At 68.4% G+C, this 228,887-nt stretch carries 206 protein-coding genes and 1 tRNA gene (2 of these 207 cut by a window edge); 102 read left to right on the top strand and 105 right to left on the bottom strand.

The window, feature by feature from the left end; translation table 11 throughout:
• The 15 genes from P6166_RS02110 to P6166_RS02180 form a co-directional block, all read right to left on the bottom strand.
• Positions 1–865: the 5' portion of a hypothetical protein gene (locus tag P6166_RS02110; RefSeq protein WP_277762882.1), read on the bottom strand. Its footprint begins 263 nt before the window's first position; 865 of the gene's 1,128 nt are visible here — the first part of the coding sequence; its start codon is at positions 863–865; its stop codon lies beyond the left edge, outside the window.
• A 3-nt stretch (positions 866–868) separates the two neighbouring features.
• Positions 869–1,192 carry a LysM domain-containing protein gene (locus P6166_RS02115; RefSeq protein ID WP_277762883.1) on the bottom strand — a complete coding sequence of 108 codons (324 nt, stop codon included), beginning with the start codon at positions 1,190–1,192 and terminating at the stop codon, positions 869–871.
• Positions 1,193–1,207: 15 nt separating this feature from the next.
• Positions 1,208–1,861: a hypothetical protein gene (locus tag P6166_RS02120; protein WP_277762884.1), complete on the bottom strand. Its 654-nt coding sequence runs from the start codon at positions 1,859–1,861 to the stop codon at positions 1,208–1,210.
• A 7-nt stretch (positions 1,862–1,868) separates the two neighbouring features.
• Positions 1,869–2,297, bottom strand: a complete 429-nt coding sequence (locus tag P6166_RS02125) for a hypothetical protein (protein ID WP_277762885.1) — start codon at positions 2,295–2,297, stop codon at positions 1,869–1,871.
• 26 nt (positions 2,298–2,323) lie between these two features.
• A complete protein-coding gene (locus tag P6166_RS02130) occupies positions 2,324–6,694 on the bottom strand; it encodes a DUF4157 domain-containing protein (protein ID WP_277762886.1) in 4,371 nt (1,456 codons plus the stop codon).
• Positions 6,691–6,939, bottom strand: a complete 249-nt coding sequence (locus P6166_RS02135; RefSeq protein WP_277762887.1) for a hypothetical protein — start codon at positions 6,937–6,939, stop codon at positions 6,691–6,693. The genes P6166_RS02130 and P6166_RS02135 overlap by 4 nt, the downstream gene beginning before the upstream one ends.
• The gene (locus P6166_RS02140) at positions 6,936–8,972 is read right to left on the bottom strand and encodes an ATP-binding protein (RefSeq protein ID WP_277762888.1); all 2,037 of its coding nucleotides are present in this window, start codon (positions 8,970–8,972) and stop codon (positions 6,936–6,938) included. The genes P6166_RS02135 and P6166_RS02140 overlap by 4 nt, the downstream gene beginning before the upstream one ends.
• A gap of 7 nt (positions 8,973–8,979) precedes the next feature.
• Positions 8,980–10,263, bottom strand: a complete 1,284-nt coding sequence (locus tag P6166_RS02145) for a DUF4255 domain-containing protein (protein WP_277762889.1) — start codon at positions 10,261–10,263, stop codon at positions 8,980–8,982.
• On the bottom strand, positions 10,260–11,036 hold the full coding sequence (locus tag P6166_RS02150) for a hypothetical protein (RefSeq protein WP_277762890.1): 777 nt from the start codon (positions 11,034–11,036) through the stop codon (positions 10,260–10,262). The genes P6166_RS02145 and P6166_RS02150 overlap by 4 nt, the downstream gene beginning before the upstream one ends.
• Positions 11,033–11,797: a hypothetical protein gene (locus P6166_RS02155; RefSeq protein WP_277762891.1), complete on the bottom strand. Its 765-nt coding sequence runs from the start codon at positions 11,795–11,797 to the stop codon at positions 11,033–11,035. Before P6166_RS02155 ends, P6166_RS02150 begins: the two co-directional genes overlap by 4 nt.
• Positions 11,798–11,803: 6 nt before the next feature.
• A complete protein-coding gene (locus tag P6166_RS02160; RefSeq protein WP_130318538.1) occupies positions 11,804–12,328 on the bottom strand; it encodes a phage tail protein in 525 nt (174 codons plus the stop codon).
• Positions 12,329–12,353: 25 nt separating this feature from the next.
• Complete coding sequence (locus P6166_RS02165; RefSeq protein WP_277762892.1) at positions 12,354–14,258, bottom strand: phage tail sheath C-terminal domain-containing protein; 1,905 nt, start codon at positions 14,256–14,258, stop codon at positions 12,354–12,356.
• Between the two features lie 18 nt (positions 14,259–14,276).
• A complete protein-coding gene (locus P6166_RS02170; RefSeq protein WP_277762893.1) occupies positions 14,277–14,558 on the bottom strand; it encodes a hypothetical protein in 282 nt (93 codons plus the stop codon).
• A gap of 198 nt (positions 14,559–14,756) precedes the next feature.
• Complete coding sequence (locus tag P6166_RS02175) at positions 14,757–15,773, bottom strand: sigma-54 dependent transcriptional regulator (protein ID WP_277762894.1); 1,017 nt, start codon at positions 15,771–15,773, stop codon at positions 14,757–14,759.
• A 192-nt stretch (positions 15,774–15,965) separates the two neighbouring features.
• A complete protein-coding gene (locus P6166_RS02180) occupies positions 15,966–16,238 on the bottom strand; it encodes a metal/formaldehyde-sensitive transcriptional repressor (protein WP_277762895.1) in 273 nt (90 codons plus the stop codon).
• A gap of 53 nt (positions 16,239–16,291) precedes the next feature.
• Between P6166_RS02180 and P6166_RS02185 the strand changes: the two genes are divergently transcribed.
• From P6166_RS02185 to P6166_RS02215, 7 genes are all read left to right on the top strand, one after another.
• Positions 16,292–17,371: a cation diffusion facilitator family transporter gene (locus P6166_RS02185; RefSeq protein WP_277762896.1), complete on the top strand. Its 1,080-nt coding sequence runs from the start codon at positions 16,292–16,294 to the stop codon at positions 17,369–17,371.
• A gap of 310 nt (positions 17,372–17,681) precedes the next feature.
• Positions 17,682–20,729, top strand: coding sequence for a TonB-dependent receptor (locus tag P6166_RS02190; protein ID WP_277762897.1), 3,048 nt, complete (start codon positions 17,682–17,684; stop codon positions 20,727–20,729).
• A gap of 124 nt (positions 20,730–20,853) precedes the next feature.
• Positions 20,854–22,410 carry a tryptophan halogenase family protein gene (locus P6166_RS02195; protein ID WP_277762898.1) on the top strand — a complete coding sequence of 519 codons (1,557 nt, stop codon included), beginning with the start codon at positions 20,854–20,856 and terminating at the stop codon, positions 22,408–22,410.
• Positions 22,411–22,426: 16 nt separating this feature from the next.
• The gene (locus P6166_RS02200; RefSeq protein ID WP_277762899.1) at positions 22,427–23,143 is read left to right on the top strand and encodes a SapC family protein; all 717 of its coding nucleotides are present in this window, start codon (positions 22,427–22,429) and stop codon (positions 23,141–23,143) included.
• A complete protein-coding gene (locus P6166_RS02205) occupies positions 23,124–24,140 on the top strand; it encodes a cupin-like domain-containing protein (RefSeq protein WP_277762900.1) in 1,017 nt (338 codons plus the stop codon). Before P6166_RS02200 ends, P6166_RS02205 begins: the two co-directional genes overlap by 20 nt.
• A gap of 14 nt (positions 24,141–24,154) precedes the next feature.
• Positions 24,155–25,666: a tryptophan halogenase family protein gene (locus tag P6166_RS02210; RefSeq protein ID WP_277762901.1), complete on the top strand. Its 1,512-nt coding sequence runs from the start codon at positions 24,155–24,157 to the stop codon at positions 25,664–25,666.
• Between the two features lie 43 nt (positions 25,667–25,709).
• Positions 25,710–26,978: a glycoside hydrolase family 2 TIM barrel-domain containing protein gene (locus P6166_RS02215; protein ID WP_277763135.1), complete on the top strand. Its 1,269-nt coding sequence runs from the start codon at positions 25,710–25,712 to the stop codon at positions 26,976–26,978.
• A gap of 18 nt (positions 26,979–26,996) precedes the next feature.
• Here P6166_RS02215 and P6166_RS02220 read toward each other — a convergent pair whose 3' ends face one another.
• Together P6166_RS02220 and P6166_RS02225 are read right to left on the bottom strand one after the other, a co-directional pair.
• A complete protein-coding gene (locus P6166_RS02220) occupies positions 26,997–27,638 on the bottom strand; it encodes a DUF6766 family protein (RefSeq protein ID WP_277762902.1) in 642 nt (213 codons plus the stop codon).
• Positions 27,639–27,703: 65 nt separating this feature from the next.
• A complete protein-coding gene (locus P6166_RS02225) occupies positions 27,704–29,476 on the bottom strand; it encodes a YbhB/YbcL family Raf kinase inhibitor-like protein (protein ID WP_277762903.1) in 1,773 nt (590 codons plus the stop codon).
• 295 nt (positions 29,477–29,771) lie between these two features.
• On the opposite strand from P6166_RS02225, the gene P6166_RS02230 reads away from it, so the two are divergent.
• The 4 genes from P6166_RS02230 to P6166_RS02245 all read left to right on the top strand — a co-directional run bounded on the left by P6166_RS02230 (position 29,772) and on the right by P6166_RS02245 (position 33,013).
• Positions 29,772–30,677, top strand: a complete 906-nt coding sequence (locus P6166_RS02230) for a manganese catalase family protein (RefSeq protein ID WP_277762904.1) — start codon at positions 29,772–29,774, stop codon at positions 30,675–30,677.
• Between the two features lie 234 nt (positions 30,678–30,911).
• The gene (locus P6166_RS02235) at positions 30,912–31,505 is read left to right on the top strand and encodes a DUF4142 domain-containing protein (protein WP_277762905.1); all 594 of its coding nucleotides are present in this window, start codon (positions 30,912–30,914) and stop codon (positions 31,503–31,505) included.
• 46 nt (positions 31,506–31,551) lie between these two features.
• The gene (locus P6166_RS02240) at positions 31,552–32,358 is read left to right on the top strand and encodes an OBAP family protein (protein ID WP_277763136.1); all 807 of its coding nucleotides are present in this window, start codon (positions 31,552–31,554) and stop codon (positions 32,356–32,358) included.
• Between the two features lie 181 nt (positions 32,359–32,539).
• On the top strand, positions 32,540–33,013 hold the full coding sequence (locus P6166_RS02245) for a hypothetical protein (protein WP_277762906.1): 474 nt from the start codon (positions 32,540–32,542) through the stop codon (positions 33,011–33,013).
• 5 nt (positions 33,014–33,018) lie between these two features.
• On the opposite strand, the gene P6166_RS02250 is transcribed toward P6166_RS02245, so the two are convergent.
• The 10 genes from P6166_RS02250 to P6166_RS02295 form a co-directional block, all read right to left on the bottom strand.
• The gene (locus P6166_RS02250; protein WP_277762907.1) at positions 33,019–35,682 is read right to left on the bottom strand and encodes an excinuclease ABC subunit UvrA; all 2,664 of its coding nucleotides are present in this window, start codon (positions 35,680–35,682) and stop codon (positions 33,019–33,021) included.
• 208 nt (positions 35,683–35,890) lie between these two features.
• Positions 35,891–36,433, bottom strand: a complete 543-nt coding sequence (locus tag P6166_RS02255; RefSeq protein ID WP_277762908.1) for a lipocalin family protein — start codon at positions 36,431–36,433, stop codon at positions 35,891–35,893.
• 8 nt (positions 36,434–36,441) lie between these two features.
• Positions 36,442–37,512 carry a cyclopropane-fatty-acyl-phospholipid synthase family protein gene (locus P6166_RS02260; protein WP_277762909.1) on the bottom strand — a complete coding sequence of 357 codons (1,071 nt, stop codon included), beginning with the start codon at positions 37,510–37,512 and terminating at the stop codon, positions 36,442–36,444.
• On the bottom strand, positions 37,509–38,294 hold the full coding sequence (locus tag P6166_RS02265; RefSeq protein WP_277762910.1) for a DUF1295 domain-containing protein: 786 nt from the start codon (positions 38,292–38,294) through the stop codon (positions 37,509–37,511). Before P6166_RS02265 ends, P6166_RS02260 begins: the two co-directional genes overlap by 4 nt.
• Entirely contained in the window at positions 38,291–38,839 is a 549-nt protein-coding gene (locus tag P6166_RS02270) for a DUF2878 domain-containing protein (RefSeq protein WP_277762911.1), read from the bottom strand. Before P6166_RS02270 ends, P6166_RS02265 begins: the two co-directional genes overlap by 4 nt.
• Position 38,840: 1 nt before the next feature.
• Positions 38,841–40,100, bottom strand: coding sequence for a cyclopropane-fatty-acyl-phospholipid synthase family protein (locus P6166_RS02275; RefSeq protein WP_277762912.1), 1,260 nt, complete (start codon positions 40,098–40,100; stop codon positions 38,841–38,843).
• Entirely contained in the window at positions 40,097–40,864 is a 768-nt protein-coding gene (locus P6166_RS02280; RefSeq protein WP_277762913.1) for a DUF1365 domain-containing protein, read from the bottom strand. The genes P6166_RS02275 and P6166_RS02280 overlap by 4 nt, the downstream gene beginning before the upstream one ends.
• Positions 40,861–42,138, bottom strand: coding sequence for an FAD-dependent oxidoreductase (locus P6166_RS02285; RefSeq protein ID WP_277762914.1), 1,278 nt, complete (start codon positions 42,136–42,138; stop codon positions 40,861–40,863). Before P6166_RS02285 ends, P6166_RS02280 begins: the two co-directional genes overlap by 4 nt.
• 1 nt (position 42,139) lies before the next feature.
• The gene (locus P6166_RS02290) at positions 42,140–43,090 is read right to left on the bottom strand and encodes an acyl-CoA desaturase (protein ID WP_277762915.1); all 951 of its coding nucleotides are present in this window, start codon (positions 43,088–43,090) and stop codon (positions 42,140–42,142) included.
• A gap of 82 nt (positions 43,091–43,172) precedes the next feature.
• On the bottom strand, positions 43,173–43,943 hold the full coding sequence (locus tag P6166_RS02295; RefSeq protein WP_277762916.1) for a hypothetical protein: 771 nt from the start codon (positions 43,941–43,943) through the stop codon (positions 43,173–43,175).
• Between the two features lie 134 nt (positions 43,944–44,077).
• Between P6166_RS02295 and P6166_RS02300 the strand changes: the two genes are divergently transcribed.
• Genes P6166_RS02300 through P6166_RS02310 form a run of 3 tightly spaced genes read left to right on the top strand, consistent with a single transcriptional unit; the run spans position 44,078 to position 46,087 of the window.
• Positions 44,078–44,701 (top strand): sigma-70 family RNA polymerase sigma factor, encoded by a 624-nt coding sequence (locus P6166_RS02300; protein WP_277762917.1) that lies wholly within the window; start codon positions 44,078–44,080, stop codon positions 44,699–44,701.
• A complete protein-coding gene (locus tag P6166_RS02305) occupies positions 44,698–45,378 on the top strand; it encodes a ChrR family anti-sigma-E factor (RefSeq protein ID WP_277762918.1) in 681 nt (226 codons plus the stop codon). Before P6166_RS02300 ends, P6166_RS02305 begins: the two co-directional genes overlap by 4 nt.
• A 13-nt stretch (positions 45,379–45,391) precedes the next feature.
• Positions 45,392–46,087 (top strand): oxidoreductase, encoded by a 696-nt coding sequence (locus tag P6166_RS02310; RefSeq protein ID WP_277762919.1) that lies wholly within the window; start codon positions 45,392–45,394, stop codon positions 46,085–46,087.
• A 141-nt stretch (positions 46,088–46,228) separates the two neighbouring features.
• Here P6166_RS02310 and P6166_RS02315 read toward each other — a convergent pair whose 3' ends face one another.
• Positions 46,229–48,145 carry a M61 family peptidase gene (locus tag P6166_RS02315; RefSeq protein WP_277762920.1) on the bottom strand — a complete coding sequence of 639 codons (1,917 nt, stop codon included), beginning with the start codon at positions 48,143–48,145 and terminating at the stop codon, positions 46,229–46,231.
• A 138-nt stretch (positions 48,146–48,283) separates the two neighbouring features.
• Between P6166_RS02315 and P6166_RS02320 the strand changes: the two genes are divergently transcribed.
• Positions 48,284–48,928 (top strand): PAS domain-containing protein, encoded by a 645-nt coding sequence (locus tag P6166_RS02320; RefSeq protein WP_277762921.1) that lies wholly within the window; start codon positions 48,284–48,286, stop codon positions 48,926–48,928.
• A 39-nt stretch (positions 48,929–48,967) separates the two neighbouring features.
• Here P6166_RS02320 and P6166_RS02325 read toward each other — a convergent pair whose 3' ends face one another.
• Positions 48,968–49,366, bottom strand: a complete 399-nt coding sequence (locus P6166_RS02325) for a RidA family protein (RefSeq protein WP_277762922.1) — start codon at positions 49,364–49,366, stop codon at positions 48,968–48,970.
• Between the two features lie 152 nt (positions 49,367–49,518).
• On the opposite strand from P6166_RS02325, the gene P6166_RS02330 reads away from it, so the two are divergent.
• Positions 49,519–50,442, top strand: a complete 924-nt coding sequence (locus P6166_RS02330; protein WP_277762923.1) for a LysR family transcriptional regulator — start codon at positions 49,519–49,521, stop codon at positions 50,440–50,442.
• A gap of 83 nt (positions 50,443–50,525) precedes the next feature.
• Here the strand turns inward: P6166_RS02330 and P6166_RS02335 are convergent, their stop codons facing one another.
• Entirely contained in the window at positions 50,526–51,476 is a 951-nt protein-coding gene (locus tag P6166_RS02335) for an SDR family oxidoreductase (protein WP_277762924.1), read from the bottom strand.
• A gap of 106 nt (positions 51,477–51,582) precedes the next feature.
• Here P6166_RS02335 and P6166_RS02340 point away from each other — a divergent pair, with 106 nt between their 5' ends.
• From P6166_RS02340 to P6166_RS02370, 7 genes are all read left to right on the top strand, one after another.
• Positions 51,583–52,197 carry a TetR family transcriptional regulator gene (locus P6166_RS02340; protein WP_277762925.1) on the top strand — a complete coding sequence of 205 codons (615 nt, stop codon included), beginning with the start codon at positions 51,583–51,585 and terminating at the stop codon, positions 52,195–52,197.
• A 622-nt stretch (positions 52,198–52,819) separates the two neighbouring features.
• Positions 52,820–58,138: an RHS repeat domain-containing protein gene (locus P6166_RS02345; protein WP_277762926.1), complete on the top strand. Its 5,319-nt coding sequence runs from the start codon at positions 52,820–52,822 to the stop codon at positions 58,136–58,138.
• The gene (locus P6166_RS02350) at positions 58,135–59,109 is read left to right on the top strand and encodes an RHS repeat-associated core domain-containing protein (RefSeq protein WP_277762927.1); all 975 of its coding nucleotides are present in this window, start codon (positions 58,135–58,137) and stop codon (positions 59,107–59,109) included. The genes P6166_RS02345 and P6166_RS02350 overlap by 4 nt, the downstream gene beginning before the upstream one ends.
• The gene (locus tag P6166_RS02355; protein ID WP_277762928.1) at positions 59,106–59,507 is read left to right on the top strand and encodes a hypothetical protein; all 402 of its coding nucleotides are present in this window, start codon (positions 59,106–59,108) and stop codon (positions 59,505–59,507) included. Before P6166_RS02350 ends, P6166_RS02355 begins: the two co-directional genes overlap by 4 nt.
• Before the next feature lie 142 nt (positions 59,508–59,649).
• The gene (locus P6166_RS02360; RefSeq protein WP_277762929.1) at positions 59,650–59,922 is read left to right on the top strand and encodes a hypothetical protein; all 273 of its coding nucleotides are present in this window, start codon (positions 59,650–59,652) and stop codon (positions 59,920–59,922) included.
• 58 nt (positions 59,923–59,980) lie between these two features.
• Positions 59,981–60,115 carry a hypothetical protein gene (locus tag P6166_RS02365; protein ID WP_277762930.1) on the top strand — a complete coding sequence of 45 codons (135 nt, stop codon included), beginning with the start codon at positions 59,981–59,983 and terminating at the stop codon, positions 60,113–60,115.
• Positions 60,099–61,451: an RES family NAD+ phosphorylase gene (locus tag P6166_RS02370; protein WP_277762931.1), complete on the top strand. Its 1,353-nt coding sequence runs from the start codon at positions 60,099–60,101 to the stop codon at positions 61,449–61,451. The genes P6166_RS02365 and P6166_RS02370 overlap by 17 nt, the downstream gene beginning before the upstream one ends.
• 500 nt (positions 61,452–61,951) lie before the next feature.
• Here the strand turns inward: P6166_RS02370 and P6166_RS02375 are convergent, their stop codons facing one another.
• Positions 61,952–62,482, bottom strand: a complete 531-nt coding sequence (locus tag P6166_RS02375; RefSeq protein WP_277762932.1) for a HEPN domain-containing protein — start codon at positions 62,480–62,482, stop codon at positions 61,952–61,954.
• 345 nt (positions 62,483–62,827) lie between these two features.
• Between P6166_RS02375 and P6166_RS02380 the strand changes: the two genes are divergently transcribed.
• The 3 genes from P6166_RS02380 (at position 62,828) to P6166_RS02390 (ending at position 64,586) form a co-directional block, all read left to right on the top strand.
• On the top strand, positions 62,828–63,571 hold the full coding sequence (locus tag P6166_RS02380; RefSeq protein WP_277762933.1) for a hypothetical protein: 744 nt from the start codon (positions 62,828–62,830) through the stop codon (positions 63,569–63,571).
• A 202-nt stretch (positions 63,572–63,773) separates the two neighbouring features.
• The gene (locus P6166_RS02385; protein WP_277762934.1) at positions 63,774–64,268 is read left to right on the top strand and encodes a hypothetical protein; all 495 of its coding nucleotides are present in this window, start codon (positions 63,774–63,776) and stop codon (positions 64,266–64,268) included.
• Between the two features lie 84 nt (positions 64,269–64,352).
• Positions 64,353–64,586, top strand: coding sequence for a hypothetical protein (locus P6166_RS02390; protein WP_277762935.1), 234 nt, complete (start codon positions 64,353–64,355; stop codon positions 64,584–64,586).
• A 52-nt stretch (positions 64,587–64,638) separates the two neighbouring features.
• On the opposite strand, the gene P6166_RS02395 is transcribed toward P6166_RS02390, so the two are convergent.
• Positions 64,639–65,328, bottom strand: coding sequence for a helix-turn-helix transcriptional regulator (locus P6166_RS02395; protein ID WP_277762936.1), 690 nt, complete (start codon positions 65,326–65,328; stop codon positions 64,639–64,641).
• A 120-nt stretch (positions 65,329–65,448) separates the two neighbouring features.
• The gene (locus P6166_RS02400) at positions 65,449–66,279 is read right to left on the bottom strand and encodes a hypothetical protein (RefSeq protein ID WP_345781845.1); all 831 of its coding nucleotides are present in this window, start codon (positions 66,277–66,279) and stop codon (positions 65,449–65,451) included.
• A 600-nt stretch (positions 66,280–66,879) separates the two neighbouring features.
• Between P6166_RS02400 and P6166_RS02405 the strand changes: the two genes are divergently transcribed.
• The 13 genes from P6166_RS02405 to P6166_RS02465 all read left to right on the top strand — a co-directional run bounded on the left by P6166_RS02405 (position 66,880) and on the right by P6166_RS02465 (position 73,599).
• On the top strand, positions 66,880–67,008 hold the full coding sequence (locus P6166_RS02405) for a hypothetical protein (protein ID WP_277762937.1): 129 nt from the start codon (positions 66,880–66,882) through the stop codon (positions 67,006–67,008).
• A complete protein-coding gene (locus tag P6166_RS02410; RefSeq protein ID WP_277762938.1) occupies positions 67,001–67,213 on the top strand; it encodes a hypothetical protein in 213 nt (70 codons plus the stop codon). Before P6166_RS02405 ends, P6166_RS02410 begins: the two co-directional genes overlap by 8 nt.
• A complete protein-coding gene (locus P6166_RS02415) occupies positions 67,210–67,395 on the top strand; it encodes a hypothetical protein (RefSeq protein WP_277762939.1) in 186 nt (61 codons plus the stop codon). Before P6166_RS02410 ends, P6166_RS02415 begins: the two co-directional genes overlap by 4 nt.
• Positions 67,392–67,517 (top strand): hypothetical protein, encoded by a 126-nt coding sequence (locus P6166_RS02420; protein ID WP_277762940.1) that lies wholly within the window; start codon positions 67,392–67,394, stop codon positions 67,515–67,517. The genes P6166_RS02415 and P6166_RS02420 overlap by 4 nt, the downstream gene beginning before the upstream one ends.
• Complete coding sequence (locus tag P6166_RS02425) at positions 67,507–68,181, top strand: hypothetical protein (protein WP_277762941.1); 675 nt, start codon at positions 67,507–67,509, stop codon at positions 68,179–68,181. The genes P6166_RS02420 and P6166_RS02425 overlap by 11 nt, the downstream gene beginning before the upstream one ends.
• Positions 68,182–68,328: 147 nt before the next feature.
• The gene (locus tag P6166_RS02430; RefSeq protein WP_277762942.1) at positions 68,329–68,625 is read left to right on the top strand and encodes a hypothetical protein; all 297 of its coding nucleotides are present in this window, start codon (positions 68,329–68,331) and stop codon (positions 68,623–68,625) included.
• A 125-nt stretch (positions 68,626–68,750) separates the two neighbouring features.
• Positions 68,751–68,951: a hypothetical protein gene (locus P6166_RS02435; RefSeq protein ID WP_277762943.1), complete on the top strand. Its 201-nt coding sequence runs from the start codon at positions 68,751–68,753 to the stop codon at positions 68,949–68,951.
• 5 nt (positions 68,952–68,956) lie between these two features.
• Positions 68,957–69,196, top strand: coding sequence for a hypothetical protein (locus P6166_RS02440; RefSeq protein ID WP_277762944.1), 240 nt, complete (start codon positions 68,957–68,959; stop codon positions 69,194–69,196).
• Between the two features lie 103 nt (positions 69,197–69,299).
• Positions 69,300–70,874, top strand: coding sequence for an A coat protein (locus P6166_RS02445; RefSeq protein ID WP_277762945.1), 1,575 nt, complete (start codon positions 69,300–69,302; stop codon positions 70,872–70,874).
• Entirely contained in the window at positions 70,874–71,191 is a 318-nt protein-coding gene (locus tag P6166_RS02450) for a DUF2523 family protein (RefSeq protein WP_277762946.1), read from the top strand. The genes P6166_RS02445 and P6166_RS02450 overlap by 1 nt, the downstream gene beginning before the upstream one ends.
• Positions 71,188–72,348, top strand: coding sequence for a zonular occludens toxin domain-containing protein (locus P6166_RS02455; protein WP_277762947.1), 1,161 nt, complete (start codon positions 71,188–71,190; stop codon positions 72,346–72,348). The genes P6166_RS02450 and P6166_RS02455 overlap by 4 nt, the downstream gene beginning before the upstream one ends.
• Positions 72,349–72,413: 65 nt before the next feature.
• Positions 72,414–72,800: a DUF4124 domain-containing protein gene (locus tag P6166_RS02460; RefSeq protein WP_277762948.1), complete on the top strand. Its 387-nt coding sequence runs from the start codon at positions 72,414–72,416 to the stop codon at positions 72,798–72,800.
• A 16-nt stretch (positions 72,801–72,816) separates the two neighbouring features.
• Positions 72,817–73,599: a hypothetical protein gene (locus P6166_RS02465; protein ID WP_277762949.1), complete on the top strand. Its 783-nt coding sequence runs from the start codon at positions 72,817–72,819 to the stop codon at positions 73,597–73,599.
• Here P6166_RS02465 and P6166_RS02470 read toward each other — a convergent pair.
• A complete protein-coding gene (locus tag P6166_RS02470) occupies positions 73,596–73,946 on the bottom strand; it encodes a DUF3653 domain-containing protein (RefSeq protein ID WP_277762950.1) in 351 nt (116 codons plus the stop codon). The genes P6166_RS02465 and P6166_RS02470 overlap by 4 nt on opposite strands.
• Positions 73,947–74,179: 233 nt before the next feature.
• Positions 74,180–74,809 carry a hypothetical protein gene (locus P6166_RS02475; RefSeq protein WP_277762951.1) on the bottom strand — a complete coding sequence of 210 codons (630 nt, stop codon included), beginning with the start codon at positions 74,807–74,809 and terminating at the stop codon, positions 74,180–74,182.
• Here P6166_RS02475 and P6166_RS02480 point away from each other — a divergent pair.
• Positions 74,798–75,502: an MAPEG family protein gene (locus P6166_RS02480; protein WP_277762952.1), complete on the top strand. Its 705-nt coding sequence runs from the start codon at positions 74,798–74,800 to the stop codon at positions 75,500–75,502. The genes P6166_RS02475 and P6166_RS02480 overlap by 12 nt on opposite strands.
• Before the next feature lie 608 nt (positions 75,503–76,110).
• Here the strand turns inward: P6166_RS02480 and P6166_RS02485 are convergent.
• On the bottom strand, positions 76,111–76,368 hold the full coding sequence (locus tag P6166_RS02485; protein WP_277762953.1) for a hypothetical protein: 258 nt from the start codon (positions 76,366–76,368) through the stop codon (positions 76,111–76,113).
• A 672-nt stretch (positions 76,369–77,040) separates the two neighbouring features.
• Between P6166_RS02485 and P6166_RS02490 the strand changes: the two genes are divergently transcribed.
• From P6166_RS02490 to wrbA, 10 genes are all read left to right on the top strand, one after another.
• Complete coding sequence (locus P6166_RS02490) at positions 77,041–77,883, top strand: alpha/beta hydrolase (protein WP_277762954.1); 843 nt, start codon at positions 77,041–77,043, stop codon at positions 77,881–77,883.
• A gap of 24 nt (positions 77,884–77,907) precedes the next feature.
• Positions 77,908–78,411 (top strand): hypothetical protein, encoded by a 504-nt coding sequence (locus tag P6166_RS02495; protein ID WP_277762955.1) that lies wholly within the window; start codon positions 77,908–77,910, stop codon positions 78,409–78,411.
• A 27-nt stretch (positions 78,412–78,438) separates the two neighbouring features.
• Positions 78,439–79,089, top strand: coding sequence for a hydrolase (locus P6166_RS02500; RefSeq protein WP_277762956.1), 651 nt, complete (start codon positions 78,439–78,441; stop codon positions 79,087–79,089).
• 47 nt (positions 79,090–79,136) lie between these two features.
• Positions 79,137–79,421, top strand: a complete 285-nt coding sequence (locus P6166_RS02505) for a DUF1427 family protein (protein WP_277762957.1) — start codon at positions 79,137–79,139, stop codon at positions 79,419–79,421.
• A complete protein-coding gene (locus P6166_RS02510) occupies positions 79,418–81,313 on the top strand; it encodes an amidohydrolase (protein WP_277762958.1) in 1,896 nt (631 codons plus the stop codon). Before P6166_RS02505 ends, P6166_RS02510 begins: the two co-directional genes overlap by 4 nt.
• Complete coding sequence (locus P6166_RS02515; RefSeq protein ID WP_277762959.1) at positions 81,310–81,738, top strand: DoxX family membrane protein; 429 nt, start codon at positions 81,310–81,312, stop codon at positions 81,736–81,738. Before P6166_RS02510 ends, P6166_RS02515 begins: the two co-directional genes overlap by 4 nt.
• The gene (locus P6166_RS02520; protein ID WP_277762960.1) at positions 81,735–83,348 is read left to right on the top strand and encodes an MFS transporter; all 1,614 of its coding nucleotides are present in this window, start codon (positions 81,735–81,737) and stop codon (positions 83,346–83,348) included. The genes P6166_RS02515 and P6166_RS02520 overlap by 4 nt, the downstream gene beginning before the upstream one ends.
• A 39-nt stretch (positions 83,349–83,387) precedes the next feature.
• Complete coding sequence (locus tag P6166_RS02525; RefSeq protein ID WP_277762961.1) at positions 83,388–84,308, top strand: glyoxalase; 921 nt, start codon at positions 83,388–83,390, stop codon at positions 84,306–84,308.
• A gap of 47 nt (positions 84,309–84,355) precedes the next feature.
• Positions 84,356–85,738 carry an alginate export family protein gene (locus tag P6166_RS02530; RefSeq protein WP_277762962.1) on the top strand — a complete coding sequence of 461 codons (1,383 nt, stop codon included), beginning with the start codon at positions 84,356–84,358 and terminating at the stop codon, positions 85,736–85,738.
• Between the two features lie 127 nt (positions 85,739–85,865).
• A complete protein-coding gene (wrbA, locus tag P6166_RS02535; protein WP_277762963.1) occupies positions 85,866–86,465 on the top strand; it encodes an NAD(P)H:quinone oxidoreductase in 600 nt (199 codons plus the stop codon).
• 21 nt (positions 86,466–86,486) lie between these two features.
• On the opposite strand, the gene P6166_RS02540 is transcribed toward wrbA, so the two are convergent.
• The 3 genes from P6166_RS02540 to P6166_RS02550 form a co-directional block, all read right to left on the bottom strand.
• Positions 86,487–87,143 (bottom strand): response regulator transcription factor, encoded by a 657-nt coding sequence (locus P6166_RS02540; protein WP_277762964.1) that lies wholly within the window; start codon positions 87,141–87,143, stop codon positions 86,487–86,489.
• Between the two features lie 16 nt (positions 87,144–87,159).
• Positions 87,160–90,174: a sensor histidine kinase gene (locus tag P6166_RS02545; RefSeq protein ID WP_277762965.1), complete on the bottom strand. Its 3,015-nt coding sequence runs from the start codon at positions 90,172–90,174 to the stop codon at positions 87,160–87,162.
• 246 nt (positions 90,175–90,420) lie between these two features.
• Positions 90,421–91,041 carry a TetR/AcrR family transcriptional regulator gene (locus P6166_RS02550; RefSeq protein WP_277762966.1) on the bottom strand — a complete coding sequence of 207 codons (621 nt, stop codon included), beginning with the start codon at positions 91,039–91,041 and terminating at the stop codon, positions 90,421–90,423.
• A 73-nt stretch (positions 91,042–91,114) separates the two neighbouring features.
• On the opposite strand from P6166_RS02550, the gene bdcA reads away from it, so the two are divergent.
• The 6 genes from bdcA to P6166_RS02580 all read left to right on the top strand — a co-directional run bounded on the left by bdcA (position 91,115) and on the right by P6166_RS02580 (position 97,798).
• Positions 91,115–91,828, top strand: coding sequence for an SDR family oxidoreductase (bdcA, locus tag P6166_RS02555; protein WP_277762967.1), 714 nt, complete (start codon positions 91,115–91,117; stop codon positions 91,826–91,828).
• A gap of 301 nt (positions 91,829–92,129) precedes the next feature.
• Complete coding sequence (locus P6166_RS02560; protein ID WP_277762968.1) at positions 92,130–93,122, top strand: LysR family transcriptional regulator; 993 nt, start codon at positions 92,130–92,132, stop codon at positions 93,120–93,122.
• Between the two features lie 109 nt (positions 93,123–93,231).
• Positions 93,232–93,903, top strand: a complete 672-nt coding sequence (locus tag P6166_RS02565; RefSeq protein ID WP_277762969.1) for a response regulator transcription factor — start codon at positions 93,232–93,234, stop codon at positions 93,901–93,903.
• A 207-nt stretch (positions 93,904–94,110) separates the two neighbouring features.
• Positions 94,111–94,566: an ester cyclase gene (locus P6166_RS02570; protein WP_277762970.1), complete on the top strand. Its 456-nt coding sequence runs from the start codon at positions 94,111–94,113 to the stop codon at positions 94,564–94,566.
• Positions 94,567–94,697: 131 nt separating this feature from the next.
• Entirely contained in the window at positions 94,698–96,296 is a 1,599-nt protein-coding gene (locus tag P6166_RS02575) for a CoA transferase (protein WP_277762971.1), read from the top strand.
• A complete protein-coding gene (locus P6166_RS02580; RefSeq protein ID WP_277762972.1) occupies positions 96,293–97,798 on the top strand; it encodes a carbohydrate porin in 1,506 nt (501 codons plus the stop codon). Before P6166_RS02575 ends, P6166_RS02580 begins: the two co-directional genes overlap by 4 nt.
• A 10-nt stretch (positions 97,799–97,808) precedes the next feature.
• On the opposite strand, the gene P6166_RS02585 is transcribed toward P6166_RS02580, so the two are convergent.
• Positions 97,809–98,741 (bottom strand): LysR family transcriptional regulator, encoded by a 933-nt coding sequence (locus P6166_RS02585; protein ID WP_277762973.1) that lies wholly within the window; start codon positions 98,739–98,741, stop codon positions 97,809–97,811.
• 96 nt (positions 98,742–98,837) lie between these two features.
• Here P6166_RS02585 and P6166_RS02590 point away from each other — a divergent pair, with 96 nt between their 5' ends.
• Both P6166_RS02590 and P6166_RS02595 read left to right on the top strand, forming a co-directional pair.
• On the top strand, positions 98,838–99,662 hold the full coding sequence (locus P6166_RS02590) for an SDR family oxidoreductase (RefSeq protein ID WP_277762974.1): 825 nt from the start codon (positions 98,838–98,840) through the stop codon (positions 99,660–99,662).
• Entirely contained in the window at positions 99,659–100,258 is a 600-nt protein-coding gene (locus tag P6166_RS02595) for a lipocalin-like domain-containing protein (RefSeq protein ID WP_277762975.1), read from the top strand. The genes P6166_RS02590 and P6166_RS02595 overlap by 4 nt, the downstream gene beginning before the upstream one ends.
• On the opposite strand, the gene P6166_RS02600 is transcribed toward P6166_RS02595, so the two are convergent.
• Positions 100,224–101,114 carry a LysR family transcriptional regulator gene (locus tag P6166_RS02600; protein ID WP_277762976.1) on the bottom strand — a complete coding sequence of 297 codons (891 nt, stop codon included), beginning with the start codon at positions 101,112–101,114 and terminating at the stop codon, positions 100,224–100,226. The genes P6166_RS02595 and P6166_RS02600 overlap by 35 nt on opposite strands.
• A 287-nt stretch (positions 101,115–101,401) precedes the next feature.
• Here P6166_RS02600 and P6166_RS02605 point away from each other — a divergent pair, with 287 nt between their 5' ends.
• From P6166_RS02605 to P6166_RS02625, 5 genes are all read left to right on the top strand, one after another.
• Positions 101,402–101,893, top strand: a complete 492-nt coding sequence (locus P6166_RS02605) for a nuclear transport factor 2 family protein (protein WP_277762977.1) — start codon at positions 101,402–101,404, stop codon at positions 101,891–101,893.
• Positions 101,894–102,270: 377 nt separating this feature from the next.
• Positions 102,271–103,689 carry an MFS transporter gene (locus P6166_RS02610; RefSeq protein ID WP_277762978.1) on the top strand — a complete coding sequence of 473 codons (1,419 nt, stop codon included), beginning with the start codon at positions 102,271–102,273 and terminating at the stop codon, positions 103,687–103,689.
• A complete protein-coding gene (locus P6166_RS02615) occupies positions 103,686–104,477 on the top strand; it encodes a MipA/OmpV family protein (RefSeq protein WP_277762979.1) in 792 nt (263 codons plus the stop codon). Before P6166_RS02610 ends, P6166_RS02615 begins: the two co-directional genes overlap by 4 nt.
• A gap of 44 nt (positions 104,478–104,521) precedes the next feature.
• Positions 104,522–105,571 (top strand): SDR family oxidoreductase, encoded by a 1,050-nt coding sequence (locus tag P6166_RS02620; RefSeq protein ID WP_277762980.1) that lies wholly within the window; start codon positions 104,522–104,524, stop codon positions 105,569–105,571.
• Between the two features lie 121 nt (positions 105,572–105,692).
• Positions 105,693–107,057 carry a hypothetical protein gene (locus P6166_RS02625; RefSeq protein ID WP_277762981.1) on the top strand — a complete coding sequence of 455 codons (1,365 nt, stop codon included), beginning with the start codon at positions 105,693–105,695 and terminating at the stop codon, positions 107,055–107,057.
• A gap of 27 nt (positions 107,058–107,084) precedes the next feature.
• Here the strand turns inward: P6166_RS02625 and P6166_RS02630 are convergent, their stop codons facing one another.
• From P6166_RS02630 to P6166_RS02640, 3 genes are all read right to left on the bottom strand, one after another.
• Positions 107,085–110,168 carry an efflux RND transporter permease subunit gene (locus tag P6166_RS02630; RefSeq protein ID WP_277762982.1) on the bottom strand — a complete coding sequence of 1,028 codons (3,084 nt, stop codon included), beginning with the start codon at positions 110,166–110,168 and terminating at the stop codon, positions 107,085–107,087.
• Entirely contained in the window at positions 110,165–111,259 is a 1,095-nt protein-coding gene (locus tag P6166_RS02635; protein ID WP_277762983.1) for an efflux RND transporter periplasmic adaptor subunit, read from the bottom strand. Before P6166_RS02635 ends, P6166_RS02630 begins: the two co-directional genes overlap by 4 nt.
• A gap of 87 nt (positions 111,260–111,346) precedes the next feature.
• Positions 111,347–111,961, bottom strand: a complete 615-nt coding sequence (locus P6166_RS02640) for a TetR/AcrR family transcriptional regulator C-terminal domain-containing protein (protein ID WP_277762984.1) — start codon at positions 111,959–111,961, stop codon at positions 111,347–111,349.
• A 242-nt stretch (positions 111,962–112,203) separates the two neighbouring features.
• Here P6166_RS02640 and P6166_RS02645 point away from each other — a divergent pair, with 242 nt between their 5' ends.
• Entirely contained in the window at positions 112,204–114,342 is a 2,139-nt protein-coding gene (locus P6166_RS02645) for a TonB-dependent siderophore receptor (RefSeq protein WP_277762985.1), read from the top strand.
• 79 nt (positions 114,343–114,421) lie between these two features.
• Here the strand turns inward: P6166_RS02645 and P6166_RS02650 are convergent, their stop codons facing one another.
• Positions 114,422–115,180: an SDR family oxidoreductase gene (locus tag P6166_RS02650; RefSeq protein ID WP_277762986.1), complete on the bottom strand. Its 759-nt coding sequence runs from the start codon at positions 115,178–115,180 to the stop codon at positions 114,422–114,424.
• 97 nt (positions 115,181–115,277) lie between these two features.
• Here P6166_RS02650 and P6166_RS02655 point away from each other — a divergent pair, with 97 nt between their 5' ends.
• Positions 115,278–116,183 (top strand): AraC family transcriptional regulator, encoded by a 906-nt coding sequence (locus P6166_RS02655; protein WP_277762987.1) that lies wholly within the window; start codon positions 115,278–115,280, stop codon positions 116,181–116,183.
• Positions 116,184–116,195: 12 nt separating this feature from the next.
• Here the strand turns inward: P6166_RS02655 and P6166_RS02660 are convergent, their stop codons facing one another.
• The 3 genes from P6166_RS02660 to P6166_RS02670 all read right to left on the bottom strand — a co-directional run bounded on the left by P6166_RS02660 (position 116,196) and on the right by P6166_RS02670 (position 118,613).
• Complete coding sequence (locus P6166_RS02660) at positions 116,196–116,897, bottom strand: TetR family transcriptional regulator (protein WP_345781846.1); 702 nt, start codon at positions 116,895–116,897, stop codon at positions 116,196–116,198.
• Positions 116,898–117,169: 272 nt separating this feature from the next.
• Positions 117,170–117,568: a hypothetical protein gene (locus P6166_RS02665; RefSeq protein WP_277762989.1), complete on the bottom strand. Its 399-nt coding sequence runs from the start codon at positions 117,566–117,568 to the stop codon at positions 117,170–117,172.
• A gap of 124 nt (positions 117,569–117,692) precedes the next feature.
• Complete coding sequence (locus tag P6166_RS02670) at positions 117,693–118,613, bottom strand: M14 family metallocarboxypeptidase (protein WP_277762990.1); 921 nt, start codon at positions 118,611–118,613, stop codon at positions 117,693–117,695.
• A gap of 123 nt (positions 118,614–118,736) precedes the next feature.
• Between P6166_RS02670 and P6166_RS02675 the strand changes: the two genes are divergently transcribed.
• Positions 118,737–119,747 (top strand): transporter, encoded by a 1,011-nt coding sequence (locus tag P6166_RS02675; protein WP_277762991.1) that lies wholly within the window; start codon positions 118,737–118,739, stop codon positions 119,745–119,747.
• 76 nt (positions 119,748–119,823) lie between these two features.
• On the opposite strand, the gene P6166_RS02680 is transcribed toward P6166_RS02675, so the two are convergent.
• Both P6166_RS02680 and poxB read right to left on the bottom strand, forming a co-directional pair.
• On the bottom strand, positions 119,824–122,400 hold the full coding sequence (locus P6166_RS02680) for a methyl-accepting chemotaxis protein (protein WP_277762992.1): 2,577 nt from the start codon (positions 122,398–122,400) through the stop codon (positions 119,824–119,826).
• Between the two features lie 185 nt (positions 122,401–122,585).
• Entirely contained in the window at positions 122,586–124,307 is a 1,722-nt protein-coding gene (poxB, locus tag P6166_RS02685) for a ubiquinone-dependent pyruvate dehydrogenase (RefSeq protein WP_277762993.1), read from the bottom strand.
• 195 nt (positions 124,308–124,502) lie between these two features.
• On the opposite strand from poxB, the gene P6166_RS02690 reads away from it, so the two are divergent.
• Positions 124,503–126,185: a glycoside hydrolase family 43 protein gene (locus P6166_RS02690; protein WP_277762994.1), complete on the top strand. Its 1,683-nt coding sequence runs from the start codon at positions 124,503–124,505 to the stop codon at positions 126,183–126,185.
• A 55-nt stretch (positions 126,186–126,240) separates the two neighbouring features.
• Here the strand turns inward: P6166_RS02690 and P6166_RS02695 are convergent, their stop codons facing one another.
• From P6166_RS02695 to P6166_RS02705, 3 genes are read right to left on the bottom strand one after another with little or no spacing between them, the layout of a single operon-like run.
• Complete coding sequence (locus tag P6166_RS02695) at positions 126,241–127,059, bottom strand: aldose epimerase (protein WP_277762995.1); 819 nt, start codon at positions 127,057–127,059, stop codon at positions 126,241–126,243.
• The gene (locus P6166_RS02700; RefSeq protein ID WP_277762996.1) at positions 127,052–128,071 is read right to left on the bottom strand and encodes a glycoside hydrolase family 43 protein; all 1,020 of its coding nucleotides are present in this window, start codon (positions 128,069–128,071) and stop codon (positions 127,052–127,054) included. The genes P6166_RS02695 and P6166_RS02700 overlap by 8 nt, the downstream gene beginning before the upstream one ends.
• A gap of 24 nt (positions 128,072–128,095) precedes the next feature.
• Positions 128,096–129,574: an MFS transporter gene (locus P6166_RS02705; RefSeq protein ID WP_277762997.1), complete on the bottom strand. Its 1,479-nt coding sequence runs from the start codon at positions 129,572–129,574 to the stop codon at positions 128,096–128,098.
• Positions 129,575–130,078: 504 nt separating this feature from the next.
• On the opposite strand from P6166_RS02705, the gene P6166_RS02710 reads away from it, so the two are divergent.
• Positions 130,079–131,230: an endo-1,4-beta-xylanase gene (locus tag P6166_RS02710; protein WP_277762998.1), complete on the top strand. Its 1,152-nt coding sequence runs from the start codon at positions 130,079–130,081 to the stop codon at positions 131,228–131,230.
• Between the two features lie 37 nt (positions 131,231–131,267).
• On the opposite strand, the gene P6166_RS02715 is transcribed toward P6166_RS02710, so the two are convergent.
• Together P6166_RS02715 and P6166_RS02720 are read right to left on the bottom strand one after the other, a co-directional pair.
• Positions 131,268–131,492: a hypothetical protein gene (locus P6166_RS02715; protein WP_277762999.1), complete on the bottom strand. Its 225-nt coding sequence runs from the start codon at positions 131,490–131,492 to the stop codon at positions 131,268–131,270.
• A 148-nt stretch (positions 131,493–131,640) separates the two neighbouring features.
• Positions 131,641–132,159, bottom strand: coding sequence for a DNA starvation/stationary phase protection protein (locus P6166_RS02720; protein ID WP_277763000.1), 519 nt, complete (start codon positions 132,157–132,159; stop codon positions 131,641–131,643).
• A gap of 237 nt (positions 132,160–132,396) precedes the next feature.
• Here P6166_RS02720 and P6166_RS02725 point away from each other — a divergent pair, with 237 nt between their 5' ends.
• The 7 genes from P6166_RS02725 to P6166_RS02755 all read left to right on the top strand — a co-directional run bounded on the left by P6166_RS02725 (position 132,397) and on the right by P6166_RS02755 (position 138,968).
• Positions 132,397–134,358, top strand: coding sequence for an ATP-binding protein (locus P6166_RS02725; RefSeq protein WP_277763001.1), 1,962 nt, complete (start codon positions 132,397–132,399; stop codon positions 134,356–134,358).
• The gene (locus P6166_RS02730; RefSeq protein WP_277763002.1) at positions 134,348–135,001 is read left to right on the top strand and encodes a response regulator transcription factor; all 654 of its coding nucleotides are present in this window, start codon (positions 134,348–134,350) and stop codon (positions 134,999–135,001) included. Before P6166_RS02725 ends, P6166_RS02730 begins: the two co-directional genes overlap by 11 nt.
• 89 nt (positions 135,002–135,090) lie before the next feature.
• Entirely contained in the window at positions 135,091–135,471 is a 381-nt protein-coding gene (locus tag P6166_RS02735) for a response regulator (protein WP_277763003.1), read from the top strand.
• A gap of 104 nt (positions 135,472–135,575) precedes the next feature.
• Positions 135,576–136,412 carry an alpha/beta hydrolase gene (locus P6166_RS02740; RefSeq protein ID WP_277763004.1) on the top strand — a complete coding sequence of 279 codons (837 nt, stop codon included), beginning with the start codon at positions 135,576–135,578 and terminating at the stop codon, positions 136,410–136,412.
• 159 nt (positions 136,413–136,571) lie between these two features.
• A complete protein-coding gene (locus P6166_RS02745) occupies positions 136,572–137,756 on the top strand; it encodes an MFS transporter (RefSeq protein ID WP_277763005.1) in 1,185 nt (394 codons plus the stop codon).
• A gap of 196 nt (positions 137,757–137,952) precedes the next feature.
• Positions 137,953–138,444 carry a redoxin domain-containing protein gene (locus P6166_RS02750; RefSeq protein WP_277763006.1) on the top strand — a complete coding sequence of 164 codons (492 nt, stop codon included), beginning with the start codon at positions 137,953–137,955 and terminating at the stop codon, positions 138,442–138,444.
• Positions 138,441–138,968, top strand: coding sequence for a thioredoxin domain-containing protein (locus P6166_RS02755; RefSeq protein WP_277763007.1), 528 nt, complete (start codon positions 138,441–138,443; stop codon positions 138,966–138,968). The genes P6166_RS02750 and P6166_RS02755 overlap by 4 nt, the downstream gene beginning before the upstream one ends.
• 7 nt (positions 138,969–138,975) lie before the next feature.
• On the opposite strand, the gene P6166_RS02760 is transcribed toward P6166_RS02755, so the two are convergent.
• The 5 genes from P6166_RS02760 to P6166_RS02780 all read right to left on the bottom strand — a co-directional run bounded on the left by P6166_RS02760 (position 138,976) and on the right by P6166_RS02780 (position 148,278).
• A complete protein-coding gene (locus P6166_RS02760) occupies positions 138,976–139,449 on the bottom strand; it encodes a nuclear transport factor 2 family protein (protein ID WP_277763008.1) in 474 nt (157 codons plus the stop codon).
• Between the two features lie 158 nt (positions 139,450–139,607).
• Positions 139,608–142,295, bottom strand: coding sequence for a glycoside hydrolase family 3 C-terminal domain-containing protein (locus tag P6166_RS02765; RefSeq protein ID WP_277763009.1), 2,688 nt, complete (start codon positions 142,293–142,295; stop codon positions 139,608–139,610).
• 1 nt (position 142,296) lies between these two features.
• Positions 142,297–143,952, bottom strand: coding sequence for a glycoside hydrolase family 43 protein (locus P6166_RS02770; protein ID WP_277763010.1), 1,656 nt, complete (start codon positions 143,950–143,952; stop codon positions 142,297–142,299).
• A gap of 194 nt (positions 143,953–144,146) precedes the next feature.
• Positions 144,147–146,090 (bottom strand): sialate O-acetylesterase, encoded by a 1,944-nt coding sequence (locus P6166_RS02775; RefSeq protein ID WP_277763011.1) that lies wholly within the window; start codon positions 146,088–146,090, stop codon positions 144,147–144,149.
• A gap of 13 nt (positions 146,091–146,103) precedes the next feature.
• Positions 146,104–148,278, bottom strand: a complete 2,175-nt coding sequence (locus tag P6166_RS02780; protein ID WP_277763012.1) for an alpha-glucuronidase family glycosyl hydrolase — start codon at positions 148,276–148,278, stop codon at positions 146,104–146,106.
• Between the two features lie 92 nt (positions 148,279–148,370).
• Between P6166_RS02780 and P6166_RS02785 the strand changes: the two genes are divergently transcribed.
• Positions 148,371–149,414, top strand: a complete 1,044-nt coding sequence (locus P6166_RS02785) for a LacI family DNA-binding transcriptional regulator (RefSeq protein ID WP_277763013.1) — start codon at positions 148,371–148,373, stop codon at positions 149,412–149,414.
• Positions 149,415–149,703: 289 nt separating this feature from the next.
• Here P6166_RS02785 and P6166_RS02790 read toward each other — a convergent pair whose 3' ends face one another.
• From P6166_RS02790 to P6166_RS02825, 8 genes are all read right to left on the bottom strand, one after another.
• Positions 149,704–151,101, bottom strand: coding sequence for a glycoside hydrolase family 47 protein (locus P6166_RS02790; protein ID WP_277763014.1), 1,398 nt, complete (start codon positions 151,099–151,101; stop codon positions 149,704–149,706).
• A gap of 60 nt (positions 151,102–151,161) precedes the next feature.
• Positions 151,162–152,364 carry an AGE family epimerase/isomerase gene (locus P6166_RS02795; RefSeq protein WP_277763015.1) on the bottom strand — a complete coding sequence of 401 codons (1,203 nt, stop codon included), beginning with the start codon at positions 152,362–152,364 and terminating at the stop codon, positions 151,162–151,164.
• Positions 152,351–153,346, bottom strand: coding sequence for a carbohydrate kinase (locus P6166_RS02800; protein WP_277763016.1), 996 nt, complete (start codon positions 153,344–153,346; stop codon positions 152,351–152,353). Before P6166_RS02800 ends, P6166_RS02795 begins: the two co-directional genes overlap by 14 nt.
• 3 nt (positions 153,347–153,349) lie before the next feature.
• Complete coding sequence (gene fucP / locus P6166_RS02805; protein WP_277763017.1) at positions 153,350–154,678, bottom strand: L-fucose:H+ symporter permease; 1,329 nt, start codon at positions 154,676–154,678, stop codon at positions 153,350–153,352.
• Between the two features lie 49 nt (positions 154,679–154,727).
• Positions 154,728–155,792: a LacI family DNA-binding transcriptional regulator gene (locus P6166_RS02810; protein WP_277763018.1), complete on the bottom strand. Its 1,065-nt coding sequence runs from the start codon at positions 155,790–155,792 to the stop codon at positions 154,728–154,730.
• 226 nt (positions 155,793–156,018) lie between these two features.
• Positions 156,019–156,357 carry a hypothetical protein gene (locus tag P6166_RS02815; RefSeq protein ID WP_277763019.1) on the bottom strand — a complete coding sequence of 113 codons (339 nt, stop codon included), beginning with the start codon at positions 156,355–156,357 and terminating at the stop codon, positions 156,019–156,021.
• Between the two features lie 80 nt (positions 156,358–156,437).
• Complete coding sequence (locus tag P6166_RS02820; protein ID WP_277763020.1) at positions 156,438–160,253, bottom strand: PAS domain S-box protein; 3,816 nt, start codon at positions 160,251–160,253, stop codon at positions 156,438–156,440.
• A 66-nt stretch (positions 160,254–160,319) separates the two neighbouring features.
• Complete coding sequence (locus P6166_RS02825) at positions 160,320–160,697, bottom strand: response regulator (protein WP_277763021.1); 378 nt, start codon at positions 160,695–160,697, stop codon at positions 160,320–160,322.
• Between the two features lie 129 nt (positions 160,698–160,826).
• Between P6166_RS02825 and P6166_RS02830 the strand changes: the two genes are divergently transcribed.
• Positions 160,827–160,913: transfer RNA gene (locus P6166_RS02830), tRNA-Leu, on the top strand.
• 94 nt (positions 160,914–161,007) lie between these two features.
• Here the strand turns inward: P6166_RS02830 and P6166_RS02835 are convergent.
• Together P6166_RS02835 and P6166_RS02840 are read right to left on the bottom strand one after the other, a co-directional pair.
• Positions 161,008–163,383 carry a Tex family protein gene (locus tag P6166_RS02835; protein ID WP_277763022.1) on the bottom strand — a complete coding sequence of 792 codons (2,376 nt, stop codon included), beginning with the start codon at positions 163,381–163,383 and terminating at the stop codon, positions 161,008–161,010.
• Positions 163,384–163,482: 99 nt separating this feature from the next.
• Positions 163,483–163,704: a hypothetical protein gene (locus P6166_RS02840; RefSeq protein ID WP_277763023.1), complete on the bottom strand. Its 222-nt coding sequence runs from the start codon at positions 163,702–163,704 to the stop codon at positions 163,483–163,485.
• A gap of 184 nt (positions 163,705–163,888) precedes the next feature.
• On the opposite strand from P6166_RS02840, the gene P6166_RS02845 reads away from it, so the two are divergent.
• Positions 163,889–165,100 (top strand): FAD-dependent oxidoreductase, encoded by a 1,212-nt coding sequence (locus tag P6166_RS02845; RefSeq protein WP_277763024.1) that lies wholly within the window; start codon positions 163,889–163,891, stop codon positions 165,098–165,100.
• On the opposite strand, the gene P6166_RS02850 is transcribed toward P6166_RS02845, so the two are convergent.
• The 6 genes from P6166_RS02850 to P6166_RS02875 are packed head-to-tail and all read right to left on the bottom strand — an operon-like array spanning position 165,058 to position 169,033.
• Positions 165,058–165,531, bottom strand: a complete 474-nt coding sequence (locus tag P6166_RS02850) for a hypothetical protein (RefSeq protein WP_277763137.1) — start codon at positions 165,529–165,531, stop codon at positions 165,058–165,060. The genes P6166_RS02845 and P6166_RS02850 overlap by 43 nt on opposite strands.
• Before the next feature lie 23 nt (positions 165,532–165,554).
• Positions 165,555–165,758: a PspC domain-containing protein gene (locus P6166_RS02855; RefSeq protein WP_277763025.1), complete on the bottom strand. Its 204-nt coding sequence runs from the start codon at positions 165,756–165,758 to the stop codon at positions 165,555–165,557.
• Between the two features lie 41 nt (positions 165,759–165,799).
• Complete coding sequence (locus P6166_RS02860) at positions 165,800–166,171, bottom strand: DUF5329 family protein (protein WP_277763026.1); 372 nt, start codon at positions 166,169–166,171, stop codon at positions 165,800–165,802.
• On the bottom strand, positions 166,161–167,234 hold the full coding sequence (locus tag P6166_RS02865) for a class III poly(R)-hydroxyalkanoic acid synthase subunit PhaC (RefSeq protein ID WP_277763027.1): 1,074 nt from the start codon (positions 167,232–167,234) through the stop codon (positions 166,161–166,163). The genes P6166_RS02860 and P6166_RS02865 overlap by 11 nt, the downstream gene beginning before the upstream one ends.
• Positions 167,231–168,379 carry a class III poly(R)-hydroxyalkanoic acid synthase subunit PhaE gene (phaE, locus tag P6166_RS02870; protein WP_277763028.1) on the bottom strand — a complete coding sequence of 383 codons (1,149 nt, stop codon included), beginning with the start codon at positions 168,377–168,379 and terminating at the stop codon, positions 167,231–167,233. Before phaE ends, P6166_RS02865 begins: the two co-directional genes overlap by 4 nt.
• A 39-nt stretch (positions 168,380–168,418) precedes the next feature.
• Positions 168,419–169,033: a CDP-alcohol phosphatidyltransferase family protein gene (locus P6166_RS02875; protein WP_277763029.1), complete on the bottom strand. Its 615-nt coding sequence runs from the start codon at positions 169,031–169,033 to the stop codon at positions 168,419–168,421.
• 88 nt (positions 169,034–169,121) lie between these two features.
• On the opposite strand from P6166_RS02875, the gene P6166_RS02880 reads away from it, so the two are divergent.
• Positions 169,122–169,880 carry a 3-hydroxybutyrate dehydrogenase gene (locus tag P6166_RS02880; protein ID WP_277763030.1) on the top strand — a complete coding sequence of 253 codons (759 nt, stop codon included), beginning with the start codon at positions 169,122–169,124 and terminating at the stop codon, positions 169,878–169,880.
• A gap of 163 nt (positions 169,881–170,043) precedes the next feature.
• Here P6166_RS02880 and P6166_RS02885 read toward each other — a convergent pair whose 3' ends face one another.
• The 3 genes from P6166_RS02885 to P6166_RS02895 form a co-directional block, all read right to left on the bottom strand.
• The gene (locus P6166_RS02885; protein ID WP_277763031.1) at positions 170,044–170,529 is read right to left on the bottom strand and encodes an 8-oxo-dGTP diphosphatase; all 486 of its coding nucleotides are present in this window, start codon (positions 170,527–170,529) and stop codon (positions 170,044–170,046) included.
• A gap of 68 nt (positions 170,530–170,597) precedes the next feature.
• Positions 170,598–171,089 (bottom strand): DUF1249 domain-containing protein, encoded by a 492-nt coding sequence (locus P6166_RS02890; protein WP_277763032.1) that lies wholly within the window; start codon positions 171,087–171,089, stop codon positions 170,598–170,600.
• 104 nt (positions 171,090–171,193) lie between these two features.
• Positions 171,194–172,015: a pyruvate, water dikinase regulatory protein gene (locus P6166_RS02895; protein WP_277763033.1), complete on the bottom strand. Its 822-nt coding sequence runs from the start codon at positions 172,013–172,015 to the stop codon at positions 171,194–171,196.
• A 143-nt stretch (positions 172,016–172,158) separates the two neighbouring features.
• Between P6166_RS02895 and ppsA the strand changes: the two genes are divergently transcribed.
• Together ppsA and P6166_RS02905 are read left to right on the top strand one after the other, a co-directional pair.
• Positions 172,159–174,552, top strand: coding sequence for a phosphoenolpyruvate synthase (gene ppsA / locus P6166_RS02900; RefSeq protein WP_277763034.1), 2,394 nt, complete (start codon positions 172,159–172,161; stop codon positions 174,550–174,552).
• Between the two features lie 90 nt (positions 174,553–174,642).
• On the top strand, positions 174,643–175,566 hold the full coding sequence (locus P6166_RS02905; RefSeq protein WP_277763035.1) for a mechanosensitive ion channel domain-containing protein: 924 nt from the start codon (positions 174,643–174,645) through the stop codon (positions 175,564–175,566).
• Between the two features lie 6 nt (positions 175,567–175,572).
• Here P6166_RS02905 and orn read toward each other — a convergent pair whose 3' ends face one another.
• The 3 genes from orn to mntR all read right to left on the bottom strand — a co-directional run bounded on the left by orn (position 175,573) and on the right by mntR (position 177,179).
• Positions 175,573–176,148, bottom strand: coding sequence for an oligoribonuclease (gene orn, locus P6166_RS02910; protein WP_277763036.1), 576 nt, complete (start codon positions 176,146–176,148; stop codon positions 175,573–175,575).
• Between the two features lie 72 nt (positions 176,149–176,220).
• Complete coding sequence (gene tadA / locus P6166_RS02915) at positions 176,221–176,670, bottom strand: tRNA adenosine(34) deaminase TadA (protein ID WP_277763138.1); 450 nt, start codon at positions 176,668–176,670, stop codon at positions 176,221–176,223.
• 47 nt (positions 176,671–176,717) lie between these two features.
• A complete protein-coding gene (gene mntR / locus P6166_RS02920) occupies positions 176,718–177,179 on the bottom strand; it encodes a manganese-binding transcriptional regulator MntR (protein ID WP_277763037.1) in 462 nt (153 codons plus the stop codon).
• A 189-nt stretch (positions 177,180–177,368) separates the two neighbouring features.
• Between mntR and P6166_RS02925 the strand changes: the two genes are divergently transcribed.
• Together P6166_RS02925 and P6166_RS02930 are read left to right on the top strand one after the other, a co-directional pair.
• The gene (locus P6166_RS02925) at positions 177,369–178,649 is read left to right on the top strand and encodes an Nramp family divalent metal transporter (RefSeq protein WP_277763139.1); all 1,281 of its coding nucleotides are present in this window, start codon (positions 177,369–177,371) and stop codon (positions 178,647–178,649) included.
• Between the two features lie 52 nt (positions 178,650–178,701).
• Positions 178,702–179,889 (top strand): low temperature requirement protein A, encoded by a 1,188-nt coding sequence (locus tag P6166_RS02930; RefSeq protein WP_277763038.1) that lies wholly within the window; start codon positions 178,702–178,704, stop codon positions 179,887–179,889.
• Between the two features lie 12 nt (positions 179,890–179,901).
• Here P6166_RS02930 and P6166_RS02935 read toward each other — a convergent pair whose 3' ends face one another.
• Positions 179,902–180,342 (bottom strand): helix-turn-helix domain-containing protein, encoded by a 441-nt coding sequence (locus P6166_RS02935; protein ID WP_277763039.1) that lies wholly within the window; start codon positions 180,340–180,342, stop codon positions 179,902–179,904.
• A gap of 123 nt (positions 180,343–180,465) precedes the next feature.
• Between P6166_RS02935 and P6166_RS02940 the strand changes: the two genes are divergently transcribed.
• Together P6166_RS02940 and P6166_RS02945 are read left to right on the top strand one after the other, a co-directional pair.
• Positions 180,466–181,452: an MDR family oxidoreductase gene (locus P6166_RS02940; RefSeq protein WP_277763040.1), complete on the top strand. Its 987-nt coding sequence runs from the start codon at positions 180,466–180,468 to the stop codon at positions 181,450–181,452.
• Between the two features lie 35 nt (positions 181,453–181,487).
• A complete protein-coding gene (locus P6166_RS02945; protein ID WP_277763041.1) occupies positions 181,488–182,276 on the top strand; it encodes an SDR family oxidoreductase in 789 nt (262 codons plus the stop codon).
• A gap of 74 nt (positions 182,277–182,350) precedes the next feature.
• Here P6166_RS02945 and P6166_RS02950 read toward each other — a convergent pair whose 3' ends face one another.
• The 6 genes from P6166_RS02950 to folD all read right to left on the bottom strand — a co-directional run bounded on the left by P6166_RS02950 (position 182,351) and on the right by folD (position 190,472).
• Positions 182,351–183,115 (bottom strand): LytTR family DNA-binding domain-containing protein, encoded by a 765-nt coding sequence (locus P6166_RS02950; protein ID WP_277763042.1) that lies wholly within the window; start codon positions 183,113–183,115, stop codon positions 182,351–182,353.
• Entirely contained in the window at positions 183,112–184,323 is a 1,212-nt protein-coding gene (locus P6166_RS02955) for a histidine kinase (RefSeq protein ID WP_277763043.1), read from the bottom strand. The genes P6166_RS02950 and P6166_RS02955 overlap by 4 nt, the downstream gene beginning before the upstream one ends.
• Positions 184,324–184,333: 10 nt before the next feature.
• Complete coding sequence (locus P6166_RS02960) at positions 184,334–185,971, bottom strand: serine hydrolase (protein ID WP_277763044.1); 1,638 nt, start codon at positions 185,969–185,971, stop codon at positions 184,334–184,336.
• A gap of 286 nt (positions 185,972–186,257) precedes the next feature.
• The gene (gene guaA / locus P6166_RS02965; protein ID WP_277763045.1) at positions 186,258–187,823 is read right to left on the bottom strand and encodes a glutamine-hydrolyzing GMP synthase; all 1,566 of its coding nucleotides are present in this window, start codon (positions 187,821–187,823) and stop codon (positions 186,258–186,260) included.
• A 182-nt stretch (positions 187,824–188,005) separates the two neighbouring features.
• Positions 188,006–189,463: an IMP dehydrogenase gene (gene guaB, locus P6166_RS02970; RefSeq protein WP_277763046.1), complete on the bottom strand. Its 1,458-nt coding sequence runs from the start codon at positions 189,461–189,463 to the stop codon at positions 188,006–188,008.
• A gap of 124 nt (positions 189,464–189,587) precedes the next feature.
• Positions 189,588–190,472 carry a bifunctional methylenetetrahydrofolate dehydrogenase/methenyltetrahydrofolate cyclohydrolase FolD gene (gene folD, locus P6166_RS02975; RefSeq protein WP_277763047.1) on the bottom strand — a complete coding sequence of 295 codons (885 nt, stop codon included), beginning with the start codon at positions 190,470–190,472 and terminating at the stop codon, positions 189,588–189,590.
• 29 nt (positions 190,473–190,501) lie between these two features.
• On the opposite strand from folD, the gene P6166_RS02980 reads away from it, so the two are divergent.
• Positions 190,502–190,822: a DUF1244 domain-containing protein gene (locus P6166_RS02980; RefSeq protein ID WP_277763140.1), complete on the top strand. Its 321-nt coding sequence runs from the start codon at positions 190,502–190,504 to the stop codon at positions 190,820–190,822.
• Here the strand turns inward: P6166_RS02980 and P6166_RS02985 are convergent, their stop codons facing one another.
• The 9 genes from P6166_RS02985 to cmk all read right to left on the bottom strand — a co-directional run bounded on the left by P6166_RS02985 (position 190,823) and on the right by cmk (position 201,129).
• Positions 190,823–192,667, bottom strand: coding sequence for a monovalent cation:proton antiporter-2 (CPA2) family protein (locus tag P6166_RS02985; protein WP_277763048.1), 1,845 nt, complete (start codon positions 192,665–192,667; stop codon positions 190,823–190,825).
• 120 nt (positions 192,668–192,787) lie between these two features.
• Positions 192,788–193,675: a UTP--glucose-1-phosphate uridylyltransferase GalU gene (galU, locus tag P6166_RS02990; protein WP_277763049.1), complete on the bottom strand. Its 888-nt coding sequence runs from the start codon at positions 193,673–193,675 to the stop codon at positions 192,788–192,790.
• Positions 193,675–195,582, bottom strand: a complete 1,908-nt coding sequence (locus P6166_RS02995; protein WP_277763050.1) for a nucleoside-diphosphate sugar epimerase/dehydratase — start codon at positions 195,580–195,582, stop codon at positions 193,675–193,677. Before P6166_RS02995 ends, galU begins: the two co-directional genes overlap by 1 nt.
• 11 nt (positions 195,583–195,593) lie before the next feature.
• Complete coding sequence (locus tag P6166_RS03000) at positions 195,594–196,562, bottom strand: lipopolysaccharide biosynthesis protein (RefSeq protein WP_277763051.1); 969 nt, start codon at positions 196,560–196,562, stop codon at positions 195,594–195,596.
• A gap of 75 nt (positions 196,563–196,637) precedes the next feature.
• Positions 196,638–197,816, bottom strand: a complete 1,179-nt coding sequence (gene lapB, locus P6166_RS03005; RefSeq protein WP_277763052.1) for a lipopolysaccharide assembly protein LapB — start codon at positions 197,814–197,816, stop codon at positions 196,638–196,640.
• Positions 197,817–197,822: 6 nt separating this feature from the next.
• Complete coding sequence (locus tag P6166_RS03010) at positions 197,823–198,116, bottom strand: LapA family protein (RefSeq protein ID WP_277763053.1); 294 nt, start codon at positions 198,114–198,116, stop codon at positions 197,823–197,825.
• Between the two features lie 36 nt (positions 198,117–198,152).
• Entirely contained in the window at positions 198,153–198,464 is a 312-nt protein-coding gene (locus P6166_RS03015; protein WP_277763054.1) for an integration host factor subunit beta, read from the bottom strand.
• Positions 198,465–198,563: 99 nt separating this feature from the next.
• Complete coding sequence (gene rpsA / locus P6166_RS03020) at positions 198,564–200,243, bottom strand: 30S ribosomal protein S1 (protein WP_130318421.1); 1,680 nt, start codon at positions 200,241–200,243, stop codon at positions 198,564–198,566.
• 208 nt (positions 200,244–200,451) lie between these two features.
• Entirely contained in the window at positions 200,452–201,129 is a 678-nt protein-coding gene (gene cmk, locus P6166_RS03025) for a (d)CMP kinase (protein WP_277763055.1), read from the bottom strand.
• 179 nt (positions 201,130–201,308) lie between these two features.
• On the opposite strand from cmk, the gene ykgO reads away from it, so the two are divergent.
• The 10 genes from ykgO to P6166_RS03075 all read left to right on the top strand — a co-directional run bounded on the left by ykgO (position 201,309) and on the right by P6166_RS03075 (position 211,065).
• Complete coding sequence (gene ykgO, locus P6166_RS03030; protein WP_036206164.1) at positions 201,309–201,434, top strand: type B 50S ribosomal protein L36; 126 nt, start codon at positions 201,309–201,311, stop codon at positions 201,432–201,434.
• A gap of 145 nt (positions 201,435–201,579) precedes the next feature.
• Entirely contained in the window at positions 201,580–201,906 is a 327-nt protein-coding gene (locus P6166_RS03035; RefSeq protein ID WP_130318419.1) for a hypothetical protein, read from the top strand.
• Positions 201,907–201,970: 64 nt separating this feature from the next.
• Positions 201,971–203,008, top strand: coding sequence for an agmatine deiminase family protein (locus P6166_RS03040; RefSeq protein ID WP_277763056.1), 1,038 nt, complete (start codon positions 201,971–201,973; stop codon positions 203,006–203,008).
• A 73-nt stretch (positions 203,009–203,081) separates the two neighbouring features.
• Entirely contained in the window at positions 203,082–203,966 is an 885-nt protein-coding gene (locus tag P6166_RS03045) for a carbon-nitrogen hydrolase (protein WP_277763057.1), read from the top strand.
• A gap of 24 nt (positions 203,967–203,990) precedes the next feature.
• Positions 203,991–204,527: a GNAT family N-acetyltransferase gene (locus P6166_RS03050; protein WP_277763058.1), complete on the top strand. Its 537-nt coding sequence runs from the start codon at positions 203,991–203,993 to the stop codon at positions 204,525–204,527.
• On the top strand, positions 204,527–205,747 hold the full coding sequence (locus P6166_RS03055) for a TraB/GumN family protein (protein ID WP_277763059.1): 1,221 nt from the start codon (positions 204,527–204,529) through the stop codon (positions 205,745–205,747). Before P6166_RS03050 ends, P6166_RS03055 begins: the two co-directional genes overlap by 1 nt.
• Positions 205,748–205,929: 182 nt before the next feature.
• Entirely contained in the window at positions 205,930–208,083 is a 2,154-nt protein-coding gene (locus P6166_RS03060) for a type I secretion system permease/ATPase (protein WP_277763060.1), read from the top strand.
• 3 nt (positions 208,084–208,086) lie between these two features.
• Entirely contained in the window at positions 208,087–209,478 is a 1,392-nt protein-coding gene (locus P6166_RS03065) for an HlyD family type I secretion periplasmic adaptor subunit (RefSeq protein ID WP_277763061.1), read from the top strand.
• 114 nt (positions 209,479–209,592) lie between these two features.
• Positions 209,593–209,901 (top strand): hypothetical protein, encoded by a 309-nt coding sequence (locus P6166_RS03070; protein WP_277763062.1) that lies wholly within the window; start codon positions 209,593–209,595, stop codon positions 209,899–209,901.
• A gap of 33 nt (positions 209,902–209,934) precedes the next feature.
• Positions 209,935–211,065, top strand: a complete 1,131-nt coding sequence (locus P6166_RS03075) for a calcium-binding protein (protein ID WP_277763063.1) — start codon at positions 209,935–209,937, stop codon at positions 211,063–211,065.
• Between the two features lie 62 nt (positions 211,066–211,127).
• Here the strand turns inward: P6166_RS03075 and P6166_RS03080 are convergent, their stop codons facing one another.
• Genes P6166_RS03080 through P6166_RS03090 form a run of 3 tightly spaced genes read right to left on the bottom strand, consistent with a single transcriptional unit; the run spans position 211,128 to position 218,889 of the window.
• Positions 211,128–214,223: an efflux RND transporter permease subunit gene (locus P6166_RS03080; RefSeq protein ID WP_277763064.1), complete on the bottom strand. Its 3,096-nt coding sequence runs from the start codon at positions 214,221–214,223 to the stop codon at positions 211,128–211,130.
• Complete coding sequence (locus P6166_RS03085; protein ID WP_277763065.1) at positions 214,220–217,744, bottom strand: efflux RND transporter permease subunit; 3,525 nt, start codon at positions 217,742–217,744, stop codon at positions 214,220–214,222. The genes P6166_RS03080 and P6166_RS03085 overlap by 4 nt, the downstream gene beginning before the upstream one ends.
• Positions 217,741–218,889, bottom strand: a complete 1,149-nt coding sequence (locus P6166_RS03090; protein ID WP_277763066.1) for an efflux RND transporter periplasmic adaptor subunit — start codon at positions 218,887–218,889, stop codon at positions 217,741–217,743. The genes P6166_RS03085 and P6166_RS03090 overlap by 4 nt, the downstream gene beginning before the upstream one ends.
• A 211-nt stretch (positions 218,890–219,100) precedes the next feature.
• Here P6166_RS03090 and P6166_RS03095 point away from each other — a divergent pair, with 211 nt between their 5' ends.
• The gene (locus P6166_RS03095; RefSeq protein ID WP_277763067.1) at positions 219,101–219,505 is read left to right on the top strand and encodes a cytochrome c; all 405 of its coding nucleotides are present in this window, start codon (positions 219,101–219,103) and stop codon (positions 219,503–219,505) included.
• Between the two features lie 8 nt (positions 219,506–219,513).
• Positions 219,514–219,975 (top strand): cytochrome c, encoded by a 462-nt coding sequence (locus tag P6166_RS03100; protein WP_277763068.1) that lies wholly within the window; start codon positions 219,514–219,516, stop codon positions 219,973–219,975.
• A gap of 111 nt (positions 219,976–220,086) precedes the next feature.
• On the opposite strand, the gene P6166_RS03105 is transcribed toward P6166_RS03100, so the two are convergent.
• Positions 220,087–221,916 carry a transmembrane repetitive protein gene (locus tag P6166_RS03105; RefSeq protein ID WP_277763069.1) on the bottom strand — a complete coding sequence of 610 codons (1,830 nt, stop codon included), beginning with the start codon at positions 221,914–221,916 and terminating at the stop codon, positions 220,087–220,089.
• 18 nt (positions 221,917–221,934) lie between these two features.
• Positions 221,935–222,531 carry an NfuA family Fe-S biogenesis protein gene (locus tag P6166_RS03110; RefSeq protein WP_277763070.1) on the bottom strand — a complete coding sequence of 199 codons (597 nt, stop codon included), beginning with the start codon at positions 222,529–222,531 and terminating at the stop codon, positions 221,935–221,937.
• Between the two features lie 87 nt (positions 222,532–222,618).
• Between P6166_RS03110 and P6166_RS03115 the strand changes: the two genes are divergently transcribed.
• Both P6166_RS03115 and P6166_RS03120 read left to right on the top strand, forming a co-directional pair.
• Positions 222,619–222,969: a 4a-hydroxytetrahydrobiopterin dehydratase gene (locus tag P6166_RS03115; protein WP_277763071.1), complete on the top strand. Its 351-nt coding sequence runs from the start codon at positions 222,619–222,621 to the stop codon at positions 222,967–222,969.
• Positions 222,970–222,971: 2 nt separating this feature from the next.
• Positions 222,972–223,391: an energy transducer TonB gene (locus tag P6166_RS03120; RefSeq protein WP_277763072.1), complete on the top strand. Its 420-nt coding sequence runs from the start codon at positions 222,972–222,974 to the stop codon at positions 223,389–223,391.
• 54 nt (positions 223,392–223,445) lie between these two features.
• Here the strand turns inward: P6166_RS03120 and P6166_RS03125 are convergent, their stop codons facing one another.
• A complete protein-coding gene (locus P6166_RS03125; RefSeq protein WP_277763073.1) occupies positions 223,446–225,536 on the bottom strand; it encodes a pyrroloquinoline quinone-dependent dehydrogenase in 2,091 nt (696 codons plus the stop codon).
• A gap of 168 nt (positions 225,537–225,704) precedes the next feature.
• Between P6166_RS03125 and zupT the strand changes: the two genes are divergently transcribed.
• Positions 225,705–226,514 (top strand): zinc transporter ZupT, encoded by an 810-nt coding sequence (zupT, locus tag P6166_RS03130; RefSeq protein WP_277763074.1) that lies wholly within the window; start codon positions 225,705–225,707, stop codon positions 226,512–226,514.
• A 9-nt stretch (positions 226,515–226,523) separates the two neighbouring features.
• Here zupT and P6166_RS03135 read toward each other — a convergent pair whose 3' ends face one another.
• Positions 226,524–227,447 (bottom strand): RluA family pseudouridine synthase, encoded by a 924-nt coding sequence (locus P6166_RS03135; protein ID WP_277763141.1) that lies wholly within the window; start codon positions 227,445–227,447, stop codon positions 226,524–226,526.
• Between the two features lie 734 nt (positions 227,448–228,181).
• Between P6166_RS03135 and P6166_RS03140 the strand changes: the two genes are divergently transcribed.
• Positions 228,182–228,887: the 5' end (the start) of an Rne/Rng family ribonuclease gene (locus tag P6166_RS03140; RefSeq protein WP_277763142.1), read on the top strand. Its footprint extends 2,534 nt past the window's final position; 706 of the gene's 3,240 nt are visible here — the first part of the coding sequence; it begins with the start codon at positions 228,182–228,184; the stop codon falls past the right edge of the window.

The raw sequence follows: 228,887 nt of genomic DNA on the forward strand, positions 1-228,887 counted from the left end.
TCGTGTCCTCGCCGCCGCTGTCGCGGAACAGCGCCAGGCGCAGCGGCGCCAGCGGGCGCGCGCCCAGCGGCGGCTGGAAGATGCTCACCGCCGGGATCGGCAGCGGGATCGGGATGCGCCCGGTGATCGGGTCGTTGATCGTCACCAGCATGTTTTCCTTGGCCAGCCCATCGAGCGAGAAGCTCAGCGATTCGACGTTGGTGTGCGCGTCCATGTTCACGTTCAACGCCGGCTGCGGCACCGGCAGGCGGATGTCCGGGCCCAGGTAGGCGATGCTCTGGCCGGGCAGCGGGCCGGGCTCGACATAGAAGACGAAGCCGTTGTCGCTGGCGATGCGGCGCAGGTGGGTGAGGTCGGTGCCGTTCTGCGATTCGATGCGCTCGGTCATCACCGGTTGCCCCGGGATGAAGCCCGGGATCACCACGGGCGCCACGCCGAGCGCGGCGTACTTGGCGAGCACCGCGTAGGCCTGCACGGTGTCGGACATGTTGGGGTAGGGCAGCGCCAGCTCGACCAGGTCCATCGCCGCGCTGAGGTCATCGCCGGTGATGGTGAGGGTGGATTGCCCCGGCTCGCTGCTCGGCGCCAGGTCCTGGCGGGTCACCATGCCGTCCATCAGCACATGCGGCATGCCGCCCAGGGTGACGGCGACGATCACCCGCGTGGTCAGCGGATCGAAATAGCCGGCCGGCAACAGCGTGGTGAGCAGCGAGGAGGTCTTGCCCACCGAGAAGCTGAGCTGGAAGCCGGCGCGGTCGCGCCCGCTGGTCACTTCCACCGACTGCAACGCCTCCACCACGGCGCGCGGCGCCGGCACCGGCACGGCCGGCCCGATCATCAGCGTGAGGTGGACGCCCTGCAGCATGGCTCACTCCCGCGCCGGCGGCGGCACGCCGTCGGGCAGGGCGACGCGCACGCACTCGCCCACCTCGTCGGTGAGCTCGTCCGGATGCATGACGCCGTTGGCATCGCACAGGCGCCAGAACGCTTCGGGATCGCCCAGCTCGCGCGCGGCGACCAGGTCCGGGCGCTCGCCTTCGACCACGCGGTGCTCGCGCAGGATCGTGAAGCCCTCCACCGGCGGCAGCAGGCGCCGGGTGAGGTAGGGCACGGCGGTGCCGTCGGCCAGCGTGAGCGTGGCCACGGCGATGCCGTGGTAGCGGCTGGTCGGCGGGAAGTCGTAGTTCGCCATCGCGATGCGCTCCTGTCAGTGGATGCCGGAAATGCCGAGCGTGCGGAAGTCGCCCTGGCCCGCCTGCGCGGCCAGGCGTTCGCGCGCCTGCAGGTAGTTCATGAACAACCCGCCGCCGCGGCTGTCGAAGCCGAGGTCGTCGACGTTGAGCACGCGCAGGCTCAGCGAGACCTTGGCGCGGATCGGGTTGAGCTGGGTGTCGAAGGCTTCCTCGGTGATGCCCAGTTCGGTGACACGCACCGGCACGATGCGCTGCGGGCCGAACACGAACACCGCCAGCGGTGCCTGCGCCGGGGCGATTTCCAGCGAGCCGGTCGAAGCCACCGCGTCGGCGCTGCGCAAGGCCGCGCTGGTGGGTTGCACCAGCGCTTCGAGCGCGGCGATCTGCGGATGCAGGCCCAGCATGACCGCGGTGCCGCGGCCGCTTTCGAGCACGTCGGTGGCGTCGATCTCCGCGTCGAGCTTGTAGGTCTCCACCGCCGGGCCCTTCAGCCGCAGCGCCTCGCTGCGGTCGCCGCCGTCGTTGCCGACGCCGCGCACCTGCAGCGTGCGGGTCAAGGTGTCGGGGTTGTACTGCAGGGCGACGATGCGCAGCACGGTGCCGGCCAGCGGGTCGAGCAGGGCCAGGCCACCTTTCACCAGCTTGGGCGTGCGCGAGTAGCCGCTCATGGCACGCTCACGCGTAGCTCTGCACGACGCCGCGCAGCCAACCGGGCTGGCGGCGGTCGAGGGCGGCGGTGGCCAGGCTGAGCGGGCATTCCTCGGCGCCGTCCTCCATGCGTACCAGCGGCAGCCGGTAATAGGCGTTGTCCGGGTCGTCCAGGTCGATGGCCCACGAGGCCTCGCCCAAGGCCAGCACCATCACCAGGCCGATGTGCCGGGCGACGCCGTCGAGCACCGCGTGCTCGGAAGGCTTCAGCGCCTCGTCCGGACCGCGGTAGCGCGCGAGCAGGAACGCCTCGACCGCATCGAGCGAATCGATGTCGCGGCCGGGGTCGCCCGGCATCAGCGCATAGAGTTCATCGCGCGCTTCCACATCGCTGGCGAGCCAGACCTGGAAGTCCTCGCGGGTGGCGAACTCGAAGGCATGGAAGGGATCGGACATGACAGGTCTCCGTGAGGGGTTCGGGTTCAACGCCGGGGCAGGTTGCGGCTGACGAAGGTGGTGCCTCCGCTGCCGTCCTTGCTGCGTCTTTCAACGAGAATGCCATTGTCCAGAAGCAGCTTGAGCAGGGGCCCGCTGGGCTCGGTGTCGATGAGCACCCATTTGATCTTCCAGCCGCGCTTGACCAGTTTGGCGTCGCGCTCCACTTCCGAGACCATGTCGCGGCTGGCATATATTTCTTCGGTCTCGTAGGCCTTGATCTCGATGCCGACCTTCTTCTTGACGTCGGCGATGTCGAGCCGGCGCACTTCGGTGTCGCTGATGCGCACGGTCTGCTCGGTCTTGCCCCAGCCCAGCCGCTCGTGTTCGGCCGCGACGATCGCATTGGCCTTGCGCGCGCGCATGACGTTGGATTGGTAGACGCGCTCCCAGCTCTCATAAGGCAGGTCGCCGCCAATGAGTTCGTACATCTCGCGGCGGATCGCCTTGTGCCGGTCGGTGCCGGGATCGTTCTGCCGCAGCTTGGTTTCCAGCTCCGCGTACTGGCGCTGCTTGGCCTTGGACAGGCCCTTGGCGGCGACGAAGCCTTCGCCTTCGCCGGCGAAGGCGGTGCCCAGGTCCAGCGTGCGCAGGTGCTGGTCCAGCTGCGTCTGCAGTTTCGCCAGCTCGGCATTGGCTTCGCCCGCCGCCTTGGGGTCGAGCGTGGCGATGCGGTCCAGCTGCGCCTTGATGACCTTGGGCAGCTTCTGGACTTCGAGCATCGCCTGGTACGAGGCGGCATGCTCGGGCTTGATCGTGTCGAAGCCGATCAGCCGCCCGATGTCGGCGATCGCCAGGCGCACGCGGCCGGAGAAGCCCTGGTACTTGCGCATCGCCGCGACGGTGTCGGCGTGCTGGCCCACCGTTTCCGGGCGCGCCTCGGCGCTGCAGCGGATCTGGATGTCCTTGATCAGCCCCTGCTCGTCGAGCGTGTAATCCACGCGCACGTCGTCGCCTTCCAGCGCTGGATCGATCTTCAGCAGCTTCTGCATCTCCGGCGGCAGTTCGCGCGCCAGTTCCTCGACCGTGGCGGTGCGCTCCGCGGCCGGCTTGGTGCCGGGTCCGGCGGTATCGGCCTGCGGCGCGGCTTTCTCTTCGGCGTCCGTGCGCTTGGCCTGTTCGCGCTCGGCGAGTGGTCGCTCGGGCGTGGCCAGCGGATCGCCGCCGACGACCTCACCCGGATGCGCGGTGCCGTCGGCTTTGGGCAGCGGCTCGGTGGCCGCCGGTGGCTTGGCCGCGGCAGCCTTCTCCTGGGCAGCGCTTTCCTTCTGCGCCTGCTTGGCCTTCATCACGTTGCCGGCGATGAACATGCCGTTGTTCTGCACCGCCGAGCTGATCGCCTGCGCGCGGGCGCGGCGTGCGGCGGCATGGGTCATCGCGCCGCTGCGTTCCTGGGCGGCGATATCGACCATCTGGTCGATGAAGGTGATGTTGCCCCAGATCAGCCCGCCGTAGTTCAACACCTCGTTGGCCAGTTCCACGCCGCGCGCCAGTTTCTGCGCGCCGTTGATCGCCTTGGTCACGGCATCGAACTGCGCCTGGGTGAACTTGCCGTCCTGCAGGATGGCGAAGATCTTCTCGAACTTCTGCACGCGCAGGCCGGCGGCCAGTTGGCCGGCCATGCCGACGCCGCCGAGCACGCCGAGCACGTCGCCCACCGTCTGCGCATCGAGGTACAGCCGCCCGGCGCGCCAGCGCTCGATCAGGCGCGCGCCAGCCACCGCCGCGCCGATCGCCGCGCTCGCGGTGCCGGCGCTGGCCACGAACAGGCCGACCGCGGCCAGCGTCATCACCAGGTCGTCCAGCCGCTTCTCGGCCAGCGCCCAATTGGCCGGCGCGCTTTCGACCAGGATGGTCTTGTCGGCGTTGGCCTCCAGCGCGAGGTTGCCGGTGCGCACGCCGATGCGGCCGCGCCCGTAGGCCGCGCGCCCGCCGAACTTGGTCAGCGCCGAGCGCAGCGCCGCGCTGGGCGTGCCGCCCATGCCGATGTAGCTGTCCCCATCGCGGTTGGTGACATCGCTGACCAGCCAGCGGTACTGGTCGCCCGACATCGCCATGGGCCCGGCCGAGAGCAGCAGCGGGTATTGCTCGCCGGTCACCTCGGAGATCAGCGTGGCGTTGAGCCGCTGCATCGGCGCCAGCCCGGCCGCGCCTTCGGTGCGGTCCGCCTCGTGGCGGTTGTAGCGTGCGATCTGGTCGTCGATCAGGCCGATGTCGCGGGTGAGGTCGTAATCAGGCAACTGCGGCGCCTTGGCGTGCAGCTCGTCCAGTTCCTTCTGCTTGTCGGCGCGGCTGGCCTTCAACACGTCCAGCGCAGAGCCTTCGAAGCGCAGCTTCGCCTGCCTGAGCAGTTCGCGCAGGTAGGCCGCCTTGCCGGGCGCGCCTTCCTTGTCGGCCAGGTCGATCTGCGCCTGGAGTTCGGCCAGCTGCGCGCCGGGCTCGTCGAGCGCCTCGTCCACCGCGGTTTCCATCGGCGCCACTTCGGTGATGCGCGAGGCCACCGAGGGCGGGCGGATGATCGGCTGGCCGTGGGTGTCCTCGTGGACCGCCGGGGTGGTGATGGCGCGGACCAGGTAGATGCCTTTCTTCTTCAGCGGTACTTCCTGCTGCTGGCGCGGGCCGGCGAACAGGTCGGCGACCCAGCCGGCGATCGCGCCGAGCGTGGTGATCAGCAACGACGCGGGCGTCATCTCCAGCGCCAGGCGGTTGGCGGCCAGGTTGGAGAAGCGCTCGCCGGTGGTGTCGCCCTGCGGGTTGCGGGTGCCACGCGCGGCGCGGCGCGTGTCGTCGAGCCAGTCGCCGAAGGCGCGCTTGAACTCGTGGTTGGCGCCGCCCATGCCGGTGACGTCCTTGCCGCTGCCCACCGCGGAGGACTTCAGGCGCTCCAGCCGCGCCTCGTAGCTCATGCCGCTTTCGTCCACCTTCTCGCCGCGCGCCTCGGCCGTCTCCTTGGCCGCCTGTTCCTCGGCGTAGCGGGTGATGTCGAACGATTCCCAGCGGTAGTGGATGGTTTCGCCGACCTGGGAAATGGCCTGCGACATCACGCTGTAGTTGCCGTTGGCGCCCCAGTCGATGGTGGCCGAGTAGGTCGGATTGGCATTGACGGGGACCAGCTTCGGCCCGGTGACGCTCACCGGCCACGGCGGCGCGTTCGGCGGCTGGCCATCCGGCCGGCCTTCGACCGGGCTGGCGTACATGCCCTTGCCGCCGGCCCCGTTGGCGCTGCCGCCACTGCTGGGATAGGTGGGCACGAAGTAGATCACCAGCGGGTTCATCACGCTGGTGGCGCGCTGGCGGAACGCACCGGGGTCCTCGAGGATCGAGGTGAGGTCCATGATCGGCAGCGCCTTGGGCGCGGCGGCGGCGCCTTCCTTCTTGGCGTCCTCGTTGGCCTGCTTGCGCTCCTCGGCGGTGAGGTCGCGCGAGACGACGGCGCTGTTGGTCGGCTCGACGTCGATGTGCTCTTCGGCGCGGTCGATGGTGATCGCGCGCATCGCCGCGCCGACGTGGACGTAGATGCCCGGGGTGAACTTCAGCCCCGGCACCTTCTTGAAGTTGAGCTTGCCGCCGATCGCCTTGCCGGTGCCGTCGTAGACCTTGAGGAACTTCGGATGCAGGCCGACGTAGATGCGCTGACGCAGTTCCTGGTGGCGGAAGTTCAGTTGATGGGTGGCCATGAAGGCCGCCGCATCGTCCATGCCGGCGGCGTGGATCTGCAGGCGTGTCCAGTCCGGGCCGTTGTCGTCCTGCTTGTCGCCTTCCTTCTTCGGCGCGGCGGCGGCGCCGGCCTTGGGCTTGCGCCGAAGCACCGGCGCACTGCCGCGGTCCTGCGCGACATGAGCCAGCTCGTGGGCGATCAGCTGGCGGCCTTCGTCGCGGTGCGGCGCGTAGCGGCCTTCGCCGAAGGCCACGTGCGCGCCCAGGGTGTAGGCCTGCGCGTCGAGGTCGCGCGTGGCCTGCGCGGCCAGGCTGTCGTGGTGCACGCGCACGTGGCCGAGCGGGGTGCCCAGGCGCGCTTCCATGTCCTGGCGCAGTTCGGCATCGAGCGGATGGCCCGGCGTGTCCAGCGAGCGCGCCAGCGAAGGGGGCGGCGCGATGCGCAGCGGCGCACTCGCCGAGGGGCCGGCCGGCGGCAGGGCGGCGCCGTGGCCGCCGCCGGCAGCGTAGGCGTCGGCGAAGCGATCCGCTTCGTGTTCGCGGGGGTCGTCCATCGCGCCGAGCGCCAGCGTGTTCTGCGCCGCGCACGCCGCGCAGCGGCTTTCGCCCAGCGTGTGGTTGCCACAGGCGCAGCGCGAGGCGGCGGCAGCCTCCGGCGGGCGCACGAGCGTGCTGTCGAGCTGGCGTGCCGGCTCGCTCATGGCCGCAGGCACCCGTGCAGCGAAGTGGCCACGGCCTGCGCGCCGTCCTCGGCGCGGGTCTGGCGGGTCAAGGTGACGGGCGCCGCGCTGCGTGCTTCCTGCGCGAAGGCTTGCGGCGCCAGGGGGCGGCGCGCGAGCAGGTCGCCGAGCTGCCGCTCCAGTTCGGCATGGAAGCGCTGGCGCTGGCCGGCGCCGAGATCGACGCCATGCAGCACCACGCGTTCGATGCGCAGGCGCGTACTCATGGCGTCACCGGCCGGGCGGCATCGCGGAATTCGGCCTCGTTGACCGGCCGCCCGAGCTTGCGCAGTTCCGCGCGCACGGCGGCCAGCAGGCGCGGCATGTCCACCGCGTCGTCGTCCGCCGCCGCGGCGAAGGCCGCGTTCAGCGCGATGGAATGGATGTTGCCGCCACTGAGGTTGAAGCGCGCCAGCCGCTCGCTGTCCAGTGCGCGCTGCGGCACGCCCGCCGGCAGCGCGTGCTGCCAGATGCGCCGGCGCTCGGCCGGGCCGGGGAACGGGAAGTTGACCACGAAGCGCAGGCGGCGCATGAAGGCGTTGTCCAGCGCGGCCTTCATGTTGGTGGACAGGATCGCCAGGCCGGAGAATGCCTCCATGCGTTGCAGCAGGTAGTTCACCTCGATGTTGGCGTAGCGGTCGTGGCTGTCGCGCACTTCGCTGCGCTTGCCGAACAGCGCGTCGGCCTCGTCGAAGAACAGCAGCGCGCCGCCCTGTTCGGCTGCGTCGAACAGCCGGCGCAGGTTCTTCTCGGTCTCGCCGATGTACTTGCTCACCACCGAGGAGAGGTCGATGCGGTACAGGTGCAGGCCCAGCGCGTTGGCGATGACCTCGGCGGCCATGGTCTTGCCGGTGCCGCTCTCCCCGGCGAACAGCGCGCTGATGCCCATGCCGCGGTTCATGCGCTCGCCATAGCCCCATTCGCGATAGACGCGATGGCGGCCTTGCGCCTGCGCGGCGATCTGGCGCAGCAGCCCATGTGCTTCCTCGCCGACCACCAGGTCGTCCCAGGTGGCTTTGGCATCCAGCCGCTGGGCGAGCAGGTCCAGCCGCGCGGCCGACAGATCGCGGCATACCGACCATGCCGGCACGCCGCGCGCACGCGCCTGCGCGGCGGCCGATTCGATGCGGCCCAGGTCCAGCTGGTAATGGCTGGACAGGCGCGCGGCGTCGCGCGCGGCCTCCGCTTCCGGCAGCGCCTGCTGCCAGGCAATGAACTGTTCGGCGGGCGCGGGCAGAGACGCGTCGAGATGGCAGGTGGGCACGTCCAGGGCCAGCGGCGTATCGCGCACGCCGACGAACACCGGGCCCAGCGGCTGCGCCAGCCACGCGGCGAGTTGGGTGGCGCGCTCGCCCTCGGCGTCGTCGGCGTCGATGTACAGCGCCAGCGGCAGCAGCAGGCTTTCGCGGCGCCACAGCCGCGCCAGCGTGTCGCTTTCGCCGCGTGCGCTGGGCAAGGCGTCGGCGGCGATGCGGTGCAGCCGGCGGCCCAGCCGCGCGCATGCTTGGCTGGCGATGGCCCAGCGGCTGTACGGATCGGGGCCGACGAGCTGCACCACCGGTGGCGTGTCCGGCGGCGCCTCGTCCAGCGTGGCCAGCAAGTGTTCGACCTGCGCCTGCTGCGAGGCCGAGACCGGGCGCGGTTCGAGCGCACCGCCGAGCCAGGCCGCCACGCGCACGTCCGGCACGTTGAGCCCCTTCACCACGTTGACGATGCGCTCGTCGGCACGCAGCAAGGCGGCGGTAAGCGCGGTGGCGCCGGGTTGGTTGATTTCCAGCAGGCGCAAATGGCGCAGCGGCCGGTGCGGCGACAGCGCCTCCCAGGCGGGCTGTTCGAACAGGCGCAGCGCCAGGGCGAAGGTCGGGACCGGCGGGCCGGGCTGCGCGGCGGCGATCAACGCGGGCAGGCCCGGGTCCAGCTCCAGCGCGACGCACAGCCACAGGACGTCGGCCTCGAAGGTGTCCAGGCCCAGGCGGCGCGCCAGGGCCACCAGGGCAGGGGCGGGCTCGCCGTGCGCGGCGGCGTCGCGCGCGGCGCTGGCCTCGGCCAGGCGGGCGGCCGCGTCCGGTGCGGGCAGCGCGGGCAAGCCGGCGGCGCGGCCCGGCCAACGCAGGCCGCGCTTGTTCGGCGCGGATTCGGCTGGCGCGGGCGCGGGGGCGAGCGCCTGCAGGCGCAGCCGCAGCCATTCCAGCGACGCCGCCAGGTAGCGCTCGTTGGCGGCGATCCAGCCGGGGTGGTCGAGGGGGGCGAGCGCTCGCATGGTCGCCTCAGTCCAGCTGCACGGTCTGTTGCGGATCGAACTGCGGCACGCCATCCACCAGGCGCACCGGCAGGCTGTCCACGCCCTCCACGCGCAACGCGAGCGGATGCGTGCCGGCCACGGCCAGCGCGGCCGGCACCACCACGGTGACCGCGCTGGGCTGCGTGTCGTCGGCGGGGGTATCCACGTGGCCTGGCGCGATGTCCTGCGTGCCGAACAGCACGCGCACGCCGGCATGCTGCGAAGGCAGCAGGCGCGGGCGGCATTCGAAGCTCAGCGCGAGGTCGCTGCCGGCGGTGCCGGTGAGCGGCGCGACGCTGATGCGCGGCGCCAGCATCCAGGGCAGCGGCGCACTGAGCAGGTCCGGTCCCTCCGCGCGGGGCGTGCGCAGGCGCAGCGTGTACAGGCCCGGCGCCCACGCGGCGATCGCGCCGGCATCGGTGTCGGCCGGCAACTGCACGCGCCAGCGGCGCGGGCCATCGGCGAGCAGCGGCAGCGACTGCCGCGTGCCCGCCTGCGCCGGTTCGAACCACAGCTCGGTGCCTTCGCCGACGCCCTCGGCGTCCACCTGCAGCACGTCGCCCAGGCGGCCGCCACGCAGCGCGGGCAGGGTGAGGTTGGAAAGCGCGCGTAACAGGGGCGGCACCGCGGCCACCGCACGCGGGCCGCGGTCGTCCGGGCCACGCCGCAGCACCGGCAGCGCGGCCCGCACGGCGGCATCGGACTGGATCAGCACGACCGACACCTGGTAGGCCATCGAGGGCCGCAGGTGCGCCTGCGCGGCGGTCCACAGCTTGGAGAGTTCCTCCACGCCGAGGTATTGCGGGGTGATCTTCAGCCACTCGACCTGGTCGGCAAGGCTCTCGGCCGGGAACGCCCCGAACGGCGAGGCCGGCGGGCCGAGCACCTCGCGCAGCCGCGCGCGGTCGAGCATCGGAGTTTCGTGCAGCGCCTGCATGCCCAGGCCGAGCAGCGCGTCGCCATTCAATTCCTGGTTGGCGAACGCGCACAGCAGGTAGTGCAGGTCCAGCGCCAGCGGCGAGTTGGCGGTGCGCTGGCCGCTGCCATCGCGCGTGGGCAGGCCGCTGTTGCGCCAGCCGCCGTTGGCACTGACCTGGTACAGGAACAGGTTGATCTGGTTGGGCTCGTTGTCGCCGGTGGCGATGCGGTCCAGCGGCAGCGCGGTCACGCCGACGCTGCCGATGGCCGACAGGTCCAGGCCGTCGAGGTGGCGGTCGACCACATCCTTCAGCGCGGCGGTGACACCGGCGATGGCCAGCGCGTTGCTCATCGCGGCCCTCCGTGGCGTTCTCGCAGGTAGGCGTCGAGGCTGGGGAGCGGCGCGGCGGTGGTGCGCGTGCGCGGCGCGGGCGTGGGGCTGGCCGGCGCATGGGCGCGGATCTCCACGCTGCCGATGCTCACCTGGACGGGCGTTTCCGCCGGTGCGGGCAGCGCGGCGCGGCGTGCAGGGTGGGCGACCGGGGCGGTGGCGCGCTGCGCCTGCGGCAGGCGGGGCGGCAGCGGCAGGGCGGCGGCCGGCAGCGACGGGGCGAGAGGTGCCGGCGAGGGACGCGACGCGGGCGGTGCCATCGCGGCGGCCTCCCTGCGCGGCGCCTCGCGCCGGGCCGGCCCGATCGCCTCCGGCGATGCATCGTGCTGGCGACGCGGCGCGTCGGTAGCCGGCGAAGACGCGGGCGCGGTATCGCGTGCGATGACGCGCGCGACGGACGCGAGCGGCTCGCGCACCGGGGCGCGCAGCGTGGGGGGCGTGGGCAGCGGCGCGGCGGACGAGGCCACCGGCGGTTCCGCCGGGCCGCGCTCAGCGTCACCGTGCGAGCGCACCGTGGGCGCGGGCGCGGGCGATGGCGGCGCCGCGTGGTGGTGAATCTCGCGCGTATGCACCACCTGGGCCGGGCCCAATGGCGAGGCCACCGCGAGCGGCAACGCCTCGGGCATCGGCGCGGGCGCCGGCTCGCGCGCTTCGAACAGGCTGGGCCGGAGCCGGCGCAGCGGCGCGAGCGTGGCGTCGTGGCGGGTCAGCACGCGATGCAGGAAGCCGCTCATGGCGTCACCAGGTCGAGGTAGAAGCGCCGCCGCACGGGGCTCAGCGCGAGGATGTCGCGCTCGCGCCAGCCGTAGCCGCGCGCGAGCTGGTGCACTTCGGCCAGCAGGTCCTGCGCCCAGTCGTCGAACGCCTCCCACAGGTAGGCCCCGATGTCGAAAACCGCCGACCACTGCGTGGCACAGGCGGGGCAGCACACGTCCAGCCGCAGGTCGGCGAGGGGATCGTGCGCGGCCATGCGTTCTTCCAACCGCGCGACCAGCGCCGGCGGCAGCTCGGCCACGTCGGCGGGGCGGCCCGCGCGGCGCGCGTCGAGCACGCAGCGGTGCAACAGGGCAGCGACCAGCACGGCCGGGTCGGCGTCGTGTTCGTCCAGCGCCATCACGTCGGCGCTGCTGGGCAGCCGGAACGCGATGTCCCATTCCTGCTCCCGCCATTGCAGCGCTTCGCCGCGCGCCGGGGGCGTGGCGTCGCCGGAGAAGAACTGCGTGCAGTCGAACTGCGATTCGAGCGCCTCGCCGCAAGCCGGGCAGTGCGTGAGCGTCTGCAGGCGCGGGCCGAACAGCGCGGCGTGCAGGCGGAACAGCGCCGCATCGCGCTCGCCGATCGGCGCGGCCGGCCACGCCTGCGGCTCGGGCTGCGGCCACACCGCCTGCAGCAGGCCGACGGCACGGGCATCGGCGCCGGCGCCATGCAACTGCTCCCACGCACGCAGCAGCGTGCGTTGGAAGCGGGCATCGGTGGGGGCGGCGGGCGCGCTCATGCGGGCTTACGCCGGCTCGGTGAAGCTGGGTTCGGCCGGCTCCACGACATCCACGTCGCGCTCCCAGCCTTCGTTTTCCAGCTTGATGTGCTGGATCGCCACCGCGTTCGCGTTGGCGTCCAGGTCCGGCAGCGCCTGGTACTCGGACACCCAGCAGCGGAACACGCGGTAGGCGATGGCCAGCTGGCCGGCCTCGTTGTAGACCTCGATGATGAGGTCCTTGCGGAAGTCCTTCAGCGAGGTCTCCGAACCCAGCCCGGCGCCGAAGTTCCAGACCTTGTTCGCCCACTGCTCGAACTCCTTGTCGTGGGTGACGCCGCGCTCCAGGGTGATCGGTTCGCACTTGGTGCGGCCGGGCGACTTGCGCGCGATGCTCGGGTCGCCGCCTTCGCGGTGTTCGACCACTTCGGTGCTGCGCTTGAGCGCGCCGACCTTGCTGATGCCGGCGACGTACTTGTTGTCCCATTTGACGCGGAACTTGAAGTTCTTGTACGGATCGAAACGCTGCGCGTTGACGGTGAACTGGGCCATGGAAGTGCTCCGGTGGTGAGGGGGATCAGGTTTCGATCGCGCCGGCGATCTGCTGCAGCTTCAGCACCACGAACTCGGCCGGCTTGAGCGGGGCGAAACCGACCACGACGTTCACCACGCCCAGGTTGATGTCGTTCTGCGCGGTGGTGTCCTTGTCGCAACGCACGAAGTAGGCATCGCGCGGCGAACTGCCCTGGAAAGCGCCCTGGCGGAACAGGTTGTGCATGAAGGCGCCGACGTTGAGGCGGATCTGCGCCCACAGCGGTTCGTCGTTGGGCTCGAACACCACCCACTTCAGGCCGCGGAACAGGCTTTCCTCGATGAACAGCGCCGTGCGCCGCACCGGCACGTACTTGTATTCGTCGGCGAGCTGGTCGGCGCCGCGCAGCGTGCGCGCGCCCCACACCACGCGGCCGCTGGCCGGCATCGCGCGCAGGCAGTTGATGCCCAGTGGGTTGAGTTCGCCGTTCTCGGCATCGGTAAGCGGCACGGAGAGCTGCGGCACGCCGACCAGGCCGGCATCCAGGCCGGCGGGCGCCTTCCACACGCCGCGCTGGGTGTCGGTGCGCGCGAACACGCCGGCCACCGCGCCGCAGGCGGCGAAGGTTTCCAGCGCGTTGTTGCGCAGCAGGTTGGGCTGGCGCAGGCGCGGGAAGAACAGCGCGGCGTTGCGGCTGCGCGGGTCGGCGAATTCGTCCAGGCCGTCGATGGCCTCGACCTTGCTGTCCCAGCTGCTGGGCGCGTCGATGATGTGGAACGCGCGGCGCTGTTCGCAGTACACGGTGGCGGCGGAGAGCACCACCGGCTCGGCGTCGAAGGCCACGCCGTCGTCGCTGCGGTAGGGCGGGATGCACAGCAGGTTGAACAGGTCGGCCTGCTCCAGCGCATAGAGGCCGCGCTTCTGTGCCAGGCCCAGTTCGGGCAGGAAATCCGTGGCGGCCAGCGCGCCGCCATCGCTGGCGCTGCTGTCGGCGGCGGCGTAGGCGGCCTGCAGGGCGGTGCGTTTCTCGTCCAGCGCCTGTTTGCTGGCGGCGGTGTCGCCGCCGTCGCGCACGGTCTTGTCATGGGTGCGCTTGGCCTCGGCCACGTCTTCCTCGGCCTGGCTCACCGCGTCGACACCGTCGCTGACCGTGGCCGGCAACGGCGCCACCGCGCGCGCCAGCCGCGATTCGGCCGCCAGCACGCGGTCCACGCGGCGCGGGCTTTCCACCACGGTGACGTTGAGCCAGGTTTCGCTGGCCCCGCCGGGGCTGGCGTCGCGCACGGTGAGGTTGAACAGGTCGCCCACCGCCACGCCCAGCGCGGTGGCGACATCGGCATTGCCCGAGCGGGTCACCGCCGCGCGCAGCTTGCCGCCCCAGCGGCCCTCGCTGGCCGCCTGCAGCGTGAGGCCGCCGGCTTCCAGCGGCGCGCGCGAGGGTGCCGCCGCGCGGCGTGCCGCGGCCAGTGCGCTGTCCTTGCTGGCGCCGTCGAGCTGCGAGGCCGCGGTGATCGCGTCGGCCACCGCCTTGGCGGCGGATTGCTCCGGTTCCTCGGTATAGGTGGCCGCCTTCGCGCTGGCGTTGGCGACGACGGTGGCGAGGTCCGCACCGGTGCCGGCGGCGTCGGCCACCGCGCGGGCGGCGGCTTCGGCGTCGGCACGCGCGCCGTCGTCGCTGTAGCTCGGGTGGAACAGACGCACGACCACCGCCTGGCCGCCGCCGTTGAGGAAGAAGTCGCGCACCGCGTAGCCGAGCTGGCTGTCCAGCCACAGGCCACCGAAGGTGCGTTCGAAGTCGCCGAAGCTGTTGAGCGTCACCGCCTCGTTGACCGGACCGCGCAGGGCGCGCCCGACGAAGGCGGTGATCGAGGTGGCGACACCGGTGATGGTGCGCACGCCGCTGGAGACTTCTTCGACGTAGACACCGGGGTAGGTGAGGGCAGCGGGCATTTCGGTTCTCCTTGCGGGTCAGCGCGGGTCTGGGGAGGCGTCGCCGGGACGGGCAGTCCCCAGCGCGTAGAGGGCGGTGCCATCGGGAAGCGCGCGTACCTGCAGCTCACCGCGCGCGGCGAGGACTTCCAGCACCCCTTCGATGCGTTCGAGCGCGCGTTCGTAGCGCTGCTGCGGCAACCACCAACGGGTGATGCCCTGCAGCGTGTCGGCCGCCTGCGGATGCGTGCGCAGGTACGCCAGCACCGCCTCGACGACTTCGGGGTCCGGGGATTCCTCGTGTGCGGGATGGGGCGTCATGCAGGCGCTTCCGGTAGGTTCACGGAAGCAGATCGCAACAAGCGTGCCAGCCTGGCCGCCGCACGGCGCGCAGCGGCAAAAGCCCTGAAAACAAGCACTCCCGCGCGAAGGCGGGAGTGCGAGGGCAAGGCGGCTGCGAGTGGAGGTGGGTGCGGGCGCGCCCGCTTTTCGCCGGCGGCGGGTGCGGGCGGACCCGGCTCAGTCCGGGCGGCCGATGCCGTGGCGCTTGAGCATGCGGCCGAGGTGGCGGCGTTCGGTATCGGCCAGCGTGGCGGCCCGGCTGACGTTGTAGTTGGAGCGCGCCATCAGCTGGGTGAGGTAGCCCTGCTCGAAGCGATCGATGGCGCGTTGCTTGGCGTCCGCGAAGGACAGCACCCCTTCTTCGTGCGGCACGCTCGCCGGCGCGGGCGGGGCCAGCGCGCCGGCGGCAAACACGCTGCCGGCCGCGGCAACCAGGTCGTCCACGCCGATCATCCCGCCGCCCACGCGCACGCAGGCGCGCAGGATCACGTTCTCCAGTTCGCGCACGTTGCCCGGCCAGTCGTGGCGTGCGAGCGCCTGCAGCGCGGCGGGGGTCCATTCGCAGGCGGGCAGGGCGAAGCGTTCGCGCAGGTCCGCGAGCAGGTGCAGCGCGAGCAGTGGCAGGTCGTGCCCGCGCTCGCGCAGCGGCGGCAGCGTGAGCTGCAGCGCGCCGAGCCGGTAGTAGAGGTCGCTGCGGAAACGGCCCTGCTCGATGGCCCGCGGCAGCGACGCGTTGGTCGCGGCCAGCACGCGCACGTCGGCGGTGCGTACCGGGCGTTCGCCAACCACGCGGAACTCGCCGCTCTGCAGGAAGCGCAGCAGCGTGGTCTGCGCGTGCGCGGACAGCGAGTCCACTTCGTCGAGGAACAGCGTGCCGCCGCGCGCGAACTCCACCAGCCCCTGCTCGCTGCTGCGCGCATCGGTGAAGGCGCCGCGGCGGTGGCCGAACAGTTCGGCTTCCAGCAGGGTATCGGGCAGGGCGCCGCAATTGACCGGTACGAAAGGCTGGTCGCGCCGGGCGCTGGCGTAGTGCAGTTCGCGGGCGACCAGCTCCTTGCCGGTGCCCGTCTCGCCTTCGATCAGCACCGAGGCGTTGCAGCGCGCATAGCACTGCAACAACCCCTTGAGGTGACGCATGGGGGCCGAGTCGCCAACCATCGACGACATCGCCGGGTGTTCGCACTGGGGGGACATCGCTAGCTCCGTCTGTGGGTTGCTCCATGGGCGCCGCCCCGGGCACGGCATGGACCGGGCACGGGGGACGGCTCTTGGGGGAACGCACGAACGGCGAAAAATCCGGACAGGCTTTGGATGAACGGGAACAGGCACGGCCGGCGGGCTTGCCAAACTACCTGCGAAAAATGCTCCAATCCATTGATATTGAAGCTACTTTCCGAAACCCTTGAGAAGCGACACCAGCACTTCGGCTTCGCGCTGCCGCTGCGCTTCGTCTGGCTCGGCGACCACGTGTTCGCCCAGGTGGCCCACCAGCACCTCCATCATCAGCGCATGCATGGCGCCCTTGGCGGCGGCGATCTGCACGAGCACGTCGCTGCAATCGGCGTCCTCCTGCAGGGCTTTCTCCAGGCCGGCGACCTGGCCGGCGATGCGGCGCAGGCGGGCGAGCAGGGCCTTCTTGTTGTGGGAAACGTGCGACATGGGGTCGGACCCTATACCCTAGGGGGGTATCCATGCAATCGGACCCCGCCGTCATGTCGCTCGACGCCGCCGCCGCGCAACGCCGCCACTCCCACGCCTTCGACGCCGGCAACGCCGGTGCCGAACGCGCCGCCCGCCGCGCCATGTGGCTGACCCTGGCCATGATGGTGGTGGAGATCGCCGGCGGCTGGTGGTTCAACTCCATGGCGGTGCTCGCCGACGGCTGGCACATGAGCTCGCACGCGCTGGCGCTGGGTCTTTCGGCGTTCGCCTACGCATGCGCGCGGCGCTACGCGGGCGATGGGCGGTTTGCCTTCGGCACCTGGAAGATCGAGATCCTGGGCGGCTATACCAGCGCCATCCTGCTGCTGGGCGTGGCGGGGTTGATGGCGTTCCAGTCGATGGAACGGTTGCTGCGGCCGAGCGAGATTCATTACCGCGAGGCCATCGCCATCGCGGTGGTCGGGCTGGGGGTGAACCTGCTGTGCGCCTGGTGGCTGCGTGACCACGACCACGGGCACGACCACGGGCACGCTCATGGGCATTCCCACGGTCATGACCACCCACCTGCTGGCTTGGGCCATGACCATGGCCACCACCGCCACCACGACCATGCCCACGACCACGACCACGACCACGACCACGACCACGGCCATGTCCACGCTCACGCCCATCCCGGCGCGCACGCCCACGGCCACCACGCGCACGACCTCAACCAGCGCTCCGCCTACCTGCACGTGATCGCCGACGCCGCCACCTCGGTGCTGGCCATCGTCGCGCTGCTCGGCGGCATGTACCTGGGCGCGAACTGGCTGGACCCGGTGATGGGCCTGGCCGGCGCGGTGCTGGTCACGGTGTGGGCCTGGGGCCTGCTGCGCAGCAGCGGCCGGGTGCTGCTCGATGCCGAGATGGACGCGCCGGTGGTGGAGGAGGTGCGCGAGGTCATCGAGCAGGGCGACGTGCGGGCGCGCATCAGCGACCTGCACGTGTGGCGGGTCGGCAGGGGCAAGTTCGCCTGCGTGGTCTCGCTGGTGACCGACAGCGCCCTGGACGCGGACGACTTCCGCGCGATGCTGGCCGTCCATGAGGAGCTGGTCCACGTGACCGTCGAGGTCCACCGGCTGCCGGCCTAGCCCGCCGCCAGGCGGGCCTCGGACAATTTGGCCGAGCCGGGACATCGCCCCCGTAAGATTCCGTTACCGCTAACAGAATCAGGCACTTCCCGCGCGCCGCGCGTTGCGGCGCAACATCGTTTTCAGGGGAAAACGGCGATTCATGGCGAATTCATTGCAGATTTTTCGCAAAGTTTGACAACGCTGTCAGATTGCGATTCCAATCCGCCCCGAACTTATGAGTTCCAGCTATAGCCGCCCGTCGCGGCTATGGCGCGCACACCGACGCAGCACCACAGCACGTCATCGCGACTCCGGGGAGGGAAGTTCCATGAAGCAAGTGCAGTTCGTACCCAAGAAGCGTGTCCTGGCATCGGCATTGATGGTGGCCCTGGCGGGCCCGGCCTTTGCCCAGGACGCCAATCCGCAGACCACCGCCAACCAGGCCAGCACCGGCGCCACCGCCGCCTCGCAGGACCCGGCCACAACGCTGGATACGGTGCAGGTCACCGGTATCCGCGGCAGCCTCACCTCGTCGATGAACCTCAAGCGCGACGCGCAGGGTGTGGTCGACGGCATCGTCGCCGAGGACATCGGCAAGTTCCCTGATTCCAACCTGGCCGAGTCGCTGCAGCGCATCTCCGGCGTGTCCATCGACCGCAGCAACGGCGAAGGCTCGCGCGTGACCGTGCGCGGCATGGGCCCGGACTTCAACCTGGTGCTGCTCAACGGCCGGCAGATGCCGACCTCGACCGGCAGCCGCGCGTTCGAGTTCAGCGACCTGGCCTCCGAGTCGATCTCCGAGGTGGACGTCTACAAGACCAGCCGCGCGGACATCCCGACCGGCGGCATCGGCGCGACCATCAACATCCGCACCGCGCGGCCGCTCGACAACCCGGGCACGCACGCCAGCGCCGCCGCCAAGGGCGTGTGGGACACCTCCGACGACGACCTGCCGAGCCGCCTGAAGGGCAGCTCGGTGACGCCGGAGCTGTCGGGCATCTTCAGCACCACCTCGGCCGACGGCCAGTTCGGCCTGGGCATCAGCGGCAGCTACCAGGAGCGTGATTCCGGCTCGGCTTCGGCGTTCGTCGCCCCGGGCAACGGCTGGCGTCCGTTCATCGATACCCCGCGCGCCGACGGCCTCGGCGGCGGTTCGGCGCTGCCGCTGCCGGGCCAGCCGGGTTCGGAGAACATCACCAACCGTCCGGGCCCCAACGACGTGTATTCCATGCCGCAGAGCCTGGGCTACAGCGTCAACTCGGTCGAGCGCAAGCGCACCAACGGCCAGGCCGTGCTGCAGTGGCGCCCGATCGACGAGCTGACCGCGACGCTGGACTACACCTATTCGGAGAACAAGATCCACACCCGTCGCAACGACATGTCGGTGTGGTTCAACATGACCCCGAACCAGAGTTCGTGGACCTCCGGCTCGGGTTCCTCGCCGCTGTACTACGAAGAGCTGTACAACGGCAATTCGGACTTCGCCAACGGCGCGGGCGACTCGGCGGTCAAGCACGAGAACAAGTCGCTGGGCTTCAACGTCGAGTGGAAGGTCAGCGACCAGCTGACCCTGACCATGGACTACCACGACTCCTCGGCGACCTCCACGCCGGACAGTCCGTATGGTTCGAGCAACACGCTCAGCGCCGCCGGCTTCTTCCGCGCCGGCAACATCGCCGACTTCAGCGGCGAGTTCCCGATCCTGACGCTGATCCTGCCCAACGGCATGACCGCGATCGACCCGGCGCAGATGCTGGTGACCGGCTCGGTGTTCAGCAACAACTACAACCGTGCCGAGATCCAGCAGTGGCAGGGCAGCGGTGAATTCGTGTTCGAGAACTACTCGAAGTTGAACTTCGGCGTGGCCTCGACCAACTACCACAACCGCTCGGCCTTCACCAACGTGCAGCTGGACACCTGGGGCGGCGCCACCAGCGCGGCCGACTACCCGGACCAGGTGTGGCAGCTGGAGCACATGGGCGATTACTTCGACCAGTTCGGCGGCGCGAGCAGCCCGAACTTCACCGACGACTTCTTCGGCTTCGACTTCGCCACCGTCCGCCAGCTGGCGGCCGATGCGTGGGTGCGCGCGGGCAAGGGCAGCGCCGAGGACTACCTGGCCTCCTACGACTACACCGGCCAGCCGGTGCCGGGCAGCACGGCCAACCGCACCGTCGGCGACAGCCGCGTGCAGGAGAAGTCGCGCAGCGCGTACATCAGCTGGAGCAACACCTTCGACTGGGGCCTGCCGGTGAGCGTGGCGGCGGGCGTGCGCTACGAGGAAACCAAGGTGCAGTCGCAGTCGCTGCAGCCGGCGCCGGTGGGCATCAACTGGGCCGGTGCCAACGAGTTCAACATCATCTACAACGGCTCGGAATTCCGCCGCGATGATGGCGAATACAAGTACTGGCTGCCGAACCTGGACATCGGCGTGGACCTCACCGACTCGGTGAAGCTGCGCGCCAGCTACAGCGAGACGCTGGGCCGCCCGAACTGGGGCGACCTGAACGCGGCGACCTCGCTGGGCGGCGTGGCCCGCTTCGACGGTGGCAGCGGTTCGTCCGGCAACCCGGGCCTGAAGCCGCTGGAGTCCTCGAACATCGACCTGTCGGTGGAGTGGTACTACGCCGACGCCAGCTACATGTCGCTGGGCTACTTCCACAAGAAGATCGACAACTTCATCGCTGCCCAGACCAGCGTGCAGACCCCGTATGACAACGTGCATACGCCGGCCGGCGGCGCCTACTGGAACGCGGCGGTGGCCGCGGGTTGCGCCAGCACGGACCGTCCGTGCATCCGCGACTACATCTTCGACAACTTCGACGGCCAGCCAGGCGTCAACGCGGCCGCCGGCACCATCGTGGGCCAGCCGGGCGACCCGGTCATCCCGTTCAACCTGTCCCAGCCGGTCAACAACCGCTCCGACAAGCTGGACGGCTGGGAGTTCAACATCCAGCACATGTTCGGCGAATCGGGCTTCGGCCTGGCGGCGAACTACACCTGGGTGGATTCGGGCCTGACCTACAACAACGGTGCGCTGGGCACGCAGTTCGCCCTCACCGGCCTGAGCGACTCGGCCAACTTCGTGGCGTTCTACGAGAAGTACGGCTGGTCGATCCGCGCGGCGTACAACTGGCGTGACGAGTTCCTCAACGCGCTCGGCGACGGCAAGGGTTCCAACCCGCTGTACACCGAGGCCTACGGCCAGCTCGACATGAACATCAGCTACGACGTGACCGATTACCTGACGCTCTCGCTGGAAGGCATCAACATCACCAACGAGACCACCCGGGTGCACGGCCGCAATTCGAAGCAGCTGTATTCGGTGGATCAGCTGGGGCCGCGCTACATGTTCGGCCTGCGCTACAAGTTCTGATCCCGCCCGGCCTGTCGCGGCGGGCCCGCCCCTCCAGACCGCCGCTGCCAGGGCGCGGGCCGGAGGTCCGAAAGGACCTCCGGCCTTCGCTTGTCCGGCCTGACGAAGTTGCAAGAGGTCCGTCTTGACCCATTCCATCCGACACGTGGTCATCCTCGGCGGCGGTTCGGCCGGCTGGCTGACCGCCGGCGTGCTGGCCGCCGAGCATGGCGGCCCCGGCGCCGACGACCTGCGCATCACCGTGATCGAATCGCCCGACGTGCCGATCATCGGCGTGGGCGAGGGCACCTGGCCCACGATGCGCGACACCCTGCGCCGCATCGGCGTGAGCGAGGCCGATTTCATCCGCGAATGCGAAGGCGCCTTCAAGCAAGGCTCGCAGTTCGTGGACTGGACCGATGCCGGCCCGAACGACACCTACTACCACCCGTTCCACCTGCCCGGCGGCTACGACCAGGCCGACCTGATCGGCGGTTGGCGCCAGCATCATCCCAACGCCCAGTTCGACCACCTGGTCTGCGCGCAGCCGCACCTGTGCGATGCGAACAAGGGGCCCAAGCAGTTCGCCACGCCCGAGTACGCGGCGGTGGCCAACTACGCCTATCACCTGGATGCCGCCAAGCTCGGCGGCTTCCTGCGCAAGCACTGCGTCTCGCGGCTGAACGTGCGCCACGTGCCCGACCTGGTCACCGAGGTGCGCTCGCACGAGAACGGCGACATCGCCGCGCTGCGCACGCGCGAGCACGGCGACATCGCCGGCGACCTGTTCATCGACTGCACCGGCCTGCGCGCACTGCTCATCGGCCAGCACCTGGGCGAGCCGCTGCTGCCGCAGCAGCACCTGCTGTTCAACGACCGCGCCATTCCCACCCAGGTTCCTTACACCGAACCGCGCGCGCCGATCGCCTGCCAGACGATCTCCACCGCGCAGAAGTTCGGCTGGATCTGGGACATCGGCCTGCAGGGCCGGCGCGGCATCGGCCATGTCTACTCCAGCGCCTACGGCAGCGAGCAGGATGCGCACGACGCGCTGGTGCGCTACATCGTGCGTACCGGCGGGCGCGAGCAGGACATCACCTGGGTGCCGCGCGTGCGCATCGAGCCGGGCTACCGCCTGCGCCCGTGGCGCAACAACTGCGTGGCGGTGGGGCTGTCCAGCGGCTTCCTCGAACCGCTGGAAGCCAGCTCGCTGGTGCTGGTTGAGCTGGCCGCGGCGATGATCGCCGATCAGTTCCCGGCCACCCGCGACACCATGGACATCCTCGCCGGTCGCTTCAACGACACCTTCCGCTACCGTTGGGAGCGGGTGGTGGACTTCCTCAAGCTGCACTACGTGCTCAGCCGGCGCGAGGATTCGGATTACTGGCGCGACCACCGCCGCGAGGACACCTGGCCCGAGCGCCTGCGCGAACTGCTGTCGCTGTGGCGCTACCAGCCGCCCTCGCGCTACGACCTGTACCGTATCGAGGAGGTCTTCCCCTGGGCGAGCTACCAGTACATCCTCTACGGCATGGGCTTCGTGCCGCAGCGCACGGCGGGCACGGTGCAGGCGGCGGCGATCCAGCGTGCCGAGCGCTGTTTCCGCCAGACCGCCGAACAGACCGCGCGCATGCTCTCCGCGTTGCCCGGCCACCGCGAATTGATCGACCACATCCGCGCGCGCGGCCTGCCGCGCGTGTGATCAGCCAAGAAGACCGATGACCCGCCACGTCCCGCTCAACAACGTCGACCACCACGCGCTGCGCATCGATACCCGCCGCATTCCCGGCCTGGGCGACGACGTGATGTCCGTGCTGACCTTTCCCGGCGAGTTCCGCCAGTTGCAGGCGCATTACCCGATCGTCTTCCACAAGGATGCCGACGGCGCGTTCCATCCGCTGGCGCTGCTGGGCCTGCGCGAGCACGAGAACCTGTTCCTGGACGAGACCGGCTGGAGCGCCGGCTACGTGCCGCTGGCGATCGAGCGCAAGCCGTTCCTGATCGGCAGCGCCAGCGGCGAGCCCACGGTGCACGTGGACCTGGACAGCCCGCGCATCGCCGAGGCGGGGGCGCCCGGCGAGGCGGTGTTCAAGGAATTCGGCGGCAACACGCCTTATCTGGAGCGGATCAGCTCGGTGCTGCGCGCCCTGCACGAGGGGCTGCAGCAGAACCCGGGCTTCACCGCGCTGCTGCTGTCCCTGGACCTGCTGGAGCCGTTCGCGCTGGACGCGCGCCTGCGTGACGGCACGCCGCTGCGCGTGGAGGGGCTGTACACGATCCACGAGGAACGCCTGCGCGAGCTCGACGGCGCCACCCTGGAGCGGCTCAACCGCAGCGGCGCGCTGGAAGCCCTGCATATGGTGATCGCTTCGGGCGCGCATTTCCGCGAGCTGATCGAACGCACCGAGCGCCGCCGTGCTGCCGATCGCCACTAAGGTGCGCGAGGTCCGCGGGCTCGACCCGCGGGCGCTGCCCGACGACCTGCTCGCCTCGCCCGAACCGCTGCTGCTGCGCGGCCTGGTGAGAGAATGGCCGCTGGTGCGGGCCGGGCTGCAGTCGCCGCGCGCGGCCATCGACTACCTGCGCCGCTTCGCCCGAACCGAGGCCCAGGTGGCCGTGCTGGTGGCACCGCCGCAGGTGGCCGGGCGCTACTTCTACAACGATGCGCTCACCGGCTTCAATTTCCGCACCGAGCGCCCGCCGCTGGGCGCGATGCTCGATGCGATGGAGCGCCACCTCGACGACGCCCAGCCGCCCTCGCTGTACATGGGCTCGACCACGGTGGACACCTACCTGCCGGGCCTGCGCGAGGAGAACGACCTGGACCTGTCCACGCGCGACCCGTTGTTCAGCGTGTGGGTCGGCAACCGCACCCGTATTGCCGCGCACCAGGACGTGCCGGACAACATCGCCTGCGTGGCCGTCGGCCACCGGCGCTTCACCGTGTTCCCGCCCGACCAGCTGCGCAACCTGTACATCGGCCCGCTCGACCTCACGCCCGCCGGCCAGCCCGTGAGCCTGGTGGACTTCGCCGCGCCCGACCCCGCGCGCTTCCCGCGCTTTGCCGAGGCGCTGGCGCACGCGCAGGTGGCCGAACTCGAACCTGGCGACGCGATCTTCATCCCCAGCCTGTGGTGGCACCACGTCGAGGGCCTGGACAGCTTCAACGTGCTGCTCAACTACTGGTGGCGGCGCACGCCGGCGTACATGGATTCGCCGATGAACGCACTGATGCTGGCGCTGATGAGCGTGCGCGACCTGCCCGCGGAGCAGCGCGCCGCCTGGCAGGAGATCTTCCGCCACTACGTGTTCGAACCGGACGCCGACACCGCCGGCCACATTCCCGAGTCCGCCCGGCGCACGCTGGCCCCGATGACGCCCGAGGTTGCGCGCGAACTGCGCGCGCGCCTGCTGCAACGCCTCAACCGCTGAAGGATTTTCCGCGCATGACCCGTGACGCCCTCGACCTTCCCGACACGCCCGTACGCCGCGTCGTCATCGCCGGTGGCGGCACGGCCGGCTGGATGGCTGCCGCGGCGATCTCCAAGCTCCTTGGGCGGCAATTGCAGATCACGCTGGTGGAATCCGAGCAGATCGGCACCGTGGGCGTGGGCGAGGCGACGATTCCGCCGCTGGTGACGTTCCACCGGCTGATGGAGATCGACGAGCGCGAATTCATGGCCGCCACGCAGGGCGCGATCAAGCTCGGCATCCTGTTCGAGAACTGGCGCGATATCGGCCACCGCTATTTCCACTCCTTCGGCACCACCGGGCGCGACCACTGGACCGCCGGCTTCCAGCATTTCTGGCTGCGCGGGCGCGAACGTGGGCTGGCGAGCGACTATGCCGACTACAACGTGGAGTCGGTGGCCGCGCGCGAGAAGCGCTTCGCCCACCTGCCCAAGATGGGCATGAACTACGCGTACCACTTCGATGCCAGCCTGTACGGCAAGTTCATGCGCCAGATCGCCGAGCGGCACGGCACGCAGCGCGTGGAAGGCAAGATCGCCGAGGTGCTGTTGCACGAGGACACCGGCTGCATCCGCTCGCTCCGCCTGGAATCGGGCGATGTCATCGAAGGCGACCTGTTCATCGACTGCACCGGCTTCCGTGCCCTGTTGATCGACAAGGCATTGGGCGTGGGCTTCGAGGACTGGTCGCACTGGTTGTTCAACGACAGCGCCCAGGCGGTGCAGACCGCCGCGGTGGGGGATGCCGCGCCGTATACAAGCGCGATCGCCGAGGAGGCCGGCTGGCAATGGCGCATTCCGCTGCAGCGCCGCGTCGGCAACGGCATCGTCTATTCAAGCCGGCACCTGGACGACGGCCGCGCACGGGAGATCTTCGAAAGCAGCCTGCGCGGCGAGCAGACCTCGCGGATGCTGCAGATCCGCTTCCGCCCCGGCCGGCGCGAATACAGCTGGTACCGCAACTGCATCGCGCTGGGCCTGGCGGGCAGCTTCATCGAGCCGCTGGAATCGACCACCATCCACCTGATCCAGCGCGGCATCACCCGGCTGATGCAGTGCTTCCCGAAGGTGCTCACCGCAGTGGACATCGAGGAATACAACCGGCAGATGGCCGAGGAACTGGTGCACGTGCGCGATTTCGTGGTGCTGCACTATGCGCTCACCGACCGACGGGACACCGCCTATTGGCGCGCTTGCCAGGAGATGGCGTTGCCGCCCTCGCTGCAGCACCGCATCGACCTGTTCCGCGAGACCGGCATCGTCTTCCACCAGCCGAACGAGTTGTTCGCGGAGAATTCGTGGATTCAGGTGATGATGGGGCAGGGCAACATGCCGCGCCGGCACCACCCCACCGCCGACCTGATGGGCGACGAAGAACTGGCACGTTTCCTCAACGCCGCGCGCGAGCATGCGACGCGCACGGCCGCCGCGTTGCCGAGCCACCAGGCTTACCTGGACCGCTGGTGCCCCACCGCACCGACCCCCTGAAACGCCATAACCGGGAGGCCACGCCATGCGTGCCATGAAGTGGATGCTGTCGTGCCTGCTGATGCTGGCGCCGTTCGCCCAGGCCGCCGACGGGCCGAGCCAGGTCAGGATCGTCGAATCCGAAGGCACGTATCGGCTGTTCGTCGATGGGCAGCCGTTCTTCATCAAGGGCGGCGGCGGCAGCGGCCATCTCGACGAACTGGCCGCGCGCGGCGGCAATGCCGTGCGTACCTGGCGCGTGGACAGTGACCCGGCGCAGATGCGCGCCTTCCTGGACAACGCGCAGCGGCTCGGGCTGAAGGTGGCCGTGGGCATCGAGGTCGGCAACGAGCGCCACGGCTTCAACTACGACGATGACGCCGCGGTGGCCGCACAGCTGGCGCGTATCCGCGGCGAGGTGGAGGCGTGGAAGGACCACCCGGCGGTGCTGATGTGGGTGGCCGGCAACGAGCTCAACCTGCACTACACCAACCAGAAAGTGTGGAATGCGATCGGCGGCATCGCCGACATGATCCACGCCATCGACCCGAACCACCCGGTGATGACGACGCTGGCCGGCTTCGGGCCGCCTTTGATCGAGCAGATCAAGCAGCGCGCCGGCAGCCTGGACCTGATCGGCATCCAGCTCTACGGCAACCTCGGCGAGCTACCGGACAAGCTGCGCGAAAGCCATTGGACCGGCCCCTACGTGGTGACCGAGTGGGGCCCCACCGGGCATTGGGAATCGCCGTTGACGGCGTGGGGCGCGCCGATCGAGGACGACGCCTCGCGCAAGGCCGGCGTGCTGCTGGACCGCTACCAGCGCTACATCGCCGGCGAACACCGGCAGGGCCTGGGATCGTTCGTGTTCCTGTGGGGGCAGAAGCAGGAACGCACGCCGACGTGGTACGGGCTGTTCCTGGCGGAGGGCGAATCCACGCCGAGCGTGGACGCCATGCAGTATGCGTGGACGGGCCAGTGGCCGGACAACCGCGCCCCGGCCATCGCGCCGATCCGCGTGGACGGCAAGCTCGCCAGCCACAGCGTGGTGCTCAAGGCCGGCAGTAGGCATCGCGCCCATGTGCAGGCCTCCGATCGCGATGGCGACCCGCTCGCCTATCGATGGACATTGCGCGAGGAAAGCACGGCCACCAGCATCGGCGGCGATCCGGAGCACCTGCCCGCGGCCGTGGACGCGGCGGTGCAGCCGGGTGCGCCGGGACAGGTCACGCTGGTGGCGCCGGCGAAGGCGGGACGCTATCGCCTGTTCGTGGAGGTGCGCGACGGCCAGGGCCACGCGGCTTACGCGAATTTCCCGCTACAGGTGGAGTAGGGCAGGGCTGCGCGCCGGCTAATCGCCCGTCTGCGTGTGCGGCGCCTCGACCGGCTTGGACTGCGGCGAATCCTTCTGCCTGAGCCAGATCGTGAACAGCACGAGGCAGAGCACGGCGAGAAATTCGCTCTGCCAGTTCTGGAAGGATTCGAACCAGAACTCCGCACCCGTGAGGTGATGCCAGAGCGTGACCGGCGGCTCGCCACGGCCCAGGCGTTCCTCCACTTCGGCGCGCCAACTTCCGCACAGGTGAAGCACGAAGCTCACCAGGAACAGCAGGCCGAAGGCAATCGCCAGCGAGTGCTCGTAGAGCTTCAGCCACAGGCCGCCCTTGCGGACCGGCCACGGCGTCCGGCCCGGCTCGATGTGCGGCTGCGCTTCCTCGCGCGAATCCAGTGGCCGCGATTCGGCCGAGCCAGCTTGCCGCAGCTTCACGGTGAGCAGCACGTACATGCCCATCTGCAGGAATTCGCTTTCCCAGTTCTCGAACGTGGCCGATACGAAATGGCCCGAGTGCAGGTAGGCGAGCAAGGACAAGGCGGCTTGGCCCTGCTGCAGGCGTTCGTCGTTGAAGGCTTGCCAGCCGAAGACGACCTGCAAGCTGATGAAGCAGAGAAACAGCAGCGCCAGGACGATGGACAGGCCGTTGCGCTTCCACATGGATGACACTCCCGGAATGGCTCCAAGACCGGCCGCGTGCATGCCGCGGGCCGTGCGGGTTGCGGCTACTTCAAAGGCGCCTGCGTCTGCGCATACGTGCCGATGCGCTCGCCCTTGCCGATCACGTGGCCCTGGGCGGCCGCCAGCACCTCGTCGCGCGTCGCGCCGGGCTTGAGGTCGAGCACGGTGTCCAGTGCAAGCACCTGGAAGTGATAGTGGTGCGGCGCATCGCCCACCGGCGGACGCGGCCCCATATAGCCCGGCGAGCCGCGCGTGCTCGGGCCCTGCATGACGCCTTCGGGTTCTTTCAAGCGCAGCTGTTCCGGTACACCCTCGGGCAGGGCAGTGACCTCGCCGGGAATATTCCATGCCAGCCAGTGCACGAAGGGTTGGTAGGGGCGCGCGTCGGGATCTTCGACAACCAGCACGTAGGACCTGGCGTTGGGCACCGCGCTCCACGACAGTGGCGGCGATACGCCGTCGTGGTACTCGCTGTAGCGCTTGTCCAGCGCGCCGTTGTGCGCGAATGCCGGCGAATCCACTTGCATCGCGGCGGCGTCGCCCACGCGCGCCAGCGCCAGCGGCACGCCGTTACCTTGGTTGACCTGCTTGAGCAGCGGCGCGGCCGGGATGGCCGGCGCCGCCGCACGCTGCGCGCGTCCGGGGTAGGCGACGCGGTAGATCACGCCGTTGGCATCGTCACCCACGAGCAGCGCACCGCCCGGTGTCTGTGCCAGGCCCACCGGCCGCGCGATGTGCCGCTGGCCGCCGTCCACGAGGAAGCCCTCGACGAACGGCTCGAAGGCCACCGGCTTGCCGCCGTCGAAGCGCACGCGGACCACCTCGTAGCCCGAGGCCGGCTTGCGGTTCCATGAGCCGCGCATCGTCACGAATGCATCGCCGCGGTAGTCGGCGGGGAACGCCTTGCCGGTGTAGAACACCAGCTGCATCGGTGCGGCATGCGCGGTATAGCCCAGCGTCATCGGCTCGCTGATGGCGAGCCACTGCGTCTTGGTGAGCCCGCCGGGCGGCGTGCTCTGCGGGTTCTGGCCGTCCTTGCCCCAGATGTGCGGCCAGCCGTATTGCTTGCCTTTGACCAGGTGGTTCAGCTCCTCGGGCTGGATCTCGTCGCCGAGGTAGTCCATGCCATGGTCCATGCCCCACAGCTCGCCGGTGGCCGGGTCCCAGGCAAATCCAATGGTGTTGCGCAGCCCGCTGGCAAAGATCGTGCGTGACTTGCCATCCGGCTCGGCGCGCAACAGCGTGGCGTGCTCCGGGTTGGTTTCGTTGCAGGCGTTGCACGAGGAACCGACGCTGATATAGAGCTGGCCATCGGGGCCGAAAGCCAGGGTGCGATTGGGATGCTGGCCGCCGTCGGGCAGGTCGCCGATGATCAAGGTGGCCGTGCCCAGCGAGCCATCGGAACGAATGGGCGCGCGGAACACTTCCTTCGCCGTTGCCATGTAGAGCTGGCCGTCATGGATGGCCAGGCCGTGCACGCCGGGCCGGCTGGCCACCACGCGCGGCGCCGCGTCGAGCTTGCCATCCTCGTCGGCGTCCTTGAGCAGCAGGACTTCGCCTTCCTCGCGGCGCGACACGTAGATGTCGCCATTCGGCGCCACCACGATGATGCGCACGTTGCCGAGGTCGGTCGCCAGCGGTGCGATGGTGAAACCCTGCGGTACCCTCAACGCGGCGACGCGCGCGGCATCCGCAGGCGCCTTGTCCGGCTTGAACGTATGCACCTGCGCGTCGATGTCCGTGCCGTCGCCCTGCTGCGCGAACGCGCTGCCGGGTAATGCGAGCACCAAGGCCAATCCCCACCTGCGTGTATTCATGCGCGTGCCTCCGGAGGTCGCGCTCAGGCTGCATGCGATGGCGTGGATGAGCCGCGAATGCAATGCGAAGGCGCGGTGAGGCACGCATACGACGCGCGCCTGACTCCTTCAGGCAGCTGCGCCTCCGCACATGATGCGTGCAGCTCCTCGCGTGGCGCTCACCTCGGGCGCAGGTGCCACTAACACCCGAGCCTCTACGGTGAGGTCGTATCACCCGCCAGCGCCTCGATGCCGGCTCGGCACATCTGCCGCAGTCCATGGCCACTCCTTGCCGCTGCGAATACCGGAGCTACTCATGTTCATGCACAACAAGCGTTTGATGTACACCGTTCGCGTCGAACGACCCGATCCCGTCCTCGCCACCCTCATGCTGGAACAGTTCGGTGGCCCGCAGGGCGAACTGGCCGCGGCGATGCGCTACTTCACGCAGGGCCTGGGGGAAGAAGACGCGGGCCGCAAGGACCTGTTGCTCGATATCGCGACCGAAGAACTGAGCCACCTGGAAATCATCGGTTCGATTATCACCCTGCTCAACAAGGGCGTGAAGGGCGAGTTGGCCGAAGGCACGATCGAGGTGATGGAAATGCGCGGCCTGACCCAGAACAGCACCAGCCACACCGAGGCCATCCTGTATGGCGGTGGGCCGGCGCTGGTGAACTCCAGCGGCGTGCCGTGGACGGCCGCCTATGTGGACAGCATTGGCGATCCCACGGCCGATTTCCGTTCGAACATTGCCGCCGAGGCACGCGCCAAGCTGGTGTACGAGCGCCTGATCAACGTGACGCCCGATCCGGGCATCCGCGATGCGCTGCGGTTCCTGATGACGCGCGAGATCGCCCACCAGAAATCCTTCGAGAAAGCGCTGTATTCGATCGAGCCCAACTTCCCGCCCGGCAAGGCGCCCGGCGATCCCGAATTCACCGACCTGTACATGGACATGTCGCAGGGAGACGGCGACATGTCCGGCCCCTGGAACTCCGGCGAGCAGTGGACGGTGGTGTCGTCACGCGACGAACAGAGCGCGCTCGATGGCGGCGAAGGCACGGCCAGCGTGGGTGGCTTGAGCGAATCGCAGACCGCGGCGCTGGAAGCGCTGGCGCTGCGCACGGCTTCCGTGCTGGAAGGCGATCCGACCACCGGCGCGGACCTCGGCGCGGGCCTGGGCGCGGGTGCCACGAAGGGCAGCCGCACGCCGAATTGAGCGATCCGCACGACGACGCGCGCGCCACGAGCTTCAAGGCGTGCGTTTGACTTCGCGCTTTCGACGGCTGACGGAAGATCGACCCGCCCTGGGGGGCGGGTCGTCGCGTGCGTAGGCACCTCGCGGACTGTGCACGCCGCACCCAGCCTTTCGCGCGCCCCACACATCAGGTGGACACATCGCTTACGACCCCGGGTCCATGGTCGCCGCGTCATCCCACCCCAGGTTACCGCCATGAACCGCTTCCACGTGCTCGCCCCTTGTGTACTCGCCGCCGCCCTGGTGCCCTCGCTCGCGTTGGCGCAGTCCAGTGCTACCGCGCCCGGTCAGGCACGCGCCCCGTCCGCCGAACGCACGGCGCCCTTGAGCCAGGCCGACGCGCTGGGCGTGCTCAGCGCGATCAACCAGAGTGAAATCGCGGCCGGCCAGTTGGCGCAGCAGAAGGTCACTACCGGCCCAGTGCATGACTACGCCGCCCGAATGGTGCAGGAGCACGGCGAGAACGAGCAGAAGACGAAGACGTTGTCGCCCAACGAGCGCGCGGCCGCGGCGGTGATGCAGAAGCAAAAGGGCCAGGCGGAACTGGCAAAGCTGCAGCCCCTGGACAGTGCCGCGTTCCAGAAGGCTTACGTGGCCGCCATGGTCAAGGACCACGGCGAGGCGCTGAAGGCGCTGGACCAGAAACTCATCCCCGCCGCGCAGGATGCGAACGTCAAGGCGCATCTCACCGAAACGCGCGCCCATGTCGCCAACCATCTCGCCGCGGCGCAGAAACTGCAGGCCGCCGCTCCCTCCACGGCGAACGCCGGCGGCGACAAGGGGCATTGAGGTGCCCGCAGACGGCAGCCTTCTGGCAGGCCGCATCGCGTGGAGCATGATCGGCTGCGTGGCGGCATTGACCGCCTGCACCGGTGGCGGCAGGGTCGATCCGGCCGTCTCGCCGCCCGGCAGCGCGGAATCGGCCCGGACCCGCGCGCTCGAAGCGGGGGCCGCGCTGATGCAGGACAACGGTCCGCTCGCCAAGATGGATGTCTACCTCGTCGGCTTCCATCCGATGAAGGACGACCCCCACCACCAGATGGAGGCGCATCACTTCTGCCGGCAGGTCAACGAAGATTTCGCCCAGTGTGCGTTGTTTGACGGCAACACGGCCACCGCCAATCTCAATGGCATCGAGTACATCATCTCCGAGCGCATCTTCGAGCAGCTGCCGCCGGAAGAGCGCGCTTACTGGCATCCACACAACGCGGAAATCCTGAGTGGCCAGCTGGTCGCCCCAAATCTCCCGCGCGTGGCGGACAAGGCGTTGATGCGCTCCAAGCTCAACAGCTACGGCAAGACGTGGCACACCTGGTCCAGCCGCGACGGCACCGAGCCGGGCGATGCGCTGCCGATGGGTCCGGCGATGCTGGCGTGGTCGTTCAATCGCGACGGCGAGGCCCAGCCCGCGCTGGTCGCCGCGCGCGACCAACGAATGGAAATCTCCACGGCGCAGCTGCGCCAGGGCCGCGCCGATCTTGCCGGAGGGGCGCGGCCGCAGGAGGGCGTGGATGCCCTGCGCGATGCATTTCCGCACGCCACGCCGATCCCCGGAGTCGTCGATAAGCACGGCGCGCCAGATTCATCAGGCGTCACCTCTCCGGTGGGAACGCGTGGTGCGCCGGCGCCGTCCTCTTATTGAACGCCTCGCCGTGGCCTCCGGCACTTCCAACGGTATCGTCCTGACAACTGCGCTGCTGAAGCGTGAGTACAGCAGCCAGGTAGCACAGAGGGCTGGTGTACTCGAAGCGCCGCGGCAGCCGGACAGATCCTAGATTGATGCCGCTGGCACAGGAGGTGACACGAACATCCTCGCGTACGCGTTGTTCCTGCTCTGGGCGGCAGCCGGCCTGGCCGATTTCGCATTGCATCGGCGCACCGACCTGTCGCATACCTCGGGGCTGGCGGAGTCGCGCCTGCACCTCGTGCAGCTTGGCTTGATGGGGATCGCGGCACTGGTGTGGTGGGCGCTGGCGCCCACTTGGGGCGCATGGTGGATTGCCGCGGCGCTGGTCATCGCGCACGCCGGCTTCGGTTACCTGGATACGCGCTCGGCTTGGGGCAAGCGCGCGATCACCCCGGTCGAGCAGCATGTGCATAGCGTGCTCGATGCGATGCCGTGGATATTCCTGGGCGCCTATGCGTGGACGGTGGACGACGGTTTCGCGCTCGCCCTGCGTCCACGCGATCGCTCCCTGGCCGGGTGGATCGGCGTGCCCGCGCTGATCGTGGGCGCGTTCGCGGTGGCGGAATGGCGAGCCGCCGGGCGCGCGCGTGCCGAGCGTGGCGCGGCCTGACGAACTCAGCCCACGCCCGATCGGCCGCGTTCCAAGGCCTCTGCCAGGAAGGGGGCAGTGCGCGAGGCCTTCGTCCGCGCCACCTCGCGCGGCGTGCCGCTGGCCACCACCTGGCCGCCCGCATCGCCGGCCCCGGGGCCGATATCGATCACCCAGTCGGCCTGCGCCACCGTGCGCATGTCGTGCTCGATCATCACCACGCTGTTGCCGGCCTCGACCAGGCGCTGCAACTGCACCATCAAGCGATCGCCATCGGCCGCATGCAACCCGGTGGTGGGTTCGTCGAGCACGTAGAGCGTTCGCCCGCGCTGGCTGCGCTGCAGTTCGGTCGCCAGCTTGATGCGCTGCGCCTCGCCGCCGGACAGTTCCGTCGCCGGCTGGCCCAGCCGCAGGTAGCCCAGCCCGATCTCCTGCAAAAGGCGCAGGGGCCGCGCAACGGACGCCTCGTCGGCGAAGAAGGCGCCGGCTTCCTCCACGGTCATCTGCAACACCTCGGCGATGTTGCGGCCGTTCCAGCGCACCTTCAACGTGGCCTCGTTGTAGCGCGCGCCATGGCAGGTGGGGCAGGGCGCATACACGCTGGGCATGAACAGCAGTTCCACGCTGACGAAGCCTTCGCCCTCGCACGTGGCGCAGCGCCCCTTGGCGACATTGAAGGAGAAACGCCCGGCGTCGAAGCGCCTGCGCCGCGCATCGGGCGTGGCGGCGAACAGCTTGCGCACATGGTCGAACAGGCCGGTGTAGGTGGCCAGGTTGGAACGCGGCGTGCGCCCGATGGGCTTCTGGTCGACCTGCACCAGGCGCTGCACGGCGTCCACGTCGCCGGCCAAGTGGCCGCGGGTGGCTTCGATCACCGAAGGCCCCTCGCTGGGGTCGCCGTCGGTCGCCTCGTCCTCCGGTTCGTGGCCCAGGTGCAGCAGGATCAGTTCGGGCAACGCTTGCGCGGCCAGGCTCGATTTGCCCGAGCCGGAGATGCCCGTCACCGCGGTCAGCACGCCGAGCGGAATGCGCGCATCCACCCCGCGCAGGTTGTGGCGATGGATGCCGCGCAGTTCCAGCCAACCGGCCGGTGCGCGTTCGCGCGTCGCGGGCGCGGGAATCTCGTCGAATAGATAGCGCGCAGTGTGCGACCCGGCCACCTCGCGCAACCCCTCCGGCGCGCCGCTGTAGAGCACGCGGCCGCCGTGCTCGCCGGCATCGGGGCCGACATCCACCAGCCACTGTGCGCGCCGCATCAGGTCCAGGTCGTGCTCGACCACAAAGACCGAGTTGCCCGCGTCGCGCAGCGCGTCGAGCGCGTCGTACAGTGCCTGGCTGTCGGAAGGGTGCAGGCCGGCGGAAGGTTCGTCGAGCACGTACACCACGCCGAACAGCATCGAACTGAGCTGCGTGGCGAGGCGCAGGCGCTGCATTTCGCCTGCCGAGAGGGTCGGGGTAGCGCGGTCGAGGGTGAGATAGCCCAGGCCGAGCCCGCGAAGCTGGCGCAGGCGCGCCAGGATGCCGCTGGACAGGCGCTGCGCGGCCAGCCGCTTCTCCGCCGAGAGCGCGGTGGTGCGGCGCACGTCCGGCGCGGCGGCATGTTCCGCGCGGCCGGCGGCCTTGCGTGCGGCGCGGTCGCGGCGCGTGGCATCCGCGCCGGCGGCCGTGCCGGCGGCTTGCGCGCGGAAATCGCCTTCGGCGATGGGCGTGACCAGCGTCTCCAGCGCATCCAGCGGCTGCTGCATGAATTCGCCGATGTCCAGCCCGGCGAACTTCACCCGCAGCGCCTCGGGCTTGAGCCGTTTGCCGTGGCAGGCCGGGCAGGGCTGCCCCTGCATGAAGCGCGACACGCGCTTGCGCATCAACGCGCTTTGCGTGTTGGCGAAGGTGTGCAGCACATAGCGCCGCGCACCGGTGAAGGTCCCCATGTAGCTGGGCTCCAGCTTGCGCTGGAGCGCAGCACGGGTTTCGGCCGGGGTGAAGCCCGCGTACACCGGCACGGTCGGCGTTTCCTCGGTGAAGAGGATCCACTCGCGGTCACGTTTGGGAAGCTTGTGCCAGGGGCGGTCCACGTCGTAGCCCAGCGTCACCAGGATGTCGCGCAGGTTCTGCCCATGCCATGCCGGCGGCCAGGCGGCGATCGCGCGCTCGCGGATGCTCAGCGTCGGGTCGGGCACCATCGTCGCTTCGGTGGCGGCGTAGACATGCCCCAGGCCATGGCACTGCGGGCATGCGCCCTGCGGCGTATTGGGCGAGAAATCCTCCGCGTACAGCATCGGCTGGCCGGCGGGATAGGCGCCGGCACGCGAGTAGAGCATGCGCACCAGGCTGGAGAGATTCGCCGCGCTGCCCACCGACGAGCGCGCATTGCTGCTGCCGCGTTGCTGCTGCAGCGCGACCGCGGGCGGGAGGCCGTCGATCGCATCGACATCCGGCACGCCGACCTGGTCGATCAGCCGCCGCGCATACGGCGCCACCGACTCGAAATAGCGGCGCTGTGCCTCGGCATAGATCGTGCCGAAGGCCAGCGACGACTTGCCCGAGCCCGAGACGCCGGAGAACACCGCCAGGCAGTTGCGCGGGATGGCGACGTCGACATCCTTGAGATTGTGTTCGCGCGCGCCGCGCACCTGGACTGCGTGGGCCGCGCTGGCCGAGGACAGGTCACCGCCAGGTCTTCTTCTTGCCACGCGAGGCCTCCCGGTTCATCGGGTGGGAGGCCGACGAGGCGCCCATGCTAGCGCCCGCGTCACGCGCGAAGCTTCATGCGCCGTGGACATCCGTGCCCGCCGCGCAGCATGCAGGGCGGCGATGACGGCTATTGCCCGCGGGTCGCCGGCTTTGGCCGACGTTGCGCCTGGCGATCAGGGCGTGGGCAGCGCGACGCGCTGCCCGCAGTCACTTCGTCGCGCGGACGGATTGCGGTACCCGGCGCAGCTTGCTCACGTCGTAACCCATCTCGGCGATACGGCGCACCGCTTGCTGGTAGTCGCTGTCGGACACCTGCGGCGTGCGCGCCATGTACCAGACGTAATCGCGCTTGCTGCGTGCCACGATGACCTGGCTGTAGCTGTCGTCCAGCCAGGCGATGACGTACTCGGCCTGCACGGGCCACACGAACTGCATGCCCCACACCGCGCCCTGGCCTTCCTTCTCGACCCGGCCAATCGGATGCATGGCGCGCAGCGGGGCGTCGAAGCTGCCCTTGCGATAGGTGAAGGTCGTCTGGATGCGACCGTCCGGCCGCAGGCGGTAGCTCTCCACCGCGTCGAAGGCTTCGCGCTCCGGCCACGAGGGAATGTGCGCGATGACGTACCAGTCGCCCATGAAGCGTGGCACATCCACCGACGGCGGGCGCGGCAGTGGGCGGACATCGTGGGAGCTGCAGCCGGTGCCGAACAGGCTCACAGCCAGCAGGGGAAGCAGCGAGTAAATGCGCATGTCACACCTCAGCGGGGACGAAAGAGGTAATGGGCCACCAGCCACTGCTGGCCGCCGTCATAGCCGAACAGCTCGGCGCAGGCCATCCAGAACATCCGCCAGCGCTGCCACCAGATGCGCGCGGCCGCCGGGCCATAGGTGGCCTCCAGCACCGGCATCACCTTCTCGCGCGCGGCGTCCTGGTTGGCCAGCCAGTGATCGGCGGTGCGCTGGTAGTGGGTGCCGTCCAGCAGCCAGCGCTGTTGCAGCTGCAGGTCGCGCTGGAAATGCAGCAGCGTGTCGGCCGCGGGCATCAGGCCACCGGTGAAGAAGTGGCGGCCCATCCAGTTGTCGCCGCCCTCCGTCTCGAATGGGTACATCAGCGTGCGGTGCGCGAAGATGTGCACGAACAGCGCGCCCTCCGGCTTGAGCCAGCGCGAGATGCTCGCCAGCAGGCGCTCGTAGTTGCGCATGTGCTCGAACATCTCCACCGACACGCAGCGGTCGAAGGTCGCCGCCGGCAGCGCGAGCGTGTTGACATCGCGCGTGATCACCTCGACGTTGCGCAAGCCCCGGGCTTGGCACTGCCCCATGATGTATTCGCGCTGGCTGTTGGAGTTGGAGACGGCGGTGATCCTCGCCTGCGGGTAGCGCTCGGCCATCCACAACGTCAGCGAGCCCCAGCCGCATCCCAGCTCCAGGATGCGCTGGCCATCGGCCAGGCCGGCGCGTTCGCCGTAAAGCTTCAGCATCGCGTCCTCGGCCTGGTCCAGCGTTTCGCGGCCGGTGGGGTAATAGCAGCTGCTGTACTTCAGGCGCTTGCCCAGGCAGGCCTGGAAGAACGCGGCCGGCACTTCGTAATGCTGGCGGTTGGCCGCGTCGGTGTGCAGGGCCAGGGGGCTGCCGGCCAGCTCGGCGATGCGCTGGCTGAAACGCGCGGCCTGCGCCTCGATGCCGCCTTCGGCTTCCTCCTGCAGGCGCTGCGCGCACAGGCGGCGGATGCCCGCGCGCAGTGCCGCGTCGGGCACCAGGCCGCGCTCGGCCCAGGCGATCAGTCCCGTCTCGGTGGACTCGGCCGGGGTCAATGAGGTCGCGTTCATTCGGAATGCTCCTTGGAATTTCGGGGGAACCAGGGAAAGAACATCGGGGTGCTGCGCTGGTAGGCGCGGTAGTCCTCGCCGCGACTGCGCAGAGCCTGCTTCTCGGTGAACGGCACGCCGCTCAGGTAGCGCAGGAACAGGTACATCACCAACGGCCCGGCCCAGGCCAGCCACCACAGGGGCGAACCCACGGCCAGCAGCACATAGGCGAACCAGTGCAGCCACTCGAAGAAATAGTTGGGGTGGCGGGAATAGCGCCACAGGCCCTCGCGGCAGGTGCGCCCCTTGTGGGCCGGGTTGGCACGGAAGCGGGCCAGTTGGCGATCGGCCACGGTTTCGCCGCCCACGCTCAGCAGCCACACGCCGGCCGCCGCGGCCACCCACGGCCACATGTCGGCGCGCGGGTTGGCGGCGACCGCCACGAACGGCAGCGCGAACAACACGATCAATGCCGCCTGCGCCATGAAGAAGCCGAAGATCTTGCCTTGATGGCCACCCCAATGTGCGCGCAGGTATTGGTAGCGGCCATCCTCTTCCTCGCTGCGCACACGGCGCCACAGGTGCAGCGCCAGCCGCAGCCCCCACAGGCCGCCGAGCACGCCCAGCGCCACGCGCGGCAGCACCTCGCCATCGCCGAGCCAGGCAAGCAACACCGCGGCCGCGCCGACACCCTGCGCCCACAGCACGTCCACCACGCCGATGTTGTGGTGGCGGCGCTGCCAGGCGGCGCCCCAGGTCATCGCGACCACGGCGTACAACAGCACCCACGCCAGGTTGATCATGGGGGTGCTCCGGCTAGGGACGACGGCGGCGCGGGGCGCGATCCACGCCGCGCGACCCGGCACAACAGCGAAAGCGCGACGCCCCAGCCCGCGCCCAGCACCAGCAGGCCTTGCCACGCCGGCGCGGTGAAGTGCACCGCGCCAAAGCCGCGCGCGGCCGAGAGGTAGGCCAGCGGCGCAAGCAACAGGCCGAACAGCGGCGGCCACGCGAGGTGCCGCTGCAGGAAGGCCATCGAGGTGGTGAGCGTCATCGCGAACGCAGCCCACAGCGCCAGGATCCACGGCGGCGGTGCCCAGCCCAGCGGCGCGGCGGCGTAGCGCACGGTACCGCTGGCGGCGGCGCTGGCATCGACCAGCCACGCGCAGGCCAGCGCCAGCCACATCAACCGCAGGTCCAGCTTCGGTTGCGCGGATGTCATCAGTTGGCTGGCGACGTACAGCGTGGCGGCCACGAGGGCCGGCCACTGCCAGCCGCGCGCCGCGCCGGCCACGCTGCATAGCCAGACCAGCTGGTTGCCGAGCAGGTTGGGCCAGAAGCGCCGCATCTCAGCTGACCTGGCCGCAAGCCGGTGCGGGGCGATGGCCCGGGCGCGCCAGCAGCAGGTGCGAAACGCCGATGGAGCGCTCCAGGAAACCGCCCTCGCAGTACGCCAGGTAGAACTCCCACAAACGGCAGAAACGCGCGTCGAAGCCCTGGGCGTGCACCGCGGGCAGCTGGGCGAGGAAGCGCTGGCGCCATGCGCGCAGGGTCAGCGCGTAGGAGTGGCCGAAGTCCTGCTGGGCGACCAGCTGCAGGTCGCTGGCGCGCGTCTTGGCCGCGATGATCGCGTTGATCGACGGGATGAAGCTGCCCGGGAACACGTAGCGCTTGATGTAATCCACGCTGCGCCGCGCCTGCTCGTAGCGGTGGTCCTCGATGGTGATGGCCTGCAGCAAGGCCACGCCGTCCGGCTTGAGCAGGCGCTGCAACGTGGCCATGTAGGTGTCCAGGTATTCGGCACCGATGGCCTCGATCATCTCGATGGACACCAGCTTGTCGAACTGGCCTTGCAGGTCGCGGTAGTCCTGCATCAGCAGGGTGATGCGGTCCTGCAGGCCCGCGGCCCGCACGCGCTCCGACGCCAGTGCATGCTGTTCGGCGGAAATGGTGGTGGTGGTGACGTGGCAGCCGTAATGCTGCGCGGCGTGCAACGCGAAGCCGCCCCAGCCGGTACCGATCTCCACCACGCGGTCGCCGGGCTGGAGTTGCAGCTGCTGGCAGATGCGGTCCAGCTTGCGCCGCGAGGCTTCCTCCAGCGACTCGCCGGCGTGCGTGAACAGCGCCGAGGAGTACATCAGGTCCGGGGAGAGGAACAGGGCGAAGAAGTCGTTACCCAGGTCGTAGTGCGCGGCGATGTTGCGCCGGCTGCCTTCGCGGCTGTTGCGGCGCAGGCGATTCCAGCCGCGCAGCAACCAGCCGCCGACACGGGCCGGCCCATGCTCCATGCTGTCGAGCAGGTCGCGGTTGCGCACCAGCAACTGCACCAGCGCGACGAGGTCGTCGCAATGCCAGTCGCCGTGGATGTAGCTCTCGCCGGCGCCCACGCTGCCTTGCGCAGCCACTTTGCGATAGAAGGCCGGGTCTTCGATGGTGACCGTGACCTGCAGCCCGTCGCGGTCCTGGCCCAGCCAGGTTTCGCCGAAGGCATCGCGCACGCACAGGCGGCCCTCGCGCAGCGGTGCCAGCTGGGCCAGCAGGCGGCGGCGCAGGAAGGCATCCAGCGCGCCGGGGCGGGGCAGCGCGAGGGAAGGATTGATCTGGTTCATCGCGATTTCTCGGCCAGGGCAGGGTGGTCGTAAACGGGGTTGCGCTTCAGCCACAGCCGCAGCGCGTGCCAATGGATGGCCGCCACGACCTGGACGGTCATCAGCGGGTAGCAGGCCAGCACGCGCGCCAGGCCGCGCGCGTCGAGCGGGCGCCGATGCATGGCCTGGCTCGCGTCGAACTGGCGCACGCCGTCGCGCCAGACCTGCATGTGCACGCGCAGGTCCTCGCCAGGGGCGCTCAGGCGCCAGTCGTAGCGGCAGTCCATCGCCATGAAGGGCGAGACGTGGAAGCACTTGTCGAACTGCCAACGCAGCGAGGTGCCTTCACGGGTCGCCGTGGCGACCGGCAGCACGTAGGCGTGGCGTTCCTTCCACGGCGTATTGGTGATCTCGGCGACGATGCAATCCAGCGTGGTGCCGTCGGCCTGGTAGCAGTAGTAGAAGCTGACCGGGTTGAACACGTGGCCGGCGAAACGCAGGTGGGTGAGCAAGCGCACCGGGCCGACCGGGCGGCGGCCAAGCGTGGCGGCGGCGCGGTCGCGTACCGCGTCCGCCAGTGGCCGCGCAGGATCGCCGAGGTAATCGCTGCGGCGGAACTCGGCCAGGTTGCGGCGGTTCACCGACCACAGCCAGCGACCGGCGAAGACCGTGTCCAGCTCGTCCAGGTCCAGCAGCAGCTGCGCGATCGGATAGCGGAACGCATGCGCGTGCGGCTGGTGCCGCCGATGCGTCACTTCGCCGAAATAGAGCGCGCTGGCACTCACGCCATGGCCTCGTCGGAAGCGGCCGCGCGCCGGCGCGGCGTGCAGGCACGCAGCGCATCCACCACGCGGCGGGCGCTGCGGATGCCGTCCTCGTGGAAGCCCCAGCCCCAGTAAGCGCCCGCAAACCATGTGTGGCGGCGTCCCTGCAGCTCGCCCCAGCGCTGCTGCGCGCGCACGGCGGCGTGGTCGTGCACCGGATGCGCGTACTGCAGCGTGCGCAGCACTTTTCCAGGGTCGATCGCCGCGGTGCGGTTGAGGGTGACCACCAGCGGGGTGTCGCCGGGCAGGCCCTGTAACAGGTTCATGCAATAGCTCACCGTGCAGGGCGCCGTCGGGTCGCCAGGCACGTGCGCGTTCCACGCCGCCCACGCCTTGCGCCGGCGCGGCAGCAAGGAGGCGTCGGTATGCAGCACGGCCTCGTTGGATTGGTAGCGGATGGCGCCGAGGACTTCGCGCTCGGCGGGGTCGGCATCGGCCAGCAGCGCCAACGCCTGGTCGCTGTGGCAGGCCAGGACCACCTCGTCGAACATCTCCACGCCGGCCGCGCTCTGCACGCGCACGCCCCAAGGCAGGCGCTCCAAGGCGTGGACCGGGCAGCGCAGGCGCTCGCGCACACCCCAGCGGCGGCGCAGCGCATCCACGTAACGTGCCGAGCCGCCCGTCACCACGCGCCACGGCGCGCGCCCGGTCATCTGCAGCATCTGGTGGTTGGCCATGAACTGGACGAGGTAGCGCGCGGGGAAATCCAGCACGGTGGCGGTGGGCGAGGACCATAGCGCCGAGGCCATCGGCAGCAGGTGTTCCTCGATGAAGGCCTGGCCGTAGCGCTCGCTGCGCAGGTATTGGCCCAGCGTGGGGCCTTCCTGCTCGGCCAGCAGCGAAGGCGCCGAGCGGTAGAAGCGGCGCAAGTCGGCCAGCATGCCCCAGAAACGCGGCGATACCAGGTTGCGGCGCTGGCAGAACAGCCCATCCAGCGAGGTGGCGTTGTACTCCACGCCGCTGCGTTCGCTGTGCATCGAGAAGCTCATCGTCGTGGGCTGCGAGGCCACGCCCAGCTCGTCGAACAGCGCCGTCAGCAACGGATAGTGCAGCGGATTGAAGACGATGAAGCCGGTGTCCACCGCCATGCGCACGCCGTCGACCTCCACGTCGTGCGTGTGGGTGTGGCCGCCCAGGTAATCGTTGGCCTCGAACAGCGTGACGTCATGGTGGCCGTCCAGCCACCACGCAGTGGCCAGCCCGGCGATCCCCGAACCGATGACCGCGACGCGCATGTCAGTGCCTCGCCTTGTCCAGCACCCAGGCCGGAATGGGCTTGAGACCCTTCACCAGGCGCAGCGCGGCCAGTGCGCGCAACCCGTACCAGGTGAGATCGACCTCCCACCAGCGGAAGCCCTGGCGCACGGTGCCCGGGAAGAAATGATGGTTGTTGTGCCAGCCCTCGCCGAAGGTGAGCAGCGCCAGCCAGAAGTTGTTGCGGCTGTCGTCGCGCGTATCGAAGCGGCGGCGACCGAAGCGATGGGCCAGCGAATTGATGGTGACCGTGGCATGGAACAGCACCACCGTGGAGATGAAGAAGCCCCACACCAGCAGCTGCGGGCCGGTGGTGTGCAACCCGGGCGCCCAGCGCTCCAGCGCCGCCCCCAGGCCATAGAGCGCGGCCGCCAGCAGCACGGGCACGGCGGTATCGAAGCGGTCGAGCCAGCGCAGCTCCGGGAAGCGCGCCAGGTCCGGCACCCGCGACAGGTCGGTGGCGAAGGCGCCGCGGGTGAGGAACCAGCCCATGTGGCTTCGCCAGAAACCGCCCTCGCGCGGGGAATGCGGGTCCAGGGGTTGGTCGGCATGCCGGTGGTGGTGGCGATGATGGGCCGCCCACCACAACGGCCCGCGCTGCACGCTGGAAGCGCCGATCAGCGCGAACACGAACTGCACCGGCCGCGACGCCTCGAACGTACGATGCGAAAAATAGCGGTGGTAGAACGCGGTGATGGCGAACATGCGCAGCGCGTAGAGCGCGAGCGCCACGATCACCGCCGTCCACGACACCCCCACCCAGATCACCGCCGCGCAGGCGAGGTGCATCAGCGCGAACGGCACCGCGCGCAGCCAGTCGATGCGCCCGGGTTGTTCGATGGCGGCATCCGCGGCGCCTGCAGTGTCGAACCAGCGCTGCATCGTGCGAAGCAGGCGCCTGCGTCGGGAGGGGAGGGGCGCTACGAAGGCCATGACGGGTCTCGGCGGGTGTCGTGGCTTCCTTTACGCAGCAGGACGCGCGATGGATGCGCCCGTCGCGAGAAATTTTTCGATTTCACCTGGTCGTAACGGAACAGCGCTCGACCAGGGGCTGCGTCCAGGCCGCCTGCCACTCGGCGGCGGAGCGCTCAGCTGGCGCGGCGGCGAAGCGCACCACGACCTGCGGGTACGCGCCGCGCGGATCACGCAGGTTGCTGATGCCGCGGAATTCAAGCAGGCGGCGGTCGGCGTCGGCGTAGACCAGCGACAGGCGCGGCGCAAGGCTTCCGTACCAGGCATCGAGGCTGACTTCGATGGCGTGCGCCTCCTGGCCCTGCCAACGCACCGCACCGCCGTGCCGCAGCTGGATCTGGTAGAAACGCTGCCGTCCCGCCGCCAGGAAGGGGAGCGTGACGCGCTCGCCGCGCATCAGCGCCGCCCAGTGCAGGCGCACGGCCGCGTCGAAACCGGCGTCGATCACCGCTTCCGGCGGCAGCTCGAGCTGCCGCTGGCGCGGCGTGCTGGCGGCATCTTCCTTCCAATCGATCGTCGCCCGGTTCCCGGCGGCCTGGACCTCCGCCCGCTGCCCGCTGCGCCGGTCCTCCAGCAGATACCCGCGTGCCTGCGGCCGGGAAGTCGCCGGCAGGTGCTTGCGGGCGAACGGGCGGCCATCCGGGCATTGATAGAGCACCCAGCGCTCGGCGCCGTCCTTCGCCTCGCGCTGCCAGTGCACCTCGCGGTAAAGCGTTTCGCCCTGCGGCGTGGCGGCGACGCCCTCGCTGCGGACCCAGGGCGCGGCCGAGGCGGCAAGGGGCAGGAAGCACAGCAACAGCCAGGCGCTACGCATGACGGTCATCCGGAAGGGAAGGCCCACGGCATACGGCGGGGAAGGCCGGCTGGATGCGCGGTGCGGCGGCTGCATCCAAACGGCCGCCCTGCACGTAGACCGGATACACATTCACTTGCCCGCCGCGACCACAGATGTACCCTGACGCCGCCCGCCCTCCTTTCCAACTCGATACCGCACGCAGCGTGTCCAGCTTCCAGCAGCCGAGCAGCGAGCCAACGAACTGGGCCGGCGACATGGACGGCGTGGCGCGCCTGCGCGACCGCGAGTGCTTCATCCGCATCTACGACCACTTCATGCCGCGGCTGTGCATGTACCTGCGCGGGCTGGGGGCACCCGACGCCGTGTCCGAGGAATTGGCGCAGGAATGCCTGTTGCGGCTGTGGCTGCGGGCGGCCGATTTCGATCCCGCACAGGGTGCGTTGAGCACCTGGCTATACCGCATCGCGCGCAACCTGCACATCGACCGCGTGCGCCGCGAGCGCAGCTGGATGCAGGTGCAGGGGGCGGTGGAAGACGCCGCCACGCTGGATGTGGTGGAGCGCAGCAGCGCCGAGCAGTTTGCCGACCAGGCCCGCTTGCGCCAGCGGATCGGCGAGCTTCCCGCGGTGCAGGCGCGGCTGGTTCGGATGTCCTATTTCGAGGCCAAGAGCCATGGCGAGATCGCCCAGGCCTTGGGCATGCCGCTGGGCACGGTGAAATCGCACCTGCGGCGCGCATTCCTGCAGCTGCAGTCCAAGGTGGGGGGCGCGCCGTGAACCCGCACCACCACCTGCACGAATCCACCCTGATGAGCTACGCCGCCGGCGCGCTGCCGGCGCCGTTGAGTATCGTGGCCGGTGCCCACCTGGAGCAGTGCGCGCAGTGCCGGCAGCGCGTGCGCGAGGCCGAGGCCATCGGTTCGATGCTGATCGAACAGACCCAGCCCGCCCCGGTGGATGCCGATGCCCGGCGCGACGCCTTGCGCGAGGCCATGCTGAAACGGCTGGAGGCGGACGCCCCCATCCGCGTGGCGCCGGCCCCGCGGCCGATGCCGCAGGAGCGCCCGGGGGCCGACCCGGATCACCTGCCCGCCTCGCTGCACCCGTATTTCGGCACCTCCCTCAGTGCGTTGCGCTGGCGCTGGATGGCGCCCGGCGTGTACTGCATCCGCGCCGAGCAGATGCCCTCGCTGATCATGCTGAAGATCGCGCCGGGCAAGTGCCTGCCGATGCACAGCCATGGCCGCAGCGAACTGACGCAGATCCTGCGCGGCTCCTACACCGACGCGCTGGGCCTGTTCGCCCCAGGCGACGTGGCCGACCTGGACGAGGACGTGGAGCACCAGCCGGTGACCGCGCCCGGCCTGCCGTGCATTTGCGTCTCCGCGCTCGACGCACCGCTGGTGTTCAGCGGGTGGCTGGCGCGCAAGATCCAGCGCTTCGTGAAGCTGTAGGCGATCCGCACACATGGCTACCCCGGATGCCAAGGGCCTGCGTGTGTTGCTGACCGGCGCGGCGGGGCTGGTCGGGCAGGGCGTGGCGCTGGCTTGCCAGACCTCGCCACGGGTGACCCGCTTGGCGGCGCTGGTGCGCAGCGCGGGCAGCTTGCAAGGCGCGGGCGAGGAAATCGTGCTTCCGGATTTCCTGGATGCCGGCCAACACCGCGTGGCGCTGGAAGGCTTCGACGCCTGCTTCTATTGCGCCGGCGCACCGCCGTTGGGCACGCCGGAAGCCAAGTATCGGCAGGTCACGTTCGACACCACGATGGCGGTGGCGCGCGCCTGGGCCGAAGCGAATCCGCACGGCCGCTTTCTCTATATCTCCGGTGCAGGCGCCGACCCGGGCAGCCGGATGATGCCGCTGCGCATCAAGGGCGAAACCGAAGGTGCGTTGGCACTGCTGCCGATACGCACGGTGATGCTGCGGCCCGGCGGCGTGCGACCGGTGGCCTCCACCGGTACCCGGCACGCGGCGGTGAAGCCGCTCTACTGGGGCGGCTCGCCGCTGATGCGTTTGGCCGAGGCGGTGGCGCCCTCGCTGGTGACGAGCAACCTGTCGGTGGGGCAGGCGATGCTGGCCTTGGCCGCCATGGCGGAGCCGCCCGCGGTGGTCGATTGCGGGGAGATCAACCGGTTGGCGGAGCGGGTGGAAGGCGGGGGATGATGTCCTCGCGAGCCGGCATCCATGCGGTCCAGCGGCCTAGGTAGCCTCCGTCGCGCAAAGTGAGCCTGCTGCCGGCGGCTTGCGGGCTTTGGCGGTGTGGCCGCGCCGACCCAAGCTTGGGTGCGGCCCGCCCCTGTGGGTTTACGGTGATCGTGGCCGCAGGAGCGGGGACAGCCGGTCCGCACGCCCGCTGATCCGGCGCAGGTGCGGATAGCGCGCCCCGCCGTGGTAATCGATCGCCACGTCGGATTCATCGCGACCATCGCGCAGGTGCAGCGATATCGGGGCGGCGGCACGGGAGGCGATCGCACCCAGCAATACTTCGGGGGTGAACGCCTCGCCGTTGACGGCTTCCACGACAGCGCCCGGTCCGATGCCCGCGCGATAGGCAGGGCTGTCCCACATGACGGACAGCACCGCGCCGCGGGCGTCGACCACCAGGCCGATCGAGTGCCGCAGGTCGAAGCCGCCCAATTCCGCCTCGTGCTGCAGGAAGGTGTCGGTGGGCTCGCTGTCGTAGACGAGCCGCCAGCCCGCGCTTTCCAGGCCACCGAGCACGAGCGGCCGATGCGTATCCAGCCGTGCCAGCAGGTAACTCGCCCAGTCGATCGGTACGAGCCGATGCAGGGCGGCACATAGATCATCGAACGAATAGGGCGCCGGACCGGGCGCGATATCGGCGGAGTAGAACGCTCTCGCCAGGTCGTCCAGGCCGTATCGGCCGGCGGATTCCTCGCGCAGTTTCATGTCCACCTGCAGCCAGAGCAGCACGCCCTCGGTGTAGTAATCCTTGCGCCGCTGCCACTCCGGCCACACCGCGGCGCGGCCGGTGAGGTAGATCGGGTCGTTGGCGGTATCGCGCAGCGTCTTCCACGCCCGGCCGTTCATCGCTTCGACATTCGCCGCATCCAACGCCAGCTTGTCCAGGGTTTCCTGGCGGCTGCGCAGGCCGCTTCGTGCCGCGAGCACGCGGCCCCAGAATTCCGTCTGCCCTTCGTAGACCCAGAGCATGCCGTTGCGCATCTCGGTGTTGGGAGTGGGGGTCCACTGGCCTTCCGGTACGCGGAAGCGTCCATTCCATGCGTGCACGTGTTCGTGGATGATGAGGTCCAGGTTGTTGAGCTGGCTGGCGCGATCCAGGAAGTAATCGGGCGGCAGATAGATCTCCGCCGCATCGGCGTGCTCGACGCCGCCGGGCGGAAAGGCATCGCTCAACACCACGATGGCCTCGAACTTGCCATACGGCGCGCGTCCAAAGACGGCATGCGTTTGTTCCAGCATGCGCCGCATGTCGGCGAGGTCCTGCGCCGGGAGTTCGGGGATTTCAGCGCTATCGGACAGGAGGCTGAGCCGGAAAGCGGGCTGCCCAGGCAAGCCCAGGTCGTAGGAACGAAAGTGACGCGCCGCCAGCACCGGCGCATCCAGCAATGCGTCCAGCGCAGTGGCCTTGAACCCTATCGATTCGCCCGAGATATGCTCGATCTGCAGCGAAGAAACCGCATGCAGGCCCATCGGCAGGCGAACGCCCGCCTGGATGGCGATATTCCTCGCGTACCAGCCGGCGGGGTAGAGCAGCAGCCTTTGCCACTGCACGGCAACCATGTCCCGTCGCAGGAGCGATTCGCCCGGGCGGATCACATACTGGAACTCCACGGTGATGTCTTCGATGCCCTCGGGCACGTCGACATGGAAGGCGTGCATGTCCAGTTCGTCCCTTCGCCATTCCAGGCGCTGCGCGCCGGCCGAGACCACCAATCCCGCCAGGCTTGCGGCGGAAATGCTCGGGGCATGGCTGGATGCCTCCCACGCGGGATACAGCAGGGTCATGCGCCCTGGCGCCTGGACCGGGAGGGTCTCACGGACATGGAACATCTTTCGGCTCACATCGCGGGCGTCGATGTCGAGCCGGATCGTGCCGTGGAACGGGCGATCGCGCGGCGCCGCGATGTCCGACGGCTGCGCATGGCCATCCGCAGAAGCCAATAGGCCCAGTATGGCCACCATGAAAAGGACGAGCGCCAATCCGCTTGAACTGATCCCGATACGCTTGCTGGTCACACGGAGCCTGCCGCTGTCGCGCCGGAATTCGGCGGCGCACAGACTAGCCGCGGCATAGACTGTTTGTAAACAGTAGACCATTTGAAAACAGCCTGCGACCGGGCTACGCTCTACGCCCCAGCGAGCCGACCCACCGGAATGCCCAAACGCCCTGACGCCGCCGCCCTCGCACCGTACTTTCCCGTCGCCGACGCCGTCGCCGCGTTGTTTCGGCCCCATGTGGAAGTGGTTGTCCACGATCTCGTGGCAATGAAGATCGCCCACATCGCCAACGCGCTCTCCAAGCGCAAGGTGGGAGACAGTTCCAGCGACGACCGCTTTCCGGATCACGCACTGGCGCAGCCCGTGATCGGGCCCTATCGCAAGGCGAATACAGATGGCCGCCACATGCGGTGCATCACGGTGGTAATACGCGACGAGAAGGAGAGGCCGCGCGGGATGCTGTGCATCAATTTCGACGTCACGATGCTGGAGCGTGTCCGCGACAGCCTCGGGACCCTGGCATTCCTGCCGGCATCCCCGGAGCCGGAGAACTTCTTTCACGATAGCTGGCGGCAAGTCCTGGAGCAGATCGTCAGTGGGCACGAAGCCGAGCTCGGGATGTCCGCCCGCGCGTTGGATGCCGCGGCACGCCGCGAACTGATCGCGCGGCTCCACGCGGCGCGCATCCTGGATATCCGTAATGCAGCGCCGGTGGTAGCTGCCAGGCTCGGCATTTCACGCGCCTTGCTTTACAAGCATCTGAAGGAAATACGGTCGATGCAGCAGGATGCTGGCGACTGAGGCCCTTCGCTAAGGTCGTCCGGCACAAAGCAGGGGCGCTCAATTCGCCCCTGGAATGCGTGCGATGACCTTGATCTCGAAATCGAAGCCCGCCAGCCAGGTGACACCCAGCGCGGTCCAGTTCGGATAGGGCGCGGTCGGGAAGACCTCGTCCTTCACCTTGAGCACGGTGTCGAACTGGTGCTGCGGATCGGTGTGGAAGCTGGTCAGGTCCACGATGTCGTCGAGCCCGCATCCTGCGGCCTTCAGCGTCGCCTGGAGATTGGCGAAGGCCAGGCGTACCTGGGCCTCGAAGTCCGGTTCCGGCGAACCATCGCTGCGGCTGCCCACCTGGCCGGAAACGAACAGCAGGTCGCCCGAGCGCAACGCGGCGGAATAGCGATGCAGGGTGTAGAGGTCTTGCCGAGCGGTGGGGAAAATGGCTTGTCGATGCGTCATCGCATGTACTCCTGTCAGGTGGGGCGTGCGCGAACCGGTGGCACGCAGGACATGGCGATCACTGTAGACAGCGGCGTGGGCGGGTAAAACCTGCCGATCCGGAGAGGACTGTTTGTAGAATCCAAACAATCCCCAATGCTCCTGGAGTGGCCATGGACCGTATCGACGCGATGCAGGCCTTCGTGCGCGTGGTCGAGACCGGCAGCTTTACCAAGGCCGCCGAGACGCTACAGGCGAGCAAGACGCGTATCACCCAACTGGTACAGCAGCTGGAGACGCACTTGCGGGTCAGGCTGCTGCATCGCACGACGCGCAAGGTCAACGTGACCGCCGACGGGGCGGCCTATTACGAGCGTGTCGTTCGCCTGCTGGCGGACCTGGACGACGCTGAAACCAGCCTGTCCGGCGCGGCGGCTGCGCCACGCGGCCGGCTGCGCGTGGACGTTCCCGCGCCCCTGGCGAACCTGGTGCTGGTGCCGGCGTTACCCGAGTTTTATGCACGCTATCCGGACATCCAGCTCGACCTCGGCGCCAGCGACCGCAAGGTCGACCTGATCGACGAGAACGTGGATTGCGTGGTGCGCGGCGGCGAGTTGACCGACAGCTCGCTGCGCGCGCGCCACATCGCCAACCTGCCTTTGGGCCTCTACGCGGCACCTTCCTATCTGGCGCGTGCCGGGACGCCGGAACATCCCTCGGCGCTGGAAGAAGCGGGTCACCGCATCGTTGGCTACCGGAGCGCACGCACCGGCAGCGCCCTGATGACCTTGATGCGTCGCGGCGACGAGGAGCTGCGCGTGCAGGGACGCCACGCGCAATCGGTGGACGACGGCAACGCCTATCTGGCCGCGGGCGTGGCGGGCTTGGGCGTGCTGTCGCTTCCGCACTACATCGCGCGCGAGCCGGTGGCACGCGGCGCGCTGGTGCCACTGTTCGAGGACTGGATGCTCGACCCCATGCCGATGTACCTGGCATTTCCGCCCAGCCGCCATGTCAGCCGCAAGCTGCGGGTGTTCATCGACTGGATCGTCGAACTGATGGCGCGGCACGCACCTGGCATCCAGCCGCCGCGCTAGATCATTCGACCGCCTGCGCAGGACACGCATGCCAAGCGCTCGCGAACGCATGCGCTTGGCGCGCGTTGTGCGCGCATCCGCACTCAGCGCACGGCAGGCATTGGCTTCTGCATGCGTGCCGCAGGGAAGGCGATGCCGGTCAACCGTTCCGACGCTTGCCACAGGCGGCGCGCGACATCTTCATCCAGCGCCTGCGGCGGGATTTTCGCCGGCCCAGGTTTCCCACGCGTTTCGCTGAGCCGATCGGGGCCGTAATAGGCTCCCCCCGTCGCCGCCGGCGCTGTACCCGCGAACAGGGGCGGCCATGCGCCGTGTGCGGCGGGCTGGAACAGGAACCACAGGTAACGGCGCGCCATGCCGGTCACGCTGTGCGCGCCCGCACCGTTGGGGATGAGGTCGGTACGCGATATGCCCGGGTGCGCGGCGATGCTCTCGATGCCCCATCCGTGTGCCTCGCTGCGGCGCTGAAGCTCCAGCGCGAACATCAGGCAGGCGAGCTTCGACTGGCCATAAGCCACCATCGGCCGATAGCTGCGTTCGGACTGCAGGTTCTCGAAGTCGATGGCGCCACTGCGCGCGGCGACACTGGACAGGCTGACCACGCGTGCGCGCGGTGCGCGTGCCAGCAAGGGCAGCAGGTGCGCGGTCAGAGCGAAGTGTCCCAAATGGTTGGTACCGAACTGAAGCTCGAATCCATCGGCGGTCTGCAGGCGTTGCGGCGGCGCCATCACTGCCGCGTTGTTGACCAGCAGATCAATGCGTTCCTGGGAGCGATGCAAGGATTCGCCGAATTCCTCGACGGACGCGAGGCGGGCGAGGTCCAGCATCCCGAAGCGGACATTCGCCGCTGGAATCTCCTGGCGGATCTGCGCGACCGCCGCCGTGCCCTTGGCGGCATTGCGGCCGGCCACGATGACGTGCGCGCCCGCGCGCGCCAGCGCCCGCGCCACTTCCAGCCCGATTCCGCCGGTACCAGTGACCACCGCCGTGCGGCCGCGCTGATCGGGGATGTCTGAAACGGTCCAACTAGACATGATCTTTGCCCTTCAAAGGTGGGGGAGGGTATGCTGGGTCCGTGATTTAACTGCACCTAGTGCAAATATTTCTGCACTCGGTGCAGAATTACAGCAGGACATGGGAATGTCAAGAACCGCTCATGCGGCTGGCGTTGACGCCGCCGCCGAAGGACTGCGCGAACGCAAGCGCAGGGAGACCCACCAACGCATCACCGATGCGGGGCTCAAGCTATTCCTGTCGCGCGGGTTCGCCGCGACGACCCTCGATGACATTGCCAGCGAGGCGGGCATCTCGCGGCGGACGTTCTTCTCGTACTTCAAGTCGAAGGACGACATCATCCTGTCGATGCAGAATGCCGGCTGGGCCGCAATGTACGCCGACATCCTGAAGGCGTCTCCGGACACGGCACCGCTGGACGCCGTGCGCGATGTCATGATCAAGCACATGTCGCGTTACACGACCGAGGAGATGACCGCGCTGGATGCGCTGATGCGCTCGAGCGACACCCTGGCCTCGCGCAAGCAGGCGTTCTATGCCGAACAGGAGCAGGCGCTGTTCGACACATTGTGCGAGGTCTGGCGGCAGCCGGAGCGACGTACGGCGCTGAGGATGGTGGCGATCGTCTCCATCGGCGCGATCAAGCTGACGACGCAGACTTGGAATGCCCAGGCCGGGCCGAAGCGGCCGATGGTGAAATTACTCCGTGAGGCGTTTGAGAGTTTGCGCTCGGAGGTTTAGGGCGGGGATGTGGATATCGGTTAGGCCGGGGCTCTGGTGTTTCGAGTGGTGCGGGTCGGTATAGGCGGAATGCGCCCAGGATTGCACGCCGGCGCTGGTGGAGCGTGGGCTGACGATCGTGCCGTTGGCGGCGCTGATGGGTGACGGCGCTTGGTATGCGCTCCAATTTGATGCGATTTTTGCGGATCTGTTGCTTTAGGCGACGGCATCACCCATCCACTGGCCTCAACATGGCCGTTCGAAGGTTTGTGCCCCCTAAACTCAGAGTAGTCAGCTTGGCAACAATAATCTTCTCGCAGGTCGCTCATTTCTACGGCCACAAATTCGACCTTCAACTGCTGCGATCTCTAAACATGTTGAGTTGCAATTGGAGCTGGAGCTATCAACAAGCGGACTGACAGCGGCGGGTATGATCCGTTGCAGCTGACGGCAGTCAATTTTAGAAATTTGCCGAAAATGTGCATTGATGCTCGCCTCCTGGGCTCGGCATGCTGGCAGAATCAAATCAACTTACGCTGCTGAACGCGCGTTGGCACAGCTTTGTTTGTCGCTCTGCCCTGCAAATTTGGCGCTGGCTAATGTCGTAGTTGGGGAAGCCCTACGAGGGCAAGAGGAGAAGGGGTTGAACAAGGATACTGTTTGGCTGCGCCGCATCGGCGTGGCTGCGGTGCTGTGCGCGTGGGTGGGTCAGGTCAGCGCGGTCGAGCCATACCAGGAATACCGAAAGCGCATCGAGGCGGCCCAGAACATGACCGCGCTGAAGAACAATCTCTTCGGCGACAGCGTCAGCCTCTATAACGGCAAGACCGACTTCTCGGTGACAGACATCGATCTGCCCGGCAACAACGGCTTGCCGGTACGCCTATCCCGGAATTTCAGTGTCGAATTGCACCTGACGGGCAGTTCCACGTCGTTCAATGCCAACCTCGAAGGCGCGGGTGGCTGGAACGTGGATGTGCCCTACATCTCCGGCACCTTCGCCAGCGGTGGCAGCAGCTGGGCCGATACGCGATGCAGCGTGTCCATGGTGCCGACGGTGCCGGGCGGGTTCTCGCTGACGGATATCTGGCAGGGCAACAGCATCCATATTCCGGGCGGCGGCGACCGCACCATGCTGGGCCTGGAGAGTAATACGCCCAGGCCGTCCGACGGGATAACGCGCAAGTGGACCACGAGCCAGCGCGACGCCATCGACTGCATCCCGATGGTGGCCGGGCTGTCTGGCGAAGGCTTCCGGGTTACCACGACCGATGGCGTGCGCTACTCGTTCAACCAAGCGGTGAGCCGACTCGCCGGCACGATGCGCAAGTCGCTTGGCCTGGGAGGCGCAGCGCAGGCGGGCCGCACGAAGATCTACGTGCTGGCCACGAAGGTCGAAGACCGCTTTGGAAACTGGGTGCAGTACCAGTATGACGCCAACGGCCACCCGACGCGCATCTGGTCGAGCGATGGGCGTGAAATCACGCTGACCTACAGCGGAATGAACCTCACCTCCGCCAGCGCGAACGGCCGCACCTGGTCCTATGGATATGGTTCGGTAGCGGGCGCCAGCGGCACGCAGACTCGGTTGACGTCGGTCACGCTGCCAGACAGCAGCCAGTGGACCTACGGCTACTCGAATGCATTGGATCCATCGGCGGTTACCTGGGATGGAAACTCCACGCCCAACTGCGCCGAGCAGCCGCCAGAGACAGGCTGGAATTTCACGCTGACCGCAACGCATCCGAGTGGTGCGACGGGCAGCTTTGTGTTCTCGAATGTTCGCCACTACCGCAGTGGCGTACATATGAGCCAGTGCCTTGAGCGGACTCGAACAAGCGAATCGCTGACCACCGAATACTACTACGAACTCGGTACACCGAACTTCTTTGACGTCATGACGCTGACGAGCAAGACCATTGCCGGTCCGGGCATTGCTTCGCCACTGCAATGGTCCTATGCGTACGGTGGTGGAGTGCAGGCGCTTTGGGGAAGCCGGAACACTGCTGCAAATTACCCCTGCACCACCTGCGCGACCGAAAAAGAAGTGGTGGTCGTCAATCCGGACCAGACCCGCATCAAGTACCGTTACGGCTTCGAGTACGCCTTCAACGAAGGCAAGTTGCTGGGCAGCAGCACGCTCGATGCGGCCGGCAATGTCGTGAGCACCAGCGCGACGACCTACATGACGACGGCCCAGGCCGCCGCCCAGTCCTTCGCACCGCGCTATGGCCTCATTTACAACGGTGATGATCCGAGCTCGGCGCAAGTGCTGCCCGAGACGGGGACGGTGATCCAGCAGGACGGCGCCAGCTACCAGAGCACCACCAACAGCTTCGATACGTTGGCGCGTCCGGTTAGCGTCACGAAGGCCAGTCCGTGGTACTCGCGCACCGATGTGACCGAATACTACGACGACACCGCCAAGTGGATTCTCAACCAGCCCTCAAAGGTCACCAACAGCAACACGGGGCTGGTCGTATCCCAGACGAGCTATACCGCCAGCGCCATGCCTTCCCAGGTATGGGCGTTCGGCAAGCTGCAGCAAACGCTGACCTATAACGCTGACGGAACCGTGGCCACGGTGGCCGACGGCGCCAACCACGTCACCACGCTGGGCAGCTGGAAGCGCGGCAGCCCGCAGTCGATCATCTATGCCGACAACACCACGATGTCGGCGGTGGTGGACGACAATGGCTGGATCACGTCGGTGACCGACGAGAACGGCTACGTCAGCAATTACGGCTACGATGCGATGGGGCGTATCTCCAGCATCGCCTATCCCACAAGCGACACGGTAGCCTGGAACAGCACTACCCAGGCCTTTGCGCAGGTCAGCGGCACCGAATACGGCCTGGGGGCCGGCCATTGGCGGCAAATCGTGGCTACCGGCAATGCGCGCAAGGAAACCTACTTCGACGCGCTATGGCGACCGATCGTCACCCGCGAGTACGACAACGCGGACGTCGCAGGCACTCAGCGCTTTCAGCGCTTCGCCTATGACGAAGAGGGACGGCAGGTCTTCGCCTCCTATCCCGGCTCCAGCGATACGCTGACCACCGGCAACTGGACCGAGTACGACGCGCTGGGGCGCACCACGTCCGTCTCGCAGGACAGCGAGCTGGGTCTGCTGACCACCACGACCCAATATCCGGGCAGCAACCAGACCCGCGTGACCAATCCGCGCGGGCAAGTGACCGTGACCGGCTATCAGGTGTTCGACCAGCCGGACTACAAGACCCCGGTTTGGATCCAGCACCCAGAGGGCGCCTATACCGATATCCCGCGGGACCTGTTCGGCAAGCCGACGTCCATCGTGCGTCGCAATGCCGACAGCACGACGAAGGTGACGCGTAGCTACGTCTACGACGGCTATCAGCAGCTGTGCAAGACGGTCGAGCCGGAGACGGGCGCGACAGCCACGGGCTATGACGCTGCCGGCAATGTGATCTGGAGCGCCGCCGGCCTCACTTCGACCGGTACGGCCAGTTGCGACGCGCAGTCGGCTTATGACTCCGGCCGCCGCGTGGATCGCACCTACGACGCCCGCAACCGGCTGAAGACCCTGAGCTTCCCGGACGGCAATGGCAACCAGAGCTGGACGTACTACAACGACGGCAAGCCTTCGCAGATCGTCACCAACAACGACGCCGGTACCACGCAGACGGTCAACACCTACACCTATAACAAGCGTCGCCTGCTGACCGCGGAGACGACCGGGCAGGTCGGCACGTTCAACTGGAGCATGGGATACGGCTACGACGCCAACGGGGCGTTGGCGAGCCTGACCTATCCGAGCGGGTTGGCCGTGGGCTATGCGCCCAATGCCCTGGGCCAACCGACGCAAGCCGGCACCTACGCTACGGGTGTGAGCTATTACCCCAATGGCGGCATGAAGCAGTTCACCTACGGCAATGGCATCGTGCACACGATGACGCAGAACGCCCGCCAGCTTCCCGCCCAGGTGACGGATAGCGGTGGCGTGCTGAGCAATGCCTATACGTACGATGCCGCTGGCAACGTGGCGCAGATCGCCGACAGCCTCGATGCCACGCGTACCCGCACCATGCAGTACGACGGCCTGGACCGCCTCACGCAGGCGACCTCAACCTCGTTCGGTGGCGACGGGGTGATGAAGTACACCTATGACGTGCTCGACAACCTGCGCAGCGCGAAGCTGACGGGCGTCAAGCAGTACAACTACGTCTACGACGCCACCAATCGCCTGAGCAACATTCGCAATGACGCCGGTGCCACGACGATCGGCCTGAGCTACGACGTACAGGGCAACCTGAGCAACAAGAACGGGCAGGGCTTCGCCTTCGACGTCGGCAATCGCCTGCGTATGGCGACGGGCAAGGAGTCCTATCGTTACGACGCCCAGGGCCGCCGCGTGGTCTCCACCGACTTGGTGAGTGGCGGCAAGATCTATTCGATGTATGGCCAGGACGGTGCGCTGCGCCGCCAGCAGAATGAGCGCCAGGGCAAGAACTTCGAATACATCCAGCTCAATGGCAGCCTGGTGGCCAAGCTCACTACGGTCGTGGCGCCTGTGGCACCGACGCTGACGGCGCCGGCCTACAGCAACAACGGCAGCTACACCATCAGCTGGAATGCCGTGCTGTCGGCTACCGGCTACGAGTTGCAGGAAAGCGTCAACGGAGGTGCATGGTCCAGTGTCTATAGCGGCACTGCGCTGTCATGGGCCGTAAGCGGCAAGACGGGTGCGACGTACACCTACCAAGTGCGTGCATGCCAGAACGGCGCCTGCAGCACGTGGAGCGCGCCCGTCAGCACGGTGGTACAACTGCCGCCGTCAGCCCGCACCACGATTGTGCTGTTCTCCACTGCGCCGAACGGCAACTACACCGTGAGCTGGGGCGCCATCGCGGGTGCATCGACCTACAAGCTCGAGGAGAGCGTCAATGGTGGCGCTTGGACAGAGGTGCAGAACACAGCTTCGATGTCGGCCGCATATAGTGGGCGTCCCGCGGGCACATACACTTATCGGGTAAGCGGATGTAATCCAGCTGGATGTGGCCCGGTGTCTGCCGCCGCCAGCACCCAATCCTATTATCCGCCGGCGGTGGGACCATCGCTTTCGGTGCCTAGCCAGAGTCTTGGCGGCAGTTACACCGTCAGCTGGACAGCTGTCGCGGATGCCAGCTCTTACCGCCTGGAGGAAAGTGCCAACGGCGGCGCCTGGGCCTTCGTAACCGAGATTTCCGGCACCAGCCAACCGTTCTCTGGCAAGGCGACCGGGAGCTACAGTTATCGCGTGCAGGGCTGCAACGGTGCGGGTTGCGGCCCCTATTCGAACGTGGGTACGGTAGGAGTCATACAGCCCCCCGTGGCGCCCACTATCAGTGTGCCCGCGAGCAGTACCACGGGCGCATACAGCGTTAGTTGGAATGCCGTGGCAATGGCGGTGCGCTACCCGCTTGAGCAAAGTGCAAATGGCGGAAGCTGGGTGTTGATCCAGCAAGATGGGTCGACGGTGCGAGGCTTCAGTGGCGTGGGGCTGGGAAACTACGCCTACCGCGTGCAGGCCTGCAACGATGCTGGCTGCAGCCCTTATTCGAACAGTGCATCGATAGCCGTCAATCCGCCGCCGCCGACACCGACCATCACCAGTTCGGTCAAGTACCAGTGGAAGGAAGGCAAGAACACCAAGATCCGATGTGAGGTGCAGTGGACGGCCAGCGCAAGCGCGACGAGCTATGACTTGGCCGTCGCCTCAAATGGACTGGTGCAGTACGGCGGGCCGCTGACTTCGATTAGTGCAGCGAACTCGAATTATTGCGCGCCGTCGCATGTAGTCAGGGCGTGCAATGCAAGCGGATGCTCTGCTTACTCATCGCCACCCTATACCCAGGGGTTCCAAGATTTAGGTGATCTAGGTGCTGCGGCAGCGAGTCAGGCTGCCGACTTGCAAAACTCGACGCAGAGAGCAGGTGAATGAGACAGCGCATTAGAACAATTGCTAGGTCAGGGGCATGCGCCGGCACATTCTGGCTGAGCCTGGTCGCAAGCGCCTGCGCGCAGACAGTAACCACGGAATACATCCATACCGATGCCTTGGGCTCGCCAGTGGCGACCACCAATTCATCCGGGTCTGTCGTCGAGCGGCAAGCATATGAGCCATATGGCGCACTGATCTCGCATGGGCCGACGGACGGGCCTGGGTTTACGGGGCATGTGGAGGATTCCGCGACTGGGCTGACTTATATGCAACAAAGATATTACGATCCGGAATTCGGCAAGTTTTTGAGCACAGATCCGGTGTCCAGTGACTTCTCACGAGGCGAGAATTTTAATCGCTATACTTACGTGGACAACAATCCATACAAGAATCTCGATCCAGATGGAAGATACAAATGCACGGCTGGTAAAGCGTGCAAGTTGGTTGCTGAGGCTGTAGGCAAAATTCGTGCGTCCGCAAAAGCGCAGACGGGCTCGCACATTTCGAATGGCAGGTCGAGTGAAATTGCGAAATTTCTGGGGAAAGAGGGGGATGAAAATGGTGTAACAATTCAAGATGGGGCTTCAGGCAGCGCAGGAAATTCCGTTACGGAAGGGGGGGCGACGACAATCAGCATCAACTTTAGCGGACTTGAAAAGGCCTCACGAGATTTCAAAGGTTTCAGTTATCAAGACCTTATCGACTCTACGCTCATCCATGAGGGATCGCACGGCTATGATCAAAGCATGCGCGCAAAGAATGGGTTCAAGGCAATGACTAGAAGCAGGCAGGGACTGCTTCAGGGTGAGCGGCGGGCCTATAAAGCGGAAGCTGCGTTCTACCAGAGCCTTCAGGTTGCCTCTCCGTGGGGACTGTGGACGCCCGAGAATGGGCGAGACGGAAAATACATCGAGCAGCAGGCCCATGAATCGGTGAAGATCTCTTGTAGCAATGGAGGGTGTGAGCCATGAATCCGTTAATTAAGCATATATTCTTGGTATTTGGTATTTTTTGCTGTATTGCCTGCACAAATGAGGAAATTCCTGCCGCGCGAGGCGTGCTAGATATTCTCTCGTCTCCAGAGAAGTATTTAGGGAAGCAAGTAACGCTGGATGCGTGCTACCTCTCGGGAAGACATGGGGCTGCGATCTACGATTGCAGTAACAGAGAATTATTACTTGGAGTGCTTATCGGTGAGAATGCAATGGAGTCGGCGGAAGGAAAGCTGTTGGTGGAGCAGGGCTATAAGCAATGGCCGCCCGGATCACGCTTAGTTATTCATGTGCGTGTCGACGGTGAATTGACGCGCATGGATGGTGGGGGCGTGGCGTTCGAGATATTGGCGGTTCGAGATGTAACGTCCTCCTGAAAATTTTGCCAGATGGAAGTTGATTTCGTCACGTTCAGGCCAAAGAAATCGGCAAGTGGCAGGCGAATTACAGCGAAGAAGTGCGCCTCACTTTTAACTGTCTGAGATTGATGTGGCGGCTGCCGTGGCGGTGGGGCGCCGCATGCTCGCGCAGGTACAAACACAGCGTTCCGCACCTGGTAGGCAGCGAAGCGCGTTGCGCAAGCTTCTCTCCGATTCGACTTCAGCAGATGTGGCCGCGATAACCCCTGAGATTGTCCGTGCAGAGCAGGCAGATGCCGCGCGTCGGCAGCATCGGGTCAAGCTCGCCTTCGGACAAGCACCGGTGCGCAAAGCCAATCTGGTTAGGGGCTATGGCACTGAAGCACTTGAGCAGTTGCGGATTGACTTTGGCGATTACGTCAGTGACGAATGACTGGTTGTGCGGAGCCGCCGCGCGGTTTCGAGCGGATCTTCAGAATGGCAATCCTTGAATGAACAGAACCTCGACCGCCTCCTCAACCACCGAGGCGGCCGAGTACGTGATGACAGCGCAGATCAAGACGACCATCTGCGCCAACACCTTCCAGGCGCTGGGCGGTGTTGACGGGCTTGAACGAAGATCGTGAGCGTCGCCAAAACCAACGGGGAAAGAAGATGATTTGCTCTGGCTGTGTCACAAGCCAGACTCTTAAAGGTCTGGTCGAAAGGAGCGGGGAGGCGGGTGCCTGTAGCTACTGCGGCAACGCAGGCACCACTGTCGAGTCCAATACCCTCTTTGACTACATCTATTCCCGGGTCAAGGAGAATGTCGCTTCTGAAGACGACCTTTCCAGCTACGAGCACGCCATGCTCTATGAAGGGGGCTCCGACGAGATTGAGGTGAACACCTATGACATCGTTCTGATGGAGTGGTTTAACCTCGGAGAGGAGGTGTACTTTGACGACCTCCTGGCTCAGGCGCCCGCGGATTTCAAGATTGACAGCCGGGGCAACGAGACCCACTTCTTTAACGACAATGGGCTTTTGGAGCGCAACGTCTACGAAGACCGCTGGGGCAATTTTATCGACGACATCCGGCATGTCCACCGCTTCTTCAATCCGAACGCACGCGCCTTTCTTGACTCGGTTTTCAAACTGCTGATCTCCGAAACCCAGGAACTGAAGCCAGAAGTTATCCGCACCCTGGATCGCGGCACCGAGCTATACCGAGCCCGCGGTGTCGAAAGCTATCAGAAGGCCAAGGAGATTGCGGACGACCCTGCGTCGCAGCTCGGTCCCGCTCCCAAGGGCAGGGCCAGCAGCCAACGGATGACTCCCAGCGGGATCTCTGCCTTGTACTGTGCCCTTGAGCGGGAAACCTGTTTGAGCGAGATCCGCTCCATTACGGGCGATGACGTTGTCAGTGTGGCTTTCACACCGACTGCCGATATGAAGCTCCTGGACTTGACCAAGCTTGAACTGGTCGAACCCCCCAGGCTGACGCTTCTGGATGTGGGCTACCTGGACGCCCAGCACCTCATGACGTTCCTGAAGTCGTTGGTAAAGAAGATGTCCAAACCCAAGGGCCGAAATGACGAGCTGAGTTATCTATCCACTCAAGTTGTCTTCGAGTACCTGCGATTGCGATTCGTCGCAGAGGTCGACGGCCTGGTGTTCCCGTCGGTGCAAACGGGAGAGCAGGGCACTAACGTGGTATTGTTCCCGGAAGCGAGTGTCCTCAGTGCCAACAGGTCTATGACGCCGAGCGCGAGTGAAGCTGCCCTTGGCAGCGAGGCAAACGAATCGCTTGCGCCCGATGCCAAGCTTGCGGTTGTCGAAGGTTCGCTTCGCTTCCACAAGGTCAAGGCGATCAAGACCGAGGCGGACACGTACGGCAGTCTTTACGACCTCTACATGAGCGACGAAACCCGCAGGCGGTTGGGTCTTCCGGCGGCGCCGAGACAGAATCGCAGGTCGTATTGACGCGGGCCTGCATCATTCAACCTGATCCGATGCAAGCGATCTTCGGGGCCGCTGGCGGGCTGGACACACGACACGTGCCGATAATTCCCGCTGGCCGGGCAGCTCCAGCCCCCTCAGCGGTAGCGAAACGCCGGCACCGAAGCTTTTGGGCGATGGCTACTGCAACTGCGTGAACAATTTGCGCAGGGGCAGTGCATGGATGTACGCGCAGTGCCGCCGGAGGTTCGTCGGATTCCGCTGGGCTGGCCGAATGACTATCGAAGCCAGCTTGAGGCAGCGCGCACGCTGTCCGTCACGCGCAGTGGGACAGTGTTGAGCCTCTGACAAACCACCAATTCAGACAGTCATGCGCAAGTCGCCAGTCAAACGCCCGGTGCTTCAGCCATCGAGGGTGTAGAGCTGAAGTTAATGATGACCGCCGATGCCTTTTCCCTGGAGGCGCCTAATTTGTCAGTTTTGCACAAAGCGTGGTGATTCGAACTGACGCGTGACACAACTAATCAGAATCTCTGGGCGTGAAATTCGTTCAAATTCCAGAACAAAGGATTCAATACCTGAAAGAGCTGGGGCCTGGTCGTCTGAAGTTGGTCTAAGAAGTCCTCCCGCGTCATCGCCATCTCGATCTGACTCTCCATCGCTTTGCTAGTGGGGTATCTGAAGTGCAGGTTCAGCTCTCTGAAGAATATCTTGGCGAACTGGGGCCCGAAAATGTCATCTTCGAACGTCAGGCCAAATGATAGGAATTCGGGGACTGGAATCGAGACGATCGGGCAGACCGTTGAGCATAGTTCCGTCAAGACTTGTAGACTATGGGTCTTGGGTGGTTCGACACCCGTCGCCAAGATGGCCGCCTTAAGCGTAAGTTCAATCGCATGGTGACAAAGGAACATCGGCACCCTGGATGCGTAATAGTCTTTGAGGGGCTCATTCTCCTGGGTCTCCACTAGCCGAACTGCGCTCTCCGCGAACGCGTTTGCTATCCACGCCAACTCGGATGCTGTTTTGATCTTCTCGGGGTCGACTGTGGTCATTAGGAGTGCGGTCGTAGCTTGGCGCCCGTACAAGCTGAGGGGATAAGCCTTTGCTGCGCCGCAGGGGGCGGCATCAGCGGAGCTTTGCGGTCGGCGTAGTTGGAATCGATTCGGGTGCCCATTGCTGGCCTTATCCTCGTCGCGATGCCGTGGCTAGGGGCCATGCGCCTGTTGGGACGAGTTTCGAACACGGTTTATTACCCGGAACTCGCGCGGCGGCGGACCCCGCCGTCAAACATCCCGGCCTATCGCCGTCGCAACCCCCGCGTGACCCGCAGCGAAGATTAGTCGCTCTGCCAGAAGATCCGGCAGCACTTCCGTAACCACTTCTCAAGGGAGCAGAGAATGACGTATGAGATCGCGCTTCGGGTGGTGCGCAGCGCCGAGAACGCATTGGTGGGCAATCGGTTGGGTAAGCCGTTGCACAGATGGCTGCAGGGTGTCGTTGACACGATGCTGGCAGGACCGTGGCTGATCATTGCAGGCGGGCATATCTTGATCCGTCGCATCGCCTGGGTGCTTGCCACAACTGTCGTACTCGCGGTGCTCCTTGGTTTCGTGCACGAACCACAGACCCCGTCCGTCATCCTGCCGTCTTTTCTTCTGGCCGTGGGCGTCGTGTACTTCAGCACCCCCAGTCGCTCAATGACGGCCGGTGTCAATGCATCGCGCGTTGCGCAGGTTCGCCAGTTCATTCTCTCCACTGTGGACAATCCTCAGCAGCTTCAGCACTTGGCACAAAGCGTGGAGGTCGTGCGTGTACATACGCTGCAGAAGCTTGGTCGCTTCAATGTGCTGGCCGGCATCGCTTGGGGCGTGCTGTTCTGGTTCGTAGGATCCCATGCGCTAGCTCCGGGACTATCGATAGAGGCTCGGAGTCAGGGTCTTTCCTACACCGTAGTGGGCATGCTGATCTTCGGTTTCGCACTGATCTGTGGTATCTGCCATGCCACCGCTGTTAGGGCGGTATGCCAGATACTTGAGTTCGCAATGATTGAGGCTAAGGCTGAAGTCTTGCCCGCCTACGACGCCACGTCTGAATCCCAGACGTCATCGACGAAACCCATTCGAACGGTGCCGGAACTATGATTCACCCCCTGTCGCAAGCCACCAGCTACCTGCAGACTTTCTGCATTAGATTGGATGGCGAACACATTCTCCGCAGCCATGCGACTGGATTTTTCATCCGCGTGAAAGGCGCGATACTGCTTGTCACCAATTGGCATGTAGTCAGCGGATTGAACCCTGCAGATCCAAGCAAATCGTCAACGCCATCTCTCACTACCTCAAGGTGACGGTGCAGGGCAGAAACAAGAACCTGGTCGAACTCTCGGTACCGCTCTACGACGATGAGATGAATCCACTATGGTTCGAGCATCCGGACCGTCACATGGTCGATATTGCGATTGTCGAGCTGCCTGTCGAGCTTGAAGAGTACTTTCACTTCGTCGACATCCATTCGGTGGAGGACGACACCGAGATTGCCGAAGGCGTGGCCAAGGACGTTTTCATCCTGGGTTATCCCTTCAGTAAGAAGGATCTCGAGTCCGAGTTTGGCGAACAAGCCCCTTACTATTTGCCCATATGGAAGCGCGGCAGCATCGCCTCGGAACCCGCGGTTCCGCTACACGACCGGGTCCTTCTGATCGACTCGCTCAGCCGGGCAGGCATGTCCGGTGCGCCCGTGCTGATTGCCGAGGACAATCGGGTGATGCGGGCCCGTAATGCGAAAGGCAATGCGTTTATTGAGGCAGTTCGCCGAGGAGACACGCGAGCGCTCGATTAATTTGATATGGAGAATCTTGAAGACGCCCACGTCAAGTAGTTCAAGCTTATTGGGGTCTATTCGGGCACCGCCGGCAGCACGAAAATGGCTGAGATCGCATTGGGAAAATGCTGGACCGTAAAGGCATTGAAAGAAACGATCGAGAACGCAACGCCGGGGGCCATGTCTTCGCATGCGCCGGAACCGAACGAGCACTACGACGCATTTCTTCAGCAGATGCGCGGTAGACAGCTGATCATGCGCGACGCCGCGGGCAACGAAACCGCGCGCGTGAAGTTAGGGGCCGCTGAGTCGGGCAAGCACCCCGAGCCTGAGTAGGGCCGTTGATCCTCGAATGCCGCTGGGGTCTGCGTCGCGGCACGCCGTGAGATCAACCAACGCGTGCGGCCCTGGGCACGGCGATCTGGCCGGGCTCCTCGCCGACTCGCGTGGCGATCACATACAGCACCGTGGCGACCCAAGGTTCGCGGCCCGGCACTGCCTGTCCGACGCGAACCTTTCGGGCGCCGTGGCAGAGCGACACGCCCAATGCACGCAAAGCGTCGATATGCCGCTGCAGGTCGTCGAACACGTCAAGCTTTTGCGTTTCCGAGTACAGCTCGTGACAGTCGCGGTACTCACGGTAGTAATCGACCAGACCAGCGAACTCTTCGGCGGCCTCGCGCGTCAGCTCGAACGCGGGCTCCGACAGGTCCATGTCGTGGGTGGTGATTAGGCCGGCGAGTTGCCGGCCTGCCGTCAATGGCGAAACCGCGAGCGTGATGTGGTCGCGCTCGAACGCCGCTTGGGCGGCCTGCAGTTCCTCGGCAGTCGGCAGCGAGAAGGGCTTGTTCAACACGTCGATGTCGTCGAAGTCGAACGCCCGGGCCAACGCACGGCGCGTGTCAAAGCCTGCGGAATCCCCCTGTTCCACCCGCTGGATGGTGCGCACGTTGAGACCGGAGATCTCGGCTAGTTGTTCCTGCGACCAGCGGCGAAGCTCGCGAAATTGACGTATGCAGGCGCCGACTTCGGCGGGTGTGAGCAGGCGAGGGGGGCTGGAGGTCATCAGCGGATCCATTGAGCGTGACTCCTTCGGGCAAGTGAACGCAGACTAGAAGTGCCCAGGACTCGATAACACGACGGGGGCCCGACAGCCAGGCGACAGCATCAGTCGTCCGATAGCCGCGATGCCGGGTTGTTACTGGCATCCCCGGCTTGGAAGTAGCCGATCGCCTGGGCCACCGAGCGATGCTCGGTCAGGGCCATCAGGGCCGACAGGGCAATGCCCCGCCGCCCGCCCTCGGTGATGAAGCCCGAGCGCAGGCTGTGTCCGCCAAAATCCCCCGCCAGTCCGGCCAGTTTCGCCCGGCGTTGCACGATGGTGGCCACCGCCTTGGGAGACAGTGCCGGGCCGACCCGGTCGCGCCAGAGACGGCGGAAGAGGGGGGCCTTCGACGATGTTCGCGGCGGTCAGCCACGCCTCCAGGGCGGCGCCGGCGCGGCCGAGCACCGGCTTGTCCGGCGTTGCCGCGGCATTTGGGCCGGCCTGCTGGGTCTTGCTGTGCTCGAGGCGATACACGAAGGCCGCCTCGCCGATGCGGCGCAGATCCTGCCAGTCGGCCGCGGCGATCTCGCTGCGCCGACGTCCGCCGCTGGCAAAGCCAAACAGCAACAGCGCCGCGTCCCGCAGTCCTTCCAGCGACTCGTCGCAGGTTGCCAGCAGCGCGTCGAGTTCGGTGCGAGTGATGGCAGTCTTCTTGTGCGGCCGCTCCCCGCGCTTGACCGAGGCCCGGCGGCCCCGCTTGAGCAGTTGACGCACCGCCGGCGATTCGCAGGGGTTGGCCGCCTTGTGCGCCTGGTGGGCGGCCGAGAGCACGGCCACGCGGTGCACGACGGTGGCGAGCTTGAAGGGGCCGGGTTTCTGCTTCAGGCCGGCGGCCACCAATTGCGCATCCAGCGCCGGCGGCAGCTCCCACGTTAGGCCAGCCTTGCCGCGCCGGGCCAGGTGGTCGACCACGAACTGGACCACCGCCGGCTCCGGCACCGGCAGCGCGATCGGCTTGCATAAGCAGTGCCATAGCGACGCCCACAGCCACAACGAGGGCCACAGCGCATTTCGCATAATGTATAGACGATGCCGCGTCAATTACTGCTTGTTGTGTCAGCTCCGCGGCCTGCGCGTGGCTGGGCGGGGCGATCCCCAGTCCGAGCCATAGGGCCATCACGGCCGCGCTTAGCCTTTTTGCGATGCGCCTCCAGGCTGCTCGCTCGTCCTCGGAATTGCTGCGCTCGGCCATGACCAGCGCGACCCATTCCTCGGGCTTATCGCCGATGTCTTCTGCCATCCGCTCGATGTACTGAATCTCGGCGTTTTTCCCTTTTTTCCAGCTGGAAACCGTCGCTCGGGTCACGCCCAGCGCAAGCGCACCTGAGTTGTCGCTCTGAATCTTCTGCACGTGCTTCCACCGGCAGAAAAGGTCGTAGCTCTGGCTCATGTATGTACCCTGTTGACAGTATGTCAGGACCCAGCATACAGTTCGCCCTAGATGTCAGCAGAGTCTTGACATCCCCGCCCCCCTCGGCACCCCCCGAGGGGGACCGGGTCTAGGGTAGGGGGCAGGGGATTCACATGGACAAGGTCAGCTTCGCGTTCTGCATCAGCGGATGCGTGGTGATGGTTGCGGTGGGCATTGCCCGCGCCATCGCTCCGCTGCGCCGCCTCTACGAATCGACCTATGGCGGGGTGCACCGTGGCTAATCGCCTTTGCGTCTCCGATCTGCCGTGGGCAGTGATCATCTTCGTGATCTGCGCTGTCGTCGGCTGCGGCTTCGGGGCGATTCTTGGCTACGACTACGGTCGCGATAGCTTTGCGGAGCGCAAGGAGATTCGAAGCGCCTGCATCGCCGGAAATGATCGCGCTTGCGAGGTGTACGCAGCCGACTACGGCCGGAGGATTCTGTGAGCCGTCCGACCAACACCGAGCGCGGCGCGCGCATCGCCTACGACATGGCGCAGCTGAAGCTGATACAGCGCGAACTGTTCCCCTCTCGCCGCACGCCGCCGCTGAAGTTCTGGCGCGAAATCGCGGCCATCGCCTCCGAGCAGCTGGCCGAGTGCGAGGCATTGCGGGAGGCGCACGCATGAAGCTGTGGCAGCTGTACGACGCGAAGAAGACCGCCAAGACCGACGACGAACGCCGCGATATCGACCGACTGATTGAGGAACGAATCAGGCTGATCGGCGCGGGGCAGGGCGATGAGCCATGAACGCCCACTTCCCGAACAGCCCTTGCTATCACTGCGGGGGAAACCTCCAGAAGCTGCAAGCGATGGATGCGACGCTTACCTGCTGCACCAGCTGCGGCCTGCTGACCTCCAAGCGCAGGGATATGCCGAGCTTCTACAGCGCATCCCGTGGCAGCAGTTCTGGACGCTCACGTTCCGCGTCAGCAAGTCCGGCCGCAATGGTGGCATGCACGAAGAAGCAGCTGATAAAGCGTTCCGCTACTTCGTCAGTTGTCTCAATCGCAGCGTCTACGGGCCGAAGTGGGCCACACGCTGGCACGGCGGCGTGCAGTGGGCACGCGGCCAAGAATTCCACCGCGACGGACGCCTGCACTTCCACGCCGTCGCAGCTGCGCCTACCGATGATCTCAATCGCATCAGCAGCCGCTACGAGTGGCACGAGTGGTGGTATCGCGAGTTCGGCCGCAACCGCATCGAGGCGCCGCGTAGCCAAGCAGATATCACCGGCTACGTATCCAAGTACGTAACCAAGGGCGGGACAGTCGATTTCAGCAGGAATTTCGGCGCGTGGGCGCCACCGCCGATCGACTACACCCGCCGCCCCGAGCAAGACGCCCTGATCGCGGGTGACAGCAACACAGCGATCCGACAGTTCAGGGCGACACCTGGGCACCGGGCGGACTGATGCAAGCATCGCGCAACGGGGAAACAAGCGGCTCCACCACGTCTCCCTGCGGGGGGGTAGGGGGGGACTTAGCTTGACCCCACAGTACCACCCGAAATTTGCAGCCAGCGACCGCAAGACGAACCCGACCAACAGAGGAAGAACGAAATGAACGCTCCGAAACTCACCATCAATAGCGCCGTTGAAACCCGCACCGTCACCACGTCCAAGGGACTGCAGAAGGCCATCTACAGCCAGCGCGCCACGCTCGAAACCGAGGCGATGCGTATCCAGATCGAAGTCGAGGTGGACGGCCTGGACAAGGGCTATCCGGTGGGTGCGGTCAAGGAATGGGATCTGACCACCGACCTCGTTCCCGGCCGCTTCGGCGTCGAGCTGGCGCGCCGTATGACGCTGGTCGATCCCGTCGGCGCCAAGCCCCAGCCGTCCCGTCAGGCGGCCTGATCGTGTGGTACGCCTTGGTCACGGCATCACCGCAGACGCTGCTCTGCATCGGCTACTGCGCCGGCGTGCTGACCTGTGCAGGCGTGGTCGCCACGATCTGCCCGCGTAAGCCCCGGAGGTGAGCCGTGGCCAAGGTGCTGATGTGCACGCAATACAACGATTCGACGCAGCAATGCGAAGTCCAGGCATGGGTCGATCAGACCGACTGGACGACACCACTACCCACTATCGAACAGGCCGCGATGGTCGGGGGAGCGTACTTCATCGGCCTGATGACCCTGGCAGTCATTAAAGGACTGCTAAACCCTAAATCCATAGAGGAGTAACACCCATGCGCAACACCATGACCCGTGCTTTCGGCAGCGCCAAGAACGCCGTTCTGCTCGGCGGTACCGTCCTGATGACCGTGCCCGGCTTCGCTTTCGCGCAGGCCAGCGGCGGCGGCGATTTCAGTGGTGACGAGATCATCGCCAAGGTCGTCACCTACACCGCCATCGGCGTGGCCATTCTGGCCGCCTTCGCGCTGGGTCGGTGGACCCTGCGTGCCCTGGGCCTGATCGGCGGCAAGTAAGCGCCGATGTTCCGTAGCAGGGGAGGGGAGACCCTCCCCTTTTCGATGGAGGCATTATGGAAGGCTTGATCGTGTTGGCGTTCCTTATCCATGCGGCGCATATATGCGCAAGTGGGTGGAATTGATGAACGGCCTGGGGCGCTATTTCGTAAGGGCGATGGTGCGTCGCATTGCGTATGGCGCCGCAGCGCTTCTCATTGCCACACTACTGCACCTGTGCACGGCGAGCGAGGCGAGGGCCGCTGTCGATTGCTTCAATACCAGCGTATTGAACAGCGGATGTGGCGATCAGGGCGAGGCCACATCTGCGGTGGTTGCGGTGGCCGCCCGATGGGTGGCGAACAAGACAGCAGCGGAGCCGCCTCCCTATACGCAGTACAAGTACTGCGCGCCGTTCGATTCGGGTGTGCAGATGATCTCGGTTTTCATCCCGCAGAGCAGCACGTGTCCGACGACTCAATCTGCGGTCAATGCTATTACCAACAAGGCTATCCGCTCATATTCGGGAAAGTGCGCGGATCGAAACTCCGCTCGGTTAGCCGATGCCGCGCTGAATTACAGCGCACCAGCCACCTGCATCTCGGGGTGCAAGGTACAGGGGACAGCTTTCACCAAGAGCGTGGGCTCGGTGATGCAGTACGGCATGAAAGATCGGTCCTATACCGGTGAGACATGCAGCCCCCAGGTGATCGACGCGAACGCGCCCATCACGCAGGAAAAGAGCGACGATGCGCGCGTCGATGCTACGACCCCAAAGTCGCCGGAATGTACCGCCCTCGGCAACGGGCAGACCGGTTGCGTCAAGCCGAACGGTGACTATTGCGCCACGGCCTCTACGGGAAAGACGTTTTGCTGGACGCCCGGTGAGACCGGCAAAAAGACGGATGGGACTGACGCACAGGTCAAGTCGCCGAAAGGTGATCCCGTCACGCCGCCCAGCACGACCATTACCGATCAGGAGTGGCAGCGTAAGGAAGGCCATCAGGTGGCGGAGTGCACCGGCTCTGCTTGCACCACGTCTAACGTGACCAACTACACCAGTGTTCCGAGCGGGACCGCGAAGAATTCCAGCGGCGATAACAACGCGGACGGCAGCGGCAATACCACCGGCAACGGCAAGGCCGATGACGGCAAGAAAGGCGATGACGACAGTAAGGACAGCGCCAGCGATAGCGGGAACTGCGACGCGCCTCCGGTGTGTGTGGGTGACACGCTGAAGTGCTTGCAGCTCAAGTTCACGTGGAAGATTCAATGCAACACACAAGGCAACGAGATTTCCAACGGCAACGGTTGCGGTGAGGGCGATGTACCTGTGTGCGCCGGCAAGTCTTGCAAGGCGGAAGCCTACGCCCAGGTGATCCAGCAGTGGAAGCAACGCTGCGCCTTCGAGGCGCTGGGGCAGGGCAATGCCGAACGTGCCGCCGGCATTAGCAATGGTGATGACGCCGGGGTGGTCGAGGGCATTTGGAACGGCGAGTCGGGCGGCAGCGGGATGACGTTGCGGCAGGACTTGGTGAGCGTGGGCGGCGGCGGTGGAAGCCTGCTTCCGGATGTGGAGATCGAGGGGCAGCACTGGAACGTGCCGCAGGGCTTCTACGATGCGATTGCAGCGGTGCGCATGGTCATCATCGCTATGTGCACGGTGATCGCCATGTTTGTGGTGGGGAGGAACATCTAATGTTCGAGTGGGCAAGGGGCTTTGCCGATCACTTTTTCGAGAACATCGGCGACACGATCCACAAGCTGGTCAAGCTCAAGGCGGCCATCTGGCTGGGCCGGCTACTGTCGTCCATCGGCTTGGGCTTCGCCGCCCAGCACTTCATCTATAACCCGATCATCGAGTACGCGCAGAACGCGTGGTCCTCGGTGCCTGCTGGCATCGCCGGGTGGGTGCACGCCTTGGGCATTGATGCCGGCGTGTCGATCATTCTCAGCGCCTACGGTATTCGGGGCGCCGAACGCATCTTCATTCAGCGCAGGAACCAGTCAACATGATCGGCGATACCGCTGCAATTTCATTGCTCACCGGTCTGCCCGGCGCAGGCAAGTCGCTGCGCATGGCCGAGGCCATCAGCAAGCTGGTAGAGAAGGGCGAACACGTTTTCGCGTGCAACATCGACGGTCTCAAGATTCCCGGCGTCACGTTGTGGGAGGACGCGCGTCAATGGCGTGACCTGCCGGCCGGCGCAATTCTGTTCGTGGATGAAGCCCAGGCGTTCTTCCCGGAGCGCCGCGGCGGTGAGGCGCCCGAGTACGTGCGCATGAACAAGATTCGCCATGACGGTATCCGGCTGGTGCTGGCCACGCAGCAGCCCAACTACCTCGACACGTACCTGCGGGGCTTGGTCGGCTATCACGAACACCTACTACGCCGGGCCGGCAAGCAAGAGAGCTTCTTGTTCCGCGAGAACCAGGTCATGGACGTGGTGCGCCAGAAGCTGGCCACCATCAAGCGGAACTACGACTACGAGGTCTACAAGTTCAAGCCTCGGTATTTCGCCTGCTACGACTCGGCGCAGACCCACCAGATCAAGTACCAGATGCCGGCGCTGGTGAAGAAGGCGCTGATGATCCTGCCGGTGGCTGCGTTGCTCGCTGGCGGCGCGTGGTATGCCGTCTACCGCGACACGATCTTTGCGAAAGCAGCCGCGCCCGCCCAGAAGACGGCGCCCCCGGCGCCGTCGCTGGCGGGCGCGGCAGCGTCGCCGGGTGTAGTCGCGGCGAAGGTCACCACGGGCGAACAGTACGTGGCTCAGCTGGTGCCGATGGTGGCCGATGTGCCCTGGTCGGCGCCGGCCTATGTGGATCGGCCGGTGGTGTCCGATCCACACGTCTACTGCATGGCCACCGAGAACAGCTGTCGCTGTGTTACCGAGCAGAACACCCGCACGGTGCTGCGCGATGATGTGTGCCGGGACATTGCCCGCTGGGGTGAGCCCTATAATCCCTACAAGGCGCCCCACAGCCCTCAGCAGGCGCAGCAGGCCCTACCTGCAGACCCGACCCCGCAGGCGAGGGCAGATCAGCCCCAGCAGAGCGGGGCGGCGACCTCGACTGCCGTCCAGAAGGCGGCCCGCAGCCAGGGCACGTTTCCGGAGTCGCCGGGTTATCAGACCAGCACGTATACCCGCCCAACCACGCTCGAAATGTAAGGTTTTCCCTGACTCCACCCCATGCCGGAGAGGCTATTATCCGGCGCAAGGGAAAGGGGGGAATCATGGACGTTCGGGCGCTGGCCATAGCGCTGCTGCTGGTGAGTTGTCCCGCAGCGGCGCAGCAGGTCTATAAGTGCGTTAAGGGCAAGCAGGTTTCGTATCAGTCGGATCCGTGCGAGAACGGTCCAGCTGCCAAGGCTTGGGACGCTACGCCGGTTCCCGAGCAGTCGAACGCCGAGAAGTGGCGGCTCTATCGGATCCAACAAGAGCTTCGCCAACGTAATGCACCCCAGCCAAGTTATGGCTGGGCTGCTTCTTCACCATCGACCACGTCCGCGTGCGAGAGTGTCAAAGCGCAGCGTGACGCAGCTTATGCCCAAGTAGGCCTGAAGCGATCTTTCGAGTTTTCGAGCTATTGGGATAACAGGGTTCAGCAAGCCTGTAAGTAGGAATGAGAACGCCCCGATGAGTGAATTTTTGAAAGATGTGTTCGCGGTTCTGGGCTATATCGGCCTTCCCATTTTTGCTGTTGGAGCCTTCCTGAAGTTATGGGGTGAGAAGTGGCTTGAGAGTCACTTCAGTACTGCAAGGGACAGTCTTAATAGGGCGCATGACGTACAACTTGCTGAGCTTGAGCGACGCCATACTTTTCTTTTGGAGGAGCTTAGGGCGTCGCTCACACGCGATTTCGACCGTAGATCGCGAGTCCATCAGTTGGAGTTCGAGGCAGTTCCTAAAGCTTGGGAGCTGACTCGAACCGCGTTTTATGAGGCGCGGCGGACACTCTCAGCATTCCAAAGTTACGATCAGATCAGCTCGCTTACTTCCGAAGAGCGGGATGAGTTTTTGACGGAACATGGAATACCAAAGTGGGATCGGCGCTTCATCGATGAAAGTGAGGATCCGGATCGAGCTTGGGTAGATGTTCGCAACCGGCGTGATTTGCGAAATGCCAAAGCCGCATGTGGAGAGGCAACGCGGTATGTGGGTAGATATGCGATTCTTCTAAATGATCAGACCAAAGAGTCGTTTAATACTCTCTTGGAGTGCATGTGGAAAGCGTTGGTCGAGTACTCGATTGCTCTTGATTACAGGCGAATGAAAATTCCTCCCGAAGGGAATGAGAAGGCGCGGGAGCTATTCGAGGAGAGAGGCGATTCAATGTTGAGCGCTCTTGAGCGGTCCGTGCGAACGATTTTGATTTCTGGGGGTGGAGGGGGCACGCCCCCTCCGCCTACGACTCCTTAACCAGCCCGCCCGAAGTGGCGCTCTCGCCAGTCGCCCAACTCTACGACGACGACTTTTACCATCGACTGCTGACGCGCTCTTCGAGCAGCGTTTCGGGTGCGGGCAGCGTCTCGAAGGTCAGCAGCCTCGGTACGCCACAGCAGTCCACGCAGCCGGCGCTCGGAGAAGCGTTCGCCAGTGGGCGCCACCAGCTCGCGCCCGGCAAGCCGCCACCCAGCCCAAGGCCCTGACAGTTCGACATGGTTGTCCACGACGCGGCGGTAGACGTCATGGGCGCAGGCATTGGGGCACGGCTTGCCGGCATCCCAGCATGGCGGGCGACGGTCGATGTTGTAGGTGTTGGTCACGCGGCGATCTCCTTATCGGTGGGTCGCCGGGTGGGCAGGCAAGTCTTGATCCAGAGCCAAATCCAGCGCAGGCGAGCCGTAGCTCCGGCCGCAAGCGACTTCGCATAATGTATATTATGTCGCTACCGATGCGAGCGGCTCGCTGGGTGGCTGTCGGCGCCCCCCTAACTTTGTCCCGATGAGTGCAACCTGTCGCCATCGCCAATCAGCGAATCCACTGTCGGCCTGGGCGGCTACGACGCGGCGGGTGCACAGTGGCTGTCCCATTGACTCATAAGTTGCTCGATGCCTTCGAGGTCAGCCAGTAGATCGGCGGAGCGCGACATCATCAGGTCGCGCTCGGCCGGTGTCATCGCGGCGGGGTTGCTGGTGATCAACGCGGGAGCGGCGGCGCGTGTTTGCTTTTCCAGCAGGGCTTGGGCCTGCTGGCTAATCAATTGCTGTTGGGCAGAGATTCCTGCATAGCACTGCACTTCGGCATAGTCCATGTGCCCCAGCGCGCCAGTATCCCGGGCGGTCGTCCAGGCGGTGTCGGACAAAGCTGCCCACTCCAGGCGGTATTGCAAGTGATCGTCCCCCGGCACCTCCCCGGCTTGACGAAGGGCCACCAGCACTCCCAGGTTCTTCCGCATGCGCGACTGATCTGCCCGCACGCTACCAGCGTTCTCCTTTACCAGTTCTCGATTCTCCCTGATCTCGCGCTCGATATTCCCGCGCGCTTCAGCCACCAAAGCACGGTGATGGTATGCCTCCACCAGGGATTCCAAGCTCAACGCAATGAGCAAGCCAATGCTGACGATGGCCAGATGGATGAAGAATTGCCGCCACGTGGTGACGGCATGATCGGGCGCATGCACATGCATGGCGTCTTCCTGGGGGAGATCGAGCGAAAGGTCGGATTCCGGCTGGGAGAGCGCCGGACCGGCCACAACCATCACCCCCAATGGACTTATCTCACCACAGCAAGAACGTTAGAGGAAAGGCAACATCGCGCAAGAGCTCTTGGCGGCAATCGCATATTCCTTGAAGCGTTCCGGCCCGGCTGGCCGCGCCACCTGCAGGGGAATTCGATGACCAACCCGTCGGCCTACTACGACCTCGCCGTGGTTGTCCTGTTCACCGGCTTGATGTGGATTCCGTACACCCTGGCCTCGATCAAGCATGATGGCCTCGGCGTGGCCATCGGGAATCGCGAGACGCTCCCAGCTCTTCCGCCCTGGGCGGGCCGCGCCAAGCGCGCCCATCTCAATGCGGTAGAGAACCTGGTGCTTTTCGCACCGGCATTACTGGGCGCACTGGCCGTGGACGCCAATGCCCAAGCCGTGGCGCAGGCTACCCATGTCTACGTGGGCGCGCGCGTCGTCCATTACCTCGCCTATGTGGCAGGGATCCATTCCGATGCGATGGTCATCCCCATGTCGGCAATTACCGCCGTGCTAATCCCTTCCGTCGCGCTGAAGCGCACCCGGCTGCGCACGACCACCGACGTAGTGGTGCCTGCGCTTACGCGACGGAAGTCCCAGGCACTGTCCTATTTGGCAAATATCAATGTCTGATGTCGACTCAACTCGGTGGTGTCTTGGGAGTGCCCGCACGTGCGAGACAGGCCGGGGAGCGATCACCAGGCAACGCGCGGTGGCAAGCCGCCGGGCGACCAGACCCGTACAGAGCAGGCGTCCCACGCGCAGCTAGGCGCGAGTATGACTGAATTTAAGCGGTGCTCGCTCGTACGACATACTTGGATGCCATGCTGCAGAATCAATCAAAAATTTATGACTGTGGACAGTAGCTTCGAACCGCCCTCTCGATGACGGACGCGCACTCACTTTTTTTTGCAACACATAACGAAGCAAACCTGAACATATCTCGCGAATCAGTTATCACATAGTACACCCTGGCTTTCGCACTACCATCTTTTGGATCGGGGCAGGTGGATGGAAGGACAGAGATAAGCCGTACGTTAATTTGCGGGCTATTATCTCTGTCTTCAGCTCGATATCCACGAAGCTTCGCCTTCAGGTCAAGCTCCATGGCCTGGGCCACGCCGCTGTCAGCCTCACTATTAATTACGCGAGCAGAGCATTGACTGCTCTCTGCCTCGAATGATAACGCAGCAACCGCTAGGAATAACAATTTTATCGCCCAGTCCAAAGTCTTCATTGAGTTATTTTCCTTTGAATTCTTTGTCCAAACGTTTTGAATCTATCCTGCCATTGACTTGATAGACGCCCTTGAAAGCTCCAAGGGTGGTATTGCGAGTTGTTTCATTTGATTTAATCGCATCGACATCCGCCGCGGTAAGACGAGTACCGGATCTATCCGCCATCACGTGGCCGGGAGTGTAACCAGGTTTTGGTGTAGCCGTGCGTCCATCTCTGCTTCCACTCGAATCATAGCCTTCGGGGGCGCCAGCGAAATGCATGATGTCGTGCTTTGCCGCGCCGACCCAATTTGATGCGTCCGTATTGATATGGCCGTCATTTCCCCCCCGGTCCGCCTATCCACGACTGCGTATGGCCGAGCCAGCAGATTGATACGGCTTGATCTTAGGCAGAAATGCGCAGGGCCAACAACCAGACGTTTTATCAGGTCCGGGAATCCGCCCCTGGCGCACATCGGGAACCGCTGAAAGGCATTAATAGCCGTGGGCTGTGGGGAGGGAAACTGCCATTTTTCCCTACCCCCAAAGCATCTCTCATCGTCTTCCACAGCCACCTGGCGAGTAACAGAGGGCATCAGTCCCAAGCACTCCCCTTGCGCCATCGAGAAAGATATCTGGTCGCCCGCGCGGCCCCGACGGGCTTCATTCTGGGGGAGCACGACCTCCCTCAAAAGAGGGAGCTTTCACGTCGACTATAGGGGGTAGGCCCGATCCGCATGACACAGGACGATGACGCCCTACCGCACGACGCTAACCGCAACGGCTAGGCCAGCACCCGTCTCCTGGAGACCGTCGATGTCACACACCCCGTCCGCGCTTCGCTTTACGCGCCGGCAGTTATTGCAGACCGGCACGATCCTGCTCGCCGGCAGCGCCCTGCCCGCCCTTGCTTTTCCTGCCTCCGCCAAGCCCACCACCCAAGGCCCCTTCCCCATGAGCGACAGCTACGTACAGACCCAGGACGGCGTGCAGATCTTCTACAAGGACTGGGGCCCGAAGGACGCCCAGCCCATCGTCTTCCACCACGGCTGGCCGTTGTCCTCGGACGACTGGGACGCGCAGATGCTGTTCTTCGTCCAGCACGGCTACCGGGTCATCGCACATGATCGCCGCGGCCACGGCCGCTCCAGCCAGGTCAGCGAAGGCCACGACATGGATCACTACGCATCCGATGCCTTCGCCGTCGCCGAACACTTGGATCTGCGCAATGCGGTCCACATCGGCCACTCCACCGGCGGTGGCGAGGTAACGCGCTACGTGGCCAAGTTCGGCCAGCCGCATGGCCGCGTCGCCAAGGCGGTGTTGGTCAGCGCGGTGCCCCCGCTGATGCTCAAGACGCCGGCCAATCCGGAAGGCCTGCCGATCGAGGTGTTCGATGGCTTCCGCAAGGCCCTGGCCGACAACCGTGCGCAGTTCTTTCTCGATGTCCCCACCGGCCCGTTCTATGGCTTCAACCGACCCGGTGCCACGGCCTCGCCCGGCATCATCAACAACTGGTGGCGGCAGGGAATGATGGGCAGCGCCAAGGCCCACTACGAAGGCATCAAGGCCTTCTCCGAGACCGACATGAGCGGGGACCTGAAGGCGATCACCGTGCCCACGCTGGTATTGCATGGCGACGATGATCAGATCGTGCCGATCGTCGCGTCCGCACCGAAGTCGGCCAAGCTGCTGAAGAACGGCACGCTCAAGGTCTACAAGGGTTACCCGCACGGCATGCTGACCACCCATCCCGACGTCCTCAACGCCGACCTGCTGGCCTTCATCAAGGGCTGAGCCCTACCACCGCGAGGACTCGCCATGTCAGGTTCCGTACTGAGCGCGCTCACCGCTTTCCACACCCTGCTCAGCATCGTGGCGATGCTGGTCGGGGTCGTGGTCATCGCCCAACTGCTGCGGCGCGAGGCCATGGGGCGGGCTTTCTGGTGGTTCTGGTGGACCGCCATGGCCACCAGCCTCACCGGGTTCCTGTTTCCGTTCCACGGTTTCACCCCGGCGCTGGGCGTGGGCGTGCTGGCAACGCTGATCCTGCTGGTGTTGCTGCAAGCGGCAGGCAAGACGGGAAGCTCGCGCGCATGGGCCCGCGTCCATGCCATCTGCACGGTCGCCAGCGTGTACCTGCTGGTGTTCGTCGCCGTGGCGCAGGCCTTTGCCAAGATCCCGCCGCTGCACGTGCTCGCCCCCACCGGCAAGGAACCCGCCTTTGCCCTCGCGCAGGGCATCGTGCTGCTGGTCTTCGTCGTGCTTGGCGTGGCCTCGGCCCGGCAACGCAAGGCGGCGGCCGCCACGATCGCGCATTCGTAAATCCCTCCCCGCCGCCAGACCACCCCGATGCCCACCGCCCGTCCCGTCCCCGGCAGCAAACTGCTTACGCCCCACGACCATGCCCTGGTCATGATCGACTTCCAGTCGCAGATGGCATTCGCCACGCACTCGATCGAGGCCGTGACGCTGCGCAACAATGCGGCGCTTGTCGCGCGTGCCGCCGCCAGCTTCCAGGTACCCACCATCCTGACCACCGTCGCGGAGAAGAGCTTCTCCGGGCCGATGTTCGAGGAAGTGCTGGCGCCCTTCCCGGGCCAGCCGGCCTACGATCGCACCAGCATGAACAGCTGGGAGGATGCGCAGGTCACCGATGCGGTCAACCGCATCGGCAAGCAGCGCCTCGTGCTGGCCGGCCTGTGGACGTCGGTCTGCATCGTCGGCCCGGCGCTGTCCGCGCTGGAACAGGGCTTCGAGATCTACGTGATCGCCGATGCCTGCGGCGACGTCTCCGCCGAGGCGCACGCCCGTGCGATGGAACGCATGCTGCAGGCCGGCGCGCAGCCGATGACCTCGCTGCAGTACCTGCTCGAGTTGCAACGTGATTGGGCACGCGCGGACACCTACGGCAGCACGACCGATATTGCGCGCGCTTTGGGCGGTGCATACGGCCTGGGCGTGACCTATGCCAGGACCATGTTCAACGCGCACGGCGGATGAAGCGCGATGACCGCCCGCCCCACCGGCCCGCGCGCGCTTACGCTGCCATGAAGCCTTACCTGCTTTCGCTGGCGGCTGGCTTGTTGGTCGGCGTGGTCTACGCCCTGCTGCGCGTGCGTTCGCCGGCACCGCCGATCATCGCCCTGGTCGGGTTGCTGGGCATCCTGCTGGGCGAGCAGATTCCCTCCCTGGTGCGCCAGGTATTGGAGCATCGCGGCAGCGCGACGGCGTGGTTCGGCGACCAGGTGCGGCCGCATTGCTTCGGTCGCCTGCCCGCCGGCAACAAGGAAGCGCACCCGGGCCAGGCCGACGAGCCGGAGGAGCAGGCATGAGCGCCACCACCGCGCCGTCGCTGATCCTGCACGGCGGCCGGATCACCACGCTCGACCGCCAGCGCCCCACCGCCACCGCGGTGGCCATCGCCGATGGCCGCTTCATCGCCGTGGGCGAGGACGCGGAGATCCTGGCCCTGGGCGGGCCGGCCACGCGCACCGTCGACCTGCTGGGGCGCAGCGTGCTGCCCGGCCTGTGCGACAACCACACCCACGTGGTGCGCGGCGGTTTGAACTACAACCTGGAGCTGCGCTGGGATGGCATCCGCAGCCTGGCCGATGCCATGGATATGTTGCGTCGCCAGGTGGCGGTCACGCCCGCACCGCAGTGGGTGCGCGTGGTCGGTGGTTTCACCGAGCAGCAGTTCGACGAGAAACGCCTGCCTACGCTGGACGAGTTGAACGCCGTCGCGCCGGAGACGCCGGTCTTCATCCTGCACCTGTACGACCGTGCGTTGCTCAACGGTGCGGCGCTGCGCGCGGTGGGTTACACCCGCGACACCCCGGCACCGTCGGGCGGCGAGATCGCCCGCGACGCATCCGGACAGCCGACGGGCCTGCTGCTGGCCAAGCCCAACGCCGCCCTGCTCTACGCCACGCTGGCCCGCGGCCCCAAGCTCCCGTTCGAGTACCAGCTCAATTCCACGCGCCATTTCATGCGGGAACTCAACCGCCTGGGCGTGACCGGCGTCATCGACGCCGGCGGCGGTTTCCAGAACTACCCGCAGGACTACGCGGTGATCCAGCAGCTCGCCGACGCCGGCCAGCTCACCGTGCGGCTGGCCTACAACCTGTTCACGCAGAAGCCGCAGCAGGAGAAGGAGGACTTCCTCGCCTGGACGGCCAGCGTCAAATACAAGCAAGGCAACGACTACTTCCGCCACAACGGCGCCGGCGAGATGCTGGTGTTCTCGGCGGCCGACTTCGAGGATTTCCGCCAGCCGCGCCCGGACATGCCGCCGCGCATGGAAGAAGACCTCGAGGAAGTGGTGCGGGTGCTGGCGCACAACCGTTGGCCATGGCGCCTGCATGCGACGTACGACCAGACCATCTCGCGCGCCCTCGACGTCTTCGAGAAGGTCGCGCGTGATGTTCCGCTCGATGGCCTGCACTGGTTCTTCGACCACGCCGAAACCATCTCCGAGCGCTCCATCGACCGCATCGCCGCGTTGGGGGGCGGAATCGCCGTCCAGCACCGCATGGCCTACCAGGGCGAATACTTCGTGGAGCGCTATGGCGCCGAGGCCGCGCGTGCCACGCCGCCGGTCAAGCGCATGCTGGAGCGTGGCGTGAAGGTCTCCGCCGGCACCGATGCGACCCGCGTGGCCTCCTACAACCCCTGGGTGTCGCTGGCGTGGCTGGTCACCGGCAAGACCGTCGGTGGTTTGGCCCTGTATCCGCGAAGCAATTGCCTGGATCGCGAAACGGCGCTGCGCATGTGGACCGAGCACGTGGCCTGGTTCTCCAACGACGAAGGCCAGCGCGGACGCATCGCCAAGGGCCACTTCGCCGACCTGATCGTGCCCAGCGCGGACTATTTCAACGTGGCCGAGGACGAGATCGCGACGTTGACCTCCGACCTCACCGTGGTGGGCGGCGCGGTGGTCTACGCCAGCGGGCGCTTTGCTGCGCTGGACGATGCGCAGCCGCCGCCGGCCATGCCGGATTGGTCGCCGGTGCGCCGCTTCGGCGGCTATGCGGCGTGGGGCGAGCCCGAGGGTGCCGGCCGGCGCTCGCGGGCGGCGCAATCCGCGCGGCAGCCTGCCTGTGGCTGCGACAGCGCATGCCACGTGCATGGCCACGCGCATGCCCGCGCCTGGGCCGCCCGCGTGCCGACCGACGATCTTTCCGGGTTCTTCGGAGCGTTGGGCTGTTCGTGCTGGGCGGTATGAGCGTGCGCACCCCGCCGCCCCCGCTGCGCTACAGGTTGCTCGGCGCGGAAGGCGTGCGCTGGTTCGCTTGCCTGGCGTTGTGCGCGGCCTACCTCCAAGGCGCGCTGACCAAACTGCTGGATTTTCCCGCGGCCACCGCGGAGATGGCCGCTGCCGGGCTCGCACCCGCGCCGGCCTTTGCCGTGGCCGTCATCGTCCTGGAACTGGTCGCCTCGGCGATGGTGGTATCCGGCCGTGGGCGCTGGCTCGGCGCGATCGCGCTGGCCGCCTTCACCCTGGCGGCGACCGCGCAGGTCCTGCGCTTCTGGGAACTGCCCGCCGGTGCGCCGCGTACCGGCATGACCAACGCCTTCTTCGAGCACCTGGGGCTGGTGGGCGGTTTCCTTCTGGTCGCCTGGATCGACGTGCGCGAGCTGCGCCAATGAACACGGCCCCCTCCCCCGCGCCCAGCGAAGGCGCCTTCGCCCCGCTGCGCCAGCGGCTGTTCGCCGTCCTGTGGCTGGCCACGGTGGTCGGCAATACCGGTAGTTTCGTTCGCGATGTCGCCAGCTCCTGGCTCATCACCGGCCTGTCGCCGTCGCCGCTGGCGGTGGCGCTGGTGCAGGCGGCCGCGACGCTGCCGGTGTTCCTGCTCGCAATTCCCGCCGGCGTGCTGGCCGACATCCTCGACCGGCGCAAGTTCCTGCTCGGCATCCAGCTGATCCTGGCCGCGGTGAGCACGGCACTCATGTTGCTTTCCGCCGCGCACCTACTGTCGATCGAAGCGCTGATCCTGCTCACGTTCCTGGGCGGCATCGGCACCGCGCTCATGGGGCCGACCTGGCTGGCGATCGTGCCGGAACTGGTCTCCCGCCAGGAACTGCGCACCGCGGTGGCGCTGAACTCGCTGGGCTTCAACATCGCGCGTGCAATCGGCCCGGCGTTCGGTGGCGTGTTGCTGGCAGCCTTCGGTGCCGCCATCACCTATGGCACCGACGTGATCAGCTACGTGTTCGTCATCGCCGCGCTGTTGTGGTGGAAGCGCCCGAAGGCCGAGCAGGACCCGCTGGGCGAGCGCTTCCTTGGCGCTTTCCGTGCCGGGTTGCGTTACGTGCGTTCCAGCCGCGAGATGCATGTGGTGCTGCTGCGGGCGTTCCTGTTCTTCGCCATGGCCAGCGCGCTATGGGCGCTGCTGCCACTGGTCGCGCGCCAGTTGCTCGGCGGTGGCGCGGGTTTCTACGGCCTGCTGCTCGGCGCGATCGGCCTGGGCGCCATCGGCGGTGCGCTGTTGCTGCCAAAGCTGCGCCAGCGCCTGGACGCCGACGGCCTGCTCCTGTGCGCGGCCTTGGCCACCGCCGCGGTGATGGCGGCCCTGGCGCTGGCGCCACCGCGCTGGCTGGCCGTGGTGCTGCTGCTATTGCTCGGCGCGGCCTGGATCGCCGCGCTGACCACGCTCAACGGCGTGGCCCAGGCCATCCTGCCCAACTGGGTGCGCGGCCGATCGCTCGCGGTGTACCTCACGGTCTTCAATGGCGCGATGACGTTCGGCAGCCTGGCCTGGGGCGCGCTTGCCTCCGGTATCGGCGTAGCGTGGACCCTGTTGTCCGCCGCCGGCCTGCTCGCCGTGGTGGCGCTGGCGGCCTGGCGAATCCGCCTGCCGAAGGGCGACGCCGACCTGCTGCCTTCCCACCACTGGCCCGAGCCGCTGATGGCCACGTCGATCGAGCAGGATCGCGGCCCGGTGCTGGTGCAGATCGAATACCGGATCGAGCCGGCGCAGCGTAGCGCGTTCCTGGCGCGGTTGGCGCGCCTGTCCAGCGAGCGCCGCCGCGATGGCGCCTACGCGTGGGGCGTGACCGAGGACGCCGCCGATGCCACGCGCATCGTCGAGTGGTTCATGGTCGAGTCCTGGCAGGAGCACCTGCGCCAGCACCGGCGCGTGTCGCGGGCCGATGCCGACCTGCAGGCCGAGCTGCTGCAGTTCCATCACGACGACGCACCGCCGCAGGTCAGGCACCTGCTGGCGATCACGCGCAACGACCTCGCGGCACGCTGAAGCGGGCCGCGCCGATACCGCCCTGCCCGGAAAACCGCCATGAAGTCCTCCCGCTCACTCCTCATCGCCCTGCTCGCTCTCGTCCCCGGCCTCGCATCGCCCGAACCGGCGCGCCAACCCGCGGCGGCCGCACCGCGCCAGGCCGTGCATGCCGTCGGCCCGCAGTACGACACCACGCACGTGTACGTGGCGCCCGAGGATTTCGACCGCTTCGTGCGCAGCTTCGTGGCCACCTTCGGCGGCACCACCAGCAAGCAGGGGGTGTTCCAGGTCACGCCGACGTCGAGCCAAACGATGTCGCAGCTGGTGCTCACCCCGGTCGGCACGGTGTCGGTGTTCGGCTTCAAGACGCCCGTGCCCTACCCCTTCGGCGCGGAACGCACCGGCTATCTGGTCCGCGACATCGACGCCGCCACCTCGGCGGCGGTGGCGCACGGTGCCACGCGGCTGGTCGACGTGTTTCCCGATCCCATCGGGCGCGACGTGCTGGTGCAGTGGCCCGGCGGGGTCAACATGCAGTTCTATTGGCACACCACGCCGCCCTCGTATGCGGCGCTCACCACCGTGCCGGAGAACCGCGTCTATCTCACCGCCGATGCGGCCGACGCCTTCCTGCGGCGGTGGCTGGCCTTTTCCCAGGGCCGGGTCGTTTCCGACGAGCCCGCCGCACCCGGCGCGGAGATCGGCCGGCCCGGCACCACCGTCCGGCGCGTGCTGATCGAGTCCGGCTTCGGCAAGCTGCTGGTCCTGGTCTCGGACGGTCAGTTGCCGTGGCCTTATGGCCGCGACCTCACCGGCTACGAGGTGCAAGACCTGGCGGCCACGCTCGAACGCGCACGCCAGGCCGGCGCGGAAGTGCTGGTCCCGCCCTACCCAGCCGGGGGTCGACAGGCGGCGATGGTGCGCTTCCCGGGCGGCTACATCGCCGAGTTGCACCAGCCAGGCGCGGAACCGCGCTGAGGCAGGATGGCGCGCGCGTGCGATGCCGGCAGAAAGGCGCAAGGCCGATGCAACACCTGACGACCGTCGCCGCGGCGTGCCTGTTCGCCTGTACCGCCGGCGGTGCAGCGGCGCAGCAAACGCAGCGGCCCGCCATCCTCTCCAACCGCTGGCAGGAGGACTGGTCCGCGCTGCAATCCCCGATGCTGCGCACGCAGCCGTTGGACCGCTTCAAGTACATCGGCTTGTCCGCCTCGGATCCGCAACGCTACCTGTCGCTCGGCGCGAACCTGCGTATCCGCGGCGAGTTCAATTCCGCGCCCGGCCTGGGCGCCGCCGGCCAAGACGGCGACACCTACCTGATCCGCCGCCTGGAAACGCACCTGGACCTGCGGCTCGACGGCTTCCAGGCCTTCCTCCAGCTGCAGGACGATGTGGCGCACGGCAAGGACCGCACCGGGCCGGCCGATGCCAACCGCCTCGACGTGGAACAGGCATTCGTGGCCTGGGTGGCACCGGCCGGCGCAAGCACCTTCAAGGCACGCGTGGGCCGGCAACAATTCGCCTTCGACCTGCAGCGCTTCGTCTCGGTGCGCGATGGGCCCAACGTCCGCCAGTCGTTCGACGCGGCCTGGTTCGGCTACGAAACGGGTACCTGGCGGTTCATCGGTTACTACAGCAGGCCCGTCGTCAGCCAGGACGCGCGCGCGTTCGACGACCACAGCTCGCCCGCGCTGCAGTTCAACGGCATCCGCATCGAGCGCAAGGTGTTGGGCGACAACGAGCTGTCCGGCTACTGGTCTCGCTACCTGCGCCAAGACGCCGTGTTCCTTTCCGCCGCCGGCAACGAGCGACGCGATGTCTGGGACCTGCGGTTCGCCGGCAAGCACGGCCGCCTGGACTGGGATGCCGAAGCCATGCGCCAGCACGGCGGCGTCGGCGCCCAGCGCATCAGCGCCTGGGGGATCGGCACGCGCGTGGGTTTCACCGCGCAGGCCCGGCTCACGCCACGGCTCGGGCTGCAACTGGATGCCGCCTCCGGCGACCGCGACCCGCACGACGGCCGCCTGCAGACCTTCAACCCGCTGTTTCCCAATGGCGCCTACCTCGCGCTGGCCGGCTACACCGGCTACGTGAATTTCCTGCATCTCAAGCCCTCCCTCACCTTGCACCCCGGCAGCCGCACCACGCTGCTGTTCGCCGGCGCGGCGCAATGGCGCAACACCACCGGCGACGCGGTGTACCTGCAAGGATCGGTGCCGCTCGCCGGCACCGCCGGCACGGGCAAGCGCTGGACCGGCGCGTACTACCAGGTCCGTGCCGACGTGCGACTGGCCGCGCAGCTCTCGTGCGCCCTGGAAGCGGTGCATTTCCAGGCCGGTTCCTCCTTGCGCGCGTCGGGCGCGCACGACGCCGATTTCCTCGGCCTGGAGCTGCGCGCGGCCTGGTAGCCGATGGCCGCTGCGCCCCGCGTGCGGCGGGCTCCCCAAAAAGAGGGAGCGATGGACTCCCCGGAATGGCGTGGAGCCACAGGACTTCATGGCCGACGATGGTCCCCTCCCTCCTCAGGAGCTTCCCATGGCCCGCGTGCTCGTTCTCTACTACTCGGCCTACGGGCACATAGAGGCCATGGCCCACGCGGAAGCCGAAGGCGCGCGCGAGGCCGGCGCGCACGTCGACATCAAGCGCGTGCCGGAGCTCGTGCCGGAAGCCGTGGCGCGCGGCGCGCACTTCAAGCTCGACCAGGCCGCGCCGATCGCCAAGGTCGAAGACCTGGCCGACTACGACGCGATCATCGTCGGCACCGGCACGCGCTTCGGCCGGATGTCCTCGCAGATGGCCAACTTCCTCGACCAGGCGGGCGGGCTGTGGTCACGCGGCACGCTGCATGGCAAGGTCGGCGCGGCCTTCACCAGCACTGCCACCCAGCACGGCGGGCAGGAAACCACGCTGTTCTCCCTGATCACCAACCTGCTGCATTTCGGCTTGGTGATCGTCGGGCTCGACTACGGGCACGCCGGGCAGATGATCCTGGACGAGGTCACCGGTGGCTCGCCGTACGGGGCCACCACCATCGCCGGCGGCGACGGCGCGCGCCAGCCCAGCGCCAACGAATTGGCCGGCGCGCGCTATCAGGGCCGCGTGGTGGCGCAGACCGCGATCCGCCTGCACGGCTGAATCGCCCGCGCCGCACGCGCGCTACAACTGGATGATGCCCCGTCGCACGGCGATGGTCACCGCGTGGGTACGGTCCTTGGCGTGCAGCTTGGACAGGATGCTGCGCATGTGCGCCTTCACCGTTTCCTCGGAAATCCGCAGGTGGTCGGCGATGCGCTTGTTGGCATTGCCGTCCGCCGCTTCGCGCAGCACCTCCAGCTCGCGGCAGCTGAGCGAATCCTCGCCCATGTGCTCCACCAGCAAGTGCGCGATCTCCTCGGGCACGCGCCGCCCGCCCGCGTGGACCTTGCGGATGGTATCCACCAGTTCGCGCCGCAGCATGCTCTTGATCAGGTACGCCCGCGCACCTTCGCGGAACGCCTGCATGGCCTGGGCGTCGCCCTGGTAGGTGGTCACCACGATGATGCGGGCCTCCGGATCGTGCTTGCGGATCGAGCGGATCGCGGCCAGCCCGTCCATGGCGGGCATCTGGATGTCCATCAGCACCACGTCCGGACGATGCTGCTGGTACAGCGCCACCGCCTCGACGCCGTTAGTGGCCTCGGCCGCCAAGCGCATGTCCGGCTGCGCCGCCAGGACCGCGGCCACCCCTTCCCTGAGCAAGGGGTGGTCGTCCACCACCAGGACGCGAACGCGGCCGCCTGGGTCGCCGTCGGGTAGCGGGGAGTCGGCGTTCATCGGCGGATGCGCGTCGTCACGGGGGCCTGCGGCGGAAGATACCGCGTAGCGCATTCCCGCGCGAGGGCCCGCGCGCCGGGCGGTAGGACTTGCCGCCGGCGATGTACAGCGCCACCCGCGTGCCCTCGCCGGGCCGCGAATCGATCAGCAGCTGCGCGCCGATCCGCTGCGCGCGCTCGCGCATCCCACGCATGCCCCAATGCCCGCCGCGCCCGCCTTGTGCCAGCGTCGTGGCGTCAATGCCGGGCCCCTCGTCGACCACCGCCGCGTGCATGCCATCGCTTTGATGCCGCACCAGGACGCGAATGCTGCCGGCACCGGCGTGCCGGCACGCATTGAGCATCGCTTCGCGGACGATTCGATAGGCCTCCTCGCGTACCACCGGGTCGAGCACCCCCGGGGTGCCCTGCACCGAGACCTCCAGGTGAGCCTGGGTCAGCAGCGACAGTTCGCTGGCTGCCTCGGCCAGCAGTTCCTCGAGCGTGGCGTCTTCCGGTGCGCACGCGCGCAGGTCCAGCACCTTGTCGCGGCCTTCGATCAACACCTCGTCGGCGCGTTGCAGCGCATGTTCCAGCGCGCTGCGCGCCGGGTCCAGTGGCGGCAGCGATTCGGACACCGCCTGGAAGCGCAGGATGAGCCCCTGGATGCTCTGCAGCAGGGTGTCATGCAATTCACGGGCGATGCGCTCGCGTTCGCCGTGGCGCTCCTGCAGGCGGTCGCGGATACGGCGCGAAAGTTGCCGCAGCCGCAGCAGGTAGGCCACGCAGGCGGCCACGACCAGCAGCGCGGCCCACAGCAGCGTGAACCACCAGGTCTGGTAGAAGCGCGGCGCGATGGCGATCTGCACGGCGGCCGGCTGCGTGCTCCACACGCCATCCTCGTTCGCCGCCGCGACCCGGAACGTATAACGCCCTGGCGCGAGATTGGTATAGGCGGCCTCGCGACGCCCGCCGGCGTCGAGCCATCCCGCGTCGTGTCCTTCGAGCTGGTACTTGAAGCGCACACGCTCGGGGATGGACAGGCTCATCGCCGTATAGGCGATGCGCAGGCTGGACAGGTTCGCGGGCAACGCCACGGGCTCGGCGTCCGGGTTGAAGGCCTGCTCGTCGGCCTGCACGGATTGGATCTGCACCGGCGGCGGCAGCGCATTGTGTCGCGTCGATGCGGGATCCACCGACACCACGGCGTTCGTCGTGGCGAACCACAGGCGGCCGTCGTCGGCCAGGATCGCGGTGGGCACGGGACGGAACTGGTTGGCGACGCCGGGCAGTCCATCCAGGTAGTCGAACAGCTGGCAGTCCGATTCGGCGAAATCCGGATCGAACAGGTGCGGCACCTTGTCGGCCGGAATGCGCACCACGCCGCGCGCCCCGTTCATCCATAGCGAACCATCGGCCGCCTGCACGATGCCACTGACGCCGCGCAGTGCGCTGCCCTCCTTGGCGATGCGGCTGCGGATGCCCGCGCGCGTGGCGAACGCGATGCCGCGCTCGCCGCCGATCCATATCCCGGCATCGGCTTCATGCAAGGTGGATACGTTGCCCACGCGCAGCCCCTGCTGTTCGGTCAACAGCCGCGCCTGGTCGCCACGGACCACCATGACCGCGTTGCGCGCGAACGCCATCCAGACCTCGTCGTCGCGGGTGGCCAGCAGCGCCAGCGGAGAGGCGGTGGGGGGAAAGCTTGGATAGTCCTGCGGGCCGAGTTGCCGCCAGTGTCCGTCCTTCAACCGGAACACGCCCGGGGTGTTGATCGAGACCCACAACGCGCCCTCGTTATCGAGCGTGATCGACTGGACCCCGGAGTAGCGAGGCACCGGGAGCGGCGCGATCTTCTCCAGCGCCCCATCCTGCAGGCGCCAGATGCCCTTCGGCCCTCCAAGCCAGATCGCACCGTTGCGGTCGCGGTACGCCGCGGTGATCGGGGGCGCCAGCGCCATCGTGTCGACCGACGCGGCGCGCAGCCGCAATACCGGCTTGTTGCGGCTGCCCGCCAGCACGCCGCCGCCTACCTGCGGCACCAGCGCGAAGTCCTGTGCGCCCAGCGGCACCCGCGCCGGGATCAGCCGCGAGGCACGGAAGCGGTCCACGCCGCTACTGCCGCCCACCCAGATGTTGCCTTCGCGGTCCTCCAGGATCGGCAACAGGTTGTCCGAACTCAGGCCCATCGATTGGTTGAATTGCTGCGTGTCGCGGGGCGTCGCGGCCTGCGCGGCGTCCGGATGCGCCAGCCGTATCAGGCCATCGCCGAGCGTCGGCGCCCAGAGCGTGCCATCGCGGTCGAACAGCAATCCCGCCGACGAATGCCCCAGCGGAGACACCGGGCGGGCGCCGGGCGCCACCAGGGGATGGACACCGCTGTCGAGATTGGCGACCCACATCGCGCCATCGGCGGACTGGGCGAACTGCACCACGCGCCCGCTCACCTTGGAAAAGTCGCTGAAGCGCGCCTCGCCTTTGCGGCGGAAGTGCACCGCATCGTCGCTGGCGACCCACAGCGTGCCGGCCCGGTCCACGAACACGGTGCGCGCCACGCCCGGTGGCAGCCCCAGTTCCGGTGCGGCTTCCTGCCAGCGGCCTTGCCGATGCGCATAAAGGCCGTTGAAGGTCGCCGCCCACAGCGTGTGGTCGCTGGCTTCGGTGATTCGATAGACCGTCCCGGTCGGAAGACCCTCGGGGATGCCGAAATGCGTGGTGCGGCCCCGCGGATCGACGAAGCTGATGCCGCCGTAGCGGTAGCCGATCCAAAGCCCGCCCGTCGTGGGCGCGAACAGGGTCGAAATGGCCGCGGCCGGATGCGTCTCGCTGCCCGCCAGGGCGAAGCGTTCGAACTTCAGCCCGTCGAAGCGGAACAGGCCGACCTGCGTGGCCAGCCACAGGTAACCGTCCTGCGTCTGCGCCAACGCGGTGACGCCCCCCGGCGCGCCTTCCTTGACCGTCCAGGCGACATGGTGGAACTGCGCGATGTGCAGCGCCGGATCCAGCGCCCGCGCCCCCGGCACCCATGAGGCCAGGCAGGCGAACAGCAGCATGGCGCGCAGGGCGCCATGCCAGGACTTCCACGCCAGGGTACGTGCCCCGCTCCGGACGCCGGGATCGATTCGTCGCAGTGGCATGCCGGCAGGCGCGGGAAGTGGGACGGTAGGTTGCCACGGAGCGCGCGGTGGCTCTAGCCATTGACATCCCGATGACCCGGTCGAGGGATCGCGTGCGCACGGTTGGGCCGTCCGGTTGCTGTAGTCAATCAGCGAACCGGTGGGCGGCAACGTTGCGAGACCTCACCCCACGTCCGGCGAAGCTGCCACTGCCTCGTCGGCAACAATCTGCGCGACCGCCAGGCCCGCCAGACGCGCCGTGGCGAGCAGACGCGCCACGCCATGCCCGACGCGCGCCTTCGCCGACATCCCGACCAGCGTGGTGCACACGAAATCGGTCACGCGATCGGCCACGTCCGGGTGACGCGCCGCGATGTAGCTGCGAACCAGATCCTCCGCAGCGATGTTGGCCGCGCGCGCGGCCTCGCGGGCCCCGGGATCATTCGCATGGAGGCCCTCCAGGGCGAGGCACCCCGTCGTTTCGGGATGCGCGCCGTAGCGGCGAGCGGCGTCTTCCAGCACGTTCGTGAGGCATTCCGCCACCGGCCGATCTGTACGCAGCAACGCGGCCAGCGGAATGGCATCGGTCACCGCGTATTGCTCGAGCACCCGGGCAAACAGCGCCGCCTTGTTGCCGAACGCCGCGTAGAAGCTGGGCGGATTGATACCGAGCGTGTCGGTGATGTCCGCCACGCTCACCGCGTCGTACCCCTTTGCGTGGAAGAGGCGCTGCGAGACGGCGATGGCTTGTTCCGGATCGAAACGACGAGGCCGACCCCGCGGCCGCGGATTTTTTGTAGTCATCGCTAAAAATTCCTTGACAGCCTCTTCGAGGGCTTTTTATAGTCGCCGCTACATTAAATCCGAGTACCTCTCCATGTCTAGTTTTCAAGGCAAATCCGTCTTCGTGCTGGGCGGCAGCCGTGGTATCGGCGCAGCCATCGTGCGGCGCTTCGCGGCGGACGGCGCCGATGTCACGTTCACCTATGCCGGCTCCCCCGAGGCGGCCCGGCAAGTGGCCGACGAGACCGGCAGCAGGTCCGTCATGGCCGACAGCGCCGATCGCGATGCGGTCATCGCGTGCGTGCGCGACGCCGGTCCGCTGGATGTGCTGGTGGTGAACTCGGGCATCGCCATTTTCGGCGATGCGCTGGAGCAGGACCCCGACGCCATCGACCGACTCCTCCGCATCAACGTCCACGCGCCCTACCACGCCTCCGTGGAAGCCGCGCGGCAGATGCGTGAAGGCGGGCGCATCATCATCATCGGTTCGGTCAACGGCGACCGGATGCCGGTTCCCGGCATGGCGTCCTACGCACTGAGCAAATCGGCCCTGCAGGGTCTGGCACGCGGACTGGCGAGGGACTTCGGCCCGCGTGGCATCACGATCAACGTCGTGCAGCCGGGCCCGATCGATACCGATGCCAACCCGGCAAACGGGCCGATGAAAGATCTATTGCACGGCTTCATGGCCATCAAGCGGCACGGCCACCCCGATGAAGTCGCCGGCATGGTGGCCTGGTTGGCGGGGCCGGAAGCGGGTTTCGTAACCGGCGCGATGCACACCATCGACGGTGCTTTCGGCGCTTGATGCAGCTAAGGCGCCGGCGCGCCGGCGCCTCCGCCTGCATAGCGCGGCCTCTGCACTGCGCCGCTGGACACGGGCTGCGTCCACTGCCGGCGTCGCGGAGAACCGCCACCTCCCGGTGCGCTTTTTTTTTGCGTCGAGTTTCGCATCGCGTGCGCCCTACCCGCCCTCCCCAAATGGGTAGTGCGAGGCCGTTCTGCGCCGATCCACACGCACCATGGAAAGTGGCGGCGCGATCAGCACCCGGATGCGTGTGCAATGGACGTTCCTCGTGTCACGCTTTGCGCGACACGAGGAGATCACCATGTCGTTGCGAAGAATCGACCTGAACCTGTTCCTGGTCTTCGAGGCCATCCTGGAGCACGGCAGCATCGTGGCGGCCAGCCGACACCTGTCGGTCACGCCATCGGCCGTCAGCCACGCGCTGGCCCGACTGCGCGACGCGCTCGATGATCCGCTGTTCGTGCTCACCGACAAGGGGATGATGCCCACCTCCAAGGCGCGGGCGCTCGCGCCCCATGTGCAAGGCGGCCTGGAGCGTATCGAGAAGGCCCTGCGGGCCAAGCCGTTCGCACCCGACAGCGCGGTGCGCACGTTCCGCATCGCGATGTCCGACTACTCGGGCGGCGTCATTCTTCCGTTGCTCATGAGGCGCCTGCAATCCGCCGCGCCCGGCATCGACCTGCGTATTTTCCCTTTCGACCGCGAAACCACCATGCAGCAGATCGACGACGGGCGACTCGACGCGGTGGTCGGCTGGTTCACCGCCCTGCCCTCGCGCTTGCGCCGGCAACTGCTGTGGCGCGATACCGAAACCCTCATCGTGCGCCGCGGGCATCCGCTGAGCCAAGGCCCGGTGACGCGCGAGGCGCTGCTCCAGTACCCGCACGTGGTGATCGAACTCACCGGCACCGGCGATGTCTACAACGACGGATTCCTGGAAGAGGATGGCGTCGTCCGTCGCGTGTGGCTCGAACGCCTCCTGCTGGACGCGCGGGGTGACGGCACCGAGATCGTCGGCCGCGCCGCGCTGTCGGTGCCCCACTACGCCGACGTGATCCCGGTGGTGCTGGCCACGGATTTCGTGGCGACGGTGCCGGCCTCCTATGCCGCGCCGGCGGTGGCGAACGGTTCGATCATCACGCTGCCGACGCCGCACGAGCCCACCATCGGCCATCTCGAGGCCGTCTGGCACGAGCGCAGCGACACCGACGATGCGCTGCGGTGGCTGCTGCTGCAGGCCGGCGAAGCCGCCCGCGAAATGCAGGTCATGACGGGCGCGCCGGTCATCGCGTGAGCGATGCTCAGCAGGGGCGTGAATAGATTTCAGTGTGAAGCCCGGCGACCGCGTGGTTTCATGAGGACGCCTTCCCCACACGCCCGCGCGCGGCAATATGATCAGGGTGATGATTGCCGACGACCACCCGCTTCTGATCGAAGGGGTCGCGTCGGTCCTGGATAACCAGCCGGACATGCAACTCGTCTGCGAGGCCGGGGACGGCCGCGAGGCGATCGCGCAATACCGGGCGATGCTGCCCGATGTCGTGCTGATGGACGTGCAGATGCCGCGGATGGATGGCATCACCGCGACCCGGCACATCCGCGACCTTGCGCCGGCGGCCAAGGTCATCATCCTGACGACCTATCGGGGCGACGTGCCCGCCCTGTCGGCGTTCGCTGCCGGCGCCCAGGGCTTCCTGCTGAAAAGCATGCTGCGCGCGGAATTGGTCATCGCCATCCGCGCGGTGGCCGCGGGCAAACGCTGGATCCCGGCACCGCTGGCGCGCGCACTGGCGGACCATGCCACGCAAGAGCGGTTGACGCACAGGGAGCTGCAGGTACTCGAGCGCATCGCCGCCGGCCACGGCAACAAACTGATCGCCACCGAGCTCGGTATCAGTGCCGATACCGTCAAGGCCCACGTCAAGAACATCCTTGCCAAATTGCAGGCCTCGGACCGCACCCATGCGGTCACCACGGCATTGCGACGCGGCTACATGCAGCTTGGGCCGGCGGCCGAAGAAAGCTGCGATCTGTCGTTGTCGTCGTGGCCGCTCGCCGGTCCGTGCCGCGCCTGAGTTTCACCACATTCGCCACGTCGGTGGGCGTGGCGTCAAGAAGGGGCGCGCTGCCCCCACCTTCCTGACGTACCCGGCCGGCGTCCTACTCAAATGAGCGATGCATGCCAAGCGCGATCCTGCCGACACTCGGCATCGCGCGGCGGCCCTGCCTCCCGCCACGCATCCCCGCACGCCCCCGGCCATGAGGTGCTTGGCGATGCCCGCATGACGACCACGAACATCGACCGGATGCTCGATTTCGACGACGCATGGAATCGCCGTGACTGGACATGCCTGGCCAAGCTGGTGAGCGAAGGCGTCGTGGCCCATGTCGAAGGGCTGGGCACGCTGGTCGGACGAAACGCATTCGTGCGCGCGAACCGTGCGTTCTGCCTGGTGTGCCCGGACGCGCGCATGAACACCTCTCCGTACCTGGCCATGCTCTCCGGCGCCGACCAGCGACGCACCGCCTCGATCTGCCGCTTGACCGGCACCCATGTGGGCTGGGCGCCGCAAGAGGGCCAGCCTCCACGACGGATAGCGCAACGCTTCGACGTGCTCAGTTGTGCCTTCACCACCTGGACCGGTGGCCATATCACCGAGCAGTTCCGCATCACGGGGCGTCTGCCCGACCCCCTCTACCTGCCCCTGCGCGCTGCCGGATTTGGCGATCGCACCTGACGCCTCCTCGCCCGCGCGGCGACTACCCATTTGGCGGATGGCGACCGTCGCGCGGCCACACAGAATTCTTCCTCGTTGGCGCGGGCAACGTGCGCGCGCCCTGTCCGATTCCCACACAGGCGAGGCACAGCATGATCACCCAACCGTTCCAGAAGCGGGCCTTCGACGCCGTGGCCGGCGCGTTGCCCTTTGCCCTCGACGAATCCAAGGTGTCGGTGACCGACGGCGTTGCCTACGTCAAGAGCCCCGTCAAGGTGCACGACTACGCCGTCGGCGTCATGGCCGTGTACGGCCTGCTCATCGAGCGCATCGGCGTCATGCGCGGCCTGCCCGCGCAGACACTGCGCCTCAATCGCCGCCTGTCCGGCCTGCTGCTCAACTCGGGGCAGATGCAGTTCATGAACGGCTATTCGTGTTTCCTGGACACCTGGCCGGTGGGTCCCGACAACGGCACCTTCCGCGCCAAGGATGGCCGCTACGTCACCATGATCGGCCTGTTCCCCCACCTGCGCGATGCGATCCTCGATTACCTGGAATGCGCCAATTCGGCCGCGGCGATCCAGCGCGCCGTCGAACGCAGGACGGCGCAGGAACTGGAGGACGGCATGGCCGCGCGGCGGTTGCCCGCCGGCATCGTGCGCAGCCTGGACGAGTGGTTGAGTTTGCCGCAGGGCGCGCAGACCGCGGCGCGCCCGATGTTCGATCTCGAGCAGGTCGCCGGCGGTGGCCGCCGCCGGCTGGGTCCGGCGCGGCATCGCCCGCTGGAAGGCTTGCGCGTGGTCGAGCTGACCCACCTGGTGGCCGGCCCGACCGTCGGCCGCATGCTCGCCGAGCAAGGGGCCGAGGTGATCACCGTGCAGGCGCCGACCGGCGACTGGGTACTGCCGCTTTGGCTGGACGTGAACTGGGGCAAGAAGAGCGTGCTGCTCGACCTCAAGGGCCAACTCGGCAAGGCCAGGCTGGCGAAGCTGCTCGCCGGCGCCGACGTGCTGGTGGACAGCTACGGTCCCGGTTCGCTGGAGCGTCTGGGCCTGGACGTCGCGACGTTGCAGGCGCTCAATCCCAACCTCGTCTACACGCGGGTCTCCTATGCGGCGCCCGGCACGCCGTGGGCCGATCGCAAGGGCTTCGAGCAGATCGGGCAGGCCGTCAGCGGCGTGATGCATGCCAATTCCGTGGGCATGCCCGATCCCACGCTCGTCTCGGTGCTGCTCAACGACTACGTGACCGGCTACCTGGGCGCGGTCGCCACCCTCGCCGCCCTCATCGAGCGCGAGGACAAAGGCGGTTTCTGGCGTGCCGGCGCTTCGTTGAGCCGCTGTGCGACCTTCGCGGCCAGCCTGGTAGCGCCGCTGGAAGACGAGCCCTATGCGCCATGCACCTTGCAGGACCTGATCGACTTCGGCGTCGACCAGGACAGTCCGCTGGGCACGTTCACGCGGCTAGGGCCGGCCGTCGAGTTCAGCGCCACGCCCTCTGCGTTCGACCTGCCGATCACGATTCCGGGCGCCTACCCGGACCACACCTCGTGGAGCGAAGCGGCCGCGCCGGCGGTACTGCCGCCGCTTCAACAGATCCCCTCGCGCCTGGCGCGGCTCGGCGCGATCCGCAATTTCGTCGTGGGGCACGGTATCGAAGACCGTGGCGACGGCGGTGGCGTTCTCAGCCTGGCGTCGCGTTCGCTGTTCGAGTTGGTCACCGCGGCGCGCCGCGCGGAGGCATCGGCATGAGCACGATCTTCTTGCGCCGGACGCTGCTGTCCTGCGGCATGACCCTGGCGCTGTGCACTGCCGCGCCGGCCCACGCGGACGAGAACCTGGCCAGCTTTGGCCGCGTGACCGAGGCGAAGGAAGCATCGAGCCGTATTTCGCTGGTGGACGTGGCGCCCGTGCTGCTGCCGTACTTCAACAATGCACCGACGTTCGGCACGCCCGGCACCCGCACCGGCGCGCTGTCCGAGCGCACGCAGTTGACCGGCGACTGGAACGGTACGCGCACAGAACTGGCCCGCCGCGGCGTGTTCCTCGATGTCTACACCACCAGCGCCTACAGCAACGTCAACAGCGGCGGTCTCGACACCGGCGATTGGTTCGCGCAGAACATCCAGACCTCGCTCAACATCGATACCGCGCGTGCAGGCTGGTGGAACGGTGGCCTGCTGCACGTGACCCTGCAATCGCGCTACGGCGACGACACCGAGCGCACGTTCAACGCCGGCACTTCGCTGCCCAGCTACACCGGCCTGCTGCATCCCGGGCCCACCTATTCCCACGACACCTATCCCACCGAGATGTTCCTGGTGCAGGGGCTGAGCAAGCAGGTCTCCGTGGTGCTGGGTCGCATCAGCGACATCTACATTCCGGACCAGACCACGTTCGGCGACAGCTACAAGTACTACTTCGCCAACTTCAACTTCAACAAGAACCCGATGACGGCGGGCTTCTACCAGCCGACCGCCTGGTCGGCACTGGGCATCTGGGCGCCGAGCCGCCGGCTCGTGCTGGCCGGCGGCGTGCTCGATCCTTACAGCGATGCGCGCACGTTCTCCAAGAACGCCTTCCAGAAGGTCAACCTCTATCTCATGGCGGTGGCGACCTACCGGATCGCGGGCATGCCGGGCTCGATCGGCCCGGCATTCAACTGGTCCAACGCGCCCAAGACCGACCTGTCCCAGCCGTTCACGGGCTTGCAGGCCGCCGAGGTGCCCGCCGCCATCGGCGCCCTGCTGGGCGCGCGGTCTTTCGAGGGTTTGCCGGTCAACCGCAAGCAGGAAAGCTGGTTCGCGATCGCCAACGCCTCGCAGTACCTCTGGCTGAAGGACGATCCCGCCGACGTGCCTGCCAAGCTCAAGGGCGGCGAGGTGCTTTCAGGCGTCGGCGTGTTCGCCCGCGCGGGCTACGCCCCCGAGCAGACCAACGTGGTGACCCGCGATGCCTCAGTGGCCCTGTTCGCCCATGGTGTGCTGGACGCACGGCCGTACGACAGCTTCGGCGTGGGCTGGTACTACAACGAGATCAGCGGCGACTTCAAGAACGCGATCTCCACGCTGACCCAAGGACACCGCCGGGCCGGGAACGAGTCCGGCACCGAGGTCTTCTACAACCTGGCGATTACCCCGGCGGTGCGATTCATCGGAAGCTACCAGTACATCCGCCATCCCCTCAGCGCGCAGGTGGCGGAGGGACGCGATGCCACGAGCCTGGTCATGGGGCGCGTCACCGTCGCGTGGTGAGCGCTGCGCATCAGCTTCCCGCCCGATCGCGGCCCGTGGGCGGGCCGCTGCCTTGCGACACCTCGCGAACGACCGCGATGAATGCCTTCAATGGCGCGGGTACGTGGCGGTAGCTGGCGTAGTAGAGGCACAGGCCCGGCGATGGCGGGGTCCAATCCTCCAGCAGGAGGACCAGCGCACCGCTGTCCAGCGCGGGCCGGGCGAAGGATTCCGGCACGTACGCGATGCCCAGGCCGCTGCAGGCCGCCTCGACCATCAGGTCGTTGTCATCCAGGCTGAGCAGGCCGGGCACGTCCAGTGCGAGCTGCCGCGTGCCCTGCTCGAACTCCCATCGATAGCGCTTGCCGCTGGGAAGCCGCTGGCGGATGCAGCGGTGGGACATCAGGTCTCCCGGCACCGCCGGTGTTCCGAACGCCGCGAGGTAGCCGGGCGCGGCCACCGCGACGAAACGGACATCGCTACCGAAGGGCACCGACACCATGTCCTTCGGCACCGACTCGGCCAGGCGCACGCCCGCGTCGAAACCTTCGCCCACGATATCCACCAGTTGCCCTTCGGCGACCAGGTCCAGTTCCACACGCGGATGACGCTGCTGGAATACCGGCACGGCGTGCCGCAGCAACCAGCGTGCCCCGCCCTTGTTGGCGTTGATGCGCAACAGGCCGACCGGTTCGTCCTGTCCATGGCTGACGGCATCCAGCAGGTCGTCCAGTTCCCGCAACAACGGTCCCAGCCGCTGCAGCAACTGCTCGCCATCCGCCGTGACGGAAACGCTGCGCGTGGTGCGATGCAGGAGGCGCACGCCGAGCTGGCGCTCCAGCCCCTTCAAGGCGTGGCTGAGCGAGGACCGCGAAACGCCGAGCGTATCGACGGCCTTCTGGAAGCTGCGGTGTCGTGCCACGAGCGCGAACGCCTTGAGATCGGAAAGGCTCACATGCGTCATTAGTGAACAGACCTCACCAACTCGTTCGTATTGGTGCGACTTATCATACGTCTCCCGTGTCCTTACGTTGTGTGCCTACCCCACGGGAGCATGCAGATGAAGACATGGTGGATCACGGGTGCATCGTCCGGCCTCGGGCTGGCGATGACCACGAAGCTGCTGGCGCGCGGCGACCGGGTGGTCGCGTGCGGACGGCGCGTGGCCCCGTTCGAAGCGCTGCAGCAGGCGGCCGGCGACAGGCTGCGCGTCGCCCGCTTCGACCTGACCGACACGGCGGCCCTGCGGCAGCACGTGGATGCCGCCTTCGCCGACCTGGGCCGGATCGATACGGTGGTCAGCAACGCGGGATACGGGCTGTTCGGTGCCGCGGAGGAAGTCACCGACGCGCAGATTGAGCGCCAGATCGCCACCAACCTGACCGCGTCGATCCACCTGGTACGCGCCATGCTTCCCCATCTGCGCGCCCAGGGCGGTGGCCGGATCCTGCAGGTCTCCTCGGAAGGCGGACAGGTGACGTATCCCAATTTCAGCCTCTACCACGCCACCAAATGGGGCATCGAAGGATTCCTCGACGCGGTGGCCCAGGAGGTGGCGCCGTTCGGTATCGACATCGTGATCGCCGAACCGGGCGCCACCGCCACGGGCTTTGCCGACGGCCTGGACCGCGCGGAACCGATGGATGCCTACGAGGCGACGCCAGCCGGCGACGTGCGCCGCGCCATCGCCAGCGGCGCGTTCGAGATCAGGGGCGATGCGGACCGCACGGTCGACGCGATGATCCAGGTGGCGGACTCGCCCCAGCCACGGCGCCGCATCGCGTTGGGCAGCACCGCGTTCGAGAATATCCACCGCGCACTGTCGGCGCGCCTGGACGATCTGGTGGCGCAGCGGTCGCTGTCACTGACGGCGGACCGGGCATGAAGTGGCCGTGGGCGCTCCTGCTCGGAAGCGCGGTCGGCGCCGCCGCCGGCGAGCCGGCGCCCTCCCCCGCGCCGCCGAACGAGGTGGCCGGCACGTGGCGCATGGTGGCCGCGACCTTGGAGGCTGAGGGCCGGACGCTGAAGCCTTATGGCGACAATCCGCAAGGCATGCTGGTCTTCACCACCGACCTGCATTTCGTCGAAGTGCTGACCGACGGCGACACGCCTCCTTTCGCCTCGAATGCCCGCGGAGGCGGCACGGACGAGGAGAACCGGCGCGCCATGGCATCGAGCATCGCGTTCTTCGGCACCTACACGGTGGATGCGCAGGGTCGCTTTGCGGGCAACCGCGTTGAAGGTGCCACGTTCCCCAACTGGGTGGGCGCCGTGCGCACCGCGCGCGAGCTGACGCTGCGGGTCGAGGGCGACCGGATGTACGAGACGTTCGTTCGCCCGGACGGCGGGCGCGTGGTCGCGCAGTTCGTGCGGGTGCGTGGGCGCGCATGCGCCCCGGGCACGGGCCAGGGAAGTGGCGCAGGCCCGTGCGATGGCGACGGGGGCGTCAAGGCGACAGGGCTTCCTGCGCCCAGTCGATGAAGGCGGTCAGCCGGGGAGACGGCAGCCGCGTGCGTGGATACACGATCGATACCGGGCTGGGCAGCGGCGGATAGTCCTCCAGCAATGGCACCAGCCTGCCGTCGCGGAAATAGGTGTCCAACCGGTAACGCGGCGCCTGGATGATGCCGAAGCCCGCGAAGGCTGCGCCGAGATACGAATCGGCGCCGCTGACGCGCACCCTGCTCGGCAAGGTGACCCACTCCACGCGTCCGCGGCGCTGGAACTCGAGTGGCAGCAGCGCGCCCAGCGAGGAAGACTTGAAGCCGACCATGAGGTGGTCACCCTCGCGCAGCGATTCGAGGGTGCCTGGCACGCCCCGCCGCGCACAGTAGTCCGGCGAGGCGGCCGTGGCTTCCGGCAGATGGGTCAGGCGCCGCGCAACGAGGTCGCTGTCGCGCAGGTCGCCCACGCGCACGGCGCAGTCGATTCCTTCGCGCACCAGGTCGACATACCGATCCCCTTCGCCGATATCGAGTTCGATCTGGGGATAGCGTTCGAGAAACGCCGGCAGCTTCGGGAACAGCAGGTGGCGCGCAAGCCTGCCGTGCACATCGATGCGCAACGGCCCCTGCGGGCGCTCGGCGCGAAAGGCGCTCTCCGCCTCCTCGACATCGGCAACCAGGCGCAGGCAGCGCTCGTAGAAGACCTCGCCTTCCAATGTCGGCGTCACTGTCCGGGTCGTGCGTTGCAACAGGCGCACACCCAGCCGCGCCTCCAACGACTTGATGGCATCGGTGACCGTGGCCCGCGGGAGATCCAGATCCTCTGCCGCGCGCGTGAAGCTGCGCCGCTCCACGATGCGCGCGAAAACCCTCATGGCGTCGAAGCGATCCATTGTCCGGATTCCCGAATTGTGTTGGCGGATTGTGCCGGATTATCCGATCCGGGAACCACAATAAGGTGGTCCTCGCCCCTCCGGCACGCAGCGACACCTCAACACATGCCCCACGGTGCGGCCGGACGGTCGCCCGCACGAACCCAGCCAAGGCGCGCCCTAGCGCCGCCCGCCAGGTACCGCATCACCGCCTTCCGCAGCGCCATTGAGCGCCTGCCTACGCGAGCCCCTCCTCCGCCGCGGCAATTCCTTCGACGGCGCGGGAGCCCTTCCCAGGAGACATTCGAATGACACCCAAGCACTACACCGCGCGCACCTTCCTGGCTTTTGCATTGTTGGCCGCCAGCGCGACGCCCGCCCTCGCGAACGATGCCAGCGAGCGAAACCGCCAGTTCATTGCACAAGCCTTCGACGAATGGGCAGCGGGGGGCAGCGGCTTCTTCGAGCGCGTGCTGGCGCCGGACATGGTGTGGACGATCAAGGGCACCAGCCCGGTCGCCGGACGCTATGAAGGGCGCGAGGAATTCATGGCGAAGGCGGTGGCGCCGTTCGCCGCGCGCCTGTCGTCTCCCATGCGGCCGACGGTGAACCATCTCTGGGCCGAAGGTGATCACGTCATCGTGCAGTGGGACGGCACGGCCATCGCCGCAGACGGAAAGCCCTACCAGAACAGCTATGTCTGGATACTCCAGATGGAGAACTTGCGCGCCGTCGAGGTCACGGCGTTCCTGGACCTGGTGCCTTACGACGATGTCATCGAGCGCATCCCGCTGAAGTGAGGGATACGTTTCCAACGAGCATCGAGAGGATGCGGCGCAGCGTGCAATGGCACCAAAGGTTTGGTGGAAAGAAAAGCGCAACCGCCGAGCATGACGCCGGCTTTTTAAAGGTGGATTAAGGCCAACGCCACTCGTTGCATGGACGACTTGCAGCGCGATCGACGCGCAGTGCACGCATTAATCAATTCTTAAAGTCGGCCCTCCACATTGCGCCACCAGCAACGTGTTCGCAGCGGATTACGTAGTTCTCGATGCGTCGCTCGAAGCCAGCGGATTAGTGCATCGCACTGAGCGGCGAGGTCATTGCGCAATCGAACGCGCCAACGCAGGGAGGCTGCCAGGCACGGCGGCGCTCTCGCAAAACAGGAAAACTTCTCGTGAACCACAACGTCCCGCCCAGACCGGATCGCCCACCGCTGCTGCAGCGGTTGCTCAACGTGAATCGTGCGGAGGTCGTTCCCGTACTGATCGCCGCGCTGTTCTTCTTCTGCGTGCTGACCGCCTTGATGTTGCTGCGCCCCGCCCGCGATGCACTGGGCATGGAGCGTGGCATCGAAAGCATTCGCTGGCTGTTCTTCGGCACGGCGCTGGCAACGCTCGCGGTGAATCCCGTGTTCGGCTGGCTCGTCGCGCGCCTGCGGCGGCTGCAGTTCATCAGCGCGACTTACGGCTTCTTCGTGATGAGCCTGGTGGGATTCTGGGCGTTACTGGTGCTGGCGCCCGAGGCCATTGGCCAGCGCAGCGGCCAGGTGTTCTACGTGTGGTTCAGCGTCTTCAACCTGTTCGTCACCATGGTGTTCTGGGCGCTGCTGGCGGACCGCTTCACCAGCGACCAAGGCCGGCGCTTCTTCGCGCTCATCTCCGTGGGCGGCACGCTGGGCGCGATCTTCGGCCCCTGGTTGACATCGCAGCTCGCCGAGCCGCTCGGTACGCCCAGCCTGTTGCTGGTCGCGGGCGGCTTCCTGCTGGCCGCGCTCGCCGCGGCCTGGCTGCTGGTTCGCGTGGTGCCGGACCGAACGGAGACCGCGACCGCCACGGCTTCCTCCCCCTCCACCGCGGTGGCGCACGAACGTATCGGCGGCAGCGCCTGGGCCGGCTTGCTCGCCGTGCTGCGGTCGCGCTACCTGACGGCCATCGCCGGCTACGTCGTGCTGATGACCGTGCTCGCCACGCTCATCTATTTCACCCGCCTGCAGATGGTGGCCGCGGCGACCGACGACATGGATGCCCGCGCGGCGCTGATGGGCAACATCGACATGTGGACGCAGGTCGCCGTGCTGGCGCTGCAGGTCACGCTGACCGGCAAGTTGATCCAGCGGTTCGGACTGGGCGTCGCGCTGGCCATCCTGCCGGTGGCGACGGCGCTTGGCTTCATCGGGTTGGCGATCTACGGCTCGTTCGTCGTGCTGGTGCTGCTGGAGGCCACCAACCGCGCCGTGCAGCGCGGCATCACCCGGCCCGCGCGCGAGGCGCTGTTCACCGTGGTGAGCCGCGAGGACAAATACAAGGCCAAGGCCTTCGTGGACACCTTCATGTACCGCACCGGCGATGTGCTCGGTGCGCAGGCCGAAGGCCTGCTCGGCCGGCTCGGGCTGGCCCTGGGCGGCCTGGCCAGCATCGTCGTGCCGCTGGCCATCGCCTGGGCGGCGATCGGGCTGTGGCTGGGCCGCGCGCAAGGTCGCCACGCCGCTTCCGCCGCGCGGGCTTCCGCCTTCGTTTACCACCCCGCGCGCACGCGGCCAGGCACCGGCTCGATGCATGCATCCACCCCCACCTCCACCAGAGAAGAGACATGACGGTCACCACGACACGACGCTTCACCCTGCTCACGCTGCTCGCCCTGCCCGCGCCGCTGCTGGCGCAGGCGCAGGCCACGGAAGATAGCTGGTCCCTGGGCGCTGGCGCCGCGGTGATCGACAGCCCCTACGCCGGCGAAGGCACGCGCGTGCGGCCTTTCCCGTTGGTCAGCTACGACGGCGAGCGGGTGTTCCTCCGCGGCATCTCCGGCGGCGTGCACCTGTACGAATCGTCCGGCTTCGCGGTCGATGCGATCGTGGCGGCGCGCTTGTACGGGTTCGATATCGATGACCTGGGACGCAGGGCGCTGATCGCCAACGGCCTGGATCCGTCGCAGTTGCGCGATCGCGACGACGGCATCGACGCCGGGTTGCGCTTCACTTACGGATCGCGCTGGGGCGCGATCTCGCTGGAGGCGGCGAGCGATATCTCCAACACCAGCGATGGCCACGAGATTTCCCTGGACTACCGCTACACCTGGACGCACGCGCAGACCGCGCTCACCGCCAACGTGGGCGCCAACTACCTCTCATCCAAGTTGGCCGGCTACTACTTCGGCATCCTCGACGAGGAAGTGGCGCGCGGTGTGGCGCCCTACCGGCCGGGCTCGGCCGTCATGCCCCACGTCGGCCTGTCCCTGACGCAGGCGCTCGGCACATCGAAGTGGCGGGTGATCGCCTCCGCCGAATACCAGTTCCTCCCCGACGAGCTCGCCGACAGCCCATTGCTCGAGCCGGACCGCGACGGCTTCGGCCGGCTCGTGCTGGGCCTGACCCGGAGCTTCTGATGTCCACGCATCACTTCCCCCACTCCCCCAATGAGGACTTGCGCATGACCACCCCACTCACCCCGCTGCCCACTTCGATGCCCGCGTTCTGGCGCGGACGCCTCGCTGCCCTCGGCCTGATGCTCGGCGGCGCCACTGCCGGCGAGGCCGTGGCGCACACGCCCCCGCCAGCCTGGAGCACGGCCGACATGCCCACGCAGGAAGGGCGCATCTTCGTCGTCACCGGCGGAACCAGCGGCATGGGTTTCGAGGATGCCAAGGCACTGGCCGCCGCCGGTGCCCGGGTGGTCATCGTGGCGCGCAACGCGCAGCGCGGACAGGAAGCGATCGAGAAAATCCGCCAGGCGGTTCCGGCGGCGCAGGTCGCGTTCGAGGGCGTCGACCTTTCCAGCCTCGCGTCTGTGCGCGACCTGGGCCAGCGGCTGAATGCCTCGCTGCCGCGCGTGGATGGCTTGATCAACAACGCGGCGATCATGGCGCCGCCGACGCGCGGCACCTCGGTGGATGGGTTGGAAATGCAGTTCGCCACCAACTACGCCGGCCATTTCGTCTTGACCGCCGAACTGCTGCCGTTGCTGCGCAAGAGCCAGGCGCCGCGCGTGGTGACCTTGTCCAGCATCGCGGTGCATCGCGGCACGCTCGATCTCGATGACCTGCAATCGACCGGCGCCTACGAGCCCATGGCGACGTATGCCCAGTCGAAGCTGGCGTGCCTGATGTTCGCGTTCGAGCTGCAACGCCGCAGCGAAGCGGGCGGCTGGGGCATCGAGAGCATGGCCGCGCATCCCGGCGTCGCGGTGACCGAACTGGTGGCGCGCGGGCCGGGCCTGGACAGCGCGCAAGGACGCGAGTGGGCCAGCCACCGGGAGCATTTCCAGACCGCGGCCCAAGGGGCCATCCCGACGCTGTATGCGGCGACCGCGCCAACGGCCCAGGGCGGCGTCTACTACGGCCCCACCGGGCCGAACGAGGTGGCCGGTCCGCTGGGCGTGGCCACGGTGCCCGCCATCGCCGGCGACGCGGCCACGGCCGCACGCCTGTGGGAACTCACCGAAACGATCACGGGCGCGCGGTTCCCCTCGTCCGTCCGTTGATCACGCATCGCGCCGCATCGCCGATCCGCTGGGCCTGGCCTGGCGGATCGGCCTTCGTCCGCCGGCGCTTGCGCGCGGCCAGGTCGAACAGGCGTGCGGCGCGGCGGCGCGGGAGCGCCTCATGACCCCGTTCGAGCCCTCGTCCTGGCGCACGCGTGCCTCGGCACGGATGCATCGCCTCCTCGAGGTGCATCGCGAACAACGCGCTTCGATGTTGAACGCCGCGTGCGGCTTCTTCTTCGTGACGACGGGCGTGATGCTGCTTCGCCCGGTCCGCGATGCCATGGGCATCGCCGGCGGGCTGGAAGACATCCGCGGCTTGTTCATCTCCACCGCGCTGCTGACGCTGGCGCTCAACCCGCTCTTCGGCCTGCTCGTTGCACGCACCCGGCGCGCGCACGCGATCGTTGCGACGTTCGGCTTCTTCGCCCTCACGCTGCTGGCCTTCTGGGCCTTGATGACCTTCGGCTCCCCGGCCGTGGGCAGAGCCAGCGGGCAGGCGCTGTACGTATGGTTCAGCGTGCTCAATGTGTTCGGCACCATGGTGTTCTGGGCGCTGGTGGTGGACCGATTCCGCGGCGAACAGGGCACGCGGCCATTCGCAGTGGTCGCGATGGGGGGCACGTTGGGCGCCATCTGCGGGCCCGGGCTGACGGCCTGGCTCGCGCAGCCGTTGGGCGCCGCCAACCTGTTGCCGCTGTCGGCGCTGTTCCTGGTGGTGGGCACGCTGTCGGCACTGCGGCTGGCGCGCGGCGCGCCGGTGCCGGGGCGCGCGGAAGGCAGCGAGGAAGCCTCCGCAGACGACATGGCACCGCTCGGCGGCGGCGCCTGGGATGGCGCACGCGCGGTGCGGCGATCGCCGTATCTGGCCGGCATCGCCGGCTACGTGCTGCTGACGGCCGTGATGACCACGCTGGTCTATCTCACCCGGCTGCACTGGGTGGCCGACGGGCCCGCGGATCCGGAGGCGATGGCCGCGACGCTGGCGAACATCGACATGGGCACGCAGATCGTCTTTCTCGTACTGCAGGCGGCCATGGCCACGCGTTTGGGCCGCCGCGTCGGCCCCGGCGCAGCGCTGATCGCCCTGCCGCTGGCGACCAGCCTCGGCTTCCTGGCGTTGGCCGCGCACGGCGGCATCGTGCTGCTGTTCGTGCTGGAGGCGGCCACCCGCGCCGTGCAGCGCGGCGTCGCGCGGCCGGCCCGGGAGCTGCTCTTTACGCTGGTACGGCGCGAACACACCTACAAGGCCAAGGCGTTCATCGATACGTTCGTGTACCGGATGGGCGACGTGTTGGGCGCGCAGCTCGAAACATGGGCACGCTCGGCGCGCGGCGTCGACGGCGTGGTCGCCACGGCGATCCCGGTCGCGGCGGTATGGCTGCTGACGGCCCTGCACCTGGGCAGGCGCTATCGGCAACAGCGCGTGCGTCCCGCCGCCCGGGGCGATGCCCGCTGGAACGCCCCACCCGCCGAGGCGGAATGAGGCGCGCCAGCGTGGCGCCGGCGCCGCTCAGTGCTCGTCGGTGACCGCGGCGTGCGGGTGCGAGGAACGATGGCGGAACTTGCGCGAGATCCACTCGCCCAGGTCGTCCACCACGGTGAACGCCGCGGGGATCACGATCAGGCTCAACAACGTCGAGGTGATCAAGCCGCCGATCACCGCGATCGCCATCGGCGCGCGGAAGCTCGAATCGCCCGCGAAGCCCAGCGCGATCGGCATCATGCCCGCGCCCATCGCCAGCGTGGTCATGATGATCGGCTGGGCGCGCTTGCGGCAGGCATCGACCAGCGCATCATGCTGGCTCAGCCCGTGTTCGTCCTCGGCGATGACCGCGTAGTCCACCAGCAGGATCGAGTTCTTGGTGGCGATGCCGATCAACATCAACAGGCCGATCAAGGCCGGCAGCGACAGCATGTTCTGGGTGATCAGCAGCGCGCCGAATGCACCGCCGGCGCACAGCGGCACGGCAGCCAGGATCGTCACCGGCATCAGCGCATGGTTGAACAGCAGCAACAGCACCATGTAGATGCATACCAGCCCGGCGGCCATGGCCAGCAGGAAGCCGATGAACAGCTCCACGAAGACCTCGGCATCGCCCGTGTTGAGGAAGCTCACGCCCGGCGGCAGCTGCTTGACGCTCGGCAGCTGCTGCACCTGCTCCATCACCTCGCCCAGCGGGCGGCCGTTGAGCTCGGCCGTCAGAGTGACATTGCGCTGGCGCTGGTAGCGGGAAATCTGCGACGGACCGCTGCCCATCTGGATGTCCGCCACCGCCGACAACGGCACCGGCCCGTAACGGCCCGGCACGCGGAGTTGGCCGATCAGCGCGGGGTTGGCCAAGGTGGCCTCGGCGAAACCCACGCGGATCGGCACCTGCCGGTCGGGCAGGTTGAGCTTGGCCAGACGCTGTTCGTAGTCGCCGGCAGTGGCGATGCGCGCCGCCTCGGCGATGTCCGCGGTCGCCACGCCCATGTCGGCCGCGCGCGCCGGGTTAGGCACGATCTGGATTTCCGGCCGCAACAACGAAGCGGTGGACGTCACGCTGCCCAGCCCCTGGATGCCGCGCAGGTCGCGCTCCAACGCGGTGGCGGCATCCTGCAGGCGCTGCGGGTCGTCGCCGGAGAGCACCAGCTGCAGCAGGTTGCCCGGTTCGGAGCTCACATAGCTCACGCGCAGGCCGGGCAGATCGGCCAGGCGCGCGCGCGCATCGCGCTCCAGTTCGCGCTGGTCGCGCTTGCGTTCGTCGGCCACGCCCCAGTCCAGCACCAGCGTCGCCTTGCGCGCGTCGGGCACGCCGGTGGTCGAAGGATCGCCCAGGTCGAGCACGCTGCCGACCGCGGTGTATACCTGCTTGAGTTCGGGCATGTCGGCGAGCAAGCCCCGCGCACGCTCGGAGACGGCGACGGTTTCCTGCAGGCGCGTACCCGGCGGCAGCTCCAGGCTCAGGTTGCTGCGGCCCAGGTCGGACTGCGGAATGAACGTGGCCGGGATCAACGGCACCAACGCCAGCGAGGCGACGAACAGCCCGGCGGCGATCCACAGCGTGCGGCCGCGATGGCGCAGCGCCGCGTCCACCCACCCCAGGTACCAGCGCATCAGCCTGGAATCGCCCTTCTCCTCGCCGTGTGGCTTGAGGATGTAGGCCGCCATCATCGGCGTCAGCAGGCGCGCCACCAGCAGCGAGAACAGCACGGCGGTGGCGGCGGTCCAGCCGAACTCGCGGAAGAACTTGCCGGCGATGCCCGGCATGAACGCCACCGGCACGAATACGGCGGCCAGCGTCAGCGAGGTGGCGATCACCGCGTTGCCGATCTCGCCGGCCGCCTCGCGTGCCGCCTCCAGGGGCGGCTTGCCCATGCGCAGGTGGCGCACGATGTTCTCGATCTCCACGATGGCATCGTCCACCAGGATGCCTACCACCACCGACAGCGCCAGCAGCGTGATCATGTTCAAGGTAAAGCCGAACCAGTACATCACCGCGAACGTCGGGATGATCGACAGCGGCAGGGCCAGCGCCGACACCCAGGTCGCCCGCCAGTCGCGCAGGAACAGCCATACCACCAGCAACGCCAGCAGCGCGCCTTCGTAGAGCATGGTCATCGACGAATCGTAGGAGCGATGCGTTTCGTCGATCGCGGTGGTGACCAGGCGGAAGTCGATGCCGGGATGACTGGCCTTCAGCGCGTCCAGCGCCTCGTGCACCCCCTTCTCCACCTTGACCTCGCTGGAGCCGCGCGTGCGCGACATCGAGAAGGCCACCACGTCCTTGCCGTCCAGCAGGGCCGCCTCGGTGGGATCGGCGGCCGCATCGGTCACGCGCGCCAGCGTGGACAGGCGCACCGCGCGCCCGTCCGGCAGGCTGATCGAGTAATCGCGCAGCGCCTGCGCATCGCCCACGGTGCCCAGGGTGCGAATGGTCTGCTGCGCGCCTTCCAGTTCCGCCTTGCCGCCGGCGCGCTCCACCTGGATCTGCGCCAGCTGCTGCGAAACGGCGCCGGCGGTGATGCCGAACGCCAGCAGCGCATTCGGGTCCAGGTCCACGCGCACCTGCCGCTGCACGCCGCCCACCCGCGTTACGCGAGCCACGCCCGGCACGCCGTACATGGCGCGCGAGATATCGCGGTCGACGAACCAGCTGGCCTCGTCGGCGGTCATGCGCGGCGCCACCAGCACGTAGGTCATCAGCGAGCCGCCGATGTCCACCTTCGAGATCACCGGCTCCTGGATATCCTGCGGCAGATCGGTGCGGATGCGCGTCACCGCGTCGCGCGTGTCATCCAGCGCGGTCGCCAGGTCGGCTTCGAGCTGGAATTCTATGCTGGTCGTGCTCACGCCCTCGCTGACGGTGGACATCACGCGCTTGACGTTGTTCACCGTGGCGACCGAGTCCTCGACCTTGCGCGTGACTTCGGCCTCCAGCTGGCTCGGCGAGGCGCCCGGCTGGGTGACGGTGACCGTGGTCATCGGAAACGCGATGTCCGGGAACCGTGCCACCGGCAACTGGTGGAAGCCCCACAGCCCCGCCACGCACAGCACGAAGAACACCAGCAGCGCCGGCAGCGGGCGCTGGATCGCCCAGGCGGAGAAGTTCATCGTGCGCCCGCCTTGGTCGCCGCCACCACGCGCACGCGGTCGCCCTCGCCCAGGAAGCCGGCACCCTCGACCACGACCTGATCGCCTGCCTTCAGGCCTTCCACGATTTCGGTACGGCCATCCGCCACCTGGCCGGTCCGCACGCGGCGGCGCTGCGCCTGCTGCTTGTCATCCACCGTGAACACGTAGCTGTGCCCATCGCGCTGCACGATGGACGCGCTGGGGATGGTCAACGCCTGGCCGTCGCCGGTGACGATGCGGCCCTCGACATACACGCCCGGCTTCAGCGCACCCGGCGCGGGCAAGTCGGCGTAGATGGTGCCGGTGCGGGTCTGCGAATCCACGCCCGGGCTCACCGCGCGGATGCGCCCGATGACCTCCTGCCCGGCATATGGCAGCGTCACGGAGTTGCCGACGGCGACGCCGGCGAGCTGGGCCTCGGAAAGCTCCGCGCGCCATTCCAGCCGGTTGTCGCGGATCAGGCGCAGCAGCTCGCTGCCGGCGGCCACCACCTGGCCAGGCTGCACGAGGCGCTTGGAGATCACGCCATCGGCCGGTGCGCGCAGTTCGGCGAAATCGCGCTGCAGCCTGGCTGCGTCGCGGCGCGCGCGGGCGGTCGCGGTTTGCGCCTGCGCATCGGCACGGGCGGCGCGCAATTCGTCCAGGCTGCTGGCGCTGATCAGCTTCTCGTTCGCCAGCTTCGCGCCGCGCGCATAGTTCAGGCTTGCCAGTTCCTCGGCGGTTTGGGCCTGGCGCAACGTGGCGTCGGCCTGCGCCAACTCGCTGTCGAGCGTGCGATGGTCCAGCTCGAGCAGCACCTGGCCCCGCTTTACCCACTCGCCCACGTCCACGTTCAGCGCAGTGACGCGCTGGCCACTGAGCTCCACGCCCAGCTGCATTTCCTCGAATGCCGAGACCGGGCCGGACACCAGCACCGTGCGGGCCATCGTCTGCGCCTGCGCGGGCGCCAGCGAGACGGCCAGCGCCGAGGATTGCCCATCGGGCTGTTCGTTCTTGTCCGAGGCACCGCAGGCCGACAACGACGACGCGATCAGGAAGACAACACACCAATGCAAGGAAGGGACACGCATGGAAATCTCTATGGGCAGTAGGTGGGAAAGCCGCCGGAGGAAACCGCGCTTGCGTTGGCTGGCGGGCGGTGTGGGTGGGAACGATTGTTAGGGGGTCTGCGCGGCAGGGGGCAGCTTCAGCGCTATGCCATCGAGCAGAAGGCCCACGCCCTGGGCGAAGCGCCGCTCCAGGTCGGGTTCCGCCAGGAAGTGGCGGGCCTGAAAGCAATAGGGAAAGTGCGCTTCGGCCATGGCGAGGAAGTTGGCTTCCAGTTCATCCGTTTCCGCGCCCGGCTGCGGCATCGACTGCTCCTCGATGACAAAGCCGAGCACGTAGTAGATGAGGTCCATGGCCGACGTCGCGGCGAAGTCGATCGCCGCGCCGGCTTGCGCCAGCGCCGAGATCGTCACCTCGGCCACGCGCATCACGTTCTCCGTCGCCAGGTAGGTGCCGGCGTAGACCCGCGCGCCATCACGATGTGCCTTGAACGCGTGACGGAATTCGTGGGCCAGCTGCAGCAACGTCGCGCGCCAGGGCTGGCCCGGCGGGACATTGCGCGCGACATCCTTGATCAGTGCGTCGGCCATGGCATCGACCAGCGCCTGCTTGCTCTTGAAATGCCAGTACAGCGAAGGCGCACGGATGCCCAGCTGGCAGGCGACCTTGCGCAGGCTTACGCCGTCCAGCCCTGCCTGATCGAGCAGTTGGAACGCGGCCGCCACGATTTGCTCCCGCCCTATCGCCTTGCGCACTGGGTACCTAACGCTGTTAGACGGCGGGAATCTAACAGCGTTAGGCGGGATGCAGCAAGCGTCCAGGGGGCTGCACCACCCGGCGCGGGCGCGCGACCGAAGCGCACAGGCGAAAAAACGAATATCAATAAGAACCATTCCCATGTAAAATTGAGCCGTTCAGCCGGCGGGATCGTGCCGCCCACTTTTTCTACCCGGGACCCCTCACCCACATGTCCAGCTCCTCCCGTCGCGCTGCTGCCTTGCCGCGCTATTCGCTGTTGGCCCTCGGCCTGGTCGTCGCCCTCAACGCGCAAGCGGACGACGCGGCCTCCGGCACCGCCAACGCCACCGATCTCGACCAGGTCCGCGTCGTCGCCCAGCGCGCCGAGCGCGTCAGCAACGGCGCTACCAATCTCGACCTCGCGATCAAGGACACCCCGCAGTCGATCAGCGAGGTGAGCAGCGAACAGATGCAGGCCTTTGGCGTGAACACCGTCAACGATGCGCTGCGCATGGCCACCGGCATCGTGGTGGACGAGTGGGAGACCAACCGGACCACCTATACGGCGCGCGGCTTCGACATCGCCAACACGCAGATCGATGGCATCGGCCTGCCCAACGGCTGGGGCATCGCCACCAGCGCGACCGATGCTTTCGCCTACGAGAAGCTGGAAGTCATCCGCGGCGCCAACGGGCTGCTGACCGGCGTCGGCAACGCCGCCGGCACCATCAACTACGTGCGCAAGCGCCCGACCAATGACGAACAGGGCGTGGTCGGCATCAGTTACGGCACCTGGGGCACGCGCCGCGTGGAGACCGACTACTCCACCCCGTTCACCACCGACGGCAGCTGGGCTGGCCGCGTGGTGGCCGCGCACGAGGACGGCGATTCCTGGCTACGCGACAAGCACGACAAGCGCGACTTCTTCTACGGAGTGGTCGACGGCCAGATCGGCGAGAACGGCACGCTGACCGCGGGCTATTCGTGGCAGAAGGCCCGCACGGACGGCAACATGTGGGGCGCGCTGACCTTCATGTACAACGATGGCACGCAGGCCGAGTGGGACCGCGGCGCGTCCACCACCCAGGACTGGACGATGTGGGACACCACCACCCAGACCGGCTTCCTGGAATACACCCACCAGGTGGCCGAGGATTGGCAGCTGAAGCTGTCCTACAACTACCGGCGCATCACCAACGACACCAAGCTGTTCTACGCGACCGACTATTTCGGTACCGGCCTGGAGCCTGGCACGAACCTGGGTCTGTATGGCTACCCCTGGGGCGGCTACGACAAGACCACCGCGCACCTGGGCGCCGCCACGCTCAACGGCCACTTCGAGCTGTTCGGGCTGGACCAGGAGGTGATGTTCGGCCTCAGTTACGCCCGCAGCGAGGCCAACAACGAGGAATACGCCGGCGCGCTGTGCGGCGATGCGGTGTGCGGCTACCTGCCCATGCCGGGCTTCCCGTGGGCCGGCGACGTGATTCCCGAGCCGGTGTGGGGCGACCTGTCGCTGTACAGCACGCTCAACCAGCGCCTGAAGCGCGCGTATGGCGCGGCGCGAATTTCCTTCACCGAGCGGCTCAAGGCCGTGGTCGGCGTGAACTACGCCAACTACCACCGCGACGGCGTGAACTATGGCGTGGTGTTCGACCAGACCGAAGGCAAGACCAGCCCCTACGGCGGCCTGACCTTCGATTTCAACGAGCACGTGCTGGGCTACGTCAGCTATTCGGATATCTACCAGCCGCAGGAACAGAGCGATGCGGACGGCCGCTACCTGGATCCGACCAAGGGCTCGAACTACGAGGTGGGCGTCAAGGCCGACTGGCTGGACAAGCGCCTGCTCACGACGGTGGCGCTGTTCAAGGCCGAGCAGGATGGCCTGGCCACCGGCGCCGGTTACAACGACCAAGGCCAGTACTACTACACCGGCGTGAACGTCGAATCCAAGGGCGTGGAGTTCGAGGCGACCGGCAAGCTGTCGGAGAACGTGAACCTGGTCCTGGGCTACACCGCGCTGAAGCTGACCGGCGACGACGGCGACGACACCTATCGCTGGGTTCCGCGGCGCACCGCCAACCTGATGCTCAGCGCCCGCCTGCCGAGCTACAACGCGTTGTCGTTCGGCATCGGCGGCCGCTGGCAGAGCAACGTCTCCAACGTGGAGACCAGCGGCTTCACCGTGCGCCAGGACAGTTACGCGGTGATCAACGGCTTCGTGGCCTGGGATTTCCTGCCCGACGCCACGCTGCGCTTCAACGTGAAGAACATCACCGACGAGAAGTACATCAACTCGTTGCGCTACAGCGGCTATTACGGCGCGCCGCGCAGCTACACGGTGAGCCTGGACTGGCGCTTCTGAGTCGTCCGCCGATACGGCCATAGCGGCATGCGCCGAGGGGATCGACCGATCCCCTCGCCCGTCGCCGCGCTAGGTCGCGCTACGTCGTGCCGCCGCTTTCCGCCATCCAGGCCTCGGCGTCGGCGCCCGCGGGAATGCGCAGCGGCGTGTTCGGATCGGTCGCCGCCCGCCACACCGCCTGCGCAACGTCCGGCGCGTGCGTAACCGGTCCCCGGCTATCGCGCATCCCGGAGATGATGCGCGCGATGAAATCGGCGTAGTCGGGATGGTCCTGCCCATGCAGGAAGGCCTGCGCGTTCGCACCAAAGCGCGTCTCGGGCGAGCGCCCCGGCAGCACCAGGCGTACACGCACGTCGAACGGCGCCATCTCGATGGCCAACGAGGCGGTGAAGGCATTCACCGCAGCCTTGCTTGCGCTGTAGACGCCGACCAGCGGCAAGGCCTTGAGCGTCACGGATGACGTCACGTTGACCACTACGCCGGCACGGCGCTGGCGGAACTGCGGCAGGAATGCCTGCGTCATCGCCAGCGTGCCGAACAGGTTGGTCTCGAACAGGGCGCGAGCGGTGGCGGTGGGCATCAGCTCGACCGGCACGGGCGCGCCGATGCCGGCATTGTTGACCAGCACGTCGATCAGGCCGGCGGCTTCGACCAGCGCGGCGATGCTCGCCGGATCGGTGATGTCCAGCGACAGGATGCGCAGGCGGTCGGAGACGGGCAGTCCATCGGGCTGGGGCGTGCGCATCGTGGCGATGACCTCCCAGCCTTGCTGGAGGAACAGGCGGGCTGTTTCCTGGCCGAAGCCGGACGAGCAGCCGGTGATAAGGACGGTGGACATGGACATGGCCTTGTGTGGGAACCGACGCACAGACTAGGCCGCCCCCACAGGACGCACTACACTCCAGCGTCCATCATTCTTTTGCGTGCGTCCTGCCATGACCGATCCGCTCGCCGAGATGGTGCGCTTGCTCCAGCCCACGGCGCGGTTCTCCAAGCTGGTCGAGGGCGCCGGCGCCTGGCGGGTGCAGCGTCCTGGCGACGGCGACCCGTTCTACTGCGTACTGCTCGAAGGCCAATGCCGGATGGTGGTGGCGGGCCAGCCACCGATCGACCTGCAAGCCGGCGACTTCGTGCTGGTGCCGGCCATGCGCGACCTGAGCAACGCCAGCCCGGCCGGAGCGCAGGCGGCGCCTACCCTGCCGGTGAAGCTGGGCGAAGGCCACTTCCGCGTCGGGCGCCAGGACGGCGCGCCCGAGCAGCGCATGCACATCGGCCATTGCCGCTTTGGCTCGCCGGATGCAGCGCTGCTGGTTTCGCTGCTGCCGCAGGTACTCCACGTGCGCGGCGTGCCACGCCTGGCCACGCTGGTGCAGTGGCTCGGCGACGAGACCCTCGCGCAGCGACCCGCGCGCGAGGTCGTGCTCGAGCGCCTGCTGGAGGTGCTGTTGATCGAAGCGCTGCGCAGTGTCGGCGCCACCGGCGCGGGGCCCGGCCTGGCGCTGGGCCTGGCCGACGAGCGCCTCGCCATGGCGCTGCGTGCGTTGCACGCGCGGCCCGAACAGCCGTGGACCGTGGCCGGACTGGCCGAGCAGGCCGCCCTGTCGCGCTCGGCCTTCTTTGCGCGCTTCACGCGCACGCTCGGGGTGGCACCGATGGCGTACCTGCTGCATTGGCGCATGGCGCTGGCCAAACGCCTGCTGCGCGAGGGCAACGTGGAGATCGCGCGCGTGGCTGAGCAAGTGGGCTACAGTTCGGCGAGCACTTTCAGCGTGGCCTTCGCGCGCCAGGTGGGCATGCCCCCAGCGCGATACGCGCGCCAGGCCACTGCCGTGACCGCGTGAGGTTGCGCGCCCTCAGGCGCGCTGGCGACGTTTGCCGGGCGCAGCTTCGCGCACCCCGTGGCGCAGCATCGCCACCGCATGTTCGGCCACCGCGTTGGCGGCCTGCGCGTCGGCCGCGCCGCCGAGCACGGTCAGTGGCAACATCGTCATGCCGAAGACCGACATCAGCACCAGTTCCGGCTTCAGGGCCGGGCTGATCAATCCATCGCGCTGCCATGCCTCGATGAGTGCGGTGGTGCGCCGTTCGCCGGTGGCGTCCAGCTGCGCACGCATGCGCGCGCGCAACAGCCCGCCCTCGCTCATGACCTCCCGTAGCCACAAGCCTGGCAGCCATGGATAGCGACGCGCCTGCGCGACCAGGCTGCGGGCGAAGGCGGTCAACGCCTCGATCGGGTCGACATGTCCGGCCAGTCCCTGGATGAGCGCGTTGCGCAACGGCAACAACCGTTCCTGGATCAGCACATCCAGCAGTTTCTCGCGCGTACTGAAGTGGTAGTGGATCATCGCCTTGGTGACGCCGGCTTCAGCGGCGATCGCGCTCAACGGTGTCTGTGCGATGCCATGCCGCGCGAAGAGCTTGAGTGCCGCTTCCAGCAATTGGTCCTGCAGCGGTTCTCCCGCTCGTATTCCGCGTGGCCGCCCCGGTCCGCGCGGGCGCGTGGCGGGCGTGTCGGCGGGTGCGGGGCTACGCGTCGCAAGGCGCTTTCTGGCCAACGGATAACCCGCTGAATACGGTATATGCCGAGGAAACTAGCTGGCGGGGGTCCGCAACTCAAGCTGAAAAGAATGCACGGATTCAGCTTCGCTGCGGCGCGTCATGCGCCGCCCCAGAGCCCGCTGGCGGCGCGCGACAGGCGCCGATCGCAAGGCGTGACGCAGTCGTCGAAAGCCAGGCGACGCAGTGCCGCTTATCCGTTGCGTCTCGCGTCGCGCCCCTGCCCGTGGCATGGCGGCGCGGGCGGCGAACCGCCCGCGAGACCGCCGCGCTACTTGCAGGCTTGCTGCACCCGGTTATCCCAGAGGCTGGACATCGCGAAATCGCGTTTCAGCCCCGCGGCCTCATAGGCGGCTGCGCGTTGTGCCCGTACCGCGTCGCAACTGCCGCCGGTGTACTGCCGGGTACGCGCCCCCTTCCCCATGCCGCGCGCACGCCGGGCGCCCGGTGCACGTCGTGCCGCTCCCCGCGACACGGTGCTGCGGGCCACCTGCTGCGCGAACAGCGGCGGATGCACGGCCATCCGACGCGTCTCGCGGATCCCATCGCCGATGCAAGGTGTCGCCGGGACCGCCCCCTCCCTTCCCTGCCGGCAACCGTGAACTTCCTGCGCCACCGCCGGCGCGCAGCACAACGCCCATCCCCAAAACGCGAATCTCCAGACGTTCATCATCATCCTCCTGTGGGAAGAAGGATGGACGCCCGGCACTTAGAGGCCCAGCGGCGAACGCCGTGGAAACACCTAGGAAAACGGCGGCGCGGGCGACGGAAAACCGCGCGTCGCCGGGCGGGCCTCAGCCCTGCGCCAGCGCGTAGTCCAGCGCCGCGCGGATGGCCGCCACCTGCGCCGCGTTGCATTCGGCCGGCGTCGCATGGGCGCTGTCGGGATACACCTCGGTGGTGGTGGTGTAAACCGCGTCGGTGATGCCCGCGCACAGGCCCAGTCGCTTGACCGGATATTCGATCACGCCCGGCGCCACCACCGGCGAGCCGATGATCAGCCCGCGCGCATCCGCCGGCGCGATATGCGTCACGCGCGCCACCGCGGCGATCACCGCGCGCTGGAAATCCAGCTGCGGGTTCTCGCTGTCGCCGACCAGGTAGAAGCCGTCCGGGATGCCGTCCGGCTCGAACGGCTTGCCGTCGCGCGCGGCCAGCGCCGGGCGGAACTCGCTTTCATCGCTGTCGGTGGTTTCATGCAGGTCGATATGCAGGCGCACGCGCTGGCGAAGCGGCGCCACCAGCGACCACAGTGCCGCCGATTCGCCGGCAGGGCTGTCAGCGCGAAACGAGCGGTTCGGGTCGATCGCCGCCGGGTTCCAGCGATGGATGCGCTCGTAGCCCCACGGGCTCACGCACGGCACCACCAGCAGGTTCACCCGCCCGGCGTATTGGCGCGCATGCTCGCGCAGGAACTGCAACGCACCCTGCACGCCGCTGGTCTCGTAGCCATGCACGCCGCCGGTGACCAGCGCGGTGGGCAGGCCGTCGTTCCAATCGCGGCTGCGCACGGCATACAGCGCGTAATGCTCGGGCGCGTAGTCCAGTTCGCCGTAGACCGAGACGTCGAAATCGGCGCGCAGCGCGTCGATGCCGGCCACCACCTCGCCTTCGTAGCTGCGCAGCTTGTGCTGCCGGCCCAGCCACTGCCGCTTCTCGTCTTCGCCCCAGGGCTGGCCGGGCGTACCGATGGGATAGAAGGCGGTCTGGGACATGGCGATACCGGGTGGAAGGGAAGCGGAGCCGCATGATACGTGCCCGCGCGGCACCCTGCCGCCGGTACGCGGCGTGTCATCGGTTTGGGCTACCCTGCGCGTGGCAGCCACGGCGTGCGGAACATGCGCATCATCGAGAACACCTACGGTTCGGACGACAACGGCCTGGTCTGGGGCTACCGCTTTGCTCCCGACCGCCCGGCCGAGCCGATCGCCACCGACGCGGTCGCCGCGTTCCTGGCCCAGGCGCAGGACGACGGCAGCTTCCTGTGGCTGCACTTCGCGCTGTCCAACCAAGGCTCCGAGCGCTACCTGCGCCGCGCGCTGGCGTTGCCCGATGCCTTCCACGACTCGCTGCGCAGCGAGGTCGGCGCCACCCGGCTGGAACTGGACGACGATGCGCTGGTGGCGGTGATCCACGACGTGTTGTTCGATTCCAGCTTCGACGCTTCGGAGGTCGGCACCACCAGCCTGTGCATCGGCCCGCGGTTGGTGGTCAGCGCCCGGCTGCGGCCGCTGCGCTCGGTGGACCGGCTGCGCGCGGACATCCGCGCCGGCCAGGCGTTCCGTTCGCCGGTGGAGCTGCTGGCGCACCTGCTGCGCGACCAGGCCAACGTGCTGGGCGATATCCTGCGCACCTCCACCGCGCAGGTGGACCGCATCGAGGACCGCCTGCTGGCCAGCCAGGTATCCACCGACCGCAAGGCGCTGGGTGCGTTGCGGCGCACGCTGGTGCGGTTGCAGCGATTGCTGGCGCCGGAGCCGGCCGCGCTGTTCCGGCTGCTGAACCGGCCGCCGGCGTGGATCAGCGCCGAGGACGTGATCGACCTGCGCCAGGCGGCGGAGGAATTCTCCACCGTGATCGCCGACTCGGCCGCGCTCGTGGAGCGGGTCAAGCTGATCCAGGAAGAACTCGCCGCGCTGGTCAACGAGCAGACCAGCCGCACGCTGTTCGTGTTGACCGTGGTGACCGTGCTGGCGCTGCCGGTGAACCTGGTCGCCGGGCTGTTCGGCATGAACGTCGGCGGGATTCCATTGGCCGGCCACGCGCACGGCTTCGCCACGGTGGTGACGGTGCTGGTCCTGCTCACGGCGGTGCTGGCGTGGTTCTCCTTCCGGCCGCGCGGGGATTAGGCCACGCTCCACCGGCGCGCGGCCTTTCCCGAACGGGCGGCCGCCGCGGCGAGTTGCCGTCGAAGCGCGCGGCGTCCTACACCGGCGACATCGCGCGCAATGCCGGCTTTGCCGGCCGCACCCGGAACACCGCCACCGCTTCGGTCAGCGCCGTCGCTTGCGCCTGCATCGCGTGCGCGGCCTCGGTCGCCTCCTCCACCAGCGCGGCGTTGCGCTGGGTGGTCTGTTCCATGCGCCCGATGCCGGCATTGATTTCCTCGATCCCGACGGCCTGGCTGCGCGAACCGCCGGAGATCTCGGCCATCAGGTCGGCCACGCCGCTGATGCGCCCGATGATCCGGCCCATCGTCTCGCCCGCCTTGTGCGCCTGCGCCGAGCCGGCCGCCACGCGGTCCACCGAGGCGGCCACCAGCGTCTTAATCTGCCTGGCCGCATCGGCCGAACGCTGCGCCAGGTTGCGCACCTCGCCGGCCACCACCGCGAAGCCACGGCCCTGCTCGCCCGCGCGCGCGGCTTCCACCGCGGCGTTGAGCGCCAGCAGGTTGGTCTGGAAGGCGATGCCGTCGATCACCGCGACAATCTCGCCGATGCGCCGCGAGGCCGCGTCGATCTCGCGCATCGTCCCCACCACGCCCTGCACCACTTCACCGCCACTGGACGCCACGGCCACGGCGTCGGCGACGAGGCGGTCGGCCTGCTGCGCGGCATCGGCGTTGTGCCGCACGATGGCGGTGATCTCGTCCATCGCCACGGCGGTGTCGCGCAGGCTCGCCGCCTGCGCCTGGGTATGCGCGGAGACGTCGCCGTTGCCCGCGGCGATGCCCGCCGCCGCTTCGTCCAAGGTGGTCGCCGCCTGCTGGATGTCGAGCACGATCGCGCTCAGCTGCGCCACCGTGGCGTTGGCATCGTCGCGCATGCGGGCGAACACGCCGGCGAACTCGCCTTCCATGCGCACGCGCAGATCGCCTTGCGCCAGCGCGGCCAGCAGGGCCTGGATTGCGTCGAGCTTGTCCTGGAAGGTCGCCAGCAGGTGGTTGATGCTCAGGGAGAGCGTGCGCACGAAACCCTGCTTGTCCTGCAGCGGGATGCGCCCGCCCAGCTCGCCGCGCGCGGCGCCATCGACCAGCGCGGCGATCTCACCTTCCACCACCAGCTCCAACGCCCTGCTGCGCCATTCCACCGCCGCGCCCAAGCGCTGGCCGTCCACCATCATCGGGCTGGCGGCCAGCACATAGCGGATACCCGCCAGCTCGATCTCCTGTTCGTGCGCTTCCCCGGCGTCGAGCCGGTGCTGCAGCGTGCCGAAAGCCGGGTGCAACTGGGTGGCGGGCATGCCGACCCAGCCGGCCGGCAGGTGCAGCACCTCGACGAGCGCGCGATTCGCGTAGCCGATCCGGCCCTCGCCATCGAGCAACAGCAACCCGGTCTGCACGCTGTCCAGGGCCTGGCGCGCGCGCTCGTTCTCGCGCGCGGCCGCCCGCTCAGCCTCGAAACGGTCGCGCAGGCGCGCCTGCATGTCGCGCAGGCGGTGCGCGAGCTGGCCGATCTCGTCATGCGGGTTGTGGATGCGCAGCTCAGTCTGCAAGCGGTCCTCGGCGATGTCGTCGGCAAAGCGCAGCGTGTCCTCGATGGGCTGGCGTACCGCCTTGAGGATCAGCACCAGCACCGCCACCACCACGCCGGCCACCACCAGCCAGATCACCGCGAACAAGCCCGTCATCCAGTGGCGCTGGGATTGCTGGCGCTGGCTGGCCGCGTCCAGCGAAGCGCCCTGCGCTTGCGAGAGTGCCGCCAGCGCCGGCGTGATCGCCGCGGCGGTGCCTTCCAGCGCCTGCGCCTCCACGTCCAGGCCGATGCGCGCGGCCGTGTAGGCCAGCAGGGCTTGCTGGTAGGCCTCCATGCCATCGCGCAGCGCGGCGGTGTCGGCGGCCGGCAGGCGCGCGGCCTCCAGCGCCAGGTCGAAGGGCATCTTCTGCTCGCTGGCCTGGTCGGTCAGGCGGGCGTCGCCGGTCAACAGGAACTGCGATTCGTAGCGCCGCATCTTCTGCCACGAAGCCGACAGCGCCGGCCGCGCCGCCGCCTCGAGCACCGGGTCGATCGCGTCGGCCCTGGCCTGCAGCTGCGCCCGCAGGCTGGCATCGCCGCTGCCCATCTCGTCCACGCGCTGGTTGAGCGACGCGATGCCTTCCGCGAACGCCTTCACCTGCGCCGCCACATCGGCCACGCGCGCGGCCACCGCTTGCCCGGCCGATCGCCGCTGCAACTGCGAAAGCGTGGCCAGCAGCTGTTCGTGCGCCTGCTGCAAGGCCTTGCGATCCCCGTCGCCCTGGCGCGCGGCATAGACCGTCTGCAGCCGGCGCGCTTCGGCGACCTGCTCGCTGAGGCGGCCGGTGAGCGCGGCCTGCGCCTGGTGCGCGTCGAAGATGCGCGCGGCGCTTTCCACGCCGGCGCTGGCGCGCCAGTACGCCAGGCCGATCACCACCAGGCCAATCCCGGAAACGACGAGGGCCGCGCGAATCTTGCGCGCGATGCCCCATTGGGCGATGTTGGCTGGCCGATACGCGGCCAGCCCATGCGGCCTCCTTGCGCGCAGGGTATCCAGGAGGGCGCGCAGGCGATCCATCGGCGCGAAGGTTCCTTGGGAGGCCGTCATGGCGGGTGATGTCCGAGGCAGAAAATCGCATCGGTATCGGCCGGGATGGCGGGGGCTTTAGGGTTTTCTTCGCGGGTTCGGGTGCGGCGGCCGGGTGGGTCAGCGAAAAACTCGATGCGTCGCGTACGGCAACGCACGCGGTCGCAAAACTACGCCGCGTGCGCTTCACTGCGATGACAAAACCGCTAACGCCGCAGGTTGACCTTGGCCAGGTCCAGCACCTGCCCACCGCGGCCGTCCAGCACGGCCTTGAGCAGGAACAGGCCAAAATCCTTGGCCTGGCCCCAGGACGCCTTCGGCGGCATCACCAGTTCCTGCCGCGCGCTGACCACGTCCACCAGCGCCGGGCCCGGGTGCGCCAACGCAGCCTGCAGCGATTCGCGCAACTCGCCCGGCCGCTCCACGCGCCAGCCCGCCACGCCCATCGCCCGCGCCATCGCCGCGAAATCCGGATTGACCAGCTCGCAGCCGGTATCCAGCAGGCCGGCAGCCTTCATCTCCAGCTCCACGAAGCCGAGCGTGCCGTTGTTGAGCACGATCACCTTCACCGGCAGCCCGAGCTGGGCCAGGGTGATGAAGTCGCCCATCATCATGGTGAAACCGCCATCGCCGGAGAGCGACACCACCTGGCGCCCGGGGTGGCTGGCCTGCGCACCGATCGCCTGCAACATCGCATTGGCCATCGAGCCATGGTTGAACGAGCCGAGCAGGCGCCGCTGCCCGTTGAGACGCAGGTAGCGCGCGGCCCACACCGTCGGCGTGCCCACGTCGCAGGTGAAGATCGCATCGTCCGCCGCCAGTTCGCTGACCAGGCGGTTGAGCTGCTGCGGATGCACCACCTCGCCGTCGGGCTCGATGCGCGCCAGTTCGTCCAGCTCCGCGCGCGCCTTGGCGTAGTGCGCGCGCGCATCGTCCAGGTGGGAGGAATCGGTCTTGGTGGCCAGCAGGGGCAGCAGCTGCGGCAGCGCGTGGCGCAGGTCGGCCTGGATGCCCAGCTCCACGGGCGTGCGGTTGCCCAGCGACTCCGGATTGAGGTCGATCTGGATCACGCGCGCGTCCTGCGGATAGAACTGCCGGTACGGGAAATTGGTACCGAGCAGGACCAGGGTGTCGCAGGCCTTCATGGCCGCATAGCCGGAGGAAAAGCCGATCAGCCCGGTCATGCCCACGTCGAACGGGTTGTCGTGCTCCAGCCACTCCTTGCCGCGCAGCGCATGCACGATGGGCGCGCGCAGCTTCTCCGCCAGCGCGATGACCTCTTCGCGCGCCTGCGCGCAACCGGCGCCACACAGCAGCGTCACCTTGCCGGCGGCATTGAGTATCTCCGCTGCCTGGCGCAGTTCGGAGGGCGCGGCCTGCACCACCGGCGGAGCCGGCGCGATCCATTTCGGCAACGGCGCTTCCAGCGGCTTGAGCGCGGTGTCGCCAGAGATCACCACCACCGCCACGCCCTTGCGCGCGATGGCCGTGCGCATCGCCCGGTCCAGGATCTGCGGCAGCTGCTCCGGCTGCGACACCAGCTCGACGTAGTGGCTGCATTCCTTGAACAGGATTTCCGGGTGGGTGGCCTGGAAATAGTCGATGCCGATCTCGCTGCTGGGGATGTGCGCGGCAATCGCCAGCACCGGCGCGCCGCTGCGGTGGCAGTCGAACAGGCCGTTGATCATGTGCAGGTTGCCCGGCCCACAGCTGCCCACGCACACGGCCAGCTCGCCGGTCAGCTGCGCCTCGGCGCCCGCGGCGAACGCGCCGGCTTCCTCGTGGCGCATGTGCACCCATTCGATGCGGCCGCGCGCGCGCAGGGCTTCGGTGAATCCATTCAAGGAATCGCCGACCACGCCGTAGACGCGTTCGACCCCGGCCACTTCCAGTACCTGGGCCATGTATTCGGCGGCGTTCTGGCGCATCGGACACTCCTGCGAGGGGGAAGGCGCCAGCCTAGGCCGATGCGGGTGACGGCGGAATCATCCCTTCGCATGATGCGGCCAGCCTCGATCCGGGCGTCATCCCGGCATAGGCGCGTGCGAAATCTTCATAGCCACGGCGCGCCACGGGCGCGGCGGCATGGTTTGATGCCCGGTCTGGATGGGAGGAAACGCGGCATGAAACACACCTGGGGATGGGCCTGGTGCGCGCTGGTGGCATTCGCGGCACAGGCCGGCGAAGCCCGGTTCACCGAAGTGCGCTATAGGGGCGACGATGGCGGGCCGGTACCCACCGCGGCGCAGTACCGCAACCCGATCCTGGCCGGCTTCTATCCGGACCCTTCCGTGGTGCGCGCCGGCGACGACTTCTACCTGGTGAACAGCAGCTTCGGCTATTTCCCCGGGCTGCCGGTATTCCATAGCCGCAACCTCGTGGACTGGCGGCAGGTGGGCAACGCGATCGACCGGCCCGGCCAGGTGGACCTGGGCCAGCACGAGCTCACGCGCGGGTTGTTCGCCGCCTCGATCAGCGAGCACGCCGGCACCTTCTATATCACCAACACCTGCTTCTACTGCGACCGCGGCAACTTCGTGATCACCGCCAGGGACCCGGCCGGCCCGTGGTCCGATCCACACTGGCTGGGCTTCGAGGGCATCGACCCGTCGCTGTTCTTCGACCGCGATGGCAGTGCGTGGGTGGTCAACAACGGGCTGCCGGAAGGCAAGCTGCGCTACGACGGCCATCGCGCGATCTGGCTGCAGCAGCTGGACCTGGCGACGATGACGATGGTGGGGCCGCGCAAGGTGCTCGTCGATGCCGGCGCCGACCCGGCGAGCCATCCCGAACACGTGGAAGGCCCGCACCTGTTCCGACGCGGCGACTACTACTACCTGACCGCGGCCGAGGGCGGCACCGGCGAGCAGCACGCGCAGATGGTCTACCGCAGCCGGGCGATCTTCGGGCCCTACGAGGCGTGGCACGACAATCCCACGCTGACCCAGCGCGACCTGGACCCGGCGCGCCCGGACCCGGTGACTTCCGCCGGGCACGCGCAGTTCGTCGAACTCAAGGATGGCAGCTGGTGGGCGGTATTCCTGGCCACGCGGCCGTATGAGGGCAACCACTACAACATCGGCCGCGAGACGTTCCTGCTGCCCGTCCGCTGGGAGGACGATTGGCCGCGCATCCTGCCGCACGGGGAGCGCGTGCCGGCGATCGCCCAACGCCCCGCCCTGCCGCGCGCCACCGACGTGCCGCCGATGAGTGGCCCGATGGCCTGGCGGGAATCGTTCGCGGGAAAGCACCTGCCACCGGCGTGGGTGAGCGTGAACGCGCCGCGTACGCGCTGGTTCGGCACCGGGCGTGGCGGGCTGTGGATCGCGCCATCGGCCACGCCGTTGGGTGAATTCGCCGGTGGGCAGCCGAGCTACCTGGGCCACCGGCTGCAGCACCACCATGCGGACCTCGAAGCGACGGTAGAGGCCCGCGGCCTGCAAGCGGGCGAGCATGCGGGGCTGGCGGTGTTGCAGAACGAAAGCCACTTCTATGCGCTGGCGCTGGCGCGCGAGGCAGCCCACACCACGCTGGCCTTGTGGCGGCGCGCAAGCGCGGACGAACCCGCGCCAGGCGTGGCGATCGCGTCGGTGGCGTTGCCGCAGGGGGTAACGTCGGCCCGCCTGCGTTTCAAGCTGCAAGGCGCGGCGATGCGAGCGGAGTACGCCGTGGCTGGCAATGGCTGGCAGGTGCTGGCCGATAACCTGGACGCGCGTTTGCTGAGCACGCAAACGGCAAGCGGGTTCATCGGCGCCACGTTCGGGCCTTATGCGTGGCGCGACGGCGGCGACGACGGGACTGACTGAGGCCTGCGCTCACACCGTACTGCTTCGCGCGCCGGACGATGCGGCCCCGCCCGGGTCACACGGCCGAGAATTCCCACTCGAACCATGCCGACACGCTGGCCCCGGGCGCCAGCACGGCATCGCGCAGGTTGAACGCGTCCGGCGGCCCGCTCTGCGGCTCGAAGCAGGTCGCGTGCGGTGTTTCGTCGTAGTACACCCAGTGGTCGCCATTCGAGCGCAGCACCAGGCGATGCCCTTCGCGCGTCAGGGCCACCGGCGCATCGCACAGATAGCAGTCGTCCTTCGGCCCCGGCGGCGGCGCCAGCGGCAGCGTGGCGATGCCTTCCGCGTCGCGCGGATAGTAGGCGCGCGGTGCGAAGTCGAAGCGCTCGGCCTTGACGAACCACGGATGCCACCCGAGCACGGGCAACGGCATTGCACGCTCCCCCGCAACCAGTTGCATGTCCAGGCGCAGGCGATCGGGCATCACCTCGATACGCTGCTCCACCCGGCCGCCGAACGGCCAGTCCGCGCCCTCGCCCAGTTCGAGGGCGAGCACCACGCGCTGCGCGCCATGCGCAACGACCGACCACCGCCGCACGAACCCCACGCCATGGATCGCATGCGCGCCCAGGCTGGGCGGCAACTGCCAGGTGTCGCCCGCGAAGGGAAAGCGCCCGTTCCGGATCCGGCCGGCCCAGGGCACCATCGGGTACGCACCCCAGGAGATCGCGCCCGGGTAACCCGCGTCCGGCCCGATCAACCAATCCCGTCCCGCGTGCCGCACCTGGGCCAGGCGGCCGCCGGCCTCCGGTGCCACCGTCACCTCCAGCGCACCTGCACGGAGCACGAAGGTCTCGCCCGGCGGCAGCGGTGTCATCGCCGGCTCAGTCATGGCCATACGGCTCCAGCGTGGCGATGCGCCCGTCCGCATCATGGTGCAGCTCGGCCACCTTCATCGAGCGCAGGTGCGTCACCCCGCCGGACAGCAGCGCGTCGTGGTAGTACAGCCACCAACGCCCATCGAACGCGACGATCGAGTGGTGCGTGGTCCAGCCCACGACCGGGTTGAGGATGCGCCCCTGGTAAGTGAACGGCCCATAGGGGGTGTCGCCCGTTGCGTAGCAGATGTAGTGGGTGTCGCCGGTCGAATACGAGAGGTAATAGCGCCCGCCGTGCTTGTGCATCCACGGGCCTTCGAAATAGCGGCGGTCGTGGTCGCCCGCGCGCAGGGGCTGGCCATCCGCGTCCACGATCGACAACTCGCGCGGCGCCTCGTCGAACGCCTTCATGTCCGCATGCAGCCGCGCCATGCGCGGGCCCAGCGCGGGCGCGTCGGCCGGCGGCTCCTCGTTCGCCGCGTCGTAGCGGTTGTCCCGGTACTTTTGCAGCTGCCCGCCCCAGATGCCGCCGAAGTAGCAGTAGTACGCGCCATCGTCGTCGGCGAACACCGCCGGGTCGATGGAATAACTGCCCTCGATGGGGGCCGGCTCGGCGACGAACGGGCCTTCCGGCCGCTCGCCCACCGCCACGCCGATCTGGAAGATGCCGTCGGCGCGTTTGGCCGGAAAATACAGGTAGTAGCGCCCATCGCGCTCGGCGCAATCGGGCGCCCACATCTGCCGCGCGGCCCACGGCACATCGCGCACGTGCAAGGCCACGCCGCAATCCACCGCCTCGCCCTGCGGATGATCCTGGCGATAGACGTGGTAGTCCTCCATCGCGAAGTGGTCGCCGTTGTCGTTGAAAGGCACGCCGCCTTCCACATCGTGCGAGGGATAGATGTACATCCGCCCTTCGAAGACGTGGGCGGAAGGATCGGCGGTGTACTGCGCGGTCACCAGCGGGGCGGACAGGGCGCTGCGCTTCAGCGCCGCCAGGCGTTCCGGGTCGATATGGTCGCTCATGAAGGGGGTCGAGGGAGAAAGGGGTCAGGCGGTGGCGGCGGCGCGGCGTGCGCCCAGTTCCTGCTCGATGCGCGCTTCGGTGCGCTTGTCGATCTCGTACAGGAACAGCAGCGCCACCGCGGCCAGGAAGGGAATCGACGCGTACACGCTGACCGACAATCGGATGCCGTCGGCCACCGCCGGTGCCTGCGTGGTCGCGCCGCCGTCATAGCCATAGTGCGCCAGGATCGCCGCCACCAGCGCGCCGCCGATGCTCAGGCCGATCTTCAGGCCGCACAGCATCGCCGAGAAGATGATCGCCGTGGCGCGACGATGGTTGCGCCATTCGGAGTAGTCGGCCACGTCGGCGATCATCGCCCACAGCAGCGGCGTGGTGATGCCGTAGAAGAAGCCGTGCAGGATGTAGAACAACACCACCAGGCCCACGGCCTGCGGCGGAAAGAACAGGTAGGCCAGCAGGCACAGCGTGGACACCAGCAGCGCGCCCCCGAATACGTCGCGCTTGCCGAAGCGCTCGGCAAGCCGGCGCGAGAAGCCGATGCCGATGATCATGGCGATGATGCCGCCGGCGCTGAACAGGCTGAAAGCCGAGGTGGGTGCATCCTGCGGCCACTGGAACGCGGACAACCCCAGGCTGGCCAGCACGCTGTTGAGCCCGGCGAGGAAGCGGTTGAAGCCGACCCCGTCGATGAACGCCGCCAGGTCCGGCTCGCTGAGGTAGTACTTGAAGTAGTAGATGTACATGCCGCCCTTCAGCGCGAGGGTGACGAAGACCAGGATGGTCAGCGCCAGCATCACCAGCCAGGGCCGGTTGCGCATCAGGTCGGCCAGGTCCTGGCGTACGCTGCCCCCCTCGCCCGCCGCTGGCACCACCCGCTCGCGCGTGGTGAAGAAGGTGATCAGGAAGAACACCGTGCCGACCACCGCGAATACGGCCATCGTGTGCTGGAACCCCAGCGCCTTGTCGCCGCCGCCCAGGATCAGCACCAACGGCAGCAGCAGCACCTGGATGATGAACTGCGCGATCATCACCGCCACGAAGCGATACGCCGAAAGGCTGTTGCGCTGGTCCATGTTGCCGGTGAGCACGCCGCTCAGCGCCGAGTACGGCAGGTTGTTGGCCACGTACACCAGCATCAGCAGGCTGTAGGTCGCCAGCGCGTAGGCGATCTTGCCGTGCTCGCCCAGGTTCGGGGTGGAGAACGCCAGCAGCGAGAGCAGGCCGAACGGCACGGCCGTCCATAGGATCCACGGGCGGAACTTGCCCCAGCGGCTGCGCGTGCGGTCGGCGATGATGCCCACCACCGGGGTGAACACGAATGCGCCGAGCAGGCCCACGCTGAAAATCACCGTGGCCGCGGCGGCGGCGGGAATGCGGTAGACATCGGTATAGAAGAACGCCAGGAAGCTGATCAGGGTCTGGAAGATGAGGTTGGCGGCCAGGTCGCCCAGGCTGTAGCCGATCTTCTCGGTGACCGATAGCGGTGCGGACGTACGGTTCATGGATTTCCCGGCGAACGAAGAGGAAGGCGCGACCGCGGCGGCCGCTGCCTGGAGGGATGGGAGGCAGAGGACACCGCGGCCGCGTGCGGCCCGAAACATGCCGCCAATACCGGGCATGATCGCAAGCCCGGCGGATACAGCGCACAGCGATTGGGATGGTAGCGCTATCATGACGGCTTGCACGCTGCAGGGCAGCATTTGATGGTCAAGGCGTGGCGGCGCGCCTGCGGAGGAGCGCATCACTGCCTCGCCCGGCCGCACCCGTGGGCGCGAGCAGTGGCGCGAGCGATCCGCGCGTGTTAGTGATAGCGCTATCACGCAACAGACCGAACGCTTGAAAACAAGGCTTTTCCTTCCTCCACGGTGCAGGTTCCAGCGCAAGGCCGTGCTGCGCCGCGCCATCCGCGTGGCCCACGCTTTCGCATCGCGCTACGGGAGGCCGTTCCCGAGCGCAGGCCGCCAGCTGACCCTCCATCCCATCCACTCGCCCTCCCGGAGCATGCCATGACCTTGTCGTTCCGCCCGACCCTGCTTGCCCTGGCATGGGCCGCCACCGCCCTGCCCGCGTTCGCCGCCGCGCCGCCGGCCACGTTGAAGGACGCTTATCGCGACGACTTCCTCGTCGGCGTGGCGGTGAACGATGCCATCGTCAGTGGCCGCGACGCGCGCTCGCAGCAGTTGGTGATTGCGCAGTTCGACACCATCACCGCCGAGAACGAACTCAAGCCGGAGAACGTGCATCCGCGGCCCGGCGTTTACGACTTCAGCAAGGGCGATGCCTTCGTCCGCTTCGGCCAGGCGCACGGCATGTTCCTGGTGGGCCATAACCTGCTATGGCATATCCAGACGCCGGCGTGGATGTTCACCGATGCGCAGGGCCGCCCGAACACGGCCGATGCCCAGTTGGCGGTGCTGAAGGACCACATCCAGCACGTCGCGGGACATTTCGCCGGCCGCCTGCAGGCATGGGATGTCGCCAACGAGGTCGTCGACGAGGACGGCAGCTACCGCCAGAGCCCATGGCTGAAGAACGTGGGCGATGGCGACCGCCTGCTGCGCGAGGCCTATCGCTACGCCGCCGAGGCGGCCCCGGGTACCGAGCTGTACTACAACGACTTCAACACCGAGAAGCCGGCCAAGCGCGAGGGCATCGTGCGGTTGGTGAAGATGCTGCAGGCCAGCGGCGTGCGCGTGGACGGCGTGGGCATGCAGGGCCACTGGGGACTGGAGAGCCCGTCGATCGCCGAGATCGAAACCAGCATCGACACCTTCGCCGCCCTGGGCGTGAAAGTGATGATCACCGAGCTGGACATCGACGTGCTGCCGCAGCCGCCGCGCACCGACGGCATGCCCGCCGACCAGCGCCTGGAGCTACCCGCCGACGCGACCGCGCGGCGCCAGCTCGACCCGTGGCCGGAGGGCCTGCCGGCGGACATGCAGCAACGCCTGGCCCAGCGCTACGCCGAGTTGTTCGCGCTGTTCAAGCGCAAGCGCGATGTCATCGCGCGCGTCACCTTCTGGAACGTGCACGATGGCGGCTCCTGGAAGAACGACTACCCGGTGCGCGGCCGGCACAACTATCCGCTGCTGTTCGACCGCGAACGCCAGCCCAAGCCGGCTTTCGACGCGGTCATCCGCGCGGCGGGCACGCCGTGAGCTGATCCGCCGTGCCTGGGTGGGCGGGGCCGTGGCCTCAGCCGGCCACCGACGGCGTGCGCGGCTGCCAGCCCAGCAGCCGCGCCGGCAGGAACAACAGCGCGCCGAGGAAGGCGAACAACGCCGAGAAGGTCACGCCGACCAGCCGGAAGGGCAACAGCAACAGCCACACGAACGGCCATGCCACCAGCGCCAGCAGGGCCAACGGCCAGCACAGCACGAACAGCAGGCACCACGCGACCACGCCGAACAAGGTTTTCATTCCTGGCTCCTGTACGGGGGCGAGCACCGCACCCGGCACCGCCAGCATGGACGCCATGGCGTCCTGCCTCAACGCGGTTGCGACGAAACGGGGAAATCTCGCCCCCAACCCGGCCCGGCACGGCGCGGACCGGGCGCCAGGACGCGGCTCAGGCCGGCCGGCGGGTGCTTTCGAACAGGAACCAGGCGCGGCGTTCCGCCTCGTCGATCCACACCTCGATCAGGCTGGTGGAGGCGACATCGCCATAGGTGTCGCACACGCCATGCGCCTCGCGCAGGAAGCCGGCCATGCGGCGGTTGTCGTCGGCCAGTTCGGCGAGCATGTCCTCCGGCGTGACGTAGTCGGCGTCGTTGTCGGCCAGCCGCTGCAGGCGCTGGATGTGGCCGATCGAGCGCAGCGTGGTGCCGCCCACCTTGCGCGCGCGCTCGGCCAGCACGTCGGTGGTGGCGAAGATCTGGTCGCCCTGTTCGTCCAGCATCAGGTGGTAGTCGCGGAAATGCGGGCCGGACAGGTGCCAATGGAAGTTCTTGGTCTTCAGGTACAGCGCGAACATGTCGGCCAGCACGCCGGTGAGGGCGGCGGCGATGTCGCGCGCGGCGTCCTCGCCGAGGTCGTTGCGGACATGCAGCGCGGCGGCGCGGCGAGCGGCGGTGGATTGCGGGTTCATGACCAGTCTCCTGCGGTGGCGGAAGGTAAGGACCGGAACCGCATGGCGGTGTCCGGCATGGCGCACAACGTAGCCAGGCACGGCGGCCGGCAACATTGCCGGTTCGTTTCGCGCGCTCATACCTTGGTGTGGGGCTGCGCCCAAGCGCACGGCCGTACCAGCCACCCCGCCGGGCCGCGTCTATGATCGGCGGGCCGTCCCCCGCGCCCCCGTCCCGTCGAACCGGAGCCTTGCCGCATGCTCCCTCCTGCCGCCGCACCGCACACGCCCTCCCCGACTAGCGCCGGACGGGCTGCCGCCCCGCCACGCGAGCGCCTGCAGCAGGGCGCGTTGCGCCTGGGGGCTGCCCTGCTGGTGGGGGCGATCTTCCTGGTCGACACGCTGACCACGCTGGAAGGCGCGGTGGCGGTGCTCTACGTGGTGGCGGTGATGCTGGTCGCGCGCACGGCGCGCCGGGGCGACATCCTGGCCGTCGCCGCGGCGGGCATCGTGCTCACGGTCTACGCCTATCTGGATACCCACGGCCTGCGCCACGTCGGCGCGCAGACCTTTCGCGCGGCGGTGAGCCTGGCGGCCATCGCGATCAGCGCCGCGCTGGCGCTGGAGAACCAACGCGCGGTGCAGTCGCTGGCCTCGCAGGCCATGCTGCTGGACCTCTCGCACGACATGATCTTCACCCGCGACCGCGACGGGCGCATCGCGTTCTGGAGCCGCGGCGCCGCGGAGGTCTACGGCTTCAGCGCGCCGGAGGCGTTGGGCCGCGTCGCCGACGAACTGCTGCGCACGCGCTACGCGCAACCGCGCGCGCTGGCCGACGCGGCGCTGGAAGCCGAAGGCCGCTGGGAAGGCACGCTGCTGCAGACCACGCGCGACGGCCGCGAACTGCACGTGGAAAGCCGCTGGGCGCTGCAGCGCGATGCCGCCGGACGTCCATGGCGCGTGCTGGAAACCCACACCGACGTCACCGCGCGACAGGCCGCCCATGCCCGGCTGGTGCAAAGCGAGCAGCGCTACCGCCGCATGTTCGACGCCACCCGCATCGGCGTGGTGCAGCAGGACTGGCGCGCGCTCCACGCCGCGCTGCTCGCGCAAGGGCTCGACACCCCGTCCGCGCTGGCCGCCCATCTCGCGCGGCACCCCGGCTTCGCCGCGCAGGCCCGCGACCTGGTGCGCATCGAGCGCACGAATCCCGCCTTCGCCGCTATCGCCGGGCACGCGCAAGCGGCCATGCCGGCCTCGCTCTCCGAACTGCTCGATCCCGCCGACGATACCTTCGTCGCCTCGCTGCTCGCCTATGCCGGCGGCGAGACGTTCTTCGAAGGCGAGACCGAATTGCTGCGCGCCGACGGCCGGCGCGTGCCCGTGCTGTTCACCATCACCTTCCCCACCGCCGAGGATGGCGCCGGCAGCGTGCTGGTGTTCGTGGTGGACATCACCGAGCGCCGGCAAGCGCAGGACGCCATGCTCGCCGCGCAGGCCGAACTGGCGCACGCCATGCGCGTGGCGACGCTGGGCGAGCTCACCGCCTCCATCGCGCACGAAGTCAACCAGCCGTTGATGGCGGTGGTGACCAATGGCGAGGCCGGCATGCGCTGGTTGCGCCGCGAGACGCCGGACCTGCACGAGGTGGAGACAGCCATCGCACGGATCATCGCCGAAGGCCGGCGCGCCGGCGACATCGTGCGCCGGGTGCGCGATTTCCTCAGCAAGGCGCCGACGCTGCACCAGCCGCTGGCACCGGCGGCGCTGCTCGCCGACGCGGTGGAGCTGGTACGCCACGAGTTCACCCGCGAAGCGGTGGATGTGCACGTGCATGTCGAGGACGACCTGCCCTGGCTGCACGGCGACCGCGTGCAGCTGGAGCAGGTGCTGGTGAACCTGATGGTCAATGCCTGCCAGGCCCTGGCCGGCTGGCGCGGGCCGCGCATGCTGTTCCTTCACGCCGGCCGCGGCGCGGACGCTACGCTGGCGTTCCGCGTCGCCGACACCGGACCGGGCATCGCCCCCGCCGACCTGCCGCGCCTGTTCGATCCGTTCTACACGACCAAGCCGCACGGCATGGGCATGGGGCTGGCGATCTGCCGCACCACCGCCCAGGCCCACGGCGGCGAGCTCACGGTGGAAAGCACGCCCGGCCGTGGCACCGTGTTCGAGCTGACCCTGCCCGCCCACCACGACGCCCCGTCCCATGCGCCATAGCCCGCTTCCGCCGACTTCCTCCGTGCCGCTGGTCGTCATCGTGGACGATGAAGCCGCGGTGCGCGAAGCCCTCGACAGCCTGTTCCGCTCCATCGGCCTGCAGGCGCGCACCTTCGCCTCGCCGGCCGAGCTGCTGGCCCAGGCGCTGCCCGACGTGCCCGGCTGCCTGGTGCTGGACGTGCGCCTGCCCGGGATCAGTGGCCTGGATTTCCAGGCCCAACTCGTCGCGCAGGGGGTGGCGCTGCCGATCGTGTTCATGACCGGGCACGGCGACATCCCGATGACGGTGCGCGCGATGAAGGCCGGCGCGGTGGATTTCCTCGCCAAGCCCTTCCGCGACCAGGACATGCTCGATGCGGTGAGCGCGGCGATCGAACGCGACCGCCAGCGTCGTGCTCAGGCCGCGAGCCTGGCGCAGGTGCGCGAGCAGTACCAGACGCTGACCCCGCGCGAACGCGAGGTCATGGCGCACGTGGTGGCCGGGTTGATGAACAAGCAGGTCGCCGGATTGATCGGCCTGAGCGAGATCACCGTGAAGATCCATCGCGGCAACGTGATGCGCAAGATGGGCGTGCGTTCGCTGGCCGACCTCGTGCGGCAGGCCGAAGCGCTGGGCCTCCAGGGGCCCCACACCTCCGTATGATGTTCAGCCCGGTGCCCGCATGCCTAAATGCGCCATCGGGCCGGCTTGACGCACCTTCGTGCGCCGCATGGCGCGAAGGAGTTGCCGGCATGAACCCTCACGCCCGCGCCCGCCTCGTCGCCGTGGTCGACGACGACAGCGGCGTACGCGCCTCGTTGTCCAGCCTGCTGCGCGCGTTGGGCTACGACACGCTCACCTATGCTTCGGCCGCCGAATTCCTGCAGGCGCTGCCGGCGCACGCGCCGGCCTGCCTGATCAGCGACATGCGCATGCCCGGCATGGATGGCGAGCAGCTGCAGGCGGCGCTGCAATCGGCCGGTCACGATTTTCCGGTGATCCTGCTCACCGCGTTTCCCACCGAGGCGATGCGCGCGCGCGTACTGGCGCGTGGCGCGCTCGCCTTCCTCGCCAAGCCCGTGGAGGCCGACCTCATCGCCGAATGCGTGGACCGCGCCCTGGCGCGGCGATGACGCCCCACACCTTCGTATGAGGCGGCGAACCGACCGTAGGATTTCGCCGCCGCTGCTACCCCCGTAGCGTTCACGTTGTACCCCACCACATGAGGAATCCCCTGATGAACACTGTGACCACCCGCGATGGCGTCGATATCTTCTTCCAGGACTGGGGCCCGAAGGACGCCCAGCCGCTGGTGTTCCACCATGGTTGGCCGCTGTCCAGCGATGACTGGGACGCACAGCTGCTGTTCTTCGTCCGCAAGGGCTTCCGCGTCGTCGCGCACGACCGCCGCGGCCATGGCCGTTCCTCGCATGTGGCCGATGGCCACGACATGGACCACTACGCCGCCGACGCGGCCGCGGTGATGGAACACCTGGACCTGCGCAACGCCGTGCACATCGGCCATTCCACCGGTGGCGGCGAAGTCACCGCCTACGTGGCGCGCTATGGCCAGCCGGCCGGCCGCGTCGCCAAGGCGGTGCTGATCGGCGCGGTGCCGCCGATCATGGTCAAGACCCCCGCCAATCCGGGCGGCCTGCCGATCGAAGTGTTCGACGGCCTGCGCGCGCAGTTGGCCGCCAATCGCTCGCAGTTCTACCTCGACCTGCCGACCGGCCCGTTCTACGGCTTCAACCGCGAGGGCGCCAAGGCCATTCCCGGCACCATCCAGAACTGGTGGCGCCAGGGCATGGCGGGCAACGCGAAGGCCCACTACGACGGCATCAAGGCATTCTCGGAAACCGACTTCACCGAGGACCTGAAGAAGATCGAAGTGCCGGTGCTGGTGATGCACGGCGATGACGACCAGATCGTGCCGATCGCCGATGCCGGCGAGCTGTCGTGGAAGCTGGTCAAGCACGGCGAGCTGAAGGTGTACAAGGGCTTCCCGCACGGCATGTGCACGACGCACGCCGATGTGATCAACGCCGACCTGCTGGAATTCATCCAGCGCTGAGTCGCGCTTCCGGGCGCGGGCCGCCGGCCCGCGTCCACCGCGCACCGTGGTCGCGCACTGGCTTTGATCTCGTTCCGATGCGGCGCCGCCGCGTCGGCCGGGGCCTGCCGGCCGCGCGTCGGCGGGCGCCACTTCCCTACCGTCTTTCCTGGAGTTTCCATGGCCACCTCGGCCCCGCTGTCCTCCACCGCGCCGCGCGCGCCGCTGTTCGCCATGGCGCTGGCCGCCGGGCTCGCCGTGGCGAACATCTACTACAACCAGCCGATGCTGGGGATCATGGCCGCCAGCCTCGGCGACGCGCGGGTCAGTGCATGGATTCCCGCGCTCACGCAGGCCGGTTACGCGGCCGGCCTGCTGCTGTTGCTGCCGCTGGGCGACATGTTCGAGCGGCGCCGCTTGATCGTGGTGCAGTTCGTCGTGCTGGCCGCGGCGCTGGCGTTGACCGCCGCCGCGCCGGGGCTGGCGATGCTGGCGATCGGCTCGGTGCTGGTGGGCGCCACCGCCACCGTGGCGCAACAGATCGTGCCGTTCGCCGCCATCCTGTGCGCGCCGGAAAAGCGCGGCGCGGCGATCGGCACGGTGATGAGCGGCCTGTTGACCGGCATCCTGCTCAGCCGCACGGCGGCCGGCGCGCTGTCGAGCGCGGTGGGGTGGCGCGCGGTGTTCTGGATCGCCGTACCGGTGGCGCTGGCCGCCGCCGTGCTGATGGCGCGCAGCCTGCCCGCGCATGCGCCCGCCCATCGCCTGCGTTACCGCGAGTTGCTCGCCTCGCTGTGGCAGCTGTGGCATCGCGAGCCGCGCCTGCGCCAGGCGGCGCTGGTGCAGGCGCTGCTGTTTGCCGCTTTCTCCGCGTTCTGGACCGTGCTCTCGCTGCACCTGGCCGAACCGCCGCTGCATCTGGGCGCCACCGCAGCGGGCCTGTTCGGCATCGTCGGCGCGGTGGGCGTGGCGATGGCGCCGGTCGCCGGCCGCGTGGCCGACCGCCGCGGCCCGGCGTGGGTGATCCGCCTCGGCGCGCTGGCCACGCTGGTGTCGTGGATCGTGCTCGGCGCATGGCCGGGCATCGCCGGCTTGGTGGTGGGCGTGATCGCGCTGGACTTCGGCGTGCAGATCGCGCTGGTCTCGCACCAGCACCTGATCTACGGGCTGCATCCGGAGTTCAAGAGCCGCCTCAATACGCTGTTCATGACCTCGATGTTCGTCGGCGGCGCGGTCGGCTCGTGGGCCTCCGCGGTAGTGTGGCACCGCTTCGGTTGGCACGGCGTGGCCGTGCTCGGCGTAGCGCTGCCCGCGCTCGCGCTGCTGATCACGCTGCGTCGCGCCGGCGCGGCGCACCCTGCCTGAGCCACATGAATGAGCGAAGGCGCTTCGGGTTGACGGCGGCGTGAAGCCCGGGCGCCACGGTGCGATTACGCTGGCAGTTGCCTGCCCGACCGCGCATCGCCCCAGCGGTCATCGCCACGGATCACCCACGCGCCGCGCCATCGTCCGCCGCCGTCCGCTCCCGATCCACGCTTCTTTCCCGACACGAGGATCCCGCATGTCCGCCTCCACGCTCCTGCCCGCCGGCACGCCGGCGCCCGATTTCGAACTACCCTCCACGCCCGACCAGCGCGTCTCGCTGGCGTCCCTGCGTGGCCAGCCGGTGATCCTGGCCTTCTACCCCGCCGACTGGAGCCCGGTCTGCGGCGACCAGATGGCGCTGTACAACCAGGTGCTGCCCGAGTTCCAGCGCGCCGGCGCGCAACTGCTCGGCATCTCGGTCGATGGCGCGTGGTGCCACGCCGCGTTCGCCGAGCAGCGCAAGCTCCATTTCCCGCTGCTGGCCGATTTCGAGCCCAAGGGCGAGGTGGCGCGCCGCTATGGCGTCTACCGCGATGCGGACGGGATCAGCGAGCGCGCACTGTTCGTGATCGACGCGCAGGGCCGCATCGCGTGGAGCCACCTGTCGCCGCTGGGCATCAATCCCGGTGCAGACGGCATCCTCGACGCACTCGACAAGCTGTCCGCCGCTTCCGGAGATCGCGCATGAGCCACCTCACCCTTCCCATCACCGCCCAGGACCACACCCAGGGTCCTGTCGAGGCACCGGTCACGCTGGTCGAATACGGTGATTACGAATGCCCCTACTGCGGCGAGGCATATCCGCTGCTCAAGGCGGTGCAGTCCGCGCTCGGCGCGCAGCTGCGCTTCGTGTTCCGCAACTTCCCGCTGACCGAAATGCACCCGCATGCACTGCGCGCCGCGCAGTTCGCCGAGGCGGCCGGCGCGCACGGCAAGTTCTGGGAAGCGCACGACATGCTGTACGAACACCAGCAGGCGCTCGGCGACCATGACCTGGCCCGCTACGCGCACGAACTCGGCCTGCCGCCCACCGCCTTCGGCGAAGCGGTCTCCGGCCAGTACGATGCGCGCATCGAGGCCGACTTCCTGGGCGGCGTGCGCAGCGGCGTGAATGGGACGCCGACGCTGTTCGTCAACGGCGAGCGCTACGATGGACCGCGCGATTACGACACGCTGGTGTCCGTCCTCACCGAACTGGCGCAGCGCCGCTGACCGAGCCTCAAGGCGCCAGGGCGCGGTGCCCGTAGCTCAGCACGCGGGTGATCTGCCATTGGTCACCCTGCCGGTGCCAGACGATGACGAACTTCGCCACGCCCTCGCATTGCCCGCTGGCCAATTCGCAGAAGCGATGCTCGCCTTCGGCGAGCGCCCCGTAATCCTTCAGCGGATAGGCCCGGAACGTGCCGGCGATCAGCTCGCGGCGCACCTTGTGGCAGATCCACTTGCGGGTGTTGTCGATGACGGTCTGCCGGTCGTGCGTGACGCCGCCGGTGTCGTGGTAGAACTCGACATCCGGCGCGAAGTAGCCACTGAAGGCCTCCAGGTCGCAGGCGTTGTAGGCGTTGAAGACCGCCTGGTCCAGGCCGAGCAACTGGTCGTACAGCGGGCCGCCGACCCCGTCGTCGGCGGCAGCCGCACAGCCGCTGGCCAGCAGCCCGGCCCACACCATCGTCCACGTCGCTATCCGCTTCATCGTTGCGCTCCCCGTGCAGGTCTCGACGCAAGCCCCCTTGCGCCGCCCCAGCATCGTACAGCGCTGCAGCGGCGGTCAACGCACGCGCCGTGGCCCGCTGCGCCCTCGCGGCCGGCGGGCAGCGCGGAGGGCCTCGGCGCGAATGCGGCCGCCTTGCCTCAATCCGTCACGGTATAGCTTTGCTTGAGCCGGATGTCCGCACTCGATGCGCCCACCTGCACTTCGTACTGGCCCGCGTCCACCAGGTAGGCCTGGCGCTGCGGGTCGTAGATGCGCAGGTCGCGCTCGGGCTGCACGTCAAAGGCGATCTCGCGCTGCTCCCCCGGTTGCAGCGTGATGCGCTGGAAGCCACGCAGTTCCTTGAGCGCGCGCGGGCGCGCCGGGTTCACCGGCCGCAGGTACAGCTGCACCACCTCGTCGGCGGCGACCTTGCCGCTGTTGCGCACCTTGAGCTTCACCTGCAGCGGATCGCCCGCCTTGCCGCGCCGGCGGTCCAGCGTCAACGCCGAGTAGTCGAAACGCGCGTAGCTCAGGCCGAAGCCGAACGGATACAGCGGCGTGTCCTCGTAGTAGCGGTAGGTGCGCCCTTTCATCGCGTAGTCGTCGAAGGCGGGCAGCGTGGCGTCGGCGCGGTAGAACGTCACCGGCAGGCGGCCGCCCGGGCTGGTCTTGCCGAACAACGCATCGGCCACTGCATCGCCGCCCCGCTGCCCGGGATACCACGCCAGCAGGATCGCCGGCAGGTGCTGCTGCGCCCAGTCGATGGCCAGCGCCGAGCCGGCGGTCAGGACCGCGACCACCGGCTTGCCGGTGCCGTGCAGCGCTTCGAGCAGTTCGCGTTGCGGCTTGGGCAAGCGCAGGTCGGTGCGGTCGCCGCCGGAGAAGCCCGGATAGCTGACATCCATCTCCTCGCCTTCGACATCGCCGGTGAGCCCGCCGACGAAGATCACCGCATCGGCCTCGCGCGCGGCCTGCAACGCCTCCTCCAGCGGCGGCGCGCCGCCGGGCAGGCGCCAGGCCAGCCGCACCGCGGCGTCGCGTTCGTGGTCGTAGTATTCCAGCCGCAGGTCGTAGGCCTGGCCGCTGCGCAGTGCCACGCTGGCGTGCTGGGCCTGGGCGCGATCGCTGTTCTTCCAGCGATCCAGCAACAGCTTGCCGTCCAAGTACAGGCGGAATCCGTCGTCGGCGGTCACGCTGAGGTCGTACACGCCATCGCGCGGCGGCAGCAGCTGGCCGGTCCAGCGCACGCTGAAATCGTCGCTGGCCAGCGCCTTCTCCCGGCTCAGTTCGCCGCGCGCGACGGCATCGTCGGTGGGGGCGCCGCGGTCCCAGCGGAACGCCACGTGCGAGTCCAGCCGGGTGAGCGCGGGTTCGCCGCGCAGGTCCTTGCCGCGGAAATACTCGCCCTGCAGGCCGCGCTCGTTCGCCAGCGCGGTGGGGCGCAGGTAGCGCGGCTCGATCGGGCTGTCGGCATCGGGGTCCTCGCGCCGCTCGACCAGGTCGCTGCCGCGCGCATACACCACCTGCGCATCGGGCAAGGCATTGCGGATGCCCTTGAGCACGGTGACCGGGTTGGCCGGCGTGCCGTAGTAGTTGCCCAGCAGCGCCATCGGATCGTCGGCCGTCGGGCCGATGACCGCCACGCGGCGGATCGACGGCGACAGCGGCAGCACGCCATCGTTCTTCAGCAGCACCAGCGATTCGCGCGCGGCGCGCAGGGCCAGCGCGTCATGGGCCGGCGCCTGGTTCACCGAATAGGGAATGTTCGCGTAGGGCACGCGCTCGGGCGGATCGAACATGCCCAGGCGCATGCGCGCGGTCATCAACTGGCGCACCGCCGCGTCGATCTCCGCCTCGCTGATGAGCCCTTGCTTCACCGCCCCGGTCAGCGCGGCATACGTGCGCCCGCAGTTCAGCTCCAGCCCGCGCTTGACGCCCAGCGCGGCGGCCTCTTCGGCGGTGCCGACGATCTTGTGGTGCTTGTAGATGTCCTCGATCGAATCGCAGTCGGACACCACGTAGCCCTTGAAGCCCCAGTCGCGCCGCAGCGTGTCCTGCAGCAGCAGCTGGCTGGCCGAGGCCGATTCGCCGTTGACGCGGTTGTAGGCGCCCATCACCGCATCCACGTGCGCCTCCTGCACCAGCGCCTGGAACGCGGGCAGGTAGGTCTCGTGGAGATCGCGCGGGTCCGGGTGCACGTCGAACTCGTGGCGGTTGTGTTCCGGGCCGCTGTGCACGGCGAAGTGCTTGGCGGTGGCGTCGACCTTGCGGTACTTCGGGTCGTCGCCTTGCAGGCCTTGGACGAAATTCACGCCCATGCGTGAAGTCAGGTACGGATCCTCGCCATAGGTCTCCTGCCCGCGGCCCCAGCGCGGGTCGCGGAAGATGTTGATGTTCGGCGACCAGAACGTGAGCCCCTGGTAGCGTCCGTGCTGGTCCTGGCGCAGGAACTCGTGGTGCTTGGCGCGCGCCTCGTCGCTGATGGTGGTGGCGATCTGGTGCATCAGCGGCGCATCGAACGTGGCGGCCATCGCGATGGCCTGCGGGAACACGGTGGCCCCGCCCGCGCGCGCCACGCCGTGCAGCGCTTCGTTCCACCAGTCGTAGGCCGGCACGCCCAGGCGCGGGATCGCCGCGGCGCTGTTCTGCATCTGGCTGACTTTCTCCTCCAGCGTCATGCGCGAGACCAGGTCGGCCGCGCGCGCCTCGAACGCACGGTCCGGGTCGAGGTAGAGCGGCTTGTCGCCGCTGGCCGGGGCGTCGGCGGCCCCCGCCGCCAGCGGCAGCAGCGACAGCGCGACGGCCAGGGCAATGGCCTTGCGGCCGCGTTGGGACAGCGATGGCATGTCAGTCCTCCTGGAAAGGGGCCGCTTCGGCCCTGGCATAAGGCCCGACCGTGACGCCGACGAAACCGCCGGCCAGATCGGTGCTCAGTACGTGGATGTCCTCGCGCTCGCGCAGCGGCTGCCAGCCGGCGCCGGTGTCGAAGGCGAAATCGCCCAGGCCGGCATCGGCCTGGATGCGCAGGTGCAGCGCGGCGCCGGCGGGGATCGACCGATGCGCGACCACCTGCCGGCCTTCCGGCGTCTGCTTCTGCACGAATACTTCCAGCCCCCGCGCGGTGCGCTGCACGCCCAGCACGTACCAGTGCGCTTCGTCCTGGTAGAGGGCCAGGCCGGCGGTCACGCCCTGCTCGCCCGGCGGCTGCACGCGCACCTGCGCCTCGAACCGCTGGTGCTGCTGCCGCCGGCCCAGGAACGCGGGCAGGCCGTGGCCTTCCAGCCCATCGGCACGCGGGGAGATCAGCAGCACGCCGGGCTGGCTGCGCAGGTCGGCCCATGCCGGCGCGGCGCGCAGGCTGATCCATTCGGGGTCGAGCGTCTTGGCGCCGAAATCGTCGCGCCAGGTGAAGTTGCCGCTGCGCGTGGCCTGCGTGGCATCGCCGCGTTGCCAGGAAGGGCCGTTGGCGACCTGCGGGATCGCCTGGCCGGCATCGAGGATCACCGGCCAGCCATCGCGCCATTCCACCGGCAGCAGGAAGGTCTCCCGCCCGGTCTGGTAATGGCCTTCCCCGTAAATGCGGCTGGCCAGGAACACGGCCCACCAACGCCCGTCGCGGCCTTCGACCAGGTCGGCGTGGCCGGCGTTGGCGATGGGATGCGGGCGATCGGCCGGCAGGTCGCGCTGGGTGAGGATCGGGTTGTGCGCGTACGGTTCGAAGGGCCCCCACGGCGAGCGCGCACGCAGCACCACCTGCGAATGCTCCGGCCCGGTGCCGCCTTCGGCGCAGGACAGGTAGTACCAGCCGTCGCGACGGTAGATGTGCGGGCCTTCGATCCAGATCGGGTTCTTGGCCGGCTCCACGCCGCCGTCGAGCAGTACCTTGCGCGGGCCGGTCGGCTGGCCCGTCGCCAGGTCGAATGCCTGCAGCCAGATCGCGCGATGCCCCGCATAGCGCGGCGTGCCTTCCGGCGGGCCGTTGTTGAGCAGGTAGGCCTTGCCGTCGTCGTCGATGAACAGCGACGGGTCGATGCCGTCCACCTCCTTCAGCCATACCGGATCGGACCACGGCCCGGCCGGATCCTTCGCGGTGACGTAGAAGTTGCCGCCGTTGTCCACCGCGGTGTTGAAGATGTAGAACGTGTCGCCGTGGTGCGCGATGCTGGGCGCGAACACGCCGCGCGAGGTGCCCAGGCCGGAAAAGTCGAGCTGGCCCGGCCGGTCGATGGCGTGCCCGAGCAAGCGCCAGTGCACCAGGTCCTCGCTCTCGAATACCGGGATGCCGGGAAAGTAGGCGAACGTGGAGTTGACCAGGTAATAGCGATCGCCCACGCGCGTCACCGCCGGGTCCGGATAGAACCCGCTCAGCACCGGGTTGCGGTATTGCCCTTTCGCCAGCGGTGTGGCGAAGGCGGCATCGTCGCCTCGGTAGACGAAATCGTCGAACGCCACCGGCGTGGCGGCCTGGGCCTGCGACCCCGCGAACGCCAACGCGACGAGCACGGTGCGCAGGAGCGCGCGTGTCGAGCGCTTCCCCTTCGCATCGCGCCGCGGTGCGGGCGCACCCCCGAGGGCGGGCGCGCGATGACCCCGGAGCGGATCACCGCTTCCATCTATCCGGCGATCGCCAGGGCAGCCTGGCGCGGGCGTGGCATGTTCAAGAGAGGGGCTCATCTGCGGGCTCCAGGAAAGGGACATCAATGGACCGGGATTTCGAAGGGCCCGGCCGGCAGGCCATTGCCGTCGTACAGCGTGCACACGGGGTTGTCCGCCCAGCAGTAGCGCACGCGCGCGGCGGGGGCGCCGGCCGGCACGTCGAGCGTGACGGCCGCCCCTTCGATGCGCGCATCGACATAGCGGCAGGTGCCGGCGACTTCACCGCACAGTTCGAAGCCAATCGGGCGCGCGGCGCTGTAGGCGACCAAACCCTGTTCCACTTGCGCCAAGCGCAGCACCACGGCCCCACCTTCGCGCGTGGCCGTGTCGGCCACCGGGCCGGCGGGCGCCAGCGCTTCGCCATAGACCACGTGCCGCGCCACGCGCGCCAGGCGGCGACCCAGTTCCTGCTTGTTGGCCGGATGGATGTCCGTGCGTTCGCCGATATCCACCGCCACGGCCAAGCCCGAATGCGCGTCTTCGGCCACGACGCTTCGCTGCTGCTCGCGCAGTGAAGCCCAGCCGCTCTCGTCCGGCTGCGTGGGCGGCGCGCCGTAACCGGCGAGCTGCACGACCAGCAGCGGCAACGCCGCGCCGAACTGCCGGCGCAGGTCCTGGCGATACAGGCGCAACAGCCGGCCATACAGCGCAGGCTCGCCCGTGTTGGATTCGCCCTGGTACCAGAGCGCACCGCGCAGGCCGACCGCGCCGAGCGGCGCGATCATGCCGTTGTAGAGCGTGGACAGCCCGCTGGCCGATTGCCAAGGCGCCGGCGGTGGCGACGCGAAACCCGCGGGCATCGCGCGGTATTGCCAACCCGAGAGCGGTACCCGGCTGCCATCGTCGAGGATCACCGCTTGCGCATCCGGTGGCCCGATCAGCCCGCCATCGCGATAGGTATCGAGCACCGCGACCGTGACGAGGTTGCGCCCGGCATGCAGCAGCCCTGCCGGCAGCGCATACGCGCGCGGCTCGCCGCCGTTGCGGCTGCCCACGGCGCGGCCGTTGGCCCAGGTCATGTCGATCTCGTCGGCGCTGCCGATGGCCAGCGTGCGGGCCTGCGCCGCCTGCGCGGCAGTGAGTTCCACCTCGGCGCGGAACCACACCAGGCCGTCGAACGCCGCCAGCGCTGGCACGCCCCAGTGCTCCCACGCGCCCAGCGCGACGGGCGCGGGCGACCACGTGCCCTGCGGCGCGGACAGCGGGTCCCAGGGGGCATCGCCGTCGGCGATGCCCGGCTGCTGGCGCCACCAGCCCTGCCAAAGCGTGCCCCATTGCGCGGCCGCCTGCTGCGGGTCCTGCGCATAGCGCGCCAGCACGGCTTCCTCCCGGGCATACAGGCCCGCGCGCGCCAGGACATCGGCGCTGAGCCAGGCCTGGATACGCGAACCGCCCCACGACGCGTCAATCAGGCCCATCGGCACCTGCACGCGCTGCTGCAGTTCGCGCGCGAAGTAGTAGCAGGCCGCGGAGAACTCGCGCACGCTGTCGCCGTCGGCGCGCTGCCAGGACGGCGCCGTGGCGAATGTGGCGAGCGGCTGCGGGCTGGCTGCCTGCGCGATGCTCAGCAGGCGGATGTCGTCATGCCTCGCGTTGAGCAACTCCGAGCGCGCATCCAGCGTGCGCTCCACCGGCAGCTCCATGTTCGATTGCCCCGAGCACAGCCACACGTCGCCGAGCAGCACGTCCGCCGCCTGCACCTGCGCATCGCCCGAGCGCGCCTCCAGCACGAAGGGGCCTCCCGCGGGCTGCGCCGCCAGCGTGGCGACCCAATGGCCATCGGCGCGCACCTTGGCCACGGCCTGCCGCGGCCCCAGGCGCACCTGCACCTGGGCGCCAGGCGTGCCCTGCCCGCGGATATGCAGCGGCTGGTCGCGTTGCAGCACCGCGTGTTCGTCGAACGGACCATCGAACTGCAACGGCGCGGCCAATACCGGCGTGGCGAGGGAGAGCAACAGCCATAGCGAGTGGCGGATCGGCTTCATCGGATTCCCGCGTTCAATGGTGGCCCGGGGCGAAAGGAAACTTCAGCGATTGGTAGTAAGACAGCGAATGCGGCGGCGGTGCCTGCCCGACGGGCAGCGGCAGGCCGTTGATCGATTGCCAGTAGGCGATGCTCGCATCGCGCCACCACTGCGCCTCCTGTTGCTGGATCGCCAGGAAGCTGGCGACCTGCCGGTAGCGCTGCGCGTCCACGTAAGGCGACAGCCCGGCCCACGTCGCGCGCATCGCCGCCACCTGGTCCACGCCACGCGCGTAATGCAGCACCAGTTCGTCCCACAGCGTGCGGCCGGAGGCCATGCGGTAATCCCACGGCACATGGTGGAACCACAGCAGTTCGCGTTCGGGCACGCGCCGCGGGTCGTCGAACTGGCGGGCCAGGGCCGGGGCGTACTGCGCCACCGCATTGCTGCCCGAGCGACCGCGCGCGAAGCCGATGCCCTGCGCGTCCGCGCGGTGGTAGTAGACCGGGTCCCAATCCGGACGTTCGCTGCCGGCATCCCACGGCGCCGGCCCGTAGTGGTGTCCGCGGCCCATGAGGTGGTGCAGGCCCAGCGGGGTCATGTAGTCGACCACGGCCTCGCGCGAGGCCATCATCATCGCCACCACCGGCGCGAGGAAGGCGGGGTCGCTGCTGAAGGTCATGCCCACCCAGTCCTGCGCGATCACGCGCGCGGATTGGCGCGGATTCCAGGCCAGGCGGCCAAAGGCATACCAGTTGGCCTGGTCGAAGATCGAACCGCACCAGTTGCGGTCGCTGCCGAGGTTGGCCACGCCGGCCATGCCGCTGAGCGCGTGGCCGTGCCCTTCGATCACCTGCGCGACGGGATGCCCCGGGCCAGGGCGCTGCGTATCGGACTGCAGCGTTTCCTCGTACAGCGTACCGAGGTACGCCAGGTGCGTGGCGAAGCCCAGGTACTCCTTGGTGATCTGGAACTCCATCATCAGCGGCGTCTTCGGCATCGCCCCGAACAGCGGATGGAACGGCTCGCGCGGCTGGAAGTCGATGGGCCCGTTCTTGACCTGCAGCAACACGTTGTCGGCGAAGCGGCCATCGAGCGGCACGAATTCGTCGTAGGCCTGCTTGGCGCGGTCGTCCGGCTGCGCGTGCGAGTACACGAACGCGCGCCACATCACCACGCCGCCATGCGGCCGCAATGCATCGGCGAGCAGGTTGGCGCCTTCGGCATGGCTGCGCCCGTAATCCTGCGGGCCGGGCTGGCCTTCGGAATTGGCTTTCACCAGGAAACCGCCGAAATCCGGGATCAGGCGGTAGATCTCGTCGGCCTTGGCGGCCCACCAGCGCCGCACGCGGGGATCGCGCGGGTCGGCCGTATCCAGGCCGCCGAGTTCGATCGGCGCGCTGAAACGCGCGCTCAGGTACACGCGGATGCCCCACGGCCGCAGCACCCCGGCCAGCGCGGCCGCCTTCTCCAGGTAGGCCGGCGCCAGGCTCTGCGCGCTGGCGTTGACGTTGTTGAGCACCGCGCCATTGAGCCCGATGGAGGCATTGGCGCGCGCGTAGTCGGTGTAGCGCGGGTCCAGCCAGCCGGGCAGCTTGTGCCAGTCCCAGATCGATTCGCCCGCGTAGCCGCGCTCCACGCTGCGGTCCAGGTTGTCCCAATGGTCGAGCACGCGCAGCTGCAGCCGGGGCTGCTCGCGGACGGCGAGCGCCGACACGTCCTGGCCGGTCTGCAGCAGCCGCAGCAGATGGAACACGCCGTACAGCGTGCCGATATCGTCCGGCGCGGCGATGACCGTGAGCGCGCGGCCCGCGTGCTCCACGCGCTCGATCACGTAGCCTTCCCTGCCCAGCCCACGCAAGGGCAGCCGCAGCTGCGCCACCAGCGGCGAGGAGGCCGGCGTTCCGACCACCAGCGCGCCGCTGCCTTGCGGGGTGGCGGCCTCGGGCGGCGCATGGCCGAGCAGCCCGGCAAGGCCGCGCAGCAATTCTTCGCGCGCCGAGCGCTGCACTTCGGTATCGCGCGGCGCAACCACCACTTCCCACTGCGCGCGAATTCCCTCCGCCTGCGCGGCCGGCAGCGGCCCGTAGCGCAGCCACAGGTCGTAGCCGTCCTCGGCATGCGCGTGGCCCATCGCCGACACGGCCAGCACGAGGGCGAGAAGCCTGGCAAGCCAGTGCCCCGGGGCGGGCTGCCACGCGCCGGACATCAGCAGGCGCCGGCCATCGGACCGCCCCGTCGCCGCACGGCGCGGTTATCGCTACCATGCCGTGGAACCGTGCGACGCCGAAGGGGCGAGGCTTGAGCAAGGACAACCGATCCATCCGGCGCAAGGGCCAGGCCACCACCATCGACGACGTGGCCGCGCTGGCGAAGGTCTCGCCGATGACCGTGTCCCGCGTGGTCAACGGCAAGAGCAACGTCCGCGAGGACACCCGCGAGCGCGTCATGCGCGCCGTCGACAAGCTCGGCTACACGCCCAACCTGGCCGCCAGCGCGCTGGCCGCCGCGCAGAACACCCGCCTGGCGCTGGTGTACACCAGCCCTTCCGGTGCCTACCTGCGCGACCTGCTGGTCGGCGTGCTGCACGCCGCCTCGCATACCGCGGTGCAACTGGTGATCCACTACTGGGAAGATTTCGATGCCGACGCCGAGCGCAAGGCCGCGCGGCGCCTGGCCAAGGGGGTCTCGGGCGTGATCCTGCCGCCGCCGCTGTGCGATTCGGAAGCCGCGGTGCAGGAATTCGTGCGCGCCAAGGTGCCCGTGGTGGCGATCGCCTCCGATCGCTTCAAGGACCGCATCTCCTGCGTGCGCATCGACGATTTCCACGCCGCGCGCGAGATCACCGAACACCTGATCGCGCAGGGCCACCGCCGCATCGGCTACATCAAGGGCCGCGGCGACATGGCCGCCAGCGAGCGCCGCTTCGAAGGTTTCCGCGCTGCCCTGCACGCCGCCGGCCTGCCGCTGGACCGCCACCTGGTGCAGGACGGCGACTACACCTACCGCTCGGGCCTGCTCGCCGCCGAGAAGTTGCTGGCACGCAAGCAGCCGCCCACGGCGGTGTTCGGCAGCAACGACGACATGGCCGCGGCGGTGGTTTCCGTGGCGCACCGTCGCGGGATGGACGTACCCCGCGACCTGTCGGTGGTCGGCTTCGACGACAGCACCTCGGCCACCACGGTGTGGCCGGAGCTGAGCACCATCCGCCAGCCCATCGGCACGATGGCCGATGCCGCGGTGGACCTGCTGCTGCGCCGCATCCGCAATGGCGAGGGCAACACCGACGAGGTGTTCGCCCACGCGCTGGTCAAGCGCGAATCCGTCGCCCCGCCCGCGGGCTGAAGCCGCCCGTGTCGCGGCGTGATCGCGCCGCGCCGGCCCGCTGCCCGCTTTGCCTGTCCGACCTCCCGCCACCCCGCCTCCTCGAACGCTGGCACTGCCCTGGCGCCTGGATGGTAGCGCTACCATAGGGGCGGCCAAAAAAAGCAGCGGCCACGCTGCGTGCTCGTGATGACTGCATCGTGCCCCGGGGGCACGATGCGACGGGGCCTACTGTAGACAACAATCGCCCCAAAGCCATGCTGCAGCGCGCAACACCGGCGCGCGCGGCATCAATCGCTGACGCGGCGGCTCACTTCCACGTGCGCCGCAGCGGATGGGCCTCGGTGTTGAACACCACGGCATCGAAATCGAGCCTGCGGGCCGGCGCGAACAACAGGTAGTAGTACTTGAACGTCTCGGCGAACAGGAAGCTCTGCATCGCGTCCCGCTTCTCGCCGGTGACCACGCTCTTCAGGGCGGCGTAGCCGATGTCGGTGCGGCAGGCACGCACCAAATCCTCGAAGAACACCTTGCCCATGCCGCGGTAACGCGCATCGCCGGTGTAGTGATGCAGGTAGTACGCCGATTCGACGATCTCCGGCCGCAGCGCGTAGCCCGGCGAGCCCACCGTCATCCGGCTGTAGTCCACCGTCTCCGGCTCGATGCCATGCAGGCGCCACATCTTCAGCCCGGATTCCTGCAGCCGACGGGCGCGCGGCACGTCACCGGACAACGCCAGCAGCGCGGGCATGAACGCATCCAGCGCGCCATAGGTGGTCTCCGTGCGGCGGCCGCTGTCCATGTCGGCATAGCCGTACCACAGCTCGTGGTCGCGCACTTCATCGGCGAGGTAGCGGTTCACCGGCCCGATGCTCTGCTTCCACATGCGCAGGCAATCTTCGTCGCCGAACAGCTTCCAGCATTTGTAGAGGTACTCGTAGTACGAGTCGATGCCGCCGGCGATGTGGCTGGTGCGGTCCACCCAGCGGCCGGTCTGAACGTCGATCTGCGCGCCCACCAGGCCGATCGGCGAACGGCGCTTGAAGGTTTCCACCAGTGCCCGCTTGGCCTTGTCGTAATACACCGGCTTGCCGGTGAGCCGCGCCAAGGTGCCGAACTCGAGCAGCAGCGTGCCGGTTTCGGCCGGATTGCTCACTGCCCCGCTCGTCTTGCCGGTGCGCAGGTTGACGTGCGTGTACGGCAAACCGGTGGGGCTGTCGAACACCGGCAGCAGGCGGCGGCCCAGGTCCTCGGCCAGCGCGAGCAGGCGCTCGTCGCCGCTGAGCTGGTAGGCCGACAACAGCCCCCCGAGCAGGCGGATGGTGACCTCGAAGTTCTGCACGTCGATGTCCTGGTCGAACGACAGCCGCGTGACGATGAGCTCGCGCGCTTGCGCGGCTTCCTCGTCCAGGCCCATCAACATCAGGGTATCGAGCGCATCGACCGGCGACATCAGCAGCGGTTGCGCGTACCAGTCGTGGGCGCCGCCACTGAGCGGCATCAGGTCGTCGTGGCCCTGTGCGTGGCGCATGTAGCCCTGCCACGCATGCCGCGTTTCCTCGCGTACGCGCTCGGCCAGGCGCTGCGCTTCGGCCTCGTCCACCTGCGGCACGGCGGCCAGGGCGGGCGCCGCGGCGCTGGCCTGCGAGGGCGCGAGCACGGGGGAGAGCAGCAAGGACAAGGCGAGCATCAGCGGGCGGGCGGTCATGCGGTCACTCCATGCGGCAAGGGAGAAACGGCGCGCGGTCGGGCGCGCCGTGGCAGCAGGTCAGGCGGCGGGGCGGACGACGTTGAGCACTTCGTAGCAGGCGCCCATGGTGTGGTAATCGGTCTTGCCGGCCGGGCTCTTCTCGTCGCTGTACTTGCGGTTGTCGGCGTCCAGGATGCGGTACCAAGCGCCGTACCGATGGTCGACGAAGTGCTGCCAGGCATAGGTCCACAGCCGCTCGTACCAGCGCCAGTAGGCGGCATCGCCGGTGCGCTCGGCCAACAGCGCGGCGGCGGCCAGCGACTCGGCCTGCACCCAGAAGTACTTGTCGTCGTCGCACACCCTGCCCTGCGGGTCGAAGCCGTAGTACAGCCCGCCGCGGGCGTCGTCCCAGGCGCGCGCGACGGCGGTGTCGAACAGGTGCATGGCGGCGGGCACCAGCCAATCGGCCTGGACGTGGCGGTCGAGGATCAGCAGCAGCTTGGCCCACTCGGTCTGGTGGCCGGGCTGGAAGCCCCACGGCCGGAACAGGTGCTTGGGATCGTCGCGGTGGTAATCCCAGTCGACCTGCCATTGGCGGTCGTAGTGCTCCCACACCAGCCCGCCGGCCAGCGCCGCCTGGCGGCGGGTCATGTGGTCGGCCAGCAACAGGGCGCGGTCGAGATAACGGCGCTCACCGCTGGCCTCGAACGCGGCCAGCATGGCCTCGCACATGTGCATGTTGGCGTTCTGGCCACGGTAATCGCTGAAATGCCAGTGCGGGTCGGCCTCGTCGCGGTACAAGCCCGCTTCGGCTTCCCAGAAGTGGCGCTCGAGCAAGGCCCAGGTTTCGTCCATCCAGCCGCGCGCCTCTTCCACGCCGGCCTTCAAGGCGGTGCTGTAGGCCAGCAGCACGAACGCCACGCCGTAGCAGTGCCGGGTGGCGTCTTCCACCTGCCCGTCGCGCACGGTCCAGGCGTAGCCGCCGGTGGCCGCATCGCGATGCACCTCGCGCAGGTAGCGCAGGCCATGGTGCACGGCTTGCAGATATTCGGGATCGCCGAACTCGCGATAGGCCATCGCATAGTTGAAGACGAAGCGCGTGCTGCTGACCAGGTGGCGGTGGCCGGGATCGTAGACGCTGCCGTCGTCGCGAAAATACTGGAAGAAACCGCCGGCCGGGTCGATCGCGCGCGGGTGGTAGAAGGCCATCGTGTCGGCGATGTGCGCGCGCAGGAATTGCGGCGAGCGGAAGTCCTGCAGGGTGTCATCAAGCATGGGCATGGGTGTTCCGTAGCAGGTGCGAGACTTCTTCGGCCGAGGGCATCGCGGCAAACGCGCCGTGCCGGGTGACGGCCAGCGCGCCAACCGCCGCGCCGTACCGCACCGCCGCTTCGATGGCGTCGCGGTCGGCGACGAACGCCCCGAAGCCGGCGCCGTGCCCCCCACGCACGCCGATGTGCACGAGCAGGCCGGCGACGAAGGCATCGCCGGCGGCGGTGGTATCGCGCACGGTCACCTCGAAACCGGGTACCTCGCCTTGCGCGTGCGCGGCATACCAGCGCAGCGGCCCGCCGCCGTCGGTGACGACCAGCAGGCGCGCGCGGCCGGCGAACAGGCGCTCGCGCACCGCCGCCTCGCCCTCGGCGCCCAACGGCGCGGCCAGGTAGGCCAGCTCCTCGCGCGAAAGCTTCACCAGATCCGCCAGGCACAGCGCCTCCCACAGCGTGGGCAGCGGGTCCACGCCCAGCGGCCACAGCGCCGGGCGCAGGTTCAGGTCCATGCTGACCAGGGCGCCGGCGGAAGCGGCACGGCGCATGCCGGCGAGCGTGGTGGCGGCGATCGCCGGTTCGGTCATGCTGTTGGAACACACGTGGAACGCGCCGGTGCCGGCGAAGCAGGCCTCGGCGAAATCCGCCTCGCCAAACAGCAGGTCCGCCGCCGGCGGCCGGTAGAAGCTGAAGCTGCGTTCGCCGTGCGCGTCCAGGGCGACGAACGCCAGCGCGGTCTTGGCCGCGTGCGTGCGCACGATGCAATCGGTCGCCACGCCCGCCTCGACGAAGCTGTCATGCAGGAAATCGCCGAACATGTCCTGGCCGAGCATGCCGGCGAAGTGGCTGTCGGCCCCCAGCCGCGCGGCCGCGACGGCCACGTTCGCCGGCGCGCCGCCGGCGAACTGCAGGAACGCGCGCGGTGCCTGCGGGTCGGCCCGCGGCGCGGCGAGCATGTCGATCAACGCCTCGCCGAAACACACGATCTTCGACACGATTCAGGCACCCTCGACCACGGAGCCATCCTTGCGCAGAGCCGGCAGGCGGCTGCCGGACAGGCCAAAGAACACGATGTAGCCGTAGCACAGCAGCGGCAGCACGAACGAGGGCTGCAGGCCGATGCGGTCGGCCAGCGCGCCCTGCAGGAACGGCACCAGCGCGCCACCGACGATGGCCATGATCAGCAGGCTCGACGCCTTGTTGGTCAACGGGCCCAGGCGCTCGATGCTCAGCGCGAAGATGGTCGGGAACATGATCGAGTTGAACAGGCCGATCGACACCAGGCTGTACATCGCCAGCGCGCCGCTGCTGCTCATGCTGGTGGCCAGCAGCAGCATGTTGACGCCCGCGAAGGCGGCCAGCAGCTTGTTGGGCGACAGCTTGGCCAGCAACACGGACCCGGCGAAGCGGCCGATCATCGCCAGCATCCAGTACAGGCCCAGGTAGTGCGCCGCCTGCTGCTCGGTGATGCCGCCGATCTTCGGCAGCGAGAAGTAGTTGACCATCAGCGAGCCGATCGCCACTTCCGCGCCGACGTAGAAGAAGATCGCGCCCACGCCGAAGAACACGTGGCGATGGCGCAGCGCCTGGCCGAGCGTGTGCTTCTGGTGGTCGGCCTGCTCGGTGGTGCTGGCCAGCGACGGCAGGCGGAACAGGTAGACCACCACCGCCAGCACGAACAGCACCACGGCCAGCAGCAGGTAGGGGCCCTGCACCGACTGCGCTTCCTGCGCGCGGTAGGCGGCCTGTTCGGCCGGGCCCAGCGCGGCCAGCTGCTCGGAGCTCATCACGGTGTTGGAGAGGATCAGCAGCCCGCCGAAGAACGGCGCCAGCGTCGTGCCGAGCGAGTTCAGCGCCTGCGCCAGGGTCAGGCGGCTGGAGCTGGTGCTTTCCGGTCCGAGCAGCGCGACATACGGGTTGGCCGCCACCTGCAGCACGGTGATGCCGCTGGCGAGCACGAACAACGCCGCCAGGAAGGCTTCGTAGACGCGCAGCGAAGCGGCCGGCCAGAAGCCCAGCGCGCCGATCCCGGCGATCGCCAGGCCGGCCACGATGCCCTTCTTGTAGCCCAGGCGAGCGACCAGGCGGCCGGCCGGCAGCGACATCAGGAAGTACGCGCCGAAGAAGGTGAACTGCACCAGCATCGCGCGGGTGTAGTTGAGCTCGAACACCGCCTTCAGGTGCGGGATGAGGATGTCGTTGAGGCAGGTCAGGAAGCCCCACATGAAGAAGATCGAGGTGACCACCGCGAGGGCGACGCCGCGATTGACGCTGCCGGCCTCGACAGGCTGCGCGGCGCGGGGGGGAAGTCCGGGAGAAATGGGCATGGAAGGGCCTGTCGGTCGGGTAAGGGAAAGGTAAGGCGGGGGGATGTGGTCAGCCGGGCGGCGGCGCGCTGCTCTGGCGCACGCGCAGTTCGACCGGCGCGATGGTGCGCGCCACGCTCGCGTCGGGTGCGCCGATGCGTTGCAGCAGCAACTGGGCGGCCTGCCGCCCGCGCGCGCGCGGGTCGACGGCCAGCGTGGTCAATGCCGGCGTACTCAGCGCGGCTTCCGGGATGTCGTCGAAGCCGGTCACGGAGAAGTCGCGCCCCGGCTGCACGCCGCGCGCGAACAGGCCCAGCATCAGGCCCATCGCCACGTTGTCGTTGTAGCAAACGGCGGCGGTGGGCCGCTCGGCGGTCTCGAACAGCGCCTGCGTCGCGGCGGCAGCCTGCGGTCGGGTGGGCGCGCATTCGACCATGCGCGCCTCGCGCACCGGCAAGCCCGCCTGCGCCATCGCCGCCACGTAGCCGCTGCGCCGCTGCTGGCACGAGCTGGAATCGGCGTGGCCACCGAAGAAAGCGATGTCGCGATGGCCGAGCTCGATGAGGTGCCTCGTCGCCAATTGCGCACCGTGTGCGTTGTCCAGCGCGAGGAAATCCCACTCGTGCCCGGCCGGCTCGCGATTGAACAGCAGCACGTTGCCGGCCGCGCCCATCACGGCGCGCAGCGAGGCCGCCTCGCTGTGCTCGGCCGGCGACAGGATCACCCCGGCCGGCGCGTGTTCCATCAGCGAGGCCAGCACGGCCTGCTGCCGCCGCGGCGATTCGCCGGTGTTGCCCAGCAGCGTGACGTAGCCCTGTTCGCCGAGCGCCTCGTCCACGCCGGCGGCGAATTCGGCAAAGAAGGGGTTGGAAAGGTCGTTGATGACCAGCGCGACGATGGTGGAGGTGCGCCGGCGCAGGTTGGCCGCCGCCCGGTTGTAGACGTAGCGCTGCCGCTGCAGCTCGGCATGCACCCGGGCGCGGGTGTCGGCGTGCACCAGCGGGCTGCCGCGCAACACCAGCGAGACGGTGGCGCGCGAGACGCCCACCGCGCGGGCGATGTCCGTCACCGTCACCGCCCGGCTGCCGCCTGCCCTGCCCGTGTTGTTGCCGCCGCTGTGAGCCCGCGTGGACATGTGCTCGCTGATCTCCCCGGAATGGCTGTGGCGAGGCGTTTGGATCGATCCAAACGCGCCTTCGTGCCGCGCCCGTCATCGTGCCGGTGGAATAGAACACGCGCGAGCGGGCCTTGGCATGCGGCACCGCAGCATCACCGATGACAGCGCAAGTCACGCCAACGAAAACAAGGCGTTACGGGCGATAGCTCGACTGGAATCGAACACGCGCCCGCGGTGCGCCAACTCAGATGCGCGCAATGGCCCAGGTAATGATGCCGGTCGCCACGGTGCTGAGCAGTAAGCCGAACAGGAAAAGCGCGTCCGCCAGCCGTTCCAGCTTGCGGTTGCGCCCCTTGCGCTTGGTGCGCAGGGCCCAGTACGCGCTCAGGCAGGCGCCCAGGTAGACCATCGCGTTGAAGCTGAGCAGGTCGTCGGCGAGCGTGTCGACATTGCGCATCACCACCACCACGTGCAGCACGCCGACCACGGTCATGCACACGCCCAGCATCGCGGCCGAGGTGGCGAAGATATGGACGCAGATGTCCTCGTCCAGTTCGCTGCGGGGATCGTCGGGGGTCTTCATCGCGGGGCGGCTCGGAAAAGGAAGCGGCGGAAAGAACGACCACGCGGCGCGGCGCCGGTTCCCGGCCGCCGCGTGCGCGGTCAGTCGCCGGCCGCCTGGGTCGCCACCGCGCGCCCCGGCGCGGCGTGCCCGGGGCGCGCCGCCAGCGCCTCGATCAGCTCGACCAGGCCAAGCGGGTCCAGCGGCTTGCCCATGTGGCCGTCGAAGCCGGCCATCATGGCGCGTTCGCGGTCTTCCTCGCGCACGTAGGCGGTGAGCGCGATGGCCGGAATCTGCGGCTGGCGCACCTGGCCGCCGCCGCGCACGGCCTGGATCAGCTCGTAGCCGTCGCGCCCGGGCATGGCGATGTCGCTGATCAGCGCATCGAAGCTGTGCTGGCGCATCAGCTGCTCGGCGGCGTCGGCCGAGCCGGCGGCCGTGACCTGCGCGCCGGCGTGGCGCAGGAAATGCTCGGCGGCGTCGCGCGAATCGTCATCGTCGTCCACCAGCAGCAGGTGCAGCTTGCCGAGCCGCCCGGCCATCGCCTGCGGTAGCGGGCCGACCTTGCCGCTGTCCGGGCCGTGCGCCCGCGGCACGCTCACGCCGTGCTGGTACGGCAGCACGAGGGTGAACGTGGCGCCCTGCCCGTGCCCGGCGCTGGTGGCACCCAGCCAACCGCCATGCAGGTCGATGAGCTGGCGGGAGATCGACAGCCCCAGCCCCAGCCCGCCGACGCGGCGCGTGGTGCTGGCGTCGGCCTGGCGGAAACGGTCGAACACGTGCGGCAGGAAGTCCGGCGCGATGCCTACGCCGCTGTCGTGCACCGACAGGCGCAGGTGATCGGGCGCGGCCGCCATTTCCAGTTCCACCCGCCCGCCGGACGGGGTGAACTTGATGGCGTTGCCGAGCAGGTTCACCAGTACCTGCTGGAGGCGGCCGGCATCGCCGAAGAAGGGCGTGGCGCCCTCTTCCAGGCCCCGCACGCGCAGCTCGACCTGCTTGGCCGAGGCGGTGGGCCGCATGAGGTCGATGGTGCTGCGCGCCAGCCCGCCGATGTCGAAATGCTCCGGCTGCAGGCGCACCTTGCCCGACAGGATCGCGCTCATGTCCAGCAGGTCGTCGATGATCTGCGCCTGCGAGCGCGCGCTGCGCTCGATGATGACCAGCCCCTTGCCGATGTTTTCCGGCGCGAAGGACTCGGTCTGCATCAACCGCGACCAACCCAGGATGGCGTTGAGCGGCGTGCGCAGTTCGTGGCTGAGGGTGGCGAGGAAATCGTCCTTGATCCGGCTGGCGGTTTCCGCATCGTTGCGCGCGTCCTTCTCGGCCTGCAGCGAGGCCTTGAGCTGCGCATCGATGCGGTTGCGCTCGATGACGATGCCGGCCAGGTGCGAGGCCGAGCGCGCCATCGCCTGTTCGTGCAGGGTCGGCTGGTACGGCGTGCGGAAATACATCGCCAGCGTGCCCAGCACCACGCCGTTGCTGCCCAGGATCGGGGTGACGTAGCACGCGGCGATCCCCATCGCCAGCGCGTGGGTCCGGTGTTCGCCCCAGCTCGGGTCCGCGGCGATGTCCTCGCAGATGACCTGGTGCGCGGAATAAGCCGAGCGGCCGCATGGCGTGCCTTCCGGCGCGATGGCCAGGCCGTCGAAGCGCACCGCGTATTCCAGCGGCAGGCTCGGCGCCGCGGCGCAGCGCAGCAGGGTCTGGTCGGCATTGGCGAGCAGGATCGAGCAGCGCAACGAGCGCTCGCCGCGCGCTTCCACGCTCAGGGCGATCGAATCGAGCACGATCGCCAGCGGCGCGCCGGTGGTGATCAGGCCCAGGATCGAACGTTCCGACGCGGTCGCGTCCTCGATGCGCTTGCGCTCGGAGATGTCCATCAGCGAGCCGATGTGGCCCAGGAAGCTGCCGTCCACGCCGAAATGCGCGGTGGCCGTATCCATGCACCAGCGGTACTCGCCGTCGCGGCGGCGCACGCGGTATTCGGCGCTGAAGGCGCGGCGCTCGTCCAGCGCCTGCAGGAAGCCGTGGCGCACGCGCGCCAGGTCGTCCGGATGCACCACTTCCCACCAGCCGCGCGGGATGGCTTCCTCCGGCGGCTGTCCGGTGAACTGGGTCCAGCGCGGATTCCAGTACACGCAGTTGCCCTGCGCGTCGGACATCCAGATCATCGCCGGCACCGTCTCGCACAGCTTGCGGAAGCGCGCTTCGCTTTCGGTGAGGCGGTCCTCGATGCTGCGCCGGTCGTGGATGTCGGTGTAGGTGCCGATCCATTGGTTGATGCGCCCGTCGTCCTCGCGCACCGGCAGTGCCCGCGCCAGATGCCAGCGGTACTGCCCATCGTACCGGCGCAATTCGCATTCGATCTCGAAACCGTCGCCGTCGGCCAGCGCCTGGTCCCAGGCGTGCGCGGCGCGGCGCAGGCCGGCGTCGGTGTGCGCGGTGTCCCAGGCTTCGCGCGCGTCGGCGTTGGGATCGCAGCCGGTGTACTCGTGCCAGCGGCTGTTGAAGAAGCGCGCCACGCCCTGCGTGTCGGCGATGAAGATGATCTGCGGCAGTGCATCGGCCAGGCGCCGCAACCGCGCCTCATTGGCCGCCAGTTGCCGCTGCACCCGGCCGCGCTGCATCGATTCCCAGCAGCGCGCCACCACGCGCCGCACCAGTTCGACCTCGTGCTCGGACCAGTGCCGCGGCGTGGACTGGTGCACGCCCATGGCCGCCACCAGCTGGCCGTTCTTGTGCAGCGGCACGGCCAGCGTGGCGCGGATGCCGTGGTTGCGGTAGCCCTCGCTCAGGTAGGGCGGCGCGTCGCTGCACTGCGTGTCGTGGACCACCCAGGGCCGGTTTTCGAGCAGCGCGTCGAGGAAGCCTTCGGCCACGTTGCTCAGCGCGAACTCGCCACGCAGGCTCGGCAAACCTTCGACGTGATCGCTGAGCACGCGCATCGTGCCCCGCTCCATGTCGATCTGGCCGTAGCCGGCGCGGTGCGCCTGCAGGTGCTGGCACAGCAGCCGCACGCTGGTATCGAGGATCTGCTGCGGCTCGGAAAGCACCATCAGCGCGTCTTCCAGCCCGAGCAGGAAGCGGTTGCGCTCCTCGGCGCGGCGCTGGCGGGTCACGTCGATGCCGTGCACGAGGATCGCGTCCACCGCGCCGGCCTCGTCGCGCATGGGCTGGTAGACGAAATCCAGCACCGATTCGTAGGGCACGGCCTCGAACGGGCGTTCGAGCACCAGCCGCACCGCCTGCCCCAGGAAGGGCTGGCCACTGAGCCGCACCTGGTCCAGCAGCGTGAGCACGCCCTGCTCCACCACCTCGGGCAGCGCCGCGCGCAGCGGGCGGTCGATGATCTGGCGCTCGCCCAGCAGCTGCTTCATGCGCTGGTTGGCGCTTTCGATGACGTAATCCGGCCCGCGCAGCACGGCCAGGAACGCCGGGGATTCCTCGAACGCGGCCACCAGGTGCGGCGTGCGCGCCGGCCGCTCGCGCACGCACAGCACGCCGGCTACCCCGGCGGTGTCGTACAGCGGGCTGCACGACCACGACCCGGTGGCGTCCGCCGTCGGCGCCACGCGCATGCCGGCGACCAGCGCCGGCTCGGCGGCGCCGACGGCGGCCACCAATTCGGCCTGCAACGGCGTCTCCAGCTCGGCCAGCGGCCGGCCGAACGCGGCCGGATGCAGCGCGCCCAGCAGCATCGCGCCGGGCTCGTTATAGATGCAGTTGAGCGAAGGTCCCCACAGCAGCAGCGCGGGCGACGGGCAGTTCAGGCACAGCGACAGCGCACTGCGCAGCGAAGGCTCCCACTGCGCGGGCTCTCCCCACGCGGCGGCCAATACGGACGATTGCGCCCACGAGGGCGGCGCGGCGCCCGGAGCGAAGCCGGTCGGCGCGACCGGCGCTTTGTTTTCCATGCGGCTCCCCAGTCGCGACCCAGGAACAAGCGCACCTTACCGCTAAAAAAGCGCCTTGTGCGTGCCCTATTGGGCGGCTGCGATCTCCTGCGCCTGGCGCAGCGAACGCACCAGGTCTTCGGCCAGGTAGGGCTTGGTCAGCAGCACGCCGCGCTCAAACGCAGCCGGCAACCCGCCGGTGACCTGCCCGGTGGCGACCACGAACGGAATGCCGAGCGTATTCAGCCGCGCGGCCACCGCTTCGCTGGTCTGCCCACCGCCGAGTCGATAGTCCAGAACCGCCAAATCCATGGCGCGCGCGTCCACCTGCTGCAATGCCGCCTCGACGGTGGCGGCCGGGCCGGCCACCGTGGCGCCGGCTTGCGCAAGCTGGAGCTCCAGCAGCATGGCGTTCATCTCGTCGTTCTCCACCACGAGTACACGCAGCCCCTGCAGTGCCGACATTGCGTTCTCCCTGAAGCGAACCTGGAGTATAACGCCGGGCGTGCGCGGGCTGGCCGGGCCTGCCCGGCGGGACAACCCGCATCGGACCGGCTGCATTTCCCGCAAGGCGCGGCTATACTGCGCCGCCGCGCCGAAGTGGCGGAATCGGTAGACGCAGCGGACTCAAAATCCGCCGCCCTTAAAAGCGTGTGGGTTCGAGTCCCACCTTCGGCACCAAATACGTCAAGGCCTGGCTGCGAAGCCAGGCCTTGATCGTTTCCGGCACCCATCGACCACAAAGGGGCCGCAGCCCCTTCGTGTCTCACGACGCTCAACCCTTGCGCGCCCGCGCGAACGCGTCGGCCAGCGCGCTGTTGGCCGGCGGCGGCGCACTTGCCGGCCGCGGCTTGCCCTGCCCGCCACCCCCATTCGACCCACGCCCACCGGGACCACGCCCGCCGTCGCGCCCACCGGCCTGCGGTCCGCGCGCATCGCGCGCAGCCGGTGCCGGGGCATCTTCCAGGCGCCGGGTCAGCGCAATGCGCTTGCGCGCCACGTCCACCTCCAGCACCTTCACCTTGACGATGTCGCCGGCCTTGACCACGTCGCGCGGGTCCTTGACGTAGGTGTCCGACAGCGCGGAGATGTGGATCAGCCCGTCCTGGTGCACGCCGATATCGACGAACGCGCCGAACGCGGCCACGTTGCTCACCACGCCTTCCAGCACCATGCCCGGCCGCAGGTCCTTGATCTCCTCCACGCCCTCGGCGAAGCGCGCGGCCTTGAACTCCGGGCGCGGGTCGCGGCCGGGCTTCTCCAGCTCCTTGAGGATGTCGCGCACGGTCGGCACGCCGAACTGCGCGTCGGTGTACTGCTCTGCGCGCAGTCCGCGCAGGAAGCTTCCATCGCCCAGCAGCGCCTTGATCGGCTTGCCGGTCGCCGCCACGATGCGCTCCACCACCGGGTAGGCTTCCGGGTGCACGGCCGAGGCGTCCAGCGGCTCGTCGCCATCGGCGATGCGCAGGAAGCCGGCGCATTGTTCGAAGGTCTTGTCGCCCAACCGCGCGACCTTGAGCAGGTCCTTGCGGCGCTTGAACGGGCCGTTGTCGTCGCGGTGCCGCACGATGTTCTCGGCCACCGTCGAGGACAGGCCGGACACGCGCGAGAGCAGCGCGGCCGAGGCCGTGTTGACGTACACGCCGACCGCGTTCACGCAATCCTCCACCTTCGCGTCCAGCGCGCGCGCCAGGCGGAACTGGTCCACGTCGTGCTGGTACTGGCCCACGCCGATCGCCTTGGGCTCGATCTTCACCAGTTCGGCCAGCGGGTCCTGCAGGCGCCGCGCGATGGACACCGCGCCGCGCAGGGAGACGTCCAGGTTCGGGAATTCCTTGGCGGCGAACTCGGAGGCCGAATACACCGACGCGCCCGCCTCGCTCACCACGATCTTCTGCAACTTGGCCTCGGGCATCGCCTTGATGACCTCGCCGGCGAGCTTGTCGGTCTCTCGGCTGGCGGTGCCGTTGCCGATGGCGATCAGCTCCACGTGGTGCTGCAGGCACAGCTTGCGCAGCACGGCCAGCGACTGATCCCACTGCCGCTTGGGTTCGTGCGGGTAGATGGTCTCGGTCGCCACCAGCTTGCCGGTGGCATCCACCACCGCGATCTTGCAGCCGGTGCGGATGCCCGGGTCCAGGCCCAGCACGGTCTTCGGGCCGGCGGGTGCTGCGAGCAGCAGGTCCTTGAGGTTGTCGCCGAACACGGCGATGGCCTCGGCCTCTGCCTTTTCGCGGGCCTGGTTGAACAAGTCCAGCAGCAAGTGCATGTGCAGCTTGGCGCGCCAGGTCAGGCGGCAGGCGTTCAACAGCCACGCATCGGCCGGGCGGCCCTTGTCGGCGACGCCGGCGGCGAGCGCGACGCGGCCTTCGCAGTATTGATGGCCCGCCTCGGCCTCCGCGCCCGGGTCCAGGTCGAGGAACAGGATCTCCTCGCGGCGCGCGCGGAACAGCGCCAGCAGCCGGTGCGAGGGAATCTTCGCCAGCGATTCGGCGTGCTCGAAGTAATCGCGGTACTTGGCGCCGGCTTCTTCCTTGCCTTCCGCCACGCGGGCGCGGATGACGCCATGCTCGCCCAGCCACTGGCGCAGCTCGCCGACGAGCCGGGCATCCTCGCCCCAGCGCTCCATCAGGATCGCGCGCGCGCCTTCCAGCGCGGCCTTGGCATCCGCCACGCCCTTCTCCGCATCGACGAAGCCGGCGGCGAAGGTCTCCGGCACCTGCGAGGGATCGGCCAGCAGGCCATCGGCCAGCGGCTCCAGCCCGGCCTCGCGGGCGATCTGCGCGCGCGTGCGGCGCTTGGGCTTGTACGGCAGGTAGAGGTCTTCCAGGCGCGACTTGGTATCGGCCCCGGCGATCTCCGCGCGCAGTTCGTCGCTGAGCTTGCCCTGCTCGTCGATGCTGGCCAGCACCGCGGCGCGGCGCTCTTCCAGCTCGCGCAGGTAGGTCAGGCGCGTTTCCAGGTTGCGCAGTTGGGTATCGTCCAGGCCGCCGGTCACTTCCTTGCGGTAGCGGGCGATGAAGGGAACGCTGGCGCCTTCGTCCAGCAAGGCGATGGCGGCGCGGGCCTGGGCGGTCTGGGCGCCGATTTCCTCGGCGATGGTCTGGGCGATCTGCTGGGCGAGCCGGGAATCTGACTTGACGTCTTGCATGCGGTCAACGGTACTGCGGCGGCAACGGGAGGCGGCATTCTGGCAGCGCCCGCCCGGCGCGGAAACCCGTTGACAGCACCACCGCGAGCGCGGTGCGGATCAGCTTTGCGCGTAGTGGTCGGCCAGGCGCTCGGCCAGGAGGGAGTCCTGCAGGGATTCGAGCGCCATCACGCGCACCCTGCCGACGCGATCCAGCGACAGCGTGCGCTCGACGTAGAACTCGGGCCCCTCTTCGGTCATCGCCATCGAGCGGCTGAAGCCATAGGGCACCAGGCCCTTCTCGCCATCCTTGCTGCCACCGACATAGAGGAGGATCGACATCTCGTTCACCTTGTTGCGACTACTGGAACCGGCGCGCAGCTTACGCAGGTGCGTGTTAGGGCGTTCTCACCCAAGTTAACGCCAGCTGTTTGCGGTTCGATGACGCCGCGCCGTCCCACCCGCCTCACTGTGCCTTCACCGTGCGGCGGCTAGATCACGCATTCATTTCCACATGTGGTGGGGCATGGATCTCAAAAGCGGCTATCCGTTCTGGTCGATTCGCAATGGCTTGATGCACGCGTTCCCGCGCCTGGAGCGCGATGTGCGTTGCGACGTGGCGGTGATCGGCGGGGGCATCACCGGGGCATTGATCGCCGACGAGCTGGTCGCGCACGGGCACGAGGTGGCCGTGCTGGAGCAGCGCGAGATCGGATGGGGCAGCACGTCGGCCAGTACCGCGCTGTTGCAGTACGAGATCGATACGCCCTTGGTCGATCTGGCGCGGCGCCATGGCCAGGACGCCGCCGCGCTCGCCTACCTCGCCTGCGCCGAGGCCATCGACCTGTTGCAGGAGCGGGCCCGCGCGGTGGGCCAGGTCGATTACCGCCGCAACGACAGCCTCTACTACGCCAGCCGCAAGCGGGACCTGGCCGCCCTGCGCGAGGAACTGGCCGCGCGCCGAGAGATCGGCCTGGAGCTGGACTGGGTCGAGCCCGAGGCACTGTGGCGCGACTACGGCGTGCGCGCGCCGGGCGCGCTGGTGAGCCGGCAGGCCGCGCGGATGGACCCGTACCGGATGACCTACCGCCTGTTGGCCGCCTGCCAGCGCGCCGGCGCGGCGGTGCACGACCGCACCGCGGTGGTCGACGTGAAGCCGGCCTCGCGCGGGATCGTGCTGCGCACCGCGGAAGGGGCGCTGGTGCGCGCCGGCCATGTGGTGGTCGCCGCCGGCTATGCGGGCCAGCAATGGCTGCGCCAGCGCGTGGCGCGCAACCGCAGCAGCTACGCGTTCGTCACCGATCCGCTGCGCGACGAGGAAGCCGGCGCGCTGCGCCACACGATGGTGTGGGAAACCGCGCGGCCTTACCTGTACCTTCGCGGCACGGCCGATGGACGGGTGATCGCCGGCGGCGAGGACGACAGCATCGACCTGCCGGCGCGCCGCGATGCGCGGGTGCTCGCCAAGGCGGCCAAGCTGCAGCGCAAGATCGCCGAGGTGATGCCGGACCTGCAGCTGCGGCCGGTGTTCGCCTGGGGCGGCACCTTCGCCGAAACCGCCGATGGCCTGCCCTTCTTCGGCGCGCATGCCGAGCATGGCCCTCGCGTGTTGTTCGCGATGGCCTACGGCGGCAACGGCATCACCTACAGCATGCTCGGCGCCGGCCTGCTACGGGCCACGATCGAGCGCCGCGGTCACCGGTTGGCCGCGCTGTTCGGCTTCGGACGGCTGGACTGAGCCCGGCGCCCCAGCGGAAACCAGCCGTGCCCGTGCATGGCGTAGTGGTCGGCGGCGCGCTCGAATGGGTTGCGCACGCTGATGCCGCCGCACAGCAGGTACACCGGCAGGAACAGCGGGCCCAGCAGCAGGTATTGGTAGACGTGCGCGCGCTCGTGGTCGGCCAGCCGCACCGGCGGATGGTGTGCGCGCCCGGCCTGGTGTTCGTAGGTGAAGCACGCCACGTCCAGCGAGGTGCCTTTCAGCAGGATCACATTGCCCAGCGTCATGGCCCCGCCCGGCCCCCAGGGCCAGCGCTCGACCACCAGCGCCAGCTCGCGGGCGCGCCAACGCCAGCGCGCGCCGGCCGCCATGCCGGCCAGGCCCGCGGACAGGCCGATCAGCGTGTTGGGCAGCGTCCACGCCGCGCCGAGCACCTGCGCCAGGCGCAGCGCCGGGGCGGCAAGGCGGGCGGTCAATCGGCCTCGTTGGGGATCAGCAGCCACAGCAGCAGGTAGACCAGCAATCCCGGGAAGGCCGCCGAGGCGATCGACACGATCACGTAGATCACCCGCAACAGGGTCGAGTTCCAGCCGAAACGATGCGCGATGCCGCCGATCACGCCGGCGATCATGCGGTCGTTGAGCGAACGGGACAGCGTGCGCGGCGCGGTGCTCATGCAACGGCTCCTGGAACGGGACGCCGCCAATATAGCCGGCTTCAGGTGCCCGCGCGGTGACGGCGCTGCGCCCGCAGCTGTTCCTCGAACCATGCCGCGGCATCGCGTTCGGGCTGGCCCGGGCAGGCCACGCGATAAGCGCGACCGCTCACGCTGCTGCGGCTGGCCGCGCGCGCGATGAATTGCTCCGGCGTGCCGGCCTGGCCACGTGCCTGCAGGTAGTCGTACTTGCGCTGCAGGTGCGCGGCGGCGCGGGCGCCGTCGTACCAGCTGCCGTTGCGCTGGAAGCGACATGGCGAGGCGGCGAGCGCGTCGACCAGCGCGGCGATCTCGCGCGCCGCCTCGGTGGCTGGTGCGGCGCCCTGCGCGGTGGCGCCGAACGACAACAGCAGGGCGAGGGCTTCAGCCCGCATCGCGCTCGCGCAGCCAGCGGTGGATCGCCGCCGGCACCTCGCGCTGGGCGCGCCCGGAGACGTAGATGCCGATGTGCCCACCGCGGAAACTCAGCTCGCTGTAGTCCTGGCTGCCGGTGCGCCCGGCCAGCGCGCGCGAGGCCGCCGGCGGCACCAGGTGGTCCTGCTCGGCGTAGATGTTGAGCAGCGGCATGTCCACCGCGGCCAGGTCCACCGGCTCGCCACCGATCTCGATGCCGCCTTCCACCAGCCCGTTGCGCTGGTAGAACTGCTTGACGAACTCGCGGAAGGCTTCGCCGGCCAGGTCGGGCGAATCGAAGATCCACTTCTCCATGCGCAGGAAATCCTCCAGCGCCTGCTTGTCATCGAGGATGTCGAGCAAGCCGACGTACTTCTGCAAGTTGAGCCGGAACGGCTTGAGCATGAGGTAGCTGGCGTTCATCAGGTCGGCCGGGATGTTGCCGACGGTGTCGACCATCAGGTCCACATCCACCGTGCGCGCCCAGCTGGAGAGCATGTTGTCGGGCGTGTGGAAATCCACCGGTGTCACCATCGTGACCAGGTTGCGCAGCTTGTGCGGGCGCAAGGCGGCGTAGCACAGCGAGAACGTACCGCCCTGGCAGACGCCCAGCACGTCGATGGCCGGCACGCCGGCCTCCCGGCGCAGGGCGTCGACCGCGCCGTCGAGGAAGCGCAGCAGGTAATCCTCGAGCGTGAGGTAGCGCTCGGAGCGGTCCGGGTAGCCCCAGTCGAGCACGTAGACGTCCTCGCCCTGGGCGAGCAGCCCGCGCACCAGCGATCGGTCCGCTTGCAGGTCCACCATGTACGGGCGGTTGACCAGCGCGTAGACGATTAGCAGCGGCACGCGCGCGGTGGGCGGGGTATCGCCGACGAAACGGTAGAGCACCACGCGGCCGTCGCGCCACACTTCCTGGCGCGCGGTGGCGCCGTAGTCCACTTCGTCCACGCCAGGCAGCACCTTCAGGCCCTCGGCGAGCTTGCGCTGGAAAGCCAGGGTCTCCTGCAGCAGATCGTCGGCGTTGAAGCCCAGCGGGCCTTTCATCGCGTGGTCCTCTTCGCTGCGGCGGCGGTGCGCGCGGCGGCCTTCTTCGCCGCGGGCCGGCTGGCGGTGGCCTGCTTGGCGGCCTCCTTGGCAGGAGCCCGGCCGGGTTTCTTCGCCGGCGCGGTGGCGCGTGCCGATGGCTTGGCCTGCGCGGCCGCCGGACGCGGGGCAGGCTTCGGGGCGGGCCGGGGCGTGGGCCCGCGCGAGGGCGCCGCGCGGGCCGCGCCCTCGCCCACCGCCGCCACCAGCCGGCGCACGGTGCGCTCCAGCTCGGCGATGCGCTTGTGCGCGGCGTCCATCTCCGAGCGCGTGGGCATGCCGTACTGCCCGGCGACCTGCTCCACCTCACGCTGCAACGCCGCCCGCAGGCGCATGTGCGCGTTGGCAAAGGCGCCATAGATCTCGCGGAACTCGTCGGACAGCGCGACCGCGTTGTAGGCCTCCTCGGCCGCCTCGATCCACAGGTCGAACAGTGCCCGCGCACTGGTCAGCTGGCTGCCCAGCGCCTCGTGCTCGGCCAGCTTGGCCTGGAACAGGTCGAACGCCCGGTCCAGCGCGGCGCGCAGCTGCTGCAGGTAAGCCTGGGACTGGGCCTGGTAGTCCTGCTGCAAGCGCACCAGGTCCTGCCAGCGCGACTGATGGTTGCGGCCCAAGCCCATGGCCGGCATGTCCAGCCACGGCGCGCTGTCCCGCCGCCATTGCTCCAGCGTCTGCGCGGCCTGTTGCAGCCACGGGTCGAAGCCGCCGGCCGTACCGCCGCGCAGCGCGCCGAGCACCCATTGCAGCATGTCATCGCCCTGCCCCTGCACCGCCTCGCGCCAGGCGCCGGCCACTTCGGCGCTGCTGGTATCGCGGCCGGCGAAGCGAGCGGCAACGTCCTGCATCAGCCCGAGCCAGTCGCCAGCCTGATGGCTGGCGCGATCCACCGGCCCGCGCGTATCGCCGGGGATGCCCTCGCCCAGCAGCGTGCGCCACCAGCCCAGCGCCTGCGTCCAGCCGGCGCCGGCAGGGTCCTCGCCGGGCCGCGCGCCGGTGCCGCCGACCGCGGCGGCGCTGCCGTGCTGCAAGGCCTGGCTCCAGGCCTCCCAGTAGCGGCGCGCCTGCGCCTGAGCGTCCTGGCCCGGGTCGTCGCCGTTGGCGGTCATGCGGTTCTCCTCATCGCGTGGCGATCATGGTGCCGCGGGTCACGGCTTGGGGATATGCAGGGTCTTGCTGATCATCAACGAACCGGACAGCGCGTACAGCAGCACCAGCGGGTGCAGCAGCCACGGCCCCAGGCGCCATTCGCCCCACCACAGCGCCTCGCCGATGCGGCCGGTGGACGCAGCCACCACCAGCAGGATCACCAGCAGCAGGCTGGTGGGAATGGGCGTGCCCTCGAAATACTTGACCTTGTCGTCGTCGCCGGCCAGCGCCTCGGCGGTGACGTTGTAGCGTGCCAGGCGGCTGACCCCGCAGCACACGAAATAGCTCAGTACCAGCCAGTCCCAGCCGCCCTGCAGGCCGCAGGCGTAGCCGAGCGCGGCCGGCGCCACGCCGAAGGAGATCACGTCGGCCAGCGAGTCGAGCTCGCGGCCCAGCGTGGAGGAGGACTTGCGCCAACGCGCCACCCGCCCGTCCAGCGCGTCGAAGATGAAGGCCAGCGGGATCAACGCCATGCCGAACAACAAGTCGCCGCGGTGCCCGTCCTGCAGGAAGCGCATGGCCGCGAAGATCGCGCCGGTGCCGCAGAACGCATTGGCCAGGGTGAACCAATCGGCCAGCTGGAAGTCGCGCAACATCGAGAAATGGCGTTTCATGCAAACTCGGATCGAAGGCCGACGCACAGGTTAGCGCGACCGGCGCGCGGCGGCGACGGCTCCCCCCTTTCCCAAGCCCGGAGGCTTCATGCACCACGTCCTGATCACCGGCGCCGGCAGCGGCATCGGCGCCGGCATTGCCGCCGAACTGGCCGCGACCGGCCGCCACCTCATCGTCAGCGACATGGACCTGGCGGCGGCCGAAGCGGTGGCTGCGGCCATCCGCGCCGACGGCGGCTCGGCCCAGGCGCTGGCGCTGGACGTGACGTCCGACGACAGCGTGGCGCGGGCGCTGGGCACGCTGGCGCGCGGCCCGGACGTACTGGTCAACAACGCCGGCCTGCAGCACGTGGCGCCGCTGGAGGCGTTCCCGATGGCGCGCTGGGACCTGCTCGTGCAGGTGATGCTCACCGGTGTGGCGCGGCTCACCCAGGCGGTGCTGCCCGGCATGCGCGAGCGCGGGTTCGGGCGCATCGTCAATATCGGCAGCATCCACTCGCTGGTCGCCAGCCCGTACAAGAGCGCCTACGTGGCGGCCAAGCACGGGTTGGTCGGCTTTTCCAAGGTGCTGGCGCTGGAGACCGCGCATGAGGACATCACCATCAACACGCTGTGCCCGAGCTACGTGAAGACGCCGCTGGTGGACAAGCAGATCGCCGACCAGGCGAAGGCGCGCGGCATCCCGGAAGCGGAGGTGATCGACCAGGTGATGCTGGCGCCGATGCCCAAGGGGCGCTTCATCGAATACGACGAACTGGCTGGAACCATCGCCTTCCTCGCCTCGCCGCCGGCGCGCAACATCACCGGGCAGACCCTGGCCATCGACGGGGGATGGACCGCGCAATGAAGTGAAAATTGAAGTGAAGAAAGGCTGGTCAATTCTTCGCCAAGCTACTTGACAGCCAGACGTGCCGGGGGCTGCCGGCGATTATCCAAACAGTTGTCCACATGCCGTGTGGATAGTCTGAACGGTTGACAAAACGCCGGCGGCCACGCAGCCACCGCCGCGCTCAGCGCGAGAACGACCAGGACTGCATGCGGCCATCGCGATACGGCATCACGCCGTGGAACGGGCGCGGGTCGCCATCGAACACCAGCGGCAGGAAGTGGCGGTCACCTTCCCACATCGGCAGGGTATCCAGGCGGTCCAGCGGCACCCATTCCAGCGTGCCCTCCGGGTTGGAGGCCAGCGTTTCCCCGCGGTAGCGGTCGATCACGAACACGAAGCCGAGCCAATCCTCGCCGTGCTTGCCGAAGCCCGGCCAGCTCACCGTGCCGCGCAGCTGCATGGACTCGCACTCGATGCCGGCCTCCTCGCGCAATTCGCGGCGCATGCAGGCCATCACGTCCTCGTCCGGCTCGACCTTGCCGCCCAGGCCGTTGTACTTGCCCAGGTGGTGGTCGCCGGGGCGGGCGTTGCGGTGGATCATCAGGACCTGGCTGCCATCGGCGGACAGCACGTAGCCGAGGGTGGCGACGATGGGGGTGTAAGGCATGTGCGGTCGAACGGGCCAAAGAACGCCAGTATGACCCAAGCGCGGCGGCCGGGCGCCGCGGCGCGACCTCAGGCCACGGGCAGCGCGGCCAGGTCCGGCTCGGCCGGGCGCAGGCGCGCCACGCCGTGGCCGCGCTCGGCCAGGTATTCGAGCCACTTGCCCAGGAAGGTGTTCATCCGCATGCGGTGGTTGATCAGCTCGGCCGGCGGCGGATACAGGCCCATCACGTCCTGCCAGCGCCGCCCGACGTAGCAATGGGTCGTCTCGGCCTGGCGGGCGTCGCGATACAGGCGCACGTAGGCGGAGGGGTCCGGCTCGCCGGTGACCGGGTCGCACAGGTCGTAGGTCAGCCGCAACTCCACCGTGTAGGGATGGCGCTCGAGCACTTCCAGCCGCAGGTCCAGGCCGTCGCCGACGCTGGACAGGTAGCTGCCGGTGGCCAGGTCGGCCGGCGCGAACAGCCGGGTGAGGTGGACGTAGTTCTCCGCGTACAGGCCCATCAGCCAGCCGAAACGGCTCAGCCGGGGGATGCGTTCGTGGCGGGCATGGACATGTTGCATGGGGCCGATCCTACACGCTGCGCCGCAGCAGCGGCAGCATTGAAAAGCGCCCGCCGCGCCCCTATCTTGGAGGCTCCCCAGACGCTCTTCCCGCCCGGCCCGCGCTAGAACATCTCGCGCTGCAGGCCGAAGGTGGTCAGCACCTTGCTGGAAATCTCCTCGATCGAGGTGTGCGTCGTGCTGAGCGTCGGGATCCGCTCCATCTGGAACATCCGTTCGGCGGCCGCCACCTCGCGCCGGCACGTCTCGGGCGCCGAGTAGCGCGAATTCGGACGGCGCTCCTGGCGGATCTGCTGCAGGCGGTCCGGGTCGATGGTCAAGCCGAACAACTTGCGCCGGTATGCCCGCAGCCGCGGCGGCAGGTGGTCCGATTCCAGGTCCTCGTCGGTGAGCGGATAGTTCGCCGCCTTCACCCCGTAATGGAGCGCCAGGTAGATGCAGGTGGGCGTCTTGCCGGCGCGCGACACCGCCACCAGGATCACGTCCGCCTCGTCGTAGTCCAGCGCCACGCCGTCGTCGTGGCTCAGGGCGAAATTCATCGCGTTGATGCGGCGGTGGTAGGTCTCGAAATCGACCATGCCGTGCGCGCGGCCTACCCGCGAATGGCGCGGGCTGTTGAGTTCGCGCTCCAGCGGCTCGATGAAGGGGGCGAACACGTCCAGCATCAGCGCGCCGCTCTCGGCCAAGATCAGGCTCAGCTGCGGGTCCACGCAGGAGTTCACCACGATCGGGCGCACCTGGTAGCGCTCACCGGCGGACACGATCCGGTGGCACGCCTCGCGCGCCTTGTCTGGATCGTCAATGAACGAAAGTCGGTCGGTGACGAAGCTGAAACCGCTGAACTGGGTGAGCAGGCTATGCCCAATGGTTTCAGCGGTGATACCGGTTCCATCGGACACATAGAACACCGGCCGGGACGTGGACATGGGCTTCACTCGCGGTAATGGAACGGGGTCTTCGCCATCGCGCAACCTTGTGCGGGATTGCTTGCGCACTGCATCATAGTGGCTTCTTCCTACGGACGCGGCCATGCAGCCCGCTCGGGCGATGGCCATACGGAGCATCGCGCTTGAACGAGAATATCCTGTGGTTGCATGAGCTGCGCCTGGCCGACCTGGCCCGCGTGGGTGGCAAGAACTCTTCGCTGGGCGAAATGATCGGCCACCTCGCCGGCCTGGGGGTCTCGGTGCCCGGCGGCTACGCCACCACCGCCGAGGCGTTCAAGGCGTTCATCGCGCACAACGACCTCTCCAAGCGCATCTTCGACAAGCTGGCCACGCTGGACGTGGAGGACGTCAACGCCCTGACCGCGGCGGGCAAGGAGATCCGCGGCTGGGTGATCGACGCGCCGCTGCAGCCGGACCTGGACCAGGACATCCGTACCGCCTACGCCAAGCTGTGCGCGGAGAACGGCGGCGGCGACGTGGCCGTGGCGGTGCGTTCCTCGGCCACCGCCGAGGACCTGCCCGATGCGTCCTTCGCCGGCCAGCAGGAAACCTTCCTGAACGTCACCGGCGCCGACGATGTCGTGCACAAGGTCAAGGAGGTCTTCGCCAGCCTCTACAACGACCGCGCCATCGCCTATCGCGTGCACCATGGCTTCAAGCACGAGGACGTGTTCCTCTCGGCCGGCGTGCAGCTGATGGTGCGCTCGAACGTGGGCGCTTCCGGCGTGCTGTTCACCCTGGACACCGAGTCCGGCTTCCGCGACGTGGTGTTCGTCACCGCCAGCCTGGGCCTGGGCGAGATGGTCGTGCAGGGCGCGGTGAACCCGGACGAGTTCTACGTCTACAAGCCCACCCTGCAGGCCGGCAAGCCGGCGATCCTGCGCCGCACGCTTGGCAGCAAGGCCGTGCGCATGGTGTATTCGGACCAGCCGGGCGAGCGCGTGCGCGTGGAGGACACGCCGGCCGAGCTGCGCGGCAAGTTCTCCATCAGCGACGAGGACGTGCAGGAACTGTCCAAGCAGGCGCTGGTGATCGAAAAGCACTACGGCCGCCCGATGGATATCGAGTGGGCCAAGGACGGCGTGAGCGGCAAGCTGTTCGTGGTGCAGGCGCGCCCGGAGACGGTGAAGTCGCGCAGCCACGCCACCCAGATCGAACGCTACGCGCTCTCCCAGCGCGGCGAGGTGCTGGCCGAAGGCCGTGCCATCGGCCAGAAGATTGGTGCCGGCGTGGCCCGCGTGGTGCGCTCGCTCGATGACATGAACCGCGTGCAGCCCGGCGACGTGCTGGTCGCCGACATGACCGACCCGGACTGGGAGCCGGTGATGAAGCGCGCCAGCGCCATCGTCACCAACCGCGGCGGGCGCACCTGCCACGCGGCGATCATCGCGCGCGAGCTGGGCGTGCCGGCAGTGGTCGGCACCGGCAACGCGCTGGAGCTGATCCAGGACGGCGCCGAGGTCACCGTGAGCTGCGCCGAAGGCGACACCGGCTACATCTACGCCGGCAAGCTGGACTTCGAGCGCACCACCACCGACCTGGGCAACATGCCGCCTGCGCCGCTGAAGATCATGATGAACGTGGCCAACCCCGAGCGCGCGTTCGACTTCGGCCAGCTGCCCAACGCCGGCATCGGCCTGGCGCGCCTGGAGATGATCATCGCCAGCCACATCGGCGTGCATCCCAACGCACTGCTGGAATACGACAAGCAGGATGCGGAGACGAAGAAGAAGATCGACGCGAAGGTGGCCGGCTACGGCAACCCGGTGGATTTCTACGTCAACCGCCTGGCCGAGGGCATCGCCACGCTGACCGCCTCGGTGGCGCCGAACACGGTGATCGTGCGCCTGTCGGACTTCAAGTCCAACGAGTACGCCAACCTGATCGGCGGCAGCCGTTACGAGCCGCATGAAGAGAACCCGATGATCGGCTTCCGCGGCGCCAGCCGCTACGTCGATCCGTCCTTCTCGGCCGCCTTCGCGCTGGAATGCCGCGCGGTGCTGAAGGTGCGCAACGAGATGGGGCTGGACAACCTGTGGGTGATGATCCCGTTCGTGCGCACGCTGGAAGAAGGGCGCAAGGTGCTGGAGGTGCTGGAGAAGAACGGCCTCAAGCAGGGCGACGGTGCCGACGGAAAGCCGGGCCTGAAGATCATCATGATGTGCGAGGTACCCTCCAACGCGCTGCTGGCCGACGAGTTCCTGGAGATCTTCGACGGCTTCTCGATCGGCTCCAACGACCTCACCCAGCTCTCGCTGGGACTGGACCGCGATTCGTCGATCGTCGCGCACCTGTTCGACGAGCGGAACCCGGCGGTGAAGAAGCTGCTGTCGATGGCGATCAAGGCCGCGCGCGCCAAGGGCAAGTACGTCGGCATCTGCGGCCAGGGCCCGTCCGACCATCCGGACCTGGCCGAGTGGCTGATGCAGGAAGGCATCGAGTCGGTATCGCTCAACCCCGATACCGTCGTGGATACCTGGCTGCGCCTGGCCAAGTTGAAGGCCGCCACGGCCTGACGTCACCTTGATCCCGCGGCCGGTACAGTGGCCCCACGCAAGCCCCGCCCTGCGGGGCTTCGTGTTTTTCGCGACAGGAGAATCCGCTCGATGACTCAAGCCGCCGTGCCCGCGACGCCCGTCGCACCGCTCGCCCCCGCCGCCTGGTTCCAGCAGTTGAACTGGGAACGCCTGCTGGAAACCTACGGCGTGCCCGCGCTCTCGGCGCTGATCGTGCTGCTGGTCGGGCTATGGCTGGCCAAGCGCCTGGCCAATGCGGTGCCGCGCGCCACCACGCGCATCGGTGCCGACCCGATGCTCGGCAGCTTCCTGCGCAACATCGCCTATATCGGCTCGCTCATCATCGTGGTGATCCTGGCGATCGACACGCTGGGCGTGCCGATCTCCCCGCTGCTGGCCGTGCTGGGCACCGCCGGCCTGGCCATCGGCCTGGCGCTGAAGGACTCGCTCTCCAACATCGCCTCCGGCGTGATGCTGGTGACGCTGCGTCCGTTCCACGTCGGCGACGTGGTGACGGTCGCCGGGCAAACCGGCACGGTGGAATCGGTGCGCATCTTCCAGACCGTGCTCAACGGCGCGGACCTGCAGCGCTTCACCATTCCCAACAACCTGATCACCGCCGCGCCGATCATCAACCTCACCGCGCAACCGAACCGCCGCGTGGAGATCGTGGTGGGCATCGGCTACGAGGACGACATCGCGCAGGCGCGCGACATCGTGATGGGGCTGATGCAGGCCGACCCGCGCGTGCTGCAGCAGCCGGCCGCCGACGTGGTGGTGTACGAACTGGCGACGAACTCGGTGAACCTGGGCATCCGCTGCTTCGTGAAGGCCGGCGACTGGTTCGGCGTGAAGGTCACGCTGCTGGAGCAGATCAAGCTCGCCTTCGACAAGGCCGGCATCAACATCCCCTACCCGCAGCAGGATATGCACCTGTACCTGCACGGCGGCGACGGCAAGCAGATCGACCTGAAGGCGCTGGTGCGCGACGCGCCCGCGCCGCAGGGCGGCTGAGGCCGCTCAGGGCTCGCCGGGACGCCCGGCGAGCTCGCCCATGAAGCGGCGGTAGTGCCGCAGCTCGTCGATCGAATCGTGCACGTCGCTCAGCGCGGTGTGGTTCGAGGTCTTGGCCACCCCGGCCAGCACCTGCGGCGACCAGCGGCGCGCAAGCTCCTTGATCGTGGACACGTCCAGGTTGCGGTAATGGAAGTAGCGTTCCAGACGCGGCATCTGGCGGTGCAGGAAGCGGCGGTCCTGGCAGATCGAGTTGCCGCACATCGGCGAGGCGCCGGCGCCGATCCACTGCTGCAGGAAGGCGATCGTCTGCGCCTCGGCGTGGCCGAGCGTGATCTCGCTGTCGAGCACGCGCTGCCACAGGCCCGAGCGGCGGTGCTGGTTGCGGTTCCACTCGTCCATCGCTTCCAGCGTGGCCAGCGGGTGCGCAATGGCGTACTCGGGGCCCTCGGCAAGCACGTTGAGCTGGGCGTCGGTGACGACGGTGGCGATCTCGATGATGGAGTCGCGATCCGTATCCAGCCCGGTCATTTCCAGATCGATCCAGATCAACCGGTCGTTGCCCGCCGTCATTGCCGCCATGTCCCGTCCATGCAGTCCAAGAATGAGAACTGCATCATACCGCGCAAGCTGTCGATGCGAACCGCCGCGCCCTCACAGCGGCGGCTTGCCCCGCTTGGCACGGAAATAGTTCGTGAGCCGGCGCCCGGCCTCCTCGGCCAACACCCCGCCCTGCACCGCCACGCGGTGGTTGTGCCGCGGATCGGCGAGCAGGTCGAACACGCTGCCGGCCGCGCCGGTTTTCGGGTCTGTCGCCGCGTAGACCACGCGGGCCACGCGCGCGTGCACGATCGCCATCGCGCACATCGCGCACGGTTCCAGCGTCACGTAGAGCGTGCTGCCCACCAGGCGGTGGTTGCGCAGGCGCTTGCCGCCCTCGCGCAGCGCCATGATCTCGGCATGCGCGCTGGGGTCGTGGCTGGCGATGTTGTAGTTCCACCCCTCGCCCAGCCGTTCGCCATCGGGACCGACCAGCACCGCGCCGACCGGAATCTCGTCGAAGTCGCGCTCGGCGCGCTCGGCCAGCGCGAGCGCCTCGCCCATCCAGTAGGCGTCCGCCGCGGCGTCGCCGGGCAGGTGCGGCACTGCGCTCACCGGCCTTCCTGCCGGCGCACGAACGCTTCGAAGGCCGCCAGCGTCGCCGCGCTCACGTGATGCTCGATGCCTTCGGCGTCGCGGCGCGCGGTGTCGATGTCGATGCCCAGCGCGAGCAGGAAGCGTTCCACGGTCTGGTGACGCTGCCGGCATTCGGCCGCCAGCGCTTCGCCGGCCGGGGTGAGAAACGCACCGCGATAGGGACGCTGCACCACCCAACCATCGCGCACCAGGCGCTTGAGCATCTTGGCTACCGTCGGCTGGGCCACGCCCATGCGGGTGGCGATATCGACCTGCCGCGCCTCGCCGCCATCGACCAGCAGGTCGGAGATCAGCTCGACATAGTCCTCCACCAGCTCGGTGCGGTGCGCCTCGCGCACCTGGCGGAAGCGGTCCAAATGGACATGCGCGTCCACCAGGGCGGGCGCGGGGTCGGCGGCTTTGTCGGTCTTGCCCATTCATCGGTCCTGCGCTCGGCGATGCGCCGCCCGCCTATTTTGCGGCACGACGGCTATGATGACGATTGAAATTGCCAATGCTCAACGGTATAGCTCCTGCTATATGATGCGTCCATACCCGTCCCGGCCTGCCCGATGCCCCAGGATGCCGCCCCCTTGAAGACCCGCTGGCCCTCGGCCGCGCCCAGCCTGGGCGAGATGCACCGCAGCGTGCCGGTGCCGACCGGCGGGCGCTGGTGGACGCGCCTGCTCGCCTTCCTCGGCCCGGGCTACATGGTGTCGGTCGGCTACATGGACCCGGGCAACTGGGCCACGGATATCGCCGGCGGCTCGCACTTCGGCTACCTGCTGCTGTCGGTCATCCTGCTGTCCAACGTGATGGCCATCGTGCTGCAGGCGCTCTCGGCGCGGCTGGGCATCGGCAGCGGCATGGACCTGGCGCAGGCCTGCCGCGCGCACTATTCGCGGCCGGTGAACCTGGGCCTGTGGGCGATCTGCGAGGCAGCCATCATCGCCTGCGACCTGGCCGAGGTGATCGGCACCGCGATCGCCCTCAAGCTGCTGTTCGGCGTGCCGCTGCTGTGGGGCGCGATCATCACCGCGGTGGACGTGGTGCTGGTGCTGTTCCTGATGAACCGCGGCTTCCGCGCGCTGGAGGCCTTCGTGATCGCGCTGCTGGCGATCATCTTCGTCTGCTTCGCCATCCAGATATTCATCGCCGCGCCGCCCGTGGCCGCGGTGCTGGGCGGTTTCATCCCGCGTGCGCAGGTCGTTACCGACCCGACGGCGCTGTACATCGCCATCGGCATCCTGGGCGCGACGGTGATGCCGCACAACCTCTACCTGCACTCTTCCATCGTGCAGACCCGCGCCTTTGCGCGCACCGACGAAGGCCGCCGCTCGGCGCTGCGCTGGGCGGTCACCGACAGCACCCTGGCGCTGATGCTGGCGCTCTGCATCAACGCGGCAATCCTGATCCTGGCGGCGGCGGTGTTCCATGCCAACGGCCGCCTGGACGTGCAGGAGATCGAGCAGGCCTACGAACTGCTGGCGCCGATGCTGGGCGTGGGCCTGGCCTCGACGTTGTTCGCCGTGGCCCTGCTCGCCTCCGGCGTCAATTCCACCGTCACCGCCACGCTCGCCGGGCAGATCGTGATGGAGGGCTTCCTGCACCTGCGCCTGAAGCCCTGGATGCGCCGGCTGCTGACGCGCGGCATCGCCATCGTGCCGGTGGTGGTGGTCACCGCCGTGTACGGCGATGCGGGCACCGCGCGCTTGCTGGTGCTGAGCCAGGTCATCCTGTCGATGCAGCTCCCCTTCGCCGTCGTGCCGCTGGTGCGCTTCGTGTCCGACCGCACGCTGATGGGCGCGCTGGTCGCTCCGCGCTGGCTGGTGCACGTGGCCTGGGCGATGGCCGCGCTGATCATCGCGCTCAACCTCAAGCTGCTGACCGACACCTTCCTGCACTGAGCCGGCGCGCCCGGCTACAGTACGGGCCTGGACCCCGGCCGGAGTTTCGCAGATGCCCGCTTCCCTGCCCGCCGACGCCCTGCTGCGCCAACGCGACGGGCATCACGCGCGGGTGACCTATGTCGAGCTGTTCTTCGACCTCGTCTATGTATTCGCCGTCACCCAGGTCAGCCACCTGCTGCTGCACCACCTCGATGCGCTCGGGGCGCTGCAGACGCTGATCGTCTGGTTCGCGGTGTGGCTGGGCTGGCAGTACACCTGCTGGGCCAGCAACTGGTTCGACCCGGACAAGCCGGCGATCCGCGGGCTGATGTTCGCGATGATGCTGCTGGCGATGCTGATGGCCGCGGCGATCCCGGAGGCCTTCGGCGAACGCGCCCTGGTGTTCGCCGGCAGCTACGTGGCGATCCAGTTCGGGCGCACCGTCTACCTGCGCTGGCTGCTGCGCGGCGGGCACGCACTGGCGCCGAACTACAGCCGCATGGTGGGCTGGCTCGGGATCTCGGCGGTGTGCTGGATCGCCGGCGCGCTGGCGCCTTCGCTGCCTTGGCGGATGGCGTGGTGGATCGTGGCGATCCTGTGCGAGTACGGCTCGCCGATGTTCGGCTTCGCGCTGCCCGGCCTGGGGCGATCGCGCACTTCGGAATGGACCATCGAGGGCGGACACCTGGCCGAACGCTGCCAGCTGTTCGTGATCGTCGCGCTCGGCGAGACGCTGCTGGCCAGCGGCGCCACGCTGGCCGACAGCACGCAGTGGCGGGCGGACGTGCTCTCAGCGCTGGCCGCCACCTTCTTCGGCACGCTCGCCTTGTGGTGGCTGTATTTCGGCACCTCCAGCGAGGCGGCCACGCGGCGCATCACCCACTCGGACGACCCCGGCCGGCTCGGCGCGCAGTTCCACTACGTGCACGCCATCCTGGTCGCCGGCATCATCGTCAACGCGGTGGGCAACGACCTGGTGCTCGCCCATCCGCACGGCTACCCGGACGCGGGGCAGATCGGCGCCCTGCTCGCCGGTCCGGCGATCTACCTGCTGGGCAGCGCCATCTACAAGCGCGTGGTCTACGGGCAGTTGCCGCGTTCGCACCTGGTGGCGGCGCTGCTGCTGGCGGCGATGGCGCCCTGGGCGTGGCGTTTCGACCTGCTGACGCTGGGCTGGACGACGACCGCGCTGCTGGGCGTCATCGGCTTGTGGGAAATGCGCGCCGTGCGCAGGCACGCCCACGCGCAAGCGCGGTGACGCGCCGAAGCCTCAGCTTCGCGCCGCGGGGCCGCTGACCGCTTCCGGGGCAGTCTTCGAAGACGCCTTGCGCCTGGCGGCGGCCGTGGTGGCGTCGCAATGCGCTTCCATCGGCGGCAACTGCTGCTGGTCCGCGCGGTAGCGCTCGCCCCATTCGCGCAGGCTGAGCATCACCGGCGCGAGCGTGCGTGCCAGCGGCGTGGCCTCGTACTCCACGCGTGGCGGCACTTGCGCGTAGACATGGCGAAACACCAGTCCATCCGCCTCCAGCTCGCGCAACTGCAGCGTCAGCATGCGCTGGGTGGCGCTGGGTATGAGCCGGGTCAGCTCCATGAAGCGCTTCTTGCCGCTGAGTACATGGAACAGCAGCAACGGTTTCCACACGCCGCCGATGATCGAGAGCGTCAGCTCCACCGCACAGCCACTTTTGGGGTCCAGTCGTTTCGGGCGCATGATGATGCTCGGCAGGTGCCAGTAGGCACATAATGGATAGTACCCGCGATAATTGTGCGTTCTTACGAGCAACGCCGCACGGACCTATAGTCGCACCCGCTTCCCCCAGAAGGAAATGGTGCCATGTCATTCCGTGCAATCCTCGCCACCCGCGCCGACGACGGCGCGATCCATGCTTCGCTCCAGACGCTTGAAGACGACGCGCTCTCCGAGGGCGGCGTGACGGTCGCCGTCGAGTGGTCGACCCTCAACTACAAGGATGCGGTGGCGCTGGCGGGCCCGCAGATCATCCAGATATTCCCGCTGGTGCCCGGCATCGATTTCGCCGGCACGGTGCTGGATTCCGAAGACCCGCGCTATTCGCCGGGCGACAAGGTCGTGGCGACGGGCTGGGGCTTGAGCCAGACGCACCACGGCGGCTACGCACAGCGCGCGCGCGTGCCGGCGGACTGGTTGATCAAGCTCCCCGCGACGCTGGGTACGCGCGACGCGATGGCGATCGGCACGGCGGGCTTCACCGCAATGCTGAGCGTGCTGGCGCTCGAACACGGCGGCGTGACGCCGGACCGCGGCGATATCCTAGTGACCGGCGCCTCCGGCGGCGTGGGCTCCATCGCCATCACCCTGCTCGCCGCGCTGGGCTACCGCGTGGCCGCGTCCACCGGCAAGCCGGACGAGGCCGATTATCTGCGCGCTCTGGGCGCCACAGAGATCCTGGATCGCGCCCCACTCTCGGCCGAAGGCAAGCCGGTGGGACCCGAGCGTTGGGCCGGCGCGGTGGATTCGGTAGGTGGGCGCACCTTGGCCAACGTGCTGGCGCAGACCCGGTACCGCGGCACGGTGACCACCTGCGGCTTCGTCGCCGGTGTGGAATTGCCCGCCACCGTGTTGCCCTTCATCCTGCGCGGGGTCACGCTGGCCGGCATCGACTCGGTCAACGCCCCGCACGCACTGCGCGAGGCCGCATGGCATCGCCTGGCCGAGCACCTCGATCTGGCCAAGCTGGCCACGACGATCACCGAGGTGGGTCTGGCCGATGTGTTCGACGCGGCCGCCGAGATGCGGCAGGGCAAGGCCAAGGGGAGAACCCTGGTCGACGTGAACCGGTAAGCACCCTGCTATTCCCCAGACCTGAGGAGTTCCTCATGAACACGCCCAAGCAAGTCGCCCTCATCACCGGGGCATCGGCCGGCATCGGCGCCACCTACGCAGACCGCCTCGCACGGCGCGGCTACGCCCTGGTGCTGGTCGCGCGCGACACTGCACGGCTGGAAGCGCTGGCCGCGCGTTTGCGCGAAACCTTCGATGCCACGATCGAGATCGCGCCGGCCGACCTGACGAAGGAAGAAGACCTCGCACGGATCGAACAGCGCCTGCAATCGGGCGACGTCACCCTGCTCGTCAACAACGCGGGCATGTCGCTGAAAGGCAGCGTGCTGGAGAACGGGCCGGATGCATTGGCACGGATCATCGCGCTCAACGTCACCGCCCCTACCCGCCTCGCCGCCGCGGCGGCCAAGTCGTTCGTGCAGCGCGGGTCCGGTGCCATCATCAACCTCTCCTCGGTGCTTGCGCTCGCGCCGGAGATGTTCGAGGGCGTCTACAGCGGTACCAAGGCCTACCTGCTCAACCTCAGCCAGGCCATGGCCGCGCAGCTCGGCCCGCGCGGTGTCCATGTGCAGGCGGTGCTGCCCGGCGCCACGCGCACGGAAATCTGGGAGAAGGCCGGCCGCGACGTGAGCGAGTTTCCGCCGGGCTTCCTGATGGAAGTCGATGCGATGGTCGATGCCGCGCTGGTCGGGTTCGACCGTCGCGAGACCGTGACCATCCCGCCCCTGCCCGATGAGGGCCAGTTCCTGGCCATGCAGCAGGCCCGGCTGGCGATGGCGCCGAACCTCTCGCGCAGCGAAGTGCCGGCCCGTTATCGCAGTTGAAGCGGCGGGGTCCGCTCACGCGCGCATGATCGGCATGCGCGCGCGGGCGTGGACGCCTGTGCCTTCGCCACGCGCTACATGCCGCGAAAACGATGCACGAACGCGGTGCTGACCGGCAGCAATTCGTCGCGCCCCTTCAGGCGCAGCGCCGCGCGGCCCAGTTCGTCCTTGCGCAGCCGTTCGATCGCCGCGACGCGGACGACGATGCCGCGGTGTACCTGCCAGAACATGTCTGGATCAAGCCCCGCCAACAACTCCTTCAGCGGGGTGCGGATCACCGACTCGTCGTTGCCGGTGACCACGCGCACGTACTTGTCCTGGGCCTGGAAGTAGACAACTTCGTCGATGCCGATCATCCGCACGCTGTCGCCCGCACTGGCACTGATCCAGCGGATCAGGCGCTCACCCTGCGGCCGCAATCGCGCCTCCAGTGCGTCGATCGGTTCGGCGGCGGCGATGCCCCGGTGCCGCGCCAGGCGCCCGCGCAGCCGCTCGATCGTGCGCTGCAGCCGCGCGGGCTGGATCGGCTTGAGCAGATAGTCGGCGGCGTCGGCCTCGAACGCGCGCACCGCATATTCGTCATAGGCGGTCGTGAACACGACCAGGCCGCCGCCGGCAATGACCGCGCGCGCGACATCCAGCCCGCCGACGCCCGGCATCCGGATATCCAGGAAAGCGACCTGCGGGCGTCGTTCGGCGGCGACCAGCAGCGCCGACGGCCCGTCCTCGCAGGCACCGACCACTTCCAGTTCGGGCCATTGCTCGGCGAGCAGGTCGAGCAGCGCCGCACGCTGCGGCGCTTCGTCCTCGGCGATCAGCACGGTGACCGGCGCGCTCATGCCGGACTCGCCGGCAGATGGATCTCGGCCTGCGTGCCGGCGCCGCTGCGCCCCTGCAACTGCAGGCGCCCACGCGCGCCGTAGCGCATCGCGAGCTGCTCGCGCACGTTGGCCAGGCCCATGCCGCCGCCGAAGCCCGGCTGCAGGCCGGCCCCGTCGTCGGCCACGGTCACGACCAGATCCGCGCCCTCGCGCCGCGCGGTGAGCTCGATCCGTCCGGGGCCGGGCTTGGGCTCGATACCGTGCTTGACCGCGTTCTCGACCAGGGTCAGCAGCAGCAACGGCGGATACGCGCAGCCCCGCAGCGTCGAATCGATCTCCACCGCGTAGCTGAGGCGGTCGCCGGTGCGCAGGCGCATCAGCTCCAGATAGCTCGTGCAGATGTCCAGCTGCTGGCCTAGGGTGGAATGCAGCAGCGCGTGCTCGTCACGCAGGCGCGGAATCGTCGCGCGCAGGTGGTCGACCAGGGCGTCGAGCGTTGCCTCGGCGCGCTCCGGATCGCGGCGGACCAGCGCCCGCACCGAGGCCAGCGTGTTGAACAGGAAATGCGGTTCCACCTGCGCCTGCAACAGGCCCAAGCGCAGGTCGGCGCGTTGCGCCTGCACGCGCGCCTCGGCCAGTGCACGGCGGTTGCGATGGTCGTGCCAGCGCCGTCGCTCGCCGAAGTACGCACGCAGCGCGAGGCCGCCGCCGAACAAGCCGTAGATCACCGCCAGCACCAGCAGGTTGAGCGCAATCGAAACCGCTCGCTCGACCGGCCCGAGGTGCGGGATCGGCGGATGCGCCACCGGGCCGATGGTCGAGGCGACCATCGCCTTGACGCGCGCCGAGGTGACCGCGTCGGCGGCATAACTCACGACCATGCCCAGCCCCATCGCCGCGACGATACCGCGCCGCTCGGCCACGGCCGACCACCCGCGATGGCGGACCCACGTGGCCAGCGCCGGCCCCACCGTCGCCATGAGGCCGAAGCCGACGAACTGGTAGAACGCCATCGGCAACACCCGGCTATAGTCGCGCGCGGCCAGGCCGAACGCCCCGCCGATCAGCAACGCGATCACGCCGATGATCGACGCGAACAGCACGCTGCGGCCGCTCAGCCACGGCAGGCTAAACACCGGGTACTGGCGGTAGCGGCTCCATACCGCACTGCCGCCGACGAGCACGTCGGGCGGTAGCCGGCGATCGAGGGGATAGTCGGTGCCCATGCCGTTGCCCTCAGCGGCGTTCGCCGCGCAGCCGCTGGCCGCCCTGCAACAGCGTCAATGCACGGACCACGCCGTGCGCGTCGCGCTCGAAACGGATCTCGGCGGCGACGGAGGCCGCCACGAACGCATCGGTATCCACGGCTTCGACCTCGATGGGCGGCTGACCCGTGCCCTGGACGTAGAGGTGGCCCGCCTTTTCGCTGACGGTCAGCGAAAAACCCGGCACCAGCGGGTACTCGCCGACGTAGGCGCGCAGTGCCTCGGCGCTCGGCCGCGGGACCGCCTTTTGCGCGGCGGCCTCCAGGCGCACCGCCGGCAGCTCGGCGCCCATCTGCGTCCACGTGAAGCCGTAGCCCTGCGGCGTGCGCTGCGGCCGCAGCACCGCGTCGAAGTCCAGGGGGTAGAAGTCGCCGGCGTCGTCGTAGCCCATCGTGTGGGCGCCCTGCCCGTCAGGCTCGATCACCAGCGCGCCATCGTGCTGGCTGAGCTGCATCGTCAGCGTATCGCCGATCCGGTAGCGGCCGACCAGGCCGTCCAGCAGCGCGGCATCCGGCGCGATGGTCTTGCGCGGCTTGCCGAGCGGGAAACTCGCATCGACCAGATGCAGGCCGAGGCTGCCGAGGCTGCCGATCGAGTGCCATGCGGTGTCGGAAAGGATGACCACGCCGCGCTCGCGGGTCCGGTCCACCGCGACAAACGAGGAAAAGCCGCCGGTGCCCCCTTCGTGCACCAGCACGCGGCGTTCGCCCACGGGCATCAGCATCCAGTTCATGCCCATGGGCGGCGACTGTGACAGCGGCTGCTGGGTCGCGGCCATCGCCGCGACGATCGGCGCGCTGCCGCGACCGAGCTCGGCCTGCACGTAGCGCACCATGTCCTCCAAGGTGGCGTGGACGCCGCCGACGCCGGCGAAATCGACCGGGAATGTCCAGGCCGCGGTCGCGCGGCCGTTCGGCGTATGCCCGGGGGCCACGCGGATGCCCGTGGGCACGTGCGACACGTAGGCGCCGTCCATGCCGAGCGGCCGCAGCAGCTGCGTGGTCAGCAGCGTTTCGAAGTCGCTGCCGGCGCGGCGTGCGACCGCCAGCGAGAGCAGCATCGAGGCAAAGTTGGAATACGCGAAGTGCGATCCCGGCGCCGCGGTCAGGGTGACGTCGCCGAGCGAGTCGAGCAGGTCGCGCTCGGTCAGCTGGGCATACGGGTCGGCCGGGTTGGCCGTCTTCATGCGCGATGGCAGCCCCGGCAGGCCAGAGGTGTGCGTGACGACGTGGCGCAGCAGGATCGGCTGCCCCTGGAACGTCGGCACCTTCGTCCCCTTGGGCAGGTAGTCGGCCAGCGGGTCGTCAAGCGAGGCCTTGCCCTGCGCGATCAACTCGGCCAACAGCGCGGCCGTCATCGTCTTGCTGACCGAGCCGATCTCGAACGCGGCCCTGTCATCGATGCGCGCGGCCTGGGCGGGGTCGGCGCAGGCGAAGCTGCGCGCGACGTGGTCGCGCTCGATCACCGCCACCGCCATGCAGGCCCCGGTGCGGTCGCCGGCCAGGCGCTGTTCGACCAGGCCGCGCAGCTGCGCATCGTCAACGGCCCGGGCCGGTCCTGCGAGGCCAAGCACGATGCTCGCGGCGATGCCGAGGCGGGTCAGGTTCATGATCGCGACTCCATGGAGAGGGAGCGTGGATGCTCCCGCAGCCGAAGGCAAGCCGCTGGCCCCTGCGACGGACGGGCCGATCCCGGCGACGAACGCCGCCCTGCGCGGCGCGAGCGTTTGGGCGGACGCCCCGGGGCAGGCGCAAGGCGATGCCGCCCGATCAGTGGTGCACAGAGCGCTGTGCGCTAGCCGGCCGCGTCACGCTGCGTCGCGCGACGCTCTTGGCAGTATCACGGCATGCCTATCGCCGCGACAAGCGCGGCGTGCGTTCTGGAAAGACGCGCCGTCACTCCCACTCAATCGTCGCCGGCGGCTTGCCCGAGATGTCGTACACCACGCGCGACACGCCACGCAGTTCGTTGATGATGCGGTTGCTCACCGTGCCCAGGAATTCGTACGGCAGGTGCGCCCAGTGCGCGGTCATGAAGTCGATGGTTTCCACCGCGCGCAGCGCGATCACCCATTCGTAGGCGCGCGCGTCGCCGACCACGCCCACCGACTTCACCGGCAGGAACACCGCGAACGCCTGGCTGGTCTTGTCGTACAGGTCGGCCTTGCGCAGTTCGTCGATGAAGATCGCATCGGCGCGCGCCAGCAGTTCGGCGTACTCCGGCTTCACTTCGCCCAGGATGCGCACGCCCAGGCCCGGGCCCGGGAACGGATGGCGATACACCATCGTGCGCGGCAGGCCCAACTCCACACCCAGGCGGCGCACCTCATCCTTGAACAATTCGCGCAGCGGCTCGACCAGGCCAAGCTTCATGTGCTCCGGCAAGCCGCCCACGTTGTGGTGGCTCTTGATGACGTGCGCCTTGCCGGTCTTGCTGCCGGCCGATTCGATCACGTCAGGGTAGATCGTGCCCTGCGCCAGCCACTTGGCGTTCTTCAGCTTGTTCGACTCTTCCTCGAAGATCTCGACGAACAGGTTGCCGATGATCTTGCGCTTGGCCTCCGGGTCGCTGACGCCTTCCAGCGCCTTGAAATAGCGGTCCGCCGCGTTGACGCGCACGACCTTCACGCCCATGTGCTCGGCGAACATCGCCATCACCTGGTCGCCTTCCTGCCAGCGCAGCAGGCCGGTGTCGACGAACACGCAGGTCAGCTGTTCGCCGATCGCCTTGTGCAGCAGCGCGGCGACGACCGAGGAATCCACGCCGCCGGACAGGCCCAGGATCACCTCGTCGCTGCCGACCTGCTCGCGCACGCGGGCGATCTGGTCGTCGATGATGTTGGCCGCCGTCCACAGCGTGGCGCAACCGCACACCTCCACGACGAAGCGGCGCAGCAAGGTCTGGCCCTGCAGCGTGTGCGTCACTTCCGGGTGGAACTGCACGCCGTACCAGCGCTTGTCTTCGTTGGCGAACGCCGCGACCGGAATGCGGTCGGTGACGGCCGTGATGGTGAAGCCCGGCGGCGCCTGGGACACGTGGTCGCCATGGCTCATCCACACGTTCAGGCGCGGCGCGCCGCCGTGGTCGCTCAGGCCGGAGAACAGCGCGTCGGCATGCACCACCTCAACCTCGGCATGGCCGAACTCGCGCTGGTCCGCCGCTTCGGTCGCACCGCCGAGCTGCGCGGCCATGGTCTGCATGCCGTAGCAGATGCCCAGCAGCGGCAGGCCTGAATCGAACACCTGCTGCGGCGCGGCGGGCGCGCCCGGCAGCGTGGTCGATTCCGGGCCGCCGGACAGGATGATGCCCTTGGCCCCGAAGGCGGCGATCTCGGCCGGATCGTGGTCCCACGCCCAGATTTCGCAATACACGCCCAGCTCGCGGATGCGGCGGGCGATCAGCTGCGTGTACTGCGCGCCGAAATCGAGGATGAGGATCTTGTCGTTGTGGATGTTGGTCATGGGGCCGGCCACCTTCGGGTTCCTGATACGGAAACGCGCGCCATCGCCAGATCGCGCGCGTTACTTCGATTGCTCAACGACTGCCATCCTGGCGCCACATTTCCGGCTTCGGAAACTCCGGCCCGGCCATCCATGGCCGGGCGTGCGGCGACGCGCGAGGCATGCCTCGCAAACGCGTCGCCTTACCCCGCGCGGTAGTTCGGCGGTTCCTTGGTGATCTGCACGTCGTGGACGTGGCTCTCACGCTGGCCCGCGCCGGTGATCTTCACGAACTTCGGCTTGGTGCGCATGTCCTCGATGGTCGCGCAGCCCACGTAGCCCATGGTCGCGCGCAGGCCACCCACCAACTGGTGGACGATGCTGCTGACCGGGCCGCGGTACGGCACCCGGCCTTCGATGCCTTCCGGCACCAGCTTGTCGGCGTCCGAAGCGTCCTGGAAGTAGCGGTCCTTGGATCCCTTCTCCATCGCCGCCAGCGAACCCATGCCGCGGTAGCTCTTGTAGCTGCGGCCCTGGAACAGCTCCACTTCGCCCGGCGCTTCCTCGGTACCGGCGAACAGGCCGCCGATCATCACCGTGGAGGCACCGGCGGCCAGCGCCTTGCCGATATCGCCGGAATAGCGGATGCCGCCATCGGCGATCAGCGGAATGCGGTCCTGCAGCGCCTCGGCCACCATGTCCACCGCGGTGATCTGCGGCACGCCCACGCCGGCGACCACGCGCGTGGTGCAGATCGAACCCGGGCCCACGCCGACCTTCACCGCGTCGGCGCCAGCGTCCATCAGCGCCAGCGCGGCATCGCCGGTGACGATGTTGCCGCCGATCACCTGCAGCTGCGGGAACTGCTTCTTGGCCCAGGCCACGCGGTCGAGTACGCCCTGCGAGTGGCCGTGCGCGGTGTCCACGATGATCACGTCCACGCCGGCGGCGGCCAGCGCCTCGATGCGGCGCTCGGTATCGCCGCCCACGCCGACCGCGGCGCCGACCAGCAGGCGGGTCGCAGCATCCTTGGCGGCATTCGGGTAGTCGGACTTCTTCTGGATGTCCTTCACCGTGATCAACCCGCGCAGCGCGAAGTCGTCATTGACGACCAGCACCTTCTCGATGCGGTTCTTGTGCAGCAGCTTGAGCACTTCCTCGGACGCGGCGCCCTCGTTGACCGTGATCAGGCGATCCTTCTTGGTCATGATGTGGCGGACCGGATCGTCCAGCTCGGTCTCGAAGCGCATGTCGCGGTGGGTGACGATGCCGACCAGCTGGCCGCCGTCGACCACCGGCACGCCGGAGATGTTGCGCGCGCGGGTGAGCGCGAGCACGTCGCGGATGGTGGTTTCCGGGCCCACGGTGATCGGGTCGCGGATCACGCCCGATTCGTACTTCTTGACCGAGGCGACTTCGGCCGCCTGCTGCTCCACCGTCAGGTTCTTGTGGATGATGCCGATGCCGCCCATCTGGGCCATGGCGATGGCCAGGCGGGCTTCGGTCACCGTGTCCATGGCGGCCGAGACGATCGGCAGCTTCAGCCGCAGGTTGCGCGTCAGCCGGGTTTCCAGGCTGACGTCCTTCGGCAGGACGGTCGAGTGGGCGGGGACGAGCGAAACGTCGTCGTACGTGAGAGCTTCAGCCTGGATGCGCAGCATCGGCGGACCCGAGTGTTCTAGGAGAAGCGCGACATTTTACCCTGAAACACGCGCCGTTGACACCCGTCCAGGTGTCTTCCGGCGCAATGCAGCGTTACGTCGCCCCCCCCCGGCGGGACGAGGTTCAGCCCGCCGCGTCGGCGGCCTCGAGCGTGTTCTGCATCAGCGTGGCCACCGTCATCGGGCCCACGCCGCCCGGCACGGGGGTGATCCAGCTGGCGCGGGCGGCGGCGGCCTCGAAGCCGACATCGCCCACCAGGCGGCCATCGTCCAGGCGGTTGATGCCCACGTCGATGACCACCGCGCCCGGCTTGACCCACTCACCCGGGATCAGCCCGGGCCGGCCCACCGCCACCACCAGGATGTCGGCGTTGCGCACGGCCGCCTCCAGCACGTCCGGCGGGGTGAACTTGTGGCAGCTGGTCACGGTGCAGCCGGCGATCAGCAGCTCCAGGCCCATCGGCCGGCCGACATGGTTGCTGACGCCGACGATCGTCGCGTTGCGGCCGCGCACCGGCTGGTCGGTATGGCTGAGCAGCGTGACGATGCCGCGCGGCGTGCACGGGCGCAGGCCGAATTCGCGCAGGGCGAGATGGCCCACGTTCTGCGGGTGGAAGCCATCCACGTCCTTGCGCGGGTCGATGCGCTGGATCAGCCGGTTCGCATCCGGGATGCCCGGCAGCGGCAGCTGGATCAGGATGCCGTGGATTTTCGGGTCGGCGTTGAGCTGGTCGATCAGGCGGCTCAGCTCGGCCTCGGTGGTGCCGGCCGGCAGGTCGTAGTCGAACGCCTCGATGCCCACCTTCTCGGCGGCACGGCGCTTGTTGCGCACATAGACCGCCGAGGCCGGGTCACCGCCCACCAGCACCACCGCCAGGCCGGGCCGGGACTTGCCTTGGGCCAGGCGTGCCTGCACGCGCGCCTGCAGCTGGTCCAGCAGCTCCTCGGCGATGCGTCGTCCGTCGAGGATGCGGGCCTGGGCGGCGGTGGCGGGCACGGAGGCGGTCATGGGCGGCGGTGTAAAGTCGGGGGCCGCCTATTGTCCCCGATTCCGCCATGAACGACACCACCGCGCTCGAAGCCGCCGCGTTCCGCCGCCTGCTCCGGCACCTCAACCAGCAACGCCCGGACGTGCAGAACATCGACCTGATGATCCTGGCCGGCTTCTGCCGCAACTGCCTGGCCGACTGGTATCGCGAGGCCGCCGAGGAAGCGGGCGAGCCGATGGACAAGGCAACGGCGCGCGAGGCGATCTACGGCATGCCGTTCGAGGAATGGAAGCGGCAGCATCAGCGCGAGGCCACGCCCGAACAGCTGGCCGCGTTCGCCCAGGCGCAGGCGGCCCACCCGAAAGGGTGATCAGCCGGCGTCGTCGTCCACGGTGTCGGCCGGCACCTGCTCGGGATTGAGCGTGCGGCTGCGCCGCTTGGGCGGGGTGAACGGCGTTGGCCGCGGCACGCCGGGCTGGTTGCCGAAGATCATCTTCGCGCCCGCCAGCAGGTTGCCGCCGGCCATCTCCAGTTCGAAGCGCTCGGCATCGCGCTTGCGGATCTCCTCGGCGATGTTCGCCGCCTCGTCTTCGTCCACGCCCAGCTCGATCAGCGCGGCGCTGCCGAATTGCACGGCGGATTCGAACGTCTCGCGGATCTGGAAATCCACACCGGCGTGGATCAGGCCCAGCGAATGTTCGCGATCGTAGGAGCGCACCAGCAGCCGCGCCTGCGGGAATTCGTCGCGCACCAGCTCCACGATGCGATCGGTGGCTTCCTTGCGGTCAGTGCACACGGCGATCGCGCGCGCGGTGCCGGCGCCGGAGGCGCGCAGCACGTCCAGCCGGGTACCGTCGCCGTAATAGATCTTGAAGCCGAATTCCTCGGCGCTGCGGATCATCTCGATGTCGTTGTCGATGATGGTCACGTCCACGTCGCGTGCCAGCAACGACTGGCTGGCCACCTGCCCGAAGCGGCCGAAGCCGATCACCAGCACGCTGGCCGACTGCCCGGAGGCCGCTTCCACGCCCTCCAGCGAAGGCTTCGGCGCCGGCGTCATGCGCCGCTGCAACAGCACGAACAAGGGCGTCAGCGCCATCGACAGCACCACGATGGCGGTGAGGCTGGCATTGACGCGGGCCTCGATCACGCCCACCGACGCGGCCGCACCGAACAGCACGAAGGCGAACTCGCCGCCCTGCGCCATCAGCACGCCGCGATCCAGCGCCTGGTGGTGGTCGCTGCCGGTCAGGCGCGCGACGAGGTAGATGCACACCGCCTTGCCCAGCATCAGGGTGAGCACGCCGAGTGCGATGAAGCGCCAGTCCTGCAGCACCACCGAGACGTCCAGCGCCATGCCCACGCCGAGGAAGAACAGCCCCAGCAGAATGCCGCGGAACGGCTCGATGTCCGCTTCGATCTGGTGGCGGAAGGTGGATTCGGACAGCAGCACGCCCGCCAGGAACGCGCCCATCGCCATCGACAGCCCGCCCAGCTGCATCAGCAACGCCGCACCGAGCACGACCAGCAGCGCGGCGGCGGTCATCACCTCGCGCGCACCGGCCTGCGCCAGGACGCGGAACAGCGGGTTGAGCAGCCAGCGGCCCGCCGCCAGCAGGCCGACGATGCAACCGGCGCCGATGGCGATGGCCTTCCAGCGTTCGGCCGGGGCCACTTCCATGCCGGCCGGCGCCATCAGCGCCACGATGGCCAGCAGCGGCACGATGAGCAGGTCCTCGAACAGGAGGATCGAGACGATCTTCTGACCGGCAGGCAGGGTGAGGTCGCCGCGTTCGGAGAGCAATTGCATCACCACGGCGGTGGAAGTCAGCACGAAACCGGCCGCGCCGATGAAAGCCACCGGCGCGCGCAAGCCCAGTGCGTACATGCCGAGCAGGGTGAGGCCGGCGGTGCACACGGCGATCTGCAGCGTGCCCAGGCCGAAGATCTCCCGGCGCAGGCTCCACAGGTGCGAGGGCCGCATCTCCAGGCCGATGACGAACAGGAACATCACCACGCCCAGTTCGGCCACGTGCAGGATCGACTGCGGGTCGTTGAACCAGCCGAAGCCGAACGGGCCGATGACCAGGCCCGCGGCCAGGTAACCCAGTACCGAGCCCAGGCCCAGCTTGCGAAAGATCGGAATGACGACGACCGCCGCGCCTAGCAGCGCGACGACGTTGACCAACTGGTGGGTATCGGCGGGGGCACTCATGCCGGGATTCTAGCCTGCCCTCGCCCGCCCGCCGCCGTATTGCGCACGGAGGTGCCATCGGGCAAAGAAAAAGGCGACGCTCGCGCGCCGCCTTTGGATGCCATCCGCACGCCTTCGCCGTCAGGCGCTGGCGCCTTCCAGCGCAGCGCGCAGCGCGTCGCGGGCCGGGCCGCGCAGCTTCTCGTGCTCCAGCGCGAAGTGGATGGTGGCCTCGATCAGCCCCAGGTGCGCGCCGCAATCGAAACGACGGCCCTGGAAGCGATAGGCGTCCACCTGCTCGATCTTGAGCAGCTCGGCGATCGCGTCGGTCAGCTGGATTTCGCCGCCCGCGCCCGGCTTGACCTGCTCGAGCAGCTCGAAAATGCGCGCGCTGAGTACATAGCGGCCGACCACCGCCAGGTTGCTCGGCGCGACCTCCGGCTTAGGCTTCTCCACGATCGCGTTGATGCGCCCGCGGCTGCCGTCGAATGCCTCGGTCGCCACGATGCCGTAGCTGGCGGTCTTCTCGTGCGGCACGTCTTCCACGGCGATCACGCTGCCGCCGGTCTGCTCGGCCACGTCGGCCATCTGCTTGAGCGCGCCGGGGCCGCGATTCCACATCAGGTCGTCCGGCAGCAGCACCGCGAACGGCTCGTCGCCGACGATCGGCTTGGCGCACAGCACCGCATCGCCCAGGCCCAAGGCCTCGGCCTGGGTCACGAACACCGCGCGCACGCCGTTCGGCAGCACGTGGCGCACCAGTTCCAGCTGCTCCTGCTTGCCGGCGCGCTCGAGCTTCTGCTCCAGCTCGTAGGCCTTGTCGAAGTAATCGGCCACCGCGTGCTTGTAGCGGTTGGTGACGAAGATCAGCGTGTCGCAGCCGGCCTCGATCGCTTCGTCGACCGCGTACTGGATCAACGGCCGATCGATGATCGGCAGCATTTCCTTGGGAACCGTCTTGGTGGCCGGCAGGAAACGGGTGCCCAGGCCTGCCACCGGGAATACGGCCTTGCGGATGCGCTTGTTCATCAAATTCTTCTGACCTCGCGTGCGGGGAAAGGAACCACCGTGGCCGAGCGCTCGTTGTCCTTGTCGCGCGCGGCCGAGAAATCGGGCATGAAATTGCCGAGGATCGCGTCCATCGCGTCGGTGTCGTAGCGGTCCACCGCCTCGCGCAGGCGCGCGACGTGCTGCAGCACCTGGTCCTGGGGGAACTGCCGCGCGTCTGCCTCGAGGATCTTCGGGTGCAGGGTCGGGCGATAGTTCTCGTCGGCGTAGAACAGGGTCTCGTGCAGCTTCTCGCCCGGGCGCAGGCCGGTGTAGACAATGGCGATGTCCTGCCCGGGCTGCTTGCCCGCCAGGCGGATCATCTGCTCGGCCAGCAGGCGGATCGGCACCGGTTCGCCCATGTCCAGCGTGTAGATGGCCCCGTGCGACGCCGAGGCAGCCGCCTGCACGATCAGCTGGCAGGCTTCGGGAATGGTCATGAAGTAGCGGGTGACGTCCGGATGCGTGACCGTGACCGGGCCGCCCTGGCGGATCTGCTCGCGGAACAGCGGCACCACGCTACCCGCCGAATCGAGCACGTTGCCGAAGCGCACGGTGACGAACCGCGTGGTCGCGTTTCGCGCATCCAGGCTCTGGCAGATCATCTCGGCGTAGCGCTTGGTCGCGCCCAGCACGTTGACCGGCTCGACCGCCTTGTCCGTGGAGATGAAGAGGAAGGTGCCCACGCCCGCCTGCACGCAGCTGGTGGCGACGTTGTGGGTGGCCAGCACGTTGTTGCGCACGGCCTCGCGCAGCTGGCCTTCCAGCAGCGGCACCTGCTTGTAGGCGGCGGCGTGGAACACCGCGTCCGGGGTGGCGCTGGCCAGCGCGTAGCGCATCACGGCCGGGTCGCCGCAGTCGCCCAGCACGCGCACGACCTCCACTTCGGGGAACAGCCGCCGCAGGTCCGAATCGATGGTCAGCAGCGCCAGTTCATCCACTTCCAGCAGCACGACGCGCCGCGCGCCATGGCGCGAGACCTGGCGGCAGACTTCCGAGCCGATCGAGCCGCCGGCGCCGGTGACCAGCACGGTCTTGCCGGTCAGCCAGCTGCGCACCAGCTTCCAGTCCGGCATCACCGGCTTGCGGTTGAGCAGGTCCTCGATGGCCACTTCGCGCAGTTCGCCGGGCAGCGAGCGCCCTTCGAGCACGTTGGTCAGCTTGGGCACCATGCGGAACGGCAGCCCGGTGCTCTCGCAGATCGCCACGACCCGCTGCAGCCCGGGGGCGTCCAGCGAGGGAATGGCGATGATGATCAGCTTGGCCGCGGTCTCGCGGGCGATCGACGGCGCGCTGGCGATCGACCCCAGCACCGGCAGGCCCTGGATCTTGGCGCCGTGCAGCTGGCTGGCGTCGTCCAGGAAGCCCACCGGCAGGAAGGCCCCGGTGCGCCGCAGGTCGCGCACCAGCGCTTCGGCCGCGCGTCCGGCGCCCAAGATGAGCACGCGCTGGTTGACGTCGGCGGAGTTGGCGATCTGGTAGTCGCGCCAGGCGCGATACAGCAGCCGGGGCGTGCCCAGCAGCGCCGAGAGCGCGAACGGATACACCACCAGCACCGACATCGGCACGCCCTGGAAGCGGTCCACCGCCAATGCCAGGACGATGGCGACCATGCCCAGGAAGCTGGCCTTGAAGATGTTCCACAGGTCCGGAACGCTGGCGAAGCGCCACAGGCCGCGGTACAAGCCCACCCGCCAGAACACCAGGCCCTGCGCGATCAGCACGATGGCCGTGCGCCAGTCCCACATTGGCAGCTCGGGCGCATCGCGCAGCATCGAGTAGCGGCCGGCATGCAGCAGCTGCCAGCAGATCCATACCATCAGCAGGTCGTGGAAGACGACCGCGACTTTGGGCATGGATCGGGTGAAACGGTCACGCCAAGATGTCATGTATCGATCCATCAATAATCGCGTAGTCCCTTACGCAGGAGGAGCCAGATCGTCGATGCCGTCGCCAGCCAGACGATCGATCCAACAGCCTCCCACCTCGGCTGCAGTGCTTGCAGGCGGAAGAATAAGGCAATCGCGATACCGCTGGAAACCGCATACCCGAAAGTGACCCGGGGATGCCCGAACCGACGTGCGAGACGCTGGTAGACATGCTGCGCATGCGGCTCCCACCAACGCTGGCCGGAGAGCATGCGGGTAGCCAGCGTGAAGCCTGCGTCTACGAGAAAGGTGCCTAGCGGCAACCATAGCGACCACGGGCTCAGGCCCGCGCACAGGCCCAGGCCGAACAGCACCGCCAGCGCAAAACCGAGTCCGCCGCTCCCCCCGTCGCCGAGGAAGATACGCGCGCGCGGGAAGTTGAAAGGCAGGAAGCCCAGGCAGGCCGCAGCGAGCGTCCAGCCCGCCCAGGAGAGCGGCGCCGGCAGCATCCAGGCGTAGGCGGCCGCGGCCAGCATGGCCTGGGTGGCCGCCAGGCCGTTGATGCCATCCATGAAGTTCCACACGTTGATCAGGCCCACAGCGAACAACGCCGCCAGGGCGCCGAGCCATGCCTGGCCGCTGAGGTGGGCGACGAGCAGCCCCCAGCCCAGCGCGGCGACCCCATGTACCGCCAGCCGCCAGCGCGCGGGCAGCGGGCGATGGTCGTCCCACCAGCCGATCCCGGCGACCAGGGCGAATCCGGCCGCGGCGCCGGCGATCGGCAGGCCCTGACCCGGCCACTGCCACAGCGCCGCAGCAGCCACCACGAGCATCGCGCCGACGATGGCCATACCGCCGCCACGCGGGGTGGCGACCTGGTGGCTGCGACGTTCGCCGGGCTGGTCGATCAACTGGCGGCGCAGCGCGTAGCCGCGCATGCCCCAGGTGCCCAGCGCGGACAACGCGCACACGACGGCACAGGCGGCCCACAGATCGATCATCTATTCCTCGTCATCCAGGACCGCGGCAGGCAGCGCGTCCTTGCGGTCCACGCTGCACCTTGCCTTCGCGCCGGCTCAAACGACCGCGTAGTTCAGCAGCGGCTTGACCGTGCCCCACTCCTTGCAGCTCGGGCATTGCCAGTGGTGCGTCTTGGCGCCGAAGCCGCAGCGCGTGCAGCGATAACTCGGGTTGCGCACGAGCAGTTGGTCGGTGATGTGCTTGAGATCGTGCAGCGTGGATTCCGGATCGCTGCCCTCGGCCAGGGTGAGATCGATCAGCGCCGCCTCGCCGCGCACGGACGGACGATCCTTGAGCTGCCGGCCGAGGTAGGACCGCGCCGGACCCGGGCCGTCCTGCGCTTCCATCAGCTGGGTCAGCGCCAGCACGGGCGCGATGCCGCGATAGTGCTCGGTCATCTCGGACAGGAAGTTGCGCGCGCCGGCGATGTCGCCGACGCGACGATACGCCGCCAGCAGCGCCGGGATGATCTCCGGCAGGTAATCCGGATCGTGGCGGGCGGCACGTTCCCATGCACGCACCGCCGCCTCGTCGTTGCCGCGATCCACTTCGATGCGGCCCTCCAGGATGCCCGCGCGCACGGAGTTCGCATCGGCCTGGTAGGCGCGCGCCACCGCTTCCAGCGCTTGCTCCGGCTTGCCGGCGCCGCGGTAGCGGTCGGCCAGCTCGCATTCGAATTGCGAGATCAGCTTGCCCATCGGCTCGCCGGTGACCTGCTCGTAGCGGGTGGCGTTGTCGATCGCCTTTTCCCAGTCGCGCTCGGCCTGGTAGATGCCGATCAGGTGCTTGAGTGCCTGCGGCGCGCGCTGGTCGATCTGCGCCAGCTCGGTGAACACGGTCTCGGCGCGATCGAGCAGGCCGGACTTCATGTAGTCCTCGCCGAGCGCGAGCAGGGCCTGCACGCGCTGCTGGTCGGTGAGGTCGCTGCGCTGGACCAGCCCCTGGTGCAGGCGGATCGCGCGATCCACCTCGCCGCGGCGGCGGAACAGGTGCCCCAGCGCGACCTGGGTCTCGAAGGTTTCCTTGTCCAGCTCGGCGATATGCAGGAACAGCTCGATCGCCTTGTCGGGCTGCTCGTTGAGCAGGTAGTTCAGGCCGCGGAAATACGTGCTCGACAGCCGGCTGACCTGGGTATCGCCATGGCGCTGGCCGCCGCGGCGGCCGATCACCCAACCCCCGAGCGCGGCCAGGGGCAGGAACAGGAAGAACCAGAACCACTCGGTCAGGAAATCCATCGTCGGTCAAATTCCATCAATGGGGCGCGGCTCGACGACCACGGGGGCCGCGACACGCGCGGCGGCAAGCTGCTTGTTGGCCTGCCGCAGTTTCGAATAGAGGGGAAGCACCATCACCGCCAGCACCAGGACACCGCCGATCAGCACGCCCGCCAGCAGGGACACGATGATCGCCACGCCGGAGGTGGTCGCCAGGCTGGCGAAGGCGAAGTCGATCAGGATGGGCTGGGAATTGAGGGCGCCAATGATCAGGCCGACCAGCAGGAAAGCCAGCATCAACAGCAATTGGAAGACTTTCATGGCGCGACTCCTGTCAGGGTGCGCCTAGCTTAACCGTCACTCGGCCGTGTCGGCCATGTCGACCGGTGCGACCGAACTCACGCGCTCGCGCAGTTCCTTGCCCGGCTTGAAGTGCGGCACATGCTTGCCCGGCAGCGCGACCGATTCGCCGGTCTTGGGATTGCGGCCCAGGCGCGGCGGACGGTAGTGCAGCGAGAAACTGCCGAAGCCGCGAATCTCGATGCGGTCTCCCTGCGACAGCGACTCGCCCATCATCTCCAGCAGCGACTTGACCGCCAGGTCGACGTCGTCCGCCTTCAGGTGGGCCTGACGGCGCGCCAGGATTTCAATCAGTTCCGACTTGGTCATGGGCTGCTGCGCGGGGACGGGATCGCATCATGTGATCGGCCCGGACGCGAGGTCCGGGCCGATCGTTTTCTACACAGGGCTTGCGCCCCTTACCGCCAATTACTCGGACTTGTTGCCGCTCAGCTGCTCGCGCAGCAGCGCGCCCAGCTTGGTGGTGCCGCCCGACGCGGACTGGTATTCCTCCAGCACTTCGCGCATTTCGGCATCGTCCTTGGCCTTGATCGACAGCTGCAGGGTGCGGCCCTTGCGGTCCATGCCCACGAACTTGGCCTCGACCTTGTCGCCGACCTTCAGGTGCTGGGTGGCGTCGTCCACGCGCTCGTTGGCGATATCGCGCGCCGAGACGTAGCCCTCGATGCCGTCGGCCAGTTCGATGGTGGCGCCCTTGGCGTCCACTTCCTTCACCGTGCCTTCGACCTTCGAACCCTTCGGATGCGAGGCCATGTACTGGCCGAACGGATCCTGCTCCAGCTGCTTCACGCCCAGGCTGATACGCTCGCGCTCCGGATCGACCGCCAGCACGACGGCGTCCAGGGTGTCGCCCTTCTTGAAGTTGCGAACGACGTCTTCGCCGGTGGTGTTCCAGCTGATGTCGGACAGGTGGACCAGGCCGTCGATGCCGCCGTCCAGGCCGATGAAGATGCCGAAGTCGGTGATCGACTTGATCTGGCCCGACACCTTGTCGCCCTTCTTGTGGATGGCCGCGAAGGTCTCCCACGGATTGGCGGCGACCTGCTTCATGCCCAGCGAGATGCGGCGACGCTCTTCGTCGACGTCCAGGACCATCACTTCGACTTCGTCACCGACCTGCACGACCTTGGACGGGTTGACGTTCTTGTTGGTCCAATCCATCTCCGACACGTGCACCAGGCCTTCCACGCCCGGCTCGATCTCGACGAACGCGCCGTAATCGGTGACGTTGGAGACCTTGCCGTACACGCGGCTGTTGGCCGGGTAGCGACGGGCGATGTTGTCCCACGGATCCTCGCCCAGCTGCTTCAGGCCCAGCGAAACGCGGTTGCGCTCGCGGTCGAACTTCAGCACGCGCACGTCCAGCTCGTCGCCAACGTTGACGACTTCGGACGGATGGCGCACGCGCTTCCAAGCCATGTCGGTGATGTGCAGCAGGCCGTCGATACCGCCCAGGTCCACGAACGCGCCGTAGTCGGTCAGGTTCTTGACGACACCCTTCAGGATCGCGCCTTCCTGCAGCTTGTCCATCAGCTGCTCGCGCTCTTCCGAGTGCTCGCTCTCGACCACCGCGCGGCGGGAGACGACGACGTTGTTGCGCTTGCGGTCCAGCTTGATGAGCTTGAACTCCAGCTCCTTGCCTTCCAGGTAGGCCGGGTCGCGCACCGGGCGCACATCCACCAGCGAACCGGGCAGGAACGCGCGGACATCCTTGATGTCCACGGTGAAACCACCCTTGACCTTGCCGCTGATGCGGCCGGTGATGGTCTCGTTCTTCTCCAACGCTTCTTCCAGCTCGTCCCACACCATCGCGCGCTTGGCCTTCTCGCGCGACAGGACGGTCTCGCCAAAGCCGTTTTCGATGGAGTCCAGCGCGACCTTGACCTGGTCGCCCACGCCCACATCGATCTCGCCAGCGTCGTTACGGAACTGCTCGATCGGCACGATGCCTTCGGACTTCAGGCCGGCGTTGATCACCACCACGTCGCCGCGGACTTCCACGACGGTACCGGTGACGATGGCGCCCGGCTTCAGCTTGGCCAGATTGGCTTGGCTGGCTTCGAACAGTTCGGCAAAAGATTCGGTCATTTGAAATTACTCAGTTGAACACACGGACAGCGAACCGCTCAGCGGCCGCACTGCCCACCCAGTTAGTCGACCCCATACCGCGGGCCGGGTGTGAAGTGGAAATACCGCCGCGCACCCTGCGCGACGGAGCCTTGGAACTACGACGGATTGAACATTTTGACACGCACGCCACGCGCCTTGCGGCACATTGCATTCCTGCTGCGCGACTTCAGCGGGCGACGGACGCCAGCTTCAGCACACGCTCGACAACTTCCTCGATACCGATGCCCGTGGTGTCGATGAGCACGGCGTCTTCGGCCGGCCGCAAGGGCGCCACGGTGCGCTGGGCATCCCGGGCATCCCGGGCCATGATCTCGCGCAACAGGTCATCGAATATAACCGAAACACCCTTTTCCATCAACTGCTTATGCCGCCTGTCCGCGCGCTCCTCGGCACTGGCCGTCAGGAACACCTTGTGCGCGGCATCCGGGAAGATGACGGTCCCCATGTCCCGCCCGTCGGCGACCAGGCCCGGCGGCCGCCGGAACGAGCGCTGGCGCTCCTTCAGCGCCCCGCGGACCTCCGGAATGGCGGCGATGGCCGAGGCCAGGGCACCAGCGGTCTCCAGGCGCAACTCGTCGGTGGCGTCCACCCCGTTCAGGATCACCCGCAGGCCGCCCGCCCCTTGCTCCAGGAACTCCACGTGGGTATCGAAGGTGCAGCGGACCAGCGCCGCGGCGTCGGAGACGTCGATATCGGCCCAACTGGCCGCCACGCCCACCGCGCGGTACAGCGCGCCGGAATCGAGGTAGTGCCAGCCCAGCCGGGACGCGACGATGCGGCTGACCGTCCCCTTGCCGGCGCCGGAGGGGCCATCGATGGTGAGGACGGGCGACAGGTCGGTCATTCAGCTTCCAGGGCATGGGGAATGCCGCATTGTATGCCCCCGCCGCCCCACCCGGATGCAAGCAGTTGAAAGCCCGGGGAAAAGCAGGATAGAATTGCGGGCTTACTGACCCGTGGGCGTGCCGCGTAGTGGAAACGGCGCGCCCCTTCCCGAATTCCACGTTTACGCCGAGGTGTGCCATGAAAGTCCTGTCCTCCCTGAAGTCGGCGAAGAACCGTCACCGCGACTGCAAGGTGGTCCGCCGCCGCGGCAAGGTCTTCGTGATCTGCAAGTCCAACCCGCGTTTCAAGGCTCGCCAGCGCTAAGCGGCGGCCGGCCCGCCCTCCGGGCGTGGCCCGCGGATCGAAAAACCGCCTTCGGGCGGTTTTTTGTTTCTGCTTTGCTGTCATCATGTCGCGTCTGCTGTAATCGCATCCCGCTCATTTCTTTCGTCCACTGGGGAGTAGCCGAATGAAGATCCGCCTGTCCGTTTTGCCCCTGCTCGCCGTGCTGGTTGCCGGCGGCGCCTGCGCCGAGACCTTGCTGGTCGACCGCGCCAACGAGAAGCCCGCCGTGGCGATGCCCGTGCGCGGCCAGTCGATGGCCCAGGTCGAATCGCAGTACGGTGCCCCGCAGCAGAAGCTCGACCCGCGCGGCGGCCAGAAGCGCCAGTGGCCAACCATCAACCGCTGGGTGTACCCCGCCTTCACCGTCTACTTCGAGAAGCAGAAGGTGATCGACGTGGTCGCCAACCAGGCCGGTGCCGACGAGATCGGCCCGAAGCCCCCGATCCGCTGATTCCCGCCCCACCCCGCTCCCGGCCGCGCGCCGGGAGCGAAGCACCACAGAGCCTGCCCCCGCGATGACCGAACAACTCCGCTTCCCGGCCGAATGGGAAAGCCAGTCCGCCGTGCTGATCGCATGGCCCCACGCCGAGACCGACTGGGCGCAGCGCCTGGGGGAAGTGGAGGAGACCTACATCGCGCTGGTCGCGGCGATCACCCGCTTCGAACGCGCGGTGATCTGCGTGGCCGACGAGGACCTGCAGACCTATGCCGAAGCCCGGCTGCGCTCGGCGCGCATCGACATGGGCAAGGTCCGCTTCGTCCTGGCCGAATACGACGACACCTGGCTGCGCGATTCGGGTCCGATCACCCTGCGCCGTGGCGAGGGCGGTTTCCGCCTGCTGGACTTCCGCTTCACCGGTTGGGGCGGCAAGTTCGAGGCCAGCCGTGACGACCAGCTGGTCGGCGTGCTGCACGCGGCCGGCCTGTTCGGCGACAGCGAGGTGCGCAGCATCGACTTCGCCCTGGAAGGCGGCGCGATCGACACCGACGGCGCCGGCACCCTGCTGACCACCTGGCAGTGCCTGCACGAGCGCCATCCGGAGCGCACGCGCGAGTCGCTGAGCACCGACCTGGCCGCCTGGCTGGCGCAGGAGCGCGTGCTGTGGCTCGACCACGGCTACCTGGAGGGCGACGACACCGATGCCCATGTCGATACCCTGGCCCGCTTCGCCGGCCCGGACGCGATCGTGTTCCAGTCCTGTGACGACCCGAACGACTCCCACTACGCGGAACTGCAGGCGATGGGCGCGGAAATCGCCGCGCTGCGCCAGGCCAACGGGCAGCCGTATCGCCTGTTCCCGCTGCCGTGGGCCGAGCCGATCCTCGACGAAGGCCGCCGCCTGGCCGCGTCGTATGCCAATTTCCTGATCGTCAACGGCGCGGTCCTGATGCCGGCCTATGGCGACGCGGCCGATGCGCGCGCGCAGGCCGTGCTGGCCGAAGCCTTCCCGGGCCGCGAGATCGTGCCGGTGCCGTGCCGCGCGCTGATCTGGCAGAACGGCAGCCTGCACTGCATCACGATGCAGCTGCCGGCCGGCCTGCAGGCCGACTGAACCGGCCGGCCGCGTCGCGGCCGGTTTCGCTTCCGACGCGCTACCCTGTGCGCCCCCTAGCGGATCGATCCCCATGACCCGTCAAACCCTTCCCGTCGCGCTCATCCAGGAGCGCAACCATGGCGATGCGCAGGCCAACCTGGCCGTGATCGAAGCGCGCGTGGCCGAGGCCGCCGCGCAAGGCGCGCGCCTGATCCTGCTGCAGGAACTGCACAACGGCCCGTATTTCTGCCAGCACGAGTCGGTCGGCGAGTTCGACCTGGCCGAGTCCATCCCCGGCCCGAGCACCGAGCGCCTGGGCGCGCTGGCGAAGCAGCATGGCGTGGTGATCGTCGGCTCGCTGTTCGAGCGCCGCGCCGCCGGCCTGTACCACAACACCGCCGTGGTGCTGGAGAAGGACGGTACCCTGCTGGGCAAGTACCGCAAGATGCACATCCCCGACGATCCGGGCTTCTACGAGAAGTTCTACTTCACCCCGGGCGACATCGGCTTCAAGCCGATCGACACCTCGGTCGGCCGCCTGGGCGTGCTGGTGTGCTGGGACCAGTGGTACCCGGAAGCGGCGCGCCTGATGGCATTGGCCGGCGCCGAGCTGCTGCTCTACCCCACCGCGATCGGCTGGGACCCGGAAGACGCGCAGGACGAGAAGAACCGCCAGCGCGACGCCTGGGTGCTGAGCCATCGTGGCCACGCCGTGGCCAACGGGCTGCCGGTGCTGTCGTGCAACCGCGTCGGGCATGAGCCCTCGCCGCTGGGCGCCTCGGGCATCCAGTTCTGGGGCAACAGCCACGTGCTCGGCCCGCAGGGTGAGTTCATCGCCGAAGCCGGTGGCGAACCAACCGTGCTGGTGTGCGACGTGGACCTTCAGCGCAGCGAGCACGTGCGCCGCATCTGGCCGTTCCTGCGCGACCGCCGCATCGACGCCTATGGCGATCTGCTCAAGCGCTACATCGACTGATTCGGACCGACGGAACCCGCGCCCGTGACCGTACTGCTGCGTGAGGCCCAGGCCTCGGATATCCCGGCCATCACCGCGATCTACGCGGTCGAGGTGACCGACTACGTCAACACCTACGAGTACGAGGTGCCGGACGAGGCGGAAATGCGCCGGCGCATGGACGACATCAAGGGCCGCGGATTCCCTTACATCGTGGCCGAGCTCGACGGCAAGGTCGTCGGCTATGCCTACGCCAACACCTACCGCACCCGCATCGCCTACCAGTGGACCGTGGAGAACTCGGTCTACGTCGACTACGGCTGCCAGGGCCGCGGCGTCGGCAGCGCATTGATGCAGGGCCTGATCGACGCCTGCGTCGCGCGCGGCTACCGGCAGATGGTGGCGGTGATCGGCGAGCCCTCCAACACCGCCTCGATCAAGCTGCACGAGCGCTTCGGTTTCCACCTGGTCGGCGTCTTCAAGGGGCTTGGCCGCAAGCACGGCCGCTGGCTGGATACGGTGCAGATGCAACGCGCGCTCGGCCAGGGCGCCGACCAACCTCCTGCCGAAGAAGTGAAGTAATGGAACACACGTTCAACGCCGAAACCGACGACCTGCTGTCCGGCCAGCCGCATCGCATCGTCGAGCGCGACGGCGTGCGCTATACCCTGCTGGGCACCGCGCATGTCTCCCAGGCCAGCGTGGCCGCCGTGGAGAAGGCGATCGACAGCGGCCGCTTCGACGCGGTGGCGGTGGAGCTGGACAGCCAGCGCCTGCAGGCGCTGAGCGACCCGGACGCGCTGGCCAAGCTCGACCTGGTGCAGGTGATCCGCAAGGGGCGCGTGGCGCTGTTCGCGGCGAACCTGGCGCTGGCCGCCTACCAGCGCCGCCTGGCCGCGCAGCTGGGCATCGAGCCGGGCGCCGAACTCAAGCAGGCCGTCGGGTTGGCCAAGGCGCAGCATCTGCCGGTGTACCTGATCGACCGCGAGGTCGGCATCACGTTCAAGCGCGCCTCCGCGCGGCTGGGCCTGTTCGGCAAGCTCAAGCTGGCCGGCGGCCTGCTCACCGGACTGTTCGCCAGCGACGATGTCGGCGAGGAGGAGATCGAGAAGCTCAAGCAAGGCGACATGCTCGAGGCCAGCTTCGGCGATTTCGCCAGCGAGAGCCCGGAGCTGTACGACACCATCATCGCCGAACGCGACCGCTACATGGCCACGCGCCTGCGCGAGGAAGCCGGCCAGGGCCCGCGCGAAGTGCTGGCGGTGGTCGGCGCCGGCCACCTGGCCGGTCTGGCGCGCCACCTGGGCGAAGACCGCGAAGACCCGCAGGTGCTGCGCGAGCAGTTGGAGTTCGTACAGCAGCGCCGGCGCATCCCATGGATCACGCTGGGCATCCTGGCGGTGATCATCGCCGGCATCGGCCTGGGCTTCTGGCGCGGCGGCATGGCGATGGGCACGGACCTGCTGCTGCAGTGGGCCATGTATACCGGCGGCCTGGCCGCGTTGGGCGCACTGTTGGCCGGCAGCCATCCGTTGAGCATCCTCACCGCCGCGGTGGTCGCCCCGTTCAAGCCGTTCCGCCTGAGCGTGCCCACCGGCGCATTTGCCGCGCTGGTGGAAGTGCACATGCGCAAGCCGGCCTATGGCGATTTCCTCACCTTGCGCGATGATGCCCAGACCTTGCGTGGCTGGTACCGCAACCGCGTGTCCCGCGTGGTGCTGACCTTCCTGCTGACCAACCTGGGCAGCATGACCGGCGTCTGGCTGGCGGGCTTGCAGATCCTGCATCGCCTGCAGGGCTGAGCCCCGCGGTATCGCGTACCTCGCAGGCCCGCGCTCGATCGATCGCGGGCCTCGCCGTTTTTGCGAACCGGCATAGACGTGGCCCGAGGCCCCGCCGTATCGGCCCGGCAACTTAGAAATATCCAATATCGGCGCACCCACCACGTTCCTAGCATGCAGTCTCTTCAACAGACCGCATCCCCGTGGACCTCGCCGCCGCTCCCGCCCCGTCTGCCCACGACGCCAGCCTGGTTTCAGCCGCGGCGAGCCTGGCGACACTGGCGCAGCTGCATGGCCTGGCGACGTCCTACGAAGCGCTGCTACGCGAACTGGATGTCGCCACCACGGCCGAAGGCCTTCCCACCGCGGAGCTGGTCCTGGCCGCGCGCCGGCTAGGGATGAAATGCCGCGCCGTGGATGTGCTGCCCGAGCGGCTGGCCCACACGCCGCTGCCGGCCATCGGCCAGGACCGTCGCGGACGCTACTTCGTGCTGGCCAAGACCGCCGGCACACGCACGCTGCTGCACGACCCCGTCGATGGGCGCACCTGGACCGTGGAGGCCGCCGAACTGAGCGCCTACTGGAGCGGCCGGCTCCTGCTCCTGCAATCGCAGGCCACCCTTACCGGTGCGCTGGCCCGCTTCGACCTGTCATGGTTCATCCCGGCCATCGTGAAGCACCGGCGCGTGCTGGGCGAAGTGCTGGTGGCCTCGCTGGCCCTGCAGCTGTTCGCGCTGGTCACGCCGCTGTTCTTCCAAGTGGTGATGGACAAGGTGCTGGTCAATCGCGGCCTGTCCACGCTGGACGTGGTCTCGGTCGGGCTGCTCGGCGTCATGCTGTTCGAAAGCGCGCTGTCCGCGCTGCGCGGCTACCTGCTCGCGCACACGGCCAGCCGGCTCGACGTCGAGCTGGGCTCGCGCCTGTTCCGGCATCTCATCGCCCTGCCCCTGGCTTATTTCCAGTCCCGCCGCGTGGGCGACTCGGTGGCGCGCGCGCGCGAGTTGGAGAACATCCGCGCCTTCCTGACCGGCAGCACGCTGACGTTGCTGCTGGACATCCTGTTCTCCGTCGCCTTCCTCGCCGTGATGCTGTTCTACAGCGGCTGGCTCACGCTGCTGGTGCTTGCCTCCATCCCGCTGTACTTCCTGATCTCCGTCGCCATCACCCCCCTGCTGCGCAGTCGGCTGGAACGCAGCTTCGAACGCAACGCCGAGACCCAGGCGCTGCTGGTGGAAACCGTCAGCGGCATCGATACGGTCAAGGCGATGGCGGTGGAACCGCAGTTCACCCGCCGCTGGGACGAACGCCTGGCCGCCTACGTGGCCGCCAGCTTCCGCGCGCAGAACCTGGCCAACCTCGCCGGCGAGTCGGTCTCGCTGGTCGGCAAGCTCGTCACCGTCGGCACCCTGTGGCTGGGGGCGCGGCTGGTGATCGAGGGACAACTGAGCGTGGGGCAGCTGATCGCCTTCAACATGCTCGCCGGCCGTATCGGCCAGCCGATCATGCGCCTGGCGCAGTCGTGGACGCAGTTCCAGCAGACCGGCGTGTCGATGCAGCGGCTGGGCGACATCCTCAATACCGTGCCGGAGGGCGGCCGCGCGGACCGCACCGTGCTGCCTTCGTTGCAGGGCGCGGTGGCCTTCGAGCAGGTGCGTTTTCGCTATCGTCCGGAAAGCGAGGAAATCCTGCACGGCATCGACCTGGCCATTGCGCCGGGAGAAATGGTCGGCATCGTGGGCCCTTCAGGCTCCGGCAAGAGCACGCTGACCCGCCTCGTGCAGCGCCTCTACTCGCCCACCCAGGGCCGCGTCCTCCTCGACGGCGTCGACCTGGCCAACGTAGAGGTGGCATCCCTGCGTGCGCAGATCGGCGTGGTGCTGCAGGAGAACCTGTTATTCCGCCGCAGCATCCGCGACAACATCGCACTGGCCGCGCCCAATGCCTCGATGGAGCGCGTCGCGCGCGCCGCCACACTGGCCGGAGCGCACGATTTCATCAGCGCGCTTCCGCAGGGATACGACACGCTGGTGGAGGAGCACGGCACCTCGCTGTCCGGCGGGCAGCGGCAACGCATCGCCATTGCCCGTGCCCTGATCGGTGATCCCCGCATCCTGATCTTCGACGAAGCCACCAGTGCGCTGGACTACGAGTCCGAGCGGGTGATCCACGACAACATGCGGGCGATCCGCGACGGCCGCACCGTCATCGTCATCGCGCATCGCTTGAGCGCCGTGCGCGAGGCCGACCGCATCGTGGTGATGGACGGCGGCCGTATCGTCGAACAGGGCAATCACCATAGCTTGCGCGCCCTGCCCGGCGGGCACTATGCGCGCCTCCAACAGTTGCAGCAGGGCTGAGGCATGCCGATGTCCGCCACGCTGCAGAGGATGGGCGCCGCCTGGCGCGCAAGCTGGCACCAGCGCAACACGCTGGACGGCCCTCGCCTGCTCGCCCACGAGCGCGATTTCCTCCCGGCCGCCGACGCGCTGCGCGAAACGCCGCCGCATCCGGCGCCGCGCTGGCTGCTCGCTGCGATCCTGCTGCTGGCCGCCAGCACGCTGCTGTGGGCGACCTTCGGGCGCGTGGACGTGGTGTCCACCGCGGAGGGCAAAGTGCTGGCCGTCGGGCTCGCCAAGCCCATTCAGTCCGACATGACCGCCGTCGTCAAGCAATTGCATGTGCGCGAGGGCCAGCGCGTGCGGGCCGGCCAGTTGTTGGTCGAACTGGACCCCAGCGCCACGGGCTCCGAGCTGGCCAAAGGCGAGGAACAACGCACGACGGCGCTGCTCGACGCCGCGCGCGCCCGCGCCCTGCTGCAAGCGACGGACGGTATCGCGTGGGTTCCGCCGGACATTCCCACGCTGCCGGAAGCCACGCAAAAGGAGTGGCACGCTCGCCTGCAAGCCCAGCAGGCAGAACTGCAGGCGGCGCGCGCCGGCGCCACCTCGGTGGTCGCCGAGCGCGAGGCCGACATCCTCGCCACGCGCGCCAGCATCGCCTCGTTGCGGCAGAGCCTGCCGATCAGCCGCGAGATGGCCGCCGACTACAAGCGCCTGCTCGCCGGAAAGTTCGTCGCCCGCCACGCCTGGCTGGAACGCGAGCGCGTCGCCCTGGAGCAGCAACAGCAACTCGCCGCACAGCAGGCCCGCCTGGCCCAGGCCGAGGCCGCGCACCGGCAGGCGCTGCAGCAACTGCGGCAATTCGATGCGCAACGCCGCGCGGAACTGCTGGGGCAGGTGCACGACGCCGAGCAACGCCTGGCCGCCCTCGACCAGGACCTGCGCCGCCTCCGCCAGCGCGATGCCCTCACCCGTCTGGCCGCCCCCGCCGATGGCGTCGTGCATCAGTTGTCCGTGACCGCGCCCGGGGCCGTCGTCACCGCCGCCCAACCGATCATGCAGATCGTGCCGGCGGACGCGCCCTCGGAGATCGAGGTATTTCTCGCCAACCGCGATGTCGGCTTCGTCCGCGTAGGCCAGCCGGTGAACGTCAAGGTCGATACCTTCGACTTCACCCGCTACGGCATGTGGACGGGCAAGGTCGTCGCGCGCTCGCCGGACGCCATCGACGACCCCCAGCGCGGCCCCGTGTACGCGGTACGCGTGCGCCTCGACGCCCGGCCGGACAGCCCGATGCCGCTGGCGCCCGGCATGCATGTGCGCGCGGAAATCCGCACCGGCCGGCGACGAATCCTTTCCTACTTCCTTTCACCGCTGCAGCGCCGGCTGGACGAAAGCGCGCGCGAGCGTTGACCCCCCTTAGGAACGCCCTCAACCCCAGGAGACTTCCCGCCCTTCCGAGCCACTGCAGTGCCCGCCCGGCCACTTCCGGCCGGCGGTTCCCTCATTTCATAAGGACACAACACCATGGACTTCTTCTCCCAGTTCCAAGCCCAGCTGCAGCAGTTCAATGCCCGCCTCGTCGAACAGGCCCGCAGCCTCACCGCCAGCCTGCCGCAGGGCGAGTCGGGCGTGTGGGTCAACGGCCAGAAGGTGAGCTCGCTGCCGAACCTGCCGGTGGCCACCGAAACCACCATCACCAACGGCAATGTCGTCACCCGCACCGTGTCGCTGGCCGACTCCATCGCCTCGTTCCATTCGCAGGGTGGCGTGACGGTGATCCAGTTCGGCAACGGCAGCAACGCGCCGGAGTCGCTGCTGGCCCGCGGCCAGTAATCGCACTGGCCAACAGGCACGCAAGAGGAACCTATGTCCACTTTCAACCTCTCATTCCTGCAGTTGCTCAGCAGCCTGCTGCAGCCTGCGGCCAAGCCCGCAGCCGCCGACCCGGTGTTCAACCTGGACGGCTGGCTGAGCCTGGACACCCCGCCGGTGACCCCGGACGCGGTGAGCGCGCCGGCGACGCCCGCCCCCGCCGCCTCGCAGGCGGCGGGTCGCACCTACTTCGGCGGCATGGGCCGTGATGTCCTGTCCACCGGCGCCGGCAACGACGTGCTGGACGGTGGCATGGGCAACGACGTGCTCGACGCCGGCGCCGGTGACAACCTGGTGCAGGGCGGCATGGGCGACGACAAGCTCACCGTGGGCCACGGCCACAACACCGTGGATGGCGGCATGGGCAACGACGTCATCCAGGCGGGCCACGGCCGTAACCGGCTGTACGGCGGCATGGGCAACGACACCATCACCGCCGGCAACGGCGGCAACGAGGTCGATGCAGGCATGGGCAACGACACGGTGACGGCCGGCCATGGCGACAACCGGGTCGATGCGGGCATGGGGAACGACAGCGTGACCACCGGCAACGGTCGCGACATCCTGACCGGCGGCATGGGCAACGACTGGCTGTCGGCCGGCGGCGGGCAGGATGCCTACCGCTTCGACGGCGCATTCGGGCGCGACGTGATCGACAACCGCGACGCCAGCGACAGCACGGACCGCGTCGAGTTCTCGGCCGGCTCGGGCATCCAGGCGCAGCAGCTGTGGTTCCGCCGCAATGGCGCCGACCTGGTCGTGGACGCGGTCGGCACCGGGCGCGCGGCGTCCGGCAGCCAGTCCAACGGCATCAACGGATTGAGCTTCGGCAGCGGCGACGTCTTCAGTGGCAACGTGTTCGGCCAGAACGGCGGCACGCTGACCGCGGATACGAAGACGGTGCAGCGCGAGGGGTCCATCACCCTGCGCAACTGGTACAGCGATCCGGCCAGCCAGGTCGATCTCTTCCAGGATGCGTCCGGGCGCACGCTGCAGAAGGGACAGGTCGATGGACTGGTGTCGGCCATGGCGGGGTTCGGCGGCGTGCCGGCGAACCTGTCCAGCCTGAGCGAGAGCCAGCGCCAGCAACTTGACGTGGTGATCGCCCAGAGCTGGGCAGCCTGATCCAAGGACGGTACAGGCGACGGCCGCTTCCCTCGGGAAGCGGCCGTTTTTCGTTCAGGCCGTCAGCCGGCGATGGCCGAGGCCACCGCCTCGCGCGGCGAGCGGCCGCGCGCACGGCGTACCAGCCGCGCCGCGCCGTTGCTCATGTCATCCAGCATGGCGTAAATCGTCGGCAGGAACAGCAGGCTCACCACCGTGGAGAACGCCAGGCCGCCGGCGATGGCGCGCGCCATCGGGTAGTAGGGCGGGCCGTCGCCGAACATCTGCGTGGTGGTCAGCGAGATCGGCACCATCGCCAGGATCGCCGTGCCCATCGTCATCATGATCGGGCGCAGGCGCTCGCGCGAGCCTTCCACCAGCGCATCGGTACGGCTCAGGCCACGCCGGCGCAGGTTGTTGATGTGCTCGATCATCACGATGCCGTTGTTCACCACCACGCCCATCAGCACCAGGATGCCAATGAAGGACATGATGCCGAACGTGGTGCCGGTCAGCGCGAACAGCCAGAACACGCCGAAGATCGAGAACAGCACGCCGCTCATGATCGCCGCCGGGAACAGCAGCGACTCGAACACCGCCGCCATCACCACGTAGATCATCACCAGCGCGATGATCAGGTTGAACAGCATCTGCTTCATCGCCTGGCCGTCGTCCTGGTAGTCGGCGCCGTCGAAGGTGAAGCTGTAGCCGGCCGGGAAGCTCATGTTCTTGAGCACCGACTCCATCGCCTTGCGCCCATCGGGCTGGGTCACCTTCTCGCCCAGGTTGGCCTTGATGGTCAACGTGGTCTGGCGGTTGGTGCGGCCGATCTGGGTCGCCGACGGGCGCATCTGCACGTCGACCAGGCTCAGCAGCGGCACGGTGCGGCCATCCTTGGTGCGCACGGTGAAGCTGTCCAGGTCCTCCGGCTTGGTGTTCTCCGCCCCGGCGAAGCGCACCCACACCGGTACCTCGTTATCGCCGCGGCGGAATTCGCGGATCGGCGAACCGCGCAGCGCCAGCCCGACGAACTTGGCCACCTCGTCGGCGCTGAAGCCGAACGCGGCCGCGCGTTCGCGATCCACGCGAATCGCCAGCTCGCTGGTGCGGTCGCCGTTGTCGATGTGCACGTCGCGCAGTTCCTTGCGCTGGGCCAGCAGCGGCAGCACTTCCTCGCCGATCTCCTGCAGCGCCTGGGTCGAGTCGCCCACCAGCTGCACCTGCACGCCATTGTTGCCGCCGTTGTTGCCGCCGCCGTTGTTGCCGATGCTGTAGTCCGCGCGTGCCGAGCGCGGCATCTCCTTGCGGATCGTCTCCAGGATCGCCGCCGTGTCCTTGGCCTTGACCTTGTCGGTATCGAAGGTGATGACCGTGCTGCCGCTTTCCTGCTCGCTGTACCACGAGTACAGCTGGGCGATGTGGAAACGCGCGCGGTTCTTCTCCAGGTAGTCTTCCACCCGCGCCACTTCCTGGCTCAGCTGCTCGCGGGTGTAGGAGCCCTTCCACTGGTAGCCGATGAAGGCTTCCTTGCCGCCGTCGCCGCCGAACATGTCCACCTTGGTCAGCTTCATCGGCACCAGGCTCACCAGCACCACCATGACGATGCCGAACACGCTCCAGCCGCGATGCTCCAGCGTCCAGCGCAGCAGCCGGGCGTAGTGCACCTGCAGGCGCGCGATCAGGCCCTTGTTCGAGTTCACCAGCGCCGGCGTCTTCATGCGCGCGGACAGCATCGGGATCAGGCTGATGGCCACCAGCCAGGAAGCCAGCAACGACACCGAGATCGTAATGGCGATCTGCGCCATGAAGATGCTGATGTTGTTGGTCTCGCCGAACAGGTTCGGCAGGAACACGATGCAATGGCACAGCGTGCCCGCGCTCAGCGCGATGGAGACGTTGCGGGTGCCGACCAGCGAGGCGCCGACCGGGTTGTCGGGCATGCGTTCGCGCTCCTGGTAGATGCTCTCCACCACGACCACCGCGTTATCCACCAGCATGCCGACCGCCAGCAACAGGCCCATCATGGTCAGGATGTTCAGCGTGACGCCGACGAAGTACATGAAGCCCAGGGTGATGGCGAAGCAGATCGGGATCGCCAGGGTCACCATCAGCGTCGAGGGCCAGTGACGCAGGAAGAAGAACAACACGGTGATCGACAACAGCAGGCCGATCGCGCCGGCCTCGGCCAGTTCGGCCAGCGAGGAGGTCACGTCCTTGCCCTGGTTGGCGATGACCTTGATCTGCACGTCGCTCATCGCCGGCTGCTTGCGGATCGCATCGACTTCCTTCAGGGCCAGACGCGAGACTTCCACCAGGTTGGCGTTGCGCTCCTTGAAGATGTCCAGGCCGATGGCCGGGCGCCCGTCCAGGCGGCGGCCGTAGACCATGCGCGTGGGCTTCAGGCGCACGTCGGCGATGTCGCCCAGGCGCAGGCCTTTGTTGTTGAGCACCAGGTCGCGCAGTTCCTGCAGGTCGCGCAGTTCGCCCACCGGCTGCACGCGGATGCGCTGGCCGTTGTCGTCGATCTGCCCGGCGGAGACCGAGAAATTGAGCTTGCCCAGCTTCTCGCTCAGGTCGTTCAGGCTCAGGTCGTGCGCGGTCAGGCGGTCGGGTTTGATCGCGATCTCGACCTCGTTCGGCGGCGCGCCGGAGATCTCCACCCGCGCCACGCCCGGCAGGCGCTCGATGCGCTGCTTGAACTCGCGGTCCAGCATGTCGTACGCGCCGGTCAGGTCGGCCTGGCTGGCCAGTCGCACGCGCAGGATCGCCTCGTCGCTGCTGGACCACTTGTAGACGTGGTAGCGCTGCAGGTCGTCGGGCAGGTCGTCACGAATCGCATCGATGCGCTGGCGCGCATCGGACGCCGCGATGGCGATGTCGCGGTCCCAGTCGGAGAACTCGATGAAGATGTTGGCGCCATCGGCCGTGGCCACCGAGCGCATGCGCTTGATCCCGGTCATCGTGGCCAGCGCTTCTTCCGCCGGCCGGACAAGGTTGCGTTCCACCTCGTCCGGGGTCGAGCCGGTATACGGCAGCTCGACGAACAGGAACGGCGCGGAGATGTCCGGCAACGCCTCCAGCGGCAGCCGGAACGCGGCGATCAGGCCCACCACGACCAGCGACACGAAGCACATGATCGTGGTGACCGGCCGGCGAATGGAGAACTCGGCGATGCTCATGCCGTCTCCAGTGCGCCGCCGGCGCCTTCGCCCGTGCCGCCCAGCCCGCCGTGGCGGGCGCGCATGCGCCGGCCACGTTCCAGGTAATAGGCATCGCCGCGGCGATCCATCAGGTCGTACACCACGGGGATGACCAGCAAGGTCAGCAGCGTGGACACCAGCAGGCCACCGATCACCGTGATCGCCATCGGCGCGCGCACCTCGGCACCCTCGCCCAGCGCGAGCGCCAGCGGTGCGAAGCCGAACAGCGTGCACAGCGTGGTCATCACGATCGGGCGCAGGCGCGAACGTGCACCTTCCACCAGTGCCTCGTGCTTGGCCACGCCTTCCTCGCGCAACTGGTTGACCTTGTCGATCAGGATGATCGCGTTCTTGGTCACCAGGCCCACCAGCAGGATCAACCCGATGAACACCACCACCGAGATCGGCTTGCCGGTGATCAGCAGTGCCAGCACCGCGCCCACCAGCGCCAGCGGGATGGTGAACAGGATGACGAACGGATGCAGCAAGGATTCGAACTGCGAGGCCATCACCAGGTAGACCAGGAAGATCGCCAGGCCGAACGCGAACAGCAGCGCGCGCACGGATTCAGCCAGCTCCTCGCCCTGCCCGCCGATGTGCATGCCGATGCCGGCGGCCAGCGGATCGGCCTTCACCATCTGCTCCACCTCGCGCACCGCGCCGCCCAGGTCGATGTCGCGCAGGTTGGCCGAGACGATCGCCACGCGCGTCTGGTCCGCGCGATGGATTTCGCTGGGGCCGGTGGTGGCCACCACGTCGGCCACTGAGGCCAGCGTCACCGGGCGGCTGCTGCCCGGGTTGACGATCAGCCGGCGGATGTCTTCCACGCTGGCGCGATCGCTCTGCTGCGCCCGCACCAGCACGTCGATCTTGCGGTCGCGGAAGCTGTAGCGCGTGGCGACGTCGCCGCGCACCTTCTTCACCACCACGTCGGCGATCTGCCGGGTCGTCAGGCCGAGCGCGCCGGCACGTTCCTGGTCGAAGCGGATCTGGATCTCCGGGAAGCCCTCCTCCACCGTCGACTTCACGTCGGCGTAGTGGCGGTTGTTGCGCAGCATCGCCGCCAGCTTCTGCCCGGCATGCTCCAGCTCGGCCAGGTCCTGCCCGCGCAGCTCCACTTCCAGCGGCGTGGAGAAGGAGAACAGCGCCGGGCGGGCGAAGTCCACCTGCACCCCAGGCCGGCCAGCCATGGTCGCGCGCAGCTTCTCGGTCTCGGCCGCTTCCAGCTTCTGGCTGCCGCCGCCGGCCATCACCACGGTGAGCTTGCCGATGTTCTCGCCGCTCTCGGTGGGGTTGGCGTCCAGGCGCGTACCACTGCCGGACACGCCGTACAGCGAGGAAATGCCCTCGTCCTTGCCGTGCTTGAGCTGCAGCTCGCGCACCAGGGCGTCGGTCTGCGCCAGCGGCGTGCCGGCCGGCAGCTTGACGGTCATCTCGAAGCGGTCCTGCGCCAGCTGCGGGATCAGGTCCGCGCCCAGCATCGGCACCGCGAACACCGTCGCCACGAAGATCGCGGTGGCCATGCCCAGCACGCGCCACGGATGCGCCAGCGCACCGGGCAACAGGCGCAGGTAGCCGCGCTCGGCATACTGGTAGGGCCACATCGCCGCGTCACTGAAGCGGCGCATCACCGGCGCGATGAAGAACACCGCGCCGCGCCACACGCGCACCACCAGCCAGGCGGTGCCGAAGAAGCCGTAGCGGAAGGCGGCGGCGAACAGCCAGCGGATCGCCGCGAGCGGCTTCATCCAGCCGCGCGTGGGCTGCCAGCGCGGATGCGGCGGCTCTTCCGGGAACGCCATCGGCGGGCGGCCCTTGAGCGAGCTCAGCATCGGGATCAGCGTCATCGACACCACCAGCGAGATCGCGATGGCGATCGCCACGGTCAGCGCCTGGTCGCGGAACAGCTGCCCGGCGATGCCTTCCACGAACACCAGCGGCAGGAACACCGCGATGGTGGTCAGCGTGGAGGCCATCACCGCCATGCTCACCTCGCGGGTGCCGACGATGGCCGCCTCCAGCACGCCCAGCCCGCGCTCGCGCGCCTTGGCGATGCTTTCGAGTACGACGATGGAGTCGTCCACCACCAGGCCGGTGGCCAAGGCCAGGCCGCCGAGCGACATCACGTTCAGGCTCAGCCCCAGCTGGCCCATGAAGAAGAACGTGGTGATGATCGACACCGGCAGCGACAGGCTGATCACGAACGTGCTCCAGCCATCGCGTAGGAACAGGAAGATGATCAGGATCGCCAGCACGCCGCCGATCAGGCCGTCGTGCTTGACCGAGGTGATCGCCTCCTCGATGAAGTGCGACTGGTCCTCGATGGTGGTGATTTCCACATCGCCCGGCACGGTCGACTTGATCTGCTCCAGGCGCTTGCGCAGCGCCGAGGCGGTGGCCACGGTGTTGGCATCGCCTTCCTTGTAGATCGCCAGCTCCACCGCTTCCTTGCCGCCCAGGCGGATGATCGCCTCGCGCTCCTTGTAGCCCTGGCGCACGTCGGCCACGTCCTTCAGCCGCACCGGCAGGCCGCCGGCGATGCTGCTGGTGTTGGCGCTCGAGGAACTCTGCACCTCCGCCGCGGCCGCCATGGCCGCCTGCGAACCGGTAGCCGCGGCGATGGCGTACATCTGCTGCATGGCCGCGTTGGCGCTGCCGCCGCTGGTGCTGGTGGTGGTCACCAGCAGGTTGCGGATTTCCTCCAGGTTGGCGAACTGGTTGACGGTGCGCACCAGGTAGCGCTGCGAACCTTCCTCCAGGCGGCCGCCGGAGATGTTGATGTTCTCTTCCTTGAGGCGGGTGATGACGTTGTCGATCGGCAGGTTGAGCTGGGCCAGCTTCTGCTGGTCGATATCGACCTGGATTTCATCCTCCAGGCCGCCGCCCACCTTCACCGCCGCCACGCCGGCCACCGGTTCGAGCTTCTTCTTCAGGTCCTCGTCGGCGTAGCGGCGCAGCATGGTCAGCTGGCGGATCGCCTCGGCGTCGTCGCGCGCGTCGCCCTTGGGCGAGAGCACCAGGCGCATGATCGGCTCGGTGGAGGGATTGAAGCGCAGCAGCACCGGGGCCTTGGCCTCCAGCGGCAGGTTCAGCGCTTCCATCTTGTCGCGCACTTCCAGCGTCGCCTGGTCCATGTTGGTGCCCCAGGCGAACTCCAGTACCACGTCGCTCTGGCCGGTACGCGAGACCGACTTGAGCTTGCGCAGGTTCTTCACCACGCCGACGGCTTCTTCCACCGGCTCGGTCACCAGCGTCTCGATTTCCGCCGGTGCGGCGCCGGTGTACTCGGTGCGCACGGTGAGCGTGGGATAGCTCAGGTCCGGCAGCAGGTTGACCTTCAGCCCGTTCAGCGCGATCGCGCCGAACAGCAGCATGGTCACGGTGATCATCGCGATGGTGACGCGGCGGCGGGTGGCGAATTCCACCAGGCCGCCACCGCTCGCGCCCGGAGGCGCGTGCGAGGCCGGATCACGGCCGTGATCGGAGCCTGCGCTGGTCATGAACGCTTGCCTTCATCGCCCTGGGCGATCGCGGTGGCGGCTTCGACCTTGGCCTGCGGTTCGCCGATGACCTGCACCTGCGTGCCGTCGCGCAGCGCGACCTTGCCGGCGGTGACCACCTGGTCGCCCTCCTTCAGGCCCTCGCGCACTTCCACCCACTGGCCTTCGGCATAGCCCAGCTTCACCGGCACGCGCGCCACCTTGCCGTCGCGCACGCGGAACACCGCCGGGTCGCCGTCCTCCAGCAACGCCAGGCGCGGCACCACCAGCGCGTCGGCGCGCTGGTCGTAGTCGATGCGGATACGGCCGAACATGCCCGGCTGCAGCGCGTCGGCCTCGTCGGCGAAGGCGCAGATGACGCGGAACGTGCCGCTGCCCGAATCGACCACCGGCGCCACGCGGTCCACCTTGCCGGTGAAGCGCTTGCCGGGCAGCGCGTCGGCCAGCAGCGTGACCGGCTGGCCGGCCTTGAGCGTGGCCAGTTCGCGCTCGGGCACGTTGAGGGTGGCCTCCAGCTTCGAGTCGTCGACGATGCGGAAGATCGGCGTGTTGATCTGCACGAAGTTGCCGTCCTTGATCGAGCGCGAGGCGATCACGCCGCTGATCGGCGCCACCACCGTCGTGTAGGACAGCTCCAGCGCCGCCATGCGGTACTGGGCGCGGGCGTTCTCCACGTCGAACTTGAGCTGGTCCACCTCGGCCGCGCTGACCAGCTGCTTGTCGACCAGGCGGGTGGCGCGCTGGTAGTTGTTCTCCAGCTTGCGCATCTCCGACTCGGTCTGGGCCAGGGTCAGGCGGGCGCGGTCCGGGTCCAGGCGCACCAGCGGCTGGCCGGCGCGGACCTTCTGGCCTTCCTCCACCAATACCTGCAGGGCCACGCCGGAGGTCTTGGCGACCACCTGCGATTCGGCGCGCGGCTCCAGCGCCGCGGTGCCGGTGTAGCTGGCTGCCACGGCGCGACGAGACGCCTTGGCCACCTCCACCGGCACCGCGTCGGCGGCCTTTTCCTCCTTCTTGTCGCCTTCCTTGGCGGCCTGTTCGTTGGCGTCGCCGGACTTGCAGCCGGCCATGAGCAGCGTGGTGGAGAACAGCAGCGCGGCAGCACAAACTCCGGTGCGGCCGAGCGTGAAGGAGATTCGCGACATCGTCGTGTCCCTGGTGGATGCGGTGAACAGGTGTTGTAGGCAAGTAAATCACCACCTGACCAGAACGCCAATGGCCCAAAGGTCATGGGTCCAGGCTCAGGCCCTATTCACCCCCGTTCCCGTCGCCGCCAATCGCAGGCATACTCGGGTCGTTCCGTGCCACCCCCACTCCGGAACGACTCCAAATACAGCCTTCCGGACAACGAAACCAATGCGCCCGCAGCCGCTCGCCGCTTGTCTCGCTCTGGTCGCCTTCCTGCCGTTCTGGGTCGCCCGAGCCACACCGCAGTCCGTTCCCGCCGCTTCGCCCGCCACCGCACCGGCCGCCGCAACGCCGGCGCCCGCCCCCACGCCGGATGCCCTCACCGGCGATCCCGCCAAGGGCAAGGTCATCACCTACACCTGCCAGGGTTGCCACGGCATCCCCGGTTACAAGAACGCCTACCCGAGCTTCAGGGTGCCGAAGATCGGCGGGCAGTCGTCGAAATACCTGACCCAGGCCCTGGTCGAATACCGGGAGGGCAAGCGCAAGCATCCGACGATGCAGGCGCAGGCCCAGAGCTTCACGGACCAGGACATCGCCGACATCTCCGCCTTCCTTTCCACCCTCAAGTAGGCGCGCCCATGTCGACCGCCAAGCACGCACCGCGTTTTGCCATCGTCCTGCTTGCCGCCCTGGCCGCCGCCGCGTGCAGCCAGTCGCAGGTGGAATCCACGGAAAAATCCGCCGGCGACCCCGGCCATGCCAGCGGCGAGCACGGGTCGAGTTCCTCGGCCGGCCTGCCCGCCGGCCGCATCGAGGCCGGCGACCAGCTCGCCCATGCCAAGGGCAAGGCCACCGGCCAGAGCTGCGTGGATTGCCACGGGCCGGATGGCAACGCGCCCATCGATGCGACCTATCCCAAGCTCGGGGGCCAGTACGGCGACTACCTCGCCCACGCGCTGCAGGCCTACCGCTCGGGGGATCGCCAGCATGCGCTGATGTCGCCGCAGGCGGCGAACCTCAGCGACCAGGACATCGCCGACCTGGCGGCGTACTTCGGTTCGCGCGCCTCGCAGCTGCGGGACTTGAAGAACGCCCACTGATCGAACACACGCGGCGCGCGGCGTGGACCGCGCGCCGCGTTGTCCTCGCTGCCGTGGGCGCAGCGCGCGTGGGAACGGCGAACATTCCGCTGGCGGAGCCCGCGCGCGCCGTCAACGCACGCTGCCGTTGTTCTCCTGCAGGTCCTTCTTGAACGGGATATCCGGCGGCGGACGCGCCTGCGCCGGCTGCTCCTGCATGTTCGGGTTGGTCAGCCCGCAGCCGCCCCCGAACTGCAGCAGCGACACCACGCACTTGATCTTGGTGTGGGTGCCCGGAATCGGGATCTCGATCTGCTTGACGCCGCTGCGCACCCAATCGGCCAGCAGCGACTGGCTCGGCACCCAGTACTGGTCGAACGAGGTGGGCGTGTAGTCGTACGGCGGGCGCTTGAGCCAGGTGCCGGCGTCGGCGAGCCGTTCGCGGGTCCAGCCGTCGCCCTCGCCGCCCGGCGCACCGCGCGCGGCCTCACCGGCGCCCTGCCCCTCGGCTGGCACGCGCAGGCTGCCGTCGCGGTTGTACAGGCCTTGGCCCTGCGCGCCGGCCACGTCTTCGCCGGCACGCTGCTGATGGCCCACGCTCCAGTCGTCGCCGGCGGCACGGGTATCCCAGCCGCCGCTGCGGTCGGCCGCGCGCGGGCCGCTGCCCCCGGTGGCGGCGGCATGGCCGGCCGGGCGATCGCTCGCGTTGCGTCCATTGCCGGCGGCCGCCTGCGTGGCGCCTTGGCCCGGGGTCGGCGTGGACGCCGGCGCGTTGCCGCTGACGGTGCTGGACGCGGTGGCCGCCGTGGTCGACGCCGCGGCGTCGCGGCCGGTGTCGGTCGCGGCGGGGGCGCTGGCCGCGGCGGGGGCCGGGGCGGCCTCGCTGGCCGGCGCGGGACTGGGGGCGGCGTCCGCCGGATTCGGCAGTTCGATCTGCCGCACCTGCAGGTCCGGCGCACGCACCGGGGGCACGGGCACATCGCGCGGGCGCGGCTGCGGCACGGTGATATCCGGCGTGGCGACGGCGACGACTTCGCGCTCGCGCACCTGCGGCATGGCCGGCCGCACGCTCGGCGCATCGACTTCGCGCACGCGAGGGGCGACCAGCGCGGGACGTTCGGCCACCACCACCTGGCGTTCGCGCACCTGCACCGGCGGGGGCGTCACCTCGCGCGGCGAAGGCACCGCCAGCTCCACCGGCTGCGGCGGCGGCAAGGTGAAATCGGTGGTGGTGATCGGTGTCTCGGTGACCTGCAGCGGTTGGTTGGCGATCACCGGCTCGGGCAGGCGCGGCGTGGGCAGCGTCATCGGCGGCGCGGTCAGCGGTTCGCTGGTCGGCTCGGTTTCCGTGGCATCGCTGCGGGCCTGCGCCGGGGCCGGCGGCGGCGGGGCGGCGGCGGCCGGGGCGGCGCTGGCCCGCGCGGCCGCCTGCGCACGCGTGGCGCGGCGCGCGGCCGTGGCTTGGCGCGCGGGCGCCGGCGAGGCCGCGCCGCCCGCATCGGGCTCGCCCGGTCCGCCGCCGGTGTCGGCCGGCGAACCGCGCCCGATCATCTCCAGCTTGACGCGCCCGGCCTCGCCGCCTTCCTCGCTCGGCTGCGCCCAGCGCACCACCGCCACCCACAGCAGCAGTGCGAAAAACGCCAAGTGGATGAAGAAACTCGCCAGTACGGCGAGCCAGTGATAGGGGCGCTCGTCACGTGGGCGCGGCTCCCACTGCTGCCACCACAGGCGGCGGAAGGCCTGCCATCTCGACAGCGGCGGCAACACGCCGGCCGAAGCGCGCGGCGGCCGCTGCGCCACGATGTCGGTCATCTCGCGCGAGGGATACGCCACCGAGGCCACCACGTCGCGCGTGCGCGCCCAGTGGCCCCAGGCGAACGGCAGCCCGGTGCGCCGGTCCAGCAGCGGGCCCACCGGCTTGCGTGCCAGCAGGGCGTCGATGAGATCGGCGGCTTTCGTCACCGGCGCGGCGCGGTCAGGTCAGGCCGCGTCGCGCGGAATGTAGGGCGCATCGCCGGTGGTGTGGTCGGTGGCATCGCGCACCGCGGTCACACCGGGCACGCGCCCCATCAACGTCTTCTCGATGCCCTGCTTGAGGGTCACGTCGGCCATGCCGCAGCCGTGGCAGCCGCCGCCGAAGCGCAGCAGCACCACGCCGTCGCCGGACACTTCCTGCACCGCCACGCGCCCGCCGTGCGAGGCCAGCTGCGGGTTGATCTCGTTCTCCACCACCCAGCGCACGCGTTCCACCAGCGAGGCGGCATCGCCCGGCGCTTCGCCCTTGATCTTGGGCGCCTTGATGGTGAGCTGCTGGTTGCCGGTGGCCTGGGTGACGTAGTCGATCTCGGCGCCGTCAAGCCACTGCACGCTGTCGGCGGCGATGTAGAGGGTGAAGCCTTCGCAATCCACCGCCCACTCGTCGCCGGCCAGGTCGGCCGGCTCGGCGAATTCGAGGCGCGCGTCCGCGCGCGGCGTGCCGGGGTCCATGGCGCTCAGGCGCACGCCCATGCCGGGCACGCCCTCGCGTTCGATCAGGCGGCGGAAGTGGCCCTGCGCTTTGTCGGATATCTGGATCATTTGGTTATTCTACCCCTGTAGCGCCAGCGCCCCATGCAGTCCGTGCACGCGTCGCCCGGCATCTTCCGTTACCGCGAGGACTTCCCCATGACAGACCTGATTCCCCTACAGCGGGCGCATTGCCTGCCGCGCAAGGGCACCGAGCACAAGCTGGGCGAAGCGCGACTGGCGGAACTGCTGCCCCAGGTCCCCGGCTGGGAACTGGCCGAAGGCGGCAACGCCCTCACCCGGACCTTCCCCTTCGACAACTACTACGAAACCATGGCCTTCGTGAACGCGTTGGCATGGATCGCCCACGGCGAAGACCATCACCCCGACCTGGGCGTGCATTACAACCGCGCCGTGGTCCGCTTTTCCACCCATGATGTCGGCGGCCTGAGCGAGAACGACTTCATCTGCGCGGCCAAGGCCTCCGCCCTCGTCGACCCAGGAGTGTGACGATGCACCAGACCCACCGGATCGCCCTGCCCGCGCTCGCCGCGCTGGCCCTCGCCGCCTGCGGCAAATCCGAGGCGCCCGCCGCGCCGGCCGTCGCGCCGACCGAACTGGCGGCCATCGAGACCCCGCCGCCGGCCTATCCCATCGAGCTGGCCTGCGCCGGCGCCGGTGGCCAGACCGTGCTGAAGGTGACCGTCGGCACCGAAGGCACGCCGACCGAGGTCGCGCTGGTCAAGAGCAGCGGCCAGACCCAACTGGACCAGCTGGCGCAGGAGAAGGTGCGCGGATGGAAGTTCCGCGCCGCCACGCGCAACGGCCAGCCGGTGGCGCAGACCATCCAGGTGCCGGTGGACTTCAAGCCGCCGGTGCCCAAGCCGGACGAGTGCTTCGCCATCGAGGAACGCGCCAAGCGCGGCGGCTGAGCGCCGCGGCACGGCCACTGCTAACGCCCGGCGCTGCGCCGGGCGTTGCATTTTTCAGCGCCGCCGGCGACGCCGCCACAGCGCACGCAGCCCCCAGACGGCACCGCCGAGCAGCAGCAGCGCGGCGCTCGCCAGCACGGCCATGCGCACCGCCACGCCATGCTGGAACACCACCTCCTCGCCCTGCCCGTCCAGCGCGTAGGCGATGACGTAGTCGCCCATCGGGCCGAGCCCTTCGCGGCCACCGGCGGCGATCACCACGTACTGGCGCCCCGCCACCGCGTACACCGACGGCGTGGCCTGCCCACCGGCCGGCAGCTTGGCATCCCACAGCGTCTTGCCGGTGGCGGTATCCAGCGCGCGCAGCCGCGCATCGCCCGAGCCGCCGATGAAGGTAACGCCGCCCGCGGTGGCGGTCGCGCCGCCGAGAATCGGCAGGCCCGCTTCCAGCGGCAGCCACGGCAGCGTTTCCTCCAGCGTGCCCAGCGGGCGCTCCCAGGCGACCTGGCGCGTGCGCAGGTCCACGGCCACCATCCGGCCCCACGGCGGCGCCACGCACGGCGTGCCCTTGGCCGACTTCAGCACGCCACGGCGCATGCCGTAGGCGGTGCCGTCCATGCTGTTGAATTCCTGGCCGGGGTAATGCGCGCTGTCGTCCCAGTCGAACTGTTCGCGCGGGATCAACGCCACCTGCATCGGCAGGTCGGTCACCGGCAGGATCGCCAGCTGGCGCTGCGGGTCGATGGCGATGCCGCCCCAGTTCACGCCACCGGCCCAGCCCGGCAGCGCGATCGTGCCGCGCACGCTCGGCGGGGTGAAGATGCCTTCCGAACGCAGCTGGGCGATTTGCGCTTCGCAATCGCGGCGCTCCCCCGGCGTCGGGCCCCAGGCGTCGGCGGGCGTCACCGGCGTCATGCGCGACAGGCGCAGCGCGGGCTCGGGCATCGGCTGCGTGGGCGAGGCATGTTCGCCGGGCACGTCGGAGGCCGGCACCGGCACTTCGCTGATCGGGAATACCGGGGCGCCGGTGCGGCGGTCGAAGGCGAACAGGAAGCCGGTCTTGGTCGCCTGCAACACCGCCTCGCGCGGGCCTTGCGCGGTCTGCACGGTGGCCAGTGCCGGCTGCGAGGCCAGGTCGTAATCCCACAGGTCGTGGTGCACCAGTTGCTGCGCCCAGACGCGACGGCCGGTATGCAGGTCGAGCGCGACCAGCGAGTTGGCATCGCGGTTGTCGCCGGTGCGCTCGCCGCCGAAGTAATCCGGGCTGGCGGAACCGGTCGGCACGTAGACCAGGCCCAGCGCGGGGTCCACCGACAACGGCGCCCAGGCGTTCGCCGCGCCCACGGTGGCCGCCTGCGCCGGCACCCAGCCCTGCGCGGCGGCCTGCGCCGGATCGCGTGGCACCGGGTCCCAGCGCCACAGCTCGCGGCCGTCGCGCACGTCGTAGCCGCGCACCACGCCCTGCTCCAACGCGCTGGCGCGGTTGTCGCCGATGGAGCTGCCCACCACCATCACGCCTTCGGCGATGACCGGCGGCGAGGTCACCGCGTAGTTCTGCCAGCGCGCGTCGGGGGCCGAGCGGATCGCCACGCCCTGGCGCAGGTCGATCTGGCCGGCGCTGCCGAACTGCGCGCACGGCTTGCCGTCGGCCGCGTCCACCGCGATGAGCCGCGCGTCCAGCGTGCCGTAGACGATGCGTTCGCGGCACGGCGCGCCGGGCGCGGCCCGCGGATCGCGCCAGAAGCTCACGCCGCGCGAGGCCGGATCGCTGTAGGCACGGTCGCGCGCGACCTTCGCATCGTGCGACCACAGCTCGCGCCCGCTCGCCGCGTCCAGCGCAAAAGCGATGCCGGTGCCGGTATTGAGGTACATGCGTCCGCCAATCACCAGCGGGTTGGCCTCGAAGCGGCGGCGCTCGGGGTCCGGCAGGCCGGCGCCGAGTTCGCCGGTGCGGAACGACCAGGCGATGCGCAGCCGGTGCACGTTGTCCGCGGTGATCTGCGTGAGCGGCGAATACTGCCCGCCGCCGGGCGCGCCGGCGTAGTGCGCCCAGTCGCCCTGCGTGCCCGGGTTGGCCGCGCCCGTGGCCGCCGCCAGGGCCAATACGACGAGGGCGCCGCGTGCGCCGGTCCGATGCCAGTCCATATCCCGCTCCATGTCCGATAGGCCACGCAGTGTGGCGGCCGGCCGTGCGGGGTCGGGGCGCGATGTGACGAAACGCGGTCCCTGGGGGACGAACCGCGGGGCCGCCGGGGCCGATGCAGCGCCCGGAACCACCTCGCCGCCTTCACCCGCGCCCCGCATACTGCGCCCGTGCCGACCCTCTTCCCTTCCGCCGTCTGGATCGCCCTCGCCGTCACGCTCGCCGCCGGCCTGGCCACCGGGCTCGGCAGCCTGATGGTGATCTTCTCCCGCCGGCCGGACCCGCGCCTGCTGGCCTTCGGGCTGGCCTTCGCCGGGGGCGCGATGGTCTACGTCTCGCTGACCGAGATCCTCGGCAAATCCATCGCCTCGTTCTCGGAAAGCTATGGCCCGCAGTGGGGGTTCGCCGCCGGCACCGCCGCCTTCCTCGGCGGCATGGGGCTGATCGTGCTGATCGACCATTTCGTGCCCAACCCGCACGACGGCCTGAGCGTGGACGACCCGGCCTTCCACGACGACAACCGCGCCTACATCAAGCGCGTGGGCCTGCTCACCGCCGTGGCGATCACCGCGCACAACTTCCCCGAGGGCCTGGCGACCTTCTTCGCCACGCTCGACAACCCCTCGGTCGGCATGCCGCTGGCCCTGGCCATCGCGATCCACAACATCCCCGAAGGCATCGCCATCGCCGTGCCGGTGTACTTCGCCACCCATCGCAAGGACTACGCCTTCATCGCCAGCCTGGTCTCGGGGCTGGCCGAGCCCCTGGGCGCGCTGATCGGCTACCTGCTGTTGTCCCGCTTCCTCAGCCCGGCGGTGTTCGGCGCGGTGTTCGGGGTGATCGCCGGCATCATGGTGTTCCTGGCGCTGGACGAACTGCTGCCGGCCGCCAAGCGCTACGCCAAGGGCCACGAGACCGTGTACGGCCTGGTCGGCGGCATGGCGACGCTGGCCATCAGCCTGGTGCTGTTCAAGTGGTGAGCGGGTGGCTCAGCCGAGGCGCTCGAGCACCTCGGCCAGCTCCGGGGCGAGCGGCGCGTTGAGCACGTAAGGCGTCTGCCCGCCATCGAGCGCGAACTCCAGCGAGGCGGCATGCAGGAACAGCCGGCGCAGGCCCACTTGGTCACGCAGGCGCTTGTTCACCGCCTCCTCGCCGTACTTGTCGTCGCCGGCCACCGGGTGCCCCAGGTGCTGGGCGTGCACGCGGATCTGGTGGGTACGCCCGGTCTCGATGCGCACCTCGCAATAAGAATGCCCGCCGCGCCGTTCGAGCACGCGGAAATGGCTCAGCGAGGGCTTGCCCTCCGGCCGCACCTGCACGTGGCGCTCGCCGCCTTGGCGCAGGCCCACGTGCAGCGGCGCATCCACCGTCATCACCCCGTCCGGCAGGCGGCCGACCAGCAACGTGAGGTAGCGCTTGGCGATGCCACGGCCCTCCTCGCTGTCGCCTTCGCGCATGAGCGCCTGCAGCTCGGTGAGCGCCGAGCGCTTCTTGGCGACGATGAGCAGGCCGGAGGTGTCGCGGTCCAGGCGGTGCACGAGCTCCAGCGTCTGGCCCGGGCGCAGCGCGCGCAGGGTCTCGATGGCGCCGAAACTGATGCCGCTGCCGCCGTGGCTGGCCACCCCGGAGGGCTTGTTGAGCGCCAGCAGGCGGGCGTCCTCGAACACGATGGCCGCCTCCAGCCGCGCCATGTACGCCGCGGGCGGCATGGCCTTCTCGCCTTCCTCGGCCACGCGCAGCGGCGGCACGCGCACCTCGTCGCCGGCCTCCAGCTTGCGCTCGGCCTTGGCGCGGCCCCCGTTCACGCGGACCTGGCCGCTGCGCACCAGCTTGTAGACAAGGCTGCGCGGCGCGCCCTTGAGCTGGCCGAGCAGGAAGTTGTCCAGCCGCTGGCCGGCGCGATCTTCCGACACCGTGAGATTGCGGGCCTGGGCCCGCTCGGCGGGCGCGGCCGGCGCCTCGCCCGCGGCGGCCACCGGGGGGGCGGCCTTCTCCGGACGATGCGCAGCGCCCGGCGCGGGACGCGCCGCCACGCCGGGGCGACGGACTTCATCCGGGCCGCGCCCCGGGCGCGAGGCAGCCGGCGCCGGGCGCTGGCCAGCGCGTGCCTCGCGTTCGACCGCCGGCTTGGCGGCGGCCTTGGCCGCCTGTACCGCACGCAGGGTGCGCGCGGGCTTCTGGCCGGCGGGGCGGGCGGGCTTGCGGCCGGGCCGCGGGGGTTGGGGGTCGGTCATTCCGGCTGTTTATTCTGTTACACTCGGCGGGCGAGATAAGGGTTTGATTTCGTTGGAAGTCGCAGGGCCGAAAGCCCGGCTTTAGACGATTCCGGCACAGTGCGCGGCCACCGCCCCCGGGGCGGCCATGTTAGCGGCTCGCCGGCCTGCCCCGCCATCGCCGGGTACCTCGGGTACCCGCGCTGAACATGCCCCGTGCGACGCCCCAGCCCGCTGGACGCGGCCGCCGGTTCCATAGCAACTAGAACGTAAAAACAAAGAGCGCTCCCGCGGCCTGCCGTGGTGTCGTAGCGCTGGAAAGCCCAGCCGGCCCCGTCCGCGCATCGCGCGAGGGATCGGCGAACCGATCCAGAGGCGAAACGCCATGGCGTTCCGCGCGGTAGCAGCGCGCGAGGAACGCAACAATGAAGCGAATGCTGATCAACGCCACGCAGGCGGAAGAACTGCGCGTGGCGATCGTGGACGGCCAGACCCTGTACGACATTGACATCGAACAGCCGTCCAAGGAACAGAAGAAGTCCAACATCTACAAGGGCCGCATCACCCGGCTCGAGCCGTCGCTGGAAGCGGCCTTCGTCGACTACGGCGCCGAACGCCACGGCTTCCTGCCGCTGAAGGAAATCTCCCGCGATTACTTCCAGGCCGGCGTGGACCACCACAAGGCCGGCATCCGCGAACTGCTGCGCGAAGGCCAGGAGATCGTGGTGCAGGTGGACAAGGAGGAGCGCGGCAACAAGGGCGCGGCCCTGACCACGTTCATCTCGCTGGCCGGCCGCTACATGGTGCTGATGCCCAACTCCCCCTCGGCCGGCGGCGTTTCGCGCCGCATCGAGGGCGAGGACCGCGCCGCGCTGAAAGACGCGCTGGACAAGCTCAACATCCCCGACGACATGGGCGTGATCATCCGCACCGCCGGCGTGGGCCGCGACGCGGAAGAGCTGCAGTGGGACCTGGACTACCTGCTGCAGACCTGGAAGGCCATCGCCGAGGCGGCGCTGACCAAGCCCGGCCCGTTCCTGATCTACCAGGAATCGCGGCTGATCATCCGCGCCCTGCGCGACTACCTGCGCGCGGACATCGGCGAAATCCTGGTCGATACCGACGAGCTGTACGCCGACG

Source organism: Stenotrophomonas sp. HITSZ_GD, assembly GCF_029543105.1.
Classification (GTDB): domain Bacteria; phylum Pseudomonadota; class Gammaproteobacteria; order Xanthomonadales; family Xanthomonadaceae; genus Stenotrophomonas_A.

Excerpts from the sequence above, each read along its gene's own strand:
- P6166_RS03090 (WP_277763066.1), bottom strand. The coding sequence starts at position 218,889 with ATGTCGCGAATCTCCTTCACGCTCGGCCGCACCGGAGTTTGTGCTGCC.
- P6166_RS02855 (WP_277763025.1), bottom strand. The coding sequence starts at position 165,758 with ATGAGCACCGCGCCGCGCACGCTGTCCCGTTCGCTCAACGACCGCATG.
- P6166_RS02260 (WP_277762909.1), bottom strand. The coding sequence starts at position 37,512 with ATGAACGCGACCTCATTGACCCCGGCCGAGTCCACCGAGACGGGACTG.
- P6166_RS03120 (WP_277763072.1), top strand. The coding sequence starts at position 222,972 with ATGCACCAGACCCACCGGATCGCCCTGCCCGCGCTCGCCGCGCTGGCC.
- P6166_RS02200 (WP_277762899.1), top strand. The coding sequence starts at position 22,427 with ATGACCCGCCACGTCCCGCTCAACAACGTCGACCACCACGCGCTGCGC.
- P6166_RS02210 (WP_277762901.1), top strand. The coding sequence starts at position 24,155 with ATGACCCGTGACGCCCTCGACCTTCCCGACACGCCCGTACGCCGCGTC.
- P6166_RS02300 (WP_277762917.1), top strand. The coding sequence starts at position 44,078 with ATGTACCCTGACGCCGCCCGCCCTCCTTTCCAACTCGATACCGCACGC.
- P6166_RS02550 (WP_277762966.1), bottom strand. The coding sequence starts at position 91,041 with ATGACTACAAAAAATCCGCGGCCGCGGGGTCGGCCTCGTCGTTTCGAT.
- P6166_RS02215 (WP_277763135.1), top strand. The coding sequence starts at position 25,710 with ATGCTGTCGTGCCTGCTGATGCTGGCGCCGTTCGCCCAGGCCGCCGAC.
- P6166_RS02740 (WP_277763004.1), top strand. The coding sequence starts at position 135,576 with ATGAACACTGTGACCACCCGCGATGGCGTCGATATCTTCTTCCAGGAC.
- P6166_RS02495 (WP_277762955.1), top strand. The coding sequence starts at position 77,908 with ATGTCAGGTTCCGTACTGAGCGCGCTCACCGCTTTCCACACCCTGCTC.
- P6166_RS02185 (WP_277762896.1), top strand. The coding sequence starts at position 16,292 with ATGTCGCTCGACGCCGCCGCCGCGCAACGCCGCCACTCCCACGCCTTC.
- P6166_RS03080 (WP_277763064.1), bottom strand. The coding sequence starts at position 214,223 with ATGAGCATCGCCGAGTTCTCCATTCGCCGGCCGGTCACCACGATCATG.
- P6166_RS02445 (WP_277762945.1), top strand. The coding sequence starts at position 69,300 with ATGCGCAAGTGGGTGGAATTGATGAACGGCCTGGGGCGCTATTTCGTA.
- P6166_RS02295 (WP_277762916.1), bottom strand. The coding sequence starts at position 43,943 with ATGCGTAGCGCCTGGCTGTTGCTGTGCTTCCTGCCCCTTGCCGCCTCG.
- P6166_RS02390 (WP_277762935.1), top strand. The coding sequence starts at position 64,353 with ATGGCTGAGATCGCATTGGGAAAATGCTGGACCGTAAAGGCATTGAAA.
- P6166_RS03040 (WP_277763056.1), top strand. The coding sequence starts at position 201,971 with ATGACCGAACAACTCCGCTTCCCGGCCGAATGGGAAAGCCAGTCCGCC.
- P6166_RS02120 (WP_277762884.1), bottom strand. The coding sequence starts at position 1,861 with ATGAGCGGCTACTCGCGCACGCCCAAGCTGGTGAAAGGTGGCCTGGCC.
- P6166_RS02995 (WP_277763050.1), bottom strand. The coding sequence starts at position 195,582 with ATGACATCTTGGCGTGACCGTTTCACCCGATCCATGCCCAAAGTCGCG.
- P6166_RS02715 (WP_277762999.1), bottom strand. The coding sequence starts at position 131,492 with ATGAAAACCTTGTTCGGCGTGGTCGCGTGGTGCCTGCTGTTCGTGCTG.
- P6166_RS02985 (WP_277763048.1), bottom strand. The coding sequence starts at position 192,667 with ATGAGTGCCCCCGCCGATACCCACCAGTTGGTCAACGTCGTCGCGCTG.
- P6166_RS02735 (WP_277763003.1), top strand. The coding sequence starts at position 135,091 with ATGAACCCTCACGCCCGCGCCCGCCTCGTCGCCGTGGTCGACGACGAC.
- P6166_RS02240 (WP_277763136.1), top strand. The coding sequence starts at position 31,552 with ATGATCGGCTGCGTGGCGGCATTGACCGCCTGCACCGGTGGCGGCAGG.
- P6166_RS03115 (WP_277763071.1), top strand. The coding sequence starts at position 222,619 with ATGACAGACCTGATTCCCCTACAGCGGGCGCATTGCCTGCCGCGCAAG.
- P6166_RS03065 (WP_277763061.1), top strand. The coding sequence starts at position 208,087 with ATGCCGATGTCCGCCACGCTGCAGAGGATGGGCGCCGCCTGGCGCGCA.
- P6166_RS02330 (WP_277762923.1), top strand. The coding sequence starts at position 49,519 with ATGGACCGTATCGACGCGATGCAGGCCTTCGTGCGCGTGGTCGAGACC.
- P6166_RS02375 (WP_277762932.1), bottom strand. The coding sequence starts at position 62,482 with ATGACCACAGTCGACCCCGAGAAGATCAAAACAGCATCCGAGTTGGCG.
- P6166_RS02335 (WP_277762924.1), bottom strand. The coding sequence starts at position 51,476 with ATGTCTAGTTGGACCGTTTCAGACATCCCCGATCAGCGCGGCCGCACG.
- P6166_RS02680 (WP_277762992.1), bottom strand. The coding sequence starts at position 122,400 with ATGACGGCCTCCCAAGGAACCTTCGCGCCGATGGATCGCCTGCGCGCC.
- P6166_RS02275 (WP_277762912.1), bottom strand. The coding sequence starts at position 40,100 with ATGAACCAGATCAATCCTTCCCTCGCGCTGCCCCGCCCCGGCGCGCTG.
- P6166_RS02520 (WP_277762960.1), top strand. The coding sequence starts at position 81,735 with ATGAACACGGCCCCCTCCCCCGCGCCCAGCGAAGGCGCCTTCGCCCCG.
- P6166_RS02955 (WP_277763043.1), bottom strand. The coding sequence starts at position 184,323 with ATGGGCACCGACTATCCCCTCGATCGCCGGCTACCGCCCGACGTGCTC.
- P6166_RS03035 (WP_130318419.1), top strand. The coding sequence starts at position 201,580 with ATGAAGATCCGCCTGTCCGTTTTGCCCCTGCTCGCCGTGCTGGTTGCC.
- P6166_RS02180 (WP_277762895.1), bottom strand. The coding sequence starts at position 16,238 with ATGTCGCACGTTTCCCACAACAAGAAGGCCCTGCTCGCCCGCCTGCGC.
- P6166_RS02880 (WP_277763030.1), top strand. The coding sequence starts at position 169,122 with ATGCACCACGTCCTGATCACCGGCGCCGGCAGCGGCATCGGCGCCGGC.
- P6166_RS02395 (WP_277762936.1), bottom strand. The coding sequence starts at position 65,328 with ATGGATCCGCTGATGACCTCCAGCCCCCCTCGCCTGCTCACACCCGCC.
- P6166_RS02225 (WP_277762903.1), bottom strand. The coding sequence starts at position 29,476 with ATGAATACACGCAGGTGGGGATTGGCCTTGGTGCTCGCATTACCCGGC.
- P6166_RS03010 (WP_277763053.1), bottom strand. The coding sequence starts at position 198,116 with ATGAAAGTCTTCCAATTGCTGTTGATGCTGGCTTTCCTGCTGGTCGGC.
- mntR (WP_277763037.1), bottom strand. The coding sequence starts at position 177,179 with ATGGGCAAGACCGACAAAGCCGCCGACCCCGCGCCCGCCCTGGTGGAC.
- P6166_RS02600 (WP_277762976.1), bottom strand. The coding sequence starts at position 101,114 with ATGGATCGCTTCGACGCCATGAGGGTTTTCGCGCGCATCGTGGAGCGG.
- P6166_RS02145 (WP_277762889.1), bottom strand. The coding sequence starts at position 10,263 with ATGAGCAACGCGCTGGCCATCGCCGGTGTCACCGCCGCGCTGAAGGAT.
- P6166_RS02755 (WP_277763007.1), top strand. The coding sequence starts at position 138,441 with ATGAGCCACCTCACCCTTCCCATCACCGCCCAGGACCACACCCAGGGT.
- P6166_RS02380 (WP_277762933.1), top strand. The coding sequence starts at position 62,828 with ATGACGTATGAGATCGCGCTTCGGGTGGTGCGCAGCGCCGAGAACGCA.
- P6166_RS02890 (WP_277763032.1), bottom strand. The coding sequence starts at position 171,089 with ATGCAACATGTCCATGCCCGCCACGAACGCATCCCCCGGCTGAGCCGT.
- P6166_RS02815 (WP_277763019.1), bottom strand. The coding sequence starts at position 156,357 with ATGAAGACCCCCGACGATCCCCGCAGCGAACTGGACGAGGACATCTGC.
- P6166_RS02475 (WP_277762951.1), bottom strand. The coding sequence starts at position 74,809 with ATGCATGTGCATGCGCCCGATCATGCCGTCACCACGTGGCGGCAATTC.
- P6166_RS02670 (WP_277762990.1), bottom strand. The coding sequence starts at position 118,613 with ATGTCCCAGACCGCCTTCTATCCCATCGGTACGCCCGGCCAGCCCTGG.
- P6166_RS02580 (WP_277762972.1), top strand. The coding sequence starts at position 96,293 with ATGAGCACGATCTTCTTGCGCCGGACGCTGCTGTCCTGCGGCATGACC.
- P6166_RS02745 (WP_277763005.1), top strand. The coding sequence starts at position 136,572 with ATGGCCACCTCGGCCCCGCTGTCCTCCACCGCGCCGCGCGCGCCGCTG.
- orn (WP_277763036.1), bottom strand. The coding sequence starts at position 176,148 with ATGGCGGCAATGACGGCGGGCAACGACCGGTTGATCTGGATCGATCTG.
- P6166_RS02125 (WP_277762885.1), bottom strand. The coding sequence starts at position 2,297 with ATGTCCGATCCCTTCCATGCCTTCGAGTTCGCCACCCGCGAGGACTTC.
- P6166_RS02190 (WP_277762897.1), top strand. The coding sequence starts at position 17,682 with ATGAAGCAAGTGCAGTTCGTACCCAAGAAGCGTGTCCTGGCATCGGCA.
- P6166_RS02780 (WP_277763012.1), bottom strand. The coding sequence starts at position 148,278 with ATGTCCGGCGCGTGGCAGCCCGCCCCGGGGCACTGGCTTGCCAGGCTT.
- P6166_RS02235 (WP_277762905.1), top strand. The coding sequence starts at position 30,912 with ATGAACCGCTTCCACGTGCTCGCCCCTTGTGTACTCGCCGCCGCCCTG.
- P6166_RS02765 (WP_277763009.1), bottom strand. The coding sequence starts at position 142,295 with ATGCCATCGCTGTCCCAACGCGGCCGCAAGGCCATTGCCCTGGCCGTC.
- P6166_RS02590 (WP_277762974.1), top strand. The coding sequence starts at position 98,838 with ATGAAGACATGGTGGATCACGGGTGCATCGTCCGGCCTCGGGCTGGCG.
- P6166_RS03085 (WP_277763065.1), bottom strand. The coding sequence starts at position 217,744 with ATGACCAGCGCAGGCTCCGATCACGGCCGTGATCCGGCCTCGCACGCG.
- P6166_RS02560 (WP_277762968.1), top strand. The coding sequence starts at position 92,130 with ATGTCGTTGCGAAGAATCGACCTGAACCTGTTCCTGGTCTTCGAGGCC.
- P6166_RS02695 (WP_277762995.1), bottom strand. The coding sequence starts at position 127,059 with ATGACTGAGCCGGCGATGACACCGCTGCCGCCGGGCGAGACCTTCGTG.
- P6166_RS02825 (WP_277763021.1), bottom strand. The coding sequence starts at position 160,697 with ATGTCGGCACTGCAGGGGCTGCGTGTACTCGTGGTGGAGAACGACGAG.
- P6166_RS02530 (WP_277762962.1), top strand. The coding sequence starts at position 84,356 with ATGCAACACCTGACGACCGTCGCCGCGGCGTGCCTGTTCGCCTGTACC.
- P6166_RS02820 (WP_277763020.1), bottom strand. The coding sequence starts at position 160,253 with ATGGAAAACAAAGCGCCGGTCGCGCCGACCGGCTTCGCTCCGGGCGCC.
- lapB (WP_277763052.1), bottom strand. The coding sequence starts at position 197,816 with ATGGATTTCCTGACCGAGTGGTTCTGGTTCTTCCTGTTCCTGCCCCTG.
- P6166_RS02795 (WP_277763015.1), bottom strand. The coding sequence starts at position 152,364 with ATGCCCATGCTTGATGACACCCTGCAGGACTTCCGCTCGCCGCAATTC.
- P6166_RS02135 (WP_277762887.1), bottom strand. The coding sequence starts at position 6,939 with ATGAGTACGCGCCTGCGCATCGAACGCGTGGTGCTGCATGGCGTCGAT.
- tadA (WP_277763138.1), bottom strand. The coding sequence starts at position 176,670 with ATGGGCGAGGCGCTCGCGCTGGCCGAGCGCGCCGAGCGCGACTTCGAC.
- P6166_RS03045 (WP_277763057.1), top strand. The coding sequence starts at position 203,082 with ATGACCCGTCAAACCCTTCCCGTCGCGCTCATCCAGGAGCGCAACCAT.
- P6166_RS02255 (WP_277762908.1), bottom strand. The coding sequence starts at position 36,433 with ATGCGCATTTACTCGCTGCTTCCCCTGCTGGCTGTGAGCCTGTTCGGC.
- P6166_RS02115 (WP_277762883.1), bottom strand. The coding sequence starts at position 1,192 with ATGGCGAACTACGACTTCCCGCCGACCAGCCGCTACCACGGCATCGCC.
- folD (WP_277763047.1), bottom strand. The coding sequence starts at position 190,472 with ATGACCGCCTCCGTGCCCGCCACCGCCGCCCAGGCCCGCATCCTCGAC.
- P6166_RS02940 (WP_277763040.1), top strand. The coding sequence starts at position 180,466 with ATGTCATTCCGTGCAATCCTCGCCACCCGCGCCGACGACGGCGCGATC.
- fucP (WP_277763017.1), bottom strand. The coding sequence starts at position 154,678 with ATGCCCATTTCTCCCGGACTTCCCCCCCGCGCCGCGCAGCCTGTCGAG.
- P6166_RS02405 (WP_277762937.1), top strand. The coding sequence starts at position 66,880 with ATGGACAAGGTCAGCTTCGCGTTCTGCATCAGCGGATGCGTGGTGATG.
- P6166_RS02285 (WP_277762914.1), bottom strand. The coding sequence starts at position 42,138 with ATGCGCGTCGCGGTCATCGGTTCGGGGATCGCCGGGCTGGCCACTGCG.
- P6166_RS02705 (WP_277762997.1), bottom strand. The coding sequence starts at position 129,574 with ATGAACCGTACGTCCGCACCGCTATCGGTCACCGAGAAGATCGGCTAC.
- P6166_RS02140 (WP_277762888.1), bottom strand. The coding sequence starts at position 8,972 with ATGCGAGCGCTCGCCCCCCTCGACCACCCCGGCTGGATCGCCGCCAAC.
- P6166_RS02165 (WP_277762892.1), bottom strand. The coding sequence starts at position 14,258 with ATGCCCGCTGCCCTCACCTACCCCGGTGTCTACGTCGAAGAAGTCTCC.
- P6166_RS02675 (WP_277762991.1), top strand. The coding sequence starts at position 118,737 with ATGCGCATCATCGAGAACACCTACGGTTCGGACGACAACGGCCTGGTC.
- poxB (WP_277762993.1), bottom strand. The coding sequence starts at position 124,307 with ATGCGCCAGAACGCCGCCGAATACATGGCCCAGGTACTGGAAGTGGCC.
- P6166_RS03015 (WP_277763054.1), bottom strand. The coding sequence starts at position 198,464 with ATGACCAAGTCGGAACTGATTGAAATCCTGGCGCGCCGTCAGGCCCAC.
- P6166_RS02630 (WP_277762982.1), bottom strand. The coding sequence starts at position 110,168 with ATGAACTTCTCCGCCTGGGCGATCCAGCGCCCGCTGCCGGCGCTGCTG.
- P6166_RS02325 (WP_277762922.1), bottom strand. The coding sequence starts at position 49,366 with ATGACGCATCGACAAGCCATTTTCCCCACCGCTCGGCAAGACCTCTAC.
- rpsA (WP_130318421.1), bottom strand. The coding sequence starts at position 200,243 with ATGACCGAATCTTTTGCCGAACTGTTCGAAGCCAGCCAAGCCAATCTG.
- P6166_RS02575 (WP_277762971.1), top strand. The coding sequence starts at position 94,698 with ATGATCACCCAACCGTTCCAGAAGCGGGCCTTCGACGCCGTGGCCGGC.
- guaA (WP_277763045.1), bottom strand. The coding sequence starts at position 187,823 with ATGACCAACATCCACAACGACAAGATCCTCATCCTCGATTTCGGCGCG.
- P6166_RS02665 (WP_277762989.1), bottom strand. The coding sequence starts at position 117,568 with ATGAACGTCTGGAGATTCGCGTTTTGGGGATGGGCGTTGTGCTGCGCG.
- P6166_RS02635 (WP_277762983.1), bottom strand. The coding sequence starts at position 111,259 with ATGCGTGTCCCTTCCTTGCATTGGTGTGTTGTCTTCCTGATCGCGTCG.
- P6166_RS03095 (WP_277763067.1), top strand. The coding sequence starts at position 219,101 with ATGCGCCCGCAGCCGCTCGCCGCTTGTCTCGCTCTGGTCGCCTTCCTG.
- bdcA (WP_277762967.1), top strand. The coding sequence starts at position 91,115 with ATGTCTAGTTTTCAAGGCAAATCCGTCTTCGTGCTGGGCGGCAGCCGT.
- P6166_RS02860 (WP_277763026.1), bottom strand. The coding sequence starts at position 166,171 with ATGCGGGCTGAAGCCCTCGCCCTGCTGTTGTCGTTCGGCGCCACCGCG.
- P6166_RS02500 (WP_277762956.1), top strand. The coding sequence starts at position 78,439 with ATGCCCACCGCCCGTCCCGTCCCCGGCAGCAAACTGCTTACGCCCCAC.
- P6166_RS02905 (WP_277763035.1), top strand. The coding sequence starts at position 174,643 with ATGACTCAAGCCGCCGTGCCCGCGACGCCCGTCGCACCGCTCGCCCCC.
- P6166_RS02525 (WP_277762961.1), top strand. The coding sequence starts at position 83,388 with ATGAAGTCCTCCCGCTCACTCCTCATCGCCCTGCTCGCTCTCGTCCCC.
- P6166_RS03070 (WP_277763062.1), top strand. The coding sequence starts at position 209,593 with ATGGACTTCTTCTCCCAGTTCCAAGCCCAGCTGCAGCAGTTCAATGCC.
- P6166_RS03000 (WP_277763051.1), bottom strand. The coding sequence starts at position 196,562 with ATGATCGATCTGTGGGCCGCCTGTGCCGTCGTGTGCGCGTTGTCCGCG.
- P6166_RS03125 (WP_277763073.1), bottom strand. The coding sequence starts at position 225,536 with ATGGACTGGCATCGGACCGGCGCACGCGGCGCCCTCGTCGTATTGGCC.
- P6166_RS02700 (WP_277762996.1), bottom strand. The coding sequence starts at position 128,071 with ATGAGCGACCATATCGACCCGGAACGCCTGGCGGCGCTGAAGCGCAGC.
- P6166_RS02340 (WP_277762925.1), top strand. The coding sequence starts at position 51,583 with ATGTCAAGAACCGCTCATGCGGCTGGCGTTGACGCCGCCGCCGAAGGA.
- P6166_RS02545 (WP_277762965.1), bottom strand. The coding sequence starts at position 90,174 with ATGCTGCTGTTCGCCTGCCTGGCCTCATGGGTGCCGGGGGCGCGGGCG.
- P6166_RS03075 (WP_277763063.1), top strand. The coding sequence starts at position 209,935 with ATGTCCACTTTCAACCTCTCATTCCTGCAGTTGCTCAGCAGCCTGCTG.
- P6166_RS02840 (WP_277763023.1), bottom strand. The coding sequence starts at position 163,704 with ATGTCGATCCTCCTCTATGTCGGTGGCAGCAAGGATGGCGAGAAGGGC.
- P6166_RS02230 (WP_277762904.1), top strand. The coding sequence starts at position 29,772 with ATGTTCATGCACAACAAGCGTTTGATGTACACCGTTCGCGTCGAACGA.
- P6166_RS02760 (WP_277763008.1), bottom strand. The coding sequence starts at position 139,449 with ATGAAGCGGATAGCGACGTGGACGATGGTGTGGGCCGGGCTGCTGGCC.
- P6166_RS02440 (WP_277762944.1), top strand. The coding sequence starts at position 68,957 with ATGCGCAACACCATGACCCGTGCTTTCGGCAGCGCCAAGAACGCCGTT.
- P6166_RS02490 (WP_277762954.1), top strand. The coding sequence starts at position 77,041 with ATGAGCGACAGCTACGTACAGACCCAGGACGGCGTGCAGATCTTCTAC.
- P6166_RS02485 (WP_277762953.1), bottom strand. The coding sequence starts at position 76,368 with ATGCATTTCGCTGGCGCCCCCGAAGGCTATGATTCGAGTGGAAGCAGA.
- P6166_RS02350 (WP_277762927.1), top strand. The coding sequence starts at position 58,135 with ATGAGACAGCGCATTAGAACAATTGCTAGGTCAGGGGCATGCGCCGGC.
- P6166_RS02690 (WP_277762994.1), top strand. The coding sequence starts at position 124,503 with ATGAAACACACCTGGGGATGGGCCTGGTGCGCGCTGGTGGCATTCGCG.
- P6166_RS02605 (WP_277762977.1), top strand. The coding sequence starts at position 101,402 with ATGACACCCAAGCACTACACCGCGCGCACCTTCCTGGCTTTTGCATTG.
- P6166_RS02450 (WP_277762946.1), top strand. The coding sequence starts at position 70,874 with ATGTTCGAGTGGGCAAGGGGCTTTGCCGATCACTTTTTCGAGAACATC.
- P6166_RS02655 (WP_277762987.1), top strand. The coding sequence starts at position 115,278 with ATGACCGATCCGCTCGCCGAGATGGTGCGCTTGCTCCAGCCCACGGCG.
- P6166_RS02220 (WP_277762902.1), bottom strand. The coding sequence starts at position 27,638 with ATGTGGAAGCGCAACGGCCTGTCCATCGTCCTGGCGCTGCTGTTTCTC.
- P6166_RS02710 (WP_277762998.1), top strand. The coding sequence starts at position 130,079 with ATGACCTTGTCGTTCCGCCCGACCCTGCTTGCCCTGGCATGGGCCGCC.
- P6166_RS02160 (WP_130318538.1), bottom strand. The coding sequence starts at position 12,328 with ATGGCCCAGTTCACCGTCAACGCGCAGCGTTTCGATCCGTACAAGAAC.
- P6166_RS02885 (WP_277763031.1), bottom strand. The coding sequence starts at position 170,529 with ATGCCTTACACCCCCATCGTCGCCACCCTCGGCTACGTGCTGTCCGCC.
- P6166_RS02570 (WP_277762970.1), top strand. The coding sequence starts at position 94,111 with ATGACGACCACGAACATCGACCGGATGCTCGATTTCGACGACGCATGG.
- P6166_RS02645 (WP_277762985.1), top strand. The coding sequence starts at position 112,204 with ATGTCCAGCTCCTCCCGTCGCGCTGCTGCCTTGCCGCGCTATTCGCTG.
- P6166_RS02960 (WP_277763044.1), bottom strand. The coding sequence starts at position 185,971 with ATGAACCTGACCCGCCTCGGCATCGCCGCGAGCATCGTGCTTGGCCTC.
- P6166_RS02615 (WP_277762979.1), top strand. The coding sequence starts at position 103,686 with ATGACGGTCACCACGACACGACGCTTCACCCTGCTCACGCTGCTCGCC.
- wrbA (WP_277762963.1), top strand. The coding sequence starts at position 85,866 with ATGGCCCGCGTGCTCGTTCTCTACTACTCGGCCTACGGGCACATAGAG.
- P6166_RS02355 (WP_277762928.1), top strand. The coding sequence starts at position 59,106 with ATGAATCCGTTAATTAAGCATATATTCTTGGTATTTGGTATTTTTTGC.
- P6166_RS02265 (WP_277762910.1), bottom strand. The coding sequence starts at position 38,294 with ATGATCAACCTGGCGTGGGTGCTGTTGTACGCCGTGGTCGCGATGACC.
- P6166_RS02420 (WP_277762940.1), top strand. The coding sequence starts at position 67,392 with ATGAAGCTGTGGCAGCTGTACGACGCGAAGAAGACCGCCAAGACCGAC.
- P6166_RS02930 (WP_277763038.1), top strand. The coding sequence starts at position 178,702 with ATGCCCGCTTCCCTGCCCGCCGACGCCCTGCTGCGCCAACGCGACGGG.
- P6166_RS02790 (WP_277763014.1), bottom strand. The coding sequence starts at position 151,101 with ATGACCGCCCGCCCGCTGATGCTCGCCTTGTCCTTGCTGCTCTCCCCC.
- P6166_RS02170 (WP_277762893.1), bottom strand. The coding sequence starts at position 14,558 with ATGACGCCCCATCCCGCACACGAGGAATCCCCGGACCCCGAAGTCGTC.
- P6166_RS02810 (WP_277763018.1), bottom strand. The coding sequence starts at position 155,792 with ATGTCCACGCGGGCTCACAGCGGCGGCAACAACACGGGCAGGGCAGGC.
- P6166_RS02565 (WP_277762969.1), top strand. The coding sequence starts at position 93,232 with ATGATTGCCGACGACCACCCGCTTCTGATCGAAGGGGTCGCGTCGGTC.
- P6166_RS02865 (WP_277763027.1), bottom strand. The coding sequence starts at position 167,234 with ATGAAAGGCCCGCTGGGCTTCAACGCCGACGATCTGCTGCAGGAGACC.
- cmk (WP_277763055.1), bottom strand. The coding sequence starts at position 201,129 with ATGACCGACCTGTCGCCCGTCCTCACCATCGATGGCCCCTCCGGCGCC.
- phaE (WP_277763028.1), bottom strand. The coding sequence starts at position 168,379 with ATGACCGCCAACGGCGACGACCCGGGCCAGGACGCTCAGGCGCAGGCG.
- P6166_RS02515 (WP_277762959.1), top strand. The coding sequence starts at position 81,310 with ATGAGCGTGCGCACCCCGCCGCCCCCGCTGCGCTACAGGTTGCTCGGC.
- P6166_RS03110 (WP_277763070.1), bottom strand. The coding sequence starts at position 222,531 with ATGATCCAGATATCCGACAAAGCGCAGGGCCACTTCCGCCGCCTGATC.
- P6166_RS02585 (WP_277762973.1), bottom strand. The coding sequence starts at position 98,741 with ATGACGCATGTGAGCCTTTCCGATCTCAAGGCGTTCGCGCTCGTGGCA.
- P6166_RS02430 (WP_277762942.1), top strand. The coding sequence starts at position 68,329 with ATGAACGCTCCGAAACTCACCATCAATAGCGCCGTTGAAACCCGCACC.
- P6166_RS02310 (WP_277762919.1), top strand. The coding sequence starts at position 45,392 with ATGGCTACCCCGGATGCCAAGGGCCTGCGTGTGTTGCTGACCGGCGCG.
- P6166_RS03100 (WP_277763068.1), top strand. The coding sequence starts at position 219,514 with ATGTCGACCGCCAAGCACGCACCGCGTTTTGCCATCGTCCTGCTTGCC.
- P6166_RS02750 (WP_277763006.1), top strand. The coding sequence starts at position 137,953 with ATGTCCGCCTCCACGCTCCTGCCCGCCGGCACGCCGGCGCCCGATTTC.
- P6166_RS02320 (WP_277762921.1), top strand. The coding sequence starts at position 48,284 with ATGCCCAAACGCCCTGACGCCGCCGCCCTCGCACCGTACTTTCCCGTC.
- P6166_RS02945 (WP_277763041.1), top strand. The coding sequence starts at position 181,488 with ATGAACACGCCCAAGCAAGTCGCCCTCATCACCGGGGCATCGGCCGGC.
- P6166_RS02155 (WP_277762891.1), bottom strand. The coding sequence starts at position 11,797 with ATGAGCGCGCCCGCCGCCCCCACCGATGCCCGCTTCCAACGCACGCTG.
- P6166_RS02595 (WP_277762975.1), top strand. The coding sequence starts at position 99,659 with ATGAAGTGGCCGTGGGCGCTCCTGCTCGGAAGCGCGGTCGGCGCCGCC.
- P6166_RS02650 (WP_277762986.1), bottom strand. The coding sequence starts at position 115,180 with ATGTCCACCGTCCTTATCACCGGCTGCTCGTCCGGCTTCGGCCAGGAA.
- P6166_RS02835 (WP_277763022.1), bottom strand. The coding sequence starts at position 163,383 with ATGCAAGACGTCAAGTCAGATTCCCGGCTCGCCCAGCAGATCGCCCAG.
- P6166_RS02505 (WP_277762957.1), top strand. The coding sequence starts at position 79,137 with ATGAAGCCTTACCTGCTTTCGCTGGCGGCTGGCTTGTTGGTCGGCGTG.
- P6166_RS02895 (WP_277763033.1), bottom strand. The coding sequence starts at position 172,015 with ATGTCCACGTCCCGGCCGGTGTTCTATGTGTCCGATGGAACCGGTATC.
- galU (WP_277763049.1), bottom strand. The coding sequence starts at position 193,675 with ATGAACAAGCGCATCCGCAAGGCCGTATTCCCGGTGGCAGGCCTGGGC.
- P6166_RS02425 (WP_277762941.1), top strand. The coding sequence starts at position 67,507 with ATGAGCCATGAACGCCCACTTCCCGAACAGCCCTTGCTATCACTGCGG.
- P6166_RS02175 (WP_277762894.1), bottom strand. The coding sequence starts at position 15,773 with ATGTCCCCCCAGTGCGAACACCCGGCGATGTCGTCGATGGTTGGCGAC.
- P6166_RS02465 (WP_277762949.1), top strand. The coding sequence starts at position 72,817 with ATGAGTGAATTTTTGAAAGATGTGTTCGCGGTTCTGGGCTATATCGGC.
- P6166_RS02130 (WP_277762886.1), bottom strand. The coding sequence starts at position 6,694 with ATGAGCGAGCCGGCACGCCAGCTCGACAGCACGCTCGTGCGCCCGCCG.
- P6166_RS02935 (WP_277763039.1), bottom strand. The coding sequence starts at position 180,342 with ATGCGCCCGAAACGACTGGACCCCAAAAGTGGCTGTGCGGTGGAGCTG.
- P6166_RS02290 (WP_277762915.1), bottom strand. The coding sequence starts at position 43,090 with ATGGCCTTCGTAGCGCCCCTCCCCTCCCGACGCAGGCGCCTGCTTCGC.
- P6166_RS02270 (WP_277762911.1), bottom strand. The coding sequence starts at position 38,839 with ATGCGGCGCTTCTGGCCCAACCTGCTCGGCAACCAGCTGGTCTGGCTA.
- P6166_RS02480 (WP_277762952.1), top strand. The coding sequence starts at position 74,798 with ATGCACATGCATGGCGTCTTCCTGGGGGAGATCGAGCGAAAGGTCGGA.
- guaB (WP_277763046.1), bottom strand. The coding sequence starts at position 189,463 with ATGCTGCGCATCCAGGCTGAAGCTCTCACGTACGACGACGTTTCGCTC.
- P6166_RS02730 (WP_277763002.1), top strand. The coding sequence starts at position 134,348 with ATGCGCCATAGCCCGCTTCCGCCGACTTCCTCCGTGCCGCTGGTCGTC.
- P6166_RS02720 (WP_277763000.1), bottom strand. The coding sequence starts at position 132,159 with ATGAACCCGCAATCCACCGCCGCTCGCCGCGCCGCCGCGCTGCATGTC.
- P6166_RS02360 (WP_277762929.1), top strand. The coding sequence starts at position 59,650 with ATGCTCGCGCAGGTACAAACACAGCGTTCCGCACCTGGTAGGCAGCGA.
- P6166_RS02510 (WP_277762958.1), top strand. The coding sequence starts at position 79,418 with ATGAGCGCCACCACCGCGCCGTCGCTGATCCTGCACGGCGGCCGGATC.
- P6166_RS02150 (WP_277762890.1), bottom strand. The coding sequence starts at position 11,036 with ATGAGCGGCTTCCTGCATCGCGTGCTGACCCGCCACGACGCCACGCTC.
- P6166_RS02540 (WP_277762964.1), bottom strand. The coding sequence starts at position 87,143 with ATGAACGCCGACTCCCCGCTACCCGACGGCGACCCAGGCGGCCGCGTT.
- P6166_RS02775 (WP_277763011.1), bottom strand. The coding sequence starts at position 146,090 with ATGAAGCCGATCCGCCACTCGCTATGGCTGTTGCTCTCCCTCGCCACG.
- P6166_RS02875 (WP_277763029.1), bottom strand. The coding sequence starts at position 169,033 with ATGAAACGCCATTTCTCGATGTTGCGCGACTTCCAGCTGGCCGATTGG.
- P6166_RS02365 (WP_277762930.1), top strand. The coding sequence starts at position 59,981 with ATGAACAGAACCTCGACCGCCTCCTCAACCACCGAGGCGGCCGAGTAC.
- P6166_RS02950 (WP_277763042.1), bottom strand. The coding sequence starts at position 183,115 with ATGAGCGCGCCGGTCACCGTGCTGATCGCCGAGGACGAAGCGCCGCAG.
- P6166_RS02460 (WP_277762948.1), top strand. The coding sequence starts at position 72,414 with ATGGACGTTCGGGCGCTGGCCATAGCGCTGCTGCTGGTGAGTTGTCCC.
- P6166_RS02725 (WP_277763001.1), top strand. The coding sequence starts at position 132,397 with ATGCTCCCTCCTGCCGCCGCACCGCACACGCCCTCCCCGACTAGCGCC.
- P6166_RS03055 (WP_277763059.1), top strand. The coding sequence starts at position 204,527 with ATGGAACACACGTTCAACGCCGAAACCGACGACCTGCTGTCCGGCCAG.
- P6166_RS02620 (WP_277762980.1), top strand. The coding sequence starts at position 104,522 with ATGACCACCCCACTCACCCCGCTGCCCACTTCGATGCCCGCGTTCTGG.
- P6166_RS02845 (WP_277763024.1), top strand. The coding sequence starts at position 163,889 with ATGGATCTCAAAAGCGGCTATCCGTTCTGGTCGATTCGCAATGGCTTG.
- P6166_RS02455 (WP_277762947.1), top strand. The coding sequence starts at position 71,188 with ATGATCGGCGATACCGCTGCAATTTCATTGCTCACCGGTCTGCCCGGC.
- ykgO (WP_036206164.1), top strand. The coding sequence starts at position 201,309 with ATGAAAGTCCTGTCCTCCCTGAAGTCGGCGAAGAACCGTCACCGCGAC.
- P6166_RS02625 (WP_277762981.1), top strand. The coding sequence starts at position 105,693 with ATGACCCCGTTCGAGCCCTCGTCCTGGCGCACGCGTGCCTCGGCACGG.